We start from the raw sequence: 230686 nt of genomic DNA, 5'->3' as shown, positions 1-230686 counted from the left end.
GCAGTCAGTTGGTCAAGGTGCAGTGAACCCTCACACCTTTGTTGGTCTATCGACCACTATTCAAAAGGTTTACACCATCGCGAGTGAGCTAAGTAAACTGGACCCAGACAACGCTACTTTTTATCGCCAAAATGCTCGTAAATATGCGAAAACTTTCCGCCTGATGAAGCGTGATGCAATGTTGTCTCTTGGTGAGTTGGACACGGCTGGTATGAAGTTGGCGACAACCCATAATGCTTACGGCTATATCCTTCAGGAGTTTGGTGTTGACGTCGCAGCTGTCATTGAGCCTGCTCATGGCGTTGAACCAAGTGCCAGTCAGTTGCAGGAAACGATTGAGAAAATTCGTGAATCGGGCATTGATGTGCTGTTCTATGAGCTCAATATGCCGAACCGTTTTGTTGATACCATCGAAGAGGCGACAGGGGTGCAGCTTTATCGCTTTTCTCACATGACTCACGGTGAGTATGAGGCTGATAAAGTCGAGGTTGAGATGCGAGATAACGTGGAAACGCTTATTGAAGCAATGAAGTTTGTTGCGAGCAAGCGAGCAGGGGAAAAGGCGTAATGACTGGACCTTCCGTTTCCTTAAGTAACGTGGGCCTAAAATACGCCGACAATATTATTTTGCAGAACATCAGCGCTGAATTCGAGAGCGCTAAATGCCACGTTATCATGGGGCCGAATGGTGGTGGGAAAACCTCTTTGCTTCGTTCGATACTTGGGCTAACACCATTTTCGGGAAACATTGAACTCAATTGGCCAGAGCCATCAGCTGCATCGGGTAAGATAGGATATGTACCACAAAAGGCGATGTTCGAGGCAAGCCTCCCGTTAACCGTGATGGATTTTGTGCTGCTTAATCAAACCCGTATTCCTCTATTTTGGCGACGTAAAACAAAGCAAACTCAACATGCTCTGGCCCAGCTTGATCGTGTGGGCATGGCAACGCGTTGCGATCGTCGTATGGGGCAACTCTCTGGCGGAGAGCAACAGCGTGTTTTGTTTGCGCAAGCTTTACTGGATGAGCCCAATTTATTGGTTTTAGATGAACCTACAACTGGGATGGACGAGCAAGGTGTTCGGTACCTTGAAGGTTTGATTCATGAAGTCGTTGGAGAAGGCAAAACGGTACTGGCAGTACACCATGACGTGACCGCAGTGCGCCGTTTAGATGCGCAGGTCCATGTCGTAAATCGTCAAATTGTGGCGTCAGGGCACCATTCAGATGTATTAAGTCCCGATCGTATAGAAACATTATTCAAGCACTACACAGCAAAAGTGGAGGCTGCATAATGAATTGGTTACGAGAGTTAGCGGTTAGCGGCGTTGAAGCTGGATGGTTAAGCGATAGCTTTTCTTATGCCTTCATGGTGAACGCAATTGTGGCAGCGCTGATATTAGGACCGTTACTTGGTGGCCTTGGTACATTAGTAATCGCCAAGCGACTGGCTTTTTTCTCCGAAGCGGTTGGGCACGCTGCGCTTACCGGAATCGCGATTGGTGTGTTACTCGGTGAGCCGCCAGAGAATCCGATCATCGGATTGTTTAGCTTTTGTATGATTTTTGCGCTGTTGCTTCACTTTGTTCGTAATCGTACGAATGTACCTTACGACACACTGGTTGGGGTTTTTCTTGCACTAGCGTTAGCGGTTGGTGCTGCGCTGTTAATGTACGTCGCTCGTAAGATCAACATTCACATGTTGGAGAACGTGTTGTTTGGATCGATCTTGACGGTGACGGACAACGATATCCTTATTTTAGCGATCAGTTGTTTGACCATATTACTGCTTCTTATTCCTACGTTTAACCGCATTTTGCTGACTTGTATCAGCCCGGATATTGCACGTGTACGCGGCTTTAATACCAGCTTTTATGATTACTTATTTGTCATGATGATCACCTTGGTCACCATCGCCGCGGTAAAGATTATTGGCGCGGTATTGGTTGGTGCATTGCTACTGATTCCTGGTGCAACGGCTAGGTTATTGACTAAACGCATGGGCAGTTTCGTTCTCCTTTCTTCTTTATTGGCAACCATTGCGTGTTTAGTCGGAACCATACTGCCGATGGAGCTTGAGCTACCAGTGCCATCAGGCGCATCCATCATCATTGTTTCTGCGGCCTTTTTCCTAACAGCAACGGTTTACCGAATTATCCAAAAAGCGTAACCCTTTTTATAAAGTAATGAACATGAAGATAAAAAAATTAGCGATAACTTTTGGTTTGGTTATAGCGACGACACTTCCATCGTTGGCAAGCGCCAAAGACATTTTAACCAGCACTCCCGTCACGTACATGTTGTCTGAGCAGCTCATGAAAGGTACAGGGATAGAGACTCAGTATCTGCCTCCAAAGCGTTACGGCGTTGAGCGTCTTGAGAACTGGTTCGCAAATAAAGGTACAGAGCAAGTTAAGCAAGCGGGTCAAGCCGCGACGGTTGCTATTACTCTTGGTGCGATTTGGAAACAAGACCCGACTTATGTTTACGCTCGACAGGGCAACATTCACTTGATTGAAATCGATGCATCGCAGGCCATTTCTCCTAGAGCTCAAGGAGTTGCAGCACTGACATTGGAAAACGGGTCAACATCGAAGTACGCGTGGCTGAACCCTACAAACTTAATCCGAATGGCGGGCATTGTTGGAGAGGATCTACAACGTGTATATCCTGAACACCAAAAGGCGATTCAAACGAATCAACAGGCTTTTATGCTCAATGTGCGTGAACTGATCAACCAACAACAGGCAGAGATCTTCGCTAAAGGCATCGATTCAGTGGTACTGATGAGTGAGTCACTAGAGGACTTTGCCTCTGGCAACCAATTGTTTGTGGTTGGGCGCGAATTTAAGCCAGAACTCGAGTGGACAGAAGAAGACAAATTATCTTTAAAAGCTCAGTTTGAACAAGATAAAACGCTATGGTTAGTGACGGATAAACGACCGTCGAAAACCTTGACATCGCTTATTAAACCGAGTCGTATACTGCAAATTGATGTTATTGACCGCTGGGGCAGTAAGGGTATCAAAACTGAGAAGCCACTCGCACGTTGGGAGATGTGACACGTAAAAAGCCACAGATTTTATGATGGGGAATGAAAAGTTCCCTATTTTTTTGTGACTTAGTTCAAAACGTGAGCATTAATACCACTGGTTGCATAAGAAAGTGTTTGTTTCATTTCTATTTCATTACTACTTTGTTATGTGTTCGTTGCGATTGATTCGGATTTAATCTGTCTCTAAGCGAACCGGTACAAACAACTATACGGATGTTAACAATGAAAATGAAAACTCTAGCCGTTGCAGTGGCGGCACTAGCATGTGGTTCACAGGCCTTCGCAGCAGAAGTTTATAACAGCGATGGTACATCTTTATCGATCGGCGGTCACGTTTCAGTTGGCGTGGGTGAGTACTACGAGGAAGATGTGAAAGTTCATCAAGTGTCTCCACGTATTAACGTCGCGGGTAAGAAAGACATTGGCAACGGTATCACTATCGACGCTAAAGGCGAATGGGCGCTTAACTACCTAAATGGTGGTGAACAGTCATTCAAAACTCGTCTAGGTTACATCGGTGCAACTCACGAGCAGTACGGTCGCCTTGTTGCAGGTACTCAATGGTCACCTTACTACGATGTCGCTGGTGTTGCGGATCTACCAATCGCGTTTGCGAACGACTTTTTGTACGACAACCACGGCAACCTAGGCTCAGCTCGTGCTGATAAAATGCTTAGCTACCGTAAAGGTTTTGAATTTGGTGAAGGCTTTGCTTTCAACCTAGGTCTAGGTTGGCAAGGTGAGCAAACTTCAGATGCAACAACATACGAGCAACGTGGTCAAGTTGCACTGAGCGGTTCTGTAGCTGGCTTTGGCCTAGGCTACGTATACAGCGGCGGTGATGTTAAAAACGCGACTCTAGGTACTAAGAACGCTGAATCACACCTATTCTCTGTAAACTACGGTCAGTACGGTTCAGGTCTATACGCAGCAGTAGTATACGGTATGAACGATTACTTCTACGAGATGCGTAAAGAGACTTCTCAAATTGAAGCTCTTTTGGCATACGGCGTGAACGATTGGACATTCAGCGTTAACTACGAAGGCGTAGAAGACGAAGAAGACAACAAGACAGTTTCAAGCGAAACTGCGCTACAAGCAGAGTACGCTGTAACTCCTGCTTTCGTAACGTTTGCTGCTTACCAGTTTGACCTAGGTAACGATTACACTAGCGAAGAGAACGACTACTGGACTCTAGGTGCTCGTTACTACTTCTAATAAATAGGCCAGTTTCTACTGCCTAAACACATTTATTGTGTTAACGCCTACTCGTTGTGAGTAGGCGTTTTTCTTTCTGCTTTCCGTTGGTCATAAGAGACACTGGTAATGATGTGCTTAGGTACCCCAACTCTCTGTTTAGAGAGCGCGTCTATAAAAAATGCCCGCAAGTTGCGGGCATTTTTGTTGTTAGAGATGCAGTTCAATTGAAACGATTATTTTTTATCGAGTAAATCGAGGAAGAACGCATACTCTAGCGCATCTTCTTTTAAGCGTTTAAATCGACCAGATGCGCCGCCGTGTCCGGCTTCCATATCGGTTTTGAACAACAAGACGTTATCGTCTGTCTTCATTTCACGAAGTTTGGCGACCCACTTCATTGGTTCAAAGTACTGTACTTGAGAGTCGTGCAAGCCAGTCGTTACCAACATGTTTGGGTAGTTTTGCGCCTTGATGTTGTCGTAAGGCGAGTAACTCAACATATAGTCATAGTATGTTTTGTTATTTGGGTTACCCCATTCATCATATTCATTGGTGGTCAATGGAATTGATTCATCGAGCATAGTGGTTACCACGTCCACAAACGGAACATGAGCGCCGATACCGCGATACAGTTCTGGTGCTTGGTTGATGACAGCCCCCATTAAGAGGCCACCTGCAGAGCCACCAACAGCGAAGACTTTATCTTTCGCGCCGTAGCCTTGTTCAACCAAACCTTTAGTTACATCAATAAAGTCGTTGAATGTGTTTTGCTTGGTGAGTTTTTTACCATCCTCATACCAAGGACGGCCAAGCATTTCAGATCCACGGATATGAGCGATGGCGTAAACAAAGCCGCGGTCTAATAGACTCAAACGTGTCGAGCGGAAAGTTGGCTCAATGGTTGCACCATAAGATCCATAACCATATTGGTAGAGTGGATTCGTACCATCCTTCTTAAATAAGTCTTTACGATACACCAAAGAAACGGGTACTTCTTTACCGTCACGGGCTGTAATCATAATGCGTTCTGATTGGTAATTGTCAGGATTAAAATCACCAAGTACAGGTGTTTGCTTCATGATTTCTGACTCGCCCGTTTTTAGATCGAAATCGTAGTAGGTTCCTGGAGTGGTTAAACTGCTGTAATAAATACGAACTTTCTCGTTATCCAGCTCTAGGTTGCCTGTCAAATAGGCAGCAAACGCATCGTCATTAAATGTGAGGGGGAATTCTTTTCCTGTTGAGAGTTGACGTACAGTGACGCTTGCTAAGCCGTTAGAGCGCTGCTCATAGACGAGGTGATCATCGAATAGCTCGAAGTCGACAAGTTGAGTGTTGTCGTCTGCGGCGATCACGTCTTGCCACTTAGAGCGATCGTGCATCTCTTCTTGCTTAACTTTCATCAAACGGAAGTTCACGGCTTGATAGTTGGTATAAATGTAATACCAATCGCCTAGCTTAGAAATGCTGTATTCAATGCCATTTTCACGAGGATAAAAAGGCTTCGCCTTTGCTTTAGGGTTGTTCGCATCGATGATGGAGACGCCGCTGGTTTCTGTACTGGAATGCCAGATATAAATATCTTCGCCATCTTTGCTTTTGCTTAGTGAGGTGTAATAGGCGCTGTCGGTTTCTTCAAAAATCAACTCATCACTGCTTTGTGGCGTGCCTAAAACATGACGATACACTTGGTAGCCCAGCAAGGTCTGTGGATCTTTTTTGATGTAGTAAAAGGCGTTGTTATCGTTCTGCCATGCAATCGCGCTTGAGGCGCCTTCGATTTCATCTTGTAGGTAATTGCCTGTTTTCAGGTCTTTGATCTTAAGAGTGTAAACGCGGCGGCTTAATGTATCTTCGCCATACGCTAGTAAGTTTTCATTCGGACTAACGTACAAGCCGCCAATACTGAAGAACTCATGTTCTTTTGCAAGTTCATTGACATCTAAAATGACTTGCTTGTCTTTGCCTGCAAAGTCTTCAGCTCGAAGGTGAACTTCGTATTCGTTATCTCCGGTCACTTCACTTGAGTAGAAGTAGTTGCCTTTACGCACAGGAACGGAGTTGTCGTCTTTTGCTATGCGACCTTTAATTTCTTCCAATAGCTCATTTTGAAGAGCTTCAGTGTGCTTGAGAACGGTTTCCGCATACTGATTTTCTTGCTCTAGGTGCTGCAAAATTTCCGGATCTTTACGTTCGTCGTCACGCATCCAGTAGTAGTTATCAACGCGAGTATCACCATGAATAGTCATCGCGTGAGGGACTTTTTTCGCAACCGGAGCTTGAGTTTGTTGAGCAACGATCTGTGATTGGGAGTATTGAGTCATGCTGGGAGTTCCTTGATTGCTGCATCCGGCGACAAGCGCGACCGAGACGGCCAACGTAGTTAAAGTGAAACGCATCTGTTTTTGTCCTTATTATACACCCAAGTGGCCTCATCCTGAGGGCTGGGCTTTCATTTCGTTAGTGGTTTTCAGTTGTCCATTCTTTGTTATGGGGTGTGCCGAAAAAGTGAGAATTCTCAATATTTCCGAGTTGGCTACTCAATTTGAAGGGAGCTGAAAACACATTGTGTAAGCAGCTGTTATTTTTAACAAATATCAATTCGAAAGTTAAATCATTCTCATCGGTAAATCGATATAGTGTGATATGAAAAAGGGACACACTAGTTTAGTGTGTCCCTTTTGGATTTTGAACGTTAGTCGATAATGATCAGATGACTTGCGGCACTTCGTTTGAGTGGTTGTGCGCTCGATTTACCCACATGAGCCCAAGCATTGCAATTACCGACATTGCCATCATCAAAACACCTAGTGGCATCTGGTTATGCGCTGGAAATAGTGATGCAAGCAAGGTCGCAATACCTGCTCCCAAGTTTTGCATGCCACCCAATGTCGCGCCTGCTGTTCCTGCATGGTATGGGAATGGCGCAATTGCTCCGGTTGTTGCGGCTGGGAATAGGATACCCGCACCCAAAAAGTACACGGTTGCGCCACCAACCAGCGTTAACGCCGTGGTTAAACCAAACAAGCCAGGGATGAGCACAATAGCTGAACCAACAAAAATCGATACCAAGCCCACATTTAAAGCACGACGCTCAGAGCGACGCTGCGCGATGTAGCTAGATAAGCCGGCACCCACCAAGTAACCCGGGATCGGTAAGATAAACAGCAAACTTACCGTTGTTGCTGGTAATGCCAATACACCACCTAGCAATACCCCAGCTGCTGCCTCGAACACACCTACGCCAGCAAACGTCGCAACTAGGCAGATCAAAAAGCCTTGGAAGCGGCGGTCAGACAAAACGTGTTTGTAGCTTTTGGCTACTGGTTCGAACTTGCGTTTCTCTTTTGGTAGCGTCTCCATCATGCTGGTCATCATGGTAATCACCACTGCAATGCCAAACAGCGCTAAGAATAGGTAGCTAGAGCGCCAGCCAAACGCTTCGGTTAAGTAGCCGCCAAGTACGGGAGCCAACAATGGTGAGAAAATCACACACATGCTGATTAAGCTATTTGCTCTGTGTAGCTCAGAACCTTCAAAGCAGTCGCGAGTCAGAGTACGTGACATCGCACCACCGCAGCCAATACCTAAACCTTGGATGAAACTACCAATCAAGAACCATTCAAATTGGTGTGCAAAGAGCGCCACCAATGTACCTACGATGTAGATAAGTAGGCCTGCTATGATGATTGGCTTGCGACCTAAGCGGTCCGATAACGTACCGTACACGAATTGCGATAAGCCATATGGAATCAGGTAACAAGCCATCACAGCTTGAAGTGATGACGCAGACACCAAAAACTCACCCGCCATATGACCGATTGAAGGCACGTACATTGTTTGGGTCATTTGACCCACGGCAGTCAATATTGCGATTAAAAAGGTAAGTTTCGCTAATGGAAACGAAGCAGACATTTGCGTATCTCTCCAAAAAATTTAAGACGTAAAAACCCTTAGCGCTCTAATGCAGAGTGCCAACAGACTTTTGGTGTTACGGGGCTATTTGCGCGAGATATTAGTCTTTGCGTGTACAATTAGCAATCGAAAAGTGTGAAGTTGAGCAAGATAAAAATCTATAATATGCATTAGAAAAACTAATCTTAATTTGCATTCGGAAATAGGCTGCTTTTCTTTGTTGAATTACGTTAAATCTCTTATTTGTTGTGAATGTAAACCTACTTATAGGTCATTGGTTTTTATGGTTAAAATCGAGGGGAGAAGAATTGTTTTGGTTAGCCAGAGCAAGACATGGTTCGAACGAAGAAAAGACTGGAGAAGGCACCATGAATAAAAAGGGAGCCGAAGCTCCCTTAGAAATGATTATGTTTATTCTCGGCCAGATGCGTATGCGTAAAGCATTTCTAGCGCGATGGTTGCTCCCGCTAATGCGGTAACATCACTGTGGTCGTACGGAGGCGATACTTCTACAACATCCATACCCACAATATTCATACCGGCTAAGCCACGAATAATTTTCAGCGCTTTGTCTGAGTTCAAGCCACCACAAACGGGTGTACCTGTTCCCGGTGCGAAGGCTGGGTCCAAGCAGTCGATGTCAAAAGTAACATACACTGGCTTATCTGCGACGGTACGACGAATCTCTTCTAAGATCTCGTTCACCGACATGTCATTCGCTTGCATCGCATTAATCACATTAAAGCCGTGATCCTGCTGTTTGTATTCAGTACGAATACCGATTTGTACGGAGTTCTTCGCTGAGATCAAACCTTCTTTCGGCGCATGGTAGAACATTGTACCGTGGTCGTATGAACTGCCATTTGCGTAGGTATCCGTATGAGCATCAAAGTGAATCAGAGCCATTTGACCATGATGCTTCGCGTAGGCACGCAGGATAGGCAGTGTGATGAAGTGGTCACCGCCCAATCCCAACATGGTTTTACCGCTTTTTAGAATTTCACTGGTTGCTGCCTCTAGACGGTAAGTGAAATCTTCCGCATCACCGCAATCGAACACGAGGTCACCCGCGTCGATCACTTTCAGCTTATCCAATACGTTGAAGTCCCACGGGAACTTCTTACCTTCCCATGCCAAGTTGACTGAGGCACGGCGAATCGCATCTGGCCCCATGCGTGCGCCTGGACGACCAGATGTAGCCATGTCCAGAGGAACCCCTAGCACCACAACGTCTGCGTCTGCCGATACCGGATTACGAATGTACGGTAGACGTAAAAACGACATAGAGTTGGAGTAAAGCGAATAATCGGTTTTAGTAAACAAATCATTCATATCAGAAGTCCTCTAAATAGGTGTATCCCGCTAGACCTTGTTCTAGTTCTGCTAGGATTTGTGCTTGTTCATTGGCTTCAACTCTTTGGGAAACCAATTGTTTGTAATTGTCACGAATCGCATCCACGTCGATATGAACGTAGCGCATCATGTCTTCTACACTATCACCTTCATTGATGTAACTGATCTCAAATTGACCGTGTTCATCAACATTGACTACTGCACTGTGGGTGTCACCAAATAGGTTGTGCATGTCACCAAGGATTTCTTGGTATGCGCCTACTAGGAAAAAGCCCATTAGGTATGGTTTGTCTTTGCTCCAAGCTGGTACAGGTAGCGTGCTCTCGATGCCTTGACCATCAACGTAGTGATCGATCGCGCCATCAGAGTCACAGGTGATGTCCAACATTACCGCACGACGCTCTTCCGCATCGCCAAGACCAGAAAGTGGCAGAACAGGGAACACCTGATCAATACCCCAAGCATCTGGTAGAGATTGGAAGAGAGAAAAGTTCACGAAGAACTTATCTGCAAGACGTTCACTCAACTCGTCCAGAATCGGACGGTGGAAGCGATTTTTAGTGCTCATCTTGCGGCTTAGTTCGAAGTAAATGCGCAGTGACAGTTGCTCTGCCCACGCACGTTGCTCCAAGTTAAGCACGCCAGTTGCGAATTGAGAGTGTACCTCTGCCAAATCACTTTGGGTATCGTTGTAGATCTCAATTAACGCACGAGCGTCTGTACCATCTTGTAAGTTTTCCCAGTTTCGCCACATGTTTTGTAGCAAAAGTGGAGAATCTGCGCCAAGTTCATACACTTCTTCCGGTTGGTACGTTTCTGTACCAATTACGTTAGAAATCAACACAGCGTGGTGCGCTGTCAGTGAACGACCGGATTCTGAAATGATCACTGGCATCGGTTGTTCGTATTGCTGACACACGTCGCCCACTGTGTTGACGATATTACGTGCGTACTCTGCAAGGCCGTAGTTCATCGAGTTCGATGATTGGCTGCGTGTGCCGTCGTAGTCGACTGCCAAACCGCCGCCCACATCGAAGTATTCGATGTTTGCACCCAGTGCGCGCAGTTCGCAGTAGAAACGTGCAGACTCATTCACACCATTACGTACATCACGGATGTTTGCCATCTGTGAGCCAAGGTGGAAGTGAACCAGTTGCATCGCATCTAGGCTGCCTTCGCGTTTCAGACGTTCAATAACACTAAGCACTTGCGATGCAGACAAACCAAATTTCGATTTTTCACCGCCACTTGCTTGCCATTTCCCCGCACCTTGAGAGGCGAGGCGAATACGCAAACCAAGGCGCGGTTTTACGCCCAAGCTTTTCGCTTCTTCTAGCACCAGATCCAGCTCAGAAAGCTTCTCTAGTACGATGAATACTTTGTGGCCTAGCTTTTCACCGATCAGTGCAAGACGCACATACTCACGGTCTTTGTAGCCGTTACACACGATCACGGAGCTGCCTTGTTGAGCCAATGCAAGTACTGCCAACAATTCTGGCTTGCTACCCGCTTCAAGACCAAGCTGTTTGGTTTCTAGTTGAGCTTGGCTCGCTAGAATTTCATCCACCACTTCACGTTGTTGGTTTACTTTAATTGGGTACACCAACAGGTATTTGTTTGGATATTGGTATTCTTCAATTGCTTGGTTGAAAGCGTGGCAAATTCCATGCACACGTTGGTGCACGATTTGCGGGAAGCGCACTAATACAGGCAGATTTAACTGCTTCGCTTCTAGCTCATTTACAATGGCACTGAAAGGGATTTGATGTGCACGATCACTACGAGGTGATACGTAAACCTCGCCTTGGTCATCAATACCGTAGAAACCTTGGCTCCAGTAGTGAACGTTGTAGTCCGCGCGGATGCGGTCTAATTTAGTTGCTTTTTCCAACTCGATTCTCACAAAAATGTACTTAAGTCCTTAATTAACTAGAAGGAAAAGTACAAAAAAGCAAATCATGAGGCATTAACCTCATACCCTGACACGAACTCCGTGTGCGCGCATTAACGGATAAAAGTGCCGCTGAGTCTAATGATTAAAATCTATCATCTCGATTATGATTTCTTATCGTGCGCTGATGTGAACATTTGTTTACCAGAGCGTCCATTCAGCTGTTATAGTTGGTCTGACCAGCAAGGAAGCGGTCATGAAAAATCTCACTCAAATAAGGACATATTTTGCAGCTGCACAGAATTCAGGGATACATTCAGACCATGTATCTCGCCGAATATCCCGATAAATTAATGTTGCTTGATGGTGCAAGTCGAGCAGATATTCCTCACCTTAAAGATTTTATTGAACATCAACTCCATCGTCCTTTTTCTGACCTAAAGTTGGTCGTTGTAACTCACATGCATCCAGACCACGCTGGTGGCGCACACAAACTGCGTGATTTAACTGGATGTAAGCTATTGGCCGCAAAGCGAGAGAGCCAATGGTATAGCGGTGTAGATGGTTGGCTAATGCATTTGACCGATTTGATGTTAGCGCGCTGGATGGCGAACCGGATGCGTAAACCAAAGCAAAACCTGTGGTATTCGCGCAAGTTAAAGCCCGATATAGAACTCATCGATGGTGAGTGTATTCCGGGGTTTGATGATTGGCAGGTGCTAGAAACGCAGGGACATACCGATAGAGATTTGTCGGTTTATCATTCTGAACAAGATGTATTGTATGTGGCGGATTTGATGGTGCAGGTTAAGAAACATCTTATTGCGCCGTTTCCCATATTTCATCCAAACCAATATCGCCAATCATTAAAGCGTGTGTTTGAGATGAATCCGCAATGTTTGCTTTTGGCGCATGGGGGAGAGGTGACTTTTGATGAGAAAGCGTATCAGCACATTCTGCATACTGCGCCAACTAAGCCGATGACCCATTGGCGCGTTACAAAGGTCAAAGCGAAGGGATTGTTGTTTGCGCTATTTAGTAGGAAGTAGACGAAGATAAAGCCAGACGAGTGATGCTCAACAAAGATGCTCGATCACTCATCTGAAGCTACGGGGTTAAGATGCCAATAAATGAGATTGGCTAGGGTCTACCAGCACTTTGTCTGCCATGCCCTGACGACCTAACAGCATCATGTAAGTCATTTTTTCACGGTTGGTCAACGTAATGTCGATTGGCCATTGTTTGTCACCCATGCGCAGCATGGTGGTGATAACGCAGCGATGCTCAAAGGTACCGTTTGAAGATTTAACTTTACGGTTTGCCTTTAGCTTCGCTGTGCAGCGAACCACTTGTTCTAAATGATAAACATCCGGGTGTAGATCGAATGCAACGTAAGACTGACCATCTTTTTCAAAGCAATCAATGTTATCTACATGCAATGAAGAGGTTTGTGCGCCCGTATCAATGCGCGCTTCAAGGTGAGTAATCCCTAACTCAGGTAAGCAAATAGCTTCGGCGTTCCCAATGATCATTTTCTGATTCATAGTGTCATCCTAGCGATGAGTAATACGAGAGCCTACTAAGCAGGCTCTCACTCAAACAATTATCAACCTTTACCACGAGTACGGTTTGCGTGTGGTTTTGCGTTTTTCTCGATAAAGTCGAAAATCATACCAGCAACGTCTTTTTCTGTAGCGAGCTCGATACCTTCAAGACCTGGTGAAGAATTCACTTCCATTACCACTGGGCCGTTTTTAGATTGAAGGATATCTACACCGCATAGGTTTAACCCCATGACTTTTGCCGCGTTAATCGCAGTAGCGCGTTCTTCTTTGCTTAGTCGCACTAACTGTGCAGAGCCGCCGCGATGTAAGTTAGAGCGGAACTCGCCTTCTTTCGCTTGGCGCTTCATCGCTGCAATCACTTTATTACCGACAACAAAGCAACGTATGTCAGCGCCTTTAGCTTCTTCGATGAACTCTTGCACCATGATGTTTGCTTTCAACCCCATGAATGCTTCGATCACGCTTTCTGCTGCTTTGTTGGTTTCAGCAAGCACAACACCGATGCCTTGAGTTCCTTCTAGTAATTTAATCACTAGAGGTGCGCCACCAACATTTTTGATCACGTCCTGAATGTTATCAGGGTGGTGGGCAAAGCCAGTGCGCGGCAAGCCGATGCCTTTACGCGATAACAGTTGCAACGAGCGTAATTTGTCACGAGAGCGGCTGATCGCGACCGATTCGTTGACACAAAATGTGCCCATCATTTCAAACTGACGTACAACCGCGGTACCGTAGAATGTGATGGATGCACCGATGCGAGGAATCACAGCGTCGTATTGTGGCAATTCTTCACCCTTATAGCGGATCTTAGGGTTGTTGCTCGTAATGTCCATATAACAGTGCAGAGTATCGATGACGTCTACTTGATGTCCACGCTCTTCACCTGCCTGTTTTAGGCGCATGGTTGAATATAAATTCTCATTACGAGAGAGAATAGCAATACGCATGGCAATTCCTTAGTAAGTCAGTACCAAATTAAAAATATAAGTATAGAGTATAGAATGCAGCAGGTATGTGATATTTAGGTGATATTACCTACTGACTTCAACGATTTAGATGTGTGGTTGGACAACCACTTCGTTAGAGGTGCGCACCTTAGGTTTTTTTCTCGCGAGAAGAAAACGAAAAAAACTCGTCGTTACGACAAAAATAATTTGTTGAATCATCGGGCATTCTCAGCGTCGTAAGCCGGAAGTTGTCTGTGGACTTTTTTAAGCAAACGGATTACGACGAGTTTAAAACGTTAGGCTATTCTGTAGTTTGTTTTGAGTTTGTGATGACGTCCAATAACACATCTTTAATTGTTTGATAGCGCAGTGGCAGAACACGGCTGCGTTTGCGAACTAAAAATAACTCTTCACACACGGTGTTTTTCAGTTGTGCGATGTGCAAGGTATCTTTTTGTGGGAAGTTGTCGACAGCACTTTGAGGCAGCACGGTGAAGCCGAGTCCTTTACTCACAGGCAGTAAAATTTGGCTTAATTGATTCACGTAGCCGGATAATGGTAAATCGCTTATCTTAATTTCTTGGAGCTCTTGTTCCGCGCATTGGTCAAAAAACAGCGTCATGTAGTGCTTGGCATCAGGATGGGCAATGACACCACAGTCGTGCAAGAGTTGTGGTGTTATCTGCCTTTCGCGGTATTGATTAGGTAGGACTAAGCACAACTGCTCCTTACCAATTCTTTCACTGTGAAATAAACCTTTGTGAGGAACATCAGTTACGATTCCAATATCAATGCTTCCTTCCGTTATTGCATTGAGAATCGAGTGATTGGGTGCGGCTTCTAAATGCAGCGATAAGCCTGGGTGCTGTTTTTGCTTTTCTAAAAGAGGGCCATACAGCATCAATGCCATTGCGCCAGAACAGGCCAGTTTACAGTGACCTGAAAATGCATCATCAAAACTGAGTTCTTCGAGCAACGCTTTCTCTCTTTCTTCTAACTCCAGCGCGTAGGCGTAAACAATCCGACCTTGCTCTGTTAATTCGAAGCTTTTGTTTTCACGTTTGATCAGCGCATGCTGACAACTTTGCTCTAACTTTTTGATGTGTTGGCTGACACCAGGTTGGGTCATAAAAAGTTTTTCTGCCGTTTGTGTGAAATGACCGACTTCAATCAATGTCTTAAATGTATGTAACCAAACAGGATTAAGCATAATGTGAGATTTGCTGTGAGCTTGCTGAAAGACGTAGAGAAAATGATAGCACGGCACGAAATAAATCGACGCAAGAGAATCGGGTGCCTCGCGAATAATAAATAGCAGACAAAATAAAACCCCGCCTGGTTTCCCAGACGGGGCTTATTCTTTTTCGCAGCAATCCGGCTACTATAGGTGCTCCCTGCATCTATCCTTGATTGTGGTTAAGTCCTTTAACCGAGTTCCTTGTTCATCGCCTTCCTAGCGGTGTCCATTCTTGCCTATCATCCTGACGGGCGAACTCTATCCTAGAGCTTAACTACATCCTTGCTGATAACTCATCCTAAGCTACCAAATCTTCATCCTGAAGATACCTAGTCCATTAGGTTTTTTTCCTGTTCCCGCCAACATCCTGTCGACACAATCAGTATTGATGTTTTGCTGATTACTCTCAATTAGCTAGGTAAAAAAACTTTGGCAGTGAATATTGTTTGAAATAGTATAAGTGATAATTTTCAATGGGTTATGTTTATTTTTCGATTTTGTCTTAGTCAATGATGGTCGTTTTGCTTACATTGCTTGTAAGAGATGTCGCACAAGGTATCGAGCAAATGTCCGAATTGGCGTCGTTTACATCCTGTTTAAGAATTTGCTCAAGATCACAACTCGATTTGTAGCCATAAAATTTGGCGATAGTGTCAGGTGGAATTTCCATTTCTTTGATGGCGAATGTTGCCCATTCATCACGTGTTTTGTGCAGGACTTGGCGTAGCTTGACAGTGAAGTGACTCATGAAAGCCTCCTTAGTTATCTTGTCTTTCAAGGCAACAATAAGGAGCGTGACGACACAAAGTTGATAGTATGCCGCTTAATATCAATACTATTTCGGCGTGATGAAGATTAAGCTGGCAATACTGATATTATTTGAGCGTGAAACAATACTATTTTGTGGAGTAGCCAATGGCACACATCGAAAAAGTACCGCAAAGACCAGGTTTTTCTTGGCGCTATCGTCGCATTGATGGGCCAGAAAAAGAGTACGATCTCCATTTTCACGATGATGTGTTTGAATTAGTCATCCATCGCCACTTCACTGGCAGTTTGCATATTGGTCATCACGAATTAGAAGTGACTCACAACCAAATGCTATTGATCGCGCCTGGTGTGCCTCATTCAATTCACTCCACATTGGTCGAAAGCAAGTGCGAGACTCATGTGATTTGGTTTAAGCGTGAGTGGATTGCCAATTTGATGTTCTATTGCGCAGAGCTTAGAAAGCTTGATCCGCTTTTAAAGGCGGCCAACAAAGGTGTGGTGTTTTCTGAGCGGACAGCTCAGCACGTTGTGGATCTTCTACATGAGCTCATGACGTTTCCTGCAATGGAGCAACTATCGAGATTTCTCCATGTTTTGTCTCTGATTGCTCACGACGAAGGGGCGAAAACACTGATGACTCACTCTTACTTATCGATGAGTGAACACGAATTACAGGAAAGAGAACGAGTGGCAAGTGTCAACGCGTATCTCGAACAGTACTTTGCAACTAAGGTGACGCTCGCAGACTTGGCGAACTACTTATCGCTGAGTGAAAGTGCGGTCACAAGATTGTTTCAAAAGCACTTTAAAGAGCCGTTTAGCCAACGCCTAATGAAATTGCGGATCAATCATGCCGCAGATTTGCTGCAATCAACGCCTTTGCCGATTGGAATTGTGTTTGAGAGAGTAGGGTATCGAAACCAAGCCCTGTTTAATCGTCACTTCAAAACGTATAAAGGGCTTACGCCACGCGAGTACCGCCAGCAATATCAGCAGCGAATCCAGCCTTAATTGGGTCGCACACAACTGCGATCACGAACGCGAAAAGAGTTACTCGGCTGAAAGTGATGGGCAATTGATATCTTACTTGCAAAATTTTTCAGGAATCATTATTAAGATTCAGTGACAGATAATATAGGGAACTTGATTGCCATTTTTCTGTCATATCTGGTGAGTAAGTTAACCGTGTCAGAGAGATAATACGCCGTTTACTAGCCAAAGATGACTGCAAGAAATCGGTAATTATCATTATGTTGTGAAATTGGTCACGGTTAAATAATTGGTTCCCTTATAGATTGAAGGGGATTCGACCTTAGACAATAAGCTCCATAAGGAGCGTTACTTATATAAGATGAGGGATTTTACTATGAAAAAGACTAGAAGAGCTCAGCTACATCGTGTGCGCATTCAATACTGGAAAGACACGAAAGACGCACCAGCTAAAAAATCATAGTTAATGATACCTAAAGGCACGAGCTGGCAGTGGAACGCCGTTTCCCGCTGATTGCCAGCTCAAAAACGCCACAATCACATTCACTCCGCACAACCTCCCAGCACTCTACTTTTACTATCACACACTTCCAAAAGTAAAAAAGCCAGTCCGGAGACCAGCTTTTTATTATTGTCAGTATGACTCTGTTACTTACAGGTAGTTTGCGTCAACCAAGTCGCCAGCTTTTGCGCTTTTCACTTCTGGACGTGCTTCTAACCATGCAATAACTTGTGCTTTTTGCTCTTCAGTAGCACTGCCGTAACGGTCAGTAGAGCATAGGAAGCCTTCAAACAGTTCTAGACCACCGCCGCCGAAGCAAAGGCCAAGCCCATCAATGTAGTCGATAAAGTCATCAACGAATGCATCGTAACGGTCGAAGTCGTTGATGTCTGTTTCACAGCTGATCTCGAAACCTAGGATTGCGAACTCACCTAAGAACAGCTTTTTACGGATACGACGGCTCTTGTTATCGATCTTGTCTAATTTCATGATTATCTCTCGTAGATGATTTGATTTCGTACACCTTATACCTTCTATCACACTTTAGCCCAAGTAAAATCAGAATGAAGCGATACAGTTGGTGATTATGTGACCAAAACTTAATTGCTCAATTGGTAACGCTGCTGAGTTTGCTGCACTGCTGAAACACAAGTTTCATATGTTTTAAGCACTTTTGTCATTTTTCTTCTCCAAACTTCTTGCCGTTCAACTAATCACTTATTTATTAATTAAACTATAAGATCGGGAAAGTAAAAATGAGCAAGGAAACCTTTGACGCGACGCGTTATAACCAAAGTGAAAACAAACCATTTGAAGAAGTATTAGAAGCGAGCCTATCTCGACGCAGCATTCTGAAAGGTGGTTTAGGCATCAGTGCGATGACCGCATTTGGTGCTTTCGGATTGGCTGGTTGTAATTCATCGGACTCAGGAAGTACAGTAAGCAGTGGCTCGGGTGTATCTAAAGCCGTTCTTAACTTTGAATCTATCCCTGGCTCACTCACTGACGCCGTTTCAATTCCACAAGGCTACACCGCACAAGTATTGGTACCTTGGGGAACACCACTTAATGCACAAGGCAGCGCATGGCAAAATGATGGTACCAACACCAGTACCGATCAGTTAAATGCGCTAGGCATGCACCATGACGGCATGCATTTTTTCCCATTGAACGATAGCACCACAGATGGCTTGCTATGTATTAACCACGAGTACATTGATACATCAGCACTGCATCCAAACGGTCCGACGGTTGAAAATGGCGTACGTACCATTGTAGATGAAGTGCGCAAAGAGATTAACGCTCATGGCGTATCAGTGGTTCGTATTCAGCTTGAAGACAACATGTGGAAGCTAGTTGATACCGATCCACTAAACCGCCGTTACACTGGTGCGACAGCAATGGACTTATCTGGCCCGGTCGCGCACACGTCACTAACCGTCACTCGTTTCTCGCCAGATGGCAGCCAAGCACGTGGTACGTTAAACAACTGTGGCAACGGCTACACGCCATGGGGCACTTACTTAACTTGTGAAGAGAACTGGCCAGGTTACTTTGTTAACGCCGGGACTCGTACAGAAGAACAAGATCGCATTGGTGTTGATGACCAAAGCACACGCTACTTGTGGGAAACACTTGCAGGAAATGCAGAAGAGCGTCTTGATGAGTTCTCTCGCTTTAATGTGGCTCCAACAGGAGCAAGTGCAATGGATGATTACCGTAATGAAGCCAATGGTCACGGTTACATCGTCGAAATTGACCCTTACACGCAAAACTCGCGTGCGAAGAAGCGTACTGCACTAGGTCGTTTCCGTCACGAAGGCTGTACTTTTGGTAAGCTTGAAGAAGGCAAACCAGTGGTATTCTACTCTGGTCACGACTCTCGCTTTGAGTACCTATACAAATTTGAATCTGCGGCAGCGTGGGATCCAGCAGATGCAAACTCGGAAAACCGCCTAGCGGCAGGCGATAAGTACATGGACGAAGGCACACTGTATGTTGCGCGTTTCAATGAAGACAGTACAGGTACTTGGTTGCCGTTGACGCTTGATAGCGTAACAAAATCTGGTGGTACGTTAGCGGATCACTTCAACTCATTGGCTGAAATTATCATTAATACGGCAGGCGCGGCTGACCTCGTTGGGGCAACCCCAATGGATCGCCCAGAGTGGTGTACGGTTGATCCATTCACAGGTTCGGTTTACTTAACATTGACGAACAATACGCGCCGTACAGATGAAACCAATCCTGCGAACCCACGTTTGAATAATAAGTTTGGTCACGTTATTCGTTGGGATGAAGGGGCTTCAGCTACAGACTTTACTTGGGATATTTTTGTCTTTGGTTCGCCAGCACATGGTGATGCAGATACCAACCGTTCTGGCCTGAACGAGCTAAACCAGTTTGCTAGCCCTGACGGATTAGCGTTTGATGGCCGTGGTATTTTGTGGATTCAGACCGATAACGGCGCAGATGAAGTTACGTCTTACACTAATGATCAAATGTTGGCCGTTGTGCCATCTAAGCTGACAGATGAGAATGGTGACCAAGCAGTGATTGGTGCGGATAACCAAGCGGAGCTTAAACGCTTCTTTGTTGGACCAAATGGTTGTGAAGTGACAGGCTTTACTATCAGCCCTGATTACAAATCATTGTTTGTGAATATTCAGCACCCAGGCAACTGGCCATACAGTGAAGATGCCGCCGAAGAAACGCCTGCTGGTGTTTCTGTGCGCCCACGAGCGGCGACGGTTGTCATTCGACGTGAAGACGGTGGAGAGATTGCAGTTTAATCTCTAAATGCATTAACACCTTAAAATTCAAGCCCTGCAAATGCAGGGCTTGATGGTTTAGGCGAATGCCCAGTCGCACTTTATATCCAGACAACAGGCTTAGCTTTTCAATGAACCGCCTGAAGTACGAATCACGTCTTGATACCAGTAGAAGCTCTTCTTGCGTTTACGTTCTAGCGTTCCTTGCCCATCATCATGACGATCGACATAAATATAACCGTAACGCTTGCTCATTTCGGCTGTTGAGTTAGCCACCAAGTCGATAGGCCCCCAGCTGGTGAAGCCCATCAACTCAACGCCATCAAGAATCGCTTCGTGTGCTTGAACCAAATGATCATTAAGGTATGAAATTCGATAATCGTCTTGGATTTCCCCGTTTTCATCGAATTCATCGCGAGCGCCTAAGCCATTCTCGACGATAAATAGCGGCTTTTGGTAACGATCGTGAAGGAAGTTAAGCAAAACGCGCAGGCCTTTTGGATCGATCAACCAGCCCCATTGGCTCTTTTCAAGGTATGGATTTGGTACGCTATCGACGATGTTACCCACTTCTTTCTGTTTCGGATCGGCACTCGCACAGCCACTTGCGTAGTAGCTGAAGGAAATAAAATCGACACTTGCCGATGCAATTTCCTCTAAGTCGCCAGCTTCTATTTGTATTTCAATGCCGTTTTCACGGAAGTAACGTTTCATGTAGCCTGGGTACTGACCACGTGTTTGTACATCACCGAAGAACAACCACTTGTTGTTTTCATGCATGGCGGCTAACACATCATCAGGGTTACAAGTGTATGGGTAGTTGATTGCGCCAAGCAGCATATTACCAATCTTGCCGTTTGGTACGATTTGATGACACAGTTTTACCGCTTTCGCGTTTGCTACAAGCTGGTGGTGAATCGCTTGATAAATGTCTTGTTCACAGGCGTCTTCTTGCAAGCCCACTCCCGTAAATGGCGCATGAAGTGACATGTTGATTTCGTTAAAGGTAAGCCACAGCTTCACTTTGTCTTTGTAGCGTTCAAGCACGGTGCGAGCGTAACGCTCGAAAAACTCGATCACTCGACGATCGCCCCAACCACCATAATTCTCAACCAAGGCGTAAGGCATCTCGTAATGAGAAAGCGTTACAAATGGTTGCATATGGTGTTTGGCCAGCTCATCAAAAATTTTGTCGTAAAACGCCAGTCCTTCTTCGTTTGGCTCAAGCTCATCGCCATTAGGAAAAATACGACTCCAAGCGATGGACAAGCGCAGGCAGGTGAATCCCATCTCTTTAAACAGGGCAATATCTTCTGGATAGCGATTGTAGAAATCGATCGCAAGATCTTTGATACCAGGCGTTCGTTCTTCACGCGTTTGATGCGGGCTCAGAATGCCGTTTGGCAACATATCTGATGTTGATAAACCTTTCCCCCCAAGGTTGTATGCCCCCTCTACCTGGTTTGCCGCAATGGCACCACCCCAAAGGAAATTATCTGGAAACTTAATCATGTTTCTCACTCTTTATATTTAGGAAATGTTTGTGGATTTATTGCTTGAGAATAGTGTAGGAGACATCTCGATACTTGTAGCGAGATCGTGTTTTTATCAGTTCATCACCAAACGTCAGTAATGATAAACATTGAGATATAGGATGGTTGTTAACAATGCCAACCTAAGTGAATTTAGGTTGGCATTCGTATTCAAAACGTAAATGCTAAATTCGCCGCCGCACCAAACTGGTTATCGCCAGCGTAAGATCCTGCTAGGTCTACACTGATCACATCAAAAGGACTGATGCCAATGCCACCTGTCACCGAGTTATCGAGGTTATTTTCTAGGTCAACTTCATAACCAGCGCGGAGTTGAGCCCATCCCCAAGCATTCCCCTCGATACCAACGCGAATAAACTGGGTGTCATCGTCGAGCTCTTTAAAGCGCTTTTGTTTGGTGAGATCGGCGTCTAGGCTCAGAGCTACATAGTCCCCGACATAGCCGATACCAAGGGTCGCTTGTGGCGTGAGTTCGTAGGTATAGTTGCCTAGTTTTGTTTCTATATCTTGTTCGAAGACGTCTTTTAACGAGAGACCAGCTCTAAATGCGTTGTGATACCAAGCGACCCCAAGATCCATATTGAACGTGTTCTTTGATACTTCACTTTTGTCGTAATCCTCGATATCAAAGTCATCTAGTGTTGTACGCTGCGTATAGGTTTTAAGTTGTTGGTATTTGGGCGTAATACCAAATGCGAATTGCTGCCCACCTATCGTGTAAGCGCGAGCCAAGGCAACGCCATATTCCGCACTACCGAAAGCCGCTAGGTCGACGGCAGAATTGAGGTATCGATCTGCGGTGTTTGTTGAATCTGAGATATCGGGTGCCGCAAGTATCTCCACATAACCAGCGCTAAAAAGGTTTACCGACATGTAGCGTGTCGGAATCGCAATCGCGAGGCTCAGACCTCCATTTATGACGACTGGAGCACTCTTATCTAATTGATCGAGTAGTCGATTAAGTTCGGCTTCGTTCGCAGGTGTGGGAATGCCCTGAATACTATCGTAAAGGTCTTGAACATCATCAACGGCTGATAAAGCTTCATCCTCATCGTGAATATTGACGCCGAGAGCAGGAATGAGTAGGCCGATATCGTCATTTTCTCGATAGAGAGCGCCTAGGGCTGGGTTGTGTAGAGGAGCGGTTAAATAGTCAGCGGAAACGACGCCTGTATTTCCCATTCCGTGACTTCGAGCGTCTGCTGCGTAAGGTGCTGCAAAAGCGTGAGGTGATAAAATAAAAAGCGCCCCTGTTGCTGCTAAAGTTAGTTTTCTCATAACGCATCCATTCTTACTTTAAATAATTACTTATCAATAAATTAGATGGTGGGAGCTAAAACTTGGTGTCAACCACCAAAAATTGTGCTGATGAATAGCATGTGGCGATTCATCAAGTTAAGCGTAGGTTAGGCAACTCGCTTTATAAAGTTGATCAAGATTTATTGCTCTTTAATTGTGTGGAGAAAAGCTGAAGAGGTGGATGGTATTGGGTTAGCTACGATGAGGAGCGAGCTCAAACATTAAGGTGAAGGACATGCCTTTATCAGCGTTGAGCTGCGCACTGACTTTCCCATGCATATCTCGCATATTGTTGGTGGTGATGGAAAGCCCTAACCCTAGTCCTTCACCAATTTTTTTACTGGTTTGGAAAGGCTCGAACATGGTATCGAGTTGGTCTGAAGGTACCCCACACCCATTATCACTTACCACGACCTCGACATTATCGGAAGTGGGTGTAACGGCAATCATTAACTGTGGTTCTTGGGTCTCTTTCATCGCATCTAATGCGTTAGAAATTAGGTTGCCGAGCACTTGTTGTAGGCGTTGCTCTTCGCCAATGATATTGGGTAAGTCGTTGGGAATGCGTACCCGAACATCTACCTTCGCGAGTTGAGATTGATAGACGCGTAGCGTCTCTTCTAAAGCGTTTGTCAGCGATATCTCGTGCAGTGTTTCTGGTTTATTGTAGGCAAACGTTTTTAGCTGAGTGGTCATGCTTGCCATGCGGTCAATCAACTTTTGAATCAACTTGTTATTGGCTTTCATCATGTCTGTTTGTCCACGTTCTGCTAGCAACTCGTTGGTGGTTAAAAGGGTACGCAGGCCAGTCAATGGTTGGTTTAACTCGTGGGTAATCGCGCTCGACATTCTGCCCAATGCTGCCATTTTGCTTGATTCAATCAATTGCTCTTGGGCTTGTTTTAAAGCTTGAGTTCGCTCTTCCACCCTTTGAGCGAGCTCTTGGTTAATTAGCTGCAGCGATTGTTCCGCTTTTTTACGTTTGCTAATGTCGATTATGGTAGCAAGGAAATACTGCTCACCGTGCCATGGGAAGCTAGTGAGTGAAAAGAGTACAGGAAATACGCTGCCATCACTGCGTCGCGCCATGGTTTCTACAGCGCTAATCTCTGCTAGTTCCTTATGCTTTGGCAGATCTCTAAGCAAAGTGAGTGTGGTCGAATTTGAATTACCCGCATCAAATAACTCCCAGGCGAAGGTATGACGATTCACACTTTCAGGAAGACAAAAAAGGCGTTTTGCCATTGGGTTGAGGTCGAACAATAGACCTTGTTCATCAATCAACAACAAACCAACATGTGTTTTATTGATCATCTGTTTAAGTCGGCGTTGCGATTCTTCTAGTAAGGCTTGAATACGCTGCTGATTGAGATGTTTTTGTCGACGCTGTAAACCAATGATCACCAACAGGATAAGGAGCAGGAGGAGCGCTGCGATGCTCCATCCAATGACACTAATCGTTTGCTGAACAGGTTTGGTCGGAATAAGGTAACTGACAAACCAGTTTAAGTCGTCCAGCTTCACTGTGTGTGCAAAGTAGCGCTGCTGATTGAGAGTCCAGAAATGAATCACCGTATTGTCATACAGCGTTTGAGTTTCGACTTTGACTTGGTTATTCGGTTCATTAAACCAGTCGGCGTTATAGTTTGTACTGCTGGAGAGGAAGAAGCGTTGATGGCGATTTTGTAGCGTGATGATGTCTTGGCTGGTGATGGTCTGCTCCGTTAGCAAACTCAGGTTGATTTGAACAACAACGATGCCCGCTATCTCCAAACCATCAAAAATTGGTGCCGAGAGGTAGTAAAGCGGACTAGAACCTTTTGTTTTATTCACCAGTGAGACGCCTTCTCCCTGACGTTGTATTTGTTCGACAATCGCACGGCGGTCAGAGCGGCTGAACCGTTCATCGATCAGACTCGATACCAACACTTCTCCCGAGGTTGAAAGAATCAACCAACCCTCTGTATTCGCGGCTTTATCGAGCTGTGTCAGTTGTGCTTGAAGTGGCTCATAGTAGTTTAAATTGCCTTTCACAAACGCAATTGTTTCTGGGTTATTCGTGACGAGATAGGGAAGGTGATAGAAACGTTTTAATGCTCGGCGGACTTCACCAATGTAGTCGAGGAGTTTCTGTTGTGCTTCTTGTTGAGTTTGGACGCTCAGCCATTGATGGGCCACCTCTCGGCTAGCACCGTAGAAAAAGATCACCAGCGCACTGATCAATACGGCGGTTAGCCACATTTTCCCATTCTTAGTGCGCTGCATACGAGCTCCGTTTGGCTGAACATAGTTATCGTAGTTGGTAGTGAAAGAGTGCGCTTAACTGATTGGATGTTAAAGAATTGTGATTAAGAAGTGGGATCTAGCTCCTTTTCTATAGCATGGTTTTTGCTAACTTTAGCAAAGACTTCTATCACCGATCAGGCAGTAACTCATGACTTTTGACGACATTCCGCGTATCGCCCTAATTGAAGATGATGACATCGTTCGTCAAGCAACAAGCCAATGGCTGCAATTGGCGGGGTTTGACGTCATAGCTTTTAGCTCGGGGGAGGAAGGCAAAACCGCCATTCTGAACCAAGAGTTTGATGCGATAGTTAGTGATGTTCGTTTGCCAGATACTGATGGAATTGCGATTTTAGAGAGCCTTATTGCGAATCACATTCCAACACCAATGATACTAATTACTGGTCATGGTGATGTGGATATGGCGGTGAATGCGCTACAAAACGGCGCGTTTGATTTTATTGAAAAACCTTTCCAGCCGGAGCGTTTGTCTCAACGCGTCACAGATGCGGTCGAGAGCCATCGCGCGCAAACATCGACGCTTCACCGCCAAGAGTATCTAGCTAGCGTGAGTGGTTTAGAAGAGGTGCTCATTGGTCAAAGTAGAGTGATGCAGCAATTACGCGAGCAAGTTGCGAAATTGGCGAAAATCGATACTAACGTGATCATTTACGGCGAAACAGGTTGTGGTAAAGAGCTGGTGGCGACCAGTTTGCACAATGAAAGCCAGCGCAGAACCCATCATTTTGTGCCAATCAACTGTGGCGCCATTCCTGAGAACCTGTTTGAAAGTGAGCTGTTTGGGCATGAAGCTGGGGCATTTACCGGAGCGGGTAAAAAGCGCATTGGCAAATTGGAATACGCGGATAAAGGCACCTTATTCTTTGATGAAATCGAGAGTATGCCGCTGTCCATGCAGGTGAAAGTGCTGCGTTCATTACAGGAACATACAGTTGAGCGCGTTGGAGGCAATCAACAGATCTCGGTTGATTTACGAGTGATCGCGGCGGCGAAAGAAGATCTCAATGATCATGAAGAGTTTCGGCAAGATTTATACTATCGGCTCAACGTCGCGCAAATTTATTTGCCGCCACTCAGGGAGAGAGAAGAAGATTCACTGATTTTGTTTGAGCACTTCACCTTGCAAACTAACCCTGAAACCAGACCGTTGAGTGATGCCGACAGAAACGCTGTGCTTTCCTACGCTTGGCCTGGAAATGTTCGAGAGCTGCGAAACGTGGCTATGCGTTTTGCTTTGGATGAAACGGTATCCGTGATGGAAATTCTCTCTAGCCGTCCTTCGTCAACCACGGAGGAGACGCAAGTGGGTGTTCCACTGGTTATTCAATTACATAATTTTGAGCGCAAGGTGCTGCATGATTCATTGGTCAGGCATCAGGGACGCATTAATGAGGTGATGCAGGAGTTGGATTTACCTCGTCGAACTTTGAATCAAAAGATGCAAAAGTTTGGTTTAAATCGCTCGGATTATACTTAACGCAATTTTTAAGCTGACTTACCGCTATGGGCGTCACAAATATGATTATGCGCTTTTCGAGGGAGTCGGGACAAACTTATAAGTTAGGCCTTTCCCTTCTCCAAACAAGGTGACTTGGTTTCTGCCCGTATGTTTAGAGCTATACAGCGCTTCGTCAGCTTCAGCAACGACATCGTGGAGTGATTGTCCCTCAGATAACTCACTGATTCCAAAGCTCATGGTGATCTCATTTTCGAATGACTGCAGTGAGGCTTCTGTTTCTACCGCTAGGCGAATTTGCTCGGCAACAATTTTGGCTCGGTGTGCTTTTTCAAGTAAAACAATCATGAACTCATCACCACCAAATCGTACTGTGCAAGCTGACTCTGGGAGGTGTTTCTTAAAGATAGCGGCAATCGTAGCCATGACGGAATCGCCTACCGTATGGCCATAATGATCATTAATCGCTTTGAACTCGTCCATGTCGGTCATGATGATGCTTATTGATTGCTTCCGTTTGTGCGCTTGATTAACAAGATTTGGAACAATTTCTTCCATCGCGCGACGATTATGAAGCCCTGTGAGGGCGTCTAAATGTGAGAGATCATTGATTGACTGTATCAAGCGGCCATTAATTAGCCACAACATGCTAAAGCTCATAGCGACAATCAGACAGATGCTAAGTAAAAACGTCATCTGGTGGATAAAACCTGCGGTCATAAAATTTGGCACTTCATTGGCGAAAGCGCTCCAAAGTGCTCTGAAGCCCATAAAAATACTGAAGCAAAAGAAGGAGCACGCCATCACTATGGTTGGGAGTTTTTGGTCTTGCTTGGTGCCTTTCAGCATGGCGATCCCACTAAAAAACGTAACGATGCAGATATAAATACTTAAGTAAATGATACGGCTTTTAATTGAATGGTCATGGAAGGTGAAATAATAAAACGAACCGCTGAAAATGGGCGTTAAAAAAGCGAGTGAGTGGGCCAGTTTTAGAGGGAATTGACGAAAAATGCTCACGCTGTAAAGCGTAAGCAAGAAGCCGATTAATATGAGCGTATTCGCTATGACGATGGTAAGCCAATCTGGTGCGGAGCCTCTAAATCCCAGTAAAAAAGGCCCAAAGCCAATAAATAACAGCGAGAGAGAAAAAGTCTTTAAGCCTTTGATTTTTTTCTGTGTGTATTGGTAACAAAGTAGACTGATTGAGTAAATGCAAGAGAACAGAATAACGATAAAGTTGAGCGTTCTGATGTCTAAATACTGATTGTCCATAAGCGCTCCACATCAATCCATAGTTCAGGCAACTCCTTTGCCTGATATCAATAAGCGAACTACATATTAACTTACTTATTGAGTGATGTCTTATGTTAAACGGCTATTCATTTACCAGCTCGAATTGTTCGGTTTGGTTGGTTTTCGTCGTAAACAGCAGACCAATAATCATCATAAATACGCTAGGCATAATCCAGCTAGCAAAGTCATTGTACAGAGGCATGTAATTACCCATCCACTCATCGGTGGAATCTGGCATGTAACCTAGGATGTGCAGCGCATCAACACAACCAAACGTTAGAGCAGTGAACGCCGTCGCTACCACCATGATTTGCGACATCTTGTTGCGCACTGGTGCCATGATCATCAACGCAATTGCTACTGGGTGAAGCGCCACAACCGCTGGCAATGTGATAGCTAATAGTTGCTCCAGACCTACGTTGGCGATCAAACCAGCCAATACCATGGTCGTGATCACGCAGCCTTTGTAGTTCACTTTGCTGAAAGTGTTGTCGTAAAACTCACTGCCTGCTGTGGTTACGCCGATAGCAGTAGTCAAACACGCCAATACCATCACGGCACCAAGTAATAGTGAACCAAATGCGCCGAAGTGGCTGAAGGTGAATGCCGTTAAGATGTCGCCACCATTGCTGAATTCAGAACCTAAGTATGAGCTTGTTGAGCCAATGTAAGCCAATGAGATGTAAACAAATGCCATGGCAACGGCGTACATCAAAGCTGCAATTAGCGTGTATTTTGCGGTGGCCTTCGGACAATCCACACCCATGCTGCGAATCGCTCGGAAGATGATCCAACCAAAACCGATAGAGCCTAGCGCATCCATGGTCATGTAGCCTTGAGTCAAGCCTTCAGCAAATGCACCAGATACGTATGGTCCCGTTGCGGCAGTTAGCTCGCCTGCAGGAGAAACCAAAGCAGTCACAGACATGATGATTAAGATAGCCATCAATGCAGGCGTTAAGATCTTGCCTAGGTTGTCGACCAACTTACCCGGATATAGGGCAAATAGAATGGTGATAGCACAGAAGGCAATTGTGAAAGGCACCAAAGCGGCATCACCAAACATTGGCGCAAAGCTGAATTGGTAAGCCACGTTAATTGCGCGCGGAATCACGAACGCAGGGCCAATCACGATAAATACCATCACCCAAAAACTGGTCGCCAAAGGTTTAGGTAGGGCGGCGGTTAATTTGTCTGAACCGTTTACGATAGCGACCATCACCAATGCCATTGCAGGCAGACCTACACCCGTCAAGAGGAAGCCAGACATCCCGCTCAGAAAGTTCTCACCTGCTTGATAACCCAAAAATGGAGGGAAGATCAGGTTACCCGCGCCTAAGTACATGGCGAAAGTCATGAAGCCCAAAGCGGCGATATTGCGTGCGCTTAACATTGTTATTCCTCTTATGTTTCGCTTGGAAGAAACTGAAAGGAATGGGAGGAGTATGTGGTGTTCCCGTCAGCTTCTTCTCAAGCTGACAGAAAGTTTAGATATAGCCTGTCAGCTCTGAATCAGTTTCAGAGAGAGCAGGAGGATCGCAGCAGCAACGCCAGATGGGCGTTTTAAAGCGAATTGTAATTGCGCAGTTGCTGACATGGGTGATCCTTAATGACGAAAAAATACCAAGGAATACGTTTGCCTTGGTGTGTTGTTACCCTAACGAACATAGGGCTATTGGCACAACCCCGAAGTAGAAAATAAGTTGATACGGTTAATGTTTGTTTCTGAACTGGTGGATCGAACTGCTTTTTAAATTCAAAACTAGAATAAATGACTTTTCATTTCTGTAACATGGCTTGTTTTGCTGTTTTTTTGTGCTATTTGTAGTCGTTTAGGCTATAAACCTCCGCTGATAAAGTGAGCAGTTTAGAATGATGCGCTTTTTCTTCTTATTGTTAAGACGCTCATTAGTTGCAGTTCAATCCAAAATTGCATCGGCAAAATATTGCTTATTAGTGAATCGTGCATTTATTTTGTCTTGATCACATTTTATTAACCTTTTGCGATCTAGGCGTGCAACCTTCTTCTCTTCAATGAGCAAGATTTTGCTCATTACTTTGCTATCAAATCAGCATGATTTTGCTCATTTTTGATGTCTTTTAGCACTTAGTTCAATAAATACAAAGGGTTAAAAGTTGGCATTTCAATTGCTCTAGGGAATGTGTTGTTAATAAAGATTTAACATGATGTAAATCCCCAATCGTGAAACGACTACACGGAGAGTAATAATGAAAATGAATAAGCTGGTAAAAGCTTTGGCTGTCGCTGTGACTTCTTTTGGTATTGCTGCTAACGCTGCGGCAGAAGATCGTAGCTACATTCTTGCAACGGCATCGACAGGTGGTACTTACTACCCTGTGGGCGTAGCACTGGCGACGTTAAGCAAAGTGAAATTGGCACCAAAGCACCACTTCTCCCTTTCTGCAATCAGCTCTGCGGGCTCTGGTGAAAACGTTAAACTGCTGAACGAAAACGAAGCACAGTTCGCGATTCTGCAAGGTCTTTACGGTGCATGGGCTTGGTCTGGCGAAGGTCCTTATGAGAAAAGCGGTCGCCAAGAGCAGCTGCGTTCAGTCTCTATGCTGTGGCAAAACGTTGAGCACTTTATTGTTCGCTCTGACTTAGCAAAAACTGGCACGGTGACAGATCTGAACAACCTAGACGGTAAAAAGTTCTCTATCGGTAAGAAGAATTCTGGTACTGAGAACTCGGGTCGCCAAATCATGAAAGGTTTGAAGGTAGACCCTGATAAATTCAATCTTGCTTACATGGGCTACGGCGGCAGTGCGAGCGCACTTCAAAACGGCACCATTGACGGTATGAACACGCCTGCAGGTGTACCTGTTGGTGCGGTTACTCAAGCTTTTGCTGCGCTGGGTAAAGACATTTCGATTCTTTCGTTTACTGACGAACAAATCAAAGAGGCGAACGGCAATTACAACCTATGGACGAAGTACGAGATCCCAGCGAACACGTACCCGGGTCTAGATAAGCCGATCACCACCATTGCACAGCCAAACTTCTTGGCAGTTCGTGAAGATATCTCGGAAGAAGACGTTTACCAGCTAACCAAAGCGATCTACGAGAACCTGCCTTTCCTACAAGGCATCCACAAAGCAACAAAAGCAATGGCGATTGAGAAAGCGATCGCTGGTTTGCCAGTGCCTCTTCACCCAGGTGCGGCGCGTTACTACAAAGAAATGGGCATCGAAATCCCATCAGACCTAATGGCGAAATAACGCTAACTTGGCCCCGAGTTTCGGCTCGGGGCATTTTATCCCTACCGATTTCTAAGATGGAAAAAGCCGCCAGAGCTTGGAGTATGAGATGAGCGACTCAATAGAAAAGGAATTGCAGAAGTTTGAGCTGCCCACGCGCACTGATTTTCCGTGGGTAACCACAACAATAACAGTGTTTGGCGTGGTGTTGTCTGCTTTGCACATTTGGTTTAATACCTTATCGACGTTACCAGAGTTATGGATTTCCGCGACCCACTTTGCTGGCTTTGCGGTGATTTGTGCACTTTGGTATCCGGCTCATATCTCTCTCAAGCAGAGTAAGATTGCACTCGGTATCGATGTGTTAATTGCCATGGGCGCTGTCGCGTGTTTGCTCTACATTCCCTATGCCGAAGATGCGCTGTACGAACGCGGTGTGAAGTTCGTGACCAGCGATTGGGTCTTCGCCATCATGGCAATTCTGATTGTTATCGAACTGATTCGACGCACCATGGGCTGGTTTATTCCAGTGCTGATTGTGGTGTGTCTGAGTTACGTTGTGCTTTGGGGTAAGTGGGCGACAGGTATTTTCCACTTCCCGGGTTTGAGCATGGAAACCTTGCTCTACCGTAGCTTCTATTCTTCTGAGGGCATGTTTGGTTCTATCTCGCGCATCAGTTGGACTTTCGTGTTCATGTTCATTCTGTTTGGGGCGTTTCTTGTTCGCTCTGGTGTCGGTGATTACATTATCAATGTGGCACGTGCTGCGGCTGGCAAAATCATTGGTGGTCCGGGTTTTATCGCAGTGATTGGCTCCGGTTTGATGGGCTCAGTGTCTGGCTCAAGCGTGGCAAATACGGTTTCAACCGGTGTTATCAGTATTCCTTTGATGCAAAAAGCAGGTTTTCCTTCGCGCTTCGCGGCGGGCGTTGAAGCTGCGGCGTCGACAGGTGGTCAGTTGATGCCACCAGTGATGGGAGCGGGCGCTTTCATCATGGCGTCTTACACGCAAATTCCTTATGTTGATATTATTGCCGTTTCTTTCATTCCTGCTCTTATCTATTTCTTGTCTGTGGCGTTCTTTGTGCGTATCGAAGCCAAACGCAGCGGCGTTCAAAAAATCACGACCAGCGATGAATCTCTACTGAAAGTGTTGATCAGCGGTTGGCACAACCTTATCCCGCTGGCGGTATTGGTTACTTTGTTGGTTCAAGGCTTTACGCCAACTTACGCTGCTGGCTTGTCGATCATTTCTGTGGTGGTGGCTTCTTGGTTCTCGAAAGATCACAAGATGGGACCCAAAGCGATCATCGAAGCACTTTCGCAAGGTGCGAAAAACATGGCGACAACCGCGGTATTGCTGGTGGGGATCGGCTTGGTGATCAACGTGATCAGCACAACGGGCATCGGCAACACGTTCTCATTGATGATCGACGGTTGGGCGAATGGTGACTTGTTCATCATGATCGTTCTGATTGCGCTCGCTTCTCTTGTTTTGGGTATGGGTTTACCTGTGACAGCGGCGTATATTGTATTGGGTACACTGTCTGCCCCTGCGCTTTACAAGTTGATTGCGGAAAACCAATTGCTTGAATTGATGGTGTCGGGTCAATTGCCTGAACAAGCAAAAGCCATCTTCATGTTGGCGGCGCCAGAAAAGTTGGAACTGCTTAATGCACCAATGGCGTTGGAAACCGCGAAAGAAATGGTGGCGTTAGTACCTGCGGACTTTATGGAAACTCTACTGGAGCAAAGCCTGGGTATGGAAGCGGTAGGCTTGGCATTGCTGGCTGCTCACCTCATCATCTTCTGGTTATCGCAAGATAGTAACGTAACGCCTCCAGTGTGTTTGACCGCATTTGCAGCAGCAACCATCGCAAAAACACCGCCAATGCGTACCGGTTTGATGGCGTGGAAAATTGCCAAAGGTTTGTATCTTGTACCATTACTTATTGCCTACACAGGCTTAGTCAGTTGGGATGTGACGTCAGTGATTACTGTAGGCTTCTTTGCCATCATCGGTACGTACGCATTGATTGGTGCGATTGAAGGTTACTTGGAAGGTCCTCTAAACATTCTGACGCGTCTCTTGTTGGTAGTGGTGGGCACATTGCTGGTTTGGCACGACATACCAATGTTGGTTCGTGTGGCAAGTTGCGCGGTATTTGTCGCGATTTTTATTTACAGTGGTCGCAAGTTCAAATTGCAACAATCTCAACTATCGGTTTTATAAGAGGTCGTATGAAATCAGTCTATGACTACATCATTGTCGGTGGCGGTATCGTTGGTGTGTCGACAGCATGGCAACTGCAACAACGTCACCCAGACAAATCCATTTTATTGGTTGAGAAAGAGTCCGGTTTTGCCAAGCATCAAACCGGACACAATAGCGGCGTGATTCATGCTGGGGTGTACTACGCACCGGGCAGCTTAAAAGCCGATTTTTGTAAGCGTGGGGTAGAGCGAACCATTTCGTTCTGTGCTGAGCACGATATTCCGGTGGAGAACTGTGGCAAGTTGTTGGTTGCGACCAATGAGCAAGAAGTCGAACGTATGAATGCCCTTTATGAGCGCTGCCATGTCAACGGTATCGACGTAAAGCTACTCGATGAAGTTCAACTCAAACTGGCTGAACCAAACATCACAGGCTTGGGCGCGATTTATGTCAAAACCACCAGTATTGTCGATTATCGTTTGGTCACTGAGCAGATGGCGGAAGAGTTCCAAAAGCTCGGCGGGCAAATTAGCCTGAGAACCAAAGTGGTGGCTGCCGAAGAGAAGGACGAAGAAGTTCAACTGACCTGCATTTCAGACGGTCAAACCATGCAGCTCAATGCTAAGTTCTTGGTTACTTGCAGCGGCTTGATGGCGGATCGTATGACTAAGATGATGGGTATTCCGACCGATTTCCAAATCATCCCTTATCGTGGTGAATACTACCGCTTAGATAGCAAACACGACCAAGTGGTGAATCATCTTATTTACCCAATCCCAGATCCTGATTTGCCTTTTTTGGGTGTCCACCTCACTCGTATGATTGATGGTAGTGTGACCGTTGGTCCAAATGCGGTGCAAGGCTGGAAACGGGAAGGGTACGACAAGGTCAACTTTAGCCTGCAAGATACCATGCAGATGCTCAGCTTCTCCGGCTTCTGGAAAGTGACACAAAAGCATCTAAAAACCGGACTGGATGAGTTTAAGAACTCGTGGTGGAAGCCGGGCTATCTCAAATTGGTCAACAAATATTGCCCTAGTATCAAGGTAGACGATCTCAAGCCATATCCTGCGGGTATTCGCGCGCAAGCGGTGTTATCTGATGGCACTTTGGTTCATGACTTCTTGTTTGCCGAGAGCGCAAGAAGCTTGCATGTTTGCAACGCCCCCTCTCCTGCAGCGACATCTGCAATGCCTATTGGAGAGTACATTTGCGATAAGGTGAATGAGAAGATAGAGGCGAAAACGGTATAAAACAAAGGCGACGGAACTGTCGCCTTTATTGTGTTTGAAGTGGGAATTAGGAGTTGCCATCTTTAGGGCAAAGCTCACCTTTCTTGGCGTGTCTTTCTATCATGTAATCGCCTCGGGCACTGTGCAACACAATCGCATTCCAGACTTGGCCATCTTGCAACTCGAACTCAAATGCATAATGGGTGCCGCCGACCATTTTCGTTCTCACCTCATGAATTGCTTTCAATTTATCATCGGCATTCATTTGATAAAGCACCATGTTGAGTGAGCGTCTGGCGTCAGGAGTTGCTTCAGCAATTTGCCAATGGCCCTGTTTGTCTGTTGTGGAGCAAATAGACCGCATTTTACTTTTCATGGCGGATGACATCTGCTTGTCTACGGACAATGCATTTGGTGAAAACAGTAGACCTGTCAAAGGAATCAAAGTTGCCAGAATCTGCTTTAAGGTCATAAAAACACTCCGTTGTTTTACTCTTGCTTGAGTATAGACCTCAATGACTTCAGATGTGGTGCAGTAGACTCTTGGCCTACAATATCGCAGCTCGTATCAACGAACTGATGATAAACAAGGCGACCACGCTTGCCAGCCAAATACCAATGAACCACAAAATGGGTTTTAGTTTCATTAGTGATATCCCTCTCCACGTTTCATCTTACCGCGGAAAACCCAATACGAATAAGCCGTGTAGGCTATGATCAGAGGAAGTAATACCACCGCACCGACAAGTAAAAATGCCAAACTTTTATCTGGCGCGGCGACGTCTTGATAAGTGAGTGCGAAGGGAACCAAGTAAGGAAATGTACTGACACCGAAACCCATCGCGGAAACAAGAAACAGGCCGATGGCAAGTACATAGGCACGAACAGCTTTGTGGTCGAGTAAGGCTTTGAATAGCTGCCAAATGAATGCCGCTGCAATGATTGGTAAAATGAAAAACAGCAGCGAGTTTGGTAATGAGAACCAACGTTCAAATACGATATTTTGGCTCAATGGCAGCCACAAACTGGCGATGAATATACAGGCTACCATCGCTAGTCCCCATCGTCGCGCGACCACGTAGTAACGCCCCATCAGCTCTTCTGGAAGCTTGATTAATAACCAGCATGAACCAAGCAGAATGTAAGCACAAACAAGCGCCAAGCCACAAAATACGCTAAATGGCGAAAGCCAATCAAACCATCCACCTGCGTATGCTCGTTCACTAACTTCTATACCTTGGAGCAGGGTTCCAAGCATAATGCCTTGCATCAATGCCGCGGTGAGTGAACCAATGAAAAAAGCGCTATCCCATAAAAACTTTCCGCGTTGTGTTCGGAAGCGATACTCAAAAGAAACCCCGCGCAGAATTAACCCGAGCAGCATTAAAATCAGGGGAGCATAGAGTGCTGGCATAATGACCGCGTAGGCGAGGGGGAACACGGCAAAAAGCCCACCACCGCCAAGAACTAGCCAAGTTTCATTACCATCCCAAACAGGAGCGATGCTGTTCATCATCATGTCGCGCTCTTCATCGTCATTCGCGCTGAGGAATAGGATACCAATACCGAGATCAAAGCCATCTAACACGACATAAATCAGAACGGCGAGCCCAATCAAAGCGTACCAAATTAACGCGTAATCCATGAGTTAGCTCCTAGGTTAGATGGTTAGAATGTGTGATGGCATCGGTTTTCGTGCCATCAGGAAGTCGGCTGTCTAAGCCTTCTTCATAACGAGTTGGAGATTTGCGCATCAAACGCAGTAGGTAGAAGAAGCCTGCTCCAAAAACCACAAAGTAAACCACGATGAACGCCGTCAGGGAGACGCTCACCGCGGCGGCATCAATAGGCGATGCCGAATTGGCTGTGGTTAAAAGACCGTACACGGTGTAAGGCTGGCGACCGACTTCGGTGGTTATCCAGCCTGCTAAAACTGCAATGAACCCCGCTGGGGCAAACAGGACACAAATACGTTGAAGTGCCCTTGAATCAAAAAGTTTGCGACGTTTTCTTAGCCATAGGCTCCACAAACCAATAACAAGCATGCCAAAACCAAGCGCGACCATTACTCGGAAAGACCAGAAAACGATAGATACAGGAGGGTGTTCCTCCTCTGGAAAAGCATCTAATCCCTTCACTTCACCGTTGAGGTCATGAGTTAAAATCAAGCTACCGAGTTTGGGGATTTCCAGTGCGTATTCCATACGTTTTTCTTCATCGTTAGGGATACCGAAGAGAATCAATGGCGCGCCTTGGTGAGACTCATAGTGCCCTTCCATCGCGGCAACTTTGGCGGGTTGATGTTCAAGGGTGTTTAAGCCGTGCATGTCTCCCGCAAAAATCTGAATTGGTGTCACGATGGCTGCCATCCACATTGCCATCGAGAACATAATTCTGGCTAGTGGATTATGGTTTGCTTTTAATAAGTGATAAGCGGCAACGCCCGCTACAACAAAGGCGGTAGTGAGGTAAGCGGCGAGCAACATATGAACGAGCCGGTAAGGGAAAGAAGGGTTGAAGACAATCGCCCACCAGTCTTCTGGTATAAACTGTCCGGCTTCGTTGATACTATAGCCCGCTGGTGTTTGCATCCAACTATTAACCGAAAGTATCCAAAACGCAGACAAAAACGTCCCGAATGCAACAATACAAGTCGCTGTGAAGTGAAGCTTCTTGCCTACCTTATCCATACCGAAGAGCATCACGCCTAAAAACCCCGCTTCGAGGAAAAACGCAGTGAAAACTTCATATCCCATTAACGGGCCTAAGACTGGGCCTGTTTTGTCGGCAAATACGCTCCAGTTGGTCCCGAATTGATAGCTCAACACCATGCCACTTACCACACCCATACCAAAACTGATGGCAAAGATTTTGAGCCAGTATTTATATATCTGCATGTACTGTTTGTTGCCCGTTTTTAAGTACAAGCCCTCTAACACGGCGAGGTAACTTGCCAAACCAATCGTAAACGCTGGAAAAATGATGTGGAAAGAGACAGTAAAGGCAAATTGGAATCTGGCTAAATCGATGGCGAGTGTATCCATGGGCATTCCCTTTTAAGTTTCGAATTAACAGTTCGCCGAATTGGAAGAGATGAGGGAAGAGCGACGAACAAAATGGAATACGAAGAAGGAAGGCTAAGAGATTAAAAAACGATCGCTTTTTACGGCAGTGCGTACCATCTTTTAGATAAAGGAGGAGTTGTTATGAGCCTTAAACACTACTTTGAGAAAGCGACACCTAAGTTTGGCCCAGGTGGGAAGTATCACAAGTTCTATCCATTGTTCGAAGCTGTCGAAACCATTTTTTACACGCCTGGTAAGGTTAACCAGGGCATGACTCACGTTCGAGATAGCATCGATTTAAAACGTATTATGATCATGGTGTGGCTGGCGGTCTTCCCTGCCATGTTCTGGGGTATGTACAACATAGGTCAGCAGTCCAGCGATGCTTTGTTGTATGGAATGGATCAAGCCTCAGCTCAGCAAGCGCTGGCTTCTTCGTGGCAACTGAGTTGGGTATGGGGCTCGTTAGATGCGGTTTCACAAGCGGGGTGGGCAAGTAAAATGTGGCTTGGTGCTACTTATTTTCTACCCGTTTATGCGACGGTGTTTATCGTTGGTGGTTTCTGGGAAGTTCTGTTTGCTATTGTGCGAAAGCATGAGGTGAACGAAGGTTTTTTTGTCAGCTCTATACTCTTTGCGCTGATCCTTCCTCCGACAATTCCACTGTGGCAAGCGGCTTTGGGTATCACTTTCGGTATTGTTGTGGCGAAGGAGATTTTCGGTGGTACGGGGCGAAACTTCCTAAACCCAGCTCTGGCAGGGCGCGCGTTTTTATACTTTGCCTATCCTGCCAACATGTCCGGTGGTGCCGTGTGGGTCGCGGCTGATGGTTACTCTGGCGCTACTCCACTTAGCCAATGGTATGAAGGTGGGCAAAGTGCCTTGATAAATAATATGACGGGACAGCCAATTTCATGGGGAGATGCTTTTGTTGGTAATTTGCCAGGCTCGATGGGCGAAGTCTCCACGCTGTTGATTGCACTAACAGGCTTTATTCTTATCTTTATGAAGATAGCGTCGTGGCGAATCGTTGCAGGTGTGTTGGTTGGTTTAGTGGCGGCTTCATTATTATTGAATGCGATCGGTTCGGACTCTAACCCAATGTTCTCCATGCCGTTTTACTGGCACTTCGTGATTGGTGGGGTCGCGTTTGGTACCTTCTTTATGGCGACAGATCCTGTCTCGGCGGCTTTTACCAATGGCGGTAAATGGGCATACGGACTATTAATCGGTGTGATGACGATTTTTATCCGAGTGCTGAACCCAGCTTATCCAGAAGGCATCATGTTAGCGATTCTATTTGCTAACTTATTCGCGCCACTTTTCGATTATTTAGTCAAAGAAAGTAATATCAAACGCAGAATGAAAAGGGCGAGACCTTCTTAAAATGAGGGTGACTTCACTGAAAGTTGATTGAAAACTGCACTATATTGAAAAGGTCAGAAACATGGGGTTTCTGGCTTTTTATTTTTATCAGGAGGGCGAAGACGATGAGAATAAAGGATATTCTCGATAGCCGTTTGGTGCTGTCGTTCTGGTACAACCTAGACTACTGCTTGTCTCTTCTTAGTAAAATTTCTTCTCGTTGATTTCCTCAATGCAACCGCATTGAAAAGCATTTTTATCTATTTGTTTTTTTAGTCTTACGTGATAGCGCGTAGGGCAATGCGTATAAGGAAATTAACAATGAAACGTATTCCAGAACCTTTCCGTATCAAAATGGTTGAGCCAATCAAAATGACCACTTTGGCAGACCGTGAAGTCGCGTTAAAAGAAGCGGGTTATAACCCATTTCTTCTTCGTAGTGATGATGTTTATATCGATTTGCTGACTGACTCTGGCACTGGTGCCATGAGTGATAATCAGTGGGCTGGCATCATGATGGGGGATGAATCCTATGCGGGTAGCCGAAATTACTACAACCTGTGTGATGCAGTAGAGCACTTCTTTGGTTATAAGCTCACCGTGCCTGCGCACCAAGGGCGTGGTGCCGAGCAAATTTTGTTCCCAGCTTTGATTGAGCGTATGCGTCAGGTGCGTGGTGGCGAAACGCCAGTATTTATCTCGAACTACCATTTTGATACCACAGCGGGTCATATTGAACTCAATGGCGGTAAAGCGATTAACGTGGTAACGGAAGAAGCATTCGACACCACTACGCCTTATGATTGGAAGGGCAATTTTGATATCGATAAGCTGGTGGCAACAATTGAAGCGCACGGTTCGCATAACATTTGTGCGATTATCACCACGATTACTTGTAATAGCTCCGGTGGTCAGCCTGTGTCGATGGAAAACATGCGCAGCGTGTACGAAATCGCAACCAAGTACGATATCCCGGTGGTGATTGACTCGGCTCGTTACTGTGAGAACGCCTACTTTATTAAGCAGCGTGAAGAGGGGTACGAAGATAAATCGATTCTGGAAATCATTCGCGAGATGTATCAATACGGCGATATGTTGACGATGTCGGCTAAGAAAGACCCGATGGTAAACATTGGTGGTATGTGTTGTATTCGCGATCATAAAGAGTTATTCCAAGCAGTGCAGACACGTTGTGTACCCATGGAAGGATTTGTGACATACGGTGGTATGGCTGGGCGTGATATGGAAGCGCTCGCTCGCGGTTTGTATGAAGCAGCGGATGAAGATTTTCTTCACTATCGAATTAGCCAAGTTCAATACTTAGGTGAGCGCTTACGTGAGGGCGGTATTCCAATTCAATACCCAACGGGTGGTCACGCGGTGTTTGTGGATGCCGCTAAGATTTTGCCACATATTCCAACGGATCAGTTCCCTGCGCAGGTATTGTGTAATGCTTTGTACTTGGAGGCGGGTATTCGAGCAGTAGAGATAGGATCACTATTGCTTGGCCGTGACCCTGAAACAGGTAAACAAAAAGCGTCAGAGTTAGAATTAATGCGTTTGACCATTCCACGTCGTGTCTACACAAACGACCATATGGATTACATTGCGGATGCGATTATCGAACTGAAAAATCGTGCACATGAGTTAAAAGGGCTCACTTTTGAGTATGAACCACCAGTGCTGCGCCACTTTACTGCTCGGTTTAAAGAGATCGATTAATTAAGGTTTGAATATAGAAAAGCAAAAGGCCGCGAGTTTCGCGGCCTTTTTCGATTTGTTTCTTAGCGTTACACTTACGCCAACTCTAATGTGATGCGAACGAACTGATCGTCCTGGTACTGCACTTCATAATTGAAGGTGCCACTGGCGTAAATGCTGCCAAGGAAAAGTGAGCGTTGACTCATTGGTCCGCGGAACAGCATCGAAATAGGAGCGATTAGGGCGTTATTATCATCGAAATGCTGATTTAAGTTCTCAGAAAGCACACATAGCAAACAGCCTTGTTGGTCGTGAGATAAGTCGACGTCTTCCGGTCGAGATAATAATACGGTAGTCCCCAACTTCTTCTCAATCTCGTTAATCAACAGCAAGTAGCTATCTAGATCAGGTTGAGGGTTACTTGGTTTATCTGCACCCACGCAACGTTCGAGTAACGCTTCCAGATTTCCGTTCTCGCCTTTTGCCTGTTGAGTCAAAGACTTTAACGGCTTTTTAATCAGCTTATAGCGATTACTCTTCAGTTTTGGCTTCAGCCATTTCTGCAGTAAGTCGTTACGCTCTTTAAGGGAGAGACCATGTGAGGACGCGTGAATTTTAAAGTGCAGGTGCAATAAAGCGTGAACCGCAAGCTCACTCAGAAGTTGGTTAGCATCTGTAGACTGTCTTGCCTGCTTAGAACTTTGCATTACACTCGAACAAAATTAGGGAAGAAGGATAATGGTGCCGAGAGAGGGACTCGAACCCTCACACCAAAGGCACTAGCACCTCATGCTAGCGTGTCTACCAATTTCACCATCTCGGCATCATGATGCTCTGAATACTCAGAGGCCTCGAAAAGAAGCACCGCGAATTGTATAACCAAAATCCATCTGTTGGCGAGAGCAAAATGACGAATTTTGGAACTTTCGAGTTTGATTGCGTATTTATTGGTCACTTTTGCGTTTTTTACCATAAAAGTCTGTCCTTATGCCCTTACTTTTATTAACAGTATGACGACAAAAGAACGTTTTTGCCTAAATTTTGAACGCTTGAACGTTTGCGTAAATAAATGTGATGAATATCTCTTTTTGTTGGCTATACTTGCGTCCCGTTTAAGCGGGAATTAGGGTTTAGTTGTTCAGGACCCTTACCCATACAAGCCGTCACATGGAGCAGGCCAAGCAATACGCTCGCCAGCAGTGAATGACCCCACGGACCGGACCAGCTACGTTCAATTGCTTGTATAAGGTAAAATAAGATGTCGAACTATTCGTTCTGTCTACATTCTGGATCTGAAGGCGAGTTATCACTCGCTGCGTTGTCCCTTTCTTCTGCCAATTCCTTTGGCTCTTTATTCTTTTTCAACGTTCAGTAGGTCCAGCTCATGAGTGTTCTATTTAGTCTATTTGGTATTGTTGCACTGCTAGGTTGTGCTTTCCTACTTTCTGAGGGCCGTTCTTCCATTAATTGGAAAACCGTATCTCGCGCCTTGATGCTACAAATGGGATTTGCTGCCTTAGTGCTTTATTTCCCGTTAGGTCAGGCGGCGCTGGCGAGTTTAAGTAATGGTGTCGCGGGGCTACTCAGCTTTGCTGATGAGGGGATTAAATTCCTCTTTGGTGACCTCGCTTCTTCTGGCTTTATCTTCGCTATTCGTGTCCTTCCTATCATCATCTTCTTCAGTGCTCTTATCTCCGCCCTTTACTACTTGGGCATTATGCAAAAAGTGATTCAATTTATTGGCGGTGCTATCCAGAAGTTCTTGGGTACGAGTAAAGCAGAGTCTCTGGTTGCAACAGGTAACATTTTCTTATCTCAAGGCGAGTCCCCACTTCTTATTCGTCCATTTCTTTCGAACATGACTCGCTCTGAACTGTTTGCTGTGATGGCTGGTGGTATGGCTTCAGTGGCGGGCAGTGTGCTTGGTGGTTATGCCGGTTTAGGTGTCGACCTAAAATACTTGATTGCGGCAAGCTTTATGGCAGCTCCAGGTAGTTTGATGATGGCAAAAATCATTGTTCCTGAACGCCAAACGCCAAGCGATTACAACGATATTGAGCTAGATAAATCAGAAGAAAGCAACGTTATTGATGCGCTAGCAAGTGGTGCCATGGGCGGTATGAAAGTGGCCGTTGCTGTTGGTACCATGCTTATCGCTTTTGTTAGTGTTATCGCGATGGTGAACACGGGACTAGAAAACTTAGGTGACATACTTGGTTTCTCTGGTGTGACGCTACAAGCGATTTTTGGTTACTTGTTTGCACCTCTAGCGTGGTTGATCGGTGTGCCAAGCCACGAAATCCTTGCTGCGGGTTCATACATTGGTCAGAAAGTTGTGATGAACGAATTTGTCGCGTTTATCGATTTTGTACAGCACAAAGCGACGCTGTCTGAGCATACTCAAGTCATCATCACTTTTGCGTTGTGTGGCTTTGCAAACATTGGCTCAATTGCGATTCAGCTGGGTTCTATCGGCGTGATGGCACCTGAGCGCCGCAAAGATGTAGCAAGTTTAGGCCTAAAAGCGGTTGCTGCTGGCACACTCGCTAACCTGATGAGTGCGTGTTTAGCGGGCATTTTCATCTCGCTCTAATTTAGATTGAAGATGCACACTAAAAACCCGCCTAAATGGCGGGTTTTATTATTTCTAAGGCTTAGGTATTAAGCCGTAGGGTATTGATTTAAAAGCGTCAGGGTGCTCTTGATAAGTTGGCGCTTTATGTACCCCTTTCCAATCGAGCAGCATGATGGCTAGGACATTACGGTGCTCGCCGTACTTGAGATCAAAACTCCCATCGACCGATGGAATCATCCCTTTTTCAGCGTTGATTGCGTGACGAATGGCTTGGCGGGTTTTCTCGACGACCGGATCGTGATCCAAGCCTGCTAATAAAAACGAAATGCCGACTTCTGCAATCACGTCTTCTTTGGCTCTTAGCAGGATTGTGTCGATGTTGTTGCGAAAGTAATCATAAATCCATTGGTGTTTCTTTTCGCTTACTCGTTCTTGATAGTACTGTGAGTCGGCAAAGATGATGTGCGTCATACCATAGAGTTTGTTCCAATACTGCTGAGCTGAAAGCATCTTATCTTTATCGTCGGGGTAGGTATTGCGAAAGGTTTGAGTAAATTCCTCGACCACATCTTGCTCACCAAGCTGGCGAAGCCAGTAGACTTGGTTTGCGAGCTGAGCTGCCCACGCCTCTATCATTTCTTTGTCCGTAACGTAACGCGAGAAATCGTAGCGCCTCAGGATCTTTCTCAGCGTTTTGTCTTGCTTATGTTTCAGACCATATTCGTTTGCTCTTGCCATTGCGCCAAGCAAATCCATGCCAAGATAAAGATATTCAGGATGGTGTTTAGTGACGGTATAGCGTCGTTGCCCTCGCTCACTTTCTTTCTCTTGATACGCGGTCAATCTTTGTGATGAATAAAGAATAATATCTTCAGGTTCAACGACTTCATTAGCAAATCGGTTTAATCGGCTAGCTACTTGTGCCATGTCGGTCCAAACGGCAGCGTGATATTTCTCATCTAATGTCTGGCGGTACATGCGTAAGCCAAAGTGCCCCTCTTTAAACGCAGGTAAAGTGAACAGTTCCTGCTCGTAGGTACTACGAATCAACTGTGCTGATTGAGCATTATCTAGGAGCGGTATCTCGTCTTGTGATGCCTGAACAGCAAAGGTAAGTGAGCAAGAGAGTAAGACCGCTAAGCTAAGAGGTTTGATACGCATAAATCCATTCCCTATGAAGTCCTGAATATAAACCTACCATCAATATTAATTAAGAATGTAAAAGCTGAGTCAATAGTTAAAAATCTGTCGAAAAGTCAGATTGATACGTTCACCTTTGGTTTTCGCGGTTTTTGGTACACAGTGTTTCCAGTGATGTTGGAGCTCGCCAGCCATAACCAGTAAGGAGCCGTGAGAAAGCTCATATTCAATCTCAGTTTTACAATGTAAATTTCTGAGCAAAAATCGACGTGTTTCACCTAAATTCAAAGAGGCGATAACCGGATTTCTACCTAGCTCTGGTTCATTGTCTTGGTGCCAGCCCATCGAATCTTGGCCGTGTCGGTATAGGTTGGCAAGTACAGAGTTGAAGGCTACATCCGCAATCGACTCACAGCGCACTTTGAGCTGAGTTAATTCAGGAGTCCAAGGGTGAGGCTGCATGGTTAAGCCTGAGTAAGTATATGCTGCATCACCGTGCCACGCTTGTAACCGAGGTTGAAGTACTGACTTGCCGAACATGGTAATGCGCTCTTGATGCCATGGCAGTGTTTCCAGAAGTTGGTCAAAGTAGTGATCCGCTTCTAGATGGCTAAGAAAGTAAGGATCGTAATAGAGTTTACCCCTTTCTACTTCTTGCCACTGAGTACCGCCAAATAAATCGCCTTGTTGATGCATCATCTCATACCTAAAACATAAAAAATTTTAATCACTGTTACCTTTCCGATTGGGATTGGTTATTCTTGTGATAATAAGAATTTTAACAATAAATAAAAATCTCGTAACGATATACGAGTTGTGGGGAGAAAATGCGTTATTTACCCAGAAAGCGATGCTATTTTGCATTGTTCTTCCTCAGTTTTTTCGCTTTATGCGTTGGGGTTATTGAGCTGTTGCATCGAAATCAGCAAGAGCTTCACCAAGAGCGAGTTCAAGTTGAGGCCAAAGAGCAACTTTCCACCCTCCGTTCCAATTTGGAAGCGGTACTTATGGCGGATATCTATAAAGCCAGTACCTTGGCGACACTCATTACTTTACTGCCTAAAAACCAAGAAGACGAATTGAACATTGCGGCTCACCGCATTCTGAACAAAAGCAAACATATTACGATCATTGGCATTGCGAAGAATGATGTTATCAGTCATATATTTCCCCGCCAAGGTAATGAGCGTTTAATCGGCCTCGATTACCGAACGGTGCCACAGCAGTGGGTACAGGTGCAAAAAGCTAAAGATATACAAGAAATATTTATAGCAGGACCTGTCAACTTGATTCAAGGCGGCAAAGGCTTGATCGTGCGGGTTCCGGTTTTTCTTGATCCACCGTTGAACCAGGATTATTGGGGTGTGATCAGTGCGGTGATTAATTTTGATGCTCTGATGCGAGAAACTGGCGTGATCGATTTTTCTTATCGCTATCCTTTGATGATTCGTGGTTACGACAGTGGCGGTGCTTTTGGTGACGTTTTCTTTGGCGCACTGAGTGAAACCAAAAAGCCATACGCGAAAGAAATGGTTCATTTTCCTTATGGTGGGTGGAGTATGGTGGTTTTCTCCGGAGACAAACTCGACCATCAAATTCCTTGGCATCAGCTTTATTTAGCAAGGCTCATCGGTTATCCCATTGTTTTTGCACTGAGCCTCGCGCTTATTGCGATTTATCGCTTGTACACCATTGCGGATGATAGAGCATTGCATGATGAACTGACACACTTACCAAACCGTCGCTATTTTATGAAGTTTTACAAGCAGCAGTTTGAAATAGCGAAACGTTACAAAAAGCGTTACAGCTTCGCCTTAATCAATATAGATCTGGATAGGTTTAAACATATTAACGATACCTATGGTCATGACGCAGGCGACAAGGTCTTAGTCGCTACAGCTGAAAGAGTGAGAAGCTCTCTGCGTAAATCAGATATAGTGGCCCGAATGGGAGGTGATGAGTTTTTAGTTGTCGTTCATAATCCTGGGACGGAAGAAAATGTTCAGTCTCTGCTACAAAAGCTCAGGTTAGCTTTATGTTCGACGCCCGTGATTTACGATGAAGCGTTCATCTACCTGAGAACCAGCATTGGGTACGCGATATTTGATCCGGACATGTCATCTCCAGAGCAAATGATGAAAATCGCTGATGAGAGAATGTATCAACAAAAACATGGCGGATGAGCCTGAGCCCAGTTTCAATCAGGACTTTGGAGCAGTGGTAAGGTTGAGAATCCGAAATCTCACCATCATTTGGGTATAAGAATATATGACTTTACATGTCAATAGACTCTTTGCTGAGAGAGTCATTATTAGAAGTGCATAAAGTGGCATATTTGCACGTTGTTGCATTTTGCAAATGCAGTTTGCGAAATTTATGGTTAATAAAGCAACGATATGCATCTGGATCTATTAAAAAACGGCCTTTTTAAAGTTGGCACGCATCGTGCTTTATCTAGAGTGACCCTTATTAAGCCGAGGGTCACCTAGCCAACTGACGTTGTTAGTGAATACACATTGTTCACAAGTATATACCGCCAATCACGATTATTGTGATTGGCGTTTTTTCTTTCTAGAGACCAATAATATTCACGTTGTCACCTGTCTCATCGGCTTCTCCGCACTTACTGTAACAACTAGGCTGCCTTGGACAAACGGCCCCTCTTGAGCAGATTAGCCTAGCTTGGGTTTGAATACCTCGTTCTATCCAATTGATGTTTAATATCTTAGCAATGGTTGTTAAGTCTTTTTTGATGTGGGGAGGAATGACACTACTTCCGCCGGAAGCGACACAAAGTGACTTCAGCTCTTCCGCAATAGAAACTGCATCACCACCTTGCGCAGAAATCGCAGGGTTTAAATCTATCCCCGCGCACAACACTCGGTTGTTCCCCGCAGGGTCAAATACGTTGACTGATTCACAACAGTAAATACGTGGCTCGTCGCCCACATTCAAAATCGAAATTTGCGCTGAACTGGTATCCAAAGGTTGGGCTAGACGTCTAAATACAGCCCAGTGTTGGCAAGGATCGTTCACTTTGCGCATATTGCCCCAAGGAAGCGGGATGCCATTTCCACGATATACCGCTTTCAACTTGCCCGGACCATAGGCATCAAAGTAGTGCCAATGAGGGTACGGAGAAACCACGGTCATACGACGCATCGCAACGGAAGGAGAAACGCCGGCCTTTTTGTGAACATCAATTTCGTAACCGGAACGGTCAAGCAACTGACGAAATGGTACTTTGGGGCAAAGCAGGGCACCAGCAAAAAAGCTGGACTCAAAATCGCGCCAAGCTTGTAGGATATCTTGCGAGTTGAGCTCAGAGTTGGAAACTGGGCTGTCCATTTGCTCCCAGTTGTTTTGATGCCCAATAGACAAAACGTTATTCATTGCATCACTGCTATGGAGCACGCGATGGCCGATGTATACCGCCAAGTCATATTTCAATCGGGTTGGGTAGTCACGCATTCGTTTATTGAGATAAATGGTGCCAGGTGGCTCCATGAAAGACGTAATCAACTGTTTGGCGCTGACGCCCAGTTCATCAATCACATCCTGTGGTGCTCGGTCTACCCAGCGAATATCCAACCCCATGCTTTTCGCAATATCTATCAGATCTTCTACCGATAGATTCAGGCGTTTCAAGCCGACCTCTTCGGCTGCGCGTTCTAAATCAGGAAAATGGTTTTGATGGTTCTCTTGGTGCGCACGGATCAACAAGTGGGCGAATTGACGTCCAGTAATACCCGTTTGAGACAACATCTCTGGAATCGCGATTTGGAGAATATCATTGGAGAACAAAAAGCTCGGCTCCAATGCCATACCGTTGATACCGCCACGATTCCCTTTGTTGGGTGTAATGGCTTCTAATTCCGGTTCATCATCTAAAAACCACGCAGGATCTTTTTGAAAAACTTCCGCGATTACTTCGAGCATATCAATACTCGGAACGCGTTTTCCGCGCTCTATCATCGAAAGGTAAGATACCGACGGTGCGTACTCAGGATTGATCCTTACACAGCGTGCAGATAAATCCTCCATAGTTAAATGGTTGTTTTTCCTTAGGTTGCGAATTTTCGTACCTAGAAAATGGGACTGACGAATAAGGCTTTTTGACACAGACATTTTGTAAAATTCACATTGTAAAATTTTTGTTGTGAAATTGTAGTCAATATTTCGCTAGTCTACATAATAAGCAGGCAAGGAAATTAACCATCAACTTCACAGAATTGCCTGAAACTTAAACGAAGGAATTAAGTTTTTACTCTAGGACGAGTTTTTTTAAGTGCGAGGATATGACGATGAATATGCTGAACTTCGATAAAAAAGAGATGCAACAACAACAACGCCCATTTATCGCTGAAGCTGTATTTGCCGTCGAAGCGGTAAGTGCTGAGCAGCAGAGCGAGAAGCAAGTAAAAGCGAAGCAACTACTAGACCGCATGTTCCCATTGGAGAACGGGTCGCACCAAGATGTATCAAGTTACGTAATTGATTACCGCCATGTATTGGCTTACTTCAAAGACGGCACACACAGCGGCCTGAAAAGCCCAAAACACTTTGTGGCGTATACGGGTGAGAAAGAAGATCCAAAATCGATCTTGTTTAAAGACGATTCGGGTAACCACGTAGAAGTGCTATTTGGCTGTCACAAAGGCACCGGTTGTGTGGAGTTGATGGATATTGATGACATTCAATTGGAAAGCCGCACTACGTTTAATCCGGAACTAACGGGCAATGCGCCGACGGCGATGCGCCACTGGATCAGCCTAATCAAAGGCGACAAAAAAGGTAAGCCGATGGCATGCAGTGAAGATAAAGAATACACTGCGAAAAACGGTGACGACTATATTCTAAGCTACTGCTACAGTGTCGATTAAGATGTGAAGCGCCAGATAAATAGACCCCGCACTCAATAGTGCGGGGTTTTTATTCTATTTCGAAAAAGTCGGTCCTATTAACCAAGCTTACATAACAAGTTGATTTAAATGGGCATCACGCGGTTACGACCGAGTTGTTTTGCCTCATAAAGTTGCTTATCGGCTTTATTGACCAGAGCTTCAGGCGTATCACCCACCTCATATTCTGCTACCCCAAAAGAAGCGGTAATGCTGTGAACTTGTGTACCAGAACGCTTATCTCTGATGCGCAGTTTTTCTATCATGCGGCGTAGTGTGTCTGCATATTGGCGAGCAATTCGCAGGGACTTATTGGGCACAATTAAAGCGAACTCTTCACCACCAAAACGATACGCGCATATTCCATCTCGACAGCTTTGTTGTAGTCGACGAGCAATGGCTTTTAGCACCGTATCGCCGAAAAGATGGCCATAATTATCGTTAAATGACTTGAAATGGTCGATATCAAGCATGATCAAGGTCATTGCTTGATTTGATGCGATAAGCGAAGACAGATCTTTATCAAAAGCTCGACGGTTGTAAAGGTTGGATAAACCATCAAATAATGCGTCTTGCTGTACTTCTGCCAGCTGATTTTTGAGGCGAGAAATTTCTTCACTCGCATTAGTTAATTGGCTATTCAAAAACTTTGTCGAGTGACGAATTTCGTGTGACTCTGCGACAAGTTGACGAATCACCACCATCACTTCTTCAATACTTAAGCTGTTGTCTTCAACTTTTTCTAGCTTATTAAAACTTTTGTCTACCATTTCAGAAAAGGAAGAAGTATCTGAAAGTGTATCGCTCATCGAGCTGGACACTTCATGCAGCAGAACTTCTACATTGGTTCTAAGATCTTCAAGGCTGGTTTCTGCTTTACTGGCAACATAGTTGTTATAAAGCTGTTTATTGGTTGCAGGCGGGCAGATACCGTAGTTTTCTAACACCGTATCTAACTCAAAGTTGAGTTCAGGAATGGTCTTGTCAACGTAGGTATACCAAAGCGCATAGTTGGCTGGCGTGGCAGCAACATGATTTTTGATCATTAGTGGGACCGCTTTTTTCAAATTAGCGGTCGATTTTTTAAACTCGTCGGTCATTTCTGCGATGGTACTAGCAAAATGGAATTGGACTTAGATTAACGGATATTAACCAATATCGCTTTAATTTTTATCATTTTTGCATGGTTTATATAAAAAATGAGTGATTAAGACCGTTATCAATATCGCCAAATTTTAATTTTATAAAATCTTAGTATGAAACATGTGCAAACGATGTTTTGGTGTTAAGGGCTCTAAGATGACCAGCCAATTGGTTTAGTGAGATTGTCAGTAACCTAATGATCGTAAAGCTCTATTGCCCGTACAACAACGAGTGGAATAAAAGACTTAGCGCTTAGGCTATTTGCAACAAGAACGCGGGACTCCGAGTTTACAAAAAACGAGTTTACAAAAAGAGGGTGCGACTTGGATAAGAAAATAGGACTGTATTGGTTCACTAATGACCTGCGTTTGCATGACAACCCGCTGTTGATAGACGCTTATGCAGAAATGGATGAGTTAATTTGTTTGTATTGTCGCCCCTCGGTGACACCTTACTTGCAGCACTTTGCGCAGGAGACCTCTTTAGGGCGTGCGAAATTGCAGTTTCTCGAGGCATCGCTTAATGAACTTAATCAATCTTTAGCTAAATTGGGGCAACGATTATGGACGGTTGAACTGACGCCCTATCAAGCGATCAAATATGCCATCAGTCATTTCGGTATCACTCATATTTATGCTGATGCGTTTGCTGGTTCGGATGAGCAACAGGCACTAGAGCGTGCAATTGAAGGCACTCCCCATGTGAACATAAAACAGCAAGCGATCCGTACTTTGTTGTGCGAAGAACAGTTACCATTTGAATTAAGGCAACTGCCTGCGACCTTCACGAAATTTAGAAAGCAGGTCGAAGGTTTAGACCTCTCTCAACCTTACGAGGGCGTTCATGCTTTACCGCCAGAACCTTCAGGTATGAATTTTCCTACCGCCACGACATATTACTTTGACACCAAACCAGCATTTGATGGCGGAGAACTGAGCGGTCTTGAACATTGTCGACGCTATTTTGCTTCAAGTTTAGCGAGTGAATATAAACAGACGCGCAATGGGCTTGATGGGGTGGAGTATTCAACTAAATTTTCACCTTGGTTAGCTCATGGTTGCGTCTCTCCTACAATCATCTATGCCATGCTCAAACAATATGAGCGGAAGAACGGAGCAAATGATTCAACCTATTGGATCTATTTCGAGTTGTTGTGGCGGGAATACTTTTATTGGTACGCGAGAAAGTATCAACAGAAGTTGTTTCGATTTGGCGGTATCGCCAACCAGCCACCACTGACCAGTTTTTATGCGCAACGCTTTAAGCAGTGGAAGAAAGGCGAGACACCTTTTCCAATAGTTAACGCATGTATGCATCAGCTTAATAAAACGGGTTATATGTCTAACCGAGGGCGCCAACTGGTCGCGAGCTGTCTGGTTCATGAACTCGGACTCGACTGGCGCTACGGTGCTGCTTATTTTGAAACTCAGTTGATTGATTACGATGTCGGCTCTAATTGGGGCAACTGGCAGTATTTGGCTGGTGTTGGCGCTGACCCACGTGGCTCACGTCAGTTTAATCTAGAAAAGCAGACACAAACTTATGACCCAGATTTTTCATTTATCGACAAATGGCAGGGGAGATGCGTAGGCGTACATCTTGATAGTGTCGATATGGTGGATTGGCCGATTGCGCCAAAAAAAGAGAGCGGGAGATAACCAATGCATTACGAGACGGTTCGGCTCATTCTTGGTGACCAACTTAATAGCGAGCATTCGTGGTTTCAACGTGTAGACGACTCGGTGCTTTACCTTGTCGCTGAGTTGAAACAAGAAAATACTTACGTTACGCATCACATTCAGAAGGTGTGTGCTTTTTTCTCTGCGATGGCGAATTTTGCCAACGAGCTGCAGGAAGAAGGGCATCAAGTTTTGCACCTTACGTTGGATGACACACAGTCTTTCGAGGATCTTGCGCAAGTCTTACAACACTACGTGAGTGAAGTTGGTGCAAGTAAGTTTGAATATCAACGCCCCGACGAATACCGTTTACTAGAGCAGTTAGCCAAACTAAAGTTTGATGGGGTCGTGATGCGCAGCGTCGATTCGGAACACTTTTTGTTACCGTTTGAGGAAATAGAATCGCAGTTTCCTCAAGGTAAACACATCATGATGGAGCACTTTTATCGCCGTATGCGTAAGCGTTTCAACATTTTGATGCAAGACGGTAAGCCTATTGGTGGAAAGTGGAACTACGACGCCAATAACCGAAATAAACTTAAAGCAAAAGACATTGAACAGCTGCCAAAGCCATTAATGTTTAGTCATGACGTCAGTGATATTGTCGAGCGCTTAGGTCGGCACAACATTCAAACCATAGGTGAATTAAATGGTGATTTACTTTGGCCAGTAAATCGCTCTCAAAGCTTGTCTTTACTCGCGCATTTTTGTCAGGTCTGTTTGCCACTGTTTGGTCGTTTTCAAGACGCCATGACAGGTCAGCACGAGGCTAAATGGAGCTTGTATCATAGCCGGATTTCGTTCTCGCTGAACAGTAAGCTGCTGAATCCGCGAGAGGTGATTGACGCTTCACTTAAGGCATTTCATGCCAATGCCGACATAGACATTTCTCAGGTAGAAGGTTTTATTCGTCAGATCTTGGGATGGCGAGAATACATCCGAGGCGTTTATTGGGCGAACATGCCTCATTACCCGAAAAAGAATGAACTGGAAGCGAGTAGAAAGCTGCCAGACTTCTTCTGGAACGGCGAAACCAAAATGGCCTGTATGCGAAACGCGATTGGCCAGTCTCTTGATTACGCTTACGCGCACCACATTCAGCGCTTGATGGTAACCGGTAACTTTTGTTTATTAACCGAGATCGACCCAGACCAAGTGGATGAATGGTATCTCGGTATCTACGTTGATGCGATTGAATGGGTAGAAATGCCCAATACGCGCGGTATGGCACTGTTTGCAGATGGTGGGATTGTTGGCACCAAACCGTATGCGGCTAGTGGCTCTTACATCAACAAAATGAGCGACTACTGTAAGGGTTGCCACTACGAAAATAAGGCTAGGAGTGGAGAAGGCTCTTGTCCGTTCAACAGCTTATATTGGCGCTTTATGAACAAACACGACAAACGCTTAGCAACGAATCCACGTATTGGGATGATTTTCCGATCTTGGGACAATATGGAAGAGCAGCAACGCCAAGCGATATTAGATACTGCTGAGCACTATATGGAAAACTTGGAGAGCTTGTAATGGACATACTGATCGTTGGTGGAAATGGCGGCATTGGATTGGCGATGGTTCAACAAGCGCTAGTTCGCTTTCCTCAAGCTCGCGTGCATGCCACTTATCGTAAGCATCAACCAGACTGGCAACACCCAAATGTAGCTTGGCATCAAGTGGATGTATCGCAGGACGAGCAGGTGACAGCGTTCAGTGAACAAATTGAACATGTTGATTGGTTGGTGAACTGCGTTGGTATGTTGCACACCCAAGATAAAGGTCCTGAGAAAAATCTTAGCTCGCTCGACGCAGACTTTTTTCAGCAAACCATCATGGTTAATACTTTGCCGAGTTTACTGTTGGCGAAATACTTCACGCCCAAGTTAAAACGCAGTACCAACCCCAAGTTTGCGACCATTTCGGCCAAAGTTGGCAGTATTAGTGATAATCACTTAGGCGGTTGGTACAGCTATCGTGCATCGAAAGCCGCGTTAAATATGTTCCTCAAAACCATGTCGATTGAATGGCGGAGAATGGTCAAACACGGGACTGTACTCGCTCTTCACCCAGGCACAACAGATACGGCTTTGTCGGCACCTTTTCAAGCGAATGTACCTGAAGGAAAGCTGTTTAGCCCAGAGCGTGTCGCGCGAGACTTATGGGGATTGATTGACAAAGCAACCCCGCAGAATAGTGGGGCATTTTGGGCTTATGATGGTGCCTTGTTACCTTGGTGAAGCGCAGCTTGTGGGCCACGTTACCTTGGAAAATAAGGCTAGCAGTGCGGCATAAAGTTTTTGTGGTTCTAACTTTTGACTGATTTGTTTCTTCGGCAGCGCTCAGAACAGTAAACGACTTCGTCCCAATTTCTTGCCCATTTCTTTCTCCAAGAAAATGGGCGATGGCAAACAGAGCAGATTTTGGTTGGTAATTGTGTTTTAAAACCTTTCATCTGGTCCTCCCCATTCACCATCGTATGCCCTTGAAGTTGAATGAATACGAACTAGTTATCAAAGAGATAAAGATACTCTTCATACCCCTGCGTTTTCATTTCACTTACAGGGACAAACTTCATTGCCGCAGAGTTCATACAGTAGCGTAATCCTGTTGGCTTCGGACCGTCTTTAAAAACATGACCAAGGTGAGAATCGCCAAACTTACTGCGAACTTCCGTTCTTGGATAAATCAGCTTGTAATCGGTTTTTTCAACGATGTAACCTGGGTTGATTGGCTTAGTGAAACTTGGCCAACCCGTCCCCGATTTGTATTTATCGGTAGAAGAAAACAACGGCTCACCAGTTACAATATCAACGTAAATCCCCGCTTCTTTGTTGTCCCAATATTCGTTGTCAAACGGACGCTCGGTACCTTCTTCTTGCGTTACGTAGTATTGCAAATCCGTTAAGTTTGATTTGATCTCGGACTTAGCAGGCTTACTGTACGCTTTCACTTTTGATATCAACTTTTTTTCTTCGATCAACTGACGAAGCGTTTTTGGGGTCTCTTTACGATCATCACCAAATACTTCATCCAAGTATTTATCTCGACCAGACGCATAGCGGTAATACTTATACTTTAAGCTGCTCTTTTTGTAGTAGTCTTGGTGATACTCTTCTGCGGGATAAAATTTTTCAAACTCGATCAATTCTGTTTTCAACGGTTTTGGATAGATCATCGCCTTGTCGATTTCCATTATAAACTGTTCTGCGATCTGCTTTTGTTCCGCGTTATGATAGAAAATAGCAGGGCGATACTGTGGGCCACGGTCGACAAAAGAGCCTTTATCGTCAGTAGGATCGATATGACGAAAAAAGTAGTCCAACACTTGCTCGTAACTAACCACTTTAGGATCGTACTTAACTTCGATCACTTCTATGTGACCTGATTTACCTGATGAAACTTGGCGATAAGTTGGGTTTTCAACATGACCACCAGAATAGCCTGATACGACATCGACTACACCAGTCAACTGTTCCAAATCCGATTCTGTACACCAGAAACAGCCGCCAGCTAGTGTGGCGATTTCTGCATTCTCTGAAGCCTTCATCTTATCCATCGTATCGGCGGTGCCTGCTTTACTCAAAAGTAGGAACAAGACAGGAAGTGCGAAAGAGAATCCGACCAATAACTTAGATATATTCTTCATAGCTACCTCAACGTTGTTTTCCGTAGAAAGTGTGACTGAAATAAAAAGTGTTACGTATAGAGAAAGGCAACCGAGCGAAAAAATTACAGCAATGTTGAAAATTCCGTTGCCCTTTTATGCGAGAAAGCTAAAGTATCGACACGAAATACACCGCTTGATAGGGCAACGATGTCTTCAACGAGCGATGCTAAATGAGGTAAATCATGCAAGCAGAAGTTAAATGGGTAGAAGATTTTAAATTCCTTGGGCAATCTCAGTCGGGTCACTCCGTAGTGATGGATGGCAATGGCGGTGCAACGGCACCAAGCCCAATGGAAATGGTACTAATGGCCGCTGGTGGCTGTAGCTCTGTCGATGTTGTCGACGGTTTGAAAACGGCAGGCCAAAAGGTCTTGTCAGTTAATGCCAAGCTAACCACAGAGCGTCGTGAAACCGCACCACGTATCTTTACGCAAGTGAATATCCACTTTGAAGTTTCAGGTGACGAGCTTGACCCAGAAGTCGTAGCAAAAGTGGCGGCTGACTCGCTAGAAAAATACTGCTCGGTTTGCTTAATGCTAGGTGAAGGTGTTGAGATGACCCACAGCTGGGAAATCGTGTAAGTCGACAGACTCCACAAAATATAAAAACAGGAAAGAGAAAAGTGCAGGCTTTTCTCTTTTTTTATTCCGAAATTTACGTACCGTGTGATTAATCTGAAAGTAGTAATTACAGGTTTTAGGAGTCTCCCAGTGACAGAACTCGAAAAAATGATGTCTGGTCAAATCTTTGATGGCATGGACAAAGAAATTGACGCAATTAGAAGTCATGCTCTTCAAGCACTTAGAGCGCTCAATAACAATACCGACGAAAGTCAGCGCGACGAATTACAAAAACAGCTGTTTGGCAAAGCGGGTCTTTGCATTGTTCAAGCACCTTTCCATTGCGAGTTCGGTAAAACCATCGAAATCGGCGAAGAAACCTTTATCAACATGAATGTGGTCATGCTTGATGGCGCTAAAATTACCATCGGGAACCACGTGCTAATCGGTCCAAGCGTGCAATTGTATACGGCTTCTCATTCTGTTGATTACCGAAGTCGCCGACGTTGGGAGACGTTTTGTAAACCTATCACGATTGAAGATGATGTGTGGATTGGTGGTAACTCCGTCATTAACCAAGGTGTAACGATTGGTGCTCGCTCGGTGATTGCGGCGAACTCGGTCGTCAACCATGATGTGCCGCCAGATTGTCTATACGGAGGCACACCTGCTAAGTTGATTCGTCGTCTCAACGAAGAAGAATTATTGTAAGAGAGCAAGCGTCGTTGTGACAATTATATAGCTTTCGAGAAGAATATAGCTTATTCGAGTTACATTAAGCCCAAATAAGCTATTTCTACATTATTCAACTTCAAAGTTTCAACTTGATCTTGAAAAACAATAAGGTATTAAGCATTTAAACTATCTACTAATGCTAGTATTCCAGCTGAAGAGAATACGACTATTAGCATAGAAGAGTTTATAATAATTATTCCTATTAATAGAATTGATAGTGAGCGGTACCATCTAGGCACTTCTTTGGATATATCGGGTAACTTTCGCTTTTTACCTGAGCTAGGTTGGACGATTAAACGAACAAACATCAATGTTCGGAAAAATGCGTAAGGCCATCCCGTAAATAGAGCTAGTTCGAAAGTGTTAAAATAAGGTTCTGTAAAGTAGCTATTGACAATTTTTTTTGGCATTAAAAAATGCATGATACCTATAAATAATGTCTGGATAAAAATAATCAATATTCCAGAAAACATTAAGTATCCAATAATATTCCAAATTAATTGCATATGGCGCCCAAGTGTGTCTTTGAAACTAAGTCAGGCTGAGAGCCAAAGTTATTGTATGCAAGTACAGCTGTTTTACCGGAGGCGTACCCAATAGCGGTAGTCCCCGCAGCGAGTACAATAGCAGTCCCCCAACCAATAGGATTTGATACTAAAAATAGACCGACTAACGCACTAGTGCCCATTCCTACAGCTGTGCTAGTTATTGACTCAACAAAAATTTCATTCTTCTCATGTTGGTCTTGTGTATTCGCGATCTGAATACAGGAAGCCGTTAGACCGACACCTACTAAAACATGTCCGCCAACTTTAGATGCCTGAGCTATTTTATTCAGTTTTTCGGCTTGTTTAACTATATGAGCATTAGCTGGTAATCCTCCACTTCGAGCAATACGAATAGACTGGTGAGTCGTTTTGTTGCCAAACAACAGCTTTTCCATAGGGCCAACATTTTTTTTAGTAGGTCTAGATGTTTCTTACGTCGACCATCATATTGTCCTTTACTTATTACTCCGTTTTTATAGTTTGCGTAAAGGTCGTTGATGTTCTCAATGAGCTTAATATTTCCTTTACTCATCAAGTTTCCTGTAGCACCCATCAAGGTACCTCCTGGAATAGTAATCATATTGGCGTTGTTTTCTAACCATGCTAACGCCCAAAACATATCAGCATGTTGTGGTGGAACTTGATTTGAGATCGACTTTGGAGGTTGATTGTAGCTGAGAATATTGGGAGGCAAAACTTTATGGGGCGGAGAACTAGACATTTGAGGTTTAGACGCTGGGTAAGTCCCTAGCTTCGCGATACTTTTAGGAGGTAAAGCATTGTTACGTTGAGTGTTAAGTTGGGTGCTTGATTTGGGTAGAGCTGATAACCAAATGATATCGCCTGCTTTAATGCGGTTAGGATCTGAAATATGCTTGTTCAATGTCATTATATGAGTCAGTACTCTCTGATAGTCCTTGCTACCATATGGAGTGCCATACATGTTTAATATAATTGATGATAAGTTATCATGAGTTTTTATTTTATACTCAAACAATCCCGACACAGAGCACCTCTAGCTAACAATTTATTTGTGCAGATACTAACAAAAAACCATATTTAGAAAGTTCATTTTTTTGAATTCTAGACTTTCATTTTAAAAATATAAAAAATTGCTGATATATTTGTTATTTTCATGAAAATGTTAATGTCATTATTTACATTCAAAGTGTGATAGTGGGTTTAACTGGATAAGTCAATATCATATATCAACCGCTAGTGCTAAAAAACCTGCGATAAAAAATATAAGCGCTAAAATTTAAGAGTTTATGACAATTACCCATATTAATACAAAGGATAATATGCGGTACTATTTAGGGACCTTTCCAGAGATGCTGGGTAACTTTCGCTTTTCACCTGAGCTAGGTTGAACGATTAAACGAAAAACATCAATGTTCGGAAAAATGCGTAAGGTCAACCTGTAAATAGAGCTAGTTAGAAAGTGTTAAAATAAGGTTCTTAAAAGTAGCTATTGACAATGTCTTTTGGCATTAAAAGGTGCATGATACCTATAAAGAATGTCTGGAAAAAATAACTAATACACCAGAGAACATTAAGTATCCAATAATGTTCCAGATCAATTGCATATTGCACCTGTCCTTATAATAAACCGATGCTTTTTCAAGGTTTTATCCTAATCTTTATTATGAAGAAATAAAGAGACTAACAGATAACCTATATCTTAGCTATGAATGGAAGGGCGCTTTAGAAGAATGTCGAGAATGAAAATAAGAACTATCTTATTGTTTTTTGTAAATATAGGTGGTCGTATATAAAATTGATAACGTGTAATGGCGAGATGTAAGCCTTGCGTAACTAACAAAGGTTGGTTAAACAAGGCTAATAGTCGGTTATGTATGAATAACGATTTGTTGCTCCTCTGTCATCACAAGTGTCGCTTTGCTTTGTTCGATAAGTTGGGCAGCATAAGAAGGGGTAACGGCCTGCATATCACCTTTAGATCGAAGAGTTAAAGACTCCCACGCTTGATCTCGATATTTCCCTGCTTGGGTGTATTGAATCAGTACTTTCATAGCTTCACGCTCCGGTGTGGTTGACGTGCTACTTAAGTTAACGATCTTAGGTTGGTTGCGCATCTGTTAAAAATGAAACATTAGTTTAACCAAATGTGCCTTTCCAAATATCGCGTATTGAGCAGAGCAATTTGGAATCCTTGTGATGGAAGGATGAAGGGCACTCAATCTTTCGATTCATACTGCGCAATATAATGTTTGAGAGATTTGGTTTCCGCACTCTGAAACTCTTCATCGTGCATACGCAGTGCTTGGATACGGTCGAGGCGGAACTGGCGGTAGTCATCGCGCAATTCGCACCAGGCAACCAGCGTCCAGACTTTGCCCCAAAAGAACTGGCCTAACGGTTGGATTTTTCTCTCGGTCACCTGTCCGCTTTCATCTTGGTAATCCAAACTGACCTTAAACTGATGATCAATCGCGTGGCGCAGAAGCTGCCCTCGTTTGGCAGTCTCGGATTGGGTGTGATAATCGGGCACAATCAGCGGACAATCTTCCACTTGTTGTTTGAGCTTATCGGGCAATACCGAAAGTATTTTGGTGGACGCAGAGTGAGACGCTTCGGCGAGTTCGGCATCCGACCAGGCTCGAACCATCCGCATACCCAGTTCAAGCGCCATCATCTCTTTTTCTGAGAACATCAAAGGCGGCAGATGAGAGCCCGCTTGCAACAGGTAGCCGACACCTGCTTCACCTTGAATAGGAACACCAGAACTAAGCAACGACTGAATATCGCGATAAATCGTACGTTCGCTAACTTCCATTCTTTCTGCGAGCTCTTTCGCTGTCACGGCGTAACGCTTTGCGCGCAGAAGCGTGAGTAGCTCAAACAGTCGTTCTGATTTGCTCATGATGTTCCTTATCTAGACCTATTGGTTGTTAGTGGTAGTGTTGCTGATTACTTCTCTAGCTCACTGCACATTTTTAAGTTGTGATGTTTAAGCTCGAAGCTTTCGCAGTCAACCATTGATAACAGAGGCTGAAATTCAGCGGCTTGCTTAATCTGTTTTCCCGCCTGTTTGGCATCGTCCATTGAACGCCAGTAAATGATGTCTGTCCACACATCGTCCGTCGCTTCGTGACTGAGAGAGCGATACAAAAAGCCCGGCAGATTCTTCACAAACGTTTGTGACTGCTTGGCGGCGGCGATCACGTCTTGCTCTGTTGTGCCTGCGGTTAGACGAAATTGCACAGTTTCGATAACGGTTTCCATATTGTGATTCCTTATTGGTTTTGGCGGATTGCCTGTTGAGTTCCAAATAAGGTTACGCGGATGGAATGTCAGAACATGTCAGTAGTGAAATCTCACTCACTTATCATCAATAGGTTATTTTTCTAGGCTGTTGTAACGATCCCAGTAAGGTAAATCTGTGCCGAGTTTTTCGCTGATAAAATCGATAAAGGCTCTTACTTTCAACGGCATGTGCTTGCGCTCAGGGAACACCGCATAAATGGCGTGTTCTGGTAGAGAATACTCTTCCATCACCGGTTTTAGATTTCCTGCGGCAAAGTCTCTTCCTGCAATAAACGTTGGCAGTTGCGCAATGCCCGAACCTCTTAACAGCAACTGGCGAATGGCTTCACTGTTATTGACGATAAAGTTTCCTTTTGGAAGCACCTTGTATTCGCTGCCGTTGTTGATGAACATCCATTCGACGCCGCCACGGAAATAGGAATAGCGCAGGCAGTTGTGACTGACTAAATCACTTGGTTTTTGTGGTGTTCCAAACTCCGCTAAGTAATCTGGCGAGGCACAAAGCACACTTTTACAAGGGGCGAGACGTTTTGCGATGAGATTGGAAGAGGTGAGTTCACCAATACGGATCCCCAAATCAAAACCGTCTTTAACCAAATCGACCATTTTGTCTTCGAGGTTTAAATCCACTTCAATTTTCGGGTAACGAGCGAGAAACTCGCTGATCAAAGGCGCGATATGCAGCACACCGAAAGACATCGGCACGGTAATTTTGAGCCGACCTTGTGGAGAGCCTTGCAGTTCCGATACCGCGTCCACGCCTTGCTGGGCCAGATTGAGCGCTTGAGAGGCGTACTCAAAATAGCGTTCTCCTGCTTCGGTCAGGCTCAGCTTACGCGTAGTTCGATTAAGGAGACGAATGCCCAAATCGTCTTCTAGTTGGTTGATGCGTTTGCTGATCGCCGACTTCGTCAGATTCAGCTGTTTGGCCGCAAGGGAAAAGCTGCCGCATTCGACAACAGCAACAAAAACGGGCAGGGAGGCAATCGCGTTCACATCAATCTCCTATCATCGTGAAGCATTTATTGTTGAGCACAAGGATACAATTAATTTCCAATTATAGAGATTATCTTCAAGAAGAAAACAATCTAGACTATGCACCAGTATTACGACCTTGATTTTGGGAAGAAGAAAATGAAGTACGATTGGATCCTGTTTGACGCTGACGAAACCTTATTCCACTTTGATGCTTTCAAAGGTTTGCAGCTTATGTTTTCTCGCAAAGGCGTAGATTTTACTGAACAAGATTTTGCTCATTACCAAACCGTAAATAAACCGCTTTGGGTGGATTACCAAGATGGCAAAGTAACGGCAGATGAGCTAAAACATAACCGCTTTACCGAGTGGGCTGAGAAGTTGAATACCACAACAGCCGATCTCAATAGCGCATTTTTAGAAGCAATGGCCGATATTTGCAGTTTGTTGCCAGGTGCAAAAGAGCTGATGGAAGCGCTGCAAGGCAAAGCTAAAATGGGCATCATCACCAACGGTTTTACAGAGTTGCAAGCAATTCGCCTTGAGCGCACAGGGATGACTGAGTACTTCGATAAAGTGGTGATCTCTGAACAAGTGGGCGTCGCAAAACCGGACTTAGGCATTTTTGAATACGCGATGCAGCAAATGGGCAACCCATGCAAAACGCGTGTACTGATGGTGGGTGACAACCTGCATTCCGATATTCTTGGTGGCAATAACTTTGGTATTGAAACTTGCTGGTTAAATACCACAGGCGCAAGTGTCGATGAGCGTATCGCACCAAATTACACCGTTGAGTCTTTGAGTGAACTAAAGAACATTTTGGTGGCGTAACCGAATCGGGTATTATTCCGCAGTAACCCTCAGAAAAATCAAGGAATAACCATGCCAGACATCAAACAGCTAGACAGCAAAGTCGTTTACCAGAATAAGTGGATGACGGTGCGTGAGGACAAAATTTTACGTCCGAGCGGCGCAGAGGGCATCTATGGTGTGGTCGACAAACCTGATTGTGCTGCGATTCTGGCTATCGATAACGGGATGATTCACTTGGTTCAGCAGTACCGTTACACCGTAGGTCAACGTTGTTGGGAGATCCCACAAGGGGCGTGGGAATCAAACCCAGATGCGGATCATCTTGAGCTTGCCAAAGGTGAGCTACGTGAAGAAACGGGCATGCAGGCGAGCGCAATGGCGTATGTCGGCGCGCAGTTTATCGCATACGGCTTTTTGAATCAGACATGTCACGTCTATTTCGCCAGTGACTTAACGGATGTGGGTAATCAACTCGACAGTGAAGAAGAGGATTTGATCACTCGCGCTTTTTCGGTTGAGGAGTTCGAACAGATGATGATCGACGGCACGATCAAAGATTGTGTCACTATCGCTGCTTATGGTTTGGCGAAGCTGAAGAAAGTCATTTAGTTATCCATGACGATTTTTTAATGAAAACAGCGGCCTAGTGCCGCTGTTTTTAGTTTGGGTGAGCTCGTTGAGCCATCGCTTACTCGTCGATTTTCTTACCTAAAATTTCTACTTTCGCTTTCTTGGTCACCCCCGCGACTTGTAGCGCTGTGCTGCCAACCGATTCATAGTTCAACTCGATCTTGTCTAATTTCGCGTTATCTTTCGTTGGTAGGCTTAAGCTTCTTGATGACATGCCTTTAGTCAGAACACCTAAACTGTCGAACGTCTTTTCCTGACCATCTTTCATGATGACTTTAACGCTTTTCAGATCGACCGTACCTTGCGTACATTTGATTTTGATGTGGCTGAAACGAGCGTTAGCAAATGGTGATAGTGGATTGACTGTGTCGGTTTCCGATTTAAAACTGACGGTTTTATCTGCAATCTTGTCCCAATCGCTGTCTCCAGCAACCGATTGGAAAGAGGCTACAGCCGCTAAAAGACAGAGCGCGATGGTGTTGAACAGTTTCATAGCTTTTCCTTACCTTAGGTTTAGATATTCTGTTTAATCAGTTCGATGACGTGTGTGACTTCGTCTTGAGTTAAAGCCGCTTCTTTCACGAATAAAATTTCGCCTTGTTTATTTTGTACGATAATCGCAGAACTTTCTTGCTGTAGATCCCAAGTTGTTGCTAATACGCCATTTTTGTCTAACACCATGGAAGACCAAGAGAATGTCTTTTTGCTGTCCTCTGCCGACGATTTTACAAATGTACCGGTCCCCCAAATGGCGTCTTCTTGGTTGATCACGGTTGTGGTCTGATACTGATCTTCAGGAAAGTGAGCGGCAGTGATTGCTGACATCAGCGGCGCGTTCATCTCTTTAGCTTTACTACGACCTGCAATGGCTTGTATCACACGGACTTTGCCTAACATCTGCTGAGTTGCCCAAGGTTGATAAGCCACATCGTCTCCTCGCAGCGTCATTTCGCCATAGGTATCAATGCTGACGGAAGGGGTGGTTTGACCAACAGAAAGGTTATGAGAGAAGGCGAGTGTCGGGGCGAGTGCGAGTAAGAGTGACAGAACAGATGGAGTTTTCATTGGGGGTTCCTGGAACGAAGTGAGGTTAGAGCGAATCAAATAAGGAGCAAATACGATGCCCCTTATCGGATTTGGCGATTAGTTAGAAAGTACAACGCGCGCATTTAACGGTTGCAGCGGACGATTGTTTTGTCCCATGACTTCCATCAGTTTCGCGGCTTGATCTTTGGATAAGGTTTGAGTGTCTTTAAGCACAAACCAGCGCACACCTTCTGAACATGGCGGTGTGGTTAAAGAGCCGTTAAATCGATAGTAGTTTGCAGTTTTTGGCAGTAAGTCGTTAATCTCAAACGTATCTTTAAAGAACGTGGTTTGATTCTCTTGTGGGATTGCGTTGATCAGTTTAGACAGTGCTGCGTTTTGATCTCCAGCATCAAACATCACCGAAATTACCGCCAACTCGCCGTCTGCGTTGGCGTGTACAAAGTGCGCTTCAAGTGGATATTGGCGGCCTTTGATTTGGTTTTCTGAAGGTGTGTGGAAATGGAACTGTTGCAGCTCGAACGTCTCGCCATCGATGGTGAAGCTGTTACGTCCGTTCACTTGCGCTTGCAGCGTATGACCATTGTTGGTTAAACCAATGACCTGACCTGTGTACGAAAGGTTCAGTGCTTCCAGTTTTGCATCGGCTGGGTTGTCGATGTTGATTGGGCTTTGGTTTTTCGTGGTTGCGCAGTCTTTGGCTATTTCTCCCCAGTGTTCTGGCCCGTGTTTGTCATTGCCATAGCCCCATTCCGAAGCCTGAGCCGCGCTTAGAGTGAGAAGTGAGAGTGAAAAAGCAAGTAGTGTTTTGTTCATAATAATGTCTCTGTTCGGTCGCTTTGATAAGCGTTGTTACAAGGCAATGACCTAGAGGTTTGATCACTGCCTGACAAATTAGAAACGGTGGCTGAGTTGGGCACCAATTAGGAACGCATTTGAATGGGTCACGCCCGTTACCATCGGTGCAGGAACACCTTCATACGCGTACTCTTCTACGTTGACATCTTCACCAATCAAGTACGTCATGCCGATGTCAACCGTGGTATCTGATGACCATTGGTAAGAGGCACCCGCAGATAACCAGTGACGGTTCGAATCTGGAATAGAAAGCGAAGTCAGCTCATCGACAGGTGTTTTGTCGAACATGTAACCCGTGCGAAGTGTCCAACGTTCATTGGCGTACCAAGTCGCACCGATGGAGTAGTGCGCGGAGTCTTGCCACTGAAAATCTTTTAGCAACTGATCATCAGCTTTCAAGCTGTCAAATGCTGACCAACCAATCCACTGCACAGAATAGTGCAGGGCAAATTTAGGTAAGACGCGGTGATAACCGGAAAACTCCGCAATATCCGGTAGCGGCATAGCAAGCGAGTCGTACGATTCGCCAGCAAAGTGGATGTCACCCTTGGCATTAATGTTAGGGCTGTGTTTGTAGCTCAAACCTAAGCGATGACGTTCGTTAAACTCGTACATTATGCCAATGTTCGCGCCAAGCCCAATGCCGCCAGCTTCCACATCAAGTGCGTTGCCTTTTACGGATCCACAACGTTGTTCTAGTTCGTTTCCAAGGATGTTCCCACCAACGCAAACACCCACGTCCATGTCGCGGTACAGCTCACCAGAGCCGTAAATCACATCAATACCACCACCGATACTAAAACGGTCGTTCACCTTGTATGCCAAGCTTGCACCAAGGTTGACACTCGCTACGCTGGTGACACCGCCAAAAACAGGTGCGCCATAGTTTGGTTTAAACTCCATGTCGGTTCCGAAGTTGGAGTATGCCGATAAGCCTAGATACCAGTCGTCGTTGATAGGGTGAATAAAGTAAAAATTGGGTACAACGGCTGGTTGACCAACGCCATCGACGTCATCAATGTCGGTCACGGTTTGAGAGAAGGACGGGGTAATGTCAACTTGAGGGGACGGAGGAAAACCGCCCATACCAACATTGACATCTGCATTAATATTAGCTCGATGATATTGCGCATTTTTTACGGTAACGTCAGGTTTGACGTAAGTGACACCGAACGATAAGGCACTTTGTTTAAACAGCGTCATCGCTGCGGCGTTGCGGCTGACTACAGAAGCATTATCACCAATGACGGCATCACCAGCAAAAGCACGACCAAGACCCGTCGCCGAATGTTCGTTAATTTGAAAACCACCGGCATACGCCGTCGAGGAGGCTAACCCGATTAATAAATAAATCGGTGAAAGAGTTAATTGTCGCTGCATGTTTTTCTCATGAATTAATTAGAAGTTGTATTGCAACGAAAATCAGTAAAATAAACAAATCTGACCAGTATATTTAGGGGTAAAACTAACAGTATGTTGACAATAAATAAATTTAACTTAATAAATATTTATTGGTGAATTTATTAATGGTTCATGTCGTGAATGTGGTGGTTATTTTACGTGTAAATTAAACTCAGAGCCTCTATTTTTATTTTTGCGGTATTACTTCTCTATTTTTATTGTGCTGACTGTTCCCTAACAAATAGAGGGAAATCCAGCGATAAAGTGTCCGTGATGGAAACTCTGAGTCATTTGTATTTCCATTGCATCCCAACGTTGGTAGTTCGAATCAGCAAGAGAACTATCGTTTAAACCCACATGACACACTCCTCTCGGTCTTACCTGTGTTATGTGGGTATTTTTTATTTAACTTGTCACTTAACCCTTCTTTAAATTCAATAATAAAAAATGACCATGATGAAATTTAAATGGATTGCATGTTGAATAAGTTTAGATTTTACTGGTTTGCTGATATTTAAAAGTTTTGTTTATAATACTTATAACTTGAAATTTTGTATTTCAATTATTGTTCATCTATATTTAAATATAAATTAGACTCATGTATATGAAAACAAAATGGCCACGAAATATCGTGGCCATTTTTAATCATCAACGTATTTATGATGATTAAGAATTTAACCTATAAGAAAGTCTTATTAAAAGCGAAACTCTTCTAAGTTATTGCTGCTTTCCAACATTTTTTCAGCAACATAACGATGCGTGGCTGTGGTTGGGTGAGTCACATCCCAGAACACAAACTTATCTGCGCCAGATGCCGCACACTCAGAGCGTAATGAATGGGTGTACATGTAATCCACAGAAGATGAGCGGTTGATGTCCAGACAAGGATCACTTGCATTCACGAACCCGTGTTCTTCTGGTGCCGAGGTTAACGTCTCAAACAGCGCGTGCGTATCAAACAATGAAATGTTGTAACCTTGAGCTTTATAGTACATCGCTTGTGCTTTGATGAACTCGTTCATTTTCAATACTTTCGCGCGAATCGTTTCAATTTCTTCCTGCGTTGAGTATTTGAACTGTGGTGCTTTGGTTGCGTCTGGCAGAGTCATCAACATGAAGTTCTTCGCGCCCGCGTCTGTTAGACGAATCAGAGCTTCAGCGTAATCCGCTTTTACTTCCGGCACGCTACGGTTGTAGTTCATGAAATCATTTAAACCAAACTCCAACGTAAACAATGTGTTCGCTGGGTTGTAGTTTTTCGCCAGTTTTGTGTAGGTCAAGTAAGAAGAAACTTGTTCGCCGACACCTGTTAGCGCAATGTATTGGTTCTCACCTGCTGCGCCGCCAACTGCCCAGTTATAAAGCGGTAAGTTTTTGGCTTTAGCAACGTATTCCGTCCAAACAAAACCGTTCGAGAAGTGACCTAAGAACCAGCTGTTTGGGTTAGGGAAGCGCCATTGGGAAGCGTTAAAGATGTTGCCTGTATCAGATAAGCTGTCGCCCAAAGCCACTACTTTGTTGATTTGATCTGGTTGCATTGCAGCATCATTGCTCCAGATCGTGTGGTTATAAGAATAGCGATTGTCAGCAGCAAAAAACGTAATGTCTGCGTTCTCGTTCGCCAGATCTAGTGTTTCTTCACAGCGCTGGCGAATCACGTTTTGTGAAGTGTTGGTGTAGAACATGTTTTTAAATGAAACAGAGCTCCACCAATAACCGTCGATAGTGAAGTCACTACCATCTTGGTTTTTCGCCCATTTCCAGTCGGTAGCCGCATCATCCTTAGAGTGGCTCGTACGATACCAGCAGCGAACGTAAGTATAGGTTTGATTTTCTTGCGTGCTGACCACTTCAGACGCAGAAACCATTTCTGGTGATAATGTTGGCTCCTCTGCAACGGCAGAGGCAAGCGGAAGTAATGCAGTTAATAGTGTGATTGTTTTTTTCATCATTCACTCTTCTTGTAATGGTTATGGTTCCGAATACGTGAATACGCTCGGCTATAACAGTATTTAGATGAGAATTTTTCTCACTAAACCTTCTAATTCTGAGTAAATACTCAAGACAGTCAACAACTAAATATTCAATATTTCAGTTTTGGCACCACAGTCAAAAAATCCATTCAGCATAGCAATCGATTAAATGTGTATTATTTAGAATAATTACTCACTAACATTAATTTAACATGCACTTTTTGTTAATTAAGTGATTGCTTTATAAGGTTTTGTTCATGCTTTTTGATGTTAACTAAAAATGTTTATTGAATGATCTTTTGTACAAAGTTGTATATTAATGAAACAAATTGTTTGGCATTTTTGGCCTATAAACTATAGCTGAAGCTCTCATGCGAACATCATGGTGATGACTTTTCATGAGAATATAGTGAATAAAAATTAGCTCAAATAAGGAATAGGGCAAATGCACTACACAACAAGTAAAAAACAAGGCTTATTTTCGTTGTCTGCCGTAGCGATAGCACTGACCACTTCTATGTCAGCGTTTGCGGCTCCACCAATGGGATTTGATGAATCTAAGTTACCGACGAAGTACATCGTCAAATTCAAAGAAGATGCCGTCAGCCGATCTTCAATGGGTGGTAACTCATTTTGGGGACCACGAATCGCGCAGGAGTCTGTTTTACAACAGGTGAAGGCACGTAAGGTGGAAAAACTAGGTAATCGCGCCATTTACAGCGTTGAGTTGGATGGTGATGACTTAGAACCACTTCGTAATCGCAGTGATGTGGAATATGTCGAAGTCGATCCGCCTCGCTATTTGCTCAGCGAAACTACCCCGTGGGGTTATGAAGCGGTTAATGCTCAACAGTTAGACGACTTCAATGCTGGTAATCGCACTGTATGTATTATCGATTCAGGGTACGACATCTCGCACAACGACCTAAGCGGTAACCGTGTTGCAGGTACCAACGATAGTGGTACAGGATCATGGAGCGATCCGGGTAACAATAACGCCCACGGTACTCACGTTGCAGGTACTATCGCAGCGATTGCCAACACCGAAGGTGTGAAGGGTGTGATGCCAAACCAGAATGTGAATTTGCACATCGTGAAAGTATTTAACGAATCAGGTTGGGGCTACTCATCTGGACTTGTTAAAGCGATCCAAACGTGTGCAGATAATGGTGCCAACGTTGTGAACATGAGTCTTGGTGGTAGTCAATCAAGCCGAACTGAGCAAAATGCACTGCAAAACATTTACGATCAAGGCGTTCTGCTAATCGCCGCAGCTGGTAATGACGGTAACACCGCACACAGCTACCCAGCTTCTTACGATTCAGTTATGTCTGTTGCTGCTGTCGATAACCAAAATGATCATGCGGCGTTCTCGCAATCCACTGATCAAGTTGAGATCTCTGGCCCAGGTGTGGCGATCTTATCAACGGTTACGGTAGGCGAAGGTAAACTTTCTGATATTACCTTGAATGGCGTAAGCCAATTTGATCGCGGCATTGTCCCTCACAATCGTTTGATCAATAACGGTTCTTCGTATGTTCCGGATCCAATCGCTGGTTCAGTAACAGCAATGCTAGATAGCTGTGATGTATCTGGCGGTAACTTTAACTGTGGTGATATGTCGGGCAAAATTTGTTTGACTGAGCGTATTGGCAACCAGTCTTCAGGTAACTACCCAGAAGTGGATGCAGTTCAGGCTTGTTACAATGCGGGTGCGCGAGCTGCAATCGTATACAGCAACTCTGAACTACCTGGTTTACAAAACCCATTCTTGGTAGACACAAACAACGCTTATCGTATGGTTTCGGTAACGGTTGATCGTGCATTTGGTCAAGAGCTGTTGGGGTATGTTGGTCAAGAAATTACGGTTTCAACCACCTCTGGTGAAGATTACGAGTACTACAATGGTACATCGATGGCAACACCTCATGTAACTGGCGTAGCAGGCTTGGTGTGGAGTTACCACCCAACGTGTACAGCAGCGCAAGTACGTAATGCCCTAGTTCAAACGGCAACAGACATTGATGTCGCTGGACGAGACAACCGCACAGGTCACGGCCTAGTGAATGCGGAAGCGGCGAAACTGTTCTTGGATGCGGGCTGTAACGGTCCTGACGGTGGCGGTAGCTCTTCGGACTCTAGCTTCTCAAACACCAGCCCTGTTGCGATTCCTGACAACAAATCTTCTGGCGCAATCAGCGCAGTAGATGTCGATCGCTCTGGTGATTCAGGTACAGTAAGTATTGACGTTGATATTAGCCACACTTACATCGGTGACCTACGAGTGACGCTAACTTCACCGACTGGTGGAGAAGTCGTGCTTCACGATAATACTGGCGGCAGCGCTAACGATATCAAAGCCACTTTCCAAGCGGATTTCTCTGGTTTTGAATCACAAGGTTCTTGGGAACTAAAAGCGGTAGACAGTGCCAGAAGAGACACAGGCACAATCAACAGTTGGACTCTGACTTTTCAATAAGGAGTGGCTATGAAGAAGTTGACCTTACTTTCTTTGTCTGCGGTGAGTGCTACCGCACTATTGGCAATCGGACTAAGCTCGGCCAGCTTGGCGAACAATCAAGGATTTCCGCTCGTGGATGAACGTTCTGAACAAGCAGAGCAACAACCTACGCGTTACTTTGTTAAGTATCACAAAGGGAAAGAGAGCGAAGTGAGAGCGCTTCTTCGTCAACATAACCTTAAAGTGGTTGATGCGTTGGTGAAGCAACAGGTACTGGTGGTGAGCGGCGAACAAGCGGACGTCGATAAGCTATCTGGTAACGAATCCGTTGAATACACCGAGCAAGAACCAACGAGAAAGTTGTTGTCTCAATAAGATAGCCTCAATATGAAAAACGCCCCTCACGTGAGGGGCGTTTTGTTTGAGTGCTTTTCCTGCTAGAGCCTTTGAGAGATGAATGCCGACGAGCCTAATTCTGCATTCATAAGAATAAAAGATTAGCGCACAATCAGGCCAAGTAGGATACCTACAATGCCGAAGTCAGCATCACTGAATGTTGTGTTTGCAAAGCCAAGATCACCCAGTACTGGCATTAGGAAGACAGGTAGGAAAGTAATCAGTAGACCTTGTGCAAACGCACCTAGAATTGCGCCGCGACGACCACCTGTTGCGTTACCAAATACACCCGCAGCCGCACCCACAAAGAAGTGTGGAACTACACCAGGGATAATCACAGTAAGCCCCATCACGTACAGCAGGAACATGCCCACAAGACCCGCTGCAAAGCTCGATAGGAAGCCCACCAATACCGCATTTGGTGCGTATGGGAACACAACCGGACAATCCAGTGCAGGTTTTGCGTTTGGAACCAGTTTGTCTGAGATGCCTTTAAATGCAGGAACGATTTCTGCGATAACCATACGTACACCTTGCAGGATAACGTACACACCACCTGCAAATGTGATGGATTGCATTAGCGCAAACATAGACCAATGTTTACCGCCACTGACTTCACGGACAAAATCACCGCCAGCGAATAAACACGTCACCACAAAGATGATGCCCATTGTGAACGAGATAGCCACTGGCGTATCGCGTAAGAACAACAAGCTCTTAGGGACATTCATCTCTTCTGTTGAGTGCTCTTTGTTACCAAACTTGCTGCCAATGAAACCAGCTAGGACGTAAGAAAGCGTTGAGAAGTGACCAATCGCAACGTCGTCAGAACCTGTAACTTGCTTCATGTACTTGTGAGCGATCGCAGGGAAGAACACCATTACAGAACCCACAACCATAGAGCCAAGCGCGATCAGTGGAACACCTTTCATGCCGCTAGATGCCAGAATCGCTGCTACCATCATCGACATAAATAGTGTGTGGTGACCGGTTAGGAAGATGAATTTCCATGGCGTGAAGCGAGCGATCAAGATGTTCACTAACATACCGAAGAACATGATCATCGCCATCTCTTTACCAAACGCTTCTTGCGCGATAGAGACGATAGCTTCGTTGTTTGGAACCACGCCTGTAATGCCGAAAGCGTGTTGGAAAATGGTCGCGAAGTCGCCTAGCGAGCTCACAACTAAGCCTGCACCTGCGCCAAGCACGATGAAACCAAGAATGGTTTTTACCGTGCCTTTAATGCACTCGGTGACCGGTTTTTTCTGGGCAATTAAGCCGATTAGGGCGATGAGACCGACCAGAACTGCTGGCTCTGATAGGACATCGTTCATTAAGAAACTGAAGAATTCCATAACGCCACCTTATAGAGCGCCAAGCTCTTGAAGTGCCACAGATAAACGCTCTTTCATTGCGACTTTGTCGACCATGTTATCAAGCGCTACGATACGTTGTTCAACGCCAAGTGCTTCCAACTGTTCTGCAATGTCTTTTGTGCCGATGAAAATGTCGCAACTTGTGCCTTTTGCTGAGCCAAGATCGATGTGATCTACAGCGGCATCGACGTTCAATTCTTTTACGATGCTTTTGATGCTCATTTCCATCATTAGGCTAGTACCAAGACCGTGACCGCAAACAACCATAATTTTCATAATTCAGACCTTTTCTTTTTTATAGGGGGTATACCCATTTGTGAATGGGGTATGTCAGGAGTAAAACTTAGTATTTGTCGATGATCGCAAGAACATCTTCTTTGCTTTGAGCGTTGCAGATGGCCTCTACATGCTCTTCATTCATAAACAATTCCGCCAGTTTCGAAATCGCATCAACGTGGCTATTACTGTCCGTTGCCGCTAGCGTGACCAGCATTTTTACTGGGTCATTTTCTTCAGAGTTAAAGTTGACGCCGTTTTGGATCACCGTGATCGCCAATGACAAGCGGTTAACGCCATCTTCAGGGCGAGCGTGTGGCATCGCCATGCCCGGCCCTACCACGTAGTAAGGACCAAGCTCTTCGTGCGAGCGGTAAATTGCCTCAACGTAACTTGGTTCTATCGCGCCATTTTCAATCAAAGCTTCACAAGATTTGCTGATCGCATCTTTCCAGTCGGTTGCGTCAGAATGGATGCGAATGACATCAGAGGTAATCAGTTCACGTAGCATTGGAATGTTTCCGATTTGTTGTTTTGTTGCTGCGTACTTTATCGATCAATTCGCCAGAAAAACCTGAGAGTGATCACAAATGGTAGCGCTATCTGATAGCGCTACCATTAATTGTGATAGCGCTATCATTTTTATCAGGCATCGAAGTTTCATGTGCTGGTGTTCGAGTTCTAATGCGCTAATATCAAAACCATTAAAGCGCTGTGATAAGATGTCGCGGCAGAAAATAGAGAACACTAAATAAGAACAATGAGCGAACCTCGCAAACGAAGAAGTACTGGCAATGTCACCTTGGCGGACGTCGCTAAAAAAGCCGGCGTAGGCACCATGACGGTGTCGAGAGCATTACGAACGCCCGAGCTAGTATCTGACAAGCTGAGAGAAAAGATTCAACAAGTGGTTGATGAGCTCGGCTATATCCCGAATAAAGCGGCAGGGGCTTTGGCGTCTGCTGAAAGTTACTCCATCGCTCTAATCATTCCGTCACTGTTTGAAAAAGCATGCGCGCATTTCTTACCAAGGTTCCAACAGGCGTTAAACAAAGCGGGTTATCAATTATTACTGGGTTACAGCGACTACTCGATTGAGCAAGAAGAAAAGTTGCTTTCGACCTTTTTAGAGAGCCGTCCTGCGGGCGTCGTACTGTTTGGAAGTGAGCATAGTCAGCGAACGCATCAACTGTTAGAGGCGTCAAATACGCCAGTGTTAGAGATTGCCGAACTGAGCTCAAAGGCCAGTTATCTCAACATTGGCGTGGATCACTTCGAAGTGGGTAAGGCCTGTACCAGACACCTGATTGAACAAGGTTTTAAGAACGTTGGTTTTATTGGGGCGCGCGGGAATCACTCGACGTTGCAACGCCAGTTACACGGTTGGCAAAGTGCGATGATTGAAAACTATCTCACTCCAGATCATTTTCTGACGACTCATGAAGCGCCATCTTCACAATTGGGTGCGGAAGGATTGGCGAAGTTATTGCTGCGCGATTCGAGCTTGAATGCTTTGGTGTGTAGCCATGAGGAGATAGCAATTGGCGCGCTCTTTGAGTGCCATCGCCGCGTGCTCAAAGTCCCGACCGACATTGCCATTATTTGCCTTGAAGGCTCTTCTATGGGGGAGCACGCTTACCCAAGTTTGACATCGGCAGAATTTGATTACGAGCGCATGGGCACCAAGGCGGCAGAAAAACTGTTGCATGCCATCAAAGGTGAGCCAGAAGAACGGCCAACCAGTATGGGCTTTAAGCTAAAGCGTCGAGCAAGTACTGCGATTAACTGACACTTCCTCTTTCCATAAATGTAAAAAGCCTCTCAATATGGAGAGGCTTTTTACATTCTGAATTCGCGAGCGAAAACTACGGACGTTCGCCCGCGGCTAGGCGTTGTTCGATATCTACGATCACCTCTGGCAGATCGGAGATGGTGTCGATTAAGTAGTGAGGTGCACTCTTGATAAACTTCGCGCGTGCTTTTTCACGAGCTTTCTCTAAGGTTGCTTCGTCTGCAGCTTGGTATTCTTCAAATGTCAGACCCGCTTCGTTACCAGAAAGCAGCAGACCTACCGTCCACATGCCCGCATTGTGACCTTCAAAGATGCCTGGTGCTGAGTCGTCCACTTTGACGCATGCTTTAACGTCGGTTACACCAAGCTCAATCACGTTTTTCAGTGCCATAAACGGCGCAGGGCGACCACCTTGTGGCAGATCGTCTGTCGCGACAACGTAATCTGGTTGGTAGCCGTAATCCGCCGCAACCGGAATCAGTACATCCATTACTTCGCGAGGGTAACCCGAACAAGAACCGATCTTGATGCCTTTGTCTTTCAGACCGTTTACCACTTCAACTGCGTTGAGGATTGGTTCTGCGTGGTCAGCCACTTTTGCTTTTTGCAGAGGCATAAATGCCGCATAGATAGCGTCGATGTCTTCGCTGGTCATTGAGCGCCCAAACTTCTCGTTCCAACGCTTATCAACCGCAGGAATGCGACCCACAGCTTGGATGTGGTCCCACTTACCAAGCCCCATTGGTTCACGCGCCTCTTCAAGGTCGATATCGAAATCAAAGCCTTGCTTGAACGCTTCCACAAAGATGCTGGTTGGCGCGAAAGAGCCGAAATCGACGATAGTGCCAGCCCAGTCAAAGATCACTGCTTGAATTGGTGAGTTGCTCATGTTCAATCCTTTTTCTTGCTTGCCAGAGCGCTTGCCCACTCGTTGGAACCGCGCTCTGAATAAATTGGTTTTGTTGAGGTCTATTGACCCTAAAAGTAGTTAAAGTCTTTACACACTTTGGCGATGGCTTCTTCGAAGATCGCCAACGCTTCTGTTAGTTGTTCGCGGGTGATGATCAGCGGTGGGCTGAGTTGAATCACATTGCCTTGCGATACCTTGAAGCTCACACCATTGTTGAGGCATTGGTACAACACAGCTTCCGCTTCGTCATACGCGCGTGCTTTGCTTTCGTGGTCGGTGACCAACTCAATACCCCACAACATGCCAATGCCACGAACATCACCAATCACAGGGTACTTGGCTTTCATCTCTAGCAGCTTTTCACGCATGAACTGGCTGTCGGCTTTGGCTTTATCTAGCAAGCCGTCTTGCTCAATGGCTTCCATGGTTGCCAGTGCCGCAGCACAACCGATAGGGCTTTTCTCATGAGTGTAGTGACCCATGGAGATTTGCTCGGCGGTGTTGTATTTGTCTTTGGTTACCATGGCTGCGATAGGCACTAAGCCACCACCCAAACCTTTACCGATGCAGAGCATATCTGGCTCGATGTCGTAAGCTTGGTAGGTAAACCATTCACCGCTACGACCCATACCGTTAGGGATGTCGTCGATGATCAGCATGACATTGTGTTTGTCACAGATTTCACGGATACGTTTCCAGTAGGCTTTACTCGGTACTTGTACGTCGGTATTACGAACCGCTTCTGCGATAAATGCGCCCACGCCGCCTTCTTTCTCAATCACGTATTCAAGGTAGTCGGCGTAGTGCACGTCGCTGCCGTCTGCGACAGGGAAAGCACCTCGGTAAGATACGGCTGGTGGAATGCGCTCAACACCTGCCATTAGTGGTCCCATACCTTGGCGGAAACACGCTTCGCCACCTACTGAGATGGCATCCAATGATGCGCCGTGGAAGGAATCCCACAGAGACACCACCTTGTAGTTGCCCGTGATGTGGCGCGCTAGTTTAAGTGCCATGCCAACCGCAGATGTGCCACCCGGAGCAAACAACACGCGGTTCAATTCGCCGCCACAGATTTGGGTAATCTTTTCGGCACATTCAATCGCGGTCTCGTTGGTAAAACGACGTGGTGAAAATGGCAGTTTGGCAATTTGCTCTTGCACACGTTTAATCACATGCGGATGACCGTAGCCCAACTGATGGACGTTATTGCCATGGAAGTCCATGTACTTTTTGCCGGTAGCATCTTGGATGTAGATGCCTTCTACTGCTTCCAAGGTATCTAAGCACGGCGTCGACATGGCTTGATGAAGAAAGACCTCCGAATCACGCTTTAGTAATGCTTGCGTGCGTTCGTCGTACATCGATGCATTCCAATCTTGGCGCGCTGGTGTCGTGTTGACATCGCCTTCGCTGCGGAAATGGGTCGGTTTGATATTCTGAGTCATAACGCTCTCTCAATCAGAAAGTTGCTTTACGCAACTTGCCAGTACATTGCTTTTTCAATTGCACCGATTAAGCGCTCGATATCTGCTGGGTAAACTTCGCCAATGTTGCCGATACGGAAGCAATCTGCGTTCGACACCTTACCCGGATAAATCACGAAGCCTTGCTCTTTCAAACGCGTGTAGAACGCTTTGAATTGATAATCACTGTGCGTCGGAGAGTAGAAAGAAGTGATGATTGGCGAGTGAAGGTCATCACTCAGCAGTGGTTCGAAACCCAGAGAACGCATACCTGCAACCAGTGTTTTCTGGTTAGTTTGGTAGCGGTTATGACGAGCCTCAATGCCGCCTTCTTGTTCCAGCTCTAACAATGCTTGATAGAAAGCGCGAACCGTGTGCGTTGGAGACGTAAAACGCCATTTGCCGTGGTTCACTTCCATACAGTGCCACTGGTCGTAAAGATCAAGGCTCAAAGAGCGAGCCTGACCTTGGCACTTTTCTAGCTCGGTTTGTTTCGCAATCACAAAGCCAAAGCCCGGCACGCCTTGAATACATTTGTTTGCAGAGCTGATCATAAAATCGATGCCTAGCTCTGCGATATCGATAGGAATGCCACCAAAGCTCGACATAGCATCGAGAATCACCACTTTACCGTGTGCTTTTGCCGCAGAAGCAAATGCCTCAATTGGGTTAAGCATACCAGTGGTTGTCTCGCAATGAACAATCGCCACGTGCGTGATTGTAGGGTCCGATGCCAATGCAGTTTCCACCTCGTTCAAGTGTGGCTGTGATGTTTCGCCTGGGGAAACTACATGGCATGGAATATTTAGGTAATCAGCGATCTGAGCGATACGCGCACCGTAAGCACCGTTGTCGACAACTAATAATTTCCCCTCTTTGCCAATGGCGCTGCCAATCGTTGCTTCTACCGATGCGGTACCGCTGCCTTGCATTAACACGCTGGTGTAGCCGCTATGCTTTGTTGCCAGTTTTACAAGCTTAGTGCGGATCACTTCGACAATGTCTTTGTTGTATTCATCATCCCAAGTACACCAGTCTTTTAGCATGGCTTCACGTACTGTTTCAGAAGTAGATAGAGGACCTGGAGTCAGTAGTAGGTATTCGTTTTTCATCTCGATTTCCATCAGAATAATTTAATTGGTCTACACCAGAAATTGGATTCACTCTAGCAAGGATGAAAAAGGGTCGTAAATAGCCATTCAGTGAATTTCATAAAACTTTCATATCCAAAATTTCACCGATCAGTTGGTCGCCTATTTATCGATAATTTTCTCAAAACTGCCATTTTATGGTCATGAATTCGTCACAAAGGCTCAGTAGGGTGTATATCGTCAACTGGTGCAGACCAAATTAAAACTTGGCCAAATTAACTGGAGAAAATGATGAAAAACCGTTTGATGAAAGGATCGCTGGCTGCACTTGTCTCTCTGCTAGCTACGAATGCAATGGCAGCACAGGAAGTCACGGTTTACACCGCTTTCGAAACTGACATTCTTGCTAAATACAAGTCTGCGTTTGAGAAAGACAACCCAGATATCAAGATTAAGTGGGTTCGTGATTCAACAGGTATCATGACGGCGAAATTGCTGGCAGAAAAGAATAACCCTCAAGCAGAAGTGGTTTGGGGTCTGGCTGGCTCGTCAATGGCACTGCTTAAAGATGAAGGTCTTCTTAAGCCTTACACACCAAAAGGTTTGGAAGAGCTGCATGCGAACCTAAACGACCCTCAATCAAACCAAGCTTGGTTCGGTAACGATGCGTTCTTTAACGCAGTTTGTTTCAACGAAGCGGTAGCGAAACAACTTAACCTGCCTAAACCAACGTCTTGGGAAGACCTAACAAAGCCGGTTTACAAAGGTCACATTGCAATGCCGAACCCAGCGTCTTCAGGCACTGGCTACATGCAGGTTTCTGCTTGGCTACAAAACATGGGTGAAGATCAGGCATGGAACTACATGCGTGACCTAGACAAGAACATTGCACACTACACGCACTCTGGCTCTAAGCCATGTGTTCAAGCGGGCATGGGTGAAGTGGCTATCGGTATTTCGATGGCAAGCCGCGGCGCGAAGTTGAAAACACAAGGCGCGCCACTAGCGGTGATCACACCAAAAGGCATCGGTTGGGAATCAGAAGCCGTTGGTCTAGTAAAAGAGTCGGATGCAGCGAAACGTGTTGTCGACTGGTCAATCTCTAAAGCGGCAAACGAGCTTTACGTAGAAATGTACCCAGTGGTTGCACATAAAGAAGTGAAAGCTACTGTGTCTAACTTCCCTAATGTTCAAGAGAACATGGCGAAGATGGACTTTGCGCAAATGGGCAGCAAGCGTGCAGAGATTCTAGCGGCTTGGTCTGAGAAGTTTGACGCGAAATCAGAGCCAAAATCTTAATTGAATTTGCTTTGAGTTGAATACTGAAATCCACCTCGGTTGAGGTGGATTTTTTGTTTTCTCTGTTATGTCAGAGTTTGCTGCAAGTAGATTCCTAGTCTCACCTAGGTTCGCTGGAATAACGGACTTAAGAAAGTTGGGAGCTTCTATTCGTATTCACAGCATCACTCTCGAGAGCGACGGAGGAGTGAGTCGGGAATCTCTAATTACCACTTAAACAAACCTCATCGCCCTTCATCTATTTGTCATCTTCTGGCTATAAATTTGTCATTGGAACGTAACACTCCAAAACTAAAGTTGGTATATACCATTTGGAGCGTGTGTTATGTCAACTAACCAACATTACCTAAATATTGAAAATGTAGTGAAGCAATTCGGACAGTTCACTGCATTAAAGAAAATCTCGCTAGCGATTGAAAAGGGCGAGTTCGTTTGTTTTCTTGGTCCTTCTGGCTGCGGTAAAACCACTTTATTACGTGCCATTGCAGGTTTAGACTTGCCAACGTCTGGTGCGATTTTTCAAAACGGTCAAGAGACAACATTCTTGCCACCAGAGAAGCGCGATTTCGGCATCGTATTCCAATCTTACGCGCTGTTTCCGAACCTAACTGTGCAAGAGAACATTGCGGTGGGTTTGAAGAACCAAGGCATGTCGACCAAAGAAGCGTTAGAGAAAGTAGATTACTGGCTAGAAACCATTGGTCTTCCAACCTCTGGCGAGAAATTCCCTAACCAGCTTTCTGGTGGTCAACAGCAGCGTGTTGCTTTGGCTCGTGCATTGGCGTTGTCTCCGGGTCTACTGCTGCTTGATGAGCCGCTGTCAGCGCTGGATGCAAAAGTACGTGTTCACTTACGTGACGAGATTTGTAAGCTGCAACGCAAGCTGGGCATCACCACCATCATGGTTACGCACGATCAGGACGAAGCGTTGTCGATGGCGGATCGTATCGTGGTAATGAACCATGGTGTGATTGAGCAAGTTGGCACACCTCAAGAGATCTACCAACAACCAGCAACGCGCTTTGTCGCTGAGTTTGTCGGCAGCATGAACTTTATTGAAACCTCAGTCGCAACGGACTCCCAAGTACGCATTGCAGAAACCCTAATGCCAACGCCAAGCTTGACCAATCGTAAGATCCAACGTGGTGACCGCTTCGACCTTGCGGTGCGTCCTGAAAGCATCAAGTTCGTTGAAAACTACACCAACTCTTTACCTGTGCGAGTTACCGCAACCGAGTTTCTTGGGGCGTTTTTCCGCATTGATTGTGTATTGCAAAACGACAGCTCAACGAAAACCATCGTCGTGGATGTGCCTGTGGAAACGGTTCAAAAACTAAATATCAAAGCGGGCGATGTACGTTACATCCAGTTTGCTGAAGAAGGGTTGCATGGTTACGCCGTGCCCTCGGTTGATAAAGCGCTAGCAGCGTAGGTGTAAACATGGATGCGAAGACAATGACGATGAATAGCCTGACCACACAAGACAAAGCAAAATCCCTACTCGGACGAGTCAGCCGCGATAACCTAGTGTTGTTCGGTTTGCTCGCTGGTTTGTCGACCATGATGGTGCTGTTCATCTTAATGCCGCTTTGGGCAATGTTGACCAAGAGTGTGCAAAATGCCAATGGCGAATTTGTCGGATTGGCAAACTTTGCGACGTACTTTTCTTCTTCAAGCTTGTGGGTGTCGGTGGGCAACACCTTTACTTTGGGCGTGATTGTGACCTCGGTAGTGGGTGTGCTTGCGTTTGGCTATGCCTACGCGCTGACTCGTTCATGTATGCCGTTTAAAGGTTTGTTTCAAATCCTAGGTACTGCGCCAATCCTCGCGCCTTCGTTGTTGCCGGCGATCAGTTTGATCTTCCTTTTCGGTAATCAAGGCATTGCCAAAGAGATGCTATTAGGAAATTCGGTTTACGGCGTGATTGGTATCTCGATGGGTTTGATTTTCTGGACCTTCCCTCATGCATTGATGATCTTAACCACTTCGCTGCGCACTTCAGATGCTCGCTTGTATGAGGCTGCTCGCGCACTTAAAACCTCACCCATCAAAACCTTCTTTATAGTGACGTTACCTGCGGCGAAATACGGTTTGATCAGTACGCTTATCGTCGTCTTTACGCTGGTTATCACGGACTTTGGTGTGCCGAAAGTGATTGGGGGAAGCTACAACGTTCTGGCGACTGACATCTTCAAGCAAGTTGTGGGACAGCAAAACTTTGCTATGGGTGCGGTGACCAGCATTATGTTGTTATTCCCTGCGGTAATGGCGTTCGGCGCAGACCGTTGGGTACAGAAAAAACAAAAGAACTTATTCGACACTCGCTCGGTGCCATATCAGCCAGAGCCGAACAAAGCGCGCGACAGCATTTGTTTGGTTTACTGCAGCATCATTTCTATCGCAGTGTTGGCGGTTTTGGGTATGGCAGTGTATGGCTCGTTAGTGACGTTCTGGCCTTGGAACAAAGCGCTAACGTTAAACAACTACAACTTTGCTGAAATGAGCACTTACGGTTGGAGCCCATTCTTCAACTCGCTAACACTTGCAGGTTGGACGGCAGTTATTGGTACAGCCATCATCTTTGTCGGTGCTTACTGCATTGAGAAAGGGCGTGCATTTGGTCCAATTCGTCAGGTGATGCAAATGTTTAGCGTGGTGCCAATGGCGGTTCCGGGTATGGTGCTTGGCTTGGGTTACATCTTTTACTTCAATGATGCGAACAATCCTCTGAATGTGCTTTATGGCACCATGGCATTCTTGGTAATTAACACGGTAGTGCATTACTACACGGTGGGTCACATGACTGCCCTGACAGCGCTAAAGCAGTTGCCATCGGAAATTGAAGCCACGGCGGCATCGGTGAAGCTTCCTCAATACAAGTTGTTCTTTAAAGTGACATTACCTGTGTGTTTACCTGCGATTTTGGACATTGCGACTTACTTGTTTGTTAATGCATTGACCACCACTTCTGCGGTAGTATTCCTTTACTCAACCGATACGATTCCGGCTTCGGTCTCGATTCTGAATATGGACGATGCAGGTCAAACTGGCGCTGCATCGGCAATGGCTGTGATGATCATGATTGCTGCCGCAATTGCGAAGATTGTTCAGATGACTTTGGGTAAATTGTTAGAGAATCGCACACAAGCTTGGCGCAAAAGATAAGGACACTTCGTGCAATACGTAAAAATTAAAGATTCGATTGTTGAACAGATTGAAGCGGGCATGCTATCGCCGCGTCAAAAACTGCCAGCAGAGCGTAAGTTGGCGGAGTCGTTCGATACTACACGCGTCACTCTGCGTGAAGCTTTATCACTACTAGAAGCGGAAGGTCGAATCTATCGCGAAGATCGCCGAGGTTGGTTTATCTCACCTGAGCCATTGCGTTACGACCCTACCCAAACGCTAAACTTTCCGAACATGGCGAAAGCGCAAAATCGTGTGCCAAAAACAGAAGTGATAGCCGCAAAAGGCACCTTGGCTAATAAATTGGCCGCTCGTCTGTTGGACCTTCAGCCGTTTTCAGACGTATTTCGTGTCGACCGCGTTCGTTACCTAGAAGAGCGTCCGGTGGTTTATGTCACGAACTACATTCGACCAGACATATTTCCCAACTTATTGTCTTATGATTTATCAAACTCGTTAACCGACATTTATCGTGAACACTACGGTGTGACGTATCAAAAAATTCGTTACCGAATTTCGACTAGTACTTTGTTGGGTGAGGTGGCACAGGCATTGCGCGCGACGTCTGGTACGCCTGCAATGGTGGTTGAACGTATCAACTACAACCAACATGGCGAGTTGATTGACTGTGACATCGAATACTGGCGTCATGATGCCATCAGCATTGAATCTCTTGCGGAACTCAATCGTTAAGTGGATTTTCCCATCATCTAAGGCTCCATCTCGGGGCCTTTCTTTTATTCAGACAGGAACGTTGAAATGGATTTGTTGGCGATTGGTCTCGTCGTTTTCTCTGCTGTTCTTCATGCGGGCTGGAATATCCTTGGCAAAAGCAACTCTGGGTCAGGGCTCGCGTTTACGATGGCGGCAAGTTTATCTGCTTGCCTTCTGCTCACGCCCTACCTTATTTGGTATCTCTTTAACATTGGCTGGGCGACGTTGCCCAGCGTGTTTTGGGGAATGCTGTTTATCAGTGGTTTATCTCAAATCGTCTATTTGGTTGGTTTGATCGTGGCCTACAAGCACGCCGATGTGGGAGTTATTTATCCGATTGCGAGAGCACTTCCTGTAATGATGGTGGGCGCACTCACCGTCGTCTTAGGTTATGAGTTGAATGCTCAGCAGTGGTTGGGTTTCCTGCTTATTACTTTAGGTTGTGTCCTAGTTCCAGTGACCAGTTTTCGTCAAATTACTCTTGGGGAGTACCTGAATGTTGGTGTGTTTTGGGCGTTGATTGCAGCGTTTGGCACGACGGGTTATTCCATTGTGGACAAGCAAGCACTGAATCTGCTAACTCAACAAACATCGACCATTCTTAACGACCACTATAGCGCGATCTTTTATCTAGGCGTGCAGTTTTGGGTTATGGGAGTACCGGTTTTATTGTGGTGTATTGTTTCGGGGAGTCAGCAAGAACTACAAACCGCTTGGATGATTCGCAAAAGTGCGAGCATGGCAGGCATCATGATGGCATCAACCTACGGCTTGGTGCTGTTTGCGATGACTATGACTGATAACGTCAGCCTTGTTGTGGCTTTGCGACAAATCAGCATTGTATTTGGTTTATTAATGGGCGTGTGGTTGTTGGCTGAAAAATGGTATTTCACGCGAGGCGTCGGGGTGCTGTTGATCCTGAGCGGAATCATTCTGTCATTGAGCCCTGCTTGAGGTATAAGGCACCGATGTCGATTCGGTGCCTTGGAACAGCTAAATTTTTAAAATCGCAATTGCGCACCAAACATCACACCGCCAGAATCAAAATCGCTATTCTTGGCGTAGTTGTACTCTAAGTTCAAACCAAAGTGTTTATAGGCCCAAGCGACACCAGCAGCGGCTTCTCCGCCAAGACTAGACTCGTCATATTCTTTATTCTGACCATTGTTTTTAAGCGTGTAACTTAACGTGTAGTAAGTGATACCACCTTTCCCGTAAAGCTCAAAGCCAGCTCCCAGAGGGTAACTTGCGTAACCGCTGAGTCGAGGCCCGCCATAACTGACATCGGTGATTTCTGTTAAGGGACTGATAAGTACGGAGCCAATGCCGTTAAATGCGCCCTTATAGCCGGCTTCAATACCAAAGTTGTGATCGAACATGTAACGGTAATATACATCACCAAGGAACATGTCACCTTCATCATGGCTATTGTTCACATCGTAACTAACATTACCGTAGCCTAAATTTGCTCCAACAACATGTTGGGTTGGTTGTGCATGAGCCGTTAAGGAAAGTGCGGACAGTAAGCATGCAACGGCGTACTTGTAAGACATATAAACTCCGAATCATAAAATGAAAAACAAAGCGTCATGTGCTGCGTTGGGTTAACGTAGCCTTGTTATGAACTCCGCTTTGGTATTGTCTAACCATTCGTAACGACGTCGATACATCGAACGCTTAGAACGCGACATGCCTTCGATATCACGACGCGGGGCATTCACATCGAGTGAGTAGAAATGACGGTTGTATTCGGTGCCGCCCAACTCTTGCCAGAGTGCATCGTAATCCGTTTTTATTCGTCCTTTACTGTAGCGTCGTGCAGCATAAGTATGGGATTGTGTTTTTACCGCTAGAATCGTATTCACTTCCCAAATTTGCGCGAGTAAAGTGAGCAAACTCACCATCAAGCTTTTTGGTCTTTGCCCGTAAAGTTTACGAGTTAACTTTTTAATTTTCGCGTTGTTCTCTTCACTGCTGCGTGGCCCTTGCAAGCCGCCAATCATAATGCTGCGTCCAGATTCGATGTGACCTAGCGTAAAAGAGAGCGTGTAGAAGTTGCCATCTTCAGCGCTGTGTAGCACTAGGCTCATGTCGCCTTCTTTTTGATAACGTGCTTCGTATACTAATCTCACCGAGTACAGTATTTCGTCAATTTCAAAAGAGGCTAATGTTAGGCCTTTCGAGTCTGTGTAGATTTCTTCGATTGTTTGTTTAGAAAACAGTTCTGAAATCGTTTTGTAGTGATCAACCACCAAGTTGGAGCGATCAAAGGCGGAGTTATTCTTGATGATGTAGGGACGAAACGGTTTTTCTAAAAATCGGTGCGTACGTGCACAAAGCATCTCTAGCAATGACGATTCAATATTATCTGACAGGTGCTTAAACGCTCGTTTGTAGTAAAGTGCACGCAAGATGAACTTAGCTCTGTAGGTCCAAATTGGCTTATAGACATCAGCATAATCATCTGAGTAAATTGATTTGCTATGGTAAAAAATGGATTTGTTCGCGGTCATTTTCACTCCAGATTAACGTGTGCTCAACAGCCACAATTAAGAACCGACGGACGAGCAGCGAAGAACCCGAAAAAGGGGGAAATGCAAAGCACTACTAAAAGGGGAGGTTTTGCTGTGCCCGACGTTTATATAAGGTTTTGAACACTGTTCTTTTGTTGAGATTCTAAGAGAAAATTGACCTTAGGTATTGTATGGGTTGGTAAGGAAATGTCAGTTTGGAAGCCACTTTGAACGTTGTGATTACGAGGTAGAAAAATGCTCGTGTTGGCAGAGTATGATGCCGTGTTGCTAAGTTAAAGTGAAATGAGTTGAACAAGAATTGAACGTTATTTGAAATTATTTTGACGTGTTTCTGGTCTTTATACGTACCTTATAAATATCGAGCCAATTTAGGCCCGATATAAAGGTAAGTAAGGAGAGGTTTATGAAACGCTTAATGACTTTAGCAAGTATGATTGCTCTGACTGCTGCACCTTCTGTTGTTTTTGCTGGTGGCTATCAGTGGACAAACGATACCGAAACGATCCATGGTGATGTTATGGATAGCAAACAAGCGGCTTATGAAATGGGTCGTGACATGATTCAGAACTATCAAAGCAAATCACCAGGTCAGCTTCGTGACGAGTTTACAAGCCTTACAGAGTATGTTGATCGCCAGTCGTTTTCTATCACCGACTCAAAAGTCATGGTGAATGAGTTCTTGCAAAGTGACGGGCAAGTTGTATACCAGCCTATTCTCAATGTTCAATACGAGTACCGCATGCGTGAAACCGGTAAATACTAACCAGTAAGACGGTCTCGATTTTCCGATAATTTATATCCTTGCTGTTTGTTTTGGGGAGCGCTGCTCCCCTTTTTTGTATTCATTGATAGCGGAAACTTCCACTCTCTCAGCGCAACATTTGCTATCGCTCAGCGTTAGATATTCTTGCTCGTTGATTGTGCTCATCGTTTGTAAAGTGTTTACAGAAACGATGCAACGCACTAACAAGGATATCCGATGACACACAGTTCATACTGGTTCAAACAGGCCATTGAAGCTGAACAGCCAGAAACGCCGCAACCATTACATCAAAATATTGATACCGATATTGCTATTGTCGGTGGTGGCTACACCGGACTTTGGACAGCGATTATGATTAAGCAGCAATCTCCTGAAAAACAGGTGGTTGTTATCGAAAAGGGCTTGTGTGGCAGTGGGGCATCTGGCGCGAATGGCGGCTGTATGCTGACATGGTCTACCAAGTTCCCGACGTTGAAACGGTTATTCGGTGAAGAACATGCTGTTTGGTTGGTAAAAGAGTCGGAACAAGCGGTGTTGGAGATTGACGACTTTTGTCAGCAATACAATATCGATGCGCAATTATCGTTAAAAGGGGTTTATTACACCGCAACCAATCAGGCTCAGAAAGGTGGCATGCAGCCAGTTGTCGACGAGTTACAACGGCTAGAGGTGAACAGTTGGCGTCGTTGCTCGGTGGAGGAACTGCTTGCCAATACGGGTTCACCTCGCCATATTGAAGGCTATCACTCTCTGGTTGCTGCTAACGTGCAACCCGCCTTACTTGCGCGAGGGTTACGCCGTATTGCTATTGATCTGGGTGTAGAAGTTTATGAGAACACGCCAATGACGCGTCTAGATTATGGAAAACCTGCCACCGTCTGTACACCTAAAGGAAACATTCAAGCGCAGCAGGTGGTGTTGGCTTTAAACGCCTGGATGGTGGAGCAGTTTAAGCAATTCAAAAGCAGTATTGTGGTGGTGTCTTCGGATATGGTTATTACCAAACCGCTTGGTGATACGTTGTCTCAATCTGGTTGGCAAGCAGGTTCGAGTGTGTTGGACTCACGCATCTTCGTACATTATTACCGAGATACGCCAGATGGCCGTTTGATGCTAGGTAAAGGCGGTAATCAGTTCTCTTTCAACAACCAAGTTGACGCGATGTTTAACAAGCCGACGCGTTATCAAACGCTACTAAAAAAATCATTCGACAACCTTTTTCCTCGCTTAAAAGGGGCTGAATTTGAGTACTCTTGGACTGGCGGTTCGGATCGTTCCGCAACTGGGTTTCCTTTTTTTGGCCAATTGGATGAGCAAAGTAATGTCTTTTACGGGTTTGGTTATTCAGGTAACGGCGTTGCCCAAACTCGAATGGGTGGAAAAATTTTATCGTCGTTGGTGTTAGGGCTAGATAACGAATGGACGCGAAGTGGTTTAGCGCAAGGACCGCTTGGGTATTTTCCACCAGAACCAATACGTTGGCTGGGAGCAATGATGGTACGAAATGCTGTTCGCCGAAAAGAGGAAGCGGAAGATAATGAGAAACATCCGTTTGTTTGGGATAAATGGCTAGCGAAACTCGCAGGACCAGCAGGCAAAGCGGATAAGCTCGACTAAACTGAAGACTTTAGCCACAAACGAGACAGTTTGCAGTGAAAGTCATTGGGGGGCGATGTAGCCTTGTGTTAGCCTCTGTCTTTCAAGCTCAGATTTAAAAGGTGAGTAATATAATGAAAGTATTCAGCAACTTCGATAGCGGCAGCATTCACGTAGTGAAAGCGGACGACAAAAATGACATCCAACTTAAAATCCCTAATGACAATATGTCGGAATTCTACCAGTGGTTCCATTTCCGTCTAGAAACCGAAGCCGAGCAGTCGCACACGATCAAACTGCTTGATTTGGCTAAGTCGGCTTATCCAGAAGGGTGGCAAGGTTATGATGTCGTAGCGTCTTACGATCGTGAAGAATGGTTCCGTATACCAGCAGAGTTCGATGGCGACACGCTGACTTTCACTGTTATCCCTGAGCGTAGCTCAATTTACTTCGCGTACTTTGCGCCTTACACATACGATCGTCATTTAGACTTGTTACACATGGCACAAAGCGCGCACCACTGCCAACTAGAAACACTAGGCCACACATTAGACGGCAATGACATGAGCTTGCTAACGTTTGGTGAGTCGGAAGAAGGCAAAAAGAAAATCTGGATGATTGCACGCCAACATCCGGGTGAAACCATGGCTGAATGGTTCATGGAAGGCATGATCCAACGTTTACTGGATGAAAATGACACGGTTGCGCGTGCATTACTGGAAAAAGCAGTGCTTTACGTGGTACCAAACATGAACCCAGACGGTGGTATTCGCGGCCACTTGCGTACGAACGCGGTAGGCGTGAACTTGAACCGTGAATGGCAAACTCCGTCTATGGAGAAAAGTCCAGAAGTCTACCTTGTTCGTCAACGTATGCTGGAAACGGGTGTTGACATGTTTTTAGATATCCATGGTGATGAAGCAATTCCTTACAACTTCGTCGCTGGCTCAGAAGGTATTCCTTCTTACGATGAAAATCTTGCCGCTTTAGAGGCATCATTTAAGCAAGCGCTACTGACTATTACACCTGAGTTCCAAGATGAGATTGGTTATGATAAAGATGAGCCGGGTAAAGCGAATTTGACGGTAGGCTCAAACTGGGTCGCGGAGCAGTTCAAATGCCTGTCGTACACGATCGAGATGCCATTTAAAGATAACAACAATCACCCAGATCCGCTTTATGGTTGGTCACCAGAACGCAGTGTATTATTTGGGCAAGATGTCTTAGCTGCAACGCTTACCGTGGCGGATAAAATCTAGTTCGATAAGTTCACGTCTGTTCATTATTTCGAAAACAGCTCATTTTAAATGAGCTGTTTTTTTATGCCTTCGATATCTATTCTCTCCTGTAAAAATTTGTTGCCATTCACAGGCTTAAATGTCGATTCTTAAATTTGAGAAAGCGGGTTTTTATGGTGATTTGCGTCACAGAAAACTGGCTATTTTGTGATATTCTCCGCAACGAATTGACTATGGCTAAACCAACGCAACGAGACTTTATTTCTCGGTTGGGTATGCGGATGAAGCTCATGAATAGATGGTCTTGAGGTTATCTTTCTCCGTTTTACGTCATTGGCGTTTGAATATCATTTTTTGATTCTTTCCTACGCTATTTAGCTATTTCTGTTCGAAGAAAAGAGAAAGTTACGGCTTCATATTTTACGGCAGTATGCTGCCTCGATGTGTTGCTTTGTGTACAAGAAAAAGGAAAAGAATAATGAAAAAAATCGCTATAGCAGTGGCTACTGTACTTGCTGGTGGTGTGATCTCAAACGTTGCACTTGCTGACACTTACATGGGCGGTAAAGTAGGTTACAACTCTCTAAATGATGCGTGTTACCTAAACGAACCTTGTGACGACGACAGTTTTGCAGCATCTATGCACCTGGGCTACAGCTTCAACGAGTACGTTGCAGCAGAGTACGGTGTTGATTACCTTGGTGACTTCACTGCAAACTTCAAAAAGCCGGGCCTAAACACCGTTGACGGTGATCTTTGGGCGTTGACTCTTGCTCCTAAATTCAACCTACCGCTAACGGATTCTTGGAATCTATTCGCGAAAGTTGGTGCTGCATACATGATGGCGGGTGACGAAAAAGATTTCGTACCAACAGGCTCTCTAGGTGCTGAGTACAAAATCAACTACAACTGGAGCCTACGTGCTGAATACCAACGTTACCAAGATATGTCTGATGACGTGATTGAAGATATGGATTCAGATTTCTTCGGTATTGGTTTTAACTACAAGTTCGGCTCTGAGCCAGTAGTTCAAGAAGAAGTGGTTGAGGAAGTAGTAGAAACACGCCCTGCAACACGTATTGTTGAGCATGTTTACCCTGCTCAAACAACAGCGACAGTACAATTCGACCTAGAAAGTGCAGAAGTGAAAGATGCATCGACCCTTTCTGGTACCGTTGATCTGATGAACACTTACCCACAAGCTCAAGTTGAGATCACGGGTTACAGTGATACGACGGGTTCTGCTGCGTACAACCAGCAACTTACAGAAAAACGCGCGAAAGCCGTTGCTGACGAGTTCCAAGCAAAAGGTATTGCGGCTGAACGTATGACAGTGAAAGGCATGGGTGAAGCTAACCCAGTAGCAAGCAACGAAACACGTCAAGGTCGTCAAATGAACCGTCGTGTTGAAGTAGTTGTCCCTGCGTTTGAATACCAAACCACTGAGAAAGCAGAATAATTCCTGCTTAAGAGACAGTTCCAAAAGCCAGCGTGTATCACGCTGGCTTTTTTGATCCCGCTTAACAAACTCAGCACTTTCATCAATTTGTCATCACCAGTTCATACCATGGCTACTGAGTATTTGGGAGAGTGTTATGCAAAGTTTACCGCCGCTTAATTTGCTCCGAGCGTTTGAAGCCACGGCGCGATTACAGAGCTTCACTAAAGCCGCAGAGGAGCTAAATGTGACCCGTGCGGCCGTCAGTCAGCAGGTGAAATCGCTAGAACTGCAGTTAAATGCAACATTATTCGAGCGCAAGGGTACGCACCTTACGCTGACCAGCTCAGCAAAAGAATACTGGCCGGTGGTTAACCATGTGCTTCAAACCTTATCAACCTCGACCCATCATTTATTTACTCGCCCACAGAACAAGCAAATTACCTTACATGTCGCCCACAGTTTTTGCTCGCAATGGCTAATGCCAAGGCTGGCCGATTTTCAGCGTCAATTTCCAGATGTTTCCTTTAAGATCTCGACAACCGCGAATACGGTTCCAAACGCCAGTGCGATCGCAGATATAGAAATTATTAACGGAGATGGCGATTGGCAAGAGCAACAAGCTATTCAGCTTACCCAAGAAAACTGGATCGTTGTAGCAAGCCCCGGCTTTATTCAGTTAAATCCGATTGATGACCTCACGAAGTTGTCTCAAACACCTAAAATCTGCACCGGCGGTTATCATGAATCTTGGCAGATGTGGTTTGCGTACCAAGGTTATCAAGGCAAGGTGAGCAAAGTGATAGCAGAATTTGAACATTCATTGCTTGCTATTCAAGCTGCAACCAATCAACTTGGTATATTGCTGGTGAGAGACTTTCTTGTTGAGGATGAGCTGCAACAGGGGATATTAGTGCAAATCGGAGATTGGGGTATGCCCAGCTCCGGCGCACACTATATGATGGTTAGAGCATCAGAAAAGTCACACGTAAACACCTTTGCCCAATGGTTAATACAAAGCCTTTGATGTTTTACGGTCTATTTTTACAGCGGTACTTATTCTTGCGATTTACCTAACAAAATTGCGCGGTTTCTTATAGGGTCAAGTCAACCTTCTCTAAAAGCTTTGAGTGTATGATGATCTAGCTTTACGTTATCTGATGCGCGCTTAATCCACACAGGATACTGTTATGGAAACAATGCAAGGCGGTAGAGAAAATGCCATCTATCGAAAAGGGAATTTGATATCTCGTCCTGCCAGTTATTGGACGATGACTGTCCATCTGCTACTTACCTATCTTCATTCACGAGGCTTTACGGCATGCCCTAAAGCGGTTGGTATTGAAAAAGGAAAAGAGTGGGTTAGCTATGTCGAAGGAGAGACTGACAACTATCCATTGATTGGCAACATTGCTTCTGTTTCCGCGCTCCAATCTGCGGCAAAAATGTTACGCGATATGCACGATGCATCTGAGGGTTTCCTTAAGCAATATCAAAATGAAACGCTGCACTGGATGCTGCCACCACGAACACCACAAGAGGTGATTTGTCATGGTGATTTCATGCCATATAACGTGGCACTCCGTGGAGAGTTTGTCGTTGGTGTGTTTGATTTTGATACGGCGCATCCGGCGCCAAGAGTTTGGGACGTCGCTTTTTCGGTCTATGGTTGGGCACCATTTAAAACCGATGAGCACGATAAAATGGGCTGTTTGGAGCAACAAATTCAGCGCGCAAAACTTTTCTGTGACGCTTATGGCTGTTCGAGATTGGAACGGGAAGAGCTGGTGGAGGTGATGACACATCGACTCTCCGCGTTAGTTGATTATATGAGAGGGGTCGCAGCTCAAGGTGATGATAGGTTTCAAGCGAACCTAGAAGATTGCCATCATACCGCTTACCTCAACGATATCGAGTACCTAAGAAAACATAGACAAGTCATCACCCTAGGACTTTTAGGTTAGGGCTGGGTGATATCTTTAATGACATTGAATAACCACTGGTTTATCGGGGCTTGCTGTTGTGAGCGACGACAGCTCATCACGTAGCGAACATCAAGCTCTAACCCGCCAGGAAGCGCGATACTTCGGCAGCCCTTAGGCACATGTCCACTCATGGTTATACCAAAATGATCCGTTTGTAGGAGCACTTTTTGAATCATCGCAGGGTGTTCAATTTCTACCTTAGGTGTGGTTCTGAACCCCATATGGTTGAGCCTTTCCAACAACGGGTATCGGTAGTCGTTCCATCCCGGCGTTTTGAAAAGTAAAAAGGGGTAGTTTTCTAGCTCTTGGAAATGTTGAGCGGGATGCTCATCTCGAACAAAAAATACGGCTTTTCCTCGACCTAGTTCGTTTTGAATAATTGACTGCGGAAGATCCTCATCAAAATAATGAATCGCAATAGCGTTTTCACCCTCAGTTAATCGCTTTTTCGCGTCGCTACCCCAACGTAAACAAGAGAACTTTGCTTTTGGGGCGTGTTTTAGTAATTCTAAGTAAAACTTGTCACCAAAGTAATCCCAAAACAATGTGTTCGCATAAATAGTGATCGAGCCGTCAAAATGAGCGGGTGAAAAACTCTGTGGTTTGATGGAATCAATACTGGTGAGGATTTGTTCAAAATGTGGCATGTTCGCTTCGACAAAAGCGGTCGGTTCAAAGCCATTTTTAGTCTGAATGAACAAAGGATCATCGAGCTGCGCTTTCATTTTTGTCAGGTTTTTGCTGATTGATCCGGATGTCTTTCCGAGTGAATCTGCCACCAATCGGACGCTACGTAACTCATACATCCGTTTTAGTACCAATACGTTTTGAATGTCCAGATTAATGCTCATACATCGTCTCATTTGTCTTCTGCTGAGAAATCATATCTCTGGATTGCTGAACAAAAGACAACGTTCGGTCAATTTAAGCATGCTGTCGTATCTTATGGTTTATTGAAGGCGAAGGTGGACAGCAAATAGGCTTGGTCATATCAATTTAGTGGTTTGTATTTCCATTTGGTAAATGATGACTTTCCTCGTATGAACACGTTTCTGTTGTTACAGTTTTTTCATCGAAAGAAAGTAAGAACAAAAACAGAGGTGACGTATGAAAAAATTAATCGCACTTGGTTTGATGGTTTGCTCAACAAACATAGCATTAGCTGGCGATGGGTCATACACGGGCACGATTGATATGACGATGGCTACGAAAAATCAGGTCGACGTCGAGCGCGCAGATTCTCAACTGACGCTGAAAGGTCGAAATGAAACGGCCTATGGCGGGGTAATCATCCAAACGGATGCTGCTACACAAAAAATCGAACTTCGTGGTCGACGTGATTAATCGAACATGTTGTTGTTAAGAAAATGCCGCGAATATCGCGGCATTTTTTATATTTTGAGATAGGTAAATCATCAAACTCAGCTTTGAACTTCAACCCCAGCTTCGATCTCGACTGGTTGCGCTTGAGTATCGCTTTCTTTCGCCGCATCAAGCATCTTGCGAATAATGAGTGACGCTGCCATTGCGATAGCGACCATGACAACAGCAAGGACAGTTAGTAATTGGAAATAATCACCATATACGTTTTGTACAATGTCTTGTGTGATGGTCTGTCCTTTCTCTAACGCGATAGAGGTTGAGAATGCAGCACCAATAATACCGCTTAATGCGATTGCCACAGAAAATAGGCTCACAGAGAAGTTTTCGATGTACTTCGGCGCGACGGAAAGAATAAACGCTACGACCATCGAACCCACGATGACTTCTGCAATCGCCTGGAAGAAGTGAATAGCGAGAAAGATTTCTGGCATGATCACGACATCTTCACCCACGGTAGTCACGGCAAACGTCAAGATACCAAACGCTATCGCGGTCAGTACAAATGCCAAGGCGATTTTTGTCGCGGTAGAGAGGTAGATATCGCGCTTTTCCAGCAACCCAAAAAAGCCAGCTACGATAGGACCACCAACCATACACCAAAGCGGGTTCATTGCCATTGCTGCTTCTGGTTCGAGCGGAATAAAACCAAATAGAGAGCCTTTTAATGTGTTGATAGCAACCATGTTCATCGAGGTCATCATTTGTCCGTAGTAAACAAAGAAACAGGTTGTCAGCAAGGTCACAATTAAGATGGTCCCCATCTTCAAAGACTCAGCTTTGCTTGCTTTAAGCATCAGAGATATGAAGTATGCGATCGCCGCCCCTCCGATGGCGTATACGATATTTTGGCCAATATCCATGTTTGAAAACATGAAAAATACCAACGCGATCATTGCCAATGAAATCAATGCAAAAAGTACCCAGTTTTTTAAACTTACGGTTTTTTGATCAAGCTCAGAGGCTACGCCAACAAGATCTTTGCGGAATACCAATAGCATGATCAATGCCGCTGCTGCCATAACAGCAGAGATGGTAAAACCGCCATTAAAGCCGATCACAAGGACAATCATTGGGAACAAATATTGACCTAAAAAGGCGCCAACATTATTCACTGAATAATTGATTGGGTATCCTTTTTCAAAATCTTCTTGTGATTTGAACGTTCGTTTATAGAGGCTAGGGTAAGAGGGTGACATCAGGCCGCGGCCATAACTGGCGAGCGCAATACCACACATTGAAAGTGGAACGTTAGAAGCAGAAGCCCCCAACACGAGTAATACGTAACCGGATGCAAAAGCGAAATATGCGATAGAAAGTGAGCGATAAGCGCCTAAAAACTTATCTGCAATAAAGCCGCCCGCAATCGCGAAAAGTGGCCCGATCGCCGAAAAAGCACCAACGATCATCATCGTATCGGCTTCGTTGTAATTTAGATCCTCTAGAAAAAATCGAGTTAGACTTACTAATACACCGTAAAATGATAAGCCAAACATCATTTGGCAGAACATCATGGATTTATTGAGTTTATTCCACATAATTTTGTACTCACATTAGCGGAGAAAGGTAGGTATTGTTATTTCTATTAAATAGTAATGAAACGAAAGATTGAGTATTGAAATAATTGTCGCATAACGTGGAAATGCTGCACTATATTTTCTAATGCTTAGGTGGCTAAATGCTAATGTGTTGTTCTGGATCAATTTGAATGAAGCAGTGCTTAATTCTGTTTTTGTTTAATTTTGTTGTATTTGTTACTAATTGAGACCGAAGGGGGTTTATAGGATTACTGGTAAATAAAAAGAGGTCTTGCGAGAAAGGAAATTGCTGACGAAGTGCATCGCCAGCAATGATATAGCGGGCTTATTTGACTATTCGCATGGCGGTGCCATATGAATGACGGCCAAGCCACCTAAGGAAGTTTCACGGTATTTTTTGTTCATATCTTTACCAGTTTGATACATGGTTTCGATAACTTTATCTAATGAAATAAGGCATTTGCTCGTGCGCTTTAATGCCATACGTGAGGCATTAATGGCTTTCATTGCGCCCATGGCATTTCTTTCAATGCAAGGCACTTGAACCAAGCCGCCGATCGGGTCACAAGTCATTCCTAATGAATGCTCCATCGCAATTTCCGCAGCAATACAAATCTGCTCGTTACTGCCGCCTCTGAGCGCCGTTAAACCAGCGGCTGCCATGGATGAAGAAACCCCGACCTCTCCCTGACAACCCACTTCGGCGCCGGAAATTGACGCGTTAGTTTTATATAAGATGCCTATAGCGCCAGCGACTGCGAGAAAATCTTTCAGCTGTTTAATATCAAGCTCTTTGATGAAGCGATGGTAGTACATCAATACCGCCGGAATCACCCCAGCGGCGCCATTAGTTGGAGAAGTAACGACTTGTCCGCCAGCTGCATTTTCTTCGCTAACCGCAAAGGCAAAGAGGTTAATCCAATCCATGATCTCCATTGGATCATTCTCAACTGCAGCGTTGGCTTCGAGCTTCTTCAAAAGGTTTGGTGCACGACGAGTGACATTGAGACCACCTTCTAAAATCCCTTCCGTATCGAAACCACGTTGCATGCAGAGCGACATCACTTTCCAAATTTGTTCAGCTCTTTGGCTAATTTCTTCATCTGAGCGGAATGCCAGTTCGTTTTGTAGAATCATACCTCCCAAACTAAAACCGTTAGTCTCGGCTTTTTCCAGCATCTCATCCGCTGATGTGAAAGGAAATGGTACCGCGACTTCATCTTGTTGCGTGCCGTTTTCTAGTTCGTCAGCGGTGGCGATGAACCCACCTCCGATGGAATAATAAATTTCAAACGCCACTTGGTCTCCCGCAGCGTCTAGTGCGGTAATCGTCATTCCGTTTTCATGCAGGGGAAGGTTGTCACTATGAAAGACGATGTCATGGTCGTAGCTAAACTCAATCTGGTGCGTACCTGCGAGCAGCAGCGTGTTGTTGTCTATAGTATTTTGTAGCGCACTTTTAGCGCTACTCATTTTGATCGTATCGGGTTTATTTCCCATCAAACCAAGGACAGTGGCTCGGTCTGTGTGGTGCCCTCTACCAGTGAGCGATAATGAGCCATAAAGGTCCACTTGCACCCGATGCACTTTCGCCATAGAGTCGCTAACTAGTTGAGTGAAATGGAATCCGGCAAGCATAGGACCATTAGTGTGGGAGCTAGAAGGCCCGACACCAATCTTAAATATATCGAAAATCGACAGCATAATTGACTTCCTTTAGCAGTGAACCTTTATAAAGGTCTCTAGAACAGTGTTGTTAACTAGATGTTAAAGCCTGTAGGCCGGGAGTGAAAGAAGATTTTTGTAACACTGCCAACTAAGCGCGAGATTTTGAAATGAAGTTAGACAATGTGGTCATTGTTTTAGGTAAACGCCTCGTCAATAGCAGATTGACCGTTGAGGGGGTAACAAGAGTCGAAGCGTTATCTAATGTGATTGCGTCATTGCCGACAGAGCGAACGGCGATTATTTTTTGTGGTGGATTAACGCAAGGTCAACGCATTTCTGAAGCAGATGCAATGTACAGTTATTTTAAATCTCTAAATGCGGCCGCTGTGCATCCGTTCCCTGAACATCAAGTACTTTTAGAAAATCGATCTTTGAATACGTTTCAGAACATGCGTTACGCTTCTCGCATTTTGTGTGATAGTGGTTTGTTCCAGTTATGGTCAGCGCGCCCGGTTGAGGTCACCTTGTTGTCGAATGACTACCACCTTGAGCGAATCATAGAAATCCAAACCTTGATGGATGAGCAGGGATTATTACGAGTACTAAAATCTGAGTGCGCCTCCATGGGCGTTACTCTCAACTTACCCTTGGATATCAACAAACATATCAGCGTACCATACCCACATAAAGGGCCTGTGGCGGCGGCATTTTTATTACTGGATGAACTCACGACTTACCGAGTTTATTTAGAAGGGGTCAAGCAGGGAGCATTTTTACGAGACTTATCGGTTGTCCGAAAGAAGCCGCTTATGATCGCGAGACATGCCATTCAGCAATTGCTCGCTTTACCACTCGATAAAGATAGTTTGCAACAGATTGAAGATATGAAAAAAGCCATCGAAATGACGGCCTTGGATGAATCTGTAGGAGCTGCGGAACAAGCGTTAAGGATCGTTCATCCGATATTAACTGCATTGAACCGCCGCTTGGATCCTGAGTCTATTCATTAAGTTCGCGTTTTGTGCGGACTGCGCTCAATGCGATCAAACAGTAGCACAGGAGTTCCATGCCTTCTTCCGAAATATTTTTAACATCACGGATGTAGTTCTCGTCCATCACTTGTTGCCAAAAACTGCCCATGCCATACAAGCGAGAGAAGACCAACAATAGCATCACGGCACCAATTAACAGTTTCATGTGGGGCACCGTTAAGATAGTCGCCATTTCGTTCATGGTACCTTTACCACCTTGGTAAGCTTTGGCGCAAGCCAGTGCGGTTACAGCGAGCGCAGGGAAAACCCAAGAACCATGACGAATCATGTCTGTCCAATAGTCTGTTTCACGAATAATGAGCACCGCGAAAAAGCCGGCAATCAAAATGGCCGCATGCTTTAGCTGAGGCTGTTGTTTAGATAGGCTAAAAAATGACCATGATGCAATCGCGAGCATCACAAGCTGGAGTGTTTCTGTTATGGAAAGCTCACCAAGGCTTGAACCCAACACGACATAATCAAGGCGAAGACTGAGGTTAACGAGAATACTGATAGCGACAATCATCAATGCACTTAAACTCGATTTATAAATGATGCGCTTTGACTCTTCAGTAACAACGTTGCTTGGGGCTGACTCGGCTTCTTTTACTATTTGTGTTTTCATCTTGCTCACCTGTTCCAGAAAATGTGGAAGAAATGTGAATTAGTGTGATCTGTGTTTGGGATTTTATTGTCCAAGTGGAAAGTTATGTCAGAGAAATGTCAAGAATAGAACACCGTTCGATATAGTATCGATGTGCGGTAAAGTCAGAGGTATGTAAAAATGAAGTGAGAAAGTTTTGATAAATCAAATATAAAAGGAGCCTAAAGGCTCCTAAGTGATAGAGGGAATCTGACGTGTCGACAAAAAAATTTAGTAGTCGCCACTCTCACTTTCTTTATGATTGTCGCGATAGTATTCCCATTGCTCGACACGGTTATCGTCAGACAGCACGCAGTAGGTCACACGTTCGCCATTTTCCGAAACGGTATCCAACTCACCACCTTGCTGGACACAGTAAACGGCTGCAGGATTTGCGACGGAGGTATACTCAGTCGAGCGAGTGGCACCTTCGTAAGTTGAACAACCAGCCAGTACCAACGTTGCAGCCATAGCCATCATTAAATTTGTCTTTTTCATTCTTTATCTCCGCATGGGGTGGGCGAGTATTGTATTGATTATACGCAACTTTCAGAGATTATTGTCTTATCGATGTTAAAAGTAAGAGGGACGTATAAGAATTTAGATATTCTCATCTTTTACTGGTTATCACGTCACACTTCTATTTGTTGCGGATTGTTACGAAGGTTAGAACCGTTGCGTTCAAACCAATGTCTTGAACGCATTTGGACCGACAACGATGATTTAAAGCGTGAAGTTCGGTAATATGCGCGCAAAACATGACAGTGGTATTTTCGATGAGACACTTAAAATCGACCGTTCATCCGGACATTGAGCACTTGGACGACAAAATTATTTTCCAGCGCAATGCGGCACGCGCCATCGTACTAGATGGTGAAGATGTGTTGTTGCTCTATACAGAGCGTTACCATGACTACACTTTGCCAGGTGGTGGTATTGATGATGGTGAAGATGTGATTGCTGGACTAGTTCGTGAACTAGAAGAAGAAACCGGCGCGCAGAATATCCATGGTATTAAGCCTTTCGGAATCTTTGAGGAGTTTCGTCCTTGGTACAAAGACGACGCTGACGTAATGCACATGGTGTCGTATTGCTATACATGTAAAATTGATCGTGAGCTAGGCGAAACGGCTTATGAAGACTATGAAGTTAAAAATGGAATGCGTCCGGTATGGATGAACATTCACGAAGCGATAGCGCACAATGAAAAGACCATGGCAGAAAGCCCGAAAAAAGGCATGAGCATCGAGCGCGAAACGTTTTTGCTTCAGTTGATTTCTAAAGAATTACTATAAATAACTTAGCTTGCCTCATAGTGACTTACCCACTCATTGTTCTGTTGATAGGTCAGCTTTTAAATCGATAAAAAAAGTCCGGACTCCCCCCCGGAACCCGGACTTACTCCAGACGCGCAAGCGAAGCGTCATCTTGATATTTTAAATTTGTTTCGAACTATGAAAACAATAGCTGTTTTACATTTAGTGTGTAAATAATTATTAGGTCCAACCATTGGTTTTCATGTTTTTTGCAAACGCAATGTGACGCATATCTACCCAATTGGCAAGCGCAATTTGGGTACCTTTTAATAAACCACTACTCTTTCTTATCTTTGAGATACCTTACCTCAACTTTTTTGCACACGTTTGCATAGAGATCACGAGTTTTCAAATTGGCCGAACACGATCTTGTAATTTTACGTTTTTCTGACATTGGATTTTGTCGTGATTTTTATCACAAATTGACCAACGGAGGTAGTGGACTAAAGTCGATCAGCGGTTGCGAAACCATCGGAGCATCTGAAGCAAATAAGAGTAAAGGTTGAAATGATGAGGATTGTAACTGACCGATATCTATCAACTTTTCCAGCGCGAAGAATCGACTAACGTATTGGCGAGTCTCTTTAGGTAGTGTGAGCTTCTGGAAGTCGTTACTGCCTGCTCGTTGAATAGCGCGTGCGACACGCCCTTCACCTGCATTGTAGGCCGCTAATGTCAGCGCCATGTTTTGATCGAATTTGTTGTATAAAAACGTCAGATACTTGAGTGCTGCAGCTGTGCTTGCTTCTGTATCAAAGCGATCGTCTTGTTTTGTATCTACAGTCAACCCGAATCGTTGAGCTGTTGCTGGTATCAGTTGCCAAAGTCCGGCGGCGTTGGCATGAGAAACGGCTTTGGGGTTGTAAGAGGATTCCAACATTGGCACTAAGGCTAGACTCTTTGGTAAAGAGTGGCTTTGCAGTTGTTTGAAAATATGATGAATCACCAGGCTGGATGAATCGAGACGCTTGGCAATTTGTGGTTTGTATGGGGCTAAAACTTGATATTGCGTTTGAATATCAGCTGGGCTTGGTTTCGCCTGGCAGGTGATTGAAAGGCAGGATAGTAAGGCGATAAAAATAAAAAGGCCTACAGTACTCAGCCGAGATGGCGACTGAATCTGTAGGCAAGACGAACATCGTTTAGAACGATTTATCTTCATAAGTGTGTTGCACAGGTTGTTTGAGTTGACTGACCAACTCATGGAACGCCGCAGAGCTGTGGCCATTGCTCTGATTGTATTGTTGGCACTGACTTACCAATGTTTCCAATAGCGCCCATTGTTTTCTAGCTTGCATACCTATTTGGGCAGGCAAAGCATTGAAAATTCGTTTTACGCTGGCGTCATTACACGCTAACCCCAGCTCTCGCATACACTGGCTTCTATCACTGGCTGAGCGGCTAAGTTTATTGAGTATTGGCATTTGTTTCTGAACATTATTGCTCAGTGCCTCACCATCAAACTTTAAGTACAACGTTTTTTGCTGTTGAAGCAAAGGGATAAGTTGTTGATAGAGCTTGATATCCTCAGGTATTGAGCGAATAAATTGTTGAATTCGCTGCGATACTGCGCTTGCCATGATCTCTTCCTAGTGTGTTATTACTCGTGACCTGTATGGAATTGCATGATCGCCTTTGATAGTGCTTTTGTATCTAGGCTAAGTTCGCCACGCGCTAATGCGTTACGTACTTGTTCTACTTTTTCCATATCAACATCAGGTAGTGATGCCATTTCAGCTTGAGCGCGATCTATCGCTACGGTATTCGCTTGAAATGCAGGCTCGTGTACTTTGCTCTGTTCGACGATGTCGACAGGCTGTTTGCTTGCTTGCTGTAATTTTGTTTGTGGGACATGACCGCCCGCGACTTTGTCGATTTTCATGCTGTGGTCCTCATCATCATGTTCTAAATTAAGTAGGCGGTTAGGATGTGATAAACATTAAATATTTTTTTTGTACTCGAAATTCAGCGTTACTGACGAGAGCCAAAATTAAAAAATGTTACTCTGAGTCCAAAATCAAAATTGAGTATGAACCTGGTTTAACCCGGTTACGACAGCTCTAATGACCTTGCCAGAACTTAGGTTTTCTACTTCAATTTGTTGCCCTTTCGCACCATCTTCTAAGGCGACTCCTTTCGTGCTGGCGCTAAATCCATTTTTGCTCGCAATCACTATGACTTCATTGCCTTTTTCGATTAAAGGTGGAGCCGATAAGTTGGATGGGTTGACCACTTGCCCTGCACGTAAACGGCGAGAGGTTTCTAAGCCTATTGCTTGTCCTGGGCGAGTATAAAAATCGTCTTGTCGCGAGATGGTGCGCGTTTCCAGTTTAACGTGCTTGGCAGTCACAACTTCATTTCGACCGACCGTGGTTGTGGCAACCAAGACAGGCAGTGTCAGAGAAGATTTTATCGTGACGTTAATTCGCCAGGGTGAAGCGATGTCATCGCAACTTACTGAGCGCTTAAGGTTTCCAACTGGCAACGCTTGATTGTCGCGACCAGTGATGACCAGAGGCGACTCACACTCAGGTAGGTGATTCGCCGAGCCTGGTACCCACATGTCGAAATCCAGTTGGTATTCTCCCCACTGATTAGAGTGAGCATTTTGGGCCACTTCTTGTTTGAAATGCTCTGCTACAACAGATTTTATCTCCTCAACGCTTAGGGTTCTGCCAGAGGTGTTGGCGAAAGTTTGTCCTGGTATTAGAGCAAGCAGAGTTAGCATTAATGTTGAGGAAGTAAGCACTTTCCCCTTGCTTTTAATGCTTTCCGTGAGCCGGAAGTTTGACTTCCATCCTTGTTTGTAAATCATTGATACATATAACTATTTTTTATGGCACGCATCTTGTTTGTATGTTGGCGTATTCGAGCCAACTGTAAGGAAGATGCATGGCGATCACATTTGAAAATGCTTTAGGTGTACATCCAGAGGCACTTAATTTTCGCGTTCAGCGTACCAAAGTCCTTGCCAGTAACCTAGCAAATGTTGACACCCCTGGGTATTTGGCGAAAGACCTAAGTTTCACCACCGTAATGAACCAGGTGACTGCAGGCGGTGTGAACAAACCAGTGCCTAAGTTTCAGGTTCAGGCCCAATACTCGGTGCCTTACCAGAACAGCAAAGATGGCAACACTGTAGAACTGGGTGTTGAACAAGCGAAATTCACGCAAAACAACATGGACTTTCAAACTAGCCTGACCTTTCTCAACATGAAATTTAATGGCTTAACGAAAGCGATTGAGGGACGTTAATTATGTCATTCACTGATATTTACTCGATCACTGGATCCGCGATGACGGCACAAACTGTGCGTCTTAACACGGTCGCCAGTAACTTAGCTAACGCGGACGCGGTGTCTGCAAATCCAGATGACGCTTATAAAGCGCTGAAGCCCGTATTCGCGACTGTGTACCAAAAAGCGCAGCTGACAACGGAAAACGGGGTTTATCCCAATGCTGAAGTTCGCATTGTTGACGTTGTGAAAAATGCGGGAGAAGCCGAGAAACGCTTTGAGCCAAACAACCCGTTGGCCAATGGTGAAGGTTATGTGTATTACCCAGATATCGATGTCGTGGCTGAAATGGCAGACATGATGTCAGCGACACGTAGCTTCGAAACCAATGTTGAAGTGTTATCGAATGTGAAAAGTATGCAGCAAGGTCTGCTTAGATTAGGGCAGGGCAGTTAATGAGTCTCGCACAATATACACCTTTATCGTCTGATGCTCCTGTGAGCACTAAAGCAAAAGAGAACAATGGCATTGCACCAAATCCTAAAGATATGAACAGTGCTTCTTCATTAGAGAACGAATTCATTTCTTTGATGGTGGCGCAGATCCAAAACCAAGATCCACTTAACCCACTTGATGGCACGGAATACGTTGGTCAGTTGGCTCAATTCTCTCAAGTTCAAAGTACCGAGAATATGTCCAAGACAATGCAACAGAGCATGATTCTCCTCGACAACATGCAAGTGCTATCGACAGCGGGGCTCGTCGGACAAACTGTTTACGTCAACTCCAAAGAATTTGAGCTTGGTGAAGGCGTACAGAACGGAAAAATCGAACTCGCTCATAGCTCAAACCAAGTGACGTTAGTTGTGAAAGATGAGTTTGGTCAATCTACTAAAGTGCCATTAGGTGCTCACGGCAAAGGTGACGTCGACTTTTCAATTAATCCTGAAGAACTTGGTCTTAAACCAGGCAAATACTCAGTGGCAGTAGAAGTGCAAGAAGGGCAAGCAAGTCCAAATGTGCTCATGGCTGGCACTGTTGAGCAAGTGCGTATTCCAAATACTGGCGGCGCAGCATTAGTCAATGTCCATGGCGTTGGCAACGTTCCTTTCTATCAAATCACTCAGTTTGGTGCTTAACCAAATAGGGAAATCAGAGGTCTTTTTATGAGTTTTAACATCGCACTAAGTGGTCTGGACGCGACCAACACAGAGCTAAACACAATCAGTCACAACATTGCCAACGCATCAACGTATGGTTTTAAAGGTGGCCGCACAGAATTCTCCGCAGTATACAACGGCATGCAACCTGGTGGTGTAGAAGTCGCGTCAATTTCACAGAACTTCGACAAAGACGGCAGTATCTCAGGAACTGGCCGTGCGATGGACTTGGCGATCAACGGTGGTGGCTTCTTTGTCACTAAAGACAACATGGGTCAAACGCTATACACGCGTTCAGGTGTATTCGCGACAGATAAAGATAACTTTGTTACAGCTAACAGTGGCGCAAAACTGCAAGGTTACAGTGTGGATAGCAACAACAACCTGATGACAGGCTCTGTGGGCAATATCCAAGTATCTACGTCATCACTGAATGCAAAAGCGACAGACGGTCTTGATTTTGTTGCAAACTTTGATGCAAGTGCGTCTGCCATTGATAAAACGGTAACGCCGTTTAATCCGGACGATCCAAACTCATTCAATTCGTCTTACACCACAAAAGTCTATGACTCGCTGGGTAACTCGCACACGGTAACTCAGTACTTCACTAAGACCGCTTCTAACTCTTGGGAAGTGAATGTTCAAGTGGATGGTGGTGCAACACCAGTGACAACGGTGCCAGTAACGTTTGACAAAGACGGTTCGCTTTCTTCACCGACGGCTCCGTTTAATGTTTCATTCCCTGCGGCAGGCGCAAACGCGATGAGTGTCGACATTAACTTGAAGGGCAGCACGCAGTTCGGTGCGAAATTCGGCGTAAGTACTAACAGCCCGAACGGCTATACATCCGGTGAGCTTGCAGGTGTACGCGTTGAAGGTAATGGCATGGTTTACGCGACCTACACTAACGGCCAATCACAGCTGCAAGGTCAAGTTGTACTTGCAGACTTCGCCAACACACAAGGTTTAGCAAAAGTGAGTGGTACGGCATGGACTCAAAGCTTCAGCTCTGGTGCGCCAATCACGGGTGTCCCTGGTTCAGGTACGTTGGGTGATTTAACTCCAGGTGCGCTAGAAGGTTCTAACGTTGACCTAACCAGTGAGCTTGTGGCGCTTATGACCGCACAGCGTAACTACCAAGCAAACGCGAAAACCATCTCTACCAGCGACAAGCTAACTCAAGCTTTGTTTAACGCGGTGTAATGGGAGTTTTGCATGGATAGCTTGTTATTTACTGCAACGTCAGGTGCGAGTCGAGTTCTTAAGGCTCAGCACGTGCGTTCAAACAACTTATCAAACGCTGATACTGCTGGCTTTCGAGCGGATATGGAGCGCGTACGCAGTGTAGAAATGCAAGGCCCAGGTTTTGATGGTCGCACTATGGTTGTGACCAACTCTGCCTCAACGCGTTTTGATTCTGGCGACATTATGAAAACGGGACGCCCGTTGGATGTCGCCATCATGGGTGAGGGTTATCTTGCTGTTGAAACCCCTGCGGGTAACGAAGCGTACACGCGAGCGGGCAATATCCAAGTCGACACTTTTGGTGCCATGACCATCAACGGTTTTCCTGTTCTTGGTGAAAATGGGCCTTTGGTTGTGCCTGATTATCAAAAGATTGAAATCAGCGAGCGTGGTCAAGTATCCGTGATTCCGCCAGGTGGTGGCGCAGAAATCGTCGCGGGAACGTTGAAGTTGGTTAAACCAGAAATGAACCAACTTCAAAAAGAGAGTGACAGCCTACTGCACAGTGTAGATGGCGTGCCATTCGCTGCCGATGAAACCGTGCAACTTTCTCCTGAGCACATTGAGGGCAGTAACGTATCTGCCATTGATGAGTTGATTAGCGTGATGTCGTTAACGCGTAACTTCGAGATGCAAGTTCGCATGATGAAAACGGCCGAGACGTTGGCACAAGCTGGTAATAAATTAATGGCGGCGAGATAAGTCTCGCCCCGCAAGGAGTAATAAAAAATGCATTCAGCATTATGGGTAAGTAAAACAGGCATGGCAGCGCAGGATACGAAGATGACTGCCATTTCTAACAACCTAGCGAACGTAAATACAGTTGGCTTTAAGCGTGACCGAGTTGTATTCGAAGACCTTTTCTACAGCATTCAGCGTCAACCTGGTGCTCAAGTAGACCAAGTTAACGAGTTGCCAAGTGGTATTCAGCTAGGTAGCGGTGTTCGCGTAGTTGGCACGCAAAAAGTGTTTACGCAAGGTAACACTCAAAATACAACACAAGAGTTGGACCTTGCCGTTATGGGACAGGGTTTCTTTCAAATCGAAAACTCGGATGGACAGATCATGTACACACGTAATGGTCAGTTCCATGTCAACTCTGAAGGCTTGATGGTTAACAGTCAAGGCTTGCCGTTAGAGCCACAAATTCAGATCCCAGATAATGCCTCTTCATTCTCTGTTGGTGTTGATGGCACGGTAACAACGACGACGGCGGACGATCCAACGCCACAGCAGCTTGGTCAAATCACACTCGCAAAATTCATTAACCCAGCAGGCTTAGAGGCCGTGGGTGGTAACTTGTTCCGTGAAACGGAAGCCAGCGGCCCGGCAGATGAACTGATTGCTGGTGAAGATGGCGCAGGCCTCATCAAGCAAGGTGCATTGGAAGGTTCAAACGTACAAGTCGTGGAAGAGATGGTCGACATGATCACGACTCAACGTGCGTATGAGATGAATGCGAAAGTGGTCTCTGCTGCAGATGACATGCTGAAGTTTGTTTCGCAATCAATGTAAGTATGAAATTGGTGATGATGAAGGAAAAAGCAATGAAATGGCTTTCTAAGAGTTGGGCAGTAGCCGCCGTGTTGCTGGTGGGATGTGCCGGCCGTCAGGAATTTATTCCGCCTGAGCCAAATGCCGAGGAATACGCACCACCAACGCTCGATTACACGTTGCCGGAAACTCAGTCTGGTAGCCTTTATCGTCACCAATACACGATGACCCTGTTTCAGGATCGTCGTGCTTACCGAGTTGGCGATGTGTTAACGGTTCAACTATCAGAAGAAACCTCATCGAGCAAAAAAGCGGGTACGAAGTTTGGCAAAAGCTCAGCGGTTAACTTCGCGGCGCCGACCATAGGAACGAAAACGTTCGATGAGTTAGGGGTTAGTGTCGATGGCAGCCGCAACTTTGATGGCAGCGCTTCAAGCTCACAGGGTAACAAGCTGCAAGGTGCTATCACCGTAACGGTACACGAGGTGTTACCTAATGGTGTATTGCGTATCAGTGGCGAAAAATGGCTGCGCCTTAACCAGGGAGATGAGTTTATTCGTCTCACTGGCATTGTTCGTGTGGATGATATTAATCGCAGCAACCAAGTTTCTTCTCAACGAATTGCTGATGCACGAATTACCTACGCGGGTCGCGGAGCTTTGGCTGACAGCAACGCAGCCGGATGGCTAACTCAATTCTTCAACAGCCCATGGGTACCTTTCTAATGAAGACAATGCAATCTTTCTTTACGTCTTTCCTATTGGTGTTGACCTTGGGATTACCAACCACTTCACATGCTGAAGTGGAAATTCCGATCATGGACTTGGTCGATGTACGCGGCATTCGAGAAAACCAATTGGTTGGTTATGGTTTGGTGGTTGGCTTAGCTGGCCAGGGTGACCGAAACCAAGTGAAATTTACTTCTCAATCTATTACCAACATGCTTCGTCAGTTTGGGGTTCAAATTGATGACAGTATGAACCCTAAGCTACGAAATGTGGCTTCTGTGAGCGTGACAGCAACCGTTGATCCAATGGCGGGCCCCGGACAAACTTTGGACGTGGTCGTGTCTTCAATTGGTGACGCGAAAAGCCTCCGTGGCGGTACGCTATTGTTGACGCCTTTACGCGGTATTGATGGTGAAGTGTATGCCATTGCACAAGGAAACGTCGTGGTGGGCGGTTTATCAGCAGAAGGGCGAAGTGGCTCCAAAGTCGAAGTTAATACACCAACGGCAGGTCGCGTCCCGAATGGTGCGACGTTAGAGAGAGAAATCAAAACTGATTTCAACCAGCGTGATGAAGTCACCTTAAACCTGCGTAAACCAAGTTTCACAACGGCAAAAAATATCGCGCGTGAAATCAACAACACTTTTGGGCCTAACGTTGCTGTTGCGATCAATAAAGCGCGCATTGATATGCGTGCACCAAAAGATACCCAACAGCGCGTAGTGATGATGTCGATGCTTGAAGAAATGAGCGTCGTGGAAGGCCGCAAGCCGGCTCGAATTGTCTTTAACTCTCGTACGGGAACGGTCGTGATCGGTAAGAGTGTCAAAGTGAGTGAGGCAGCAGTGAGCCATGGCAACTTAACCGTGCGAATTTCTGAATCACAACAAGTCAGTCAGCCAAATGCGTTTGCAAATGGCGATACGAAAGTCGTTAACCAAACGGATCTTGATGTGAACGAAGATTTAGCTCAAATGGTGATTTGGCCTCCAGGCACGGAGCTCAACACTATTGTGACTGCGGTAAACAGCTTAGGTGCCACACCTACTGACTTAATGTCTATCCTGCAAGCACTGAGCGAAGCGGGTGCATTGAACGCTGAATTGGTCGTGATTTAAGGAGTTAAGGATGAAACTAGACAGTACCAATGAACAAACTCAACTGAATTCGATGCTGTATCACGACAACAGCGCACTTGCCAACATCAAGCAGAGTCGAGATCAGGAAGGCGCGCTTGAAGTAGTGGCGGGTCAATTTGAGGCGATGTTTTTACAAATGGTGCTGCGTCAAATGCGCAGCAGCAGCGATGTTCTAGCGGATAAAGACAGCCCGTTTGCAAGCCAGCAGCAAGGTGTTTTCCGCGATATGTACGATGGGCAACTGGCAATGGAACTGGCAAAAAAGCAGAGCTCTGGCATTGCCAATATGCTCATCCAGCAACTTAGCCCCTCTATGCGCGAAGTCGCCTTTGATGCTGCGCGTAACATCTCATCTGCAAACGATGGTAAAGGTGCGAATTCTGAATCTATCTCACAGCTTGATGCTAACGAGATTGAGGGGAACTCGAGCTTATTTAATACCGCCTCTCAAGCCGTCGCCTCTGTAAAACAGGTGCTCGGTGAGGCCGGTATGACTACCGCGTTTTCTCAGCCGTTGATCAGGAAAATGGAGCTGTAAATGAACCTAGTTAATATTGCCCTTTCAGGTTTAGGCGCGAACCGCGTGGCCTTAGACGTAACGGCACAAAACGTGGCGAACGTGAATACTGTGGGCTACAGTCGTCAACAAGCGTTGATGGCATCAGTCGATGACGGAAAAGCCAACCGCTTAAGCCCTGGTTTAGGGGTAGAGGTCACCAGCATTCGCCGCGTTACAGACCAATTTCTGATTAAGCAAACGTGGTCAACTAACAGTATGGCGGCGTACGCTTCTGGTTACACCAGCAACATGAGCCAATTGGAAAATACGCTAGGGGCCGATGGCTTCAGTATTTCTGCTGGTTTGGACTCTCTAAACGCTGCGCTTAACGATGCTACGGTTAAGCCTGAGTCGATCCCTTACCGTCAACAAATCATCAACGAATCTGAAGCGTTGGCGCGCCGCTTTAATACGCTTACTGAGTCTTTGCACAACCAACATAAAGATATGAGCGACCAGCGTAATGCGGCACTCAACCACGCGAATAGCCTCATGGAAAACATCGCGAAGGTAAACAAGCAGCTGGTTGAAATGCAAGGAACAGGTGGCAACCCATCGCAACTTATGGATGAACGAGATAAATTGATCGGCGAGTTATCTCAAACCATCGAAATCAGAACAACAGAACAGCCTGACGGCAGTGTTCAGGTAACGTTGACCTCTGGTCAGCCACTTGTGATGGGCACGGACCATGGCAAACTCGCAGCCGTTCCAGACCCTAGTGACCCTTACGTAGCAGACTTACACGTAACATTCTCAAGCCAAAGTTTTGCGATTGGTGACTCTCTTGGTGGCAAATTAGGTGCGATTAACGATTATCAAACCGATGTATTAAAACCAAACCAATTGGCTTTGAATGACATGGCGAAAGCGTTAGCGGATGAATACAACGCTGTGCTCGCTACTGGACAAGATTTAAATGGTAACCCAGGTAAACCATTGTTCAGTTACGACCCTGCCAACCCAGCGGCAAGTTTGGATATCACTGAGTTAACTCCAGGTGAGCTTGCGTTTTCAAGTGATGGTACGCCAGGTAATGCGGACGTGTTGCAGTCGTTGATTAATTTAAGCAACAAACCTGTTTCTGTGACTGGCTATGGCTCTGTGAGTTTGAATGACGCATTCAGTTCTATGGTGGGTCAAACCGCGATTAAAGCACGCCAAGCAGACGCCGATTACCAAGCTAAGTTAGCCATGAACAAGCAAGCACATGCGGCTCGTGACAATGTGAGTGCCGTTAACAGTGATGAAGAAGCGGCTAACTTAATGACGTTTGCTAATGCACACAATGCCAACATGAAAGTGATCAGCACAGCGAATCAGCTGTTCGATTCTGTATTGCAGTTATTCTAAAGGAAACCCAGATGCGAATCAGTGACAATCAATTTAGCCAAATGATGCTGCAAAGCCTGCAAGGTAACAATGCAGGTCTGGGGCACGTGCTACAACAAATGACGACAGGTGAGCGTCTAACTAAGTTATCTGACGATCCAATGGCATCGATTAAGCTGCTTAATTTGGATCGTGAAAACAGTGCCATCGCCCAATATCAAAACAATATCGCAAACGTCAAAACCACGCTTTCGAGTCAAGAAACACATTTAGACTCAGTGAAAGAGAGCCTAATGAGCATGCGTGATATTGCATTATGGGGCGCGAATGGCTCACTGACTGATCAAGACCGTACCGGTATGATCACGGAGCTAAAGAGCTATCGTGATTCAATTGAGTCGTCTTTCAATGCTCAGGATGAAGAAGGACATTACCTATTTTCAGGCACCAAAACTGACACCCCTGCTATAAACAGTGCAAGCGGTAGTTATGTCATCGAGGGCAACAGCGATAAACGTGTCGTGACGATTGCGAAAGGCGTAACGATGGATTCCAACATGACGGCAAAGGACATTTTGGACCTTGGTGGCGGCAAAAACGTACTGGATCAAATTAATAATCTAATTACAGAATTTGAGAACCCGAGTCCGAATTTCCAAGCTGAAGTGGACGCAAGCCTGAGTGCCATTGATGATACGTTGGCAAGCGTACTTGGCACGATGACGGAGATTGGTGGCCGACACAATAACCTAGATTTGGTTGGCGGTGCCCATGGTGAGAATAAACTGTTCGTCGATAAAGTATCAGGTGACCTCTCAGCTCTGGATTACGGTGAAGCATCGGTACGCTTGAGCAATTACATGGCGGCTTTGCAAGCAACGCAAGCGAGCTATGTAAAGATCAATGATCTATCGTTGTTTGACCGTCTATAAGGTTAGGAAGTTCTTTTATGGTAATGAGTACAGTAGAGGTTAGACCCCATAGCATACGCTTGGGTGGGCAAGAACAAGCCTCTATCATGCCGACCCGTTCTGCAGACTCAAGTACTGCAATTAAACCGCGCCCGGCGCAAGTTCAGGCTGACACTGCGTCAGCCTACTCTGTCTCTGGGATTCAACTGACCCAGGGTCAGCAGCAAGCGACGGCAGTGCAGATCGCATCGAAATCGTTGCAGGTGATTGGCAAAGAGCTGACTCAAATTAAACGTGGTTTGACGCAAGCGGTGAATCAAGGCGTGCAAAATGTACCTGGCTTGCAGGATACATTGGTTCGTTCTAAAGCCACCATTCAGAACGTTGTGGAGCATGCTCGTTTCGACGGCCAGAAAGTGCTCAACAACGAACTGCATTTAAAGCTAGATAAAGCAGACATTCGTCGCTTTTCTATTCCTGGCTTGAACGTGCATCGCTTAAGTGACAAGGCTGAGCAAATTCGTTTGGATTTCCCTCAGGGTCAAGCGGTAATGATTCAGTTCGATGGACAAGCCGATGGTGCTCGAACTGTCAAAATGCTTGACCGAAGCTTGATTGCTTTAGGGATGCGTGCCTCATTAGCTGACGATGGCAGCATTTTATTTGAAGCCAGAGACAACGCTTATCAGCAAATGCAGCAGAAAGTGATGGTCACGGGCGAAGGGCACCGTTTTCCTGCGGGCCAGCCGAACGTTCTAAATCTAAAGTCAGAGCCAGATGGTATTGCAGAACTTGGGTTTGATTTGGCGTCACGCGATGGTATGAAACAGACGATTGCCAAAGTGAACCAGCACCTAAGACAAGTGCAAACGAGCTTGCAGGAAGCGAAAGCATTTCATGGAGAGTTGAATACTCAAATGCGCTCAATTCAAAATAAAACCGCGCAGCTTTCTGTGGATGATGTGAATGCAAAACTGGATGGTTTTGTGCAGAAGTCTGGTGAGTTTACCTCGACTTTTCAAGCGTTGAATGCACAAGCAAACGTGCGTCGTCATACGGTTGTTGCGTTGCTAAAATAACGAACACTCCAATGATTCCCGGCTTTGCATCGCTATCGCCCCCCAATAACGAGAACGGTGCATTGTCGGGAATCTCTCTTTAATTCGTTTATGGTTCGAGTGCTTTTGCCACCGAGCGATTCAATTTCTGGAATAACCACCCAAGCGCGATTAAAGATGCTCCTAAACCTAAGAAGCTGATTGCTCTCCAGAACCCATCCAGAGAACTAACATCCCATAAGAATACTTTGAGTGCGACAAAAGCTAAAACCACTAGACCCACGCGCTGCATCATCAACCCTCTGTGTGTCACACCGCGCCAAGTAAGCAATCCACCCACGAGCAAACCTGCTACTGAATAACTGAACAGTTCTGCCATGCTGGTCGGTTGGTACAACATCATGGATGTGGTTTGCCAGAATTGACGGATAGACATACCTAACCAAATAGCAGCAAGTGCAAAGCCTAGGCTAGCAACCGCAAATCGATGAACCTGTAACGTATTCCAGCCTCTAAATGTTGCGATAAGTAGGATACAAGCTGGCAGCAACCAGCCGACGCTTAGCATATTAATAACGGGAAGAGCTTGGGCTGAGACGTTGTCAGTCACCAATGGCGACTCTGCCGTATTAAGCAAAATTATCAGCAATGCGAAGGCACACCAAAGCAGGTAGCTGTAGGCTTCATAGATGCGGCTTAAGCGTTGTGCAAATTGGCTACGGTAGCTGTACACCAAACCCATAACCAACGCTTGGTTAGCAAAAACGATGGCGCTTGTGAAATCAAGGTGTCCCAAATAGCCGTACTGCCCAGTTAACCAGTAGTTGGTTTGGGTGAATAGCGCCATTAAGAATACATGCAAAAATGCGCCTTCAAACCAGTTGGTCAGTTCGAGGTCCACTTGCTTTAGCGTGGCTCGAGCATAGAGCAGGATGATGAGAGACGGTAGGTAACTCACAATAACCCAAGCCCAATGTCCTGCTTCTACGGGTTGCCATTCAGGGATGAAGGGTAAAAGTGTGAGGCGGATGACCAGTATCCCCATCGCCACTTTAATCGCCCAACTTGCGGGGCGAAATAACCCTGATTGCGTCTGTAGCGCCATTACCGCAACTTGTATCGAGATTGCTGTCGTCAACCAGGTATCGCTTAACCAAACAAAGGCGACGCCTACGATTAAAGCGTGCATGACGGCAGAACATTCCAATGCTAGCGAATGTAAGCGCTGACCAAGTACAACGTAATAAACGGTCACCAATGCGCAGAATGCAGTCCAGTGCCACAGGTAGCCTTGCATAAATTCGTCGACATAAAACAGCGTAATCAAACTCATTGCAGGAGCCAGTACTAACAGAAGTACGCCGCTAAGTTGCGATCGGTCACTGAGTGACTGGCAATAAGTTCGACAGCAGATCAGTGCAATACTGGTGGCCAATGCGAGTAAGATACTGGCACCATGTTCTGGCATATACAAAGCGTCAAACGCGACAGTGAGGACAACAAGTGCGGTCGCAGAGACCAATATGGAAGGCAAAAATACGCGCAATGACCAACCTGTGCGAACCGCTGGGAGCCATACTGTCGCAACGAGCAGCGCATAACAGTACACCATTTGTAGTGTGTCCAATTCTGGCATTCTAGTGACAGCCGAAAAGGTCAATAACGCAATCGCGAGAGAGGTAGCGGTCGGCGGATTTGTCCACTTATTCTGGCAGTGATGATAACGAGGATTGAGTGTCCAACCCAGTCTTGGAACGGCGAAAATAAGATAAAGCGTAATTGAGAGATAAATAGCCAGCCAAGAAAAAAGTGTCTCAAGCGGCATGCTTTCAATGAGCAACAGCATCCAAACAACATGTGGAAGCGCGATGCTTGGAGAAATCCATGCACTATGCACTTTTTGCATTAGCAATGTTGCCGCGACCGAGATCGCGCTGATATACCCAGCTAATAAGAAGTAATTAGGCTCGCTTCCACCAATCCATAACGGTGCGGTGTATCCACCAATCAGACCAAGCACTGCCATCAACGGCCCTTGCTGTAAAGATAGAGCCAAGCTACAAAATGCGGCAGCGGCTAAGATGATAAGCGAGACACTAGGTGTCAGCATTTGATAAACAACAAACGCAAAGACAACCGTGCAGTAAATGCCAGTTAGCCCGGTTCCGGTAACGGCGGCAGGCACATAAGTAAAGCCTTGGGCTCGTGTTGCTCGTTGAGGATTTTGTTGTTCTTTGCGGTGGAACCATTCGCCAACAAGCACCATAAGTAACGAGAGTACAAACGCAAAGGACACACGCATAAGTGGCGAAAACTCAATGTGACTACCAATAACCTGTACGAGATACCCCCCACCAATTAGCATTGCCAGCGCGCCCACCCAAACCAACCAGTTTTCTTGAATGTTGCTAAACAGACTCTGCACTCTACTTGGCAATATAGACTCTTGTTCTTGACTAAAAACGTCCAGTTGAACTTCGCTTGTCTGGTATTGAGCTTGATGTGTTGTGTTTGGATAAGATGCTCGGTCGGTAATCGGGTCATGCTCTTTAGAGGATGAGGAGTTTGCCTCTTTTGTTACCTCTTCAACACTGTATTGTTGGCGCGTTGGTTGGTTCGAGTCCTTATTTAGACTGACTCGCAGTGATGTTACCTCTTCACGAAGTTTGGTTAGCTCTTTTTCTAAAAGTGCTGCTCGGTTGGCGGCTTTCACTCCGATGAGGATGGCGAGCAATGCCATGAACAGTGCTAGTATTACGTACAATCCATTTCTCCTTGCGTACGTCGCGTGACACACGATTCTTAACTTTGAGCACGTACGCTAAAGCTTAGTCCAAGCGCTTTGCCTTAGCTTCATATAGTGCTAGGTTCCGCGCTTTCTTTAAGAATCATTCTACATAATGAAACTCAATGCGTAATGATGAATTCGACAAAGCGACATACTTGTGTGTCACTTTAAGACCTGATGAACAGAAATGAGTCGTTAAGTCATTGGGGTTCAACTATATTCATAATTCTGATGCGATACCCAAGTGACCTCAAAAATGTGTATTTCAGAGGCATGCTGTCGAAGAGTCGAAGGTAAGCCGTTTAGTCTGCATGCCAAGTCATGCTTATTGAACCGCACGCCGAGGTTATTTGGGTATAGCGCATTCACGCGAAAAAAGACAAAACAGGTAATGATTAATGCAAGTGGGTAATGAAGCGCTGGTTCTATCAGCGGTTGGGGTCATTGGTTTAGGTTGTCAGTGGTTGGCATGGCGATTGCGCTTACCAGCGATTTTATTTTTGCTGCTAGCTGGGTTGATTGTCGGGCCATTTATGCAGTGGTTAAATCCAGATGAGATTTTAGGGAGTTTGCTCTTTCCGTTGGTTTCATTGGCGGTTGCGGTGATTCTTTTCGAAGGCAGCTTGACCCTAAACTTTAAAGAAATTCGCGGTGTGAGTGGCTCAGTCTGGAGTATCGTTTCCATTGGGGCGATCATTTCGTGGGCAGCAACCAGTATTGCGACGCACTATTTCCTCGGTTTTACTTGGGAGCTCGCCATGTTGTTCGGCAGCTTAACCGTGGTCACAGGTCCGACGGTGATCGTGCCACTTCTTCGGACGGTAAGGCCTAACAGTACGCTTGCTAATATTTTGCGTTGGGAGGGGATCTTGATTGATCCACTCGGTGCGCTTTTTGTTGTGATGGTTTATGAGTTCATCGTATCGCACAGCGCGATAAATAGCGTCGAAGTGTTCGGGACGCTCATTGCCGTGGGCGTCATTCTTGGTGCGGCCTCCGGCGCAGCAGTCGCGACAATTATGCGCCGTGCGTGGCTACCGGAATACTTGCAACCATTTGCATTTTTGATGATCGTGCTTGGCGTATTTTCCGTCTCCAACCATATTGAGTCTGAAGCAGGATTACTCACGGTTACTGTAATGGGTATGTGGCTTGCCAACGCAAAGGGCATCAATATTCAACAAATTCTGCACTTTAAAGAGCACTTGACCATATTGCTGATCACCGGCCTATTTATTTTCCTTGCTGCACGCATCAGCTTGGATGATTTTGCTGCGCTGGGTAGTGGCGCGTTATTGCTGTTTGTATTTATGCAGTTGGTGTCGCGCCCGTTGTCGATTTTCCTCTCAACCATCCGCAGTAACTTGAGACTTAAAGATAAACTGTTTCTGTCTTGGGTTGCACCGCGCGGTATTGTCGCTGCCTCTATTTCGTCTCTTTTCGCGATCAAATTGACCGAGTACGGTATTGATGAAGCGATTTTACTGGTTCCTATGACCTTCATGGTGATCATCGGAACGGTTGTTTTACAAAGTGCAACGGCACGTCCTGTCGCATTGATGTTGGGCGTCGCGGAGCCATCGCCACGTGGCTTCTTGTTGATTGGTGCTAACCGAGTAGCCAGAGAAATTGGTCAAGCGTTGGCACGTTATGACCGCCGCATATTGATGACCGATTCTAACTGGGAGTACATCAGTCAAGTTCGTATGTTGGGGCTGGATTACTACTACGGAAATCCGATTTCTAGTCACGCAGATGACAATTTGAACCTGATAGGGGTGGGACAAGTCGTTGCATTAACGCCTGACCAGCATTTCAACATTATGGCTTGCATGCAATTTGTCGACGAGTTTGGTGAAGATAAAGTTCACTGCTTGCAAAAAGTGAAAACCAACGGCAATGGTAGCGAGAAGCACTCCGTGGCTCAGGAGTACCACGGTAAATTGCTGATGGGCGGTAACGTAAGCTATACCCAGCTGGCCAGTTTGTTGAGCCGCGGTGCAGAGATAAAACACACGAAGTTGAGCGACAACTTTACGTATCAAGACTATTTAGCGCACCACAAAGGGAACTCGGTAGTACCGTTGTTCCACGTTGAAGAAAAAGGGAAAATTCAATTCTGTGATGACCCTGAGCAGTTTGCTCCAACCACTACAAGCACCGTTGTGTCTCTGATTCTGTCAGAAAGCGCAAAGTAAATTAGAGAAGTATGCGGCTCATTTTTATCGTGGTGTCTCGCACGCTGATTACTTCAACTTGGTGAAACACTCGCCTGCTTGTTTAAAACAGAAGGCGAGTTTCTCTTCCTATAATGTCAGAGTAAGTCGTGATTCATTACTGGTTTCGGAAAAGTAATCTCGTGAATTCAGAAAATTCGCATTGACGTTACTGATAAGGATCGCAATACTGCGCGACTGTTTTACTTTAGGGTGACATTATGGCTCCGCAAACTAACCGAAAAGATTTACATCTAGACGCTGTTTTACATCATGACATGAGCATGAAGCATAAAACGGCGGGCTTTGAGTCTGTCGAGTTTGAACACTGCGCGCTGCCAGAATGTGACTTTCAGGCGATCGACCTTTCGACAGAGTTTCTTGGCCACCGACTGGCGCTGCCGTTTCTGATTAGCTCAATGACAGGTGGAGCAAAAGACGCAGAAGTGATCAATTGTCGTTTGGCTGAAGCTGCCAGTGAATTAGGCATTGCGATGGGCGTGGGTTCGCAGCGTATTAGCTTAGAAGAGCGCCAACACGCTGGTCTAGGCAAAACCATTCGTGATTTAGCCAAAGATGTGCCGCTTTATTCGAACCTTGGAGCCGCTCAATTGCGCGACAAAGGTAAACTTGATAATGCGCAGCGTGCGGTTGAATCCATTCAAGCGGATGCGTTGTTTGTACACGTAAACCCAATGCAGGAAGCGTTTCAGAAAAATGGCGACCATAATTGGATTGGGGTCTTACACGCTATCGAGCAGCTTAAATCTCGCGTGAATGTTCCGATCATTATCAAAGAAGTCGGTTTTGGTATAAGTGGTCACGTTGCGCAGCGATTGGTTGACGCCGGTGTGGATGCTATTGACGTAGCGGGCGCGGGTGGCACAAGTTGGAGCGCGGTTGAAGGCTATTGCCAAGATAACCCGAAAATGCAGCGTGCAGCCGAGCTTTTTCGAGATTGGGGTATCCCGACGGCAAAATGTTTGACTCAAATAAGAGCACAGCATCCTACATTACCTTTGATCGCCTCAGGTGGTGTGCATAACGGACTTGAAGCGGCGAAAGCCATACATTTGGGCGCCAATCTCGTTGGGCAAGCGGGCGCAGTCTTGAAAGCGGCTACCATAAGCACTCAAGCGGTGGTCGAGCACTTTGAGCAAATGGCGTTAGAGTTACGTTTATCATGTTTTGGCACGGGGTCTTCTAAGATCAGCGCATTAACGCAAGCGCGCAGCCTATAGGTGTTTATGGTGTCATTTACGCAGCTTGGCTCAATAATTTTTCGGTGTCTTAACACGTAGACTGATAATTTCGTTATAGTTGATATAAAAGTCACTTCAACAAGTGACTGCTTAGTTCAGACCGTTGAATGGGCATTTGTTGAAGCGATTGAGTTTTATTTTAATATTGTTTGCAACTGGAACCTTAAATTTATGAAAAAACTAGTCATGCTGATGTTGGCGGCTTCTGCTTTAACCGCTTGTAGTGATGAAGTGGGCACTGAAGGCTGGTGTAACGACATGCGCGATAAGCCAAAAACAGAATGGACAGCAGACAACGCAGTAGACTTTGCGAAGCACTGTGTTCTTCAAGATGGTGTGGGTAGCGAGCAATGGTGTGAGAACTTGAAAGATAAGCCAAAAGGTGACTGGAGTGCGAACGAAGCCACCAGCTTTACTAAGCACTGCATTTTCTAAGCACTACACTTTCTCAACACGGAGTCTCTCATTAAGAGCGATGACTGTGTTAGACAAAATATTAAGAAAACACCAAGCGTCTTGCTTGGTGTTTTTGCATCGACAATAGCTTGGGCTCTCACGTGCTGAGCACACCTATCTTTCCTCTGAGTAGAGTGTTTTACATTTTCGTTTCATTTTTGAAAACCTGTATTACCTGCCTTTAATTTTTCGCATTGCAGTGGCATGGTGTCGGTGTATTCGTCTAATTCAATTAGATTCATAACAAAAAGGGACTCAAATGGAAGTACTCAAAGGCTCATGTCTGTGTGGTAAGGTGAAATTGGAAGTGGCAGATGAATTCAAGTACATGGGAAATTGCCATTGCTCGGAATGTCGAAAATTTACTGGCTCTGACTATTCATCGGCGGGCGGTATTGCTCTAGATAAGTTGCTCATTATCCAAGGAAAAGAGGATATTCAAACTTATCAGAAAAGCGAAAATACCATGTTATGTTTTTGTCGCCATTGTGGATCGAGCCTGTATTCGAAAAAGAACAATGGGATTGTCAATATTCGCCTAGGTGTCTTGGATGATGCTCCATCCCACAAGCCAAATTTCCATATTTTTGTCGCGTCCAAAGCGCCGTGGCTTGAGATATCGGATAACCTGACTCAGTTTGAGGCCGGGCCCAAATAGAGTAGTAGCGGAAGAGAATTATTTAGTAACAGAGGGCGTTGCAATAAGTCTGCAACGCCCTCTGCGCTTTTATTTTTGAAATTAGAACAGAGATGATTATTTGGCGTCTTGCAGTTCTTCTAAGCCACCTGCATTGTGCAGATTCGTGAACCCTTGCGATTGCAAATATTGATACGCTTTACCAGAGCGGTTACCACTGCGGCAGTACAATACGATCGCTTGATCTTTATCGACGTCTTGGAAATGTTTATCAAGCTCAGATAGAGGGAAATTGACCGCATTGTCTAAATGCCCCTCAGAGAACTCTTGCGGCGTGCGTACATCGACAATCATTGCGCCTTTCTCAATCAGTTGCCACCCTTGCTCAGCACGCTCAGAAGCCGCAACGCTGAAAGAAAGCAAGCCAACGCACAATGTTGCAAGAAACAGAGATACGACCTTTTTCATTGTTTGATTATCCTTTTTAAGAGTATGTAACCACTCTAGATTTGATTGAACACATTTTCCATCATAAAGAGGTTTTAAGTGGCCGTGAATGTCAAAAGTTTCGATAGAAGATTTTATTCAATTCAATAAAAAATTTTTATGAAATCCACCTCTTGAACTCCAATTTTTCGACCTTATTATTCTCATCGAAAGCGAGCGGTCGACTCGCAAATCCATCTTGATGTTTATTCTGTCTTTTATTTTTGGTTCCAAGTAGGAGGCACTTAAAAATGAAAATTCGTCCTTTAAATGACAAGCTAATTGTTGAAAGACAAGAGGTGGAAAATAAATCTGAAGGGGGAATCGTTTTAACTTCTCAGTCGGTGAAAAAATCAAACCGCGGGAAAGTCATTGCTGTTGGTTTAGGTAAACGCCTTGAAAATGGCGAACGCGCTGCGATGGAAGTCAAAGTGGGTGACCAAATCATTTTCAATGACGGTTACGGCGTGAAAACCGAGAAAATTGACGGCGCAGAATACTTGATTCTGTCCGAATCTGATGTGTTAGCAATCGTTGAGTAATTATTTTTGTAGTAGTTTTTTGAGGAGATAATTATGGCTGCAAAAGACGTATTATTTGCTAATGACGCACGTCAAAAAATGCTGAAAGGTGTGAACTTACTGGCGGATGCAGTAAAAGTGACGCTAGGCCCGAAAGGCCGCAACGTTGTGCTTGATAAATCTTACGGCGCGCCAACCATTACCAAAGATGGTGTGTCTGTAGCGAAAGAAATCGAACTGAAAGACAAGTTCGAAAACATGGGCGCGCAAATGGTGAAACAAGTGGCGTCCAAAGCGAATGATGAAGCGGGTGACGGTACAACGACGGCTACTGTACTGGCGCAATCTTTCATCAACGAAGGTCTTAAAGCGGTAGCTTCTGGCATGAACCCAATGGACCTAAAACGTGGTATCGACAAAGCTACTGAAGCGGCGGTTGAGAAACTACGTGAAATGTCTAAGCCATGCAGCGACAAAGAATCCATCACCCAAGTGGGCAGCATTTCTGCAAATAGCGATCGCGCGATCGGTGAAATCATTGCAGAAGCGATGGAAAAAGTGGGTCGCAATGGCGTGATTACGGTTGAAGAAGGCCAAGGTCTAGACAACGAATTGTCTGTGGTTGAAGGTATGCAATTCGACCGCGGTTACTTGTCGCCATACTTCATTACTAACCAAGAAAATGGCAGCGTAGAGCTAGACAACCCTTACATCCTATTGGTGGACAAAAAAGTCAGCAGCATCCGCGAGCTATTGCCAGTGCTAGAAGAAGTGGCGAAATCTTCTCGCTCGCTATTGATCATTGCTGAAGACATCGAAGGTGAAGCGCTAGCGACATTGGTTGTGAACAACATGCGCGGCATCGTGCGTGCGACTGCGGTGAAAGCACCTGGTTTTGGTGACAACCGTAAAGCGATGATGGAAGACATTGCGGTACTAACCGCAGGTACGGTCATCTCTGAAGAAATCGGCCTAGAGCTTGAAAAAGCAACGCTAGAGCAACTAGGTAGTGCGAAGAAAGTGACCATCACCAAAGACACAACAACCATCGTGAGTGGCGCAGCAGAAGCAAGCGCGATTGCTGATCGTGTGGCTTCGATTGAAAAACAAATCGAAACAACCACTTCTCAATACGACAAAGACAAGCTTCAACAACGTGTTGCGAAGCTTTCTGGCGGCGTAGCGGTGATCAAGATCGGCGCTGCAACTGAAGTTGAGATGAAAGAGAAGAAAGACCGCGTGGACGATGCGCTACACGCTACTCGCGCAGCGGTTGAAGAAGGTATTGTTGCTGGTGGTGGTGTTGCCCTAACTAAGATCGCGAAAGAATTGGCGGATCTAAAAGGTGACAACGATGACCAAAACGTGGGTATCCGAGTTGCGCTACGTGCGATGGAAGAGCCTCTTCGTCAAATCGCAACCAACGCAGGTGACGAAGCTTCAGTCGTAGCGAATGCTGTCAAAGCGGGTGATGCCGATTACGGTTACAACGCTGCAACAGGTGAATACGGCAGCATGATCGAAATGGGTATCTTGGACCCTGCGAAAGTAACACGTTCAGCGCTTCAATTCGCGGCGTCTGTTGCTGGCTTGATGATCACGACTGAAGCGATGATCACCAACCACGTTGAAGACAAAGAACTTGATATCTAACGTTATCAATCGTTAGTGATTAAGTAGGCGTTAAAACAACAATAACATTGCAAAACCTAAGCGGGCTCGCTTGAGCCCGCGAATCAGTCATTTGAGGTAAGTGTTATGACCCGTTTACCTGCGTTTTCTTTCTCAATATCTGAGCCGGGCGGTAATGAAGCTTCGTCAACGTGGCCGACGGCTATTCACTTCCCCCTCGTTCCAGCTGGGCCAGAGTTTTCGATCGAAAATGCTCTGCCTAAACGTCCGACAGTGACGATATTCACTATCGATCTGTCTCAGTTACTTAAAGGGGACGCTCGGGTCATTCATTAACTGCATCGAAACAGCCAACGTAAGTTGGCTGTTTTTTTTCATTTCTGGGTGTAGGTCAAATTATTGATAATGTGAATCGTTTTCGTTTGATTGTCGCTACTTGTTCAATGTGTTAGCTTAAATTGGGACTGTTCCCAAGTAAGGTAATAAAATAATGAATAAGAAAATACTGCTTCCCTTAATGTTAGGGATTTCCGCTACTGCCGCTGCTTCTGATAACAAGGTTGTAGAAAGTGTCTTGATTGATGACATCGCGCTAGAAGGTTACGTGAAGAAAAGCTATGAGGTCGTGATGCAAAGCGAGCCTGAGCTTTTCCCGTACGCGTTTCGTGGTAGCCGTGTGCAAATGAAGTTACTGGTTGAGTTATTCCATAATTCAAAGAACGACAAAAAAGCGGCTCGCGTGATCACTCTAGGGAATGGTTATGTACCAGGTAATCCGGGTGTAAAACACACTTACGATGCTGCGATTGTGGACCGTTTTACTCAAAACTACCCAGTCGCGTTCGACTACAGTATCTATCAAGCTGGTGGCACGCCGGTATTTAGTGAGGATTACTCACCGCAAAACGAAGCCAATGATGTTTCCGTATCGACAACCACGGTTGCTCCGTCTATCGGCTTAACCGCGACTGCAACACCGGGCTCAGCACCAAGTTTTTCTGGCTCGTTGACGACCGACCTGGGTGTGGCTTATACGTCTCGCTACTCAAGTAAGGATTACGTCACCGCAGCCAAACCAAAGGCTTCCATGGAACGCGGTATGGGCGTTAAGTGGACCACCTCTCTTAGCCAAATTTACACCAACGACTACCAGTACTACGGTAAATGGGCGGGCGTTTACCACTACACAGGTTGTTCAAACGAAAACCTATTACCAGAAGAGAACTTGCCGCGTTTGATCTACGGTTTCAAACCGAAATTCCAGTACGTGTTCACACCAGAATTTGAGCGCGGAGAAGAGCCAAAAACGGAGATGATCGCACGAGCGGGCATGAAAGAAGTTGACGAAGGTTTCTCTCGCAATGCGTGTAACTGGTACGATCAAGGCACAACGAGCCACTACACTGAGGCGCAAATTCGCTTCACGATTGATTGGGATAAGCTCACCGTTATCACTCAATAAACGTTTCACTTATCAGACCTAAGGTTTGTGGATTGTAATGCGGCTCCAGTAGCCGCATTTTTTGTGTTCAAACTCTGACCGAAAACGTATTAAGCCTTTAAGCCCAGCATCGCGCCGAAAATGACCAAACCCGCCCCACATATTTGATTGAGTCGATGCTTAATCTTCAACAAGAAGGCTTGTAATTGGGGGGACGTGAGTAAAACTGCAACGATAGAAAACCAAATGCCGTGCAGCGCAATCATATAAATCCCGTAAAACAAGGCGATATGTTGCTGACTAGAATCGGGAGAAATCACTTGGCTAAAAATACTCAGAAAAAACAGCATCGTCTTAGGATTGAGTAAATTACACAGAAATCCCTGCATGAAAAAACGCCACATTGAATGCTCGCTCTGTTGAATGGTTTCTGAGTTTGACGCAGGCTGCGAGGAGAATATTCCTTTAATCCCAAGGTAGACAAGATAAGCAGCCCCAAGATAGCGCACGAGATTAAACAACCATTCATTTTGTGAAATTAAGTAACTGATCCCCAGCATGGAGTAAGCGATGTGGATGCTTATCGCCATGCTGATACCAATCGCACTGTACACGCCAGCTTCTCGTCCTTGATTTAAACTGTTTCTTAATACCAAAACAAAGTCTGCGCCAGGGCTAATGACAATAAGCACACCCAATAGCGCAAGAGTTACAAATTCCATATCGGTTTCCTGTTTGAATGATGAAGTCTGTGATGTAGCGGAATTGTAGGCGTCTTTGTTACTGACTATAATCGAAAAATATTCCCATATTGGTGAGAAAAACTCACAGATGCGCCACCTAAAATCTTTCTATGTCTTTCACGTTGCGGCGAGCTCTTCAAGCTACACTGAAGCGGCTGAAAAACTGAACATCACCCACGGAGCCGTGAGTAAGCAGATAAAGCAACTTGAGCAATATCTGTCGCAACCTTTGTTTTTGAAAGAGGGCAGGAAAGCCGTGTTGACGGCAGAAGGTGAATTACTCAAGACATACACAAAAACGGCATTCCAAACGCTAGAAACAGGCGTGAATACACTCATTCAAGAAAAGCATCAGCATCTTGAAGTGTCTTGTGAACCGACATTAACCATGCGTTGGTTGATGCCAGGCTTGCTGCGTTTAATGATGAACACCGTGCTGATGTTCGTTTGTCGACGGCTGGAGGCCCGGTAACATTAGGATCGACAGGGCTTTCGATGGCGATTCGTCGAGACGATTTTGCTCAGCAGCACGATTACAACAAAACCATTCTTGTGGAAGAGTGGGTGGGGCCAGTATTTTCTCCTGAGTATTGGCAATCCATTCAAGACGATTTGGATGCAGTTCGATTGTTGAATAGCCAAACTAGACCGCATGCTTGGGCGGATTGGCAGCAATCAACACGTTGTGAAACCTTCAACGGCAACACTCAGCAATCATTTGCGCATTTTTATTTTTGCATACAAGCCGCGGTGGATGGCTTAGGCGCGGCGATGGGATCGTATCCTTTTGTTATGGACGATATTAAGCGCGGTAATTTGGTCGCGCCATTTGGTTTTGTGCTATCAGGTTGCAATTATGTTTTATTGAGCCAAGATAAAAAGCGTACAGAACTCGAACATAAATTCATCACGTGGTTACAAACGCAAATGGTAGAGTGTGTTCCACTACCATCGCAGCAAAATACGCAAGGCGAATAGAAGGCGTAGAGCGTGATTACGTCAGTCAGTTTGATGGAAAAGGGCTTAGGAAATTGGAAATGGAAAACCTCAATATTATTGAAATCAAATCATTTGTTCCAGCGATAGATTACGCGCTCTCAAAACGTTTTTATGAAGCGATAGGCTTTGATATGGCGTCAGACTTCGGTGATGTGGCGTACTTCTCTCAAGGCAGTTGCGCGTTTCTTTTACAGAATTTTTATGAGCCAGAACACGGCAACAACTTCATGATGCATTTGCTCGTCGAAGACGCAGAAAGCTGGCATCAGCATTTATCCAAAGTAGGTCATGAGGAATTTGGTTCGCGTTTAACTGAGCTGGTCGAGCAACCTTGGGGTATGCGCGAATGTTGTTTGTTTGACCCTAGTGGCGTTTTATGGCGAATCGGTCAGAATATGAATACTGATTAACGCCAGTCCTCTTTTCACCACATCTATATCGCGCAGGTATTGAGATCTCGATACCTGCGCGTTTTTGTTTTTTGCTTAACCTTGCCAACGTTTCTCGCGCACTCACGCCTTTTTAGAGGTGGTGTGTGATGGACTGACCCCAAAAAGCTCCTCAAGCAGCATGGCTTTGAGTTCTGCTCTGACTTCTGCCCCACCGATTAACGCCAAGAGTGCGAGTCCACCTGGTATGAGAATCACCATCAATATTGGTCTTAAAATATAAGAAAAGCAGAATATGGTTGGCAAGAAAATCAATCCTTGGCCTAGTTTGTTTAATACGTACATGAGCGATTCCTTTTATTTTTATATGAAATTGAGCGTGCTCATTTTTTATAATTGAGCGTGCTCAATTTGTCAATATCAGCCGCTCAAGGTATGATCCTTTCAGGCTCATTAAGCAGATACATCAATGACGAAGCGACAACAAACCAGAGACAAAATCCTAAAAGCCGCGTGGGCATCTTTTGCTCAGAATGGCTATGACATGACGACCACAAGGCAGATTGCGAGAGAAGCAGGAGTCGCCGATGGTACGGTGTTCAGCCACTTCCCGACCAAACTGTCGATTTTGCGCGAAGGGATGCTGACGCAACTGCAACAGATCAGCCAAGAGACGCTAGTCAGTGTGGAAGGTAAGACAGATATCGACATTGGTTTGGCGCTGACGGAGAAATACTATCGCTACTATTTTGCGAACGTCGAGTTGAGCCGAGCCTTGTTGAAAGAGGTGATTTGGGATTTGGATTATTACCAGTCGTTTAACCAAGCTTTGTTTCAATCTGCGAGCGTAAGTTCTGTTCTTGAAGACAAAATGCCGTTGATTTTTGACTGCTACTTCATGACGCTAATCGCACATTTAAGCCGAGCAGAACCGGATGTTGAAGCCGCGCTTACAGATCTTCATGCTAAGTTTCAGCAAATCATTGCGACTGCATAACATGGCCCCAACGCAGGAGCTGAAAGAATATACTGCCTGTCATTTTATTTGCTGGACTCCCATTTTCTCGTTTCAGTTGGCGTCTCACCAAATAGCCGCTTGTAGCTTTGACTGAACTGCCCGAGATGGAAAAAACCAAAGTCAAAAGCGATTTCTGCAATTGTTCGATTATCTTCAGGGCATTGTAGCACTCTGCGTACTTGATTCAGGCGCATTCGATGTATGAACTGCTTTGGGGAAGTATTACAGCAATGTTCAAAGGTGTACTGCAGTGTGCGACGACTGACGTATACTGCGTCACACAGTTCACTGACGGTTATCGGTGTACGGTAGTCTAGATCCTGTAGCTGTTGTTTTATACGGCGCATCACATGCTGACGATGAGAGATTGATATCGGGTGGCTTGCGCTTGGTGAACTGATTGAGAACAGTTCGAGTACGATGTCTTTTAAAACCACCTGATGTGTGCTGTCAGACCATCGCGATTCAGTGGGACCGAGTAAAGTACCCAAGTAGAATTTAAGTTGTTGAATGTGCTTTTCTGTTAGTCCCGCTAAGTGCGGTGTGTTGCAGCCGATACCGTCTAACTCGAGCTGTTTTTCTATGATTTGAACCAGTTTTCTGTCGAGTACTATCCCATAGATAGAAAACTGTTCAGGTGTCATTAACTCAAAATCTGCACCACCTTGTCTAAGCAAAAGCTGGCTTGCATTAAACTGGCTGTGATTTAGGTGTAGCGGTTTATTTTCCGCACTCAAACCCAACCAAATACCTCCCTGTTCAACCCTGCATTGCTGTCTTAGTGAGCGGTTACTGTCTTCACGAAATACATGGAAATTGGGAAATCGTCGTTCTCGAATTTGACCTAAAAATCGGCCATCGCTGAGTTGATCGTATTCCTGTTGCCAGTTTATTAGGCTTGCAGCTTGTTGGTTTGCATCCTTTGTGTGATGGATGCACAGCATTGGTGCGGTTTGGGGTGTTTGGTCACTCATCCTTGTGATGCTCATTCCTTTTTTGTGAGTCATGTTGGAGCAGTTTTTATGTAACTCATTGTTTATTAGTGTTTTATAAATGTTGCCAGTTTTTGATAACGCTACGGAACACATTTGGCAATACTTTCTTAAAGCTTATTGATAGTTCAGCAAAAAGCGAACCAAATAGTGAAGAGGAAGAGCAATGACGGCAACTTATCGTCGGCAACAAGGCAGTAAAGTCTATACCTTTAAGTCATTAGCTGACTTGATGGCGAAAGCGACACCGGAGCGATCAGGCGATGCGTTAGCCGGGGTTTGTGCTCAGTCAGCGGCAGAACGTGTAGTCGCACAAATGGCGCTGTCTGAGTTACCACTTAAAACGTTTCTTAACGAAGCGGTTATTCCATACGAAAGCGACGATATCACTCGCCTAATTATCGATACGCATGACCTTGAAGCCTTTAAACCGATTGAGCACTTGACGGTCGGAGATTTTCGAAATTGGCTGCTGAGTGAAGAAGCCGATGGTGAAACGTTGGCTAAAATTCGTCAAGGTTTAACACCAGAAATGGTGGCCGCAGTCAGTAAGATTATGCGCAACCAGGATTTGATTCTCGTTGCTAAAAAATGCCAAGTTGTCACGGCTTTTCGGAATACGATTGGTTTGCCGAGTCGCCTGTCTACTCGCTTACAGCCGAATCATCCCACTGATTCTCTCAATGGTATCGCAGCGACCATTTTTGATGGTCTGATGTACGGAAATGGCGACGCGGTTATCGGTATCAATCCGGCAACAGATAATGTGCCTCAAGCTATCAAGTTAATGAACTTAATGGATGAGGTGATTCAACACTATCAAATACCGACTCAGTCTTGTGTGTTAACTCATGTCACGAACACGATCGAAGCCATTGAAATGGGTGCACCAGTCGATCTCGTTTTTCAGTCGATAGGCGGCACGCAAGGAACGAATGATACCTTCGGAATCGACTTGTCGATTTTGAAAGAGGCACATGAAGCAGCATTGTCTTTGAATCGAGGTAGCGTAGGAAACAATGTGATGTATTTTGAAACCGGACAAGGTACAGCGTTGTCTGCGAATGCATTTCATGGGGTCGATCAACAGACTTGCGAAGCTCGTGCTTATGCTGTCGCGAAACAGTTCGATCCTTTGTTGGTTAATACAGTCGTTGGGTTCATTGGCCCAGAGTACCTGTTTGATGGCAAACAGATCATTCGTGCTGGGCTTGAAGATCATTTCTGTGGGAAGCTGCTTGGTTTACCTATGGGTTGCGACATCTGTTACACCAATCATGCCTATGCCGATCAGAATGACATGGATAATTTGCTGACACTGTTAGGTGTGGCTGAGTGCTCTTTCATCATGGGTATTCCAGGGTCTGATGACATCATGCTCAACTATCAAACTACCTCATTTCACGATGCCCTTTACGCAAGAAAAGTACTCGGTCTGAAGCCAGCTCCAGAGTTTGAACAATGGTTAATGGAGATGCAAATTTTCGAGAGCGTGCAAGACGTTCGGTTAAGTGAGCAAATCTCTCGCTCGTTTTCGGGAGCAATTAACCAACTGAATAAGAGGTATTCTCATGGGTAAAGTAATCACCATTGCTCAGTCCCCACAAGATGAGTCTGAAGTTGTCACACACAACCCGTGGGGCAAGTTACGCGACTTCACCTCTGCTCGGATCGCTCTGGGTCGTAGCGGGAACAGTGTACCAACCAACGAGTTACTCTCATTTCAGCTGGATCATGCCCAAGCTATGGATGCAGTGCATTGCAGTTTGAATATTGAGTCTCTCGTTGCTGGTTTGTCGGACTCTTACTCGATTCTTGAAAATACCTTAGAGCCTCCAGTGGTAGTGAGCAGCCAAGTGAGTGATCGGCTTATGTACCTGCAAAGGCCCGATTTAGGAAGGCAGCTCGATGAATCTTCTTGGCAAACGCTCAACTCGATAGCAAAGGAACATAACACTGACATTGATCTTGCGATTGTTATTGCTGATGGACTTTCTTCCGTCGCAATTCAAAACCATGCCGTGCCTGTTGTTACTCGATTGATTTCTCTTTTAAGCGCTGATGATGAACATCAATGGAAATTCGCACCTATCACAATCGTAAAGCAAGGAAGAGTAGCGGTAGGGGATGATGTTGGTGAATGTTTTAACGCTAAGGCCGTGCTGGTTTTAATTGGAGAGAGGCCAGGTCTAACTTCTCCGGATAGCATGGGTATGTATCTCACTTGGGGGGCTAAACGAGGCTCTAAAGATTCCCAAAGAAACTGCATTTCCAATGTGCGCCCTCAGGGGCTCAATTATGACGATGCCTGTGAACGCGCATTTTACTTGCTCAAGGAGGCTCGAAAATTACAACTGTCAGGAGTGAACCTGAAAGATCGCTCCGACATCAATGAGCCAGGTGGCGCAAGCGTTGAAGATAAACACAGCGACAACTTTTTAATTTCATCAAAGTAGAAGGATTTACTATGTCTAAACATCAGGAGTACTTGGCCAAAAGGCAGCTAAAAAGAGGCACCGCAGGTTGGATTTTACTTGCTGGCTTAGGTGTCTCGTATGTTATATCTGGTGACTTCGCCGGTTGGAACTTTGGCATCGCTCAAGCAGGATGGGGAGGCTTTCTTATTGCTGCTATCGCGATGGCAGTAATGTATTTCACGCTAGTATTGTCTTTAGCTGAAATGTCTGCGGCGATTCCTGCTGCGGGTGGTGGTTACAGCTTCGCAAGACAGGCGATGGGGCCGACAGGTGGCTTTCTCACTGGCTTATCAGTTTTGATTGAATATGCGCTCGCGCCTGCTGCGATAGTAATTTTTATTGGCTCAGCAGTGAATGAATTGGTTGGTATCGATGGCCCTGTTGTTTACGCACTTTTCTACGCCGTCTTTATCGCTATTCATATGGCAGGGGTTGGCGAAGCTCTCAAAGTAATGATGGTCATCAGCGGTTTGGCTGTGTTAGCCATTCTCATTACTGCTGGTGTGCTTATTGGTCACTTTGATGTGAATAACTTATTCGATATTGCTCCGGCGACGGCTCAGGCAACAGAAATCTTGCCGTTTGGGTGGTATGGCGTATGGGCGGCGTTGCCATTTGCAATGTGGTTGTTTCTTGCGGTTGAAGGTGTACCTTTAGCTGCAGAGGAGGCAAAAAATCCGGCAAAAGATGTTCCAAAAGGCATCATTGGTGCGATGTTGTTTTTATTACTAACCGCAACTCTGGTAGTCGTTCTTTTGGCTGGTGCGGTTGGTTCAAAGGTCATAGGCGATAGCGCGGTGCCATTAGTTGACGCGCTGAAGCTTACAGGCAATTCAACGATAGCAATGGCCGTGAACTTACTTGGATTGGCAGGTCTTATCGCTTCTTTCTTCTCTATCATTTATGGTTACAGTCGCTTGGTGTTTGCGCTTTCCCGCGCGGGTTATTTGCCGCAAACTTTGTCATTAACCAGTGACAAAAAAGTGCCTTCTCGTGCGCTTTTGGTTCCGGGAGTTTTTGGGTTCTTGGTTTCTCTTACGGGGGAGGGGGACTTAATCTTGGCGATGGCTGTTGTCGGTGCGACGGTATCGTACGCATTAATGTCCTTGAGCCATATTTTATTGCGAATTAAACAGCCGGAGTTAGCTCGCCCATATAAAACGCCTGGCGGGATAATTACTTCGAGTATTTCTCTGGTGCTTTCTTTGATCGCAATGACAGGTGTTTATGCTTTTGATCCCTCAGCCTTTTTCATGACAATGGGATTGTTTCTTATCGGTGGTGTTTATTATGGGTTGTACAGCCGCAACAAATTGGTGGCAGCAACCGCCGAGGAAGAGTTTGCCATGCTTTCTGTTGCAGAATTAGAGCTTGAATCAGATGTAGCACGATAGCCATTTCAATTCTTGTTCGCCACTACATCAAGGGAGCCATAGGCTCCCTTTGTCATTTCTATCAAAAGTGCATAGCGCACAAATGCATCACTTTAACTTTATAAGTGGTTAATCATGTGAAAGTCTAGTCTGGATAACTATGGAGCATAGCCACCACTGGTATAGGTTAAGTTTTCAAGGAAGGATCATGAAAAACAACGCATTTAATACACTTTTGGGAACAGAGTTACCGATTATTCAAGCGCCAATGGCCGGCGTGCAAGACAGCCAAATGACCATAGCTGTCAGTAATGTTGGCGGGCTTGGCTCGTTACCTTGTGGAATGCTGAATAAAGACGCCATCGTTAAAGAACTTCAACTTATTCAACAGGCGACCAATCGACCGTTCAACCTCAACTTCTTTTGCCATGAAATGCCGGAATACGACGCCAACAAGCACGAAGAGTGGCAAAAAACGCTGCAACCGTATTTTTCTGAAGTTGGTGCAACCGTACAGGCTCAGCCAAACGCTCCGACAAGGATGCCTTTCAATTATGATATTGCTGACGCGATTGAATCATTTGCACCGCCAGTGATCAGTTTCCACTTTGGTTTGCCTGCCGATGACTTGTTAGCGCGAATTAGAGGCTGGGGAGGGAAGATCCTTTCGACAGCGACCACAGTGGATGAAGCACTGTGGCTGGAAGCAAAAGGCGTTGACGGCATTATCGCTCAAGGCTTGGAGGCTGGTGGACACCGAGGCATGTTTTTATCGGATGATTTATCTACTCAATTAGGCTTGATGGCGTTGTTACCGCAAATCGTCAAGCGCGTGAATTTACCTGTTATTGCAGCAGGAGGAATTGCCGATAAAAGCGGTGTTGAAGCCGCGCTAAAGTTAGGAGCAAGTGCCGTGCAGGTTGGCAGTGCCTATTTGTTGTGTGATGAGGCGAAAACATCGTCTTTACATCGATATGCCATTGCTAGTGAACGCGCGCAACATACCGCTGTGACCAATGTTTTCTCGGGCCGACCAGCGAGAGGTATTGTGAATCGCGCGATGTCGGAGCTAGGTTACATCTGTGAGTCTGCGCCGAAATTCCCATATGCTTCCATTGAAATGACTCAGTTAAGAGCGCTTATGGAGAAGCAAAACCGAGATGAATTTACGCCGTTGTGGTGCGGACAAAATTCGTCGGGTTGCAAAGAAATTTCGGCGGCAGAAATGACACTGTCATTAGTGGAAGGGATTGATTTGAATTGACTTATTCGATAATAAATAGAGCCCTTTGGGGGAAAGGGCTCTTAGGGGGAGGAGCTTAAGGTTTAAGCTTTCACAAGAGTCGCTGCGTTACGCATCGCTTCTTTCGTTGAACACTCAACAACGTTTGCTTTTGCAAAGCGGTGAGCGTCTTTTACTTGGATATCGTGAGCTAGAATAACCAGCTTCGCGTTTGCTACATCTAGGTCAGTGATGCGGTTCTGGATACCGTTTTGACCTTGAGTTTCTACTTTGATTTTCAGACCTGCTGCTGCACCTGCTTTCTCTAGTGCTTTCGCTGCCATGAATGTGTGTGCTACGCCAGATGGGCAACATGTTACTGCTACGATGTCGTACTCGCCTTCGCCTGCTGCTGGAGCCGCTTGAGCTTGTGCAGGTGCTGCTTCAACGATTTCGTCTTCTGCTTCTTCTTCAGCAACTGGTTTCCAGAAGCCAACGATAACTGCTGTTGTTAGTGAGCCTAGTGCGATACCCACAACGTACATTGGGATGTTGCTTGATACAGGTGCTGTGATTAGACCGCCCCATGGTGCGTGTAGTAGTACGTCTGTTAGGAAGCCGAACACACAGCCAACGATACCACCAGCAACGATTGAAGGAAGAACGCGTACAGGGTCGTTTGCTGCGAATGGGATAGCACCTTCAGAGATACCGATAGAACCCATGATTGCTGCTGCTTTGCCTGCTTCTTGCTCTTGCTTAGTGAACTTCTTCTTGAATAGGAATGTTGCTAGTGCCATACCTAGAGGAGGCGTACAGATTGCGATACCAACACCACCCATTAGCCATGGTTGAGTATCAACTTGAGTTTGAGCGAATAGCGTTGCTACTTTATTGATTGGACCGCCCATATCGAATGCAGTCATACCACCAAGAATCGTACCTAGAACCACTTTAGAAGCGCCAGCCATCGAAGCAAGAAATTCGTTCATAGAAGCCATGAAGATCTTGATTGGCTCACCGATACCCCAAAGAACGATACCTGCAGAGATAAGCGTACCAACAAGCGGGTAGATAAAGTAAGCGCCCAAGGCAGTCATGTTAGCAGAAAGAGGGATCTTCTTAAGTTGTAGAACTACACCACCAGCGATAAAACCAGCGACGATACAACCTAGGAAGCCGCCGCCCATGTCAGCCATGATGCCAGAAGAGATCATCGCTGGCGCTAGTGCTGGTTTGTCTGCAATTGAGTAACCGATGAAGCCACCAAGAATAATTGGGAACAGCACCAGACCTTTAATACCGATATTAGAAATATCCGCCAATAAACCGTCCGCAGGAACCGCACCTTTACCTGATGCCATTACCGCCAGCGCCAGTAGTACACCACCCGCAACGATAAATGGAAGCATGTGAGAAGTACCGAATAAAAGGTGACCTTTCATGGTACTTAGGAGTTTTTTGAAATCGCTATTATTGCTAGCTTGAGCTGTGATTGTACTCATAATTTCACGCCTTATGAATTAATTAAAATATTTAGTATTTGGTTTTCGTCTTTTGCGTTATGAATATCTTCAATAAACTCTTCGCTAAATTTTCCGAATAATTCTTGAAGAACATAAATATGGTGGTCGGTACCGTTATCAGGTGAAGCAATCATGAAGAATACGGTTGGTTTGACTCCCTCTTCGTCGCCATACTCGATGCCTTCGTGCTTTACGCCAACGGCGATTGCAGGCTCTGTAACCGCTTTGCTTTTTGCGTGTGGGTAGGCGATGCCGTCCATTGAAGTCACGCTTAATGCTTCACGTGCTTCGATGTCGGTTAAAAAAGCTTCTTTGCTACTGATTCGATTATTTTCGAATAGCATCTTTGCTAGCTCTTCAAAGACTTCTTTTTTATTATTTGCTTGAGAGTTGCCGTTAATTAAATTGACGTTTGTTAGTTCTGTAATCATTTTGTGACTCATTGGTACTGAAGTAATGAGTCAAATTTAATTAATGAAGTGGTTTTCGGAAATAGTAAAAAAAAACCAATAACTATACTTTTGTATCACTCAATCTTAAGTGTGATAGCCGTCATTAATAATGCGGAATATTATAAAATTTATTATGTGATTTATATTCCAGTTATTTTGAAATAAATAACTGGACATGAAAATGAACTGGAGGAGGATCAATAGCCCTGGTTAGGATGCAAAAAGAGGCGTTGCGCCTCTTAGTTTTGAGATAATAGAAACAGTGATAAAAGCTGGCCATTAATTTCTATATTTATGCAGCAAATCTAACGGGATATGGCAGTAGTCGTTTGGAAAGCGCGTGAGTCGGTCTTGGTGCTCATCATCACTTGGCACGTAGTTTGTGAGTGGCAGCACTTCTACGGCGATTTTATCGGCATCCGGTCTTGCTGCGATAAACGCTTTAGCAATAGTTAGGTGTTGCTCGTTTTGGCTATAAACACCGGTACGGTACTTTTCACCTACGTCTTCACCTTGCTTGTTAACGCTGTGCGGGTCGATGATCTCAAACAGATACCCCATCAAAGTTTCAACCGAAACCAGCTCAGGGTCGAATTGGGTTTTCACGCATTCTGCGTAACCATCGTATTCGGATTGAGTGTTATCCGTCGTGCCATTTGCTCGTCCTGCTTCGGTGCCGATTACGCCGGGAAGGTGGCGCATAAATTCTTGAACGCCCCAAAGGCAGCCGCCTGCGAAGTAAATCTCTTCCATCATTTTATCCTGTAAAACTTTGCGCCATTATGGACATCACTTTCGCTCAAACACAACTCCAACCATAGATTTAATGACTCATCGATGAGCAGTTCGGACATAAAACAGGAACAACTCGGTGATGATTTGCTCTCTTTTTTGTGCTGCTTTTCCTCGTTAGATTGAGCGCAGTTAAGAGCTAAGGGGAACCCTAATGAAAATTGAACATATCGCGATTTGGACAGAACGTTTGGAAGAGTTAAAAGCCTTCTATGAGAAATATTTTAACGCGGTGTCTAACGATAAATACCACAACCCAACTAAGCAGTTTTCATCTTACTTTCTTTCGTTTGAAAGTGGAGCGCGATTGGAGTTAATGTCGATGGAAGGTGTGACCGCTTGTGAAAAATCTCATGCGATGCAGGTAACAGGATTAGCACACTTTGCCTTCGCTTTAGGATCAGAGCAGGCGGTGGATCAATTAACCAAAACCTTAGTAGATGATGGCTACCAATGGATCGACGGTCCGAGACAAACGGGTGATGGTTACTACGAAAGCTGCGTATTAGATCCGGATGGCAACCGTCTAGAGCTTACGGTGTAACGCGACTTAGCTTATTTCTATCGTTCACAGGCTGCTTTCATATGAAAGTGTTCGGGCGTATACTGCAAGCTCATTAATAAGGAGTGAGCCTGTGAACCCAAGACAAAATGAAATCCTGCAATTAGTGAATGATCGTAAACGCGTTCAAGTCACGGAGCTTTCTGACATTATCGGTGTGTCGGGCGTGACCATCAGGCAGGATTTGAATTTTCTGGAGCAACAGGGCTATCTAAAGCGCGTACACGGCGCAGCTACCGCATTGCAAAGTGATGATATTGATACCCGATTAGAAGTCCGTTTCGATATTAAACAATCACTTGCAAATAAAGCGGCGGACTTGGTATCACCAAACGAAACCGTATTGATCGAGGGCGGCAGTGCTAATGCGCTCTTGGCTCGCACTTTAGCTGAACGCGGCGATGTGACCATCATTACTCCATCGGCGTACATCGCCCATCTCATCCGGAACACCTCAGCTAACATCATCTTGCTTGGTGGTGTGTATCAGCATCAAGGTGAGAGCCTCGTTGGCCCGCTCACCAAACTCTGTATTGAGAACATTCACTTCAGCACGGCTTTCTTGGGTATAGACGGATTTCACCAAGACACTGGTTTTACTAGCCGAGACATGATGCGTGCCGACATCGCAGAGGCCATTCTGGCAAAGAATAGACGTAACATCGTACTGACGGACTCCAGTAAGTTTGGACAGATTTATCCTTCTTCAATTGGAAATACCAACGAAATATCGGTGTTGTTAACCGACAAAGCCGCTCCGAAAAGCGACCTTGAGCAAATCAAAAAGCTAGGTGTGGAAGTGGTGTTGGGGTAAGTACTAATTGCTCTCCGACCATACTGCGAATTCATTTCCACTTGGTTCGGTGAAGTGGAATCGGCAGCCGCCGGGAAATTCGAAAATAGGGCGGATAATTTTTCCACCATGCTGCTCAACTTTTATCTGCGTGGCCTGAATATCTGAGCTATAAAACACTAAAAGTGCGCCACCATTTGCGGTTTGGTTTACAAACTCAGATTTGAAGAATCCGCCATCTAACCCTTGTCCTGAAAATGCAGAGTATTCAGGACCATAATCGATAAAGGTCCAGTCAAAGGTACGCTCAAAAAATTGTTTTGTAGCGTTAATATTGGTGGAACCAAATTCAACGTAATTCAATTTTTCATGTTGATGCATAGTGAAATCCTTCTCGGTTACTATCGTCTCTAGGCGAATTTTTCTACGATGATGTCATCCGCTTTTTCGACAAATAATGCGCCTTGATCCTTGAGCTCTGTAAGCACATTTTCAACATTATCAGGCAGTACTGCGCGAGTTGAAGCAAGGTTGACCACCACATTGTAGCCAAGATCCAGTGCTTGCATGACGGATTTCTTCACACAAAAATCTAGCGCGAGACCACCGATCACTAGGGTATCAACCCCGTTGAATTTTAGAAATTCATGTGCGCCTGTCGTTTTAGTATCGGCAATGTCATGGAAGAAAATACCGTAAGGATGCGCATCAGGATCCATGCCTTTATTAACTTGAAAATCATAGTCCAAAACAGGTGGTAAACCGTCTAAAAGTTCTGAACCTGTTGTGCCAAGCACACAATGGCGGTTCCATTTTATATCCACATTGGGTAGACCGACGGGTTCAAGCATGTTGGCTGGTGTTTCTGCATCCCATTTTGCTTTCGGTGGGTGCAAGTCACGGCTCACCAGTTTTAATCGGCCTTTGGCATGATTACTCAGAAGCTCCGGTACGATTTCCAACGCACCTGCAACGGGTAGTTCATTTGGACATAACTCACTAAAGCCTTTCTCTGGATCAACGTCGATCACTGCTGTAGTTTGATAGTTTACTCGAACAGTCATGGCAGACTCCTTGTCTGTCTGATTGCCTGCGTTTATCCACGCAAACAGTTTTGAAAAAAGGTTACTTCGTCGCTGGTCAGCGTATATACCATTGCGGGTTTTCCACCTTTGCCTTTGTTGGTAGAAGCGACTTTATTGGTGGGTTTTAGTACGCCTGAATCTATCAAGCGGCGCTTAATCGTCATTCGGCTAATATCAATACCAAACTCTTGATAAGCAGAAATGATGTCGGCAACCAAAAACTCTTTGTCTAATGCAAACAAAAGAACCGATGTGTATTCAATGGATGCACGAAGCTTCTGCCACGCTTTTTCAATGGTTTTTTGATGGTCAAACGCGAGGGGCTCCTCTCCATTGAGTATAGCCTGTAGCGAAAACCATTTAAGTTGGCACTCTGGTACACCTGCATTGTTGATTTGCTCTACATTGTTACGATCGACCAAGGCGTAGTGCGTAATGTTTAAGCTCCAGTCTTCTGGATCGCGCTTTGGATCACCGTCGATAAACGCTTCGCTAAAATGACGAGGGTAGGTATGGATTTTCTCGCGGCAAATTCGGCGACGCGCCGCCTCAAAGTTTTCATCGGCCGGGCGTCCTCCTTCACTGGTTAAGTCTTTATCAAAGACAAATCCGCCCGGTAGTGCCCAGACTCCATGGTATGGCCGATTTGGATTTGAACGTTTAATCAACAACACTTCCAATCCCTTATCGGCACAGCCTGATAGCCTGAATGGAATAATGTCGACAGATACGATCATGGTTGGGTCCTAATATTGATTTGTAAGTAATCTAGCGCATAACAAGTGGTCAATCAATGGGTAAGTAACGAGTTGTGCGAAACGTTTTTGGTAGTGCTTCATAGTACGCCTTGAGTATAAATCTACGAATGAATCTGACTTATTCACAATCTGTGTGCGAATTCTAGACAGAAAAACCTTATAAAAATGAGTGGTTAGTAACAAAAGTTGACAAACTATAGATGGGTGTTTATTGTTTACGCAAATTAGTTAGTAACAAAAAGTTATATACCCAGGAAGGGCGTGTAGAAGGGCACCTAATGACCACCAAACTATTTTCTTCCCGCATCATTCAAAGCGCTTTGGATTTTGATGTCTACAAAGTCAATATGATGAGCGCAGTAACAGCGCTTTACCCTGATGCGATGGTGTCATACAAATTTATTGTGCGTAGCGAGGAAGATCTCTCTGAACTGCTACCAGAGGTAAAAGCAGAAGTTCTTAAACTACAAGACATTCAATTTACGCAAGAAGAAATCGAATACATCAAGCGTGTCGCGCCTTACCTAAATCCTGACTTTGTTGATGCACTGCGCCATTTCCGTTTCAACCCACAAAGCGATGTCTCTTTCCACAATAAAGCCATGGCCGATGGCTCAAGCCAGTTACGCATTACTATCAATGGTTTGTGGCGAGATACTATTTTGTACGAAACGATCATCATGAGCATCGTGTCTGAAGTTCGTAGCCGTCAGCGTTGGTCAGATATCCCTGTAGCGCAATTTACCACCGTTTTAGAAGAAAAAGTTCGGTACCTAAAATCCGAACTAAAACGTCGTAACATCACTAACTTTAAGTTTTCTGATATGTCGACGCGTCGACGTTTTTCCTTTCAAGCTCAGCGCACCATGCTGGAGTATTTATGCCAGGAAGTGCCGGAATGTTTGACAGGAACAAGCAACTACCACTTAGCAAAAGAATTGAATTTAACGCCTATCGGTACCGTTGCTCATGAATGGTTTATGGGCCATCAAGCTCTGGTGAATGTGCGAGATTCGCAAAAAGTGGCTTTGCAACGTTGGCAAAAAATGTTTAACGGTGCACTAGGTATTGCGTTGACAGACACGATTGGTATCGATGCCTTCCTTAAAGACTTTGATAAAGAGCTAAGTAACGCGTATTTCGGTGTACGTCACGATAGTGGTTGCCCTTATAGCTGGGGTGAAAAAATGATTGCACATTATCAGTCGCTTAATATAGACCCGTTAACAAAAACGCTGGTGTTTACAGACGGACTTAACTTCGAACAAGCGTTAGATATTTGCGAGTATTTCCAAGGACGTATTCAGGTGAGTTTCGGTATCGGTACTTTTCTTGCGAACGATATGGGTGATTATGTCAATAAAGAGGGTGAAGCCTACCAGCCACTTTCTATCGTGATCAAAATGGTCACGTGCAATGGTTCACCAGTCGCAAAAATCAGTGACGAACCTGAGAAAGCCATGTGTGAAGATATCTTCTTTTTGATGAACCTCAAGCGCCGCTTCGAGCAACCTCTTGATTTAAATGAGTGTCGTAAATTGATTGATCGTCTAGAAACTGAAGGTCAAAACTATCTCATCGACGCGTAGGCGTTATCCCTCCTTCTTGATAAGCACCCTCTATCGTTACGACAAATTTATATAGACAAACGTAGAGGGTGATTTCGTTATAGTAATACGCAGAAGTAACCAGATACAGCGTAGGAAAGCACTCGAAAATGAGGTTGTTTTTTTGATGTGCTATGTGCCTATGATTGGTGTAAATCGATACGTTACAGCATCGTGGAAGGTGTATTTTCATCGGACACTAAACTCAGTCTAATCACGTAGTTTATTCCCATGTACCATGAGGTCACTCGGGTATAGACGTCTATCTGCTTTTATGACTTTGGGCTTCGCGTAATTGCTTGAATCAGGAGTCAAAATGAACCTAGTAGTACATTTGCAAAAGAAAGCGATCCGAAAATATGGCTATGAGATGGCCACTCGTCAAGCATGGAAATGTGGCATCAAGGCAAATCTTGTTAAGCGCGTGATCGGCCTTTTTAAAGGACAAATTGTTTGTGTGATTGAAGGTTGTCGCGCAGAGTTTTCTTCTCCTCTTAATAACCCCCTTCACGAAGATGACAAGCAAGGGCGATATGTGTTTGTTGGTGGTGTATGCTGGGAACCAAACAACATTATTGCTCCTGGTTTTCCTGACTTTATGTTTATGCACGTGCGTAACCTGAGTCACCGTCATAAGTATTTAACCGACGACGAACTGTTTTTAAGCTTGGCTTAAAAATAAGCCTCATAGGTTAATCAAGCTTAATCATAATCAGTAATGATACGGTTTTAGCTCAGTTGACATTCTGTTGAGTGTTTCTTGACGTACCTTTTATAAAACAGTGTTTCTTTACTCGTTAATGACAGAGGGTTTGTTTTCGCCTGATGTGATTTCCTAATTGCGATTTACTATACCGCTCATCAAAGCAAACCATACTGGGATGTAAATCATGAATATGAAATCTATCGCAATTGCAACGGCAGTTGTTGCTGTACTAGCAGGCTGTAAAGACAAAACGCCACCAGCTCCAACCCAAGCAAACATTACTTTGGTTGAAGCGGTGACTGAAACGGTGAAAAATCCACACCAAGTATGTAAAGACGTGGTAGTAACGGAGCAAGTTGCTCCTACGGATGATAATAAAATAATTGGTACGGTCGGCGGCGCAGCAGCTGGCGCGGCATTGGGTAACCAAATCGGTGGCGGCTCAGGAAAAGTGATTGCAACTGCAGCTGGTACGATCGCTGGTGCATTAACGGGTCGTAAGATTCAGGAGAACGTGCAACAAGGCGATGTAGTGACAACGACGAAAAAGCAGTGCCACACAGAATACACAACATCTGAAAAAGTAGTGGGTTACGATGTCACTTATGAAGTTTCAGGTGCGCCAACGACGGTTCGCTTAGCGAGCAAGCCAGCGACAAAAACGTTCCCAATTCAAGATGGCAAAGTTGTTCTTCCGCAATAACTAGCTCCCCAACCGAAGTAATTAACAAGCCCTTTTATCTTTGAGATGAAAGGGCTTTTTCACATAAGCGGTGTTTTCATCTATTTTCCCGCGGGAATGTGCAGCCAGAATTACCAGCTAATTTCAGCGTTCGATACAATCACTTTTCGAAAAGTACGAACGGAAAAAACATGGAAGATTTTTACCTGACCGATCGCGGTTTAGCTGGTTATTTCGAAGCGCAATGGTTCGACAAGTTCATCGAAGATAAGCAGATTGAGACGATAAACAGTCGCTCAAAACAAGTCCCACTCTCTTTTTTGTCATCACCTCACTGCTCCCAAGTTGCTGATTTTATTGCGCAGATGGCACTTGAGAGCGGCGTTCAGCCGTATTCCCTACTTGAGGTTGGCGCGGCGCTGGGAAGAAACTATTATGAGTTAGTGCAACGCTTACCTAACCTTAAAGAAGCGACGCTGGTTGAGCCTTCAAATAGGTTAATGGATGGCTTTAAGCAGCTTTTAATAGAAGAACAACGGGTCGAGTTAACTTATCTGCACGACGTGAACACCATAAACACGTTAGAAGTAGAGAATAGAGATATCGTGCAAAAATGTGCTCATGTTGATTTGACGCTGATTAACCAACCTTTTGAGCACGATACTCTCCAGTCTAGCTTTGATTTAGTCGTATGTTTGAACGTGGTTGATCAATGTGAGTCGCCACTTAGCGTGATCAACGCTCTAAAAGAAGCCACCAAGGTTGGCGGGCTGATGGTTGTCTCTTGCACTTATCAGTGGAACGCGAAACACATCAAAAATGAAGAAGAAGCGGTCGATGATATAAAAGAGTACTTTGCTGAAGGTTGGCGTTTAGTATCGGAAGCCGATCATGAATATCGCATCCGGTTTAATGATCGTTTTGCAAGGCAGTTTTTATCTCATGTGGTCGCTTACATCAGAATGGATTAGAGCCACATAAAAAAACCGAGTACTTACGACTCGGTTTTTTTAGTCTTTGAGATAGAGCGCGATTTTAAGTAACGTGCGCCTCTTTTTGTTCTCGCTCTTGCTGAGCTTGCAGCTTTTTCTTGCGACGTTCTCGTTTAGAAAGCCAAACCAGCGGCACAACAATCATTATTGTTCCTATAGCCATAAATATATCTGGCACTTCTCCAAACCAAATCAATCCCACAAACACGGCACCAATTAAGCCACTGTATTCAGCGCTGGCAATTTTGTTGCTATCGATCGAGCGGTAAGCGATGACACATGTTGCTGCATAAATCATGATGAACAAACTTGAGCCAGCAGCAACAGGGAAAGCACTCCAGTCCCAAGGTTCTGCTTCGATCAGAACAAGCAAGAAGGCTACTGGAATACCTGCCAAGTTTGTCATCAATAACGTTTGCATGACGGACTGATTTTTTGGCAGTTTTCGAATGAGCAAGTTATTGATTGCCAGGGTAATAGCCACAACTAAAGCCGAAATCGCTGCCCAGTCGATTTGATCTGGACGAATGATGACCAACACACCGGCAAAGCCCATTATCGCAGCGGCGACCGATTGCTTAGATAACTGTTCTCCAAAAAAGATTGCTGCAAGCGGCAACATGATCAATGGCGCGGCGTAGAAGATTGCGTTCGCAGTTGCGAGCGGTAAAGATGAAATCGCCAAAACCATAAATATAGCACCAAGCAACCACACGTGAGCGCGGACAGCATGCCATTTAAATCCTTCAAGAAAATGAGTCTTTTTTGTCAGCAAGCAGACAGGCAGTAGGAAAAGCACTGCGGAAATTTGTCGGAAAAAGACAAACTGAAAAATAGGCACTTCATTTCCGACACTTTTAATTAAAGAGTCCGAAAGCACCGCAATGAGATTCCCAACAATTAATAGCAGCATAGCTGCGCCGACCGATGTAACTTTCACTTATTTCCTCTCCTCTTTCTTTGCCAAAGAGTAGGTGATGTCATAGGATGAAGTGAAGTGATATTTATTAGTTTAAGTATGAGATTTATAGATAATGAAATTGCCACCACTCAGAGCGGTTCACTGTTTTGAATCTGTCGCTCGAAACTCTAGCTTTTCGCTTGCGGCTGAAGAGCTCAATGTGACGCAAAGTGCCGTTAGTCATCAGATACGATTATTGGAAGATTATTTGGGCGAGTCATTATTTATTCGTCAAGGAAGAAAGCTCTCTTTATCGGATACTGGTGCTCGTTATTTAGAGGATATTAGCCCGGCAATTAGCTCTATTGCGATGGCCAGCCAAAAGGTGAGAGAAGGGGACAAAGGCAGCATACGTTTAGCGATTTATAGCTCGCTTGCCGTAAAGTGGCTTATTCCGCGTTTGTCTGATTTTAAGCGGTTACATCCGGAAATCGATCTGACACTCAATATGGTTGTTGGTGATCCTGAGCAGACAGATAGCGTTGGTGATTGTTTTATCACGGTAGAGAAGCCAAAGCGCAACTATATGTCGGTGAAGTTATACGCGGAAACGCTGTATCCGGTATGCAGCCATAAAATTTGGAAAGAGTTACAAGATCAACCCATTCCAGAAGCGCTTTGGCGATATCCTATTTTGTCAACAGACTCTATTTATCGTGAGAGAGGAAAAGACTGGGCAGAGTGGTGCAGAGCGGGTGGTTACACTTTGCCGAAAGATGTCGATGTTCAACATTTTAGTCATATGTTGCTGGCAATTGAGGCTGCACGTTATGACCAAGGCATCGCATTTGCGAATGATTTTATGCTCAATGAAAGAGATAAAGCGCATGATTTGGTGTATATCCCTTCTCATGGATTAGAGACGGGGGACAGCTTTTATTTTATTCATAAAAAGAGCCGAGCCAAGCAGGCGGAAATTATCAAACTCACTAATTGGTTGAAGCAACAGTGCTTGTGAAATGACTAAATTGTCATGATTAAGAAAGAAAGTGGCAAAGTTGTGTTTAAATATTTCATGTTTTATTGAGTTTTTATTCATTAACATCAACTTGGTTTTGAAACCGAGTGAAATGGATAGCATGACGTGCTTAAGGATGGGCAAAACACAACCTCAATAATTAACAGGCAGTGAAATACAATGTTTAAAAAAACATGGCTAATGACAGCCCTTCTAGCAACATGTTCTGTTGCAAACGCAGCTCCTTACGTTGGTGCATCGGTAGGTCAAGCATCGTTTGGTGATGTTAATGGCTCTATCAATGGTGGTGGTACCAACGCTAGCACTAAGCTTAAACTTGAAGATGACTCAAGCCTTTCAGGTAAAGTATTTGGTGGTTACAAGTTCAACGAATACATTTCTCTAGAAGCAGCCATTGGTGGCTACGACGCTTTAGACGGCAAAGTTGTTACTGTTGGTGATATGAAGTATCTATCGATTCAACCAAAGGCGACTCTACCTATTGGTGATCGTTTCAACCTTTTTGCTAAGGCTGGTCTTTCTTACTTCAATGCTGAATTCAAAATTAGCAACTCTGTGATTGACGGTAGCGCAGGCCATACCACCATTTCTGACAGCACTGTGACAGGCATGTACGGTTTAGGCGCAGAGTTCGCTATTACAGAAAATTTTGCTCTACAAGTTGAATGGGAATACATGATGCCTGAGCTAGACATTGCGAAATTTGGCAATGAAAAAGTAACGGTTGATGCAGACATCAACGTGTTCTCTGTAGGTATGAGCTACCGTTTCTAAGAATACTTATTCAAGTTACCTCTTGGCTTAGTACACGTTTTTGACTTCTGTTGGTCGAGCTGAGTCCAAGCTTTGAATATGTTTAGATATAGCACAGGAAGTTTAGTTGCTAAGCGTCCTGTGCTATTTTTTTGCTTTGGAATAACTCTTAGGAATCTTTGTGAACGATGTCAATCTTAGGTATCTGGATCTACTGTTAAAGCACTTTGAACCTCATCAATATCACTTCGTTACGCTGTCTGAGCTTGAAGTGGTAATTTGTACGTCAAGGCGCAATGTTTCTATTGTGATGAAAAAGCTTGCCTCTTACGGTTGGGTAGATTGGAAACCTGCAATTGGCAGAAGTAACGCTAGTCGTCTGAATATTACTATTTCCCTTCAACAAGCGATGACCGAATTTTTGGTTGAGGAGCTTGGTCGGGGAAGAATGAACTCGATAACAAAACTTATCGATTGGTTCGGCCAAAGTGCTGTCAGGGCGCTGACGATTGCCTCTGAAAAAGTGAACCAGTTGAATGAGTCAAATAACGCTATTTTGATCTCCTCTTATCCTTGGGTGTCTAAGGTCGATCCTGCGAACACTTATCGTCATACTGAACTGCATGTGGCGAAAAGTGTTTATGATGTTTTGCTGACTCAAAATTCCAATGGTGGCATTGAGCCTTCGCTAGCACATGAGTGGAAAATGGAAGGCAATGTGATGACGTTATGGTTGAGACCTGGAATATATCGTCACGATGGCGAACTTCTCAGCATACAAGATGTTGTTTGGAGCATAGAAAGACTTAAGGAAATAAAAGGACCAGTACACGAGCTCTGGCAATGTATTGACAGTGTGATTGCCGAAACATCGAGCTGCTTAAAAATTACATTGAAACATCCGAACATGTTTTTTCCATATATGCTAGCCACTCCTCACGCTTCTATTCTTTGTCGAGATGTTGTTTCTTTCGGTTCTGGTTATTCTTACCACATAGGCACCGGACCATTTAAAATCAGTGGTTGGAACCAAGAGAGTATGCTTCTTCAAGCACACAAAGAATATTTTTCAGCGCGCGCATTGTTAGACCAAATTACGCTGTCTCATGGTGATGTTAAAACCCTGAATATGTTGAGTTTTAACCAAACCTCTGATCACGTTGAAGTGGAAAAAATCAGCGCATTTTCATATTTGACCTATCGTGAACGCGCGGACTCTAATCTCGCAAAAGAAGATTGGCATCAACTCGCCGATTACATCAATGCGCAAAAGAGAATCTATGAGGCGCAAAGTGCCGTTGACAGCATTCAGTTAGCGACTCAAGAGCAAGATTTACTAATCGCAGAGGCTGTTGTGACGCCTAAGCTACAGGGTAAAGTAGCGCTAGCCGAGCCAATCTGGACGATACCAAGTTTAATTCGTCACTCTGAGTGGTTGCACCGTGTGATTCGTGCGACGGGATTAGAGCTAGAGATCGTCATTATTGATGACATTAGTTTTCCTGAAGTCGTATCACATCGAGCGGACTTGCTCCTAATTGAAGAAGTCATGGAAGCGCCGTTTGAGTATGGCGTATTTGAATGGCTATCGATAGCAACAGGTTTGCGTTTTAGTTTTGATCAAAGCCAGATGTTGATCCATCGAGAAAACCTTCGCGAAGCCATGACAAATGCTCAATCTTTACAATCTCTTTTAGGCGTAGAAAAAGCGTTACGAGAGCAGTATCTTTATTTGCCTTTATTTGTTGGCTATGAAGAGGTGACAAAAACACAGCAAGTGCGCGGTGTTCAGGTGAAAAATACGGGTTATAGCGATTTGCATCGTCTCTGGATCGCTCACTCTAACTAGCATATTTCGATACGGTGAGCATAGAGTATGAATACATAAAGCCATCGCAATGATGGCTTTATGTGGAATGTAGAGTTAGAAGTTGTACGACACACTCGCACCAACAACCCATTGATTTGCACTATCAACAATCGAGGAATCGCTGATACCGCTGCCTAGGCGAGTGTATTGTGTCATTTGGCTCACTTGCCAGTTATCGTTGATTGGCATGACTAGCTTGTAGCCTAAACCATAGCTTACTGTTGAATCACCTTTGTACGCTTTGCGGTTTGCATTTGCTTCGCGTTGTTTTACGCCAAAGTAGTAATCTACGTAGTCTTCACTTTGATAAGTTAGGTTAGCAAAAGGAACAAAATCAACACTACCGAAGTTCATAATGTGGAAGTAAGTCGCACCCGCTAAGTAACCTTTGTAAGCACCACTGATATCATGTTGAAGGTATGTTGAAATCACATTGTGTTGATCTAACGTAAAGTCAGTGTTCAAACCTAAATCGACAGCAAAGCGACGTTTATCCGTGCCTTTCAGGCTCTTTGCAATATCACCGTCACGCATGACACCACTGCCAACAAGGTAAGCACTCATGTTGATTAATTCATTGGTGTTACCGAAGAAGCGGTAGTTAATGCCACTTAGATCGGCGTTAAAGTCGTCACCATGGTAACCGCCATTTAGAATTGGAGCTGTATTGTATTTTTGATCTTTGAAAAGATCGCTGCCATGAGCCACTCCGACTTCCGCGTTCCAGCCACCTTCATTGTTGTAGATGTTACCGTTACGAATATAAGTATCACCAGCAACCGCTGAACCAGCAGCAGTCAGAGTTAGTAGTGCAATTAATGTCTTTTTCATCATTTTTCCGAGTTGTTCTGATTTGTTTTGAACACTGTACAAAATGAAGTTGTAAGCCTCTATCAGCAAAGCGTATGGAAATGTAATGAACCATCAGGATAAGAAGCGGAATGTAAGATCAGAGAAGGAAGATAAGAAAGACAACCGCCGTCGATGGAAAGAAAAATCCGAGCTGGGGTAGCTCGGATTTAGATTATTTATCAGGTATCGATACGAACTTATTGTTGTTTCGTTAAGTTGTATAACGGTGCTAGGTCACCTGTTACTTTTTCGCCATTCATGTCTAGCTTCATAAGTACATTTTCACCAACAAAGTATTGGTTTGGCGCATCTTCGTTTGTCAACGTTACGATGCTGCCGTTTGCATCCCAAGTGAATTGGCCTTCAGACTTTGACTGACCGTCTTCTTTGTCTTGGTAGCTTTCTTCAAGTACGTAAGTGCCATCTTGATTTAGTGTGATGGTCATGTCGATACCTGAACAATCCGCACATGGAAGCGTACCTTTGTATGTGCCGTTCCAGTCAAGGGCATTTTGTGCGTTATGCTCAGAGTCTACAAATGTTTCTTCAGTGATGACTTGTTCTTCTGCTACTGGCAGCGTGTCAATTGTCTCTGTAGTAACTTCTGCGCTAGTAGTGACTTCAGTTTCCGTCGCTTGAGGTACTTCAACTGCGCTTGTTTCGGCAGGTTTCTCATCTTGACAGCCTGCAAGAATGATTACCGCGCCTGTTAGTGCCAACATTGTTTTTTTCATTTTATCCCTCTTTAAATCAAGATTTTGTATGAGAGTAATAGTAGACATTTATCAGGTATTTGCGTCATCAAAAAGCAATAGAATGATCTATCTATGTCAATAAAACCGAATATGAGCATGAAATTGTCAGAAAAATCAGAACAATGTAAATGTTGATTGGGATATCAAGCTTGAGTCTACAAATAAATACCTAGAGGGGTGGGAGGCAGAGACAGTGAAAACAGCCCACATTGCTGTAAGCTGTTTTATTAAATCAGTTAAGAGGCCTTATCGATGTTTGAACGTGAGGTGCTTCGTTTTGTGCTGTCTTCATAAGCGAATAGATCAGCAACAGTACGACGCTCTAGTTCACCTTTCAAATGACCATGCTCATCGACAACGGGCAGTGAGTATTCGCACGACATGGTTTCAGTCAATATTTGCTCAATGGCGGAATGGGGAGAGATGATAGGCACTTCTTCATAGATATCATCATCCCAGCTTGGGGTTTGAGCTAACTTAGTCGCGTCTAGTAACCCTTGTTGCGTTATCACGCCTTGATAGCCTGCATCGGTCACATGATAAGCATAATTACGTTTAACACGTTTCATCTCACTGAGCGCTTCTTCAATGGTTTTAGCGGCAATGCGATATGAAGGTGGCTGCATAACAGTCTCAACCGTCAATGCTCGCGCTCTATTGACGTCTTTTACAAAGGCTTCAACGTACTCATCGGCAGGATGCAGCAATATTTCGTCTGGTGAACCTTGTTGCACAAGCTCACCGTCTTTAAGGATCGCAATGCGATCGCCAAGGCGCAGTGCTTCATCTAAGTCGTGAGTAATAAAAACAATCGTTTTGTGTAACTGCTGTTGCAGTTCTATTAACTGATCCTGCATTTCGCTCCGAATCAGTGGGTCCAGCGCTGAAAATGCCTCGTCCATTAACAGTATTTCGGCGTTGGTTGCCAATGCTCGCGCGAGGCCTACGCGTTGCTGCTGACCACCTGATAGCTGAGCGGGGTATTGGTTCTCATAACCCGTTAATCCAACGGTATCCAACCATTCGTTTGCTTTTGATAAGCGCGCTTCTTTACTTATTCCTTGAATTTCCAAACCGTAAGCGATGTTGTCGATAACAGTGCGATGAGGCAGTAAGCCAAAACGTTGAAACACCATCGACATCTTATGACGACGAAACTGCTCTAACTCCTTGTTAGAAAGCTGCATGACATCTACCCCTTCCACCAAAATCTGTCCCATGGTTGGATCGATTAGGCGATTGAAGTGGCGAATCATGGTGGACTTACCTGAACCGGATAAACCCATGATGACGAAAATCTCGCCCTTTTTAATTTGGAGGTTGATGTCTTTTAGCCCGACCGTGTGCCCCGTTTCCGCCAACACGTGTTCTTTACTATGTCCCAACTTGACGCGCTCAATCACGCTGTTGGGTTTGGGGCCGAAGATTTTATACAGACCGCTGATTTCGATAAGTGGACTAGTCATGCTTTAAATCTCCTAGATGGGCTTGAGTGCGTTTCGCATACGCTTGTGAAGCGCGGTCGAAAAGAATCGCTAGGGCGACAATGGCTAGACCATTTAAAAGACCAAGAGTGAAATATTGATTGGTAATCGACTTAAGAACGGGCTGGCCCAAACCTTTTACCCCAATCATCGATGCGATGACAACCATCGACAGTGCCATCATTATCGTTTGGTTGATTCCCGCCATGATGGTTGGCATTGCGAGCGGAAGTTGGACCCCAAAAAGCCGCTGTTTACTGCTGGCACCAAATGCGGTTGCGGCTTCCAACACTTCTTTATCCACCAAACGAATACCCAAATTAGTTAAACGAATAACAGGTGGAATCGCGTAGATTACTACTGCGATGAGGCCAGGAATTTTGCCGATCCCGAGTAACATAACAACTGGGATGAGGTACACAAATGCCGGCATGGTCTGCATGACGTCGAGTAATGGCGTCACAACAGACTGAATACGATTAGAGCGCGCCATGGCGATGCCGATAGGGATCCCGAGTGTGATTGCCAGCATGGTACACACCGTGATAATACTGAGCGTGCGCATTGTGTCTTCCCACATGCCGAAGTAGCCAATCAGGATAAGTGAGCCAAAACATGCGATAGCCAGTTTCCAAGAGCGACTAGCGGCATAAACGAGGGCGGTGCAGACGCCTAAAACAACGACCCAAGGTGTTGAAATAAGCAGTTTTTCAAACCAGACAAGAAATGAAAGGAGCGGATCAAAGAGAGACTCGATAAGTTCACCATATTCACGAGAGAAATCTCGGTAGGCGCCATCGAGTGTTTTGCGAATCGCTCTAAGATCAGAGCGATCCATTTCTGGGAATTCGCTGAGCCAATTCGAATCAGACATATTTACTTCCTTTTCTGATATATCTAGGTGCCCTCAAGAGACGTGATTCAGCAAGAATGGCTGGGATCGTAGACCAAGTAATGATTGGTGGTTCGATAGGTCCTCCATCTATTGTTTTACCCTTTAGGCTCATTTCAATGCAGTCGACCTGCACTTTATAGTTACTTAGGGAGACACTCTTTTAATAAAATAATCATTAGTGTTCAAATGAATGATTTGATCGGATTATAGTTTTTCTTCTCCAATAAAATGAATACATTAGCGCGTATTTGTATGAAAAGTCTGCGCAAACTAACGTTTTTATTATCTAGATAATTAGAATTGATCTTTTTGCTCGTTTGTCACCAAAGTTTGTCAATTCTTAGATGTCTAATTAATCCTGATGTCTTACGTATTTATCGTGTCGATTTTTGCAAACTTAGTTTATTGGCATATGCTAAAAATGTTATTGGCATATGCCAGTTTAAGGCGTAATTTGACCCTGTGTTTTCGAGGGATAATGATGGCAAGACCAAAGATAGAAAGACGAATATGCGGACGTGCTGCACACCATTGTTTCAAACCCAATGGCGTGCCATTTCATCAGTTGGAGCAAGTCGCCATATTACCAGAAGAGCTAGAAGCACTGCGTTTGGCCGATTTAGAGGGGCTTAGCCAGCAGCAAGCTGCTGATCAGATGGGCGTCTCTAGACAAACTTTTGGTAACACAGTAAAAAGTGCAAGATTGAAAGTCGCAAAAAGTTTAGTTGAAGGTCATGCATTAGTTTTTCCGGATGAGGAGTCAAACTTATGATTTATGCTATTCCTAATGATGGTGAGCGGGTGGCAAACCACTTTGTTAAAGCACCATATATTGCTATTTATTCTGATACTGACGGTATCCTAAAAAACTTAGCGAACATTGCTTCGATGCCACAAGCAGGTTGCAATGCGAAGTCTCAGCTAATTCAGTCTCTGCAAGAGTACAATGTGGATGCTGTACTTGTACGAAATATCGGTGAACGCGCACTAGCCAAATTACTTCGTAGTGACACGCAAGTATTCAGGCTTTCTACCCGTAGCTCATTGGAAGATGTACTTTCGGTTCCAAGAGAGCCTCTCATTGAGCCGTCTCAAGGTCGTCCCTCAAACAATCATAAGAAAAATGCTCACAAGCCAAAAGGCGGTTGCGGTTCCTGTGGTTGTGGTGGCAAAAAATCCAAACCCTCCTTGCTGGCAAGACCGAAAGCACCAGCAGGGCTACTTAAAGTGACATCTCGCCCTGCTATACTTAGGCTAAAGACGATGGCTAATAAGGCAGGTTAATATGGTTTGGTTATTTACCTTTCTTGGTTTTCTCGCAATCATTTTGTTGATGTCGCTTGGCGTCATTTTCCACAACAAGCGTATTCAAGGGAGTTGTGGCGGATTGAATAATGTCGGTGTTGATAAGGTGTGCAATTGTGAAACCTCTTGTGCAGAGCCTGCAAGACGTTTGTATCAAATATCCGAACCTAACTCGTCATCTGAGCGCTAAGATCTTTTGCCCATTTCGGTAAGGTGTGTTTAAACCAGTCAATGTATTTACTGGTCTGCGGGTTCTGTCTCGAGACCAGTATGTTCACCACTTCTACCACCATCCACGTTTTAGCTATTGCAATCGTTCTTGCTAAATTGCTCGCATCGCCTTGATTTGCAGTCTTGGTATAGGTATGCGCCACACCAAGATAATCTTCGAATGTGCCCATGCCTTTGACTAGTGGCGCTAAATCTATCGCGATATGCCCTGTCGAAAAACGTTCCCAGTCGAACAGCACCAAATCGCCATTATCTCGTCGCCCCCAGTTCCCGGCATTGGTGTCTCCAGAGATCAAATTTTTGGCGTTGAAAAGCGGGCCGGATTGCTCTTGTAGCTGATAAAAGAACCGCTCTGTTTTTGCGTCTAGTTTGAGCGTGTTTAAAGCTTGGGAAGTGGCTGGTTGTGTCCACTGATGAGGATGATAAACACCGTCTGATGTCGGAGATAGTCTATGTATTTTAGCTAGTTGTTCTATCACGCGCGGCTCTTCAAGCAGGAATTCTTGATTGACAGAGTGCGGGATATACTCGATTCGTAACGTATTTTGTTGGTGATCGTAATCAATGAGCTCAGGTACAAGAATGCCAAGTTCATTGAATGGTTTAGCCTGGTGTTGATAAAAAGCGACCTCAACCTGTTCTACCTGCTGCTTTTCAATGAATGAAATGCCGTGTTTTTCTACCAGATAAACTTTGGCACTGCCCATCTGGTTAAGCTCTTGCTTTGACATGAGACATCCTGTCTTTTGATGGTGGAACCTTCACTTACCTTAAACGCGAAAGGTGTGTGCGCCAAGAATACTTAAAGAGAACATTGAAACAAAATAATGCAATGGTTTGAGTATAAAATTGTCGCTAGTGTCTAAATTTTACACAGTGGCTTTTACGCATCGTTAACCACGTTCTACGCTTAATATTCGATTTAAACAAGGAGAACCAATATGGCTGTAATAAAGCAGGATATTCCAAATCGTGTAACGGTTTATCATGACAATGTCGATCAAGAACAAGAGCTGAAAAATGCGATGCTGCCAGAGAAACCGCGCTACTTTAACGGTGCTCCGACTTACAAAGCGAACAGCATCGAAGAGTTTGAAAATAAAATCAGTCAGATCGGTTTGTCTCTCGATAAATAAATTTTAATTTACCTAAAAGCGCCCTCATTTTGAGGGCGCTTTTTTATTTGATTGATTTGAATCGTAGGGAATTAACCTTGTTGAGCACTGCCTTGGCAGACTTGTTTTTGCACTGCTGGTGGCGCGGGCTCGTAATGGCTTAAAGTCATACTAAAACTGCCTTCACCACCCGTGATAGCTCGCAATCGACGAGCGTAATCTTGCAACTCGTTTACTGGCGATTTGGCTTTCAACAACGTGAATTGGCTATCAATCGGTTCGGTGCCTTCTATTAATCCTCGATTACCTGACAAATCCCCAGACACGTCACCGACGTTTGTGGTTGGGACGTGTAACTCCATTTGGACAATGGGCTCCAGCACAATAGGATCAGCGTTGTTGATCGCATCTAAAAAGGCTTTCTTACCTGCGATGACAAACGCAATTTCTTTCGAATCGACGGAGTGATATTTACCGTCATAAACCGTGACCTCCACATCCTTAATTGGGTTGCCAGAAATCGCACCTTCCTCTAACGCTTGCAAAATACCTTTTTCAACAGCAGGAATGAGCGCGGTTGGAATGGCGCCACCCACCACTTTGTTGATGAACTTAAATCCGGCGCCACGCTCGAGTGGGCGAACCTTCAATTGCACTTCACCAAACTGGCCTGCACCGCCACTTTGTTTTTTGTGTCGATAATGCCCTTCGGCAGGTTTAGTGATGGTTTCAAAGTATTCGACGCTTGGTTGGCAGGTTTCGACGTCCAGCTTGTACACGTTCGCCATCTTTTCTAATGCGACTTTGAGGTGAAACTCCCCTTGGCCGCTGATGATGGTTTCGTTGGTGCGAGCGCGATGTTCGATGCGCAGCGAAGGATCTTCGCTGGCGATTTTATTCAGTACATCGCCTAATTTTTGCTCATCTCCACGCTTAAGAGGCTTCAAGCACAAAGAATACATGGAGTCAGGAAGGTCCAATGTCTTGAGTTGAACACCATCTTCTTCGTGAGAGTCATGAACGATTGAATCGAATTCGAGATCATCCACTTTGGCTAAAACGCAGAAGTCGCCGGCAAGCGCGCGAGGGATCTCGGTTCTATCTTTGCCCTGCAGTTGATATAAGTGCCCAACTTTAAATGCCTTGTTGCTTTCGCCAATATAAAGCTGGCTGCCCGCATTGATTTCACCCTGATACACACGTAAGTAGGCAAGTTTTCCCATATATGGGTCGACGCTGACTTTGTACACGTGTGCGACGGTGTGCTCTAAGGTTTCGCAATTTACTTTGATTTTTTTGCCGTTCTTTTCCAATAGAGGAGGGTTACCTTCGTTTGGCATGGGCATGATCTCCGCCAAGGTACGAAGCAGAAGCTCGACGCCCGCGCCGGTTTGTGCTGAGACAAAACAGACCGGAATCACATGTCCAGTTCTCAGTGCTTCTTCAAACGGATCATGCAGTTGCTCTGCGGTGAGTTCGGAACCTTGTTCCAGATACAGTTCCATCAGTTCTTCATCGACTTCGATAACTTGGTCAATCAAGGTCTCATGAGCTTCATCTACCGTTGCAAGTAAGGTTTCTCGTCCCAATTCTGGTTCGAAATAGCAGTCAACTACAGATTCCCCGTCAGCCGAAGGTAAGTTGATCGGCAAGCAGTGGTCACCAAAATGCTCAACGATGTTCTCCATCAATCTCTCTAACTGATGACCGTGGTTATCGAGCTTATTGATGATGATCATCTGACATTTTTGCTGCTCTTTAGCAAAGGTAAATAAGCGATCGGAAGTTTGGTTTAGTGGTGTTTGAGGGTCGATGACAAGGGCGGATGTTTCAACGGCAGGAAAAACGCTGATCGTACGGCCAAGTAACTCGTTTTGTCCCGGAGTGTCGATGATATTGAGTCGATGTTTATTCCAGCGCAGTGCGACTGGCGTTGCTTCAATACTGTGTTGATATTGGATGGATTGAGGGTCGAAGTCGGTAACGGTATCGCCTTTTTCTACGCTGCCTAAATGGTGAGTGGCATCGCAGGTGAAGAGCAGTTTTTCTATCAGCGTGGTTTTACCGGTCCCGGTTTGGCCGACGAAAGCGATATTGCGTATTTTGTTTATAGGCATAGAGCCTCCTTGCAAGATGGCGTGAAAAACCTACGAATTGCTAGGAAGTGGGTTGTTAGAGAAACCCACGCACTGCATTGGAGTAGGGCGGGATTACCGCCTATTCGTCTTCCATGTCATTTTCCGGATGACTCGATGCATAAGACCACCTTATTGGACTACTGTAATCTTAGCATGCCGTAATAACCATATAATTTATGTGACTTATTTCATGATGGGGCTGATTGTTTTTTAATCGAGATCATAAACTCAGAGGTTCTGACTTTTGGAGCAAAACCTCTGGATTGTTTAGGCTATTTGGAAAGAACGATTTCGCCGTCGCGATAAACTAAGCTCGGCGTTATATCTTGTCCGAGCAACACCGGGCCATCAAGATCGACAACGCTCGCCTGAGCAGCAATGGGTAACGCAGCACGCATCGCCAGCGACGTCCCCAACATACAACCGGACATGAGGCTAAAACCGAGTTTTTTTGCATCGTCGGCCAGCAATAATGCTTCACTGAGCCCGCCCGTTTTATCTAGCTTAATGTTCACCATTTCATATTTGCCAAGCAGTTGATGCAATTGCTCTCTGGTGTGACAGCTTTCATCGGCGCAAAGTGGAATGGGGTGCGGAATGCTGGCGAGTACCTCATCACGGTCTTGTGGCAGCGGTTGCTCGATCATGATGATATTAAACGGTTCGAGTTGATCAAATACCGTCGCGAGGTCGAGGTTTTGCCACGCTTCATTCGCATCTAAGACAATTTGCGTGTGCGGTGCGGCATCGCGTACTGCTGCAACGCGCTCAATCACGTTTTCACCATCCAGTTTTACCTTTAGCAGTTTTGCGCCTTGGCTAAGGTAAGCTTGCGCCTGTTTTGCCATCGCTTGCGGCGTATCGATAGAAACCGTCATCGCCGTCACAATCGCCTCAGGTAACGTAAAGAGGTCGTGAACTTGTTGCTTGTGGCTCAAAAGCGCAAGAAGATGCCAAAGGGCGCAATCCAACGCATTTCTTGCCGCTCCTGCGGGCAATAACGATTGAAGCTGGCTTTTGAGAGCCATCACATCAGCGTCACCTTTGGCGTACAAACTTTGCAGTTCATGCGCGGCGTGAGAAATCGCCTTAATTACCGATTCAACTGATTCACCATAACGAGGGTATGGCGTGCATTCTCCTTGGGCGATCATGCCTCGGTGTTCAATTGTCACGCGGACTACGTGGCACTCTGTCCGACTGCCGCGAGAGATGCGAAATGGTGTCGCCATAGCAATCGTGACGGGTTCTACATGAATTTTCATCTCACTAGTTTTCCCTAAACCGCAGTTATTTTCTAAACCGTAAATGTTTCTTAAATCGTAAGGAGCCTATCTGCAACCGCATCTACGCCAAAACGCACAGGGTCGGTGACGGGCACCCGATATTTGTCGCTCCAATCCTGGCATAGCTGGGCTGCATCTTCTTCGCTGATCGCCGAAGTGTTTAAGCAAATACCCACTAATTGAGCTTTTGCATTTGTGAGGCGAGCAGCGGCCAGATTCGCTTCTATCGTTTGTTCAATGGTTGGCAAACTCGCATGTGGTAAGTTGCGGATGTGCGGGCGACCAATCTCATGGCACAGTACCAGAGCGTCCGCTTGTGCGCCGTGAAGTAAGCCCAAACTTACGCCAGCAAACGAAGGGTTAAATAACGAACCTTGCCCTTCGATGATGTCCCAATCGTGGTCGGTGAAGTCGGGGCTGATCGCTTCTACTGCGCCGGAGATAAAATCGGCAACTACGGCATCAATTGAAATGCCACTGCCTGCGATGAGAATTCCCGTTTGACCCGTTGCTTTGAACTCTGCGCGACAGTTTTTACGCTTTAATGCGTGTTCAATGGCAAGGGCAGAGTACATTTTGCCAACGGAGCAATCTGTTCCTACAGTAAGTACTCGCTTGCCTGCGCGAGCTTTGCCATTGCCGACCTTGAGCGGGGCATCATAATGGCGAACATCATATAGTTTGGTTAATCCGCGTTGTTCTAGATCTGCAAGAGGAGCAAATTCCGCCAAACGTTGGTGCATGCCCGATGCAATTTCAAATCCCATTTCTGCCGCTTCAAGTAAGGTAGCTTGCCAAGTTTCGGGAATGACTCCCCCCGGGTTTGCTGTGCCAAGCACCAGCGTTTTTGCTCCTTGCTGCTGCGCTTGTTGTAGTGTCATGTCGGTTAAACTAAGCGATACGGTTTCTGGCGTCAGGCGGATTTGGCCAAGACAAATCTCAGGTCGCCATTGGTAAATGCCACGCGCAGTTTTTGCTGCGAGTGGATCGGTTACATCGCCAAGAAAGAGTAGGTAAGGTTGAGCAATTTGCATGATGGTTCCCTTCGTCATCGTTATTGCTCACTAATGTAGCCAGACTGATTTAGGAAACCGAATGCTTATTTGTTGGGCAGATATAACTTCAAGTTATACCTTTAAACCATCTGTTGTTTTAGGGCGGTGATAAATTGCTTTGTCGCAATGGATTGAGGCGTGTGCTCTGCGAATAAAATAGAGACAGAGAAGGACATGTTTGGCTCCAAAGCATGCACGGAGACGGCATTATCTTGGCGATATTGTTTTGCAGTCCATGGGTCTACAATGGCGAACCCTGCTTGGTGTTTCACCAGTTCAGCCGCTGCGGAGTAGCTGCGCACGGTGATGGCATGTTGATAATGCTCTTCACGCGCTGACAAGGTTTGATGCAACAATAAGCCCAGAGGGTCTCGGCTATCTAAACCGATAATGGATAAATCGTCACTGATGAGTTCTTCTAAAATGACGGTTTTTTCTGCGGGTATCGCTGCGCTTTTAGGAGCGATCAGTGCTAAGTTTTCTTTCAATAACACGTGCCCCATAAGCGCTGGTGGTGTTTCTTCACCAAAAGCGATAGCGACATCCAATTCATGTTTCAGCAACCCAGAGCACAGCTCATCGCGATTGGCCGTTAATAGCTCAAAGGAGATACCGTGCTCTTTCGACAACAACGCGACAGTCGGCGCTAACAAGTGCGCAGCCAAAACAGGCGGGGCACCGACTCGTAAATGTTGAGTTCCCTGTTTGACTTTGTTGGTCAGGGAACGAAATTGTCCGAGTTGTTGATAGACTTTTTCTGCCTCTGGCAATAAGGCTTTGGCTTCTTGAGTGGGAACGAGGCGACCTTTTACGCGTTCAAATAAAGCGAAGCCCAGTTGTTGCTCTGTATGGGCGAGAACTCGAGTGACATTGGGCTGGGAAACGTGCAGTAAGCGAGCAGCACCAGACACCGTTCCTGCTTGCATAATGGCGTAAAAGACTTCCAATTGTCTTAAGTTCACTGCGAATTCCTTCTTCTCATGTTGGTCGCCTCAGAATACCCAACCTTGCTGATGAGCGATAGAGGAAAAAAGTGCTGGTGTAGAAAATTAGGAAGACGATGTTGGTCGTCTTCCTTTTCGTCATATCTATTTATACCGCTTTACTTTGCAGCCGCATGAAGGGGCAGATCGTTAAACGGCTCGACGTCTCGGCTGAGTAATCCCATCAATACCACTGCTAACACCATGACAACAGCTGCTATTGCAAAACCGTATTGTGTTAGCTCGTAATGACTCAACATCGCGATTAATACATAACTGAGAGATTGAATGGTGGTGGAAAACATGCTGATGCCGCCATCAACACGACCACGTTGATGAACCGCTACGGTGTGATGCATCCAGTTGACTCTCGCAATGCGATTTAGCGCGTTAAACACACCAAACAGAGCCGTAAACAATAAGATGGTCAGCGGGCTTATCGCAAAACTCATTCCGATAAACGCTAGAGATACTATAACCATCGAAGCAAACATAATGTGGCTATGGGAGGCGCGACTCAGCACTTTGGTGACAATGAAACCAGTTAGCAACGAGCCGAGACCAAAACTGATGTTGAACCCTGCAAACCAATCGCCAGAGATGCCTTGTTCAGAAAACCAAATCGGCACCAATTTGCTCAAATACGTCAATGCAGGATAAGAGAGACAAGAGAGCAGAATAAAGCCATAAAAGCGGGGGTCGAGACGGAATATTTGTTGGCTCTCTTTGAGTTGTGCGATGAAAGCGACAGATTTTGATGCCCTTAATTGTTGGGTATACGGCGTCAGAATATAAAACATCGCCGCCAAAGCGGATGCGCTGGCTGCAAACAAAGCAAACTCTTTCATTCCCCACATTTCAAGCAAAACAATACCCAACGCACCAGCTCCTAGGGTCGTGGATTGCATTACAATTTCTTGCTGACCCGAAATTTTTGCGTATTCGTGATGCTGATAATTTTCTTGGGTGAAGGCGTTGTTGGTCGTCCATGCAAAGTTACTCGAAACCCAATACACCAATTGCGCAAAAGCCAGCAGCCAGTGGGACTCAAAACCCAACCAATATGCAATGAACACCACCAAAGCCATGCCCGATTGAATCCATTGATTGAGCACGAGGAGTGCTTTGCGTGAGTGTCGGTCAACTAAAGTGGAAAAGAAAGGCGTTGCCAGAAAAGAAATCGCGGTGCAGCTCAGAGAAACTAAAGCGACGAATGTGCCCATTTGGGGCTCGGAAAGCATGACCCATGGCAGTGCCATCATAAACAAGCCAGAGGATATACTGTCGAAGAAGCGGCCAGCTAAGTACGGCTGAGTTTTATTTTTCATTATGTTTGCCTCAAGTTCCCTTTGGATTTCAAAACGTTGGCTTATAACGGTGCTGTGTTTGTCAACAAACTTGTTCATTCCGAACGCATTATTTCGAGACCATCTGGGTTTAGCGTTAATTAAGATGGTGCAACTTTAAAACCTCAAGTAAACTTGAGGTAATGCATTTTTTTAACAAAATTGATACACAGGGAGTCAAGGATGGAAATCAGTGTAGGAGAAGTGGCAAAACGTTCCGGAGTGAAGGTCTCTGCCCTGCATTTTTATGAACAAAAAGGACTGATTTCGAGCTGGAGAAATCAAGGCAATCAGCGCCGCTACCACCGTAGCGTTTTGCGCCGTGTTGCGGTGATTAAAGCGGCGCAGCAAGTGGGGTTGTCGTTAGAAGAAATCAAACATGCGCTAGATGAGCTGCCGAAACATCAAGCGCCAAACAAACAGCAATGGGAAGTCATGGCGAGCCATTGGCATGAACAGTTGGAGCAAAAAATTCAAAAGCTCAAAGCCCTGCAAAACGATTTGGGCGGATGCATTGGCTGCGGGTGTTTGTCGTTAGAAACCTGCGCACTGCGAAACCCAGAAGATGTGTTAGGCAAAGACCACTCGGGTTCTAACTTAACGTTAGAAGAGTAGGTGTTATTCCTATTCTTTGTCGAAACTGTCCACCACAATCGCGCCCATTGACGCCGGCATTGTGATGACGATGACCCGTTTTATCGCAACCAAAGGCTCATTCATTAGTGGCAGCTTATCAAGACAGAAAAGAACTAACGCCACCACAACGGCCGCAATGAGGTACGCGATAACCACACGAAAAATAAAAATGGATACGCGATTTTTGATGTGGCTTTGGAACACGCTTTGATAGGCGAAAAAACTGAGGAAAATGACAGAAAGGCTTAACAGCATGAGCAGGTTTGCCATTGGCAAGCTTTCACCCAGTCGCCACGCCTCTTCAGAAAAAGAGATGGGGACGGCGAGGGCAAAAGCGCCAACCAACACTTGGCTGGCGTCTTCTAAGTTAAAGTGACTACTCATGCTGCTCATTCCATTATTCGTTTGCTAGGTGTAAGAGCTTTTCAAAGCGCTCGTTACCATGCAGCAATTCGAGGTCTCGCTCTTCGGCAAGCAAGTCACGAATAGATGGGCTGTATTCAATAGCGCGTTCCAAGTCTTCAATGGCTTGCTCTTCAATGCCAAGACGAGAGTATGCACAAGCACGTTGATACAGTGCAGGACCATTGGTGTAATCGACTTCAAGTACGCGGTTACAGATGCTCAGTGCCCAGTGGTATTCGTTGATTTCCATCGCGGCGTCTGCTTTGTAAGTCAACGCTTCTAAATCACCTGGGCGAATCAGCAAGATCTCATCATAGATTTCAATACGTTGCTCTGGTGTTTGTGAGCTTTGCGCACGCAACCATAAGTTATGGATCTCGTTGATTTTCTCAATTTCTTTATTGTTTTCACTGATAATGCGAGTTTTACGTTTTAAATCTCGCTCCAGTGCTACAAATTTCTTCTCGTATTCTTGGGCGATCTTTTCTAATCGTTTATCCGCCATCTCTTTGGTGTTGTGTTTAAACTCACGCAGAGATTGCCAGCCTACAAAGGCGATCAGCGATGCGACACCTGCGATGATGTAGAAGAAGTAGGTTACGGTCACGTTGGCATAGTTCAACGATTTATCCGCAACCGTCAGCTCGCGGTCGGTGATCTCTGTGATCATTCGTTTTTCTAGGCTCTGATAGTCCTGACGCAGTGCTTTTAGCTCATCTAAAATATAGCGTTCCATTAATGGTCTATCTAACAGATCCGATTCTGAATACTTTTCGTCCGATGCCATCGTCGGCAAGGCAAGTATCAGCGAGAAAAAAATACCAATAAATAAGCGCATAAAACGTCCTTTCACGAGAAGAGTACAGATAGACCATGCAACAATAGCAAATAGCACAAACGTTTAGCAAAGTTATTACAAAAGAAATAATTGTCGTCTACGTAAAAGTCATATTCTTGTTGTTTTTCAGTTTGTTCCTGGTGGTTATTTGCCGTGATATCTTTTATCCTCCTTGCGAATTTATGATTAATGGAGTGAGCATGGACGCGCGAGCTAAGGATTACTTAGAGCAGTATCTAAAATTATTATCACCAGAACAAAGAGCAGCCGTACCATCAGTTAGTGCTGACTATTATTGTGCCGATGAATACAACGCCAACGTATGCGCCGATTTGGTTCGAATTGGACAGAAAACCGCCTCTTGCAGTATGGAGCTTTGGTATCGAGAGCATGGCGAAAGCATGCCACAAGTGGGCCATTTACAAGTCGTCACGAATTGGAACGGGGACCCCGTTTGTGTGATACGAATTACTGATGTCAGCACATGCAAATATGAGGATGTAACCGCAGAGTTTGCCTACGCAGAAGGCGAAGGTGATAGAACGTTAAACTGGTGGCGTGACGCGCATAATGCATTTTTTAACGCTGAATGCGATGAGTTGAACATAGATTGGCATGAGAAACGTACGCTAGTTTTGGAGCGTTTTGAAGTGGTGTATCCAGTCAATTAATCTCTGATAGCAGCACTGATTTGAAGTGCTGCTTTCTTGAGAGACCGCTTTTAGCGCTTGCGAGCGGTCACACTAAACATGTGCCAGTGTTTTGGGCTTCCGACTACCGTGGTTCCGTCTTCATCTCTTTCATTCAATGAAATGAGTTCGTAATCCGCGAATAAACTTTCCACTTCCTTTTTCGTTAATGCGGTAATGTTAGGATGCATTTCTGATGCAACCCAGGAGTCTTTTACTCCTAAGAAATCACCGCAAAAGATACCGCCAGGTTGTAAGGCACTGTCTATTTTGGTCCAAACTTGCTCAAAGCCTTCGTCCGGGCAAAAGAACAAACTGGCATTCGCGATAACCAGGCTGCATTGAGGATAGTCAAACTCAGTAAAACAGCACTGTGAAATTGAGAAACGCTTGTGGCTTTCAAAGCGTGTTAAACAAGTTTTTACTGCATCTTCATGGCTATCAAATGCGTGAACGTTAAACCCCTGTTCGAGGAGAAAATGACTGTCTCGACCTATTCCGCAGCCAATATCAAGAGCGACTTTGCTCTCGAGTTTCAGTAGGTTTACGGCATTTTCTACGTTTGGGCGGTGAGGTTGGTTTAAAATTTTCTGATAGTACTCGTTCCATTGTGCTGACATTGAACTTCCTTGTATTTATTGTGTTTCCCCAAATCTAGTGTCCATTCTTGTATTGCTTTATCGGGGAGGTTTTGAAACATTGGCAATTGTTATAGCTGATCTTCAATTGGCAATATGCCGGAGAACCAAGCGCCCATTTTTCGCCATACTCCGGCCTCTGGTTCAGAATCATATTCTTTGCCTGTTTTTATGTCAGTCCAGACAATGTCTCCGTCGTGCAGAGTTAAGGCATAGGCGTTATTCGACAATTGATTCGGCAGTTGTTCTAGAAACATTTGCACATATTCTGGCTGTTCGATAACAACGGCCATTTCGGTATTCAAAGCGGCTGAACGTGGATCCCAGTTCATCGAGCCAACAAACAGAGTTTTGTCATCAATCGTCATTGCTTTTGCGTGTAAACTTGCTCTGCTGCTCCCCGTGAGGCTCCACTTGCTTTTGAGTTTCGCGCTCGCTTTTACTTCCCATAGCTTGACCCCAGCTTCGAGCAGGTCTGTTCGATATTTTGCGTACCAACCATGCACGGCAAACACGTCGTTAGAGGCGAGACTATTGGTCACTATCGTGATATCAACACCTCGCTTGGCCGCGTTACTCAATGCTTGAGTGCCGACTTCGGTTGGGACGAAATAGGGGGAGATAAGAACAAATGAATGTTCAACACTTTTAACCAGCTCCGTTAAATTATCAATAAGTTGGCTCTCTCGGGTCGCAACTTTATCGGGTAAGTCAAACCATACTTTTGCTTCTCCCCAGTAGAGCTTGAGATTGCCTTGTTTGAGAGCTTGGTACATATCCAGTTTAGTGAAGTCATAACGGCCGGTTGAGAACTTTTCCTCTAGCTGGAGTTTGTCGACCTGCTTTTGAATCGTCAGGTCTGTAATTTGCTGTGAGTCCGGTGTTATCCATTCCATTGGTATCGCATAGGCGCTATTCCAGTAGAGGTCGAACTGATCTGCAGTTTGTTGTACCGCCTCACCATAGAGCAGTAGATCAAAATCACCAAATTCGACCTGTGATTCAAAAGAAAAGTACTCATTGCCGATATTCCTACCCCCGACAATGGCAGAAACACTGTCTGCAATCAAAGACTTATTATGCATACGACGATTAAGACGTTCAAAATCGCTAGCAAGTGCGAACCAGCGGGAATCGCGATACTGATGCGGATTGAATAAGCGGATTTCGATATTAGGATGTGCATTGAGGGCTGCCATCACGTCATCGTTTCGCTTTTGCATATCGTCAAGCAACAGCCTTACTCGGACTCCACGCTTTGCCGCTTCATACAAGCGCCACGTTATTAGCTGACTCGTTTCGTCACCACGGTAAATATAGTATTGAAGATCAAGGCTTTTTTGTGCGGACTCGATTAAAGAGGTGCGAGCAAGAAGGGCATCGTGTCCTTGATTTAACGGGGAAAAGCCAGTTATTGACTTTGGGTCTTTCCCGTAAGCTTCAAAGTACTGTGCAAGCACGGAGTCACCTTGATACCCAAGTTGGAAGCTAGTGGATTTTTCACTGGGATCGTTCAATGACACGGATGAACATGCCGACAAAATTGTGAATAAAGAAGGGAAGAGTAGCTTAGCGAGTGTATGTAACAAAGTACATTTCCTTGTCTTACAGAGTGTTACTTATCGGAAATTATAGACCTAAGTTGCCGCAGCGTGCATCCAACAAGGTTGGATAACGGGCTATTAATCAATGAATTGTCATGTTCTCGGGATTAAGTTCACCTTTTTGAACGCAGATAATCATTTATTTTAATTATGATTGTGTCTGAATTGGTCATAATCACTAATATCTGGTGATTATGACCAATAGCACACTGGTTAAAATAGTTGAGTAATAATAACTATTTGAATTTTAATAAATAAATGCCTGGCACGTCCCTTGCTATTTAAAAGAAGAGTTAAGTCAGGGCAACTTGCGAAGTTAGTTAATTTTTTGTTAATTTTATTAACTTTGAATTGGCAATAACTCTGTAGTTAGCAACCGAAAAAGCAAGGTACGCGCTGCTTTGACGTCTATTCAAATGTAATTCCCTCACCATCATGCTTACAGGGAGTCAAAGATTTAATAAAAGCATGGTGATGAAAACAACAATAAAAAAGGATTTTCGATGTTAGCAAAACCCGTATTACGTTGGCTTTTACCTTTCGTTGTCGTTGGTGGATCTTATGCAGGATATGCTGCAATCGCCGCGACAGCTCCGGAAAAAGAGTCAACCAAAGATGCCATTACAGAGCCTACCGTTCAGGCCTCTTCTCTTTTTCCTACCGATCATAAAGTGGTGATAACCAGCCATGGTGAGTTAGTCCCTTTTGAAAAAACACATCTTTCCGCGCAAGTCAGTGGTGAAGTGATAAGTTGGCACCCTAATTTTGTAACGGGTGGGATCGTGAAACGAGGAGAAGTGCTGTTCACGACTGAAAGTGACAACTACGAAGCGTCGGTTTTGCAAGCCGAGGCCAATTTAGCTAGCGCACGTGCGAGCTTGATTGAGGAGCAAGCCAAAGCGGAAGTGGCAAAACGTCAGGCCAAGAGACTGAGCGATAAGCAAGTGACAGACCTGTATTTACGTAAGCCTCACGTTTTGAGCGCGCAAGCGCAAGTGAAGTCGGCTCAAGCGGCACTCAAACGAGCAAAAAGAGATTTAGAAAATTGCAAAGTCGTTGCACCTTACGATGCGCTGGTTGTTGAGCGTGATATTGGTGTTGGTCAATTTGTCACATCTGGCTCTCGAGTTGCCACGCTAAACAACATTGAAGTGGCGGAGGTGCACGTACCAATCGCCGGTTTTGATAGTGCATTTTTACCTGAATCCATTGGTGATCTCACTGCGACAGTGACGCAGCAAGGTGTATTTTCTACCACTAGAGAAGGTCGAGTGGTTCGTGATTTAGGCATGATTGATAGCGCTACCCGAATGATTAACATGGTCATTCAAATCGCTGACCCATATGGTATTGATAATCAGCAGCCTCCAATTAAATTTGGCTCCTACGTTGAAGTGAGCTTCACAGGCAAGGAGCTAAAGCATATCTATCGCCTGCCACAGGAGTTAGTCAAAAATCGCACGGTATGGGTAGTGAATGGTGAGAATCAACTTCAACCTCGGACGGTAACGGTCTTGAGAGCAGAAGGTGAGTTTTTACTCGTGGGGGAAGGCTTAGAACAAAGTGATAAGTTGGTACTTACCTTGCCGGAGTACCCTCAAAAAGGCATGGCGGTACAAATCGCAAAAAAGAGTGACGACTCCGAAACCGTCGTACAGTAAGTAGGAGTTTGTCATGGAAGATACTAAACAAAAGGGCTTAATTGCTTATTTTGCGAATAACCCCGTCGCTGCCAACCTTTTGATGGTGTTCATCATCATCATGGGTGTGGTGAGTTTTCTCTTTATTCAAAGGCAGATGTTTCCGAACATTGAGGTGAACTACATTGATGTTCGTGCGACTTATCCTGGCGCTTCACCTCAAGAAATTGAAGAAAGTATTCTCGTTAAGGTTGAGGAATCGATTAAAGATGTCACCGGGATTAAAAAAACGGTCTCAACGGCCTCTAGAGGTAGCGGGTATGTCTCTATCGAGGTAGACGTTAATGCTGATATCAAGCGTGTCTTGGATGATGTAAATCAACGCATTGATACTTTATCCAACTTACCTGCCGGTATGGAACCGATCAATGTCTACCAAGTTGAGTGGCGTCAAGATGTGATAGAAATGGGGTTAGTTGGGGACCGACCGCTTGAAGAGCTCAAACCCATTGCTAAGCAAGTCGAGGATGAATTACTTCAACTCAAAAATGTCATGTTGGTGTATTTGAGTGCACCAGAGGAAGAGATAGCGATTGAAGTTGACCCACTTGTTCTTCGTAAATACGACTTGACGTTGAGCGATATCAGCAGCGCGATCAGTCGTTATTCTGCCAACTTTTCTGCGGGCGAAGTCAAAACAAACTCAGGGATGATCGCAGTAAGGATTGAAAATCAGTACTACCGTGGTGATGAATTTAGGAATATTCCTGTAAAGCTTGGCGCAAATGGTGCGAAGGTTTTACTGCAAGATATCGCCACGATCAAAGATGGCTTTACGGAAGAAGAGCGCTACTTTGAGTACTCAGGGCAAAATGCGATCTACATGTCTGTTGAAGCGACTCGCGATCAGAACATTATCCCTGTTGCCGAGTCTGTTCGTAATTATATCGAAGCAAAAAATAAGACATTACCGCAGGACGTTAAGCTCAAAGTCTTAGTGGATACGACCTATTATTTAAATGGTCGTCTCGACATGATGTTGAAAAACTTGCTGCAAGGCGCAGCTCTAGTGGCGATTATGCTGACCATTTTTTTGCGCTTTCGCTTGGCAATGTGGGTAATGATTGGGCTGCCAGTGTGTTTTCTTGGCGCGGTGATGATGATGCCTGCATTAGGGATCACGGTAAACATCGTATCTCTTTTTGCCTTCATTATGGTGCTCGGTATTGTGGTCGATGACGCCATCGTGATGGGAGAGAGCGCCTACAGCGAAATTGAAGAAAAAGGCGGTGGCGTCGAAAATGTGGTTCGCGGTGTCAAACGTGTTGCCACGCCAGCTACTTTTGGCGTTTTAACCACAATTGCCGTGTTTGCCCCTTTCTTGTTGTCTAGCGGTATTGATAGTGCTTTCTTCTATGGTATCGCGGGTGTTGTGATTCTTTGTTTGATCTTCAGTTTGATTGAATCAAAGTTAATCCTTCCTGCTCACCTCGCACATACCCACTTTAAGCCAGTTAAACCTGGTGGCTGGCGTGACCGATTTAACCAACGTTTTTTTGGCTTTGTAAACGGTACGTATCGTAACTTTGTAACGACATGTACGCATTGGCGCTGGACCGTGTTTGCTGTGTTTTGCGGTTTACTGCTGATCAGTGCGGCTTTGGTCAACGCGAATTATGTTCGGGTGATCCCTAACCCTAAAGTGCCTACTGATTATCCTGCGATCACTATTGAAATGAACGATACCGTTTCAAGTGAGCAAACAATCAGCGCTCTTAAGACCATCGAACGTGTGATGCAAAAAATTGAATCAGAGACCATCGCAGAGCATGGTCAAGGCATGATTCGTGATGTGCTTTCGTACAACCGAAGCCGCACCGAAGGCCGTGTTTTGGTGCCATTGGTTGATGAGGAATTACGCCCGTTCAATACATTTGAACTTGCTCGACGTTGGCGTGAAGCTATGCCAGTTATTCCTGGAATGAAGAGCATCAAAATCCGTGAGCAGAGCGCGGGTGGTGGTGACAGAGATGAGTTTGGTTACTTGCTGTTTGGTTCTAATATTAATGAATTGAACGAGGCCGGGCGTTACTTGATAGAGCGTTTACAGCAGGAAGAAGGGTTATACGATATTTCATCTTCTATTGATTCAGGAAGCAAAGAAGTACTCCTCTCTCTTGCGCCTGTAGCGTACGATCTCGGACTGGATCTCACCATGATCGCAGAGCAAGTGGGTGGCAGCTTCTACGGTGGTGAAGCACAGCGTCTTATTCGTGATGGTGAAGAAATCAAAGTTATGGTGCGTTACCCGCAACTGACACGTGAAGCATTCTCATCATTACGTTACGCTGTGATTACCACGCCAGCAGGTAAGAAGGTCATGCTGGGTGATGTGGTTAAGATCAACGAGCAGCCGGGCGTGAGTAGCATTCGGCGTGAAGGCGGGTATCAAACCGTTTATGTCTATGGTTCGATAGACGAAGAATTGGTTGAACCTCAAGAAGTAGTGAAGGTCATCGACGACAATATCTTACCGGACATGAAGCAAGCCTTCCCGAGTGTGAAAACGGAATTGGGTGGTGATATTGAAGAGCAAGCAGCGCAGCGTAATGAACAGATTCTGTTCTTTATTGCAGGCATGATCATCGTCTACATCTTGTTAGCCGTACCGTTAAAAAGTTATACCCAACCTTTGATTGTAATGTCAGTCATTCCATTTAGTCTGACTGGGGCGATTTGGGGCCACTTCTGGCTAGGTTTGGATATCAGTATGATGTCGACATTTGGTTTGATCGCCGCTGCTGGCGTGGTTATCAACGACTCTCTAGTTATGACAGATTACGTAAACCAAGTGAGAGAAAAGGGTATGAACATCAAACAAGCGGTGGTTGAAGCGGGCTGTGCACGCTTTCGAGCGATCACGCTCACCTCAATAACGACGTTTGCGGGTGTATTGCCGATTATGTTTGAAACGAGCTTGCAGGCGCGTTTTGTCATACCAATGGCTGTAGCTTTGGGCTTTGCGGTGTTGTACGCAACGGTTCTGACTTTAGTGCTGGTGCCTTGTTTGTATTTAATGCTTGAAGATATTAAAAATATTTTCAGATCGATTAAGGGGTTTATTCATCGCTTTATCAATCGTTTCAGAAAGTCGCCAGTGACGTCGAGCGTTGAAGTAAATACATAGAGTTAACAAGCTTGATGTTAACGATTAGGAGCAGCCTTCGGGCTGCTTTTTTATTTCTGTATTTTGATTCAAAGCAGTTCTAGAGTGGGTTGTTACGTAATTTATTCGATGAAAGAACAGCGAGAAAATCTCCTGATAAATTATTCTTTTTATGAATACCTTTTGCGTGTTTGATTTCCTTGGTTAATTTAACACTTGGTTAGCGAAATTTACCAGATGGAGATAATGATGAATATACGGACTTGGTTAAGTTATTGAAAAATAACAAAATAAAAGTTGGCATCGTATGTGCAATATATAAATTGTAACTAAAACGAACTGCTAATCCTCAAGGAGCTTATTATGAAAAGCGTATTTCTATCTACTCTAAGTCTTATTGTTGTAATGTCATCACCAATCGCTGCTGCTAACACTTTAGACAAAGAGGAGTGGAGCTCAGATTTACGTCAGGACTTTTCTGAAATGAAGCATGAAGCTGTAGCAGATATTCAGCAAATGAATATGGATGCCATCCACGCACGCGATGAGCGTATCGTGAAAAACATTAAAGATGAGCAAGAACAGTTAGTAAAGGTAACGTGCCACAAAGAGAAAGCAAGCAAGTCATAACCGCCGATGAAGAGACTAACAGACGAAAATGAATCCAATACGAGTTCAGTGCTAGTTAGCAGTAAGCACTGACCTTGTTGCTCTACTTGCCAGCCTTTTAAGGCTGGCTTTTTTGTTTCTCATTTCATAGGTGGTCTCAGAGCCTCAAGCTTATTATCAATCGTTGGCGTGTTTGATGAGCTATCGCTGGAGCGGATGTAACTTTTAAAAGTGTAGATTTCAGTAAACTGGAGGCGATGTTAGATATTTTAAATTTAGAAAAGATCCGTTCTCCTTTTTGACCTTCATCATACCTTAGTATGTGCCTTACCTTTACTTGAATTAGAACTCATATTGCAGGCTCTCGTTTAAAGGTATTGATGCATATTTAAAGAACAAGAGTTAGAAATATGGGCCTTATTAAAACTTGTAAAGATGGCTTTCGAGGAAAACCAGATTTTTCAAACTTGCTACATAATGTATTCCAGATAGATGACTTAGTATTGTCATTTGAGTGTCCGAACAATATATATGAAGGGCATGTATACCAAGATCTTGTGGAGTTAAAACAATTCGATGTTGACTCAAAAGAAGAACGGCATGAAAAGTTAATAAAATTGGCTTCTATTTATTTCTCATTTCAAAAAAAAATATTAAACCCTCTATTACCTATAAATAAACAAGGTGGTTTATATATTAGACTAAGGATCAAGTCTGCCAATGAGAATATTAGATCTGTCAATCAATTATCTTCATTCATAGAAAAAGAGTATGTGGAGTTTTATCATGCTCTAGAGTCTCCTGAAGGATCTAAGAAAGGAGATCATACAGAGATGATGAATGATGCTAACGATTACGCAAATCATCGCTGGGGATTAGAGCCGATAAACGAAGAAAAAAAGAGAGCGAAAGAAGAGTTTCTCGTAGGAGAGTTTCTTCGCGGCTATCCCCCAATTAAATGCCAGGCTATTGATGTTGGAGAGAAAACGTACTCAAAATACGTAGAAGGTAACTTGGAGTATAAGAAGGACTATCGAAGAGTCTACAATTTGCATATCAAAAATGAGTTTTACTTTAGTATCGAGTTTTTATACGAAATCGAGCCTATGTTTGCTCAAAAAAAGTTTTTAGATTGGGTGAGAAGTGCTGATGAAACCTTTGAGAAAAAGGTGTTAGAGTTACTAGAATTGTCTCCGCTTGTTGATTCGTATACTACCTCCAAGGTAGAGAGATTGACCAAATAGAATTGATCCTGTGCGCTCTGACTTTCAACTTAAAGAAAAAAGCCCGCAAAGAATTTCCTCTGCGGGCGTAATAAAGGGCACCAAATTGGGTGTCTATTCATTTTGGAGGTGGTCGAACGTCCATATAAAACTGACAATAGGCTTGGTGAGAGGCTTACCACCAGCGCGACCAACGGAGCTAAAGTTAACATTGTTGCAATGATTGTTAAAATGTTAATTCTTCAATCAATGTTTTCATTATCGTTAGTCTGGATTGTGAATGTGTTGTTCTATTGTTCCTGAAATGCTTGACTTTCGAATTTGAATACATCATGAGATATAGATGGCCCTTTCTTTATCCATTTTGGTTATATAAATCTTGTCATATCACACTGCTAAATCTTCATTATTTTTAATAATTCGACATGGATTACGCCATTTTGTTACTGGTGTGTTTGTTTTTCGATGGTCTCAAATTTGAGTTCACGTATAACCAGGCAATTAAAGGAAAAGAGCAGCAGTTCGCTGCCCTTTATTGCTATAAAGACCGAAGGCTAATTCCAACGTAATAGCGTCCAATGTGATCGATTCGCGTGTTCTTTGAGGCGTGGGCATGGATTTACAAGGTAGGTGTAATCTGCATATTCACATAAAGGCAAATCGTTGATTGAATCGGTATAGAAATGGATTTCAGAATAAGGCTCAGGCTGATTTTCTAGCCACTGTTTTAAGCGCGTGACTTTACCTTCACGATAACTAGGGACACCGTCGATTTCAGCAGTATAACGGTTGTCTTTCTCGATTAAATCGATGCCGAGTGCGATTGGAATATTAAGACGGCGACCAACGGCTTCCACCAAAAAAGTGACGCTGGCAGAGATGATAACCATATCTATACCATCACGAGACAGTTGCTCAATCAGGGTTTTGGCTTGAGGAAACTGTTTAGCCAGAATATGGCTTTCAACACATTCTTCAACCAAGGCGTTTACTTCTTCAATCGGCATGTTTTCTAGTGGCTTCATGGAGAACGCTAGGTAATCTTCCATGTCCATTTTGCCTTCAGAGTACAAGGCCATTAGACGCTGATCTTCCTTAATAAATAAAGGATCAGTCGCGATGCCTCTCTCAACCATAAACTCGTTCCAAATCATTGCGCAGTCAGCGTTTATTAGGGTTTCATCCATATCAAAAACATACAAAGGTTTGGACATGTTTAGGCTCTCACTGGTTGAATTTCGTTTAGGTTAAAGAGTAGCTCTAGTTGGCTGCCATTCGCTAGTAAGCGTTCTGAAGAGCGGTTAAGCAAGTCAACAGTGAGCTCACACTCTTCAACGTTCACTTGATAGCGAATAACATTACCTAGAAGCTGGTGGTTGGTGATCGTACCTACTTGTGGCGCTGAGATGTGGCTATCATATTGACGACCTTGCTCTTTTACATATATAGACTCTGGGCGAATCGCTACTTTCCATTCGGTATCAATGTTGAAGAGTTGCTTGGCTTTATTGGCTTCTACAAGGTTGTAGTGTCCCATGAAACCGGCCACAAACTCGTTAGCAGGATGAGTATAAATTTCTTCAGGTGTTCCTGCTTGAACAATTTCTCCTTTACTCATTAGGAAGATACGATCAGACATAATCATCGCCTCTTCTTGGTCATGAGTTACGAAGATAGTGGTGAGATTCATCTCTTTCTGAATGTCTCGGATTTGCTGACGAAGGTGTTTGCGGATTTTGGCATCAAGCGCAGAAAGTGGCTCATCAAGCAATAATATGCGAGGTTTCACCACCAACGCTCGAGCGAGTGCGACACGCTGGCGCTGACCGCCAGAAAGTTGATGCGGATAGTGTCTTTCTTTATCTGCCAGATCCACCAGTTTAATGACTTTAGCCACTTCACGTCGAATATCATCATTCGAAAGCTTTTTCATTTTTAAGCCAAATGCAATGTTGCCTTCAACGGTCATATTGGGAAACAGAGCATACGATTGAAAGACCATCCCAATACCACGCTCTTGCGGGGCTTGATGCGTGATATCTTCTCCGTTTACCCAAATCTCGCCTCCATCGACAGGGTTAAGCCCAGCAAGGCTGCGAAGTAGCGTCGATTTACCACAACCGCTAGGGCCCAAAAGCGTAATGAATTCACCTTGCTCGATGTTAAAGTGAATGTCCTCAAATACAGTGTTATCACCAAAACGTTTAGTCAGATTTTTCGCTGCTACGTAGCTCATTGTTTGACTCCTCGGCTGAAACGACTTGCCAACCAAGTCAGTAAAAAAATAAATAGGAAGTAGGTCATCACTAAGGCAGACGTAAAGTGGCCGCTCGTCTGACGCATGTTATACAAGTAGATTTGCAGGGTTTCATAACGTGTGCCGACTAAAATATTGGCGAACACAAACTCTCCCAATAGAAATGAAAATGAAAGGAAAAGCGATGCCATCAGCCCTTTCTTGAGGTTAGGTAAAATGACCATCAAGAACGCTTTGGTTGTGCTTGCCCCTAGTAAGTGTGCCGCGTCCATTAAATCATTGAGGTTAATTGCTTCGAAGCTATTGGAAATCGCACGATACATGAACGGTAACGCGATGGTGAAGTAAGTGCCTATTAAAATCCAAGGGGTACCGATAAGAGATATTTCACTGTCAGCATAAAGTTGAAGCAAGCCGACGGATGACACCACTGGTGGTACAGCGAATGGTAGCAAAATTAGTACGTTCATGAGCCTGTCGAGCCTTGGAAAGTAGTAAAACACCACGAATATCGCTGGCAGAACCAGAATCACACTGAGGGTTAGCGAAGCAATACAAATAAACAGCGAACGCCCAAATGCTTGCAAAAAGCGTGGATCGGTCAGCAATTTAACGTACCAATCAAAAGTGAAACCATCCGGAAGCACCGTGGCGCCCCAGCGTGATGAAAGCGAATAGACAAAGGTCGCTAAAATCGGGATGAGCATGATCCCAACAATGGAATAAACCACCGTTTTATGGAATCGAGTATTAACGTTGTTCATGACTACTTCCTACCTGCATAGCTTTTCGAAATGAGCCATTGGTTAATCACTGTGATAAAGGCAAGTAACGCTATTAGAATCACCGAAATTGCAGCGGCGAGATTAGGTTCAAGGAACAGGTCTCCCGATACCAGACTCGCAATTCGAATTGTGATGACGTTATAGTTACCGGAGGTCAACGCATAAACACTCGCATATGCGCCAATTGCGTTGGCTATTAAGATAATAAAGGTACCGAATAAGGCTGGTGAGAGCACTGGCAGCGCGATTTTCGCCCAATACTGTGATGTTTTGGCTCCCAGTAGCGCAGCAGCTGCTTGCCAATCATCGCTCAACGCCTCGAACGCAGGGTAGAGCAACAACACCGCCAGCGGGATTTGGAAGTAGATGTAAATGGCCAGCAGACCCCATTTACCATAAAGGTCGAAATCACCGAGTAAGCCATACTGCTTGAGCAAAAGGGTAATCGCCCCATTGGTGCCCAAAATAATGATAAAAGCGAATGACAGAGGCACGCCTGCAAAGTTGCTGCTCATGTTCGTAAACGCAATCACACCGTCGCGGACTTTAGAATCGACTCTGCGTAGAGAAGAGACCAACAGAGTCGCAATGGCTAAGCCAAAAATGCTCGACCATACAGCTAACCACAAACTGTTGCCAAACGCCTGCATCATAAAGGCGGAGTCGAGCACTTCAATGTAGTTGTCGAAGGCAAACTCGCCATCGTAGATAAAGCTGTTTAACAGCACCCAAATCATCGGTGCGAGTTGAAATAGGTAGAAAAACAGCGCGAAAGGCACTAACCAAATGGCTGGCTTAAAGCGCTTTAACCAAGTACTTGCCAAATTTGAGCGAGATTCGCTAGAGCTTGGGGAGAGGACAGAACTGCTCATAGTGCTAACAATTCCTGAGTGTATGGCTTCGTGTGGTCAAGGTTTAGCAATTGACAAACGGTGCCACAAATATCAGTTTGCTTAATATGACAATCTTGATGGGTAAACTTATCACCAATGACAAACAGGGGAACTTCTCGCTCTTCAGGTAAAATCCCACCGTGAGAAAGATCGTTGTTCATGCCATGATCGCTGGTCACAATGATTTGATACCCATCAGCAAGCCATTGTTTGATGTAGTTGGAAAGAATAATGTCTGCACCTCGCGCACAATTGCGGTATTGGCGAGAGTCTAGGCCAAATTTATGTCCTGTATCGTCGATATTCATGGGATGGATCAGTAAGAAATCAGGTTGATAGTTTCGACGCAAATACTCTGCGTCCAGGAACAAGGCTTCATCAGGATAATGATCCCAATGGTAAAAGCAGCCGTGCTGGATATTCAGGGTTTCATCATGCGTGAAACGATCGCGAGCTGGTTCAAACGGCGCGCGATTATAAAGCTCACTTACCCAGTGGTAGGCAGCCGCAGCGGTGACTTTTCCTTGGGCTTTTGCCAAACTGAAAATGGAATCGTGTTTGGATAGACGAACGATATTGTTGTTTACGATGCCGCTTTCTACAGGGCGAACGCCCGTTAAAATGCACTCATAAAGTGGGCGAGACATAGAGGGCAGCTCACACTGCACAGGATAAAGCGTTGCGCGAGTTTCTTGTTGGGAACGACTTTGTTCTAGAAGACCATTGAGGTAGCCCATGCAATCACGGGCTACCTGATAGTTCAGTCCATCTAGAACAACAAGGATGACCTTATTGCTCATAACGACTTACTCTTATTGCTGGTGGATTAAGACACTTTCTTGCCATTGACGTGGCAGCTTACGCGCGGACTTTTCCCAAGCTGAGAAGTCAGTCACTGGGTGAACATTGCTGTATTGGTCGTTAGCAATTAGCTTGTCTTGCACTGCTTGAGGCAGTGTGATGTTGGTGCGGATTGGACGCGCATAACCTTCTGCTAAGTTGATTTGCCCTTGATCGCTGAAGATGTACTCACGAGCAAGTTTTGCTGCATTAGGGTTCTTCGCATATTTATTGATTATGGTTGTATAACCAGAAATCACAGAGCCATCTTGAGGAATGCTCACTGTAAAGCGATCGCGGTCAATTTTGTCGCGATAGTTCAACGCATTGAAGTCCCACATGATCGCCACTTCCACTTCGCCTTTTTCTAGGTTGGCGATGTTCGGATCAGTAAATGAAAGACGACCTTGCTTCGCGAGTTCAGAAAAGAACTTGAGCGCAGGCTTGAGGTTGGATTCGTCCCCACCGTTGGCGAACGCTGCGGCGAGAACCGCGTTGTTTGCCTGTGCTGCTACGCCGACGTCACCTACGGTCACTTTGTAGTCGCCTTTTAATAGGTCATCCCACGTTTTTGGCGCGTCTTTTACGAGGTTATTGTTGGAGATAAAAGAAATAGTGCCAGTGTAAGCAAGTGCCCAATGACCATCTTCGTCTTTTGCCCAATCTGGAATGTCATTCCAAGTTGTTGGTTTGTATGGCTGAGTGACGCCTTTTTTAACCGCTACACGTGCGAAGGCAAAGCCTACGTCACCAATGTCTGCGGTCGCGTTTTTCTTCTCAGCTTCGAATTTTGCGATTTCTTGAGCCGAGCTCATATCCGTGTCTTGGTGCTTAAGGTTGTAGTTTGACTTTAAATCAGCCCAAGTGTCTTTCCAGTTCGCCCAACTATCGGGCATACCTACACTGTAAACCGCCCCTTCTTTTTGTGCTGCGGTAACCAATGACTCAATATCGGCTTCTTTCGCTACTGTTGGTGCTGCAAGCGTTACCGCGATGATTGCCGCTGGTGCAGTAATTGAACGACTTAGCAAAGTTTTCATTGTCTCCATCCTTCTGGACTAGGTCAGTAAGTTCGCTTTGTATGCTATGGATGGAATGTGACGATTTAGCGCAAGTAATTTGACAGTTTTTATTAATTTCTATGGCACTTATATTTCATACGCTCAATATGTGTTCTGTTGATTAATGTCATATTTTTGTTACTTACACGCCTTATGTTGTTCATCAAATTATCGTTGGACTAGATCAGAATGAGAGCGACAGGCACCGGACAATTTGGTACCCAATTAGGAAAAATTAGAAGCAGCTTAAAGCAGCAGATTCTTTCCGGCATCATGTCGGAAGGACAAAAATTGCCATCAGAAAGAGAGCTCAGTGAACTATTTTCTACGACTCGAATCACTATCAAAGATGCATTGGTGTCTTTAGAAACTGAAGGCCTGATCTACCGAGAAGAGCGTCGTGGCTGGTATGTATCTCCGGAGCGTATCTGTTACAACCCGTTGTCTCGTTCTCACTTCCATCAAATGATTCGAGAGCAGCATCGTATTGCGGAAACCAAATTACTCAACGTAAGAAGTGAAATGGCTGCAGGTGAATATGCAAAATCGTTAGAGGTTGAGCGAATTACCCCAATTTATGTGATTGAACGGTTACGTTTTATTGATGGGCGAGCGGTATTGTTTGTTGAAAATATACTCAAATCAGCACTGTTTGAAGATATATTGTCCGAGAACCTCACCATGTCACTGACGGGTATTTATCGTGAGAAGTATGGCTACGAGACAAAGCGCTCTCGTTTTGATGTGATTCCAACGTCAGCGCCTGCTCATGTCGCTAAAGCGTTGAACTTGGCTGAAGGACAGCCGGTTCTGAAAATTCGTCGAGTAAACTACAAACAAGATGGGCACTTAATGGACTGCGAATTCGAGTATTGGCGTCCAGACGCAGTGATGATTCGCATTGATAGCGTGGGATAAAGCGCAGAATTAAAAAGAGCCCAATGAAAGGCTCTTTTTCGCATACTGGTTAGAGAGGCGGTTTAAACTAGGCCTTGCTCTTTTGCCATTTTACTTGCGATGCCAGGCGCTTTCCAAATGCTTGGCAGCAAAATGAAAGACACAGGCACGGCGGTAATTACAATGAAAGACTGCAATGCAGAAATACCACCAGAGCCCATTGAGATAAGCGCGATAGCGACAATACCCATCATCAAACCCCAGAATGAGCGAATCACTGCGTTTGGTTCTGTTGAGCCCGTCATCACTACACTGATTGTGTAAGTCATCGAGTCACCCGTCGTCACGATAAATGTTGTCGTTAAGATCAGGAACAGAACCGAAATGATCATTGGGTAAGGTAATTCACCGGTAATCGCTAGCAGTGCTGCAGGCAAGTTAAAGCCTTCAAACGCAGATGAAATCAAGCCAGGGTTATCAAGTTCAAACGCAAGGCCACTGCCGCCAACGATACTAAACCAGAAGCAAGTAATCAGCGGTGCCGCGATGCTAATAGACATGATCAATTGGCGAATTGTACGACCACGAGAGATACGAGCAATAAAGATCGCCATCATTGGGCCATAACCGATAAACCAACCCCAGAAGAATACTGTCCACCAGCTTAGCCAGCCCGTATCACCACGGTAAAGCGCCATTGGGAAGAAGTTATCTACCATGCGACCAACGCCTTGTACGTAGCCATCAACAATAAAACTTGTCGGTCCAAAGAACAGGATGTAACCAATTAACAGCACAGACAAAATAATGTTGTAACGACTGACGATTTGAATACCTTTGCTCAAACCGCTTAGTGCGGAAAGGGTATACATCAGGATCGCTGCCATGATAACCATGCTTTGCGTTACGAACGTATCTGGCAGGCCAAACAATGAGTTTAGCGCGTAGCTAATTTGTAAACCCAAGAAGCCGATAGGGCCGATTGTTCCTGCTGCTACGGCAATAATGCTACATGCGTCAGCAACATCACCAATCCAGCCTTTAATGGCTTTATCGCCAAACACAGGGTAAAGCAGAGTACGCGGCTTAAGAGGCAGGCCTTTATCGTAATGCAAGTGCATTAAGACAATGGAAGATAAACCACCAAGGATCGCCCAAGCTAAGAAGCCCCAGTGCATAAAAGACTGAGATAGAGCATTGATTGCGGCAGTTTTCGGTGAAGCTTCACCGTATAAAGGCGGAGCAGTCACAAAGTGCGCGATAGGCTCAGCTGCGGCCCAGAACACACCACCACCTGCAAGTAGAGTACAGAGTACGATTGACAACCACTTAAAGTTATCAATATCAGGTTTCGCTAGACCACCTAGGCGCACATAACCAGTGCGACCAAACGCAAGAGCCAAACCAATTAGGAAATTCAGAAGAAGCAGTACTTGCCAGTAAGCTCCGAAATATTTAGTAGCAAAGCCGAAGCCGGTGTTAACCATTGCGGTTAGAGAGTCGGTATTCGTTAGAGCAAGTAAAACGAATAGAGTGAGGAAGCTACCACTTAACCAAAAGACAGGATTGGTGAGTTCGAGGCGCTTGAGCAGAGATGGGGGATGAATAGCAGAATAGTCAGCATCCTGAATAGGCGCTGTGTGGGAGGCGGCATTCGTCATATTTGACATAATTACTTCGCTTTTTAGGGCTATGAAGCCGTGCATTTCCCCTCACATCGTTTCGACGAAAAGTGTGAGGATGTTCAAAAAGCCGATGATGTTAACATGTCGAAGTTGCAAATATAACCTTAGATTTCGATTAATTTTTAACAGGTTAGCCAAGTTGCTGATTTTTGGGTAGAGATCAAAGGAAAGTGTTTTTACGTGAAGTGCACCGCATTTCGTATGTAAATAACATTTCCCTTGTTTTTGCATGGATTACTCAGGATTACATTGAGCAAACATGTTTCTTCTCCAAACTGAGGTTTACTCAATGGCTCACTTCGAACTTAATGGACAGTGGTTACTTACCTCGCCACAGCGTCCCGATATTGAAATTCCAATGTCTATTCCGGGCGATAATATTTCGGCGCTTTTGCAAGCAGAGCGCATTCCGGATCCTTATTTTGCCGATAATGAAAACAAAGTTCGTTGGATTGAAGAGTGTGAGTGGCATATCTCGCGTGAGTTTGAAGTCGACGCGTTTACGTTGTCTGCCAAGCAAGTTTGGATGACGCTAACTCGTGTCGATACCTTGGCAACTTTCTATATTAATGGTGAGTTAGCACTAACTTGCAGCAACATGTTTACTCAACAACGAGTTGATATCAAGCCTTATTTAAAGCAAGGCATAAACACTGTTCTTGTTCAATTCGCCAGAGTCGATATAGAAGGTGTGGAACGTGCCAAAAAATTGCCTTTCCCAATCCCTTCCGCAATGGGAAATAATCAAATTCCGCATATGAATTTGATCCGAAAAACGCAATGTCATTCCGGATGGGACTGGGGCATTTGCTTGATGGTATCGGGTATTTACGACCCCATTCAAATCGACATTGTGAATGAGCTTTGGCTCAAAGGCTTCTCGACAGAGCAGCAATGGCAAGCCGATGAGAGTGTGTTTCTTGATGTATTAGTTGAAGTGGAAACGGACAGTCAACGCCATGAAATGATGGTTGAATTTAATGGCGAGCGTCAATGCATTCAAACAAACGGAAGTGGTCACTATCATTGCCAGTTCCACATTTCGGAGCCTCAACGCTGGTGGCCATCGGGTTATGGCGAAGCTTATCTTTACCCCATTACCATTTCTTGCAGAGAGCAAAAGTTAACGCGCAACGTTGGTTTGCGTCAGTTAACCCTAAATAATCAAGCTGACGAACACGGCTCTGCGATGGAATTTATCGTTAATGGTGTACCAATTAATGCCAAAGGTGCCAACTGGATCCCTATTGACGCAATGCCGGGGCGAGAGTGCGAAACACGTTATCGCAACCTTTTGCAAAGTGCGGTTGACGCCAACATGAATATGATACGTGTGTGGGGGGGAGGTCAGTACGAGAGTGAGATCTTTTACAATCTGTGTGATGAGCTCGGCTTGTTAGTGTGGCAAGACATGATGTTCGCATGTTCACTGTACCCATCTGATAATGACTTCTTAAAAGAGGTCGAAGATGAGCTTCGATACCAAATCTCGAGGCTTAAGGAGCACCCATCAATAGCACTTTGGTGTGGTGATAATGAAGTGATTGGTGCCATTGGTTGGTATGAAGAATCCAAGCACAACAAAGTCAAATACACGGTTAACTACGATCGCCTCAACCGCATGATTGAGCAGGTGATTACCGAACAAGATAGCGTTCGTCGTTTCTGGCCAAGTTCCCCGTGTAATGGTGAACTGGATTTCGGTGACGCGTGGCATGATGATAGTAAAGGCGATATGCACTTTTGGGACGTTTGGCACTCAGGAAAATCATTCAATGCCTACCTTGACGTGAATCCTCGTTTTTGCTCTGAGTTTGGTTTTCAATCTTGGCCATCTTTTGCAGAAGTTAAGCAGTTTGTCCCGGAGCAAGATTGGAATATCACGTCCCTAACCTTTGAACAACATCAGAAGAATCCTCGTGGTAACAGTATCATCACAGAGATGTTCACGCGTTATTTCCGTTTTCCCTCTGGATTCGAGAACATGCTGTATTTAAGCCAAGTTCAGCAGGCAATCGCGATCAAAATTGCGTGCGATCATTGGCGTGCCATTTCTCCAGTTTGTCGCGGCATGCTGTACTGGCAACTCAACGACAACTGGCCTGTCAGTTCTTGGTCTAGCTTGGAATACAGTGGTCGTTGGAAGCAGTTGCACTACCATGCAAAACGCTTTTTTGCACCGCAGTATTTGGTATTTTCCGAGCATACAGGCAAGTTGAGCCTGCATTTGCTCAATGATGCCAAAGAGCCCGCAAGCGTCAACGCACTGCTCAAGTGGGTAGATTGGCAAGGGGAAGAAAAGCAATGTTGGAGCTTAGAACAAACGGTCATAGCAGACAGCAATACGATTTTGTGGCAATTGGATGAATCGGTTGAGAAGGATGAACTTACGTCAGGCTTCTTCTATGTTGAAGCGAAAATCGGTGAAGATAGAATAAGCAACACATGGTTTTGCACTCATGAGCTGAAAACTTTGCCTATGGCAAAAGCCAATATTGATGTCTCTATTGACGGAAGCCAAATTACATTGATTGCTGACAAGCCTGCGTTTTTTGTTCATTTGGAAAGTGATGTTGATGGAAGGTTCAGTGACTCCAGTTTTACTCTGCTGACCAACGTTCCAATGACGGTTGAGTATTTAGGTGATGATGTTTTCGGCATGCAACAGTCGTTGAGGGTATACCACCTTAATGATTAAAACGAGCATAGAACATCTATATGCTGATATCTGGGAAGGGGGCCTTTGCTCCCTTTTTAGTTATCAAGCTCAGGTTGAGACAGAAGTTTATTTAAGTTTCTGATGAATACGGTAGCCAACAACAAAACCTATGTAGAATAGCGCTGCGAGAGTAAGCATTGCCGTCGCGTACGCCAGTAGACTGTTTAACCCTAAACCAAAAGCCAGAGTGAAGGCGATACCATGAATGGCTTCCGCAGGGATTCGGTACCAAGCAGAGTGGACGGAAGATCCGAAGAGGATAAAGGTACTAAGTAAGACAATCGTGCCGCCTATAAAGCCGACCCATCTGCTGTTGTTCATGTTGTGATCTCAGGTGTTACCGAGGTAACGTAACAAAATATTTCAGAGCCGATATTATACAACCGAGAGAGGGTATAGGTGGTAGAAATATTTGCCTCACAAACTAAGAGGCCATCTAAGTGGCCTCTTTTTAACCGATTTAACGGCATCCGTTGTGATGCAAAGGTGTGAGGCTTGTAAGAAACCTAACCTTTGGCATTCGTTTCGGGTTGTGCTTCTGGTTGTAGCGTCCAATCACCACCAAGTGATTTGTAGAGCGCAATCGTAGCTTGTGCGGTTTGTAACTTTGCCGCGACTTGCTGATCTTGCATCATGCGTTGCTGACGTTGCGCATCTAAAACCGATAAGTGATCAATCAAGCCTGCTCGGTACAGTGACTTGGCTTTGTTGACGGCGTTATTGGTGGCTTTCAATGCATCATCGATTCGGCGCTGATTTTCTTGGCTGCGACCATAAGTAAACAGCGTGGATTCGGTTTCTGCCAAAGCCGCCTCTACCGTATGTTGATAAGACAATGTCGCCGAATCAAAACGCGCTTGGTTGATGGCTTCAATCGCCTCGCCACGCCCCCCATCGAACAAGTTCCAGCTTACGCCTGCCGCGCCCATCCAACCGAAAGAATCGCTACTGAAAAGATCGTCAAAGCTTGACGCCGACAACCCCGGAGCGCCCGTCAAAAAGAACTTCGGATATTGATCAGCAACGCTTGCTGCTAACTCTTCATTGAGCGCGGCCATTTCGCGCTCGGCTAAGCGAATATCGGTACGACGTTTCAACAGATCGGAAGGTAAACCGACCGGCACCATGTCCTGCATGACAGGTACACTATGCTGCTTAGATAGGCGGATTTCGACTTGCGTTAGCGGCTCACCAAGCAATACTGCTAAACGATGTTTGTGCGCTTGTTGGGCAATCTCTAACTGCGGAACGAGCGATTCCATCGCCGCAAGCGTGGCCTTCGCTTGGGCTAAATCGAGATCAGAACCGTAGCCGCTGCGCACGACTTTTCCGACGAGGTCGAGTGTGCGTCGTTGATCTTCTAAGTTCGATTTTGCCAACTCAAGGCGCTCGCTTGCGCCTAGGTATTGCAAGTAGTTATGAATCAAATCCGCCGTGATCACCGTGTTCAAGCCGCTTTGATAAATCTGAGCTTGTTCGAGACGAATTTGTGCCGCGTTCGCTTGGCGGTCAATGCGCCCAAACAGATCAGCCTCCCAAGTGATACTCGCGCCTGCAAATACGCCATCGTGCTGATTATCCATTAGGGTGACGTTACCAATTTGAGGTGGCAGACCCGACACGGAATCACTGAGTGGATTCAAGATCGGACTGAGTGAAGAGTCATTTTTACTGAACTGATAGTTCATGTAACCCGCACCAAGATTAATTGTCGGAACCTTGAATGACTCCACCATGGTTTTATAGTTGTTGGCCATTTTCACCCGTTCGGCTCCCACTTTCAGCGGAATGTTTTGGCTCTGCATGTCTTGAACCATTTGATTCAACACCGGATCGTGAAACTTAGTCCACCAAAACTCAACGTGTTGTGAATCGGTACTCAACCCTGCATTTTCGGCGTTCAAGTAGGTTTCTGCCATGCTGGTGGTCGGTGCTTGGTAGTCTGGCCCCACTGCACAGCCCGCTAAACTTAGGGCTAGAACGACAGGCGTTAGAATGAATTTTTTCACGATGACGCCTCCTCTAGCTCAGCGTTGGTTTGTGTGGATGGTGCTTTTTCTTTGTAAGCAAGGCGATACAGCGCAGGCATGACAAACAGTGACAATATGGTTGCGGCTGCCAAGCCTCCGATGATGGTTGCCGCCATTTGGTCAAACAGCAGATCTGACAGCAGCGGGATCATGCCGAGCGCGGTCGTTAACGCACCCATAGAAATGGCCATAGTACGGTTGACCGTGGCTTCTTTGATCGCGTCAGACAAGCTCATGCCATTTGCGCGTTCGAGCTCAATTTGATCCATTAGTACGATGCCATTTTTGATGATCATCCCGGTCAGTGTGATGGCTCCGATCAGCGCCATAAAGCCAAATGGTTTATCGAATCCAAGCAGAGCAAACACAGCACCTGATGCTGCCAGTGGTAGCGTTGCGAGGATGATGATTGGCTGCTTAAAGCCGTTGAACATCGCGACTAAAATGATCACCATGATCAGCATTGCTTTTGGTTGCTGCTTCATGATGTCGGTGACCGCTTTGTCTTCATCGTAATATTCGCCGCCCCATTCCATGCTGTAACCCGCCGGAAGTTGGATAGCTTCAACCTGATCTTTAATGGCATTCCTAACGTTCGCTGGTGTGGAGTCTCGGCTCACACCCGCTTGAACCGTGATGGTTTTCACGCGGTCTCGTCGCCAAATCATGCTCTCTTCGGTAACCAGTTCGAATCCATCCACCACTTGACCAAGCGGAACGCTGTTAAAGCCAAGTAGCGAGCGCACAGGTAGCGTTTCTAGTGACGCCATGTTTTGCGATGTGCCACGTAACTGAATTGGAATCAACTCATCATTCAGGTTCATTTGTCCGAGCGGCATGCCGTCTGATGCACGTTTTAGCGCGAAAGCGACATCGGCGCGGTTAATGCCTGCTTGACGCATTTTGTCTTGGTTTAGAATCGGCTTGAGCACTTTGCTTTCTTGGCGCCAATCATCGCGAATGTATTTTGCATCAGGGTTTGAAGCAAAAATCGTTTTCGCTTCTGCCGCTAGTTGATGTAATACGGTTTCATCCGGACCAGAAAAACGCACCTCAACCGCGAACTTATCTTTGGTTGCCAGCTTCAGCGCTCGAAAGCGAGGTTCGGCATCTGGAAATGCCTTTTTCAGCCAATCATCCCCACGCGTCACCAAGTGACTGATGCTCTCGTAGTCTTTAGTGTTGATCAGAATCTGCCCGTAGGCAGGGTCGAGCGGCTCAGGCTCTACCGTTACCGAGAAGCGAGGTGCACTGGTGCCGACATAGCTAGAGATACTTTCCACTTCTGGTTGTGCGACCAACCATTCTTCAACTTTGCGCATGTCTGCCGAGGTTTGTTCAATCTTGGCACCATTGGGTAGCCAGTAATCGAGAAACACAATTGAACGATCCGACTGAGGAATAAAGTTCACGGCCACATACGGGATTGCCACGGCGGTGACTAAAATTAACGGAACCAAAGCGGCTAATGCTTTACGCGGGTTGTCCACCGTCCAGAATACCAACTGTTTATAACGGCTCGGTTTGGTCTCTTCTCTGTTAGCTTTTGGCTTGATGAACATCCACGCCATTAATACCGTAAACGTCATCGCGACGATCCATGAAAGCAACAGTGACGATGCCACAATGTAGAACACAGAGCTTGCAAACTCGGCGGAGTCGGTTTTGGAGAACAATACTGGGCTTGCGCCCATAATCGCGATGACAGTTGCGCCTAAAAGTGGCACGGCGGTTTCTTTGACGGAATCAATCGCGGCGCGAGTTCGCTCGATACCTTTGTTGAGCTTGGCGATCATCATATCGGTGATCACAATGGCGTTATCCACCAACATGCCCAGTGCGAGAATAAACGTACCTAGCGAGACACGGTGCAAATCGATGCTGGCGATGTTCATGTATACAAGCGTGAGCAAAATCGTCAGGAGCAAGCTTGCGCCAACGATGGTTGCACTCTTAAAGCCCATGAAAACCAACAACACCACAAAAACAATCGCGACACTTTCAAGCAGGTTGCCAACAAAGTCGTCGATAGACTTTTGTACTTCTTCAGGTTGATAAGCAACGGTCGAGATGTCGACACCCAGCGGCAGCGTTGCCTGGTAGTTAGCGATGATGTCTTGAATCGTATCGCCAAGTGACACCACGTTAATGCCTTGAACTGGGCTCACAGCCAAGGTGACAGCGGGCTCTCCGTTGTAGCGGTTTTCTGCCAATGCTGGTGTTTGATACCCCATGGTGATGTCGGCGATGTCACCAAGACGAATCAACCCCGAGCCAAACTCGCCGGTGCCACCATTGATGATTAAATTGCGAATGTCTTCTAGAGACTGAAACTCACTGGTTTGCGCAATACGAATACGCTCTGTACCTGCATCGAATTTTCCCGCTTCGAACGTGCTGTTTTGTGTGCTCAGTTGGTTCCAAACTTGTGCGATCGACAAACCATATTGAGCCAGGCGCTCGTCTGGCATATCGATATGTACAACGCGAGGTTGAACGCCGTGTAGCTCGATCTTTTTGATGCCGTCGACGGCTTTGATTTGGCGTTGCAGCTCTTCGGCGTAGCGACGCAACTCTTCTGGCGCAGCATCTGTGCTGTGGATAGAGAAAAGCATACCGTAGACTTCAGAGAACTCGTCTTGCACTACGCTGATCTGCGCGCTGGAAGGCAGTTGCAGTTTTACATCGTCCACTTTGCGTCTCAATAAGTCCCATTCTTGCGGAAGTGCTTTGGAATTAAGGCTCTCTTTGAGGTCAACAAAGACCATAGATAAACCGGGGCGAGACAATGAGCGTAAGCGATCCAACTCCGCCATTTCCTGCAATTTGGTTTCCACGGTATCGGTGACTTGGTGTTCGACTTCTTCGGCAGATGCACCCGGATAAAGGGTCACGACTACCGCAGTTTTTACTGTAAAGCTCGGGTCTTCTAACTTGCCTAAGTCGAAGTAAGAATAGATGCCAGCGATCACGCTCAATACGATAAAGAACAGAACGAACTTACGTTGGCGAATCGCGAATTCAGCTAAATTGATCATGGATTCGCACCTACAACGTCTTGATGGTCAGGTTTGGGGCGGCATCGTCCTCGCTCAGATAATGGCTACCGCTGATCACCACATAATCGCCTTGCTCAAAACTTCCGGTCACACACGCTTGGTATGCGTCGATAGAGTCAAGGTTGACCGGCTCTGAATGAATAACCGCATCACGAACCACATTCACGTGCAGAGTTTGTTTCTCACCCAAAATTGCAGAGTAAGGAAAGCAATGGCTTGAGTGACTGGTGTTGAGCGCGGTATTAACCGTGACTGCTTTACCGTTGAATAGCGCACTGGAAATCGAATCGATGTCTAGCGTGACGGTATAGGTTTGTTTGAGCAAGTGCTTCTTCGGCGCGATTTCTGCCACGGTTGCTTGGTAGGATTGCTCCGAATCATACCAAGTCAACGATGCCGGCTGACCTAGTGCGAATTGCGCAATCATATTTTCCGGTACGTCGATGTCGACTTCCCAGCTGCCTTCTTGCTGAATTGACACAACACTGCCGCCCGGCAAGGTTTGTTCATGTGGATCAACAGAAACGTCGGCAACAATGCCAGTGAATGGTGCACGTAGAGTGGTGTAACGTAGGGCATCTTTTGCACGTTGGATGTTTTTCTCAACCACTTTGACGGCAGAGAGGCTACGTTCGTAGCTGCTGATGGCTCGGTCTAAGTTTACGCTGGCAATGGCATCATCAGAAGTCGCTTGTTTTACGCGCTTTAACTCAGCTTTCGCGAGTTTGTGGGCTGATTGTGCTTCTAACATGCGTGCTTGTAATTCTTCTAGTGAGACTTGGTAGTCGTGCTTGTCCAGCATGGCAATGACTTGGCCTTTTTCTACCAAGCTGCCTTTATTTACGAACACGCTTTCCACGGTGCCGGGTACACGAAAAGAGAGTGAGGCGGTTTCTTTTGCTTTTACGATCCCGCTGAATGATTTGTTGAGTTCTTCATTCCTTTCGTTGACTTCAATCACTTGAACGGGTCTGGATGCGCTAGGCTCCTCAACCTGAGGTTGAGTTTGATTACAGCCGAGTAGAGAGAGCGCGATAGTGCTCAGCGCGGCGGTTTTAATTTGATGATTCATAAGATGGCTCCATAATTTCGGCGCCATCTTATAATTCACAGATGTTCAGATAATCATGCGTACGCATGATTCAATGTCACGAATTTTATGACAATAAATGTAAACTACAAAAGTTTTGGAATTTTATTGCACAAATGTTCAATAAGTAACCGGCTAGCTTGGTTCAGCGTTTTCGGCTTAGGGTAGAGTAACCACCCCGTTTCTTCTGTGACGGCATATTGAGACAATACTTGCACCAATGCACCGGATTCGAGCTCATTTTTTACCAACAGTTTTGGGATATAACTGATGCCGCGGTCAAGCACTGTGGAGCTTTTGATAAAGCCGATGTTGTTGGAAATGAGTTTCGGTTTGAGCGCTACGTTTTGTTCCTGAAAGTGCCAAAGGTTGTCGACATTGCCATTTGGCCAACGAAAACAAATGCACTGATGATCGCTCAACTCTTCTAATGTAGCGGGCGTGCCGTGAGTTTGAAGATAGTTCGGTGAGGCAACGACACATCGGTCTAGCGTTAAGATCTTTCTGGCGACAATGTCTGAATCAAACAGCATGCCGCCGTGCAGCGCGATGTCCAACCCCTGCTGAAACATATCAATAAAGCCATTGTTGATATTGCGAATGTCGAGCTCAACCTGCGGATATTGATCCTGAAATTCAAACAAAATGGGTTGAAGAGGTTCATAGGTTTCTGGCAGAAGGCCAAGTTTGATTTTGCCTCTGACTTCGATGCTTTCGTTACTGGCTTGCTGGTTTGCCGAATCAAGCAAGGTGAGCACTTTTTGCAGATCTTGGTAGTAGGCATCGCCTTTGTTTGTCAGCGAAAGGCTGCGAGTGGTGCGGTGAAAAAGTTGCGTTCCGAGGTAACGTTCCAGTTCTCCAATGCGTCGGCTAACATTTGCTCGTGGCAAATCCAAAGCATTTGCTGCCGCTGTAAAGCTGCCAAGTTGGACGACTTTGGTGAACAGTTTTAGATCGTCAATTTTCACTCTTGAACTCCATACTCTTTGAGCGCCGTACTAAACCCTGACACTCTAGAGTATTGATGTGTGGTATACAAAACTTATTATTAATTATCGAAATATAAATAAGGGCTTCAACATGTTGAGATTTATACAACGTCGCCGCATTAAGAAAGTGATTAAGCTAATGAGTACCAGATTGGTGGTGGGATACGGCAGTCGTGAGTACTTTTCCGTCGGTCAGGTAAAGACGAGCACCAGTGAGTTAAGCACGTGCCAACAAAAAATTGCGTTGGCGTTGTACGCGAATCCGCAAGATCTTGATTTGGAAAATCAACCAGAGTTGCAAGCCATCCGCTCTGATGTGGCGAATGACTTCTTTGCTGGTGCCGATTATACCGCTCAAGATGTGCTTAATTTATTCGGTGCTGGTGGCTGGAAAGGCGGCCGAATGGAAGATGGAATGTCTCATCATTTTGGTATGCACAGCCGATACTAGAGCGAGCTAACCTTATAAAGTCTTGTCAGTTAACTCGCTATATCACTTTGCCTTGTGAGGTGTCATTCCGATGCTTTGTTAAGCGGCACGCTTTACGAGGCAGAAGTGCTTTTTACCGCGTTGCAGTAACCAGTATTGGTCAAACAGTGGGAAGCTTAAACTCGGGTTATCAGCCGACACTTTTTCACCGTTTACACTGATGGCGTTGTTGCTGATGTGTTCGCGTGCAACACGTTTCGAGCTTGCTAAGCCCGACTCAATCAATAGCTCAACCAAATCTTGTTGTGTGCTCTCAATGCTTGGTAAACCATCTAACTCCAACTGTTTTAATTCACCCAAACTCAGTTGTTGCACATTACCGCTGAACAGTGCTTGAGTGATGCGCTCGGCACTGGCTAGACCTTCTTCGCCATGAACAAATCGCGTCATTTCTTCAGCGAGAATACGTTGTGCTTGTGGCTTGCCTTGGCTTGCTTGGTCTTGCGCTTCAATGCTGGCAATTTCTTCGCAGCTCAAGAACGTGTAGTAACGCAAGAAGTGGTAAACGTCGGCGTCTTCTGCGCCAAGCCAGAACTGGTAGAAGGCGTAAGGTGAGGTTTTGCTAGGATCTAGCCACACTGCGCCGCCTTCGGTTTTGCCAAATTTGGTGCCATCGGATTTGGTGATCAGCGGCAGAGTTAAGCCAAATACTTGCTCACCATTTTGGCGACGAGTTAAATCGATCCCACTGACGATGTTTCCCCATTGGTCATTGCCACCGATTTGCAAACGACAATCGTATTGACGGTTTAGCTCGGCAAAATCGTACGATTGCAGCAGAGCGTAGCTAAATTCGGTAAAAGATATGCCTTGATCAGGGCGTTGCAAGCGTTGCTTTACCGACTCCCGGTTGATCATGGTATTGATCGAAAAGTGCTTACCTACATCACGGAAGAAGTCGATCACATTGATCGCTTTCATCCAGTCAGCATTGTTCACCATGATCATTGGCTTAGTCAGTTGGTGATTCATCAACTGCTGAATTTGATTAGAAAGATCGTTAACCCAACCTGAGACGATTTCTGAAGAATTCAGGCTGCGCTCGGTCGCTTTAAAGCTCGGGTCGCCAATCATGCCCGTTGCACCGCCAATCAAGGCAACAGCTTGGTGTCCCGCATCTTGAAAGCGCTTAAGCATAATCAAAGGCACAAGGTGGCCGATGTGCAAGCTGCCTGCTGTAGGATCGAAGCCGCAGTAAACGGTTTGAGGCTGTGAGAGAAGTGTCTGAATTTCTTCCAAATCGCTGGCTTGTGCAATCAAGCCACGCTCTTGTAAATCTTGCAGTAATGGTGTCGTCATTCTTTTTGTCTGTCTTGATGGTTGTTGTATTCAGACTAAAACGCGACACCTTTTGTCGATATATCCCTTAAGGGACAGTTTTTTATCTTGAATGGAGAATAAGGTGATTGAGGAAAAGCTGGAATAACTCACTCAATGAAGACACATTTAACTGCGAGTAAATGCGTTTTCGATGATTTTTGACCGTGCCTTGCACTAAGTGTAACCGCGCGGCAATTTCTTTGGTGTCAAACCCTTGAGCGAGAAGTGAAGCCACCTCTTGCTCGCGACGAGTGAGTGATTCTACGCCAAATGTTGCTAAAGCTTGCTCAATGGCCAATCGCATACTGCCAGAATAAGCACTTTGGGCAAAAACAGGCTCAGAAAAGGTAAACTCCGTTTGTTTCCAGTGCTGCTGACAAAGCGATTGGATTATCGGGAAGTAGGGCTTTAATTTATTGATTTGCTGTTGAGAAAAGTATTTTCCACCATTCATATACCCGAAGTACAGCATGACCCAACGGCCAGGTTCGACTTCGACTAGCATGCTCAGTTCGTCTTTCCACCCGGTCTGATGGTAGAACTGTTCGCAGTAGGAAGTAAAATCAACGCCTTTGCGTGCTACGTCTTTGAGTGTAAATACGCCTTGTTGCTTTGTCTCGTTTAGTTTGAGAAAAAAAGGGTCATTTTGAAATGAGTCCGTAAGGTAGCGTTGAAAAAGTAATTCTCGCTCGTTCTCAATCGAGTCGTAGAGATAAATAGGATGTTTACCTTCTCGATAACCTAAAATAACCGCGCAATCAAAATGAAAAAGAGTACGAATGACACGCATAAGCTTAGGAGTAAAGTTAGGCGTATTAAGAGCAGAAATTGCTTCTGCCAGCAGATTATTAAAGTTATTGTCAGGCATGGGATACCGAATCGCAGATGGTTTTGGGCAAGCATAACGAAAAGCCATCCAACGAGAAAGGGAAGTCACCATCTTCTGGTGACTTCCCATGAGAAAGTTGCACAAGTACTCAGTTTTGAGGAGTCATAGCTGCGTTAACTTATTGATAAGGGTGCATAACAACCGTTCTGTTTAAGCGATTAGTTGCTATGCGTTACTGCGAGTTGGTGAGCTCTTCGTTAACCCAATATTTAGAACCAGACACGTTGGCATCGATGAGCAAGCCTTTTGCATTCAACTGATAAACGGCGACGCCACTGTTAAATTGCTTTGAAAGTTGCTCAGAATCTTCGCCAGCTACAGCAGAGGCTTCACTGGTCGCTTCCCATCCTTCGTTGACGAAAGTGTCAAAGTCTTCTTTGCTCTCAAACAGAATCACTTGTTGGTAAAACTTGCCGCCAGCCCCAAGTGCGACGCCCAAACCAAACATATTCATATAAGTGCGTTTTTCTGTTTCCTTATTTACTGCGACACCTGACCCTGAGTTGGTGTGAAACAACAAAGACAATTTACGAGAATCAAAGACCGCGTAGCCGTAAGCGTTGTCGTAAATGGCTTTGGCCTCCGGCTTTTCATTAAACAACTTGAGCAAAGCACTATCCGCCATTAAGTCTACGGCTTGGCGAGCTTCTTCTGGCGTGTCGCCTTCCATTAGTTCATCAATTTTTTTGTCGGCTGCATCTATCCATTCTTTGCTTTTCTCGATACTGGCTTCTGTCCACTCGCCCGCGGTATTGATTGCTTCCTCGGACCAGTTCGTGAAATCTTGCCACGCTTGTTTTGAAAAGGCTTTGGTATCGTCCCAAGCATCTTGCGCAGTATCAGAAACCGCTTCGCCTAGCTCAGACATTTTGTTGGAAATATCATCCCAATCTGCGTAAGCGGGAGAGGCTAGGAGCATCAATGTGGTAATGAGTGCGATAGACTTTTTCATCAAATTCTCTCTGGAGTTGTCGATACATCATTCATTCTAGGTCATCAGACTTTGATAATGAAATTGACTAAATGGCGATCTTGAGAGAGGAATCACGAACTGATTGCGAAATGACGTATGAATAACAAAGCCCTCACAAGGGGATTGTGAGGGCTTGAGTTTTTAGTGCGTTACTTGCTGCTAACTTTACCGAGCTGTAACCAAGTATCGATAACGGTGTCTGGGTTTAGTGAAACAGAGCTGATGCCTTGCTCCATCAACCATTCCGCCAAATCTTCATGATCTGATGGGCCCTGACCACAAATACCTACGTACTTGCCAGCTTTGGTTGCTGCGTCAATTGCCATTTTCAGCATGATTTTCACCGCCGCGTTACGCTCATCAAATAGGTGAGCAACGTCGCCAGAGTCACGGTCCAGACCAAGCGTTAGCTGAGTCATGTCGTTTGAACCAATCGAGAAGCCGTCAAAGTACTTCAAGAACTCATCGGCAAGTACCGCGTTGGATGGCAGTTCACACATCATGATGACTTTCAGACCTTGGTCGCCACGGCGCAGATCAAACTTCGCTAGCAAATCAATCACTGATGCAGCTTCGCTTGGTGTACGCACGAATGGGATCATGATTTCAACGTTCTTCAGACCCATTTCGTTACGAACGCGTTTGATAGCTTGAGTTTCTAACTCGAAGCAATCTTCAAACACTGGAGAAATGTAACGAGACGCACCACGGAAGCCGAGCATTGGGTTTTCTTCATGCGGTTCGTAGGCTTTACCACCAACCAAGTTGCTGTATTCGTTAGACTTAAAGTCAGACATACGAACGATGACGCGTTTTGGCCAGAAAGCAGAAGCGATAGTCGCGATGCCTTCAGTCAGCTTGCTCACGTAGAAATCGATAGGATCTTTGTAACCACGAATGCGCTGTTTAATTTCTGCTTTTAGCTCATCGCTTTGCGCATCAAAGTTAAGTAATGCTTTCGGGTGAATACCGATCATCTTGTTGATGATGAACTCTAGACGAGCAAGGCCAACACCTTCGTTTGGAATCTGAGCAAAGTCGAATGCGCGATCTGGGTTGCCCACATTCATCATCACTTTGGTCGGCAGTAGTGGCAGTTCATCAACAGAAGAGCGTTTTACATCAAACTCAAGTTCACCTTGGTAAACGTAACCCGTTTCGCCTTCTGCACAAGATACTGTTACTGTTGCGCCATCAGTCAGTTTGCTTGTCGCATCGCCACAGCCAACGATTGCAGGAATACCAAGTTCACGAGCAATGATTGCTGCGTGACAAGTACGTCCGCCACGGTTGGTAACAATAGCAGAAGCTTTCTTCATCACTGGTTCCCAGTCTGGGTCAGTCATGTCGGTAACCAGTACGTCACCTTCTTGAACCAGTGACATTTGATCTAGCGAATCTACCAAGCGTACTGCACCTTTACCGATACGTTGACCGATTGCACGACCTTCAATCAAAACATCTGCTTTGTTCTGTAGCTCGTAGCGCTCAATCACGTTTTGTTCCGTTTGTGAACATACGGTTTCAGGACGCGCTTGAACAATGTACAGTTTGCCGTCGATGCCATCTTTTGCCCACTCAATGTCCATTGGACGCTGGTAGTGCTTCTCGATGATCATCGCTTGTTTGGCGAGCTCTTTGATCTCTTCGTCGTTCAGTGAGAACGTGTTGCGCTCTTCATCAGAAGTATCAACGATATCAACTTGTTTGCCGATCTCTTGGTTGTCAGAGTAGATCATTTTGATCAACTTAGAACCAAATGTTTTCTTAACGATCGGGTGCTCACCTGCTTCAAGCATTGGCTTATGAACGTAGAATTCATCAGGGTTTACTGCGCCTTGAACGACCATTTCACCTAGGCCCCATGAAGAGGTGATGAAGACAACTTGGTCGAAACCAGACTCAGTATCAAGCGTAAACATTACACCCGAAGAAGCTTTGTCTGAACGCACCATACGTTGGATACCCGCAGATAGCGAGATACCACGGTGGTCGAAACCTTGGTGTACACGGTAAGAGATCGCACGGTCGTTAAATAGAGAAGCGTAAACGTGCTTAGTTGCTTCTAGTACTGCGTCGATGCCTTTCACGTTCAAAAACGTTTCTTGCTGACCAGCAAAAGAGGCATCAGGCAGGTCTTCTGCCGTAGCAGATGAACGAACTGCGACTGAAAGCTCAGGGTTGCCTTCAATCAGTTCTTGGTAGTTTTCACGGATTTCTTGTTCAAGGTCCGCAGGGAAAGGGGCCTCTAATACCCATTGACGGATGGTTGCACCTGTCTTACGCAGAGCTTCCACATCCTCAACGTCTAGTTCATCAAGTAATTGGTGAATACGCTCATCCAAACCTTCGTGGTCAAGGAATTGGTTAAACGCGTATGAGGTTGTCGCAAAACCATTTGGTACAGAAACGCCTGCGTTCGCTAGGTTAGAAACCATTTCGCCAAGTGAAGCATTCTTACCGCCGACTTTGTCGACATCATCCATGGATAGGCCATTGAACCAGAGGGTGTTCTTTTGCATGTCTTTCTCCAGAAACATTGCAGCTTAGTAGGGGGACTTAAATCGATCTAAACAATCGCATGTTGGCTGTTATTACACGTTGACCATACATTGCTTCATTTAGATTGATATCAAAGGCAAACGATTACGTTCTGGCTGAAAAAAATTCAAAAGAATTTTTAAAGCTGTGGTGAACCTAACTGAAAGCCAAACTGATTTATTAATATTATGTTTACCATCCTACTCAAAAGATTTTGAAAAATTAAACAGAAATGCAAATAAATAACCAAAGTCGTGATGTGTTCTATGTTTCTGACGGTACGGCGATAACATGTGAGACATTAGGGCATGTTGTTCTCGGTCAATTTCCGTTCATTCCTAACGAAAAAACCTTTCCGTTCGTAGAAAGCCAGGACAAAGTTGCTGACGTTGTAAAAGAAATTGAAACTTCCTACCAACGCAATGGCGTCAAACCTCTGGTGTTTTTCTCTATCGTGGTGCCAGACGTACGTGAAATGCTGTTGGAAGCGCCTGCATACAGCTACGATGTGTTGGAAAGCATTGTACAGAAAGTGCAAGACGACATTCAGATGGCGCCAAAACCCAAGTTGCAACGTTCTCGCAGTGTAGGGAAAGATTCCGATACCTATTTCGACCGTATCGCGGCCATTGAATATACATTGGCGCATGATGATGGCATCACGCTAAAAGGGTTGGAGCAAGCCGATATCATCCTGCTGGGAGTATCGCGCAGCGGGAAAACCCCCACCAGCCTATATATGGCGATGCAGTTTGGTTTGCGTGTCGTGAACTATCCATTTATCGCGGAAGACGTGAAGATGATGCGTTTGTTGCCTGAGTTTGAGATCCATCGTCATAAATTGTTCGGGCTTACTATCGACCCTGAACGTTTGACTGAAATCCGTGAGAATCGTTTGTCTGGAAGTGATTACGCCAGTACTGAGCAGTGTAAGTTGGAGCTAGACACCGTAGAGGCGTTGTTTAGAAGAGAGGCGATCCCATACATCAATACGTCCTCTCTCTCTGTGGAAGAGATCACCACGCGTATTCTTGAAAAAGCAGGGATGAAGCGCCGTTTGTTTGGTTAACAGGGGGCACCAACATCGTCGTGTGCAAGAGGAGGCGAGTAACTCCTCCTCTTGTGCATCTAAAGATGCCTTACACAGAATGATTTAATAGTATTGGAACATCTTTTGGATGTCTTGATAGTTTTTGGTTTGAGTCAGTGACAGCATCAGTAAGATACGTGCTTTTTGTGGGTTTAGTGTGCCTGAGGCAACAAAGCCATATTTGTCGTCATCAATTTCAGCATCCAAAGTGGTTGAGCCGGTTGGTGTGCGAGAGCTCCTTACAACTACAACGCCATCTTTGCTCGCTTTTTCTAGCTCATCAAAGACCGTGTGGTACAAGTTACCATTACCCACACCAGCACTTACAATACCGTCAAACTTGGCATCAACAAAGGCTTTGACTGGTAAGCTCGACGCATTTGCATAGTTATAAACAATGCCTACTTTAGGTAGCGTGTTGAGTTTTGATACATCGAATGGTGTTTCTGTGGTGTGTTTACGCTCTGGGCTTCGTTGATATTTGGCATCGCTATTATGAATGTAGCCGATAGGGCCAAAGTTAGGTGACTGGAAAGTACTGACGGAAGTGGTGTTTGTTTTAGTTACGTCTCGCGCATCGAATATAGTGTCATTCATCGCGACTAACACGCCGCGCCCTTCAGAATCTTCATCGGTGGCTGTCACGACGGCGTTGTATAAATTAACTGGGCCATCAGCACTCATTGCGGTGGAAGGACGCATTGCACCGACGATCACGACTGGCTTTTTGCTCTTGACGGTCAGATCAAGGAAGTACGCGGTTTCCTCTAACGTATCAGTACCATGAGTGATGACGATACCGTCAACATCATCTTGAGCGAGCAGTTCGTTGACGCGTTTGGCTAATTTAAGCCATACCTCATCATTCATATCTTGTGAACCAATACTGACCACTTGCTCTCCGGAAATATCGGCAATGTTGGTCATGCTAGGTACCGCAGAAATCAATGATTCGACACCGACTTTACCTGCGGTGTAGTTTGACTCTGTCGCAGATTGACCTGCACCTGCTATCGTACCACCAGTGGCAAGGATTTTAATGTTCGGAAGATCGGATTGCGCAAAAGAGAACGAACTTATGCATAAACCGAGAGTTATTGTACTGAGGCGGAAAAGATTTTTCGTCATGGGAATCACCTGCTGTTAGGTTGGATGTTGGGGAACTCATCTATCCTAAAAACAGCGGGTTAGATTTTTTGAGCACTAGTTCAACAAATTGCAGATGAAGATCGTGATCAAGCAATCAGTTAAAGAACATTAATTCAAACAATTAACTTAAATAACGTGCTTCTTTAACAAGTGAGATGTACTAATAACGTGCACAATGCGTTATATGCTCTAATCTATTGATTGATAAATAAAGAGGGAAGAGAGGCGCGATTAGGTTACTAAACACGAATTGAGAAGTGCAACTTCTTCAAAGTTTACAGTGTAAAAAAAAGCGGCTTTACCCCGGAACAGATAAAAGCCGCTTGCCAATGATGTGTTAATTCACATCTTATCGCATAATCATTTGTTCACGACCAGGACCCACAGACACCATTTTTACTGGTACGCCCATCAGTTCCTCAATGCGTAGAACGTATTTCTGTGCTGCTACTGGAAGTTCTTCAAACTTACGACAACCTGTGATGTCCTCGCTCCAGCTTTCCATCTTCTCGTAGATTGGCGCAAGAGATGCAGTTTGAGGCCAGATTGGGTTTTCGCTGTGGTCGCCTTCGTAGCCAACACAGATTTTCAGATCGTTAAGACCAGTCAAACAGTCTACTTTCGTTAGTGCAATTTCAGTTGCGGCTTGCAGTTCAACGCCATTCTTCGTAGCGACTGCGTCGAAGTAACCCATATCGCGCGGACGACCTGTAGTTGCACCGAACTCGCCTGCAAGTTCTCGGAAAGCATCTTGCTCTTCCATTGCAGTGATCAACGTACCAGTACCTACTGATGAGCTGAATGCTTTTGCAACCGCAATAACGCGTTCAGGACGAAGTGCTGGAAGACCACTGCCGATACCCGCGTACATTGATACAACGTTAGAAGATGTTGTCCAAGGGTACTCACCGTAAACAAGGTCACGACCCGCACCAAGCTGCGCTTCGAACAACAGTGTTTTGTCTTTTGTTTGTAGCTCTTTTAGAGGCAGCGTTACGTTGCAAATTGAATAGCGCCAAGGTGCAGACACCTCTAGCAACCAGTTCGCCATTTCTTCAGCGGTTTGTTCAAACTCGAATGTTGGGTAAAGCGCACGCAGTTGCGGAAGTTTCCAATCCATCATGAATTGAAGGCGTTCAACCAATACTTCTGGTTGCTTCAACCAACCAACAAGGATGCCTTTCTTCATTACGCGGTCACCGTACGCAGGTGCAATACCTTGACGAGTTGAACCGTATGCTTTGTCGCCTAAACGTTGTTCTTCTAGCGTATCTTCTAGTGCGTGTAGAGGTAGACACAGTGTTGCGCGATCAGAGATGCACATATTCACTTTTACGCCCGCTTCTTCAACTTCCGCAATCTCCTGAGACAGCAACGCAGGGCTGATAACCATACCCGGACCTAATACTGCCAAACAGTCTGGGTTGAAAACGCCACTTGGTAGCTGGTGCAGCTTGAACGTACCTAGGTCGTTAACCACGGTGTGACCCGCGTTGTTACCACCTTGGAAACGAATGCTCGCAGAAGCTTGCTCTGCCAAAAAGTCAACGATGCGGCCTTTGCCTTCATCACCCCAGTTTGCACCCACAACAACGATAGACGACATAATTTAATCTCCAAAAACAGATGCAAAAATCTTAAGGTGTTCGCCATAATAAGAGAAATTAATTATACTCATTAACTTGATAATAATCTCATATCGGAATTGGCAATGTTAGATTTGAACTGGCTACGAACCTTCGTAACTCTTGCAGAGGTAAAGCATTTCGGCAAAACAGCGACGGAACTGCACATGACGCAACCGAACGTCAGCTTGCATATCAAGCAGTTGGAGCAGGCCACGCGCACGAAATTGATTGAGCGAAATCCTGTGCAGTTGACGCAAGCGGGAAAGCGTTTGTTAGATACGGCGCAGCGAATGCTCAATGAGCTGCAAATTTGCCAATCGGATCTCAATGCCATCAACGATCTTACGCAGGGGACGCTTTCTATTGCGGCGAGCGATATCGTTTCACGTTTACTGCTTATCAAACCGTTCCAGCAATTCAAAAGTGAATACCCGGGTATCGACTTGGCATTGTTCAATACCACGTCTTCTCAAGCGGTGGATTTGGTGAAAAGTGCGCGTGCCGATATCGGCTTTGTTATCGCACAAAAAGAGAGTCAACCGCTGCATTTTACGCCTCTCACGCAAATTCACTGGTGTGCGTTTGGCGATAACATTTTTGAGTGGCAGGACAATCGAAAAGAGAGCCAGACGTTGATTCTGCTAGGGCACGACACGCGAACCCGTGAGCTGATAGATGCGTCTTTACCTGAGTTAAATCTGCCTAAGCATCGCGTGATGGAAGTGGGCAGTGTGGAAGCACAAATCGACTGGGCAGAAGCAGGATTTGGGACCGCCATTGTGCCGGATTTCTCTCTTGATCCGAGGTTAATGCTTTCCCGAGAAGTCACGCCTTTGCCTAGTTTTCCAAACACCGATTTCGGCTACATTGTGCGCCAAAATCAGGTGCTCTCCAAAGCCGCCAAACAGCTACTCACTTGGGTTGGAGAGAATGTGTCAGTGGTGGGAGAGTAACGGATGAAAGATGACGACATTATTGTTTCGCTGCCCTCTCTGATTCATCGCATTGGCGGTGAGAATGCTAAACGCATTAAAGTCATTGCGGCGGATTGCGGGTGTGACGTTAAGCGAGTTAGGCGCTCACGTCATTGGCAAGTTTCTGGAGAAGCTTTGAACTTAAAAGCGTTACTTGATCAGCTAAAAGCAGGGCAGTGTGAAGAGCTAAGGTTTGTGATGAATAAGTTGGAGAAAGGGTTATCCGTTCATCAGGACAAACTGGAACCGTTAGAAGAAAAACTGATTCGGTTGGTGGTGCAAAACCCAAATATCACCTTGGCGGAGTTGATGACAGAAACGCACTGTACGATTGCGCAAGCCAGAGCAGCTCGGTTTGAAGCGGAAATGCTCTAGCGTAGAATTTTTATTTACTCATTCTAGCAGCCAATGTTACGGTGCGGGCTATTACTAAAAATTAAGGCCATTTTTTATCATGGATATTTGGAAGCTCCTCCTTTTTATTCCCGCTTGCTTTGCTCTGAATATGACTCCAGGCCCAAACAACTTATTGGCAATGAATAATGCGCGTTGTTACGGTTTTCGTGCCGCGTTTGTCGCTAGTTTAGGGCGTATTACGGCATTTTCTGGCATGATCGCGTTGTCTGCCTCTGGGCTCGCCGTGATTTTGTACACATCAGAAATGCTGTTTTTAGCGTTAAAGCTGGTGGGTGCGTTGTACCTATTGTGGATTGCATTCAACCTTTGGCGTTCTGAATCGAGCCCGATCTCTGAGTTAACTAACTCACGCAACTATGCAGGGCTTGCGAAACAAGAGTTTACGCTTGCCGCCGGTAACCCGAAGGCGATTCTTATTTTTACTGCGTTTTTGCCGCAGTTTGTTGATGTGAACGCCAACGTTCAAGAGCAGTTTTTTGCCCTTGGCTCCACGTTTTTGATTTTAGAAATGGTCGCCATTTCAATTTACGCGATTTTTGGTTTGTACCTTCGACATTGGTTTTCAAATCCAAAAATGGCGAAACGTTTTAATCGCGGATGTTCGCTGTTTTTAGCCGCATCTGGTGTGAATTTGCTACTAAGTAAGTAATAACGCACATCATTTCTGTAGCGTATTTTTTCTATTAAAAAAGAGCCGCTGATGTTATATCAGCGGCTCTTTTCGTTGATGCATCTATTGTTTGTTGTTACCACATCAAGTCATCTGGCACGACGAAATCTGCGTATGGGTCGTCTTCTGCTGGAATGTCCGATTCTGGTTCTTTCTGTTCGATGATGACGGATTCATCACGTTGAGCAATTTTATTTGCTACTCCGCGTGGAATGACAACGTAGCTTTCACCGACAATCGCAATGGCTAGAATGCCTTTAATCAACTGTTCACGGATGAGAGCATCAACATACAGTGACTTAACCAAGGTGCCATGGGTGAAGTTGTACTTAATATCGCCATCTTTTAAGTCGATCTTGTTCATCTCAATCAATTGATTGATTTGCGCTTTGATCTCTTTGTTCAAACGCTCGGCATTTTGCTGTTCGCTCAATTGTTTATCACGCTCTAACTGTTGGCGTTTATTCTCTTCAACCGCCGCTTTTACTTCGCGTGCTTGAACGCGTGATTTTTTAGAGCCTTTCTTCGCTTTCTTTAGTTTCTTTTCATTAACTAAGCCAGCTTTCAGCATTTGTTCTTGAAGGGTAAGTTTTGCCATGTTTCATCCAGTTAGTGCGCAATTTTGTGCATTTTAGCGAGTCCTTATCAGCAAGGAAAGGGCGATGATGACACGTCGGAGAAATTATCGGACTCAAGCAAACGCAATGCGTCCCAAAGCATCACTTGGTTGGAGCTTAGTACAGGAATACCAAAGCGGCTTGAGAAATAAGGCAGTAGATGCATGACTCGCATGTTCGTGCATGAAATAAATATCGCGTCCACAGTGCAATCAATCGACTCAAGCAGCTGCGCTAAGGCATTTTCTACGTCTTGTCCTCCAATGGTTGGGATATGGGGATCGTAGTCGAGATTGAAATACCCAAAGGCCAGAACGTCAACGCCATGTTCGGTCATGGACTCATAAAGTGGGTGATTGACGTCATTGGTATACGGCGTCAGCATAACGATTCTTTGAGCTTGATGGTGTTCAAGCGCTCTCAGTGCGGCTTGCCAAGGGTTAGTTGTTATGGCTTCGGGTCTCTCTTGACGAATTAAATCAGTGATTTGATCGGAGCCAATGAGCACACTAGCTGACGTACAGCCAAACGCCATGACGTTGATTGGCCACATTGGCACGATGGTGCGTACACACTCGCGGATACTGTTTTGCATGTCTGTTAAGTGCAGAGGATCGACAGTACCAGTGGTGAGAAAGCGTGAAGTGTATAAGCGGACATCTGCGGGTAAATGCTCGCGCCATTCGTTTTCTAGCACATAGTCGGTCGCGAGTTGAATGAGTCCGATTGAACGTTGATAAGCGGATACATCCGTCGAAAACTCAAACTGAGTGGTTAAAGATTGAAACGTACAGAGCTCTGGCATGTTACGGCCCTCAAAAAGTGCGGTGGTTGCCCACCGCCAAAGTCACAGGGAATAAGTTACATCGTGGATTGAATTCTGGTGAGTTGTTGAGCGGTATAGTCAGCGATTGCGGTGTCTTGAACGCCAGTCCCTGTTAAATCACATACCGAAACATCGTCAACACGCCTTGAGTAGGGGTGTTTGCCGCAAATGATGTCGCCAAGTTCGACTAGGCTACGGGTGAGCGGTTTGTCTACACCACGTAATTCGCCAAGTGATTCTGACTGACTGATTCGATCAACCACCAGATGCTCAGCATTTAGGATGACTGAGGTGGCAAGCTCACGTTTATGAGGACTGTCTGAACCCATAGCGATCACGTGTGCTCCTGATGGGATATCTTCCCAGTTCAGCAAAGGTTCTTTTGATGGTGTTGTCGTGACAATAATGTCGGCTTCTTGGCATGCTTGCTGGATAGAGGAGTGTACGGATACGGATAGATCGTATCGTTGCTCCATGCGTTGTTTGTAAGCCTGCGATTTTGTGTTGTCTCTTGCCCAGATGTTCACTTGGGAGATTGGCCTAACTAATTTTATTGCAGCGACTTGTAGTTCTGCTTGAAGCCCACTGCCAATAACCGTAATTTTGGATGCTTCTGAGTTCGACAGGTATTTCGCGGAGATAGCGCCAGCGAGAGCAGTACGAATGTCGGTTAGATACCCTTCGTCAAACAATACGCTATCAACCAGCCCTGTTTTCGCGCTAAAGAGCACCATCAAACCATTTAGGCTGGGTAGTCCCAGTTTTGGGTTATCAAAAAATCCTGGGCTGATTTTTATCGCGAAGCGCTCATTACCTTTGATATGCGCCGTTTTTACATCCACTTCGCCGTTATGCTCTTCAATTGCCATGCTAAGAATCGGAGGCATGGTGACGTTGCCTTGCCCAAGCGCTTTGAAGCCATTTTCCACGGCCGCTAACGCATTAAGATCTAACTGAGTCACTTGCTCTATCTGAGATTTATTATAGATTTTCATTCGCACGACCTCGGTTATTCTTTGACTTGGCGGCCAATTTTTAATGCCGTCTCAAAAGTGTCTGAAGAGACGTTTTTTCCACTGAGCACCAAAACGACTTTCTTACCGCGTAAGTCCAGTTGATGCTGGTGAATGGCGGCAAGCCCCACTGCGGCTGCGCCTTCTACGGCAAATTTTTCTGCATCGAAAATATCTGCCATGCCTTTGGCTATGTTGTGTTCACTGACTAAAAACGCTTTATCCATGACTTCTTGCACGAGTTTGAAGGTATAGCGATTGTCTAAACCTATGCCGCCACCTAAGCTGTCAGCAAACGATTCGTGCTCTTCAACTTGTACTGGTTTTCCTGCTTTAATGCTTTCTACCATCGCTGCGCCTTTGTCCATGGAAACGCCATACACGTTCACTTTGCTGCTGTTTGATTTTGCGGCTAAGCCAATACCACCAATCAATCCGCCGCCAGATAACCCGGCGAAAATGACGTCGACATCAGGAAGATCTTCAATGATTTCTAGCCCAATGGTCCCTTGTCCGGCGATGATGTCTGGGTGTTCGAATGGTGAGAGATAGGTCATCGACTCTTCTTCTGTTAGCCTCAATGCTTCTCGCTCCGCGTCGTCTTGAGCTTGCCCAACAATTCGAACTTCTGCGCCTAATGCTTTAATTGCGTCGACTTTGTTTTGTGGTACTAAATTGGACATACAAATCACGGTGCGGACTCCTAGTCGTTTCCCAGCATAAGCCACGGCACGGCCGTGATTACCAGTAGAGCAAGTGACGACGCCATGTCGTTTTTGTTCCTCACTCAGTTTGTTCATGGCATGAGTCGCTCCACGCAATTTAAAAGCACCAATAGGTTGTAGTGTTTCCAGTTTTAACCAAATTTCACATTGATATTGTTGCGATAACAGTGGTGAGTGAAGTAATGGTGTGCGACTGACTAATCCGTTAATCGCTTTCTTTGCGGCAAAGATTGCTTGTGTTTCCATGTAGTACGTCTCTTAGGACCGCCCCCTCTAATTTGGTCAGAGGGGGCGGTAATCGTTGGTAGGTTTGTGAGTTGGTTAATTCGCGGCTATTTTGGCTGCCACTGTTTAGACGTGACGAGGTTATCCATCACTTTATTGACCGCTTGGTGCGCTTTGTCGACAATAGTGTCGATGTCATTACGGTTCGCGATAAGAGGTGGAGCAAAGCCGAGGATGTCACCATGTGGCATGGCACGAGCGATTAAGCCTTGCTCTAAACAGGCTGCCGCGATTTGCGGACCCACTTTCAAGTTTGGATCAAAGTGTGCTCGGCGGAGTTTGTCTGAAGAAAACTCCAACGCATGCAACAAGCCAACGCCACGAGTATCACCGACCAATGGATGATCGTTAAACGTCTCCGCCATGCGTTGCTGCAAGTAAGCGCCGACTTCGGCTGCGTTTTGCACCAAGCCTTCACGTTCAATGATATCGAGGTTGCAGTTCGCGGCTGCCGCTCCCATTGGGTGACCGGAGTAGGTATAACCGTGTCCGATAGCGCCCCATTGGTCGGTGCCGTTTTCTAGCACACTCCAAACTCGTTCACCGACGATCACGCCAGACAACGGTTGATACGCTGAGGTTAACCCTTTCGCTACCGTGATGAGATCCGGTTTCATGTCGTAGTGCAGTGAGCCAAAATCGGAGCCGAGGCGACCAAAGCCACAGACCACTTCATCCGCAATCAAGAGTACATCGTATTTGTCGAGTACTTTACGAATCGCCTGCCAGTACCCTTCTGGTGGTGGCACAATACCGCCAGTACCGAGCACTGGTTCCGCAATCATCGCTGCGACCGTTTCTGGGCCTTCTTCCAAGATCATCGCTTCGAGTTGATCCGCACAATATTGAGAGAATTCAAGCTCAGACATACTCTCGTCTTCACGGCGATAGTAATACGGCGCCATGGTGTGCTTGATGCGCTCAAGCGGTAAATCAAAATGTGCGTGGAACAGAGGCAGCCCTGTCATTGAACCCGAAGCGATACTTGAGCCATGGTAGCCGCGATCACGGGAGATGATTTTTTTCTTCTCTGGTAGACCACGAGCATTGTTGTAATACCACACCAACTTAAGTTGAGTTTCGTTCGCATCGCTGCCTGACATGCCGTAGTAGACTTTACTCATGCCTTCAGGCGCCATTTTGATGATGCGATCTGACAGTGTCACTAGTGCTTCGTTCGTATGACCGACGTAAGTGTGGTAGTACGCCAGCTCTTTGGCTTGTTCATAAATAGCATCGGCCATTTCAGTCCTGCCATAGCCAATGTTCACACAATACAACCCGGCAAAGCCGTCTATCAGCTCGATGCCTTCTGAATCGGTGATGCGTATTCCGCTTCCGCTCGAGATAATTCTTCCCGAAAGCTCCCCAGCCGCATACTGCTTCAGGTGGGTTGAGGCATGAAATACTCTCTGACGGTCGATCTCTAAAAGTTGTTGGGTTTTGTTGCTCATGATCCTTCTCCTCGAATAATTGGATATCCATATTTCGTGCCTTAACTGCCACTGACGGTAGGTAAAGCGCCTAAGCAGCAGTATTTGATTTCACTGTATTCTTCAAAGCCGTGGCGACTGCCTTCTCGTCCAAGCCCTGACTGTTTCACACCGCCAAATGGGATAGGGTGGCCAGTCATCTTGACGGAGTTCACGCTCACCATGCCAAATTCCAAACCACGCATGCAGCGCCAAATTTGGTGAATATCGTGACCATAAACATAGGCAGCTAAGCCGTACTCAGTGTCGTTGCTCATTTCAATCACGGTATCTAAGTCTTGGTAAGGCAAAACGCCTGCCACAGGGCAAAAATTCTCTTCGCGATACACCGCCATATCAGGGGTGACATCGGCCAGCAATGTCGGCGCAAAGAAGTTTTCGCCTGGTACGGGCTGGTGGTATCCCGCTACCAATCGCGCGCCTTTGTCGAGTGCGTCACGCACCAAATCATGCGCTTTATCCACCGCAGTGCGATTGATCAGCGGCCCCATGGTGGTTTTTTCATCTAAACCATTGCCTAAAACGATGTGGCTCATTTCTTTGGCAAACGCTTCCAAAAACGCTTCGTACTTATCGTCAGGGACGAAAATACGGTTTGCGGCCAAGCAGTCTTGTCCTGCTGTTTGAAACTTGGCATCCACGGCAGCTTTGGCCGCTTGCTCGACATCCATATCTGGCAGCACGATGAAAGGGGCATTACCGCCGAGCTCCATACTGCATTTTTTCACGGTTTGTGCCGCGTCGCGCAGCAGCAACTTACCCACTCGAGTTGAACCTGTGAACGAGAGCGCTTTGACTTTATCGGAGTGACACAAGGTTTGCGAAACCATCACCGCATCGCCAGTAATCACGTTAAATACACCAGGTGGAAAGCCTGCTCGGTCTGCTAATTCTGCCAAGGCCAATGCGGAGAAAGGCGTTTCACTGGCAGGTTTGATGAGCACCGGACAGCCTATCGCTAATGCTGCGGCGGCTTTACGGGTGACCATTGCATTAGGAAAATTCCATGGTGTAATCAGTGCCGCGACGCCAATCGGTTCGCGTACCGTCGATAGTTGCGCATTCGGAATATGACTTGGGATGGTTTCGCCATAGCTGCGGCGTGCTTCCTCTGCAAACCAACGAACAAAGGATGCGCCGTAGTCGATTTCACCTAAAGCATCACCTAATGTTTTGCCTTGCTCCATAACCATCAAACGAGCAAGATCTTGTTTTGATTCTAAAATCAGATCGTGCCAACGCATGAGAATTTCAGCGCGTTCTTCTGCTTGCATTTTTCGCCATTGACGAAAGGCTTGGTCGGCTTCATCAATCGCTTGATAGAGTTGTTGCTGAGATAGCTTGGTAATGTAGCCGATGACCGTACCATCCGCTGGATTATCCACCGGATGAAATTGGTCACCACTTACCCATTTGCCATTTACGTACGCTAAACCTCTCACCAAACGTACGTCTTTCATTATCGCCATCATGTCGTGCGAGGCTTTTAATTCCTCAGCATGTAAGCTGTGCAGTGCTGTCATGAGTCCTTCTCCCAGCGTCGTTGTCCATAGTTAAACTGTAATGGAGAAGTGACCGAAATAATTTCTGATGCCGAGGTTTAAACCATCAAAACTTTCTTTTCCACACCGTTAGATATGGTGATTTTTCTGGTTGTCTTTTAAGCGTGTTTTCCCTTTTAGAACAAGGCGTTTTGGTTCACTTCTAATGTGCCTGCATCACGTTTGATTGTTTTCGTCACGATGTAAGTAAAGTAGCGCTCAATGCCCACTTCTGACTCTAACCAGTTGTCGATAAGCCGCTGATATTGATCAATATCTTCCGACTGAATTTTGAGGATGTAATCGACACCGCCGCCTGTGGCATAACAATCAGTGACTTCTGGTGAGTGTTGAACCAGTTGCTCGAAACGTTTGAACGCTTGGGCGCTGTGCTCTTTGAGCGTAACTTCAACCATGACCGACGTTCGTTTGAACAAAACATCGGTATTTACTTTTGCCCCGTAGCCTTCAATGATGCCTGCTTCTTCCAGTTTTTTGACACGCTCCCAGCAAGGGCTCACGGATAGGTTAATGGCCTCGGCAAGGTGAGATTTGGTAATACGGCCATTGTCATGAAGTATTTGTAGAATTTTTACGTCGTAGCGATCGAGGCGCATAATTGGTCTCCCTGTAAAATACCAATCAGTTCAGAATAGTTGATGACTGGTCAACCGCTATAAGGTGGCCCGAAGGCCACTCCTTTTTCTGTTATTGATTGAACTCTTGTTCCAGTGAGCTCAGCACTGCTTTACCGCTGTCGCCTGTAAGCTCGATGTATTTGTCCCGCATTGGCATAGAGGCTTGTTTAAATGCTGCACGTTCGTCACTGTCGAGTTTGATCATCTGCATATCTGGTTTTGCTTGCTTAATTTGATCAAGACGTTTTTGGTTAAACTCATCCTGTTTTTCAAATATAAAGTCAGTCATACCAGCGATGACTTTATTGACCTGATCTTGGCGGGCTTGTGGGAGGGTTTCGAACCAGCTGTTATTGGTAATGACAGTAGTAGTAAATTGTTGTTGTCCTGCCCAGATCATGTAGTCGTTCACTTCGTAGAACTTCATTTCTTCGATAGCAAAAACGGGGTTTACTTGACCATCGATCATTTTAAGTTGCAGAGCACCATAGACTTCTGAGTAGGGTAAAGGCGTAGGGTCGGCTCCAAACGATTTATAAGCCTCAACCAGCATTGGCGATGCCATCACGCGCATTTTGAAGTTATCAAAATCTTTTGGAGAACGAATCTCACGGTTGGTCGTCCACACCATTTCACCTTCTGGATACATAGTGAGAAGTTTGAGGTTTTTCTGTTCTAGCTTTCCGCCGAGTGTGTCATAGATAGTAGGGCTTGAACTCAGCACTTTTTTATTCACATCATTGTCTTGCGACAAAAGGTAAGGGATGGAGAAAACCTGCATTTCGGGCACGAATGAACCAAAAATACCTGGCGATGCGTTGGTAAATTGGATAATACCGTTCGCAGTAAGCTCGGTAAGATCTTCTGACTGACCTAATGTGCCGTATGGATAGACTTCCACTGTGACGTCGCCATCGGTTGCATTTTCGATGCGCTTTTTAAACTCTTGCGCATAAGCATCTTGCACCGAGCCTTTGACTTCTTCTAGAGCGAATTTCCACGTTTCTGCATAAACATTGCTGGTGGCAAAGCTGGCTGCGATCAGTACGGCACTCGTTAGGTAGCTGTGTTTCATCGGATTCATCCATTTCTTCCTTAATCAGTTTGTGAGTCAATTCACCAACGGCAGGTGATACACCAGACCCGATGTTGTGTCGTGTTTAGGGCGTGTTGACCTTTCGAGCTGATTTTTGCAGCGCTTTGTGGGTGGCCTACATAAAAAGCCGATAACGCAGTAGAAATGAACCACAAAGGCTGCCCGAAGGGTTCGAGCTAGGCGCCCCCGCAAAAATCGTTTTATGCTTTGTTGAAGACCATTTGCTTAGAATGACTAGGCTGCATAGTCTTCGCCGCGCCTAAAACGATTTTACCTCGAACAAAATTTAACCGCGAAAGGTCAATACGCCCTAGTAAGAGTTAGTTTAATTCGCCACAGTCTTCGGCAATTACGGCGACCGTGTCACCAATGTTGACCATGGCAGGGAAACGACGTGCAGCAAAAATCCCACTGCGCTGCGCTTTGTATTCGATTGGGTCGCTCCCTGTACGCTCGGTTGAATAGATTCTTGCCAGTACATCGTCTTGTTTGATGGTATCGCCAAGCTCAAATAAGTATTCGGTGATACCGTTGTGCTGGCTTTGCACGTAGCAACTTGCATCGGGCATATCAAGCAACCTAGTTGGCAGGGGTGGTTTTTCGTAATCACCTGATAAGTTGCCCGAAAAACGCAAGAAGTTACGAATACCACGGTCGGCATAAGCGATGGTTTCTGGAGTGCTGGTTCCGCCACCTCTGAGCTCTGTGGTGACGAAAATTTTGCCTTGAGATTCCACTGCGGTGTCGTACAGGCTGGTGGCGTCCATTTCGAGCAAGATCATGGTGTAAGGTGCGCCAAACAGCTTTGCACCTAAGATGCATGCTTCTTCTTGATCGAGGTTGTCGAGGCGATGGGCTGCGGCGAAAGGCACGATGTCTAACGTTTTACCACCTGAATGAATGTCTAACGCAAAATCGCACATGGGTACTAAGTAACGAGTAAAGTAATCCGCGATTTTTTCGGTCACTGAGCCTACAGGGTTTCCGGGAAAGCTGCGATTTAAATTCCCTTTATCGATAGACGATGTGCGCGAGGCATTTTGTACCGCAGGTAAGTTCATCATTGGCACAATAATGACGCGACCTTGGATTTGCTCTGCTTGCAGCGAGTTTGCCAATTTTAGCAGGCTGGTGATGCCTTCGTATTCATCACCGTGATTACCGCCAGTAAGCAGCGCCGTTGGCCCGTGACCATTTTTTATCACGGTGATAGGTATCATGATGCTTCCCCAAGCGGAGTCATCATGGGAATAGGGCAGCGCTAAAAAGCCGTGCTGCACGCCTTCTCGGTCAAAGTCTACGGTGGCTGTGATCGAGCTCTTTTGCATATCGAGTCCTTTTTGTTCTTAAGCCTAGTTCAACAGAACTTACGGTTTGAAAAGTTAGTGTTTAACAAATAAGTGGCGTGGGAAATCACACAGTGTTTTTGCACCATCACGGGTGATCACAATGCTTTCGGTGGTTTCTAACCCCCAATCTTCAAACCATAGCCCCGGCATAAAGTGGAATGTCATGCCTTCTTTTAATACGGTTTTATCGGTGTCTCGCAAGCTCATGGTTCGTTCGCCCCAGTCAGGAGGGTAGCTCAGACCAATTGGGTAACCACATCGGGCGCCTTCACGTGAGAATCCTGCTTTATCGAGGACTTGGTTCAATGCGTTGGCGATGTCGGCGCAAGTATTGCCTGGTCTTGCGACTTCTAAGCCTGCTTCGAGACCTAAAGTTAATGCTTCATCTGCACGTTTGAATTTGTCGTCCGGTTCCCCAAGAAAAATAGTGCGAGAGAGTGGGCAATGGTAACGGCGATGCGCGCCAGCGATTTCGAAAAAAGTACCTTCGCCTTTTTTGAAAGGCCTATCATCCCACGTAAGGTGAGGTGCAGAAGCATCAGAACCAGATGGCAAAAGCGGTACGATCGCGGTGTAATCGCCAAAGTGATCTTCATGCCCAAGTACTGCTTGGCGGTTAATCTCGGCGACAAGGTGATGTTTAGGCAATCCTGGCTCGATCATATCGAACGCGACGCGATGCATATTTTCAACAATGCGAGCTGCGCGGTACATATAAGCCAGTTCTTGATCAGATTTAACGGCGCGACACCAATTGACTAGCCCGGTTGCATCGAGAAGTTGAGCATTCGGCAAGTGCGTGGTGAGTGACTCGTAAGCGGTGGCACTAAAGTAATAGTTATCTTTTTCCACCCCGATACGGCCGCGATCCCAAAGACGCGGGGCGAGTACCGCTTCTACCAGAAAATCCATTGGGTGTAATGGTGGATTCATTACATAATGGTCTGGGTAGTAGGTGATATTTTCTGCCGACATATACGCAGTTCTGTATGCCCCATTGGCATCTTGGCAGCGCCCAAACCAAACAGGCTCGCCAGATGATCCTACAACGACACATTGTGGGACATAAAAAGACCAACCGTCATAACCAGTCAGCCATGCCATGTTAGAAGGATCGTGAATGATAAGGACATCCAACTCTCGTTCTTCCATCGACTGCCGAACTTTTGTTAATCGGTCCTGGAATTCATCCAGTGTAAAATGCAAAGCAACGCCTCTCATATTTTCTCCTTGTTAAAAATCCGACGCCTTATGGGCCTTCGGAGACGTTGAGGTATTTCTACCTTCCACCAGGTCAGCCAGACCTGCGTTTAAAAACTATTGCAACTCACCACTGCGGCTGGGTTTGGATTAAACGATGCCATTTAACATGTTTGTTGAATCTATATTTCTCATGTCAATCATTACAATTGTGGCTCATTTTTGTGCATTACACCGCATTTGATGGCTAAAAACTCGCCATTTGTTAAATTGAAGTTACAATGAGCATTAAAAATGAATCAATTAAAATATTGTGTCATGACAATTTCTTTGAACCCGATCATTCGCCCAGGCACCGCTAAGTACATCTCCATTGGCAATTATCTTGTCGAATGTGTCCGCAGTGGTTACCTAAAACCCGGTACTCGACTACCCACACATCGTGAGTTTGCGGAGCAAATTGGCGTGAGCGTACAAACCGTCAGTCATGCATATGGTTATGCAGAGAAAAAAGGTGCGCTCGAGTCTTGGGTGGGAAACGGTACGTTTGTAAAGTCAGGCTTTGTGGATGAAAGCACGGACACGGAGTTCATGCTGACGCAAGAGATGAAAGAAACGCCGGATGAAATTGATATGTCGATCGCTCATCCGGTAGTAACCGATCGCCACATTACGCTTTTTAATCAGGCGTTAATGGACATTGCTGGGCAAACAAACAATCGCAGTTTGATCAGTAAAGCAAAGCCAGTAACAGGTCAGCCTCATCATATTGAGTCCGGAGCGCGATTTCTCAGTAGCCAAGGGTTAGACGTTGGTACCGATCAAATATTACTCACAAATGGTGCATGCCATGGCTTGACCTTGGCTTTAAGCACCGTTGTTGAACACGGTGATTTAGTCGCTTGTGGTCACTTAGTCGATCATGGCTTGATCTCTCGCTCGAGAATGCTTGGATTTAAGTTGCAGCCGCTTGAGATGGATGAGTTTGGTATCACGCCGTATGCATTTGAATGGGCATGTAAACACAAACCAATCAAGGCGCTGTGTTGCACACCGAGCATGGCCAATCCGAATAGTGCGCATATGGATATTTCGCGCCGAGAGGCGATAGCAAATATTGCAAAGCAGTATGAGATCTACGTGATTGAAGATGACGTGTATGGGGCACTAGAGCCCAATCGTGTCCCACCTCTCGCCGCACTGTTACCCGAGCAGGCTTTCTATGTTACCAGTTTAACCAAAGTCGTAGCGCCAGGTATGCGTACGGGCTATTTAACGGTCCCACGTCATTTTTTGCAGCATGCGATTGGCCGTTTAGCTGCGACGAGTTGGTCTGCGACCCCGTTACCGTTTGAAGTCGCTCATTTGTGGATCGAAAACGGTACATTAAATCGACTTGTTCGATTTCAAGTCAATGAATTTGCCAAGCGCCAGCGAATAGCAAAAGCCACTTTAGAAGGGCATGTTTATAGCTCACACCCGAATGGTCAGCACATTTGGTTGAGGTTACCCGAGCAGTGGAGCAGTGATGATCTGGTCGCTTCGGCTAAGCGTTCTGGGGTGCAGATCACGGGGTATAAACCTTTTGTTCTCGATACTAATCAGCCAATGCCTTACGTGCGAATCAGTTTGGGAGCAGAGACTAATCGAGGCTACATTAAGCATGGGTTATCTGTGATTGCAGAAATTCTCGATACAAACCCTCCAACCTCTCACTTTTTGGTCTGAGCAGTATGCTCTGACCAATTTTTTCTGCGAAAGCGCCAAGTTCAGAAAATCTTTCTTATTCACCTGATTGACTTGATTGTCATGAAAAAGATAACGTTTCATTAACATTTTGTTGATCAGGAGCAGCGTGGATGAAAGGGATTTTTCAGTGGCTAGATAAATATATACAGAAAGCGGAGGCGGCACTGCTCATTGGCTCGGTGCTTCTTATTGCGTTGAACTCAATTGCTAACGTGTTAGGGCGCTACCTTTTTAGCCAAAGCATCTACTTTTCAGAAGAACTCAATTATTTCCTCATTATTGCCGTCACGTTTATTGGTTGCAGTTATGCTGCCCGCCAATCTCGCCATATCCGTATGACGGCATTTACCGATATGCTTCCAAAGCGTATACAAACTTTAGCCAACGGCATTATTTATTTACTCACCGCCGCATTGGTGGCGGTGCTAACTTGGTATTCGTGGCAATACATTGGCAAGGTGAGCCAAATGGGGCGTCTTTCTCCTGCAATGCAAGTACCTTTGAGTTGGGTGTACTTAATCGCACCGATTGGCCTTTTCTTTAGCACGGTTCAGTTCGCGCGTGTGGGTAGTCGCCATATCAAACGTTTCATAACGCTGACAAAGCTTTCACGCTCATCTCGACCAGATGGCGTCGGCTCTGCCACTAAGCAGGAGAAAGCGCTATGACGACCGCTCTTGTTGCAACGATGATCACGTTGTTGGCTTTTGGCTTTCCGATGTTGGTACCGCTATTAGCGGCGACCATGTTGGGATTTATTGTTTTTCTTGGCTTGGGGCCAGATTTTATGATCCAGCAAATGCTTGCTGGCATCAAACCCGCTGCGTTGATCGCTGTGCCTATGTTTATTCTCGCGGCAGAAATTATAACCCGAGGCGTGGCAGCAACGCGTTTGCTAGATGTCGCAATGGCGTTTGTAGGGCACGTTCGTGGCGGTCTGGCGATCACCTCATCGCTTAGCTGTGCGATGTTTGGTGCGGTATCGGGGTCTACACAAGCCACCGTTGTTTCTGTTGGCTCTATTATGCGACCGAAAATGTTGGAGTATGGTTACAAAGACAGTTTTGCTTTGGCTTTGATTATTAACGCCTCTGACTTAGCGCTCCTTATTCCACCGAGTATCGGTATGATCATCTATGGTGTGGTGTCTGGAACATCGGTTGCGGAGCTGTTTATTGCTGGTATTGGACCGGCGATCGTGATTTTATTGATGTTTTCTGCCTACTGTTATTTTTATGCAGGCAAAAGCTCTGTAGAAAATGCCCCGCGAGCCAGCTGGAAAGAACGTTGGACCACAATACGTAAAGCGGTTTTACCATTTGGTTTTCCGATCATTACTGTTGGCGGTATTTATGCTGGAGTATTTAGCCCTACCGAAGCGGCGTCGGTTTCGGTGTTGTACGCTGTGTTATTAGAAATGGTTATCTTCCGTAAAGTGAAATGGAAGGAGCTTGGCGAAATCGCGCTTTCTACGGGCATGGTTACCGCGGTGGTATTTATCTTAGTCGCAGCAGGGGCTGCTTTTTCTTGGGTAATTTCATTTGCCCAGATCCCGCAAGAATTGTTGGGTATGATCGGGATTAATGATCTTTCGCAGACCGAGTTACTGGTCGTTATTTCAATTGCGTTCTTTATTGGTTGTATGTTCGTTGATCCAATCGTAGTGATGCTGATTTTGATCCCTATCTTTGCACCTGTGATTAAGTCCTCTGGCATTGACCCAGTACTGGTCGGCACCATCGTGACCTTGCAAGCTGCGATAGGTTCTGCAACGCCGCCATTCGGTTGTGATATTTTCACCGCGATTGCCGTGTTTAAACGCCCTTATGTAGAAGTGATTCGCGGCACACCACCGTTTGTGTTCATCTTGCTTTTGGTCTCCGTGATGCTGATTTTCTTCCCTTCGATTTCACTTTTCTTACGTGATTTAGCGTTTCGATAGTATCGACTAAACGCTCAAAGCCGCTGAATATCGGCGGCTTTTTTAATCTATGCTCTCAAACTTGTTCAACTTATCCTGTTCTCCAGTCTCCATTGGCTGGGCGACTTTCCTGTCCAACTGCGAAAGTGGCGGCTGAATACCGCAGTTTCTGCATAACCCAGTTGCAACGCGATATCGGTAATACTCTGAATATTCTCACTTAAACGCTGCTCGGCGAAATCCTGACGCACTTGCTGCAACAGCTGTCGATAACTCGTGCTCTGCTGCTTTAGCTTGCTTTGCAGCATTCTCGGATGCAGGTCTAATGCTCTTGCAACGCGCTCCACGCTGCATTCTCCCGTCGACAACAAACGACCAATCATATTCGCTGCTTGATCACTCAGATTGTTAGGATAGCGGGTTTGTAAATACTTGAGGTGCTGTTGAAAGTGGCGATCCAGTGCGTCTTCGTCTTGGTGGTTCTTAGCGTTAAGCAGACTCGCTTTAAGTAGGATACCGTCAAACTTATCACCGAAACGCAGTTTGTTCTGTTGGGCAAACTTGCTTTGCTCTACTTCCAAGGTTGCGTGTTGAGTCAAATGTAGCGCGAAGTGGCTTGCTTCAATATCGAGCAAACTGGCGATAAACATGGCTAAGTGTGACACACTGAGCTGCATCAACTGCGCAATACCGCGGTCACTATTCACATCAATATTGAGCGACAATCGTACCCAATCATCTTGTGGCGTCATGTTGAGAGTAACGCCTGACGAATGCAAATAGAGATAATCATTCACCCGCGCCAATGCATCACCGACCGTTTCAGCACGAGAAACCAGCATCGGCAAATCGCCTAAACTTTGCAGGTTTTGGCGCTCGGCGAGTAACGCACCAAACAACGGTTGCTTACAACGAGCAGCCGCTTCCTCCAGCAATTCAGCCAATCTTGGATAAGCGAGATAGGTATCGGGATCGCGAAACTGCGCGGCAGACAGGCCAGCAGCGGCCATTATCTCTTGCGGATTCTGACCTAATTCTGAAACCAAGCTATCAAATTTATCGGCAGCGCCACTTCGTACGATATACATGTCTCGATTTTTAAATGTTAACAGGTTGTAAATCGCAATATATCAAATTTACTTCGTAAAAGGTCAAGTGAGTGCCAGTGAGTTGATCTAAGTTACATTTCGATAACAACAACGCATGGATGAGAAGCTGTATGGAACTTATCAATAAAACTGCCATCGTGACTGGCGCTGCGGGTGGAATTGGGCAAGCTATTATTGCAAAGCTAAGAGAGCAAGGAGCCAAAGTGCTTGCTGTCGATATTTCAGAGCAATCACTGCAAATGTACGCAAGTTTTGGCTTTAAGCAGTTGGAAACCTTTGTTGCGGACGTCACCGATTACCAACAAGTCGAAGCCATGGTGAAGTACGCGGTCGAACAATTTGGCTCACTTGACATCATGGTCAACAATGCAGGCATCGGCGCACCGAAACCTCTGCTTGAACATGATCCTATCGCCGACTTTGAGCCTATCTCTAAAGTCAACCAAAACGGCGTTTACTATGGAATTCTCGCCGCTGCACGACAATTCCAAGCGCAAGGGACACCGGGCGTGATCCTCAATACCTCTTCCGTTTACGCCCAAATGGCCTCCGAGATGACGTTTACCTACAACGTCAGCAAAGCCGCAGTCGATATGATGACCAAATGCGCCGCTTTAGAGTTAGCGCCTCTGGATATTCGTGTGTGTGCCGTCGCTCCGGGACGCGTTGATACTCCGATGTTAAGGCAATACGAAGAGATCGGCTTGTGGAACCACATCCGCAAAGAACAGATGCGCCAAAACTTCACGCAACCAGAAGAGATTGCCAACGTGGTAGCGTTTCTTGTCAGCGAGAAAGCCAACTGTATCAACGGCTGCACCATCAGCGCATCTGACGGTTTCGAGAATTTTAAGTACCCACTCATGGGATAGGCGAGCACGCCACATTACAGCAATAGCGAGGATGTAAGTTATGTCATTACCAGAAGTTATTCAGCATCAAGATTTCCTATTAACTCTTAATACTAATGAAGAGTCGATCATCAAAGACGCGCTACCGGGCGTTGATGTTTACCCGCTGTTTCTTGACCCAGAAAATGGTACGTGGGTGATTCGCGCCAAGTTCAAACCGGGTATCACTCTGCCTAAGCACTTCCATACTGGTGTGGTGCATTTCTATACCCTAAGCGGTGCTTGGCACTACATCGAGTATCCAGACCAAGTCCAAACCGCTGGTAGCTACTTATATGAGCCGGGCGGTTCGATTCATACCTTTCACTGTCCAGAAGAGTCGGGTGGCGCAGATGGCTTTATGGTGATCCAAGGTGCGAACATTAACTTTGACGAAGAGGGTAACTTTATCAACATCATGGATGCAGGTTGGATTGAGCAAGTGGTGGTTGCCGCTGCCAAAGCGCAAGGCTTCACTGCGCGCTATATCAAACCGGGTGCGATTGCTGCCCTGAGTGATGAGCTAGCGGAGTAACCCCATGCAACAGATGAACAGTATCGTAATGCAGAATGGTAGTGTCCGCCTGAAGCAAGTCGAAATCCCCAAACCCGCAGCGGGACAAGTGTTGGTTCGTAGTCTCGCTTGTGGTATTTGTGGCTCCGACCTTCACATTACTCGACACGCGGATGAGGTATTTGATGTATTCCACAAGCTCGGGTTGATGCCTGATGAAGCCGGTGAGCACGCTCAAGTGATGTTGGGGCATGAGTTCTGCGCGGAAATTGTCGAATACGGATCTGACACTCAACAGACGTTGGCTGTTGGTAGCCGAGTCACCTCAGTGCCGATGTTGCTCAGTCAAAATGGCGCGGGCGTTGGTGTTACTCCGGGTACTTATGGCGCTTACTCTGAGTACTTCCTGCTTGATGAAGCGTTATTGCTACCTGTCCCAGACGGAATGCCGTCTGAGGCGGCAGCATTAACCGAACCACTGGCAGTCGGTTTGCACGCGGTCAACCGCAGTGAAATCGAAACGGAAGAAACAGCGCTGGTTGTCGGTTGCGGCCCTATAGGGCTGGCGGTGATTGCTGCACTGAAACAACGCGGTGTGAGCAATATTCTTGCGGTCGATCTTCAGGAAGAGAAACTGCAACTTGCTAGTGAGTTTGGCGCAAATCGATTGATCAACCCGACCAAGGAAGACGAGATCGCCGTTGGTGAGCAGTACGCGATGAACTCACGTCTGGTCATTTACGAGTGTGTTGGCAAGCATACTTTGATTGACGATTTTCTGCGCCGCGCTCCTGCCCGAGCGCGAATCGTCATCTCGGGTATCCATACGACACCCGCAATCATTAACTACGCGTACGCGACGGTAAAAGAGCTCGATTTGAGATTCTCTTACTACTACCAACCGCACGAGTTTGAGCAATGCCTTCAAGCGATTGCCGAACACAAGTTGCCTTGGCAGAAAATGCTTACCGCCAAAGTGGGAATCGATGGTGTGGAAGATGCGTTTAGACAGTTAATGACGCCAAATGATCACATCAAAGTCGTTATCGAACCTTGGCGCAGCGGCGCGTTAGAAGTGATTTAACTCTTAGCCAGATTAAGCTAGCTAAAACCAATTCTAGTTTGGTGGCAGCCCCAACCGTAGCAGCTAGGTTGGGGCTTTTTTTGTTAGGCCTGTTCTGCGTATTCCTGTTGCAGAGCAGGGTAATCGGTGTAGCCTCGTTCGTTTCCGCCAAACAACGTTGAGCCATCGAGTTCTGCCAACGGATGGTGATGTTGCAAGCGAGAGACTAAGTCTGGGTTTGCTACGAATGGTCGTCCGAATGCGACAAGATCCGCGTAGCCTTTCTCTAATACTTCGTTTGCTCGTTGAGGATCGTAGCGACCTGCAACAATAATAGCGTTGCGAAAGCGCTTTCTAAGTTCGACTCGAAACGCCTCAGGAATCGTTGGAGCATCGGCCCAATCGGCCTCGGACAAGTGCAAGTATGCAATGTCGCGATCCTGTAGCTGTTTTGATGCCTCTAAGATCGTTGGCACTATATCTGGGCAGTCCATATCTTTAAACGTAATGAATGGTGCCAATCTCACTCCAACTCGATGCGCACCAACAGCGGCGATAACTGCATCCACTACTTCGATAAGAAAACGGATACGATTTTCTCGTGAACCACCGTAGTTGTCTGTTCGATGATTTGAGTTGGTTCTTAAGAACTGATCGATCAGATACCCATTCCCGCCATGGATTTCTACACCATCAAAACCCGATTCAATGGCGCGTTTGGCTGCGTTCGCGAAATCACCGACAACTCGGTTGATATCCGCTTGTGTCATGGCGCGTGGCTCAACACAGTCGACCATATTGCCGTTGCCTTGTTCGTCCGCAATCCAAACTTGCGTCTCTACCGGAGCGAGCGCAGATGGCGCGATAGGCTGTTCACCATTTTGGAATGTTGGGTGAGACACTCTGCCCACATGCCATAGCTGACAAAACATCGCTGCGCCTTGTGATTTGACCGCTTGGGTCACACCCTGCCAGCCCGCCACTTGTGCATCGGTGTAAACGCCAGGTGTGAACGAGTAGCCTTGAGAATCGTCCGAAATTTGTGTGGCTTCGGAAATGATCAGCCCGGCAGAAGCGCGCTGTTGATAATACGTTGCCATCATCTCATTCGGGATGTTGCCCGGCTGAGTGGTGCGTGCGCGAGTCATTGGTGCCATGACAATACGGTTTTGTAGTGACAACGCTTTTAGTTGAGCTGGTTCAAACAGCTTATTTGTTCTTTGTTTCATGTTGCGCTCCTCAGATAAGTACTGGCACGTTGGTCGCTTTACGAGCGGTTGCCATCCAGTGAAGTACGGCTGGATCCCATTGCACTTCGGGCGCACTGAAAAAACCGCGTAGAATGGAGAACATAATGGCTTGATCAACCAGTGACGTTTGCTTTTCTGAACTTAGGTTGAGCAAGGGCTTGGTTTGTTCTATCAAAGCGGCGACTTCTTTCGCAATCGCTGGCGTATCGTTAATCAAGGCTTCAAAATTTAACGCTTCGGTTTCCTTTTTTGCACGCCATGCTTGTTTAGCGGTTTCTGTTGCAAATTCCGGTAACGTCATGTTTGACCAACGCGGATACCCGACTTTTTGTAGCGGTAAAAACGCTTGTTTTTGCCAGTCTAAAACCAGTGTTGAGGGTTGGCTGCTTTCGTTAGAAGATGCCAATTCAAGGAAGTAGTTGATGATGTCTAAGCTTTCCGCCATGGCTTCACCATCGTCTTTGATCAAAAGAGGAACTTGTTTTGCGCCGATGATGTTTGTGGTGGTGCTCTCGTCGTCATAAGCAATGTTGATGACGTCGAGCTGAATATTCAGCATGCCTGCAACAAAACGGACGCGGGCGCTAAAGGGGCAATGTTCATAAATGTACAGTTTCATTTTTTGTTTCCTATCTCTTGGCTGGGCAGGGCGTGTTGTTGTGCGTTGAACACAGTGACGCCGAATACAGCGTTACGGCGTTTAACTTTGCCCTGTCACATAACGTTCTGGGTCTAAACAATGTCGATAGGGTCAGTATATGGATTCGATTTAATTTGATAATTGGGTAATATCTGAATTGATTATTCAGTTTTTCCAAATAATAAGGGCGCGAAGATGGATAAGTTTTCGGATATGACGTTGTTTGTCAGCATCGTTAAACATCAAGGTCTGGCAGCGGCGGGAAGGGAGTTAGGTTTATCTCCGGCGACGGTAACGGCAAGGCTGCAAGCGATAGAAGAACGCTATGGCGTAAAGCTGCTCAACCGAAGCACACGCCACGTATCACTCACGGACGCAGGGGCAATGTACCATCAAGCTTGTCTGAACATCATTGATAGCGTGAAAGAGACGGAAAACTTACTTCAAACTGGTATTTCGGAAGTGCGCGGAACGTTGAAAATTTCAGCTCCACGAGATATTGGCAAACAAATTATTTCGCCGATGGTGTCGGCTTTTTCTGAGCAATATCCGGATGTGACGCCTTATCTTTATCTTAATGACAATTTGTCGAACTTGGCTGAATCGGGGCTCGATTTGGTGATTCGTTACGGCGAGTTAGCGGACAGCAATCTCATTTCGCGCAAGCTGGCGTCGAGTCAACGCGTGCTGTGCGCGTCACCTGATTACTTGGCGAAGCAAGGTGTCCCAAACTGTCCACAAGATCTCGCGGATCATCGCTGCTTAGCCATGGTGCGCAGCAATGAAGAATTAAAAACGTGGCACTTTAAAGATGAAGAGTCTCACCAAACGATCACGGTCACGCCAAAGCGCTTTTCTGATGATGGTGAAGTGATTCGACAATGGGCGTTGGACGGTGCGGGGATTGCGTTGAAATCGATTTTAGATATTCAGCAAGACCTAAAACAACAACGTTTAGTAACGGTTTTGGATGGGTATATGAAAAACTTCAGCGCCTTTTCGCAAGGCGCTGAAGCGGATCTGCATGTCATTTATCAAAGCCGCCAATATCAACCGAAAAGAGTTCGCCTTTTTTTGGACTTTCTAGTTGAGCAATTTAGCGCGCTGAGTGATACCAGCAATCAGATCTAGATGCGATTCAGAAGTTTCTCGGCGGTGGCGATAAATCCCGACGGTGCCAGGGTTTGGTTCGTTTTCCATGGTTAAGCATCGTAAGCCAAAGGATTCCAAATACGGTTTCAGGTGGCCGGTATAAGACATCACCGCGACGCTTTCTTTCAGTACATCAATACTGGCGAGCAGAGAATCCACTTCGTAAGTCGGTCTATCATCCAGTTGCTGCCTTTCGCGTTCATTTTGTTTCGGGATTGGGTTATCGATGACGTGAGCGAATTTCTTAGCGTCATAAGTGACCGAAAGAGCGGGGTATTCGTGCAGCATCTCTTCGGTGACGGTTTTCCCTAGCAGTGGATGGTTTGGGGAAACAAAATAGGCATCAACCGTTTGAAATAACGGAATAAACGTAACATCGCATTTAGACGACAAGCCGACAATCTCGTGGCCGATGAAGAATTCAATCTGTTCGTTGATTAATGAATCCATCAAGCCTAAGTGGTTGCCAAATTCGACGTGCGTAGATGCCGATGGCTGCTTGGTCAGATGTTCATTGAGTGCTTGTTTGACGAACAGCGGCCACCACGCATCGCCAGTACCCATTTTAATTTTTCCGACTTGGTACTGTTTCCGTTCATCAATGCTTTGCATCATTTGGTTGTATTCATGCTGCATTGCGTTGCTATGGCGATAGAGGATGCGCCCGTATTCGGTCAACACCATGCCATTAGGGTGACGTTCAAACAGCGTCACGCCGAGATTCTCTTCCAGCTTCTTTAAATTGCTTGTTACCGTTGGCTGGCTTAACCCTGCCATTCTTGCCGCAGCGCTGATGCTTTGACAGCGTGCAACCAGTAAAAATTGCTGCAGAGATTTGTCCATTTTCTTTCCCCTCTAAGAACGAGGGGTATTTTGCACAATTTCATTTATAAATCACAAATCTGTAATCTCATTTGATTGAAATTATGCGCATTTCATAGATCTACATCACTGTTGGGGTTTGACGTATAGATGTTATCTATAGCTCGCTCCTGACTTCCTATTTTCCCCTCAAAAGGGTGTTCTTTAGACTGTCGCTAAAACAACAATCTAAGGGATGAACATGAAACCGAGTTTTATTGCGCTTGCTGTCGCGTCTTGTATTGGTCTTGCTGGGTGTGGGTCAGATTCCTCTGATGCGCCTGTGCAGGTCGACAAACCAATTATTTCAGCCGACTTATATTTACGTGGTTTAAATGGGGATTGGGGCACGGCAGAGCATGCCAAGCTAAACTATTTGGGTAATAACGAGTACGAAACCGTACTGCGCGTCGCTCGAGGTAGCAATCAGTTCAAGATTGCTGATCCGGGTTGGCAGATCCAATACACCTATTTTGAGGAGCCCGCGGCGTTCGATAAAGCTCAGGAGTACCTGCCAAAACCAGACACAAATGAAGCGTGTATGAACGATGATTGTAACTCTGAGATCACGTTTGAAGACAAAGGGTATTACAAGTTTTCTGTGAGCTTTGCCGATGAAAGTCGCGCGACAATGACTGTGACGAAAGCAACGCAAGAAGAAGCGGAAAAATACTACTCTGATGCGATTCTCGACCCTGCAATGGTGCATCAAGGGCATCAGAGTAAAGAAGTGAAACTGTTCGCCAATTACGATGACTCGAGTGATACCGTGATTTTCTCGGTGAAAGATCCTAAAGCTGAGCTGCGTGAATTTGGTATTTCAACGACGACAGAATTGCGTGATGCGCTCGACCAAGGCTTAGTGATTAATGAACAAACAGGGCCGCGAGTGGTGTCGGGCGATGTCGCGTTTGATGCGTTGTTTGCGTTGACGATGAAAGAGCTAGACCAGCTTGCCGTTTCTGAAATCAAAGACGGCAATTACAACTACAACAACCCAATCAAAGCGGAAGTTTTTGAGACGGGCGCGAAGTGGCATTACGTATGGACGCGTGATTTGGCGTACGCAGCAGACCTTTCGCTTGCATTGATGAATCCAACTCGCGTGCAAAATGGTTTGAATTTCAAATTGTCCGCTTTCCGCGACACGACCGATCAGCAATACGATGGCGAGCAGATTGTGCAAGACACGGGCACTGGCGGCAGCTGGCCAATTAGTACCGACCGCACGACTTGGGCGCTTGGTGCAGAACGCTTACTTTCGGCATTGGATGGAGAAGAGTACAACCAATTTGCCGAGCGCGCTTACAAAGCGATCAGTAATACACTTGAAGCCGATCGCCTGGCGGCTTTTGATGCGAAATCTGGTTTATACACTGGTGAGCAATCATTCCTCGATTGGCGTGAGCAAACGTATTCAACGTGGACGCCAAACGATGTCAATGCGATTGGTAGCAGCAAAGCGTTATCGACAAACGTGGTTCACTACCGCGCGATTCATCTCGCGGCTAAGTTGGCAGAGAAGTACGATTCAACCAACGCGGTCAAATACACCGAGTGGGCTGCACAGCTAAAAACCGCTATCAACGAGCAGTTTTGGAATGCCGAACGCGGTATGTACGTAAGTTATTTGTTTGATAATGGCAAAGACATCGCGGTCGACAAATATGACATGTTGGGCGAAGCACTTGCGATCATCAGTGGTGTGGCAAGTGATGCGCAGGCGAAACAAATCATGGCCAATTACCCACACAGTGAGTTTGGCGTGCCGGTTTATTTCCCTCAACAACCAGACGTGCCTGTGTACCATAACCGCGCAATTTGGCCATTTGTTACCGCGTACAGCTTGCGCGCCGCGCATCAAACACAAAACGTGGCAGCAGCGAACAATGCCATTCAATCGTTGGTTCGTGGTACGGCAACCAATTTATCCAACATGGAAAACTTAGAGTGGCTTTCTGGTAAGTCATTCATCATCCATAGTGATCATGGTGAAGATCCAAGCATGGATGGCCCAGTGATTAACTCTCAACGTCAGCTTTGGTCTGTGGGTGGCTACTTGAACATGGTGGTAGAGACCCTATTCGGCATCCATACCGAAACAGGTAAGTTGGAAGTGAAGCCATTTATCACAAGTTGGGTGCGCAATAACTTGTTGGCTCAGTCTGAACAAATCACGTTGGAAAACTTTGCCTTCAAAGGAAAGAACTACTCGGTAACGATTGACTTGCCTGAAGTAAGCAAAGATGAAACAGGCTACTACCCAGTTGAAAATGTCACGATGGACGAAGAGGGGCACTTCCACGTGACACTGGGCGCGCTTGTGAATGCAGATAGCAGCATTACTTTAGTTTCTGGTGTGAAACCGTATGTGAGTGAAGATAGCCGCGTTTATTCTCCGCAAGAGCCAACATTGGTGGTAACAAGCGTTGATAATTCGGTTTCGATTGATGTGACGAGCAAGTACAACGTGAACTTGTATCGCAATGGCGAGCTGATTCAAAAGAACGTGATTGCTCAATCTTATTCCGATACGCCAACAGGTTTTGCTTGTTATTTGGCTGAAAGCATTAACGATAAAGGCTTCCGTTCTAACCCAAGCCAACCGGTTTGTGTCGGTGAAGAGATCCGCATCAAACTTGATGGCGAATATCAGCCACTCAAAGACACTGTCTCAGTGGTTACGGTGAGCAAAGACAGTGGCATCGTAAAAGGTGCAGAGTCGTTTACAGCTCCTGTAACGGGCACTTACCAGTTCGATGCTTGGTACAACAATAACCTAGGGCAACTTAATACCGGCATCACGAACACCGTGAAATTGTTAGAGGTATTGGATGATACAGGTAAAGTTGTTGGTCAAGGTTACTTGCAGATGGGCCATATTGGTGAAAACCAAGGTATGCGTTACTCAACGCCAATTGAAGTAGCGTTGGAGCAGGGGAAAACCTATCAGATCGCGCTGAAGGACCACTTCAATATGAGTTACCTCACATCGAATGAAACCTACATCTACGCTGGTGGTATTGAGGGTGAAAAGAACGAAGCGCAAATCGCAGATATTCGAATCACATCTTTAATGTAGGCTGTTTTAACAAAGCTGTGTTCTAAAAAACTGTGTTCTAAGAAAAACAAAGCCGCTGAGATTATCAGCGGCTTTGTTGTATTTTCTATCGGGGCTGTTTGCAGATTAGTTTGCGGCCTGTGGACGAGGCTTACGACGCTGACCTGATGGTTTGTTTCCTGCAGGCTTAGCATTGTTTGGCTTGCGGTTACCAGACGGTTTACCAGCGTTGCCACTCTTATTACCGTTTGGTTTATTTCCATTCGGTTTATTGCCATTTGGCTTGTTGCCGTTAGGTTTGCGGTCATCTGGTTTACTGTTTGCACGACCTTGGCCTTCACGGTTGCCTCTAGGCTTGTCCGCACCGCTTTGGTTGGTGCTGTTTTTGTTGCCGTTGTTACCACCGTTGAAGCGACGCTTAGGTTTGTTTGCGCCATTGCCCGCTTTCTTTTCGGTTGCTGGAGCGTTTTCACCCGCAGCATTTGGCGCTTTTGGTTTTTTCGGCTTCTTAGGTTTTTTCGGTTTGATTGGACGAGTATCCAGTTTGGATTCTGGCACTACATTGGTTGGCGCAAAACCTTCCAACTCTTTACGTGGTAGCACTTCTTGAATCAAACGTTCAATCGCAAACAACTCAGATGCTTCTAGCGCACATACCAGTGAAATAGCTTTACCTACTTCGCCCGCGCGGCCAGTACGACCAATACGGTGAACGTAGTCTTCTGCCACTTTAGGTAGCTCAAAGTTCACCACTTGCGGCAATTGAGGAATATCGATACCGCGCGCAGCAATGTCCGTCGCGACCAACACACGAATTTCACCCGATTTAAAATCCGCCAGTGCTTTGGTACGTGCGCCTTGGCTCTTGTTGCCGTGGATGGCAGCAGCAGGTAGGTTTTGTTCGATAAGGAACTTCGCCAGACGGTTTGCGCCGTGTTTCGTTTTCGTAAACACCAGCACTTGCTTCCAATCGCCGTCTTTGATCAATTTAACCAACATCGGTGCTTTCTTCTTCACGTCTGCTGGGTAGATGCTTTGCTCAACCGTTCTCGCTGTCGAGTTTGCCGGGTTAACGGAAATCTCAACCGGGTTGTTCACCAAGCCTTTCGCAAGGTCGCGGATTTCATCCGAGAAAGTCGCCGAGAAAAGTAGGTTCTGACGTTGTTTTGGTAGCAGGGCTAGGATTTTGCGAATGTCGCGGATAAAGCCCATATCCAACATGCGGTCTGCTTCATCCAGTACCAGAACTTCCAGTTGGTCGAACTTCACCGCATTTTGGTTGTACAAATCCATTAGGCGGCCTGGTGTCGCGACCAACACATCCGCACCTTTGCGAAGACGCTGCATTTGCGGGTTGATCTTCACACCGCCAAAAACAACCGC

The 230686-nt window shown here is 45.5% G+C and carries 214 protein-coding genes, 1 tRNA gene and 1 pseudogene (2 of these 216 cut by a window edge); 102 read left to right on the top strand and 114 right to left on the bottom strand.

What is annotated here, in order from left to right; all coding sequences use genetic code 11:
* From ACZ5ZC_RS02720 to ACZ5ZC_RS02700, 5 genes are all read left to right on the top strand, one after another.
* Positions 1-568: the 3' portion of a metal ABC transporter solute-binding protein, Zn/Mn family gene (locus tag ACZ5ZC_RS02720; protein ID WP_464931745.1), read on the top strand. The gene continues 359 nt to the left of window position 1, outside the view; the window shows 568 of its 927 coding nt (coding positions 360-927); its start codon lies off the left edge, out of view; its stop codon occupies positions 566-568.
* Entirely contained in the window at positions 568-1296 is a 729-nt protein-coding gene (locus tag ACZ5ZC_RS02715; protein WP_464931744.1) for a metal ABC transporter ATP-binding protein, read from the top strand. The genes ACZ5ZC_RS02720 and ACZ5ZC_RS02715 overlap by 1 nt, the downstream gene beginning before the upstream one ends.
* A complete protein-coding gene (locus ACZ5ZC_RS02710; protein ID WP_464931743.1) occupies positions 1296-2171 on the top strand; it encodes a metal ABC transporter permease in 876 nt (291 codons plus the stop codon). The genes ACZ5ZC_RS02715 and ACZ5ZC_RS02710 overlap by 1 nt, the downstream gene beginning before the upstream one ends.
* 22 nt (positions 2172-2193) lie before the next feature.
* Positions 2194-3063, top strand: a complete 870-nt coding sequence (locus ACZ5ZC_RS02705; RefSeq protein ID WP_464931742.1) for a metal ABC transporter solute-binding protein, Zn/Mn family — start codon at positions 2194-2196, stop codon at positions 3061-3063.
* Between the two features lie 215 nt (positions 3064-3278).
* Positions 3279-4274, top strand: coding sequence for a porin (locus tag ACZ5ZC_RS02700; RefSeq protein WP_006741232.1), 996 nt, complete (start codon positions 3279-3281; stop codon positions 4272-4274).
* A gap of 215 nt (positions 4275-4489) precedes the next feature.
* On the opposite strand, the gene ACZ5ZC_RS02695 is transcribed toward ACZ5ZC_RS02700, so the two are convergent.
* The 4 genes from ACZ5ZC_RS02695 to speA form a co-directional block, all read right to left on the bottom strand.
* On the bottom strand, positions 4490-6655 hold the full coding sequence (locus ACZ5ZC_RS02695) for a S9 family peptidase (RefSeq protein ID WP_464931741.1): 2166 nt from the start codon (positions 6653-6655) through the stop codon (positions 4490-4492).
* Between the two features lie 310 nt (positions 6656-6965).
* Positions 6966-8171 (bottom strand): multidrug efflux MFS transporter EmrD, encoded by a 1206-nt coding sequence (emrD, locus tag ACZ5ZC_RS02690; RefSeq protein ID WP_005393574.1) that lies wholly within the window; start codon positions 8169-8171, stop codon positions 6966-6968.
* 411 nt (positions 8172-8582) lie between these two features.
* Positions 8583-9503, bottom strand: a complete 921-nt coding sequence (speB, locus tag ACZ5ZC_RS02685) for an agmatinase (RefSeq protein WP_005393578.1) — start codon at positions 9501-9503, stop codon at positions 8583-8585.
* 1 nt (position 9504) lies between these two features.
* Positions 9505-11415, bottom strand: coding sequence for an arginine decarboxylase (gene speA / locus ACZ5ZC_RS02680; RefSeq protein ID WP_258504690.1), 1911 nt, complete (start codon positions 11413-11415; stop codon positions 9505-9507).
* Positions 11416-11738: 323 nt separating this feature from the next.
* Between speA and ACZ5ZC_RS02675 the strand changes: the two genes are divergently transcribed.
* Positions 11739-12464, top strand: a complete 726-nt coding sequence (locus tag ACZ5ZC_RS02675) for an MBL fold metallo-hydrolase (RefSeq protein WP_046873896.1) — start codon at positions 11739-11741, stop codon at positions 12462-12464.
* A 66-nt stretch (positions 12465-12530) separates the two neighbouring features.
* On the opposite strand, the gene ACZ5ZC_RS02670 is transcribed toward ACZ5ZC_RS02675, so the two are convergent.
* The 4 genes from ACZ5ZC_RS02670 to ACZ5ZC_RS02655 form a co-directional block, all read right to left on the bottom strand.
* On the bottom strand, positions 12531-12959 hold the full coding sequence (locus tag ACZ5ZC_RS02670) for an ATP-dependent zinc protease family protein (RefSeq protein ID WP_005393584.1): 429 nt from the start codon (positions 12957-12959) through the stop codon (positions 12531-12533).
* A gap of 62 nt (positions 12960-13021) precedes the next feature.
* Complete coding sequence (rimK, locus tag ACZ5ZC_RS02665) at positions 13022-13927, bottom strand: 30S ribosomal protein S6--L-glutamate ligase (RefSeq protein ID WP_005393586.1); 906 nt, start codon at positions 13925-13927, stop codon at positions 13022-13024.
* 301 nt (positions 13928-14228) lie between these two features.
* The gene (locus ACZ5ZC_RS02660) at positions 14229-15137 is read right to left on the bottom strand and encodes a LysR family transcriptional regulator (protein ID WP_054866891.1); all 909 of its coding nucleotides are present in this window, start codon (positions 15135-15137) and stop codon (positions 14229-14231) included.
* Between the two features lie 529 nt (positions 15138-15666).
* A complete protein-coding gene (locus ACZ5ZC_RS02655) occupies positions 15667-15912 on the bottom strand; it encodes a hypothetical protein (protein WP_054866892.1) in 246 nt (81 codons plus the stop codon).
* A gap of 167 nt (positions 15913-16079) precedes the next feature.
* Between ACZ5ZC_RS02655 and ACZ5ZC_RS02650 the strand changes: the two genes are divergently transcribed.
* Positions 16080-16946: a helix-turn-helix transcriptional regulator gene (locus tag ACZ5ZC_RS02650; RefSeq protein WP_464931740.1), complete on the top strand. Its 867-nt coding sequence runs from the start codon at positions 16080-16082 to the stop codon at positions 16944-16946.
* Positions 16947-17577: 631 nt separating this feature from the next.
* Here the strand turns inward: ACZ5ZC_RS02650 and ACZ5ZC_RS02645 are convergent.
* On the bottom strand, positions 17578-17916 hold the full coding sequence (locus ACZ5ZC_RS02645; RefSeq protein WP_005393599.1) for a YggL 50S ribosome-binding family protein: 339 nt from the start codon (positions 17914-17916) through the stop codon (positions 17578-17580).
* Between the two features lie 266 nt (positions 17917-18182).
* Between ACZ5ZC_RS02645 and ACZ5ZC_RS02640 the strand changes: the two genes are divergently transcribed.
* Entirely contained in the window at positions 18183-20219 is a 2037-nt protein-coding gene (locus ACZ5ZC_RS02640) for a PhoX family protein (protein ID WP_464931739.1), read from the top strand.
* Between the two features lie 99 nt (positions 20220-20318).
* On the opposite strand, the gene ACZ5ZC_RS02635 is transcribed toward ACZ5ZC_RS02640, so the two are convergent.
* The 3 genes from ACZ5ZC_RS02635 to ACZ5ZC_RS02625 all read right to left on the bottom strand — a co-directional run bounded on the left by ACZ5ZC_RS02635 (position 20319) and on the right by ACZ5ZC_RS02625 (position 25315).
* Positions 20319-21710, bottom strand: coding sequence for a glycoside hydrolase family 1 protein (locus tag ACZ5ZC_RS02635; RefSeq protein WP_464931738.1), 1392 nt, complete (start codon positions 21708-21710; stop codon positions 20319-20321).
* Between the two features lie 191 nt (positions 21711-21901).
* Positions 21902-23029 carry a conjugal transfer protein TraF gene (locus ACZ5ZC_RS02630; protein ID WP_006741246.1) on the bottom strand — a complete coding sequence of 376 codons (1128 nt, stop codon included), beginning with the start codon at positions 23027-23029 and terminating at the stop codon, positions 21902-21904.
* A 213-nt stretch (positions 23030-23242) separates the two neighbouring features.
* Positions 23243-25315 carry a sensor histidine kinase gene (locus tag ACZ5ZC_RS02625; RefSeq protein WP_464931737.1) on the bottom strand — a complete coding sequence of 691 codons (2073 nt, stop codon included), beginning with the start codon at positions 25313-25315 and terminating at the stop codon, positions 23243-23245.
* Positions 25316-25484: 169 nt separating this feature from the next.
* On the opposite strand from ACZ5ZC_RS02625, the gene ACZ5ZC_RS02620 reads away from it, so the two are divergent.
* Positions 25485-26834, top strand: coding sequence for a sigma-54-dependent transcriptional regulator (locus ACZ5ZC_RS02620; protein ID WP_464931736.1), 1350 nt, complete (start codon positions 25485-25487; stop codon positions 26832-26834).
* A gap of 45 nt (positions 26835-26879) precedes the next feature.
* On the opposite strand, the gene ACZ5ZC_RS02615 is transcribed toward ACZ5ZC_RS02620, so the two are convergent.
* Positions 26880-28088: a GGDEF domain-containing protein gene (locus ACZ5ZC_RS02615; protein ID WP_054866897.1), complete on the bottom strand. Its 1209-nt coding sequence runs from the start codon at positions 28086-28088 to the stop codon at positions 26880-26882.
* A gap of 103 nt (positions 28089-28191) precedes the next feature.
* The gene (gene brnQ, locus ACZ5ZC_RS02610) at positions 28192-29502 is read right to left on the bottom strand and encodes a branched-chain amino acid transport system II carrier protein (RefSeq protein WP_464931735.1); all 1311 of its coding nucleotides are present in this window, start codon (positions 29500-29502) and stop codon (positions 28192-28194) included.
* Positions 29503-30338: 836 nt separating this feature from the next.
* Here brnQ and ACZ5ZC_RS02605 point away from each other — a divergent pair.
* The 3 genes from ACZ5ZC_RS02605 to lhgO all read left to right on the top strand — a co-directional run bounded on the left by ACZ5ZC_RS02605 (position 30339) and on the right by lhgO (position 34796).
* Positions 30339-31349 (top strand): TAXI family TRAP transporter solute-binding subunit, encoded by a 1011-nt coding sequence (locus tag ACZ5ZC_RS02605; RefSeq protein WP_005374185.1) that lies wholly within the window; start codon positions 30339-30341, stop codon positions 31347-31349.
* Positions 31350-31437: 88 nt separating this feature from the next.
* Entirely contained in the window at positions 31438-33561 is a 2124-nt protein-coding gene (locus ACZ5ZC_RS02600) for a TRAP transporter permease (protein WP_182036949.1), read from the top strand.
* A gap of 8 nt (positions 33562-33569) precedes the next feature.
* Positions 33570-34796: an L-2-hydroxyglutarate oxidase gene (gene lhgO, locus ACZ5ZC_RS02595; protein ID WP_464931734.1), complete on the top strand. Its 1227-nt coding sequence runs from the start codon at positions 33570-33572 to the stop codon at positions 34794-34796.
* A gap of 46 nt (positions 34797-34842) precedes the next feature.
* Here the strand turns inward: lhgO and ACZ5ZC_RS02590 are convergent, their stop codons facing one another.
* The 4 genes from ACZ5ZC_RS02590 to ACZ5ZC_RS02575 form a co-directional block, all read right to left on the bottom strand.
* Positions 34843-35247, bottom strand: a complete 405-nt coding sequence (locus ACZ5ZC_RS02590) for a hypothetical protein (protein WP_054866898.1) — start codon at positions 35245-35247, stop codon at positions 34843-34845.
* A 76-nt stretch (positions 35248-35323) separates the two neighbouring features.
* A complete protein-coding gene (locus tag ACZ5ZC_RS02585) occupies positions 35324-35422 on the bottom strand; it encodes a DUF2474 family protein (RefSeq protein WP_074189740.1) in 99 nt (32 codons plus the stop codon).
* Positions 35422-36420 (bottom strand): cytochrome d ubiquinol oxidase subunit II, encoded by a 999-nt coding sequence (cydB, locus tag ACZ5ZC_RS02580; protein ID WP_046873882.1) that lies wholly within the window; start codon positions 36418-36420, stop codon positions 35422-35424. Before cydB ends, ACZ5ZC_RS02585 begins: the two co-directional genes overlap by 1 nt.
* Before the next feature lie 10 nt (positions 36421-36430).
* Positions 36431-37819 carry a cytochrome ubiquinol oxidase subunit I gene (locus tag ACZ5ZC_RS02575; protein WP_464931733.1) on the bottom strand — a complete coding sequence of 463 codons (1389 nt, stop codon included), beginning with the start codon at positions 37817-37819 and terminating at the stop codon, positions 36431-36433.
* 162 nt (positions 37820-37981) lie between these two features.
* Here ACZ5ZC_RS02575 and ACZ5ZC_RS02570 point away from each other — a divergent pair, with 162 nt between their 5' ends.
* Together ACZ5ZC_RS02570 and ACZ5ZC_RS02565 are read left to right on the top strand one after the other, a co-directional pair.
* Positions 37982-39226 (top strand): NADH:ubiquinone reductase (Na(+)-transporting) subunit B, encoded by a 1245-nt coding sequence (locus ACZ5ZC_RS02570; RefSeq protein WP_248379333.1) that lies wholly within the window; start codon positions 37982-37984, stop codon positions 39224-39226.
* Positions 39227-39526: 300 nt separating this feature from the next.
* Complete coding sequence (locus ACZ5ZC_RS02565) at positions 39527-40927, top strand: tryptophanase (RefSeq protein ID WP_005393637.1); 1401 nt, start codon at positions 39527-39529, stop codon at positions 40925-40927.
* A gap of 74 nt (positions 40928-41001) precedes the next feature.
* On the opposite strand, the gene ACZ5ZC_RS02560 is transcribed toward ACZ5ZC_RS02565, so the two are convergent.
* The 3 genes from ACZ5ZC_RS02560 to ACZ5ZC_RS02550 all read right to left on the bottom strand — a co-directional run bounded on the left by ACZ5ZC_RS02560 (position 41002) and on the right by ACZ5ZC_RS02550 (position 41879).
* Complete coding sequence (locus tag ACZ5ZC_RS02560; RefSeq protein ID WP_464931732.1) at positions 41002-41613, bottom strand: DUF2913 family protein; 612 nt, start codon at positions 41611-41613, stop codon at positions 41002-41004.
* A 32-nt stretch (positions 41614-41645) separates the two neighbouring features.
* Positions 41646-41729: transfer RNA gene (locus ACZ5ZC_RS02555), tRNA-Leu, on the bottom strand.
* The gene (locus ACZ5ZC_RS02550; RefSeq protein WP_203347698.1) at positions 41694-41879 is read right to left on the bottom strand and encodes a hypothetical protein; all 186 of its coding nucleotides are present in this window, start codon (positions 41877-41879) and stop codon (positions 41694-41696) included. The genes ACZ5ZC_RS02555 and ACZ5ZC_RS02550 overlap by 36 nt, the downstream gene beginning before the upstream one ends.
* A gap of 411 nt (positions 41880-42290) precedes the next feature.
* On the opposite strand from ACZ5ZC_RS02550, the gene ACZ5ZC_RS02545 reads away from it, so the two are divergent.
* A complete protein-coding gene (locus tag ACZ5ZC_RS02545) occupies positions 42291-43499 on the top strand; it encodes a NupC/NupG family nucleoside CNT transporter (protein WP_005393641.1) in 1209 nt (402 codons plus the stop codon).
* A 54-nt stretch (positions 43500-43553) separates the two neighbouring features.
* Here ACZ5ZC_RS02545 and ACZ5ZC_RS02540 read toward each other — a convergent pair whose 3' ends face one another.
* Positions 43554-44642 carry a DUF3541 domain-containing protein gene (locus ACZ5ZC_RS02540; protein WP_464931731.1) on the bottom strand — a complete coding sequence of 363 codons (1089 nt, stop codon included), beginning with the start codon at positions 44640-44642 and terminating at the stop codon, positions 43554-43556.
* Between the two features lie 69 nt (positions 44643-44711).
* Positions 44712-45317: an alpha-ketoglutarate-dependent dioxygenase AlkB family protein gene (locus tag ACZ5ZC_RS02535; protein ID WP_048624683.1), complete on the bottom strand. Its 606-nt coding sequence runs from the start codon at positions 45315-45317 to the stop codon at positions 44712-44714.
* Positions 45318-45448: 131 nt separating this feature from the next.
* Between ACZ5ZC_RS02535 and ACZ5ZC_RS02530 the strand changes: the two genes are divergently transcribed.
* Positions 45449-46804: a diguanylate cyclase gene (locus ACZ5ZC_RS02530; RefSeq protein WP_464931730.1), complete on the top strand. Its 1356-nt coding sequence runs from the start codon at positions 45449-45451 to the stop codon at positions 46802-46804.
* A gap of 388 nt (positions 46805-47192) precedes the next feature.
* Here ACZ5ZC_RS02530 and ACZ5ZC_RS02525 read toward each other — a convergent pair whose 3' ends face one another.
* Positions 47193-48749, bottom strand: coding sequence for a DUF3612 domain-containing protein (locus tag ACZ5ZC_RS02525; RefSeq protein ID WP_104973366.1), 1557 nt, complete (start codon positions 48747-48749; stop codon positions 47193-47195).
* A 176-nt stretch (positions 48750-48925) separates the two neighbouring features.
* Here ACZ5ZC_RS02525 and ACZ5ZC_RS02520 point away from each other — a divergent pair, with 176 nt between their 5' ends.
* A complete protein-coding gene (locus ACZ5ZC_RS02520) occupies positions 48926-49504 on the top strand; it encodes an aldolase/citrate lyase/malate synthase family protein (RefSeq protein WP_054866989.1) in 579 nt (192 codons plus the stop codon).
* 104 nt (positions 49505-49608) lie between these two features.
* Here the strand turns inward: ACZ5ZC_RS02520 and gefA are convergent, their stop codons facing one another.
* On the bottom strand, positions 49609-50622 hold the full coding sequence (gefA, locus tag ACZ5ZC_RS02515; protein WP_005393654.1) for a diguanylate cyclase GefA: 1014 nt from the start codon (positions 50620-50622) through the stop codon (positions 49609-49611).
* Positions 50623-50988: 366 nt separating this feature from the next.
* Here gefA and ACZ5ZC_RS02510 point away from each other — a divergent pair, with 366 nt between their 5' ends.
* Genes ACZ5ZC_RS02510 through ACZ5ZC_RS02500 form a run of 3 tightly spaced genes read left to right on the top strand, consistent with a single transcriptional unit; the run spans position 50989 to position 54578 of the window.
* Positions 50989-52323 carry a DASH family cryptochrome gene (locus tag ACZ5ZC_RS02510; protein ID WP_256893965.1) on the top strand — a complete coding sequence of 445 codons (1335 nt, stop codon included), beginning with the start codon at positions 50989-50991 and terminating at the stop codon, positions 52321-52323.
* 3 nt (positions 52324-52326) lie between these two features.
* Positions 52327-53871 carry a cryptochrome/photolyase family protein gene (locus ACZ5ZC_RS02505; protein ID WP_464931729.1) on the top strand — a complete coding sequence of 515 codons (1545 nt, stop codon included), beginning with the start codon at positions 52327-52329 and terminating at the stop codon, positions 53869-53871.
* Positions 53871-54578 carry an SDR family oxidoreductase gene (locus ACZ5ZC_RS02500; protein WP_256952658.1) on the top strand — a complete coding sequence of 236 codons (708 nt, stop codon included), beginning with the start codon at positions 53871-53873 and terminating at the stop codon, positions 54576-54578. Before ACZ5ZC_RS02505 ends, ACZ5ZC_RS02500 begins: the two co-directional genes overlap by 1 nt.
* A 68-nt stretch (positions 54579-54646) precedes the next feature.
* Here the strand turns inward: ACZ5ZC_RS02500 and ACZ5ZC_RS02495 are convergent, their stop codons facing one another.
* Together ACZ5ZC_RS02495 and msrB are read right to left on the bottom strand one after the other, a co-directional pair.
* Complete coding sequence (locus ACZ5ZC_RS02495; RefSeq protein ID WP_074189751.1) at positions 54647-54793, bottom strand: DUF2256 domain-containing protein; 147 nt, start codon at positions 54791-54793, stop codon at positions 54647-54649.
* A 51-nt stretch (positions 54794-54844) separates the two neighbouring features.
* Positions 54845-55987: a peptide-methionine (R)-S-oxide reductase MsrB gene (gene msrB / locus ACZ5ZC_RS02490; RefSeq protein ID WP_203347692.1), complete on the bottom strand. Its 1143-nt coding sequence runs from the start codon at positions 55985-55987 to the stop codon at positions 54845-54847.
* A gap of 203 nt (positions 55988-56190) precedes the next feature.
* Here msrB and ACZ5ZC_RS02485 point away from each other — a divergent pair, with 203 nt between their 5' ends.
* Together ACZ5ZC_RS02485 and ACZ5ZC_RS02480 are read left to right on the top strand one after the other, a co-directional pair.
* Positions 56191-56589, top strand: a complete 399-nt coding sequence (locus ACZ5ZC_RS02485; RefSeq protein WP_005393675.1) for an OsmC family protein — start codon at positions 56191-56193, stop codon at positions 56587-56589.
* A 129-nt stretch (positions 56590-56718) separates the two neighbouring features.
* Positions 56719-57279, top strand: a complete 561-nt coding sequence (locus ACZ5ZC_RS02480; RefSeq protein WP_054866903.1) for a sugar O-acetyltransferase — start codon at positions 56719-56721, stop codon at positions 57277-57279.
* A 137-nt stretch (positions 57280-57416) separates the two neighbouring features.
* Here the strand turns inward: ACZ5ZC_RS02480 and ACZ5ZC_RS02475 are convergent, their stop codons facing one another.
* From ACZ5ZC_RS02475 to ACZ5ZC_RS02450, 6 genes are all read right to left on the bottom strand, one after another.
* The gene (locus ACZ5ZC_RS02475; protein WP_054866904.1) at positions 57417-57809 is read right to left on the bottom strand and encodes a hypothetical protein; all 393 of its coding nucleotides are present in this window, start codon (positions 57807-57809) and stop codon (positions 57417-57419) included.
* Between the two features lie 349 nt (positions 57810-58158).
* A complete protein-coding gene (locus ACZ5ZC_RS02470; RefSeq protein WP_464931728.1) occupies positions 58159-58857 on the bottom strand; it encodes a hypothetical protein in 699 nt (232 codons plus the stop codon).
* 844 nt (positions 58858-59701) lie between these two features.
* Positions 59702-59884 (bottom strand): hypothetical protein, encoded by a 183-nt coding sequence (locus ACZ5ZC_RS02465; protein ID WP_054866990.1) that lies wholly within the window; start codon positions 59882-59884, stop codon positions 59702-59704.
* Between the two features lie 164 nt (positions 59885-60048).
* Positions 60049-60735, bottom strand: a complete 687-nt coding sequence (locus ACZ5ZC_RS02460) for a helix-turn-helix transcriptional regulator (RefSeq protein ID WP_005497912.1) — start codon at positions 60733-60735, stop codon at positions 60049-60051.
* A gap of 47 nt (positions 60736-60782) precedes the next feature.
* Positions 60783-61097 (bottom strand): hypothetical protein, encoded by a 315-nt coding sequence (locus ACZ5ZC_RS02455; RefSeq protein ID WP_054866906.1) that lies wholly within the window; start codon positions 61095-61097, stop codon positions 60783-60785.
* 114 nt (positions 61098-61211) lie between these two features.
* Positions 61212-62135, bottom strand: a complete 924-nt coding sequence (locus ACZ5ZC_RS02450; RefSeq protein WP_025571935.1) for a LysR family transcriptional regulator — start codon at positions 62133-62135, stop codon at positions 61212-61214.
* 138 nt (positions 62136-62273) lie between these two features.
* On the opposite strand from ACZ5ZC_RS02450, the gene yjjG reads away from it, so the two are divergent.
* Together yjjG and ACZ5ZC_RS02440 are read left to right on the top strand one after the other, a co-directional pair.
* Positions 62274-62948, top strand: coding sequence for a pyrimidine 5'-nucleotidase (gene yjjG / locus ACZ5ZC_RS02445; RefSeq protein WP_029800868.1), 675 nt, complete (start codon positions 62274-62276; stop codon positions 62946-62948).
* Between the two features lie 51 nt (positions 62949-62999).
* A complete protein-coding gene (locus ACZ5ZC_RS02440; protein ID WP_065645635.1) occupies positions 63000-63539 on the top strand; it encodes an NUDIX domain-containing protein in 540 nt (179 codons plus the stop codon).
* Positions 63540-63618: 79 nt separating this feature from the next.
* On the opposite strand, the gene ACZ5ZC_RS02435 is transcribed toward ACZ5ZC_RS02440, so the two are convergent.
* The 5 genes from ACZ5ZC_RS02435 to ACZ5ZC_RS02415 form a co-directional block, all read right to left on the bottom strand.
* Entirely contained in the window at positions 63619-64053 is a 435-nt protein-coding gene (locus tag ACZ5ZC_RS02435) for a hypothetical protein (RefSeq protein ID WP_054866909.1), read from the bottom strand.
* A gap of 20 nt (positions 64054-64073) precedes the next feature.
* Positions 64074-64625 (bottom strand): YtfJ family protein, encoded by a 552-nt coding sequence (locus tag ACZ5ZC_RS02430; RefSeq protein ID WP_248379348.1) that lies wholly within the window; start codon positions 64623-64625, stop codon positions 64074-64076.
* A gap of 78 nt (positions 64626-64703) precedes the next feature.
* A complete protein-coding gene (locus ACZ5ZC_RS02425) occupies positions 64704-65423 on the bottom strand; it encodes a carbonic anhydrase (RefSeq protein WP_020841751.1) in 720 nt (239 codons plus the stop codon).
* 78 nt (positions 65424-65501) lie between these two features.
* On the bottom strand, positions 65502-66845 hold the full coding sequence (locus ACZ5ZC_RS02420; protein ID WP_374095312.1) for an OmpP1/FadL family transporter: 1344 nt from the start codon (positions 66843-66845) through the stop codon (positions 65502-65504).
* A 716-nt stretch (positions 66846-67561) separates the two neighbouring features.
* Positions 67562-68818 carry a type 2 secretion system lipase gene (locus tag ACZ5ZC_RS02415; protein WP_005395362.1) on the bottom strand — a complete coding sequence of 419 codons (1257 nt, stop codon included), beginning with the start codon at positions 68816-68818 and terminating at the stop codon, positions 67562-67564.
* Positions 68819-69284: 466 nt separating this feature from the next.
* Here ACZ5ZC_RS02415 and ACZ5ZC_RS02410 point away from each other — a divergent pair, with 466 nt between their 5' ends.
* The gene (locus tag ACZ5ZC_RS02410) at positions 69285-71318 is read left to right on the top strand and encodes a S8 family serine peptidase (RefSeq protein WP_046873865.1); all 2034 of its coding nucleotides are present in this window, start codon (positions 69285-69287) and stop codon (positions 71316-71318) included.
* A gap of 9 nt (positions 71319-71327) precedes the next feature.
* Positions 71328-71675: a hypothetical protein gene (locus ACZ5ZC_RS02405; protein WP_005395359.1), complete on the top strand. Its 348-nt coding sequence runs from the start codon at positions 71328-71330 to the stop codon at positions 71673-71675.
* A gap of 122 nt (positions 71676-71797) precedes the next feature.
* Here the strand turns inward: ACZ5ZC_RS02405 and ACZ5ZC_RS02400 are convergent, their stop codons facing one another.
* The 3 genes from ACZ5ZC_RS02400 to ACZ5ZC_RS02390 form a co-directional block, all read right to left on the bottom strand.
* Positions 71798-73054, bottom strand: a complete 1257-nt coding sequence (locus ACZ5ZC_RS02400) for a PTS ascorbate transporter subunit IIC (RefSeq protein ID WP_395207757.1) — start codon at positions 73052-73054, stop codon at positions 71798-71800.
* A 9-nt stretch (positions 73055-73063) separates the two neighbouring features.
* Positions 73064-73351 (bottom strand): PTS sugar transporter subunit IIB, encoded by a 288-nt coding sequence (locus tag ACZ5ZC_RS02395; protein WP_005463968.1) that lies wholly within the window; start codon positions 73349-73351, stop codon positions 73064-73066.
* Positions 73352-73418: 67 nt separating this feature from the next.
* Positions 73419-73862, bottom strand: a complete 444-nt coding sequence (locus ACZ5ZC_RS02390) for a PTS sugar transporter subunit IIA (protein WP_005463973.1) — start codon at positions 73860-73862, stop codon at positions 73419-73421.
* Between the two features lie 249 nt (positions 73863-74111).
* Here ACZ5ZC_RS02390 and ACZ5ZC_RS02385 point away from each other — a divergent pair, with 249 nt between their 5' ends.
* Entirely contained in the window at positions 74112-75140 is a 1029-nt protein-coding gene (locus ACZ5ZC_RS02385; protein WP_464931727.1) for a LacI family DNA-binding transcriptional regulator, read from the top strand.
* A gap of 76 nt (positions 75141-75216) precedes the next feature.
* Here ACZ5ZC_RS02385 and phnX read toward each other — a convergent pair whose 3' ends face one another.
* From phnX to phnW, 3 genes are all read right to left on the bottom strand, one after another.
* Positions 75217-76032 (bottom strand): phosphonoacetaldehyde hydrolase, encoded by an 816-nt coding sequence (gene phnX / locus ACZ5ZC_RS02380; protein ID WP_047007994.1) that lies wholly within the window; start codon positions 76030-76032, stop codon positions 75217-75219.
* A gap of 89 nt (positions 76033-76121) precedes the next feature.
* Positions 76122-77501 (bottom strand): aspartate aminotransferase family protein, encoded by a 1380-nt coding sequence (locus ACZ5ZC_RS02375; RefSeq protein ID WP_464931726.1) that lies wholly within the window; start codon positions 77499-77501, stop codon positions 76122-76124.
* A 26-nt stretch (positions 77502-77527) separates the two neighbouring features.
* Complete coding sequence (gene phnW / locus ACZ5ZC_RS02370; RefSeq protein ID WP_054866911.1) at positions 77528-78631, bottom strand: 2-aminoethylphosphonate--pyruvate transaminase; 1104 nt, start codon at positions 78629-78631, stop codon at positions 77528-77530.
* A gap of 267 nt (positions 78632-78898) precedes the next feature.
* On the opposite strand from phnW, the gene ACZ5ZC_RS02365 reads away from it, so the two are divergent.
* The 5 genes from ACZ5ZC_RS02365 (at position 78899) to ACZ5ZC_RS02345 (ending at position 84763) form a co-directional block, all read left to right on the top strand.
* Entirely contained in the window at positions 78899-79909 is a 1011-nt protein-coding gene (locus tag ACZ5ZC_RS02365) for a putative 2-aminoethylphosphonate ABC transporter substrate-binding protein (protein ID WP_005384363.1), read from the top strand.
* Positions 79910-80234: 325 nt separating this feature from the next.
* Positions 80235-81341, top strand: a complete 1107-nt coding sequence (locus ACZ5ZC_RS02360; RefSeq protein WP_054866913.1) for a putative 2-aminoethylphosphonate ABC transporter ATP-binding protein — start codon at positions 80235-80237, stop codon at positions 81339-81341.
* Positions 81342-81349: 8 nt separating this feature from the next.
* Positions 81350-83074, top strand: coding sequence for a putative 2-aminoethylphosphonate ABC transporter permease subunit (locus tag ACZ5ZC_RS02355; RefSeq protein WP_464931725.1), 1725 nt, complete (start codon positions 81350-81352; stop codon positions 83072-83074).
* Between the two features lie 9 nt (positions 83075-83083).
* Entirely contained in the window at positions 83084-83788 is a 705-nt protein-coding gene (phnR, locus tag ACZ5ZC_RS02350) for a phosphonate utilization transcriptional regulator PhnR (protein WP_005395341.1), read from the top strand.
* A 66-nt stretch (positions 83789-83854) separates the two neighbouring features.
* A complete protein-coding gene (locus tag ACZ5ZC_RS02345) occupies positions 83855-84763 on the top strand; it encodes an EamA family transporter (RefSeq protein ID WP_464931724.1) in 909 nt (302 codons plus the stop codon).
* A 47-nt stretch (positions 84764-84810) separates the two neighbouring features.
* Here the strand turns inward: ACZ5ZC_RS02345 and ACZ5ZC_RS02340 are convergent, their stop codons facing one another.
* Entirely contained in the window at positions 84811-85362 is a 552-nt protein-coding gene (locus ACZ5ZC_RS02340; RefSeq protein ID WP_047008000.1) for a porin family protein, read from the bottom strand.
* A gap of 51 nt (positions 85363-85413) precedes the next feature.
* Positions 85414-86322, bottom strand: coding sequence for a VirK/YbjX family protein (locus ACZ5ZC_RS02335; RefSeq protein WP_457869075.1), 909 nt, complete (start codon positions 86320-86322; stop codon positions 85414-85416).
* Between the two features lie 424 nt (positions 86323-86746).
* On the opposite strand from ACZ5ZC_RS02335, the gene ACZ5ZC_RS02330 reads away from it, so the two are divergent.
* From ACZ5ZC_RS02330 to ACZ5ZC_RS02305, 6 genes are all read left to right on the top strand, one after another.
* Positions 86747-87106: a DUF3316 domain-containing protein gene (locus ACZ5ZC_RS02330; RefSeq protein WP_005395335.1), complete on the top strand. Its 360-nt coding sequence runs from the start codon at positions 86747-86749 to the stop codon at positions 87104-87106.
* Positions 87107-87322: 216 nt separating this feature from the next.
* Complete coding sequence (locus tag ACZ5ZC_RS02325; protein ID WP_464931723.1) at positions 87323-88723, top strand: FAD-dependent oxidoreductase; 1401 nt, start codon at positions 87323-87325, stop codon at positions 88721-88723.
* A 113-nt stretch (positions 88724-88836) separates the two neighbouring features.
* Positions 88837-89961 (top strand): M14 family metallopeptidase, encoded by a 1125-nt coding sequence (locus ACZ5ZC_RS02320; protein WP_054866916.1) that lies wholly within the window; start codon positions 88837-88839, stop codon positions 89959-89961.
* Positions 89962-90418: 457 nt separating this feature from the next.
* A complete protein-coding gene (locus ACZ5ZC_RS02315; RefSeq protein WP_005395330.1) occupies positions 90419-91399 on the top strand; it encodes an OmpA family protein in 981 nt (326 codons plus the stop codon).
* Between the two features lie 136 nt (positions 91400-91535).
* Positions 91536-92405 carry a LysR substrate-binding domain-containing protein gene (locus ACZ5ZC_RS02310; RefSeq protein WP_464931722.1) on the top strand — a complete coding sequence of 290 codons (870 nt, stop codon included), beginning with the start codon at positions 91536-91538 and terminating at the stop codon, positions 92403-92405.
* Positions 92406-92568: 163 nt separating this feature from the next.
* The gene (locus ACZ5ZC_RS02305; RefSeq protein ID WP_048624708.1) at positions 92569-93342 is read left to right on the top strand and encodes a phosphotransferase enzyme family protein; all 774 of its coding nucleotides are present in this window, start codon (positions 92569-92571) and stop codon (positions 93340-93342) included.
* Here the strand turns inward: ACZ5ZC_RS02305 and ACZ5ZC_RS02300 are convergent.
* Positions 93339-94214 (bottom strand): LysR family transcriptional regulator, encoded by an 876-nt coding sequence (locus ACZ5ZC_RS02300; protein WP_047008005.1) that lies wholly within the window; start codon positions 94212-94214, stop codon positions 93339-93341. The two genes, ACZ5ZC_RS02305 and ACZ5ZC_RS02300, sit on opposite strands and share 4 nt — an antisense overlap.
* A gap of 256 nt (positions 94215-94470) precedes the next feature.
* On the opposite strand from ACZ5ZC_RS02300, the gene ACZ5ZC_RS02295 reads away from it, so the two are divergent.
* Positions 94471-94707 (top strand): VPA0252 family protein, encoded by a 237-nt coding sequence (locus tag ACZ5ZC_RS02295; RefSeq protein ID WP_005395322.1) that lies wholly within the window; start codon positions 94471-94473, stop codon positions 94705-94707.
* 77 nt (positions 94708-94784) lie between these two features.
* Here the strand turns inward: ACZ5ZC_RS02295 and ACZ5ZC_RS02290 are convergent, their stop codons facing one another.
* Together ACZ5ZC_RS02290 and ACZ5ZC_RS02285 are read right to left on the bottom strand one after the other, a co-directional pair.
* A complete protein-coding gene (locus ACZ5ZC_RS02290) occupies positions 94785-96281 on the bottom strand; it encodes a peptide MFS transporter (protein WP_258646927.1) in 1497 nt (498 codons plus the stop codon).
* 333 nt (positions 96282-96614) lie between these two features.
* Positions 96615-97985, bottom strand: a complete 1371-nt coding sequence (locus tag ACZ5ZC_RS02285) for an L-serine ammonia-lyase (protein WP_005395319.1) — start codon at positions 97983-97985, stop codon at positions 96615-96617.
* Between the two features lie 131 nt (positions 97986-98116).
* On the opposite strand from ACZ5ZC_RS02285, the gene ACZ5ZC_RS02280 reads away from it, so the two are divergent.
* Positions 98117-98959, top strand: a complete 843-nt coding sequence (locus ACZ5ZC_RS02280) for a YdcF family protein (RefSeq protein WP_237309362.1) — start codon at positions 98117-98119, stop codon at positions 98957-98959.
* Here the strand turns inward: ACZ5ZC_RS02280 and ACZ5ZC_RS02275 are convergent.
* Together ACZ5ZC_RS02275 and ACZ5ZC_RS02270 are read right to left on the bottom strand one after the other, a co-directional pair.
* The gene (locus ACZ5ZC_RS02275; protein WP_048624711.1) at positions 98949-99605 is read right to left on the bottom strand and encodes a hypothetical protein; all 657 of its coding nucleotides are present in this window, start codon (positions 99603-99605) and stop codon (positions 98949-98951) included. The genes ACZ5ZC_RS02280 and ACZ5ZC_RS02275 overlap by 11 nt on opposite strands.
* 249 nt (positions 99606-99854) lie before the next feature.
* A complete protein-coding gene (locus ACZ5ZC_RS02270; RefSeq protein ID WP_005395313.1) occupies positions 99855-100121 on the bottom strand; it encodes a putative hemolysin in 267 nt (88 codons plus the stop codon).
* A gap of 278 nt (positions 100122-100399) precedes the next feature.
* Here ACZ5ZC_RS02270 and ACZ5ZC_RS02265 point away from each other — a divergent pair, with 278 nt between their 5' ends.
* Positions 100400-100918 (top strand): NUDIX hydrolase, encoded by a 519-nt coding sequence (locus ACZ5ZC_RS02265; RefSeq protein ID WP_005395311.1) that lies wholly within the window; start codon positions 100400-100402, stop codon positions 100916-100918.
* Positions 100919-101354: 436 nt separating this feature from the next.
* Here ACZ5ZC_RS02265 and ACZ5ZC_RS02260 read toward each other — a convergent pair whose 3' ends face one another.
* The 4 genes from ACZ5ZC_RS02260 to flgA form a co-directional block, all read right to left on the bottom strand.
* On the bottom strand, positions 101355-102101 hold the full coding sequence (locus tag ACZ5ZC_RS02260; protein ID WP_152813449.1) for a lytic transglycosylase domain-containing protein: 747 nt from the start codon (positions 102099-102101) through the stop codon (positions 101355-101357).
* Positions 102082-102519, bottom strand: a complete 438-nt coding sequence (gene flgN, locus ACZ5ZC_RS02255; protein WP_006741304.1) for a flagellar export chaperone FlgN — start codon at positions 102517-102519, stop codon at positions 102082-102084. The genes ACZ5ZC_RS02260 and flgN overlap by 20 nt, the downstream gene beginning before the upstream one ends.
* A gap of 20 nt (positions 102520-102539) precedes the next feature.
* Positions 102540-102821 (bottom strand): flagellar biosynthesis anti-sigma factor FlgM, encoded by a 282-nt coding sequence (flgM, locus tag ACZ5ZC_RS02250; RefSeq protein WP_005395308.1) that lies wholly within the window; start codon positions 102819-102821, stop codon positions 102540-102542.
* Between the two features lie 135 nt (positions 102822-102956).
* Positions 102957-103754 (bottom strand): flagellar basal body P-ring formation chaperone FlgA, encoded by a 798-nt coding sequence (flgA, locus tag ACZ5ZC_RS02245; RefSeq protein ID WP_237309364.1) that lies wholly within the window; start codon positions 103752-103754, stop codon positions 102957-102959.
* Positions 103755-103831: 77 nt separating this feature from the next.
* Here flgA and flgB point away from each other — a divergent pair, with 77 nt between their 5' ends.
* From flgB to ACZ5ZC_RS02185, 12 genes are read left to right on the top strand one after another with little or no spacing between them, the layout of a single operon-like run.
* Positions 103832-104194 carry a flagellar basal body rod protein FlgB gene (flgB, locus tag ACZ5ZC_RS02240; protein WP_054866923.1) on the top strand — a complete coding sequence of 121 codons (363 nt, stop codon included), beginning with the start codon at positions 103832-103834 and terminating at the stop codon, positions 104192-104194.
* A gap of 2 nt (positions 104195-104196) precedes the next feature.
* Positions 104197-104631: a flagellar basal body rod protein FlgC gene (gene flgC / locus ACZ5ZC_RS02235; protein ID WP_005395305.1), complete on the top strand. Its 435-nt coding sequence runs from the start codon at positions 104197-104199 to the stop codon at positions 104629-104631.
* Positions 104631-105314: a flagellar hook assembly protein FlgD gene (flgD, locus tag ACZ5ZC_RS02230; RefSeq protein ID WP_005395303.1), complete on the top strand. Its 684-nt coding sequence runs from the start codon at positions 104631-104633 to the stop codon at positions 105312-105314. The genes flgC and flgD overlap by 1 nt, the downstream gene beginning before the upstream one ends.
* 27 nt (positions 105315-105341) lie before the next feature.
* On the top strand, positions 105342-106538 hold the full coding sequence (flgE, locus tag ACZ5ZC_RS02225) for a flagellar hook protein FlgE (RefSeq protein ID WP_005395301.1): 1197 nt from the start codon (positions 105342-105344) through the stop codon (positions 106536-106538).
* Positions 106539-106550: 12 nt separating this feature from the next.
* Positions 106551-107282 (top strand): flagellar basal-body rod protein FlgF, encoded by a 732-nt coding sequence (gene flgF, locus ACZ5ZC_RS02220; RefSeq protein WP_006741308.1) that lies wholly within the window; start codon positions 106551-106553, stop codon positions 107280-107282.
* Between the two features lie 27 nt (positions 107283-107309).
* On the top strand, positions 107310-108095 hold the full coding sequence (gene flgG, locus ACZ5ZC_RS02215) for a flagellar basal-body rod protein FlgG (protein ID WP_005395297.1): 786 nt from the start codon (positions 107310-107312) through the stop codon (positions 108093-108095).
* Positions 108096-108127: 32 nt separating this feature from the next.
* Positions 108128-108799, top strand: a complete 672-nt coding sequence (gene flgH, locus ACZ5ZC_RS02210; RefSeq protein ID WP_005395295.1) for a flagellar basal body L-ring protein FlgH — start codon at positions 108128-108130, stop codon at positions 108797-108799.
* Positions 108799-109920, top strand: coding sequence for a flagellar basal body P-ring protein FlgI (locus ACZ5ZC_RS02205; protein WP_031780462.1), 1122 nt, complete (start codon positions 108799-108801; stop codon positions 109918-109920). The genes flgH and ACZ5ZC_RS02205 overlap by 1 nt, the downstream gene beginning before the upstream one ends.
* 10 nt (positions 109921-109930) lie before the next feature.
* Positions 109931-110479, top strand: a complete 549-nt coding sequence (locus ACZ5ZC_RS02200) for a rod-binding protein (RefSeq protein WP_005395292.1) — start codon at positions 109931-109933, stop codon at positions 110477-110479.
* Positions 110480-111853, top strand: coding sequence for a flagellar hook-associated protein FlgK (gene flgK / locus ACZ5ZC_RS02195; protein WP_005395291.1), 1374 nt, complete (start codon positions 110480-110482; stop codon positions 111851-111853).
* Positions 111854-111864: 11 nt separating this feature from the next.
* Positions 111865-112764, top strand: a complete 900-nt coding sequence (gene flgL / locus ACZ5ZC_RS02190; protein WP_005395290.1) for a flagellar hook-associated protein FlgL — start codon at positions 111865-111867, stop codon at positions 112762-112764.
* A 17-nt stretch (positions 112765-112781) separates the two neighbouring features.
* A complete protein-coding gene (locus tag ACZ5ZC_RS02185) occupies positions 112782-113822 on the top strand; it encodes a hypothetical protein (protein WP_012842382.1) in 1041 nt (346 codons plus the stop codon).
* 88 nt (positions 113823-113910) lie between these two features.
* Here the strand turns inward: ACZ5ZC_RS02185 and ACZ5ZC_RS02180 are convergent, their stop codons facing one another.
* Positions 113911-116541 carry a DUF2339 domain-containing protein gene (locus tag ACZ5ZC_RS02180; RefSeq protein WP_464931808.1) on the bottom strand — a complete coding sequence of 877 codons (2631 nt, stop codon included), beginning with the start codon at positions 116539-116541 and terminating at the stop codon, positions 113911-113913.
* 446 nt (positions 116542-116987) lie between these two features.
* On the opposite strand from ACZ5ZC_RS02180, the gene ACZ5ZC_RS02175 reads away from it, so the two are divergent.
* The 4 genes from ACZ5ZC_RS02175 to ACZ5ZC_RS02160 all read left to right on the top strand — a co-directional run bounded on the left by ACZ5ZC_RS02175 (position 116988) and on the right by ACZ5ZC_RS02160 (position 121181).
* Complete coding sequence (locus ACZ5ZC_RS02175; protein WP_464931720.1) at positions 116988-118787, top strand: cation:proton antiporter; 1800 nt, start codon at positions 116988-116990, stop codon at positions 118785-118787.
* A 239-nt stretch (positions 118788-119026) separates the two neighbouring features.
* The gene (gene fni, locus ACZ5ZC_RS02170) at positions 119027-120046 is read left to right on the top strand and encodes a type 2 isopentenyl-diphosphate Delta-isomerase (RefSeq protein ID WP_065645655.1); all 1020 of its coding nucleotides are present in this window, start codon (positions 119027-119029) and stop codon (positions 120044-120046) included.
* A gap of 192 nt (positions 120047-120238) precedes the next feature.
* Complete coding sequence (locus ACZ5ZC_RS02165) at positions 120239-120502, top strand: DUF3012 domain-containing protein (RefSeq protein ID WP_005395285.1); 264 nt, start codon at positions 120239-120241, stop codon at positions 120500-120502.
* A gap of 280 nt (positions 120503-120782) precedes the next feature.
* Complete coding sequence (locus tag ACZ5ZC_RS02160; RefSeq protein WP_005395284.1) at positions 120783-121181, top strand: GFA family protein; 399 nt, start codon at positions 120783-120785, stop codon at positions 121179-121181.
* 96 nt (positions 121182-121277) lie between these two features.
* On the opposite strand, the gene ACZ5ZC_RS02155 is transcribed toward ACZ5ZC_RS02160, so the two are convergent.
* Positions 121278-121628 (bottom strand): rhodanese-like domain-containing protein, encoded by a 351-nt coding sequence (locus tag ACZ5ZC_RS02155; protein ID WP_065645657.1) that lies wholly within the window; start codon positions 121626-121628, stop codon positions 121278-121280.
* A 269-nt stretch (positions 121629-121897) separates the two neighbouring features.
* On the opposite strand from ACZ5ZC_RS02155, the gene ACZ5ZC_RS02150 reads away from it, so the two are divergent.
* From ACZ5ZC_RS02150 to ACZ5ZC_RS02135, 4 genes are all read left to right on the top strand, one after another.
* Positions 121898-122188, top strand: a complete 291-nt coding sequence (locus tag ACZ5ZC_RS02150) for a co-chaperone GroES (protein ID WP_005373989.1) — start codon at positions 121898-121900, stop codon at positions 122186-122188.
* A gap of 33 nt (positions 122189-122221) precedes the next feature.
* Positions 122222-123820: a chaperonin GroEL gene (groL, locus tag ACZ5ZC_RS02145; protein WP_054866927.1), complete on the top strand. Its 1599-nt coding sequence runs from the start codon at positions 122222-122224 to the stop codon at positions 123818-123820.
* A gap of 105 nt (positions 123821-123925) precedes the next feature.
* Entirely contained in the window at positions 123926-124135 is a 210-nt protein-coding gene (locus ACZ5ZC_RS02140) for a hypothetical protein (protein ID WP_005464025.1), read from the top strand.
* Positions 124136-124289: 154 nt separating this feature from the next.
* Positions 124290-125261, top strand: a complete 972-nt coding sequence (locus ACZ5ZC_RS02135; RefSeq protein ID WP_025629352.1) for a leukocidin family pore-forming toxin — start codon at positions 124290-124292, stop codon at positions 125259-125261.
* Positions 125262-125350: 89 nt separating this feature from the next.
* Here the strand turns inward: ACZ5ZC_RS02135 and ACZ5ZC_RS02130 are convergent, their stop codons facing one another.
* Positions 125351-125962, bottom strand: coding sequence for a LysE family translocator (locus tag ACZ5ZC_RS02130; RefSeq protein ID WP_316685155.1), 612 nt, complete (start codon positions 125960-125962; stop codon positions 125351-125353).
* Between the two features lie 109 nt (positions 125963-126071).
* Here ACZ5ZC_RS02130 and ACZ5ZC_RS02125 point away from each other — a divergent pair.
* Positions 126072-126961, top strand: a pseudogene (locus ACZ5ZC_RS02125) (LysR family transcriptional regulator).
* A gap of 59 nt (positions 126962-127020) precedes the next feature.
* Positions 127021-127392 carry a VOC family protein gene (locus ACZ5ZC_RS02120; RefSeq protein WP_054866928.1) on the top strand — a complete coding sequence of 124 codons (372 nt, stop codon included), beginning with the start codon at positions 127021-127023 and terminating at the stop codon, positions 127390-127392.
* 102 nt (positions 127393-127494) lie between these two features.
* On the opposite strand, the gene ACZ5ZC_RS02115 is transcribed toward ACZ5ZC_RS02120, so the two are convergent.
* Positions 127495-127716: a hypothetical protein gene (locus ACZ5ZC_RS02115; RefSeq protein ID WP_005481464.1), complete on the bottom strand. Its 222-nt coding sequence runs from the start codon at positions 127714-127716 to the stop codon at positions 127495-127497.
* 124 nt (positions 127717-127840) lie between these two features.
* Here ACZ5ZC_RS02115 and ACZ5ZC_RS02110 point away from each other — a divergent pair, with 124 nt between their 5' ends.
* Positions 127841-128368, top strand: coding sequence for a TetR/AcrR family transcriptional regulator (locus ACZ5ZC_RS02110; protein WP_464931719.1), 528 nt, complete (start codon positions 127841-127843; stop codon positions 128366-128368).
* Positions 128369-128412: 44 nt separating this feature from the next.
* Here ACZ5ZC_RS02110 and ACZ5ZC_RS02105 read toward each other — a convergent pair whose 3' ends face one another.
* Positions 128413-129363 (bottom strand): helix-turn-helix domain-containing protein, encoded by a 951-nt coding sequence (locus tag ACZ5ZC_RS02105; protein WP_464931718.1) that lies wholly within the window; start codon positions 129361-129363, stop codon positions 128413-128415.
* Positions 129364-129547: 184 nt separating this feature from the next.
* Here ACZ5ZC_RS02105 and ACZ5ZC_RS02100 point away from each other — a divergent pair, with 184 nt between their 5' ends.
* From ACZ5ZC_RS02100 to ACZ5ZC_RS02085, 4 genes are all read left to right on the top strand, one after another.
* Positions 129548-130960 carry an ethanolamine ammonia-lyase subunit EutB gene (locus ACZ5ZC_RS02100; protein WP_464931717.1) on the top strand — a complete coding sequence of 471 codons (1413 nt, stop codon included), beginning with the start codon at positions 129548-129550 and terminating at the stop codon, positions 130958-130960.
* Complete coding sequence (eutC, locus tag ACZ5ZC_RS02095) at positions 130953-131837, top strand: ethanolamine ammonia-lyase subunit EutC (RefSeq protein WP_464931716.1); 885 nt, start codon at positions 130953-130955, stop codon at positions 131835-131837. The genes ACZ5ZC_RS02100 and eutC overlap by 8 nt, the downstream gene beginning before the upstream one ends.
* 11 nt (positions 131838-131848) lie before the next feature.
* Complete coding sequence (gene eat, locus ACZ5ZC_RS02090) at positions 131849-133252, top strand: ethanolamine permease (protein ID WP_464931715.1); 1404 nt, start codon at positions 131849-131851, stop codon at positions 133250-133252.
* Positions 133253-133439: 187 nt separating this feature from the next.
* Positions 133440-134495 (top strand): NAD(P)H-dependent flavin oxidoreductase, encoded by a 1056-nt coding sequence (locus ACZ5ZC_RS02085; RefSeq protein WP_464931714.1) that lies wholly within the window; start codon positions 133440-133442, stop codon positions 134493-134495.
* Positions 134496-134557: 62 nt separating this feature from the next.
* Here the strand turns inward: ACZ5ZC_RS02085 and ACZ5ZC_RS02080 are convergent, their stop codons facing one another.
* From ACZ5ZC_RS02080 to ACZ5ZC_RS02070, 3 genes are all read right to left on the bottom strand, one after another.
* On the bottom strand, positions 134558-135958 hold the full coding sequence (locus ACZ5ZC_RS02080) for a PTS fructose transporter subunit IIBC (RefSeq protein WP_152813424.1): 1401 nt from the start codon (positions 135956-135958) through the stop codon (positions 134558-134560).
* A gap of 11 nt (positions 135959-135969) precedes the next feature.
* On the bottom strand, positions 135970-136410 hold the full coding sequence (locus ACZ5ZC_RS02075; RefSeq protein ID WP_054866932.1) for a PTS sugar transporter subunit IIA: 441 nt from the start codon (positions 136408-136410) through the stop codon (positions 135970-135972).
* Positions 136411-136710: 300 nt separating this feature from the next.
* Positions 136711-137184, bottom strand: coding sequence for a peptide-methionine (S)-S-oxide reductase (locus ACZ5ZC_RS02070; protein ID WP_464931807.1), 474 nt, complete (start codon positions 137182-137184; stop codon positions 136711-136713).
* 193 nt (positions 137185-137377) lie between these two features.
* Here ACZ5ZC_RS02070 and ACZ5ZC_RS02065 point away from each other — a divergent pair, with 193 nt between their 5' ends.
* Positions 137378-137767: a VOC family protein gene (locus ACZ5ZC_RS02065; protein ID WP_005429448.1), complete on the top strand. Its 390-nt coding sequence runs from the start codon at positions 137378-137380 to the stop codon at positions 137765-137767.
* Positions 137768-137858: 91 nt separating this feature from the next.
* Entirely contained in the window at positions 137859-138599 is a 741-nt protein-coding gene (locus ACZ5ZC_RS02060; RefSeq protein ID WP_053808097.1) for a DeoR/GlpR family DNA-binding transcription regulator, read from the top strand.
* Positions 138600-138602: 3 nt separating this feature from the next.
* Here the strand turns inward: ACZ5ZC_RS02060 and ACZ5ZC_RS02055 are convergent, their stop codons facing one another.
* From ACZ5ZC_RS02055 to ACZ5ZC_RS02045, 3 genes are read right to left on the bottom strand one after another with little or no spacing between them, the layout of a single operon-like run.
* Positions 138603-138959, bottom strand: a complete 357-nt coding sequence (locus ACZ5ZC_RS02055) for a VOC family protein (RefSeq protein WP_054866935.1) — start codon at positions 138957-138959, stop codon at positions 138603-138605.
* Between the two features lie 29 nt (positions 138960-138988).
* Positions 138989-139642 (bottom strand): isochorismatase family protein, encoded by a 654-nt coding sequence (locus ACZ5ZC_RS02050; protein ID WP_048624734.1) that lies wholly within the window; start codon positions 139640-139642, stop codon positions 138989-138991.
* 32 nt (positions 139643-139674) lie between these two features.
* Complete coding sequence (locus ACZ5ZC_RS02045) at positions 139675-140400, bottom strand: NUDIX domain-containing protein (RefSeq protein ID WP_048624735.1); 726 nt, start codon at positions 140398-140400, stop codon at positions 139675-139677.
* A 299-nt stretch (positions 140401-140699) separates the two neighbouring features.
* Between ACZ5ZC_RS02045 and pncB the strand changes: the two genes are divergently transcribed.
* From pncB to ACZ5ZC_RS02025, 4 genes are all read left to right on the top strand, one after another.
* The gene (gene pncB, locus ACZ5ZC_RS02040; RefSeq protein ID WP_048625146.1) at positions 140700-142010 is read left to right on the top strand and encodes a nicotinate phosphoribosyltransferase; all 1311 of its coding nucleotides are present in this window, start codon (positions 140700-140702) and stop codon (positions 142008-142010) included.
* A gap of 334 nt (positions 142011-142344) precedes the next feature.
* The gene (locus ACZ5ZC_RS02035) at positions 142345-142704 is read left to right on the top strand and encodes a hypothetical protein (protein WP_006741341.1); all 360 of its coding nucleotides are present in this window, start codon (positions 142345-142347) and stop codon (positions 142702-142704) included.
* A gap of 214 nt (positions 142705-142918) precedes the next feature.
* Positions 142919-143437 (top strand): glycine zipper 2TM domain-containing protein, encoded by a 519-nt coding sequence (locus tag ACZ5ZC_RS02030; protein ID WP_005392659.1) that lies wholly within the window; start codon positions 142919-142921, stop codon positions 143435-143437.
* A gap of 170 nt (positions 143438-143607) precedes the next feature.
* On the top strand, positions 143608-144387 hold the full coding sequence (locus tag ACZ5ZC_RS02025; protein ID WP_464931713.1) for a methyltransferase domain-containing protein: 780 nt from the start codon (positions 143608-143610) through the stop codon (positions 144385-144387).
* Positions 144388-144451: 64 nt separating this feature from the next.
* On the opposite strand, the gene ACZ5ZC_RS02020 is transcribed toward ACZ5ZC_RS02025, so the two are convergent.
* The gene (locus ACZ5ZC_RS02020; RefSeq protein ID WP_046873824.1) at positions 144452-145348 is read right to left on the bottom strand and encodes a DMT family transporter; all 897 of its coding nucleotides are present in this window, start codon (positions 145346-145348) and stop codon (positions 144452-144454) included.
* A 94-nt stretch (positions 145349-145442) separates the two neighbouring features.
* Between ACZ5ZC_RS02020 and ACZ5ZC_RS02015 the strand changes: the two genes are divergently transcribed.
* From ACZ5ZC_RS02015 to ACZ5ZC_RS02005, 3 genes are all read left to right on the top strand, one after another.
* Positions 145443-146327: a LysR family transcriptional regulator gene (locus ACZ5ZC_RS02015; RefSeq protein WP_005392662.1), complete on the top strand. Its 885-nt coding sequence runs from the start codon at positions 145443-145445 to the stop codon at positions 146325-146327.
* A 180-nt stretch (positions 146328-146507) separates the two neighbouring features.
* On the top strand, positions 146508-147122 hold the full coding sequence (locus tag ACZ5ZC_RS02010) for an outer membrane beta-barrel protein (RefSeq protein WP_005373936.1): 615 nt from the start codon (positions 146508-146510) through the stop codon (positions 147120-147122).
* A 160-nt stretch (positions 147123-147282) separates the two neighbouring features.
* On the top strand, positions 147283-148950 hold the full coding sequence (locus tag ACZ5ZC_RS02005) for an ABC transporter substrate-binding protein (RefSeq protein ID WP_054866939.1): 1668 nt from the start codon (positions 147283-147285) through the stop codon (positions 148948-148950).
* Between the two features lie 75 nt (positions 148951-149025).
* Here ACZ5ZC_RS02005 and ompV read toward each other — a convergent pair whose 3' ends face one another.
* From ompV to ACZ5ZC_RS01985, 4 genes are all read right to left on the bottom strand, one after another.
* On the bottom strand, positions 149026-149802 hold the full coding sequence (ompV, locus tag ACZ5ZC_RS02000) for an outer membrane protein OmpV (RefSeq protein WP_005392665.1): 777 nt from the start codon (positions 149800-149802) through the stop codon (positions 149026-149028).
* Positions 149803-150020: 218 nt separating this feature from the next.
* On the bottom strand, positions 150021-150557 hold the full coding sequence (locus ACZ5ZC_RS01995; RefSeq protein WP_046873821.1) for a copper resistance protein NlpE: 537 nt from the start codon (positions 150555-150557) through the stop codon (positions 150021-150023).
* 257 nt (positions 150558-150814) lie between these two features.
* Complete coding sequence (locus ACZ5ZC_RS01990) at positions 150815-152044, bottom strand: quaternary amine ABC transporter ATP-binding protein (protein ID WP_395207783.1); 1230 nt, start codon at positions 152042-152044, stop codon at positions 150815-150817.
* Entirely contained in the window at positions 152037-152936 is a 900-nt protein-coding gene (locus ACZ5ZC_RS01985) for an ABC transporter permease (protein WP_046873819.1), read from the bottom strand. Before ACZ5ZC_RS01985 ends, ACZ5ZC_RS01990 begins: the two co-directional genes overlap by 8 nt.
* Positions 152937-153438: 502 nt before the next feature.
* Here ACZ5ZC_RS01985 and ACZ5ZC_RS01980 point away from each other — a divergent pair.
* Genes ACZ5ZC_RS01980 through nqrM form a run of 3 tightly spaced genes read left to right on the top strand, consistent with a single transcriptional unit; the run spans position 153439 to position 154452 of the window.
* Entirely contained in the window at positions 153439-153729 is a 291-nt protein-coding gene (locus ACZ5ZC_RS01980; protein ID WP_048625148.1) for a DUF134 domain-containing protein, read from the top strand.
* Positions 153726-154241 carry a NifB/NifX family molybdenum-iron cluster-binding protein gene (locus ACZ5ZC_RS01975; RefSeq protein WP_054866941.1) on the top strand — a complete coding sequence of 172 codons (516 nt, stop codon included), beginning with the start codon at positions 153726-153728 and terminating at the stop codon, positions 154239-154241. Before ACZ5ZC_RS01980 ends, ACZ5ZC_RS01975 begins: the two co-directional genes overlap by 4 nt.
* Position 154242: 1 nt before the next feature.
* Positions 154243-154452 (top strand): (Na+)-NQR maturation NqrM, encoded by a 210-nt coding sequence (gene nqrM, locus ACZ5ZC_RS01970; RefSeq protein WP_054866942.1) that lies wholly within the window; start codon positions 154243-154245, stop codon positions 154450-154452.
* On the opposite strand, the gene ACZ5ZC_RS01965 is transcribed toward nqrM, so the two are convergent.
* Entirely contained in the window at positions 154430-155224 is a 795-nt protein-coding gene (locus tag ACZ5ZC_RS01965; protein WP_182033273.1) for a phosphotransferase, read from the bottom strand. The genes nqrM and ACZ5ZC_RS01965 overlap by 23 nt on opposite strands.
* Before the next feature lie 210 nt (positions 155225-155434).
* Between ACZ5ZC_RS01965 and ACZ5ZC_RS01960 the strand changes: the two genes are divergently transcribed.
* A complete protein-coding gene (locus ACZ5ZC_RS01960; RefSeq protein WP_005392673.1) occupies positions 155435-155629 on the top strand; it encodes a hypothetical protein in 195 nt (64 codons plus the stop codon).
* A 71-nt stretch (positions 155630-155700) separates the two neighbouring features.
* Here ACZ5ZC_RS01960 and fusA read toward each other — a convergent pair whose 3' ends face one another.
* The 5 genes from fusA to ACZ5ZC_RS01935 form a co-directional block, all read right to left on the bottom strand.
* Positions 155701-157725: an elongation factor G gene (gene fusA / locus ACZ5ZC_RS01955; protein WP_170892174.1), complete on the bottom strand. Its 2025-nt coding sequence runs from the start codon at positions 157723-157725 to the stop codon at positions 155701-155703.
* A gap of 293 nt (positions 157726-158018) precedes the next feature.
* Positions 158019-159011: an N-acetyl-D-Glu racemase DgcA gene (gene dgcA / locus ACZ5ZC_RS01950; RefSeq protein ID WP_464931712.1), complete on the bottom strand. Its 993-nt coding sequence runs from the start codon at positions 159009-159011 to the stop codon at positions 158019-158021.
* Between the two features lie 50 nt (positions 159012-159061).
* Positions 159062-160066, bottom strand: a complete 1005-nt coding sequence (dgcN, locus tag ACZ5ZC_RS01945; protein ID WP_464931711.1) for an N-acetyltransferase DgcN — start codon at positions 160064-160066, stop codon at positions 159062-159064.
* A gap of 101 nt (positions 160067-160167) precedes the next feature.
* Positions 160168-161049: a LysR family transcriptional regulator gene (locus tag ACZ5ZC_RS01940; RefSeq protein ID WP_464931710.1), complete on the bottom strand. Its 882-nt coding sequence runs from the start codon at positions 161047-161049 to the stop codon at positions 160168-160170.
* 140 nt (positions 161050-161189) lie between these two features.
* The gene (locus tag ACZ5ZC_RS01935) at positions 161190-162398 is read right to left on the bottom strand and encodes an MFS transporter (protein WP_464931709.1); all 1209 of its coding nucleotides are present in this window, start codon (positions 162396-162398) and stop codon (positions 161190-161192) included.
* Positions 162399-162599: 201 nt separating this feature from the next.
* On the opposite strand from ACZ5ZC_RS01935, the gene soxR reads away from it, so the two are divergent.
* Positions 162600-163031: a redox-sensitive transcriptional activator SoxR gene (gene soxR / locus ACZ5ZC_RS01930; protein ID WP_005392679.1), complete on the top strand. Its 432-nt coding sequence runs from the start codon at positions 162600-162602 to the stop codon at positions 163029-163031.
* Between the two features lie 9 nt (positions 163032-163040).
* On the opposite strand, the gene ACZ5ZC_RS01925 is transcribed toward soxR, so the two are convergent.
* Positions 163041-163436, bottom strand: coding sequence for a DUF2391 family protein (locus ACZ5ZC_RS01925; protein WP_005373896.1), 396 nt, complete (start codon positions 163434-163436; stop codon positions 163041-163043).
* Between the two features lie 13 nt (positions 163437-163449).
* Positions 163450-164295, bottom strand: coding sequence for a tetratricopeptide repeat protein (locus ACZ5ZC_RS01920; protein WP_005392681.1), 846 nt, complete (start codon positions 164293-164295; stop codon positions 163450-163452).
* Positions 164296-164495: 200 nt separating this feature from the next.
* Between ACZ5ZC_RS01920 and ACZ5ZC_RS01915 the strand changes: the two genes are divergently transcribed.
* A complete protein-coding gene (locus tag ACZ5ZC_RS01915; protein WP_048624747.1) occupies positions 164496-164966 on the top strand; it encodes an ASCH domain-containing protein in 471 nt (156 codons plus the stop codon).
* A gap of 50 nt (positions 164967-165016) precedes the next feature.
* Here ACZ5ZC_RS01915 and ACZ5ZC_RS01910 read toward each other — a convergent pair whose 3' ends face one another.
* Positions 165017-165604: a class I SAM-dependent methyltransferase gene (locus tag ACZ5ZC_RS01910; protein WP_048624748.1), complete on the bottom strand. Its 588-nt coding sequence runs from the start codon at positions 165602-165604 to the stop codon at positions 165017-165019.
* Between the two features lie 89 nt (positions 165605-165693).
* Positions 165694-167211, bottom strand: a complete 1518-nt coding sequence (locus ACZ5ZC_RS01905; protein ID WP_464931708.1) for a phospholipase D family protein — start codon at positions 167209-167211, stop codon at positions 165694-165696.
* Positions 167212-167729: 518 nt separating this feature from the next.
* On the opposite strand from ACZ5ZC_RS01905, the gene ACZ5ZC_RS01900 reads away from it, so the two are divergent.
* From ACZ5ZC_RS01900 to ACZ5ZC_RS01885, 4 genes are all read left to right on the top strand, one after another.
* Complete coding sequence (locus tag ACZ5ZC_RS01900; protein ID WP_464931707.1) at positions 167730-168887, top strand: efflux RND transporter periplasmic adaptor subunit; 1158 nt, start codon at positions 167730-167732, stop codon at positions 168885-168887.
* Between the two features lie 13 nt (positions 168888-168900).
* Positions 168901-172053 (top strand): efflux RND transporter permease subunit, encoded by a 3153-nt coding sequence (locus ACZ5ZC_RS01895; RefSeq protein WP_464931706.1) that lies wholly within the window; start codon positions 168901-168903, stop codon positions 172051-172053.
* Positions 172054-172395: 342 nt separating this feature from the next.
* Complete coding sequence (locus ACZ5ZC_RS01890; protein ID WP_046873807.1) at positions 172396-172662, top strand: hypothetical protein; 267 nt, start codon at positions 172396-172398, stop codon at positions 172660-172662.
* 389 nt (positions 172663-173051) lie between these two features.
* A complete protein-coding gene (locus tag ACZ5ZC_RS01885; protein WP_256898444.1) occupies positions 173052-173885 on the top strand; it encodes a DNAase in 834 nt (277 codons plus the stop codon).
* A gap of 533 nt (positions 173886-174418) precedes the next feature.
* Here the strand turns inward: ACZ5ZC_RS01885 and ACZ5ZC_RS01880 are convergent.
* Genes ACZ5ZC_RS01880 through ACZ5ZC_RS01855 form a run of 6 tightly spaced genes read right to left on the bottom strand, consistent with a single transcriptional unit; the run spans position 174419 to position 179679 of the window.
* Positions 174419-175078, bottom strand: a complete 660-nt coding sequence (locus tag ACZ5ZC_RS01880) for an HAD family hydrolase (protein ID WP_054866944.1) — start codon at positions 175076-175078, stop codon at positions 174419-174421.
* A gap of 2 nt (positions 175079-175080) precedes the next feature.
* Positions 175081-176100: an ABC transporter ATP-binding protein gene (locus ACZ5ZC_RS01875; RefSeq protein ID WP_272165187.1), complete on the bottom strand. Its 1020-nt coding sequence runs from the start codon at positions 176098-176100 to the stop codon at positions 175081-175083.
* Positions 176097-176885, bottom strand: coding sequence for an ABC transporter permease (locus tag ACZ5ZC_RS01870; RefSeq protein ID WP_464931705.1), 789 nt, complete (start codon positions 176883-176885; stop codon positions 176097-176099). Before ACZ5ZC_RS01870 ends, ACZ5ZC_RS01875 begins: the two co-directional genes overlap by 4 nt.
* 2 nt (positions 176886-176887) lie before the next feature.
* Positions 176888-177778: an ABC transporter permease gene (locus ACZ5ZC_RS01865; protein ID WP_464931704.1), complete on the bottom strand. Its 891-nt coding sequence runs from the start codon at positions 177776-177778 to the stop codon at positions 176888-176890.
* Positions 177775-178599 carry an alkaline phosphatase family protein gene (locus ACZ5ZC_RS01860; protein WP_257889704.1) on the bottom strand — a complete coding sequence of 275 codons (825 nt, stop codon included), beginning with the start codon at positions 178597-178599 and terminating at the stop codon, positions 177775-177777. Before ACZ5ZC_RS01860 ends, ACZ5ZC_RS01865 begins: the two co-directional genes overlap by 4 nt.
* Positions 178600-178611: 12 nt before the next feature.
* Positions 178612-179679, bottom strand: coding sequence for an ABC transporter substrate-binding protein (locus tag ACZ5ZC_RS01855; protein ID WP_005392695.1), 1068 nt, complete (start codon positions 179677-179679; stop codon positions 178612-178614).
* A gap of 210 nt (positions 179680-179889) precedes the next feature.
* Between ACZ5ZC_RS01855 and ACZ5ZC_RS01850 the strand changes: the two genes are divergently transcribed.
* Entirely contained in the window at positions 179890-180618 is a 729-nt protein-coding gene (locus ACZ5ZC_RS01850; RefSeq protein ID WP_257887335.1) for a UTRA domain-containing protein, read from the top strand.
* Positions 180619-180680: 62 nt separating this feature from the next.
* On the opposite strand, the gene ACZ5ZC_RS01845 is transcribed toward ACZ5ZC_RS01850, so the two are convergent.
* Entirely contained in the window at positions 180681-182267 is a 1587-nt protein-coding gene (locus ACZ5ZC_RS01845; protein WP_005392697.1) for a BCCT family transporter, read from the bottom strand.
* A 304-nt stretch (positions 182268-182571) separates the two neighbouring features.
* Between ACZ5ZC_RS01845 and ACZ5ZC_RS01840 the strand changes: the two genes are divergently transcribed.
* A complete protein-coding gene (locus ACZ5ZC_RS01840; RefSeq protein WP_464931703.1) occupies positions 182572-184980 on the top strand; it encodes a beta-mannosidase in 2409 nt (802 codons plus the stop codon).
* An 87-nt stretch (positions 184981-185067) separates the two neighbouring features.
* Here the strand turns inward: ACZ5ZC_RS01840 and ACZ5ZC_RS01835 are convergent, their stop codons facing one another.
* The 5 genes from ACZ5ZC_RS01835 to ACZ5ZC_RS01815 form a co-directional block, all read right to left on the bottom strand.
* Entirely contained in the window at positions 185068-185322 is a 255-nt protein-coding gene (locus ACZ5ZC_RS01835; protein WP_006741374.1) for a hypothetical protein, read from the bottom strand.
* Positions 185323-185507: 185 nt separating this feature from the next.
* A complete protein-coding gene (locus tag ACZ5ZC_RS01830; RefSeq protein WP_464931702.1) occupies positions 185508-187010 on the bottom strand; it encodes an efflux transporter outer membrane subunit in 1503 nt (500 codons plus the stop codon).
* Entirely contained in the window at positions 187007-190069 is a 3063-nt protein-coding gene (locus ACZ5ZC_RS01825; protein WP_464931701.1) for an efflux RND transporter permease subunit, read from the bottom strand. Before ACZ5ZC_RS01825 ends, ACZ5ZC_RS01830 begins: the two co-directional genes overlap by 4 nt.
* Positions 190070-190079: 10 nt before the next feature.
* The gene (locus tag ACZ5ZC_RS01820; RefSeq protein WP_464931700.1) at positions 190080-191162 is read right to left on the bottom strand and encodes an efflux RND transporter periplasmic adaptor subunit; all 1083 of its coding nucleotides are present in this window, start codon (positions 191160-191162) and stop codon (positions 190080-190082) included.
* A 104-nt stretch (positions 191163-191266) separates the two neighbouring features.
* Positions 191267-192148 (bottom strand): LysR family transcriptional regulator, encoded by an 882-nt coding sequence (locus ACZ5ZC_RS01815; protein WP_005392703.1) that lies wholly within the window; start codon positions 192146-192148, stop codon positions 191267-191269.
* Between the two features lie 112 nt (positions 192149-192260).
* On the opposite strand from ACZ5ZC_RS01815, the gene ACZ5ZC_RS01810 reads away from it, so the two are divergent.
* Positions 192261-192620 carry a DUF6559 family protein gene (locus tag ACZ5ZC_RS01810; RefSeq protein WP_047008049.1) on the top strand — a complete coding sequence of 120 codons (360 nt, stop codon included), beginning with the start codon at positions 192261-192263 and terminating at the stop codon, positions 192618-192620.
* Between the two features lie 78 nt (positions 192621-192698).
* On the opposite strand, the gene tyrS is transcribed toward ACZ5ZC_RS01810, so the two are convergent.
* The 4 genes from tyrS to ppsA form a co-directional block, all read right to left on the bottom strand.
* Positions 192699-193958, bottom strand: a complete 1260-nt coding sequence (tyrS, locus tag ACZ5ZC_RS01805) for a tyrosine--tRNA ligase (protein WP_464931699.1) — start codon at positions 193956-193958, stop codon at positions 192699-192701.
* Positions 193959-194040: 82 nt separating this feature from the next.
* Positions 194041-194847: a response regulator transcription factor gene (locus ACZ5ZC_RS01800; RefSeq protein WP_054866994.1), complete on the bottom strand. Its 807-nt coding sequence runs from the start codon at positions 194845-194847 to the stop codon at positions 194041-194043.
* A 193-nt stretch (positions 194848-195040) separates the two neighbouring features.
* Positions 195041-195820 (bottom strand): lipid-binding SYLF domain-containing protein, encoded by a 780-nt coding sequence (locus ACZ5ZC_RS01795; RefSeq protein WP_006741381.1) that lies wholly within the window; start codon positions 195818-195820, stop codon positions 195041-195043.
* A 170-nt stretch (positions 195821-195990) separates the two neighbouring features.
* Positions 195991-198363: a phosphoenolpyruvate synthase gene (gene ppsA, locus ACZ5ZC_RS01790; RefSeq protein WP_006741382.1), complete on the bottom strand. Its 2373-nt coding sequence runs from the start codon at positions 198361-198363 to the stop codon at positions 195991-195993.
* A gap of 251 nt (positions 198364-198614) precedes the next feature.
* Here ppsA and ppsR point away from each other — a divergent pair, with 251 nt between their 5' ends.
* On the top strand, positions 198615-199451 hold the full coding sequence (ppsR, locus tag ACZ5ZC_RS01785) for a posphoenolpyruvate synthetase regulatory kinase/phosphorylase PpsR (protein WP_005392709.1): 837 nt from the start codon (positions 198615-198617) through the stop codon (positions 199449-199451).
* Positions 199452-199535: 84 nt separating this feature from the next.
* On the opposite strand, the gene ansB is transcribed toward ppsR, so the two are convergent.
* Positions 199536-200600, bottom strand: a complete 1065-nt coding sequence (gene ansB, locus ACZ5ZC_RS01780; protein WP_006741383.1) for an L-asparaginase 2 — start codon at positions 200598-200600, stop codon at positions 199536-199538.
* 370 nt (positions 200601-200970) lie between these two features.
* Positions 200971-202227, bottom strand: coding sequence for an adenylosuccinate synthase (locus ACZ5ZC_RS01775; protein ID WP_464931698.1), 1257 nt, complete (start codon positions 202225-202227; stop codon positions 200971-200973).
* A 105-nt stretch (positions 202228-202332) separates the two neighbouring features.
* Here ACZ5ZC_RS01775 and ACZ5ZC_RS01770 point away from each other — a divergent pair, with 105 nt between their 5' ends.
* The 3 genes from ACZ5ZC_RS01770 to ACZ5ZC_RS01760 all read left to right on the top strand — a co-directional run bounded on the left by ACZ5ZC_RS01770 (position 202333) and on the right by ACZ5ZC_RS01760 (position 204289).
* Positions 202333-203202: a LysR family transcriptional regulator gene (locus tag ACZ5ZC_RS01770; protein ID WP_006741384.1), complete on the top strand. Its 870-nt coding sequence runs from the start codon at positions 202333-202335 to the stop codon at positions 203200-203202.
* 3 nt (positions 203203-203205) lie between these two features.
* Complete coding sequence (locus ACZ5ZC_RS01765) at positions 203206-203598, top strand: ribosome recycling factor family protein (protein ID WP_048624767.1); 393 nt, start codon at positions 203206-203208, stop codon at positions 203596-203598.
* 79 nt (positions 203599-203677) lie between these two features.
* Positions 203678-204289 (top strand): LysE family translocator, encoded by a 612-nt coding sequence (locus ACZ5ZC_RS01760; RefSeq protein ID WP_054866949.1) that lies wholly within the window; start codon positions 203678-203680, stop codon positions 204287-204289.
* A 97-nt stretch (positions 204290-204386) separates the two neighbouring features.
* Here the strand turns inward: ACZ5ZC_RS01760 and ACZ5ZC_RS01755 are convergent, their stop codons facing one another.
* The 10 genes from ACZ5ZC_RS01755 to doeA all read right to left on the bottom strand — a co-directional run bounded on the left by ACZ5ZC_RS01755 (position 204387) and on the right by doeA (position 215114).
* Entirely contained in the window at positions 204387-204908 is a 522-nt protein-coding gene (locus ACZ5ZC_RS01755; protein WP_006741387.1) for a DUF2058 domain-containing protein, read from the bottom strand.
* 47 nt (positions 204909-204955) lie between these two features.
* Positions 204956-205732: a maleate cis-trans isomerase family protein gene (locus tag ACZ5ZC_RS01750; RefSeq protein WP_464931697.1), complete on the bottom strand. Its 777-nt coding sequence runs from the start codon at positions 205730-205732 to the stop codon at positions 204956-204958.
* A gap of 56 nt (positions 205733-205788) precedes the next feature.
* Positions 205789-206748 carry a cyclodeaminase gene (locus ACZ5ZC_RS01745; protein WP_464931696.1) on the bottom strand — a complete coding sequence of 320 codons (960 nt, stop codon included), beginning with the start codon at positions 206746-206748 and terminating at the stop codon, positions 205789-205791.
* Between the two features lie 14 nt (positions 206749-206762).
* Positions 206763-207737, bottom strand: a complete 975-nt coding sequence (eutB, locus tag ACZ5ZC_RS01740) for a hydroxyectoine utilization dehydratase EutB (protein WP_258692162.1) — start codon at positions 207735-207737, stop codon at positions 206763-206765.
* Positions 207738-207823: 86 nt separating this feature from the next.
* Entirely contained in the window at positions 207824-209230 is a 1407-nt protein-coding gene (locus ACZ5ZC_RS01735; protein ID WP_053808062.1) for an aspartate aminotransferase family protein, read from the bottom strand.
* A gap of 41 nt (positions 209231-209271) precedes the next feature.
* Positions 209272-210792, bottom strand: a complete 1521-nt coding sequence (locus ACZ5ZC_RS01730) for an NAD-dependent succinate-semialdehyde dehydrogenase (RefSeq protein WP_464931695.1) — start codon at positions 210790-210792, stop codon at positions 209272-209274.
* Between the two features lie 155 nt (positions 210793-210947).
* Positions 210948-211427: an Lrp/AsnC family transcriptional regulator gene (locus ACZ5ZC_RS01725; protein ID WP_006741393.1), complete on the bottom strand. Its 480-nt coding sequence runs from the start codon at positions 211425-211427 to the stop codon at positions 210948-210950.
* Between the two features lie 91 nt (positions 211428-211518).
* Entirely contained in the window at positions 211519-212532 is a 1014-nt protein-coding gene (locus tag ACZ5ZC_RS01720; protein WP_005392727.1) for a TRAP transporter substrate-binding protein, read from the bottom strand.
* A 332-nt stretch (positions 212533-212864) separates the two neighbouring features.
* Positions 212865-213872, bottom strand: coding sequence for a N(2)-acetyl-L-2,4-diaminobutanoate deacetylase DoeB (doeB, locus tag ACZ5ZC_RS01715; protein WP_226420397.1), 1008 nt, complete (start codon positions 213870-213872; stop codon positions 212865-212867).
* 54 nt (positions 213873-213926) lie between these two features.
* The gene (doeA, locus tag ACZ5ZC_RS01710; RefSeq protein WP_005392731.1) at positions 213927-215114 is read right to left on the bottom strand and encodes an ectoine hydrolase DoeA; all 1188 of its coding nucleotides are present in this window, start codon (positions 215112-215114) and stop codon (positions 213927-213929) included.
* 273 nt (positions 215115-215387) lie between these two features.
* On the opposite strand from doeA, the gene ehuR reads away from it, so the two are divergent.
* From ehuR to ACZ5ZC_RS01695, 3 genes are all read left to right on the top strand, one after another.
* A complete protein-coding gene (ehuR, locus tag ACZ5ZC_RS01705) occupies positions 215388-216821 on the top strand; it encodes a MocR-like ectoine utilization transcription factor EhuR (RefSeq protein WP_464931694.1) in 1434 nt (477 codons plus the stop codon).
* A gap of 131 nt (positions 216822-216952) precedes the next feature.
* Positions 216953-217510, top strand: coding sequence for a TRAP transporter small permease (locus tag ACZ5ZC_RS01700; protein ID WP_074190438.1), 558 nt, complete (start codon positions 216953-216955; stop codon positions 217508-217510).
* A complete protein-coding gene (locus ACZ5ZC_RS01695) occupies positions 217507-218784 on the top strand; it encodes a TRAP transporter large permease (protein WP_005392736.1) in 1278 nt (425 codons plus the stop codon). Before ACZ5ZC_RS01700 ends, ACZ5ZC_RS01695 begins: the two co-directional genes overlap by 4 nt.
* A 65-nt stretch (positions 218785-218849) precedes the next feature.
* On the opposite strand, the gene ACZ5ZC_RS01690 is transcribed toward ACZ5ZC_RS01695, so the two are convergent.
* Positions 218850-219851, bottom strand: a complete 1002-nt coding sequence (locus ACZ5ZC_RS01690) for a helix-turn-helix transcriptional regulator (RefSeq protein WP_054866953.1) — start codon at positions 219849-219851, stop codon at positions 218850-218852.
* A 131-nt stretch (positions 219852-219982) separates the two neighbouring features.
* On the opposite strand from ACZ5ZC_RS01690, the gene ACZ5ZC_RS01685 reads away from it, so the two are divergent.
* The 3 genes from ACZ5ZC_RS01685 to ACZ5ZC_RS01675 are packed head-to-tail and all read left to right on the top strand — an operon-like array spanning position 219983 to position 222360.
* Positions 219983-220744 (top strand): SDR family NAD(P)-dependent oxidoreductase, encoded by a 762-nt coding sequence (locus ACZ5ZC_RS01685; RefSeq protein ID WP_054866954.1) that lies wholly within the window; start codon positions 219983-219985, stop codon positions 220742-220744.
* 40 nt (positions 220745-220784) lie between these two features.
* A complete protein-coding gene (locus ACZ5ZC_RS01680; protein WP_025633388.1) occupies positions 220785-221297 on the top strand; it encodes a 2,4'-dihydroxyacetophenone dioxygenase family protein in 513 nt (170 codons plus the stop codon).
* A 4-nt stretch (positions 221298-221301) separates the two neighbouring features.
* Positions 221302-222360 carry a zinc-binding dehydrogenase gene (locus tag ACZ5ZC_RS01675; protein ID WP_268978675.1) on the top strand — a complete coding sequence of 353 codons (1059 nt, stop codon included), beginning with the start codon at positions 221302-221304 and terminating at the stop codon, positions 222358-222360.
* Positions 222361-222443: 83 nt separating this feature from the next.
* On the opposite strand, the gene ACZ5ZC_RS01670 is transcribed toward ACZ5ZC_RS01675, so the two are convergent.
* The gene (locus tag ACZ5ZC_RS01670) at positions 222444-223568 is read right to left on the bottom strand and encodes an alkene reductase (protein WP_464931693.1); all 1125 of its coding nucleotides are present in this window, start codon (positions 223566-223568) and stop codon (positions 222444-222446) included.
* 10 nt (positions 223569-223578) lie between these two features.
* On the bottom strand, positions 223579-224208 hold the full coding sequence (gene grxB, locus ACZ5ZC_RS01665) for a glutaredoxin 2 (protein ID WP_065770334.1): 630 nt from the start codon (positions 224206-224208) through the stop codon (positions 223579-223581).
* A gap of 216 nt (positions 224209-224424) precedes the next feature.
* On the opposite strand from grxB, the gene ACZ5ZC_RS01660 reads away from it, so the two are divergent.
* Positions 224425-225360, top strand: coding sequence for a LysR family transcriptional regulator (locus tag ACZ5ZC_RS01660; RefSeq protein ID WP_025607263.1), 936 nt, complete (start codon positions 224425-224427; stop codon positions 225358-225360).
* Here ACZ5ZC_RS01660 and ACZ5ZC_RS01655 read toward each other — a convergent pair.
* Positions 225313-226224 (bottom strand): LysR family transcriptional regulator, encoded by a 912-nt coding sequence (locus ACZ5ZC_RS01655; protein ID WP_005392753.1) that lies wholly within the window; start codon positions 226222-226224, stop codon positions 225313-225315. The genes ACZ5ZC_RS01660 and ACZ5ZC_RS01655 overlap by 48 nt on opposite strands.
* 220 nt (positions 226225-226444) lie before the next feature.
* On the opposite strand from ACZ5ZC_RS01655, the gene ACZ5ZC_RS01650 reads away from it, so the two are divergent.
* A complete protein-coding gene (locus ACZ5ZC_RS01650) occupies positions 226445-229324 on the top strand; it encodes an MGH1-like glycoside hydrolase domain-containing protein (protein WP_464931692.1) in 2880 nt (959 codons plus the stop codon).
* Between the two features lie 105 nt (positions 229325-229429).
* Here ACZ5ZC_RS01650 and ACZ5ZC_RS01645 read toward each other — a convergent pair whose 3' ends face one another.
* Positions 229430-230686, bottom strand: partial view of a DEAD/DEAH box helicase gene (locus ACZ5ZC_RS01645; RefSeq protein WP_464931691.1) — the 3' portion only. It continues 312 nt past the right edge of the window; the window shows 1257 of its 1569 coding nt (coding positions 313-1569); the start codon falls outside the window, past its right edge — the gene reads right to left on this strand; its stop codon occupies positions 229430-229432.

It is taken from the genome of Vibrio sp. JCM 18905 (assembly GCF_055393305.1).
The sequence above is the reverse complement of the archived record's forward strand: the minus strand, read 5'-3'. Positions and strand labels throughout refer to the sequence as shown.

Coding starts and splice junctions, on each gene's coding strand:
- ACZ5ZC_RS01775 (WP_464931698.1), bottom strand. CDS start 202,227: ATGTCGTCTATCGTTGTTGTGGGTGCAAACTGGGGTGATGAAGGCAAA.
- rimK (WP_005393586.1), bottom strand. CDS start 13,927: ATGCGTATTGCTATTCTCTCTCGTAATGAGAATTTATATTCAACCATG.
- ACZ5ZC_RS02315 (WP_005395330.1), top strand. CDS start 90,419: ATGAAAAAAATCGCTATAGCAGTGGCTACTGTACTTGCTGGTGGTGTG.
- ACZ5ZC_RS02600 (WP_182036949.1), top strand. CDS start 31,438: ATGAGCGACTCAATAGAAAAGGAATTGCAGAAGTTTGAGCTGCCCACG.
- ACZ5ZC_RS02260 (WP_152813449.1), bottom strand. CDS start 102,101: ATGAAGATAAATCGTTCTAAACGATGTTCGTCTTGCCTACAGATTCAG.
- ACZ5ZC_RS01935 (WP_464931709.1), bottom strand. CDS start 162,398: ATGAAAAATAAAACTCAGCCGTACTTAGCTGGCCGCTTCTTCGACAGT.
- ACZ5ZC_RS02655 (WP_054866892.1), bottom strand. CDS start 15,912: ATGAGTCACTTCACTGTCAAGCTACGCCAAGTCCTGCACAAAACACGT.
- dgcN (WP_464931711.1), bottom strand. CDS start 160,066: ATGCAAATTGCTCAACCTTACCTACTCTTTCTTGGCGATGTAACCGAT.
- emrD (WP_005393574.1), bottom strand. CDS start 8,171: ATGTCTGCTTCGTTTCCATTAGCGAAACTTACCTTTTTAATCGCAATA.
- ACZ5ZC_RS02570 (WP_248379333.1), top strand. CDS start 37,982: ATGAGCCTTAAACACTACTTTGAGAAAGCGACACCTAAGTTTGGCCCA.
- ACZ5ZC_RS02075 (WP_054866932.1), bottom strand. CDS start 136,410: ATGATTACAGAACTAACAAACGTCAATTTAATTAACGGCAACTCTCAA.
- ACZ5ZC_RS02400 (WP_395207757.1), bottom strand. CDS start 73,054: ATGGAATTCTTCAGTTTCTTAATGAACGATGTCCTATCAGAGCCAGCA.
- ACZ5ZC_RS01670 (WP_464931693.1), bottom strand. CDS start 223,568: ATGAAACAAAGAACAAATAAGCTGTTTGAACCAGCTCAACTAAAAGCG.
- ACZ5ZC_RS02285 (WP_005395319.1), bottom strand. CDS start 97,985: ATGCTGTCGATTTTCGATATATTTAAGATTGGTGTCGGGCCTTCTAGC.
- ACZ5ZC_RS02335 (WP_457869075.1), bottom strand. CDS start 86,322: ATGACCGCGAACAAATCCATTTTTTACCATAGCAAATCAATTTACTCA.
- cydB (WP_046873882.1), bottom strand. CDS start 36,420: ATGGATTACGCGTTAATTTGGTACGCTTTGATTGGGCTCGCCGTTCTG.
- ACZ5ZC_RS02025 (WP_464931713.1), top strand. CDS start 143,608: ATGGAAGATTTTTACCTGACCGATCGCGGTTTAGCTGGTTATTTCGAA.
- ACZ5ZC_RS01875 (WP_272165187.1), bottom strand. CDS start 176,100: ATGAGCTACGTAGCAGCGAAAAATCTGACTAAACGTTTTGGTGATAAC.
- ACZ5ZC_RS01720 (WP_005392727.1), bottom strand. CDS start 212,532: ATGAATCCGATGAAACACAGCTACCTAACGAGTGCCGTACTGATCGCA.
- ACZ5ZC_RS01700 (WP_074190438.1), top strand. CDS start 216,953: ATGAAAGGGATTTTTCAGTGGCTAGATAAATATATACAGAAAGCGGAG.
- ACZ5ZC_RS01675 (WP_268978675.1), top strand. CDS start 221,302: ATGCAACAGATGAACAGTATCGTAATGCAGAATGGTAGTGTCCGCCTG.
- ACZ5ZC_RS02605 (WP_005374185.1), top strand. CDS start 30,339: ATGAAAATGAATAAGCTGGTAAAAGCTTTGGCTGTCGCTGTGACTTCT.
- gefA (WP_005393654.1), bottom strand. CDS start 50,622: ATGACCGACGAGTTTAAAAAATCGACCGCTAATTTGAAAAAAGCGGTC.
- ACZ5ZC_RS01890 (WP_046873807.1), top strand. CDS start 172,396: ATGAAAAGCGTATTTCTATCTACTCTAAGTCTTATTGTTGTAATGTCA.
- ACZ5ZC_RS02365 (WP_005384363.1), top strand. CDS start 78,899: ATGATGAAAAACCGTTTGATGAAAGGATCGCTGGCTGCACTTGTCTCT.
- speB (WP_005393578.1), bottom strand. CDS start 9,503: ATGAATGATTTGTTTACTAAAACCGATTATTCGCTTTACTCCAACTCT.
- ACZ5ZC_RS02425 (WP_020841751.1), bottom strand. CDS start 65,423: ATGAACAAAACACTACTTGCTTTTTCACTCTCACTTCTCACTCTAAGC.
- ACZ5ZC_RS02155 (WP_065645657.1), bottom strand. CDS start 121,628: ATGAAAAAGGTCGTATCTCTGTTTCTTGCAACATTGTGCGTTGGCTTG.
- ACZ5ZC_RS01885 (WP_256898444.1), top strand. CDS start 173,052: ATGGGCCTTATTAAAACTTGTAAAGATGGCTTTCGAGGAAAACCAGAT.
- ACZ5ZC_RS02120 (WP_054866928.1), top strand. CDS start 127,021: ATGGAAAACCTCAATATTATTGAAATCAAATCATTTGTTCCAGCGATA.
- ppsA (WP_006741382.1), bottom strand. CDS start 198,363: ATGCAAAAGAACACCCTCTGGTTCAATGGCCTATCCATGGATGATGTC.
- ACZ5ZC_RS02415 (WP_005395362.1), bottom strand. CDS start 68,818: ATGATGAAAAAAACAATCACACTATTAACTGCATTACTTCCGCTTGCC.
- flgL (WP_005395290.1), top strand. CDS start 111,865: ATGCGAATCAGTGACAATCAATTTAGCCAAATGATGCTGCAAAGCCTG.
- ACZ5ZC_RS01770 (WP_006741384.1), top strand. CDS start 202,333: ATGTTAGATTTGAACTGGCTACGAACCTTCGTAACTCTTGCAGAGGTA.
- ACZ5ZC_RS01800 (WP_054866994.1), bottom strand. CDS start 194,847: ATGCCTGACAATAACTTTAATAATCTGCTGGCAGAAGCAATTTCTGCT.
- ACZ5ZC_RS02535 (WP_048624683.1), bottom strand. CDS start 45,317: ATGCATCAACAAGGCGATTTATTTGGCGGTACTCAGTGGCAAGAAGTA.
- nqrM (WP_054866942.1), top strand. CDS start 154,243: ATGGTTTGGTTATTTACCTTTCTTGGTTTTCTCGCAATCATTTTGTTG.
- ACZ5ZC_RS01980 (WP_048625148.1), top strand. CDS start 153,439: ATGGCAAGACCAAAGATAGAAAGACGAATATGCGGACGTGCTGCACAC.
- ACZ5ZC_RS02645 (WP_005393599.1), bottom strand. CDS start 17,916: ATGAAATTAGACAAGATCGATAACAAGAGCCGTCGTATCCGTAAAAAG.
- ACZ5ZC_RS02625 (WP_464931737.1), bottom strand. CDS start 25,315: ATGCAGCGCACTAAGAATGGGAAAATGTGGCTAACCGCCGTATTGATC.
- ACZ5ZC_RS01650 (WP_464931692.1), top strand. CDS start 226,445: ATGAAACCGAGTTTTATTGCGCTTGCTGTCGCGTCTTGTATTGGTCTT.
- ACZ5ZC_RS02405 (WP_005395359.1), top strand. CDS start 71,328: ATGAAGAAGTTGACCTTACTTTCTTTGTCTGCGGTGAGTGCTACCGCA.
- ACZ5ZC_RS01965 (WP_182033273.1), bottom strand. CDS start 155,224: ATGTCAAAGCAAGAGCTTAACCAGATGGGCAGTGCCAAAGTTTATCTG.
- ACZ5ZC_RS01745 (WP_464931696.1), bottom strand. CDS start 206,748: ATGAAAATCTATAATAAATCTCAGATAGAGCAAGTGACTCAGTTAGAT.
- ACZ5ZC_RS02660 (WP_054866891.1), bottom strand. CDS start 15,137: ATGCTTAATCCTGTTTGGTTACATACATTTAAGACATTGATTGAAGTC.
- ACZ5ZC_RS02295 (WP_005395322.1), top strand. CDS start 94,471: ATGAAAAAATTAATCGCACTTGGTTTGATGGTTTGCTCAACAAACATA.
- fusA (WP_170892174.1), bottom strand. CDS start 157,725: ATGCCTATAAACAAAATACGCAATATCGCTTTCGTCGGCCAAACCGGG.
- ACZ5ZC_RS01920 (WP_005392681.1), bottom strand. CDS start 164,295: ATGCGCTTATTTATTGGTATTTTTTTCTCGCTGATACTTGCCTTGCCG.
- ACZ5ZC_RS02465 (WP_054866990.1), bottom strand. CDS start 59,884: ATGAAAGTACTGATTCAATACACCCAAGCAGGGAAATATCGAGATCAA.
- ACZ5ZC_RS02630 (WP_006741246.1), bottom strand. CDS start 23,029: ATGAGAAAACTAACTTTAGCAGCAACAGGGGCGCTTTTTATTTTATCA.
- ACZ5ZC_RS01975 (WP_054866941.1), top strand. CDS start 153,726: ATGATTTATGCTATTCCTAATGATGGTGAGCGGGTGGCAAACCACTTT.
- ACZ5ZC_RS02540 (WP_464931731.1), bottom strand. CDS start 44,642: ATGCGTATCAAACCTCTTAGCTTAGCGGTCTTACTCTCTTGCTCACTT.
- ACZ5ZC_RS02670 (WP_005393584.1), bottom strand. CDS start 12,959: ATGAATCAGAAAATGATCATTGGGAACGCCGAAGCTATTTGCTTACCT.
- eutC (WP_464931716.1), top strand. CDS start 130,953: ATGGGTAAAGTAATCACCATTGCTCAGTCCCCACAAGATGAGTCTGAA.
- msrB (WP_203347692.1), bottom strand. CDS start 55,987: ATGAAGAATATATCTAAGTTATTGGTCGGATTCTCTTTCGCACTTCCT.
- ACZ5ZC_RS02065 (WP_005429448.1), top strand. CDS start 137,378: ATGAAAATTGAACATATCGCGATTTGGACAGAACGTTTGGAAGAGTTA.
- ACZ5ZC_RS02300 (WP_047008005.1), bottom strand. CDS start 94,214: ATGAGCATTAATCTGGACATTCAAAACGTATTGGTACTAAAACGGATG.
- phnW (WP_054866911.1), bottom strand. CDS start 78,631: ATGAAAAACGAATACCTACTACTGACTCCAGGTCCTCTATCTACTTCT.
- ACZ5ZC_RS02695 (WP_464931741.1), bottom strand. CDS start 6,655: ATGCGTTTCACTTTAACTACGTTGGCCGTCTCGGTCGCGCTTGTCGCC.
- ACZ5ZC_RS02175 (WP_464931720.1), top strand. CDS start 116,988: ATGCAAGTGGGTAATGAAGCGCTGGTTCTATCAGCGGTTGGGGTCATT.
- ACZ5ZC_RS02395 (WP_005463968.1), bottom strand. CDS start 73,351: ATGAAAATTATGGTTGTTTGCGGTCACGGTCTTGGTACTAGCCTAATG.
- ACZ5ZC_RS02440 (WP_065645635.1), top strand. CDS start 63,000: ATGCCAGACATCAAACAGCTAGACAGCAAAGTCGTTTACCAGAATAAG.
- flgD (WP_005395303.1), top strand. CDS start 104,631: ATGAGTCTCGCACAATATACACCTTTATCGTCTGATGCTCCTGTGAGC.
- ACZ5ZC_RS01825 (WP_464931701.1), bottom strand. CDS start 190,069: ATGATCAATTTAGCTGAATTCGCGATTCGCCAACGTAAGTTCGTTCTG.
- ACZ5ZC_RS02180 (WP_464931808.1), bottom strand. CDS start 116,541: ATGGCATTGCTCGCCATCCTCATCGGAGTGAAAGCCGCCAACCGAGCA.
- flgN (WP_006741304.1), bottom strand. CDS start 102,519: ATGGCAAGCGCAGTATCGCAGCGAATTCAACAATTTATTCGCTCAATA.
- ACZ5ZC_RS02345 (WP_464931724.1), top strand. CDS start 83,855: ATGGATTTGTTGGCGATTGGTCTCGTCGTTTTCTCTGCTGTTCTTCAT.
- ACZ5ZC_RS01760 (WP_054866949.1), top strand. CDS start 203,678: ATGGATATTTGGAAGCTCCTCCTTTTTATTCCCGCTTGCTTTGCTCTG.
- ACZ5ZC_RS01995 (WP_046873821.1), bottom strand. CDS start 150,557: ATGAAAAAAACAATGTTGGCACTAACAGGCGCGGTAATCATTCTTGCA.
- ACZ5ZC_RS02565 (WP_005393637.1), top strand. CDS start 39,527: ATGAAACGTATTCCAGAACCTTTCCGTATCAAAATGGTTGAGCCAATC.
- ACZ5ZC_RS02640 (WP_464931739.1), top strand. CDS start 18,183: ATGAGCAAGGAAACCTTTGACGCGACGCGTTATAACCAAAGTGAAAAC.
- ACZ5ZC_RS02505 (WP_464931729.1), top strand. CDS start 52,327: ATGCATTACGAGACGGTTCGGCTCATTCTTGGTGACCAACTTAATAGC.
- yjjG (WP_029800868.1), top strand. CDS start 62,274: ATGAAGTACGATTGGATCCTGTTTGACGCTGACGAAACCTTATTCCAC.
- ACZ5ZC_RS02055 (WP_054866935.1), bottom strand. CDS start 138,959: ATGCATCAACATGAAAAATTGAATTACGTTGAATTTGGTTCCACCAAT.
- ACZ5ZC_RS01850 (WP_257887335.1), top strand. CDS start 179,890: ATGAGAGCGACAGGCACCGGACAATTTGGTACCCAATTAGGAAAAATT.
- dgcA (WP_464931712.1), bottom strand. CDS start 159,011: ATGAAAATTCATGTAGAACCCGTCACGATTGCTATGGCGACACCATTT.
- ACZ5ZC_RS01990 (WP_395207783.1), bottom strand. CDS start 152,044: ATGACTAGTCCACTTATCGAAATCAGCGGTCTGTATAAAATCTTCGGC.
- ACZ5ZC_RS01795 (WP_006741381.1), bottom strand. CDS start 195,820: ATGAAAAAGTCTATCGCACTCATTACCACATTGATGCTCCTAGCCTCT.
- eutB (WP_258692162.1), bottom strand. CDS start 207,737: ATGGAAACACAAGCAATCTTTGCCGCAAAGAAAGCGATTAACGGATTA.
- brnQ (WP_464931735.1), bottom strand. CDS start 29,502: ATGTTAAGCGCACGCAATATCGCCGCTTTGGGCTTCATGACTTTCGCC.
- ACZ5ZC_RS02375 (WP_464931726.1), bottom strand. CDS start 77,501: ATGACTCAGAATATCAAACCGACCCATTTCCGCAGCGAAGGCGATGTC.
- ACZ5ZC_RS02200 (WP_005395292.1), top strand. CDS start 109,931: ATGAAACTAGACAGTACCAATGAACAAACTCAACTGAATTCGATGCTG.
- pncB (WP_048625146.1), top strand. CDS start 140,700: ATGACCACCAAACTATTTTCTTCCCGCATCATTCAAAGCGCTTTGGAT.
- ACZ5ZC_RS02010 (WP_005373936.1), top strand. CDS start 146,508: ATGTTTAAAAAAACATGGCTAATGACAGCCCTTCTAGCAACATGTTCT.
- ACZ5ZC_RS02385 (WP_464931727.1), top strand. CDS start 74,112: ATGAGCGAACCTCGCAAACGAAGAAGTACTGGCAATGTCACCTTGGCG.
- ACZ5ZC_RS01880 (WP_054866944.1), bottom strand. CDS start 175,078: ATGTCCAAACCTTTGTATGTTTTTGATATGGATGAAACCCTAATAAAC.
- ACZ5ZC_RS02290 (WP_258646927.1), bottom strand. CDS start 96,281: ATGTGGAATAAACTCAATAAATCCATGATGTTCTGCCAAATGATGTTT.
- doeA (WP_005392731.1), bottom strand. CDS start 215,114: ATGAGAGGCGTTGCTTTGCATTTTACACTGGATGAATTCCAGGACCGA.
- ACZ5ZC_RS02420 (WP_374095312.1), bottom strand. CDS start 66,845: ATGCAGCGACAATTAACTCTTTCACCGATTTATTTATTAATCGGGTTA.
- grxB (WP_065770334.1), bottom strand. CDS start 224,208: ATGAAACTGTACATTTATGAACATTGCCCCTTTAGCGCCCGCGTCCGT.
- tyrS (WP_464931699.1), bottom strand. CDS start 193,958: ATGACGACACCATTACTGCAAGATTTACAAGAGCGTGGCTTGATTGCA.
- ACZ5ZC_RS02585 (WP_074189740.1), bottom strand. CDS start 35,422: ATGAAACTAAAACCCATTTTGTGGTTCATTGGTATTTGGCTGGCAAGC.
- ACZ5ZC_RS02045 (WP_048624735.1), bottom strand. CDS start 140,400: ATGATCGTATCTGTCGACATTATTCCATTCAGGCTATCAGGCTGTGCC.
- ACZ5ZC_RS01840 (WP_464931703.1), top strand. CDS start 182,572: ATGGCTCACTTCGAACTTAATGGACAGTGGTTACTTACCTCGCCACAG.
- flgK (WP_005395291.1), top strand. CDS start 110,480: ATGAACCTAGTTAATATTGCCCTTTCAGGTTTAGGCGCGAACCGCGTG.
- ACZ5ZC_RS02635 (WP_464931738.1), bottom strand. CDS start 21,710: ATGATTAAGTTTCCAGATAATTTCCTTTGGGGTGGTGCCATTGCGGCA.
- ACZ5ZC_RS02080 (WP_152813424.1), bottom strand. CDS start 135,958: ATGAGTACAATCACAGCTCAAGCTAGCAATAATAGCGATTTCAAAAAA.
- ACZ5ZC_RS01870 (WP_464931705.1), bottom strand. CDS start 176,885: ATGAACAACGTTAATACTCGATTCCATAAAACGGTGGTTTATTCCATT.
- ACZ5ZC_RS02030 (WP_005392659.1), top strand. CDS start 142,919: ATGAATATGAAATCTATCGCAATTGCAACGGCAGTTGTTGCTGTACTA.
- ACZ5ZC_RS01820 (WP_464931700.1), bottom strand. CDS start 191,162: ATGAATCATCAAATTAAAACCGCCGCGCTGAGCACTATCGCGCTCTCT.
- ACZ5ZC_RS01860 (WP_257889704.1), bottom strand. CDS start 178,599: ATGAGCAATAAGGTCATCCTTGTTGTTCTAGATGGACTGAACTATCAG.
- ACZ5ZC_RS02185 (WP_012842382.1), top strand. CDS start 112,782: ATGGTAATGAGTACAGTAGAGGTTAGACCCCATAGCATACGCTTGGGT.
- ACZ5ZC_RS02615 (WP_054866897.1), bottom strand. CDS start 28,088: ATGGACAATCAGTATTTAGACATCAGAACGCTCAACTTTATCGTTATT.
- ACZ5ZC_RS02620 (WP_464931736.1), top strand. CDS start 25,485: ATGACTTTTGACGACATTCCGCGTATCGCCCTAATTGAAGATGATGAC.
- ACZ5ZC_RS02035 (WP_006741341.1), top strand. CDS start 142,345: ATGAACCTAGTAGTACATTTGCAAAAGAAAGCGATCCGAAAATATGGC.
- ACZ5ZC_RS02715 (WP_464931744.1), top strand. CDS start 568: ATGACTGGACCTTCCGTTTCCTTAAGTAACGTGGGCCTAAAATACGCC.
- flgC (WP_005395305.1), top strand. CDS start 104,197: ATGTCATTCACTGATATTTACTCGATCACTGGATCCGCGATGACGGCA.
- lhgO (WP_464931734.1), top strand. CDS start 33,570: ATGAAATCAGTCTATGACTACATCATTGTCGGTGGCGGTATCGTTGGT.
- ACZ5ZC_RS01725 (WP_006741393.1), bottom strand. CDS start 211,427: ATGCGCCTCGATCGCTACGACGTAAAAATTCTACAAATACTTCATGAC.
- ACZ5ZC_RS02560 (WP_464931732.1), bottom strand. CDS start 41,613: ATGCAAAGTTCTAAGCAGGCAAGACAGTCTACAGATGCTAACCAACTT.
- flgB (WP_054866923.1), top strand. CDS start 103,832: ATGGCGATCACATTTGAAAATGCTTTAGGTGTACATCCAGAGGCACTT.
- ACZ5ZC_RS01765 (WP_048624767.1), top strand. CDS start 203,206: ATGAAAGATGACGACATTATTGTTTCGCTGCCCTCTCTGATTCATCGC.
- ACZ5ZC_RS01900 (WP_464931707.1), top strand. CDS start 167,730: ATGTTAGCAAAACCCGTATTACGTTGGCTTTTACCTTTCGTTGTCGTT.
- ACZ5ZC_RS02485 (WP_005393675.1), top strand. CDS start 56,191: ATGCAAGCAGAAGTTAAATGGGTAGAAGATTTTAAATTCCTTGGGCAA.
- ACZ5ZC_RS02575 (WP_464931733.1), bottom strand. CDS start 37,819: ATGGATACACTCGCCATCGATTTAGCCAGATTCCAATTTGCCTTTACT.
- ACZ5ZC_RS02085 (WP_464931714.1), top strand. CDS start 133,440: ATGAAAAACAACGCATTTAATACACTTTTGGGAACAGAGTTACCGATT.
- ACZ5ZC_RS02130 (WP_316685155.1), bottom strand. CDS start 125,962: ATGGAATTTGTAACTCTTGCGCTATTGGGTGTGCTTATTGTCATTAGC.
- ACZ5ZC_RS02430 (WP_248379348.1), bottom strand. CDS start 64,625: ATGAAAACTCCATCTGTTCTGTCACTCTTACTCGCACTCGCCCCGACA.
- ACZ5ZC_RS02705 (WP_464931742.1), top strand. CDS start 2,194: ATGAAGATAAAAAAATTAGCGATAACTTTTGGTTTGGTTATAGCGACG.
- ACZ5ZC_RS02265 (WP_005395311.1), top strand. CDS start 100,400: ATGAGACACTTAAAATCGACCGTTCATCCGGACATTGAGCACTTGGAC.
- ACZ5ZC_RS02675 (WP_046873896.1), top strand. CDS start 11,739: ATGTATCTCGCCGAATATCCCGATAAATTAATGTTGCTTGATGGTGCA.
- ACZ5ZC_RS01910 (WP_048624748.1), bottom strand. CDS start 165,604: ATGTCAGCACAATGGAACGAGTACTATCAGAAAATTTTAAACCAACCT.
- ACZ5ZC_RS01730 (WP_464931695.1), bottom strand. CDS start 210,792: ATGACAGCACTGCACAGCTTACATGCTGAGGAATTAAAAGCCTCGCAC.
- ACZ5ZC_RS02270 (WP_005395313.1), bottom strand. CDS start 100,121: ATGAAAAAGACAAATTTAATGATGGCTATGGCTGCAACGTTGGTACTG.
- ACZ5ZC_RS01680 (WP_025633388.1), top strand. CDS start 220,785: ATGTCATTACCAGAAGTTATTCAGCATCAAGATTTCCTATTAACTCTT.
- ACZ5ZC_RS02105 (WP_464931718.1), bottom strand. CDS start 129,363: ATGAGTGACCAAACACCCCAAACCGCACCAATGCTGTGCATCCATCAC.
- ACZ5ZC_RS02530 (WP_464931730.1), top strand. CDS start 45,449: ATGCGTTATTTACCCAGAAAGCGATGCTATTTTGCATTGTTCTTCCTC.
- ACZ5ZC_RS02495 (WP_074189751.1), bottom strand. CDS start 54,793: ATGAAAGGTTTTAAAACACAATTACCAACCAAAATCTGCTCTGTTTGC.
- ACZ5ZC_RS02140 (WP_005464025.1), top strand. CDS start 123,926: ATGACCCGTTTACCTGCGTTTTCTTTCTCAATATCTGAGCCGGGCGGT.
- flgH (WP_005395295.1), top strand. CDS start 108,128: ATGAAATGGCTTTCTAAGAGTTGGGCAGTAGCCGCCGTGTTGCTGGTG.
- ompV (WP_005392665.1), bottom strand. CDS start 149,802: ATGAAAAAGACATTAATTGCACTACTAACTCTGACTGCTGCTGGTTCA.
- ACZ5ZC_RS01855 (WP_005392695.1), bottom strand. CDS start 179,679: ATGAAAACTTTGCTAAGTCGTTCAATTACTGCACCAGCGGCAATCATC.
- ACZ5ZC_RS01960 (WP_005392673.1), top strand. CDS start 155,435: ATGGCTGTAATAAAGCAGGATATTCCAAATCGTGTAACGGTTTATCAT.
- ACZ5ZC_RS02410 (WP_046873865.1), top strand. CDS start 69,285: ATGCACTACACAACAAGTAAAAAACAAGGCTTATTTTCGTTGTCTGCC.
- ACZ5ZC_RS01755 (WP_006741387.1), bottom strand. CDS start 204,908: ATGGCAAAACTTACCCTTCAAGAACAAATGCTGAAAGCTGGCTTAGTT.
- ACZ5ZC_RS02475 (WP_054866904.1), bottom strand. CDS start 57,809: ATGCAATTAATTTGGAATATTATTGGATACTTAATGTTTTCTGGAATA.
- ansB (WP_006741383.1), bottom strand. CDS start 200,600: ATGACGAAAAATCTTTTCCGCCTCAGTACAATAACTCTCGGTTTATGC.
- fni (WP_065645655.1), top strand. CDS start 119,027: ATGGCTCCGCAAACTAACCGAAAAGATTTACATCTAGACGCTGTTTTA.
- flgF (WP_006741308.1), top strand. CDS start 106,551: ATGGATAGCTTGTTATTTACTGCAACGTCAGGTGCGAGTCGAGTTCTT.
- ACZ5ZC_RS01985 (WP_046873819.1), bottom strand. CDS start 152,936: ATGTCTGATTCGAATTGGCTCAGCGAATTCCCAGAAATGGATCGCTCT.
- ACZ5ZC_RS01895 (WP_464931706.1), top strand. CDS start 168,901: ATGGAAGATACTAAACAAAAGGGCTTAATTGCTTATTTTGCGAATAAC.
- ACZ5ZC_RS02280 (WP_237309362.1), top strand. CDS start 98,117: ATGAAGTTAGACAATGTGGTCATTGTTTTAGGTAAACGCCTCGTCAAT.
- ACZ5ZC_RS02550 (WP_203347698.1), bottom strand. CDS start 41,879: ATGGTAAAAAACGCAAAAGTGACCAATAAATACGCAATCAAACTCGAA.
- ACZ5ZC_RS02435 (WP_054866909.1), bottom strand. CDS start 64,053: ATGAAACTGTTCAACACCATCGCGCTCTGTCTTTTAGCGGCTGTAGCC.
- ACZ5ZC_RS01845 (WP_005392697.1), bottom strand. CDS start 182,267: ATGTCAAATATGACGAATGCCGCCTCCCACACAGCGCCTATTCAGGAT.
- flgE (WP_005395301.1), top strand. CDS start 105,342: ATGAGTTTTAACATCGCACTAAGTGGTCTGGACGCGACCAACACAGAG.
- ACZ5ZC_RS01750 (WP_464931697.1), bottom strand. CDS start 205,732: ATGCCAGAGCTCTGTACGTTTCAATCTTTAACCACTCAGTTTGAGTTT.
- ACZ5ZC_RS02070 (WP_464931807.1), bottom strand. CDS start 137,184: ATGGAAGAGATTTACTTCGCAGGCGGCTGCCTTTGGGGCGTTCAAGAA.
- ACZ5ZC_RS02115 (WP_005481464.1), bottom strand. CDS start 127,716: ATGTACGTATTAAACAAACTAGGCCAAGGATTGATTTTCTTGCCAACC.
- ACZ5ZC_RS02360 (WP_054866913.1), top strand. CDS start 80,235: ATGTCAACTAACCAACATTACCTAAATATTGAAAATGTAGTGAAGCAA.
- ACZ5ZC_RS02100 (WP_464931717.1), top strand. CDS start 129,548: ATGACGGCAACTTATCGTCGGCAACAAGGCAGTAAAGTCTATACCTTT.
- ACZ5ZC_RS01695 (WP_005392736.1), top strand. CDS start 217,507: ATGACGACCGCTCTTGTTGCAACGATGATCACGTTGTTGGCTTTTGGC.
- phnX (WP_047007994.1), bottom strand. CDS start 76,032: ATGAGCAACTCACCAATTCAAGCAGTGATCTTTGACTGGGCTGGCACT.
- ACZ5ZC_RS02325 (WP_464931723.1), top strand. CDS start 87,323: ATGACACACAGTTCATACTGGTTCAAACAGGCCATTGAAGCTGAACAG.
- ACZ5ZC_RS02545 (WP_005393641.1), top strand. CDS start 42,291: ATGAGTGTTCTATTTAGTCTATTTGGTATTGTTGCACTGCTAGGTTGT.
- ACZ5ZC_RS01925 (WP_005373896.1), bottom strand. CDS start 163,436: ATGAGTAGTCACTTTAACTTAGAAGACGCCAGCCAAGTGTTGGTTGGC.
- ACZ5ZC_RS02520 (WP_054866989.1), top strand. CDS start 48,926: ATGAATATGCTGAACTTCGATAAAAAAGAGATGCAACAACAACAACGC.
- ehuR (WP_464931694.1), top strand. CDS start 215,388: ATGAATCAATTAAAATATTGTGTCATGACAATTTCTTTGAACCCGATC.
- ACZ5ZC_RS02355 (WP_464931725.1), top strand. CDS start 81,350: ATGGATGCGAAGACAATGACGATGAATAGCCTGACCACACAAGACAAA.
- flgG (WP_005395297.1), top strand. CDS start 107,310: ATGCATTCAGCATTATGGGTAAGTAAAACAGGCATGGCAGCGCAGGAT.
- doeB (WP_226420397.1), bottom strand. CDS start 213,872: ATGCAAAAGAGCTCGATCACAGCCACCGTAGACTTTGACCGAGAAGGC.
- ACZ5ZC_RS02050 (WP_048624734.1), bottom strand. CDS start 139,642: ATGACTGTTCGAGTAAACTATCAAACTACAGCAGTGATCGACGTTGAT.
- ACZ5ZC_RS01915 (WP_048624747.1), top strand. CDS start 164,496: ATGGACGCGCGAGCTAAGGATTACTTAGAGCAGTATCTAAAATTATTA.
- ACZ5ZC_RS01655 (WP_005392753.1), bottom strand. CDS start 226,224: ATGGACAAATCTCTGCAGCAATTTTTACTGGTTGCACGCTGTCAAAGC.
- ACZ5ZC_RS02650 (WP_464931740.1), top strand. CDS start 16,080: ATGGCACACATCGAAAAAGTACCGCAAAGACCAGGTTTTTCTTGGCGC.
- ACZ5ZC_RS02110 (WP_464931719.1), top strand. CDS start 127,841: ATGACGAAGCGACAACAAACCAGAGACAAAATCCTAAAAGCCGCGTGG.
- ACZ5ZC_RS01835 (WP_006741374.1), bottom strand. CDS start 185,322: ATGAACAACAGCAGATGGGTCGGCTTTATAGGCGGCACGATTGTCTTA.
- ACZ5ZC_RS02135 (WP_025629352.1), top strand. CDS start 124,290: ATGAATAAGAAAATACTGCTTCCCTTAATGTTAGGGATTTCCGCTACT.
- ACZ5ZC_RS02390 (WP_005463973.1), bottom strand. CDS start 73,862: ATGCTACGTGAACTGATTACCTCTGATGTCATTCGCATCCATTCTGAC.
- ACZ5ZC_RS02500 (WP_256952658.1), top strand. CDS start 53,871: ATGGACATACTGATCGTTGGTGGAAATGGCGGCATTGGATTGGCGATG.
- ACZ5ZC_RS02710 (WP_464931743.1), top strand. CDS start 1,296: ATGAATTGGTTACGAGAGTTAGCGGTTAGCGGCGTTGAAGCTGGATGG.
- ACZ5ZC_RS01660 (WP_025607263.1), top strand. CDS start 224,425: ATGGATAAGTTTTCGGATATGACGTTGTTTGTCAGCATCGTTAAACAT.
- ACZ5ZC_RS02455 (WP_054866906.1), bottom strand. CDS start 61,097: ATGGAAACCGTTATCGAAACTGTGCAATTTCGTCTAACCGCAGGCACA.
- ACZ5ZC_RS01810 (WP_047008049.1), top strand. CDS start 192,261: ATGTTGAGATTTATACAACGTCGCCGCATTAAGAAAGTGATTAAGCTA.
- ACZ5ZC_RS02275 (WP_048624711.1), bottom strand. CDS start 99,605: ATGAAAACACAAATAGTAAAAGAAGCCGAGTCAGCCCCAAGCAACGTT.
- ACZ5ZC_RS02330 (WP_005395335.1), top strand. CDS start 86,747: ATGAAACGCTTAATGACTTTAGCAAGTATGATTGCTCTGACTGCTGCA.
- soxR (WP_005392679.1), top strand. CDS start 162,600: ATGGAAATCAGTGTAGGAGAAGTGGCAAAACGTTCCGGAGTGAAGGTC.
- ACZ5ZC_RS02150 (WP_005373989.1), top strand. CDS start 121,898: ATGAAAATTCGTCCTTTAAATGACAAGCTAATTGTTGAAAGACAAGAG.
- ACZ5ZC_RS02160 (WP_005395284.1), top strand. CDS start 120,783: ATGGAAGTACTCAAAGGCTCATGTCTGTGTGGTAAGGTGAAATTGGAA.
- flgM (WP_005395308.1), bottom strand. CDS start 102,821: ATGAAAATCGACAAAGTCGCGGGCGGTCATGTCCCACAAACAAAATTA.
- ACZ5ZC_RS02320 (WP_054866916.1), top strand. CDS start 88,837: ATGAAAGTATTCAGCAACTTCGATAGCGGCAGCATTCACGTAGTGAAA.
- ACZ5ZC_RS02205 (WP_031780462.1), top strand. CDS start 108,799: ATGAAGACAATGCAATCTTTCTTTACGTCTTTCCTATTGGTGTTGACC.
- ACZ5ZC_RS02305 (WP_048624708.1), top strand. CDS start 92,569: ATGGAAACAATGCAAGGCGGTAGAGAAAATGCCATCTATCGAAAAGGG.
- ACZ5ZC_RS01735 (WP_053808062.1), bottom strand. CDS start 209,230: ATGAGCAACAAAACCCAACAACTTTTAGAGATCGACCGTCAGAGAGTA.
- ACZ5ZC_RS01685 (WP_054866954.1), top strand. CDS start 219,983: ATGGAACTTATCAATAAAACTGCCATCGTGACTGGCGCTGCGGGTGGA.
- eat (WP_464931715.1), top strand. CDS start 131,849: ATGTCTAAACATCAGGAGTACTTGGCCAAAAGGCAGCTAAAAAGAGGC.
- ACZ5ZC_RS02525 (WP_104973366.1), bottom strand. CDS start 48,749: ATGTCTGTGTCAAAAAGCCTTATTCGTCAGTCCCATTTTCTAGGTACG.
- ACZ5ZC_RS02310 (WP_464931722.1), top strand. CDS start 91,536: ATGCAAAGTTTACCGCCGCTTAATTTGCTCCGAGCGTTTGAAGCCACG.
- ACZ5ZC_RS02460 (WP_005497912.1), bottom strand. CDS start 60,735: ATGAGCAAATCAGAACGACTGTTTGAGCTACTCACGCTTCTGCGCGCA.
- ppsR (WP_005392709.1), top strand. CDS start 198,615: ATGCAAATAAATAACCAAAGTCGTGATGTGTTCTATGTTTCTGACGGT.
- ACZ5ZC_RS02700 (WP_006741232.1), top strand. CDS start 3,279: ATGAAAATGAAAACTCTAGCCGTTGCAGTGGCGGCACTAGCATGTGGT.
- ACZ5ZC_RS01865 (WP_464931704.1), bottom strand. CDS start 177,778: ATGAGCAGTTCTGTCCTCTCCCCAAGCTCTAGCGAATCTCGCTCAAAT.
- ACZ5ZC_RS02590 (WP_054866898.1), bottom strand. CDS start 35,247: ATGACCTTAAAGCAGATTCTGGCAACTTTGATTCCTTTGACAGGTCTA.
- ACZ5ZC_RS02015 (WP_005392662.1), top strand. CDS start 145,443: ATGAAATTGCCACCACTCAGAGCGGTTCACTGTTTTGAATCTGTCGCT.
- flgA (WP_237309364.1), bottom strand. CDS start 103,754: ATGATTTACAAACAAGGATGGAAGTCAAACTTCCGGCTCACGGAAAGC.
- ACZ5ZC_RS02340 (WP_047008000.1), bottom strand. CDS start 85,362: ATGTCTTACAAGTACGCCGTTGCATGCTTACTGTCCGCACTTTCCTTA.
- ACZ5ZC_RS01690 (WP_054866953.1), bottom strand. CDS start 219,851: ATGTATATCGTACGAAGTGGCGCTGCCGATAAATTTGATAGCTTGGTT.
- ACZ5ZC_RS02165 (WP_005395285.1), top strand. CDS start 120,239: ATGAAAAAACTAGTCATGCTGATGTTGGCGGCTTCTGCTTTAACCGCT.
- groL (WP_054866927.1), top strand. CDS start 122,222: ATGGCTGCAAAAGACGTATTATTTGCTAATGACGCACGTCAAAAAATG.